The organism is Zhihengliuella alba, from assembly GCF_039538765.1.
Classification (GTDB): Bacteria; Actinomycetota; Actinomycetes; order Actinomycetales; family Micrococcaceae; genus Zhihengliuella; species Zhihengliuella alba.
Genome location: NZ_BAABCJ010000002.1, coordinates 1 through 230,686, shown reverse-complemented (window position 1 = coordinate 230,686; position 230,686 = coordinate 1). Strand labels below are relative to the sequence as shown.

197 protein-coding genes, 3 tRNA genes, 1 pseudogene and 1 riboswitch (1 of these 202 cut by a window edge) are annotated in these 230,686 nt (G+C 72.1%); of the genes and pseudogenes, 156 read left to right on the top strand and 45 right to left on the bottom strand.

The window, feature by feature from the left end:
• From ABD784_RS06780 to ABD784_RS06740, 9 genes are all read right to left on the bottom strand, one after another.
• Positions 1–1,096 carry the 5' portion of an acetyl/propionyl/methylcrotonyl-CoA carboxylase subunit alpha gene (locus tag ABD784_RS06780; protein WP_344881889.1) on the bottom strand. 671 nt of this gene lie to the left of the window's left edge, so only the first 1,096 of its 1,767 coding nucleotides appear in the window; the start codon lies at positions 1,094–1,096; its stop codon lies off the left edge, out of view.
• 130 nt (positions 1,097–1,226) lie between these two features.
• Positions 1,227–1,907, bottom strand: coding sequence for a Maf family protein (locus tag ABD784_RS06775; protein WP_344883442.1), 681 nt, complete (start codon positions 1,905–1,907; stop codon positions 1,227–1,229).
• Between the two features lie 125 nt (positions 1,908–2,032).
• Positions 2,033–5,551, bottom strand: coding sequence for an MMPL family transporter (locus tag ABD784_RS06770; RefSeq protein WP_344881886.1), 3,519 nt, complete (start codon positions 5,549–5,551; stop codon positions 2,033–2,035).
• 131 nt (positions 5,552–5,682) lie between these two features.
• Complete coding sequence (locus tag ABD784_RS06765) at positions 5,683–6,345, bottom strand: TetR family transcriptional regulator (protein ID WP_344881883.1); 663 nt, start codon at positions 6,343–6,345, stop codon at positions 5,683–5,685.
• A gap of 179 nt (positions 6,346–6,524) precedes the next feature.
• Positions 6,525–7,928 (bottom strand): dicarboxylate/amino acid:cation symporter, encoded by a 1,404-nt coding sequence (locus ABD784_RS06760; protein ID WP_344883439.1) that lies wholly within the window; start codon positions 7,926–7,928, stop codon positions 6,525–6,527.
• Between the two features lie 260 nt (positions 7,929–8,188).
• A complete protein-coding gene (locus tag ABD784_RS06755; RefSeq protein WP_344881880.1) occupies positions 8,189–10,627 on the bottom strand; it encodes an HNH endonuclease signature motif containing protein in 2,439 nt (812 codons plus the stop codon).
• A gap of 449 nt (positions 10,628–11,076) precedes the next feature.
• Positions 11,077–12,795, bottom strand: coding sequence for a DUF885 domain-containing protein (locus ABD784_RS06750; RefSeq protein ID WP_344881877.1), 1,719 nt, complete (start codon positions 12,793–12,795; stop codon positions 11,077–11,079).
• An 81-nt stretch (positions 12,796–12,876) separates the two neighbouring features.
• Positions 12,877–13,107: an acyl-CoA carboxylase subunit epsilon gene (locus ABD784_RS06745; protein ID WP_344881874.1), complete on the bottom strand. Its 231-nt coding sequence runs from the start codon at positions 13,105–13,107 to the stop codon at positions 12,877–12,879.
• Positions 13,108–13,141: 34 nt separating this feature from the next.
• A complete protein-coding gene (locus tag ABD784_RS06740) occupies positions 13,142–14,746 on the bottom strand; it encodes an acyl-CoA carboxylase subunit beta (protein ID WP_344881871.1) in 1,605 nt (534 codons plus the stop codon).
• Positions 14,747–15,041: 295 nt separating this feature from the next.
• Between ABD784_RS06740 and ABD784_RS06735 the strand changes: the two genes are divergently transcribed.
• From ABD784_RS06735 to ABD784_RS06670, 14 genes are all read left to right on the top strand, one after another.
• Positions 15,042–15,875, top strand: a complete 834-nt coding sequence (locus ABD784_RS06735; protein WP_344881868.1) for an SDR family oxidoreductase — start codon at positions 15,042–15,044, stop codon at positions 15,873–15,875.
• A gap of 154 nt (positions 15,876–16,029) precedes the next feature.
• Positions 16,030–16,920, top strand: coding sequence for a biotin--[acetyl-CoA-carboxylase] ligase (locus ABD784_RS06730; protein ID WP_344881865.1), 891 nt, complete (start codon positions 16,030–16,032; stop codon positions 16,918–16,920).
• Between the two features lie 76 nt (positions 16,921–16,996).
• Positions 16,997–17,650, top strand: a complete 654-nt coding sequence (locus tag ABD784_RS06725) for a PH domain-containing protein (RefSeq protein ID WP_344881862.1) — start codon at positions 16,997–16,999, stop codon at positions 17,648–17,650.
• A gap of 718 nt (positions 17,651–18,368) precedes the next feature.
• Positions 18,369–19,559: an adenylate/guanylate cyclase domain-containing protein gene (locus ABD784_RS06720; RefSeq protein WP_344883436.1), complete on the top strand. Its 1,191-nt coding sequence runs from the start codon at positions 18,369–18,371 to the stop codon at positions 19,557–19,559.
• A gap of 182 nt (positions 19,560–19,741) precedes the next feature.
• Positions 19,742–25,954 (top strand): Ig-like domain-containing protein, encoded by a 6,213-nt coding sequence (locus ABD784_RS06715; RefSeq protein WP_344881859.1) that lies wholly within the window; start codon positions 19,742–19,744, stop codon positions 25,952–25,954.
• Positions 25,955–25,958: 4 nt separating this feature from the next.
• Positions 25,959–26,105 carry a hypothetical protein gene (locus ABD784_RS06710; protein WP_344881855.1) on the top strand — a complete coding sequence of 49 codons (147 nt, stop codon included), beginning with the start codon at positions 25,959–25,961 and terminating at the stop codon, positions 26,103–26,105.
• Positions 26,102–27,226, top strand: a complete 1,125-nt coding sequence (locus ABD784_RS06705; protein WP_344881852.1) for an AAA family ATPase — start codon at positions 26,102–26,104, stop codon at positions 27,224–27,226. Before ABD784_RS06710 ends, ABD784_RS06705 begins: the two co-directional genes overlap by 4 nt.
• The gene (locus tag ABD784_RS06700; RefSeq protein ID WP_344881849.1) at positions 27,223–28,665 is read left to right on the top strand and encodes a DUF58 domain-containing protein; all 1,443 of its coding nucleotides are present in this window, start codon (positions 27,223–27,225) and stop codon (positions 28,663–28,665) included. Before ABD784_RS06705 ends, ABD784_RS06700 begins: the two co-directional genes overlap by 4 nt.
• On the top strand, positions 28,662–31,184 hold the full coding sequence (locus ABD784_RS06695) for a transglutaminase family protein (protein WP_344881846.1): 2,523 nt from the start codon (positions 28,662–28,664) through the stop codon (positions 31,182–31,184). Before ABD784_RS06700 ends, ABD784_RS06695 begins: the two co-directional genes overlap by 4 nt.
• Positions 31,185–31,187: 3 nt before the next feature.
• Positions 31,188–32,441, top strand: coding sequence for an RDD family protein (locus tag ABD784_RS06690; RefSeq protein WP_344881843.1), 1,254 nt, complete (start codon positions 31,188–31,190; stop codon positions 32,439–32,441).
• Positions 32,438–33,544: a PP2C family protein-serine/threonine phosphatase gene (locus tag ABD784_RS06685; protein WP_344881840.1), complete on the top strand. Its 1,107-nt coding sequence runs from the start codon at positions 32,438–32,440 to the stop codon at positions 33,542–33,544. The genes ABD784_RS06690 and ABD784_RS06685 overlap by 4 nt, the downstream gene beginning before the upstream one ends.
• Positions 33,544–35,391 (top strand): hypothetical protein, encoded by a 1,848-nt coding sequence (locus ABD784_RS06680; protein WP_344881837.1) that lies wholly within the window; start codon positions 33,544–33,546, stop codon positions 35,389–35,391. Before ABD784_RS06685 ends, ABD784_RS06680 begins: the two co-directional genes overlap by 1 nt.
• Entirely contained in the window at positions 35,388–37,064 is a 1,677-nt protein-coding gene (locus ABD784_RS06675) for a serine/threonine-protein kinase (protein WP_344881834.1), read from the top strand. The genes ABD784_RS06680 and ABD784_RS06675 overlap by 4 nt, the downstream gene beginning before the upstream one ends.
• A complete protein-coding gene (locus ABD784_RS06670; RefSeq protein ID WP_344881831.1) occupies positions 37,061–37,894 on the top strand; it encodes an FHA domain-containing protein in 834 nt (277 codons plus the stop codon). Before ABD784_RS06675 ends, ABD784_RS06670 begins: the two co-directional genes overlap by 4 nt.
• A gap of 97 nt (positions 37,895–37,991) precedes the next feature.
• Here ABD784_RS06670 and ABD784_RS14340 read toward each other — a convergent pair whose 3' ends face one another.
• A complete protein-coding gene (locus tag ABD784_RS14340) occupies positions 37,992–38,132 on the bottom strand; it encodes a hypothetical protein (protein WP_425582959.1) in 141 nt (46 codons plus the stop codon).
• Between ABD784_RS14340 and ligA the strand changes: the two genes are divergently transcribed.
• The 11 genes and pseudogenes from ligA to ABD784_RS06615 all read left to right on the top strand — a co-directional run bounded on the left by ligA (position 38,070) and on the right by ABD784_RS06615 (position 50,145).
• Positions 38,070–40,433, top strand: a complete 2,364-nt coding sequence (ligA, locus tag ABD784_RS06665; RefSeq protein ID WP_425582951.1) for an NAD-dependent DNA ligase LigA — start codon at positions 38,070–38,072, stop codon at positions 40,431–40,433. The genes ABD784_RS14340 and ligA overlap by 63 nt on opposite strands.
• Positions 40,430–41,239: an inositol monophosphatase family protein gene (locus tag ABD784_RS06660; protein ID WP_344881825.1), complete on the top strand. Its 810-nt coding sequence runs from the start codon at positions 40,430–40,432 to the stop codon at positions 41,237–41,239. The genes ligA and ABD784_RS06660 overlap by 4 nt, the downstream gene beginning before the upstream one ends.
• Positions 41,148–41,858: a GNAT family N-acetyltransferase gene (locus ABD784_RS06655; RefSeq protein ID WP_344881822.1), complete on the top strand. Its 711-nt coding sequence runs from the start codon at positions 41,148–41,150 to the stop codon at positions 41,856–41,858. The genes ABD784_RS06660 and ABD784_RS06655 overlap by 92 nt, the downstream gene beginning before the upstream one ends.
• Before the next feature lie 114 nt (positions 41,859–41,972).
• The gene (locus tag ABD784_RS06650) at positions 41,973–42,794 is read left to right on the top strand and encodes an ABC transporter ATP-binding protein (RefSeq protein WP_344881819.1); all 822 of its coding nucleotides are present in this window, start codon (positions 41,973–41,975) and stop codon (positions 42,792–42,794) included.
• On the top strand, positions 42,791–44,173 hold the full coding sequence (locus ABD784_RS06645) for an FtsX-like permease family protein (protein WP_344881816.1): 1,383 nt from the start codon (positions 42,791–42,793) through the stop codon (positions 44,171–44,173). The genes ABD784_RS06650 and ABD784_RS06645 overlap by 4 nt, the downstream gene beginning before the upstream one ends.
• 119 nt (positions 44,174–44,292) lie before the next feature.
• Positions 44,293–44,745, top strand: a complete 453-nt coding sequence (locus ABD784_RS06640; RefSeq protein WP_344881813.1) for a glutaredoxin domain-containing protein — start codon at positions 44,293–44,295, stop codon at positions 44,743–44,745.
• Positions 44,746–44,822: 77 nt separating this feature from the next.
• Complete coding sequence (gatC, locus tag ABD784_RS06635; RefSeq protein ID WP_344881810.1) at positions 44,823–45,119, top strand: Asp-tRNA(Asn)/Glu-tRNA(Gln) amidotransferase subunit GatC; 297 nt, start codon at positions 44,823–44,825, stop codon at positions 45,117–45,119.
• A gap of 3 nt (positions 45,120–45,122) precedes the next feature.
• A complete protein-coding gene (gene gatA / locus ABD784_RS06630) occupies positions 45,123–46,670 on the top strand; it encodes an Asp-tRNA(Asn)/Glu-tRNA(Gln) amidotransferase subunit GatA (protein WP_344881807.1) in 1,548 nt (515 codons plus the stop codon).
• The gene (gene gatB, locus ABD784_RS06625; RefSeq protein ID WP_344881804.1) at positions 46,671–48,185 is read left to right on the top strand and encodes an Asp-tRNA(Asn)/Glu-tRNA(Gln) amidotransferase subunit GatB; all 1,515 of its coding nucleotides are present in this window, start codon (positions 46,671–46,673) and stop codon (positions 48,183–48,185) included. It abuts the gene before it with no gap.
• 158 nt (positions 48,186–48,343) lie between these two features.
• On the top strand, positions 48,344–49,132 hold the full coding sequence (locus ABD784_RS06620) for a hypothetical protein (protein ID WP_344881801.1): 789 nt from the start codon (positions 48,344–48,346) through the stop codon (positions 49,130–49,132).
• A pseudogene (locus tag ABD784_RS06615) lies at positions 49,015–50,145 on the top strand (phosphotransferase). Before ABD784_RS06620 ends, ABD784_RS06615 begins: the two are co-directional and overlap by 118 nt.
• Before the next feature lie 10 nt (positions 50,146–50,155).
• Here the strand turns inward: ABD784_RS06615 and ABD784_RS06610 are convergent.
• Entirely contained in the window at positions 50,156–51,091 is a 936-nt protein-coding gene (locus ABD784_RS06610; protein WP_344881798.1) for a LysR family transcriptional regulator, read from the bottom strand.
• Positions 51,092–51,190: 99 nt separating this feature from the next.
• On the opposite strand from ABD784_RS06610, the gene tdh reads away from it, so the two are divergent.
• Both tdh and ABD784_RS06600 read left to right on the top strand, forming a co-directional pair.
• Entirely contained in the window at positions 51,191–52,237 is a 1,047-nt protein-coding gene (gene tdh / locus ABD784_RS06605) for an L-threonine 3-dehydrogenase (RefSeq protein ID WP_344881795.1), read from the top strand.
• A gap of 90 nt (positions 52,238–52,327) precedes the next feature.
• Positions 52,328–53,545, top strand: a complete 1,218-nt coding sequence (locus ABD784_RS06600; protein ID WP_344881792.1) for a glycine C-acetyltransferase — start codon at positions 52,328–52,330, stop codon at positions 53,543–53,545.
• 150 nt (positions 53,546–53,695) lie between these two features.
• On the opposite strand, the gene ABD784_RS06595 is transcribed toward ABD784_RS06600, so the two are convergent.
• Positions 53,696–56,938 (bottom strand): efflux RND transporter permease subunit, encoded by a 3,243-nt coding sequence (locus tag ABD784_RS06595; protein WP_344881790.1) that lies wholly within the window; start codon positions 56,936–56,938, stop codon positions 53,696–53,698.
• A gap of 14 nt (positions 56,939–56,952) precedes the next feature.
• Positions 56,953–57,621, bottom strand: coding sequence for a hypothetical protein (locus tag ABD784_RS06590; protein WP_344881787.1), 669 nt, complete (start codon positions 57,619–57,621; stop codon positions 56,953–56,955).
• 55 nt (positions 57,622–57,676) lie between these two features.
• On the opposite strand from ABD784_RS06590, the gene tpx reads away from it, so the two are divergent.
• Positions 57,677–58,174 (top strand): thiol peroxidase, encoded by a 498-nt coding sequence (gene tpx / locus ABD784_RS06585; RefSeq protein ID WP_344881784.1) that lies wholly within the window; start codon positions 57,677–57,679, stop codon positions 58,172–58,174.
• A gap of 202 nt (positions 58,175–58,376) precedes the next feature.
• Here tpx and ABD784_RS06580 read toward each other — a convergent pair whose 3' ends face one another.
• Positions 58,377–59,255 (bottom strand): aminoglycoside phosphotransferase family protein, encoded by an 879-nt coding sequence (locus ABD784_RS06580; protein ID WP_344881781.1) that lies wholly within the window; start codon positions 59,253–59,255, stop codon positions 58,377–58,379.
• A gap of 81 nt (positions 59,256–59,336) precedes the next feature.
• On the opposite strand from ABD784_RS06580, the gene ABD784_RS06575 reads away from it, so the two are divergent.
• Positions 59,337–60,155, top strand: coding sequence for a CPBP family intramembrane glutamic endopeptidase (locus ABD784_RS06575; RefSeq protein WP_344881778.1), 819 nt, complete (start codon positions 59,337–59,339; stop codon positions 60,153–60,155).
• Between the two features lie 79 nt (positions 60,156–60,234).
• On the opposite strand, the gene ABD784_RS06570 is transcribed toward ABD784_RS06575, so the two are convergent.
• Positions 60,235–60,798, bottom strand: coding sequence for a hypothetical protein (locus tag ABD784_RS06570; RefSeq protein WP_344881775.1), 564 nt, complete (start codon positions 60,796–60,798; stop codon positions 60,235–60,237).
• 126 nt (positions 60,799–60,924) lie between these two features.
• A complete protein-coding gene (locus tag ABD784_RS06565) occupies positions 60,925–61,572 on the bottom strand; it encodes a VOC family protein (protein ID WP_344881772.1) in 648 nt (215 codons plus the stop codon).
• Between the two features lie 165 nt (positions 61,573–61,737).
• A riboswitch (SAM riboswitch) is annotated at positions 61,738–61,855 on the top strand.
• Between the two features lie 116 nt (positions 61,856–61,971).
• Between ABD784_RS06565 and ABD784_RS06560 the strand changes: the two genes are divergently transcribed.
• Genes ABD784_RS06560 through ABD784_RS06550 form a run of 3 tightly spaced genes read left to right on the top strand, consistent with a single transcriptional unit; the run spans position 61,972 to position 65,325 of the window.
• The gene (locus tag ABD784_RS06560; RefSeq protein WP_344881769.1) at positions 61,972–63,366 is read left to right on the top strand and encodes a bifunctional o-acetylhomoserine/o-acetylserine sulfhydrylase; all 1,395 of its coding nucleotides are present in this window, start codon (positions 61,972–61,974) and stop codon (positions 63,364–63,366) included.
• The gene (metX, locus tag ABD784_RS06555; protein WP_425582935.1) at positions 63,363–64,625 is read left to right on the top strand and encodes a homoserine O-acetyltransferase MetX; all 1,263 of its coding nucleotides are present in this window, start codon (positions 63,363–63,365) and stop codon (positions 64,623–64,625) included. The genes ABD784_RS06560 and metX overlap by 4 nt, the downstream gene beginning before the upstream one ends.
• A 43-nt stretch (positions 64,626–64,668) precedes the next feature.
• On the top strand, positions 64,669–65,325 hold the full coding sequence (locus tag ABD784_RS06550) for an alpha/beta hydrolase (protein ID WP_344881767.1): 657 nt from the start codon (positions 64,669–64,671) through the stop codon (positions 65,323–65,325).
• Positions 65,326–65,361: 36 nt separating this feature from the next.
• On the opposite strand, the gene ABD784_RS06545 is transcribed toward ABD784_RS06550, so the two are convergent.
• Positions 65,362–65,604: an RNA-binding S4 domain-containing protein gene (locus ABD784_RS06545; protein WP_344881764.1), complete on the bottom strand. Its 243-nt coding sequence runs from the start codon at positions 65,602–65,604 to the stop codon at positions 65,362–65,364.
• A 163-nt stretch (positions 65,605–65,767) separates the two neighbouring features.
• Here ABD784_RS06545 and ABD784_RS06540 point away from each other — a divergent pair, with 163 nt between their 5' ends.
• From ABD784_RS06540 to ABD784_RS06465, 16 genes are all read left to right on the top strand, one after another.
• Positions 65,768–66,739 (top strand): DMT family transporter, encoded by a 972-nt coding sequence (locus tag ABD784_RS06540; RefSeq protein WP_344881761.1) that lies wholly within the window; start codon positions 65,768–65,770, stop codon positions 66,737–66,739.
• 67 nt (positions 66,740–66,806) lie between these two features.
• Entirely contained in the window at positions 66,807–68,192 is a 1,386-nt protein-coding gene (locus ABD784_RS06535) for a glycine--tRNA ligase (RefSeq protein ID WP_344881758.1), read from the top strand.
• Between the two features lie 2 nt (positions 68,193–68,194).
• The gene (locus tag ABD784_RS06530; RefSeq protein ID WP_344881755.1) at positions 68,195–69,118 is read left to right on the top strand and encodes a GNAT family N-acetyltransferase; all 924 of its coding nucleotides are present in this window, start codon (positions 68,195–68,197) and stop codon (positions 69,116–69,118) included.
• Positions 69,119–69,160: 42 nt separating this feature from the next.
• Positions 69,161–70,549 (top strand): YibE/F family protein, encoded by a 1,389-nt coding sequence (locus ABD784_RS06525; RefSeq protein WP_344881752.1) that lies wholly within the window; start codon positions 69,161–69,163, stop codon positions 70,547–70,549.
• Positions 70,550–70,551: 2 nt separating this feature from the next.
• Positions 70,552–71,160, top strand: coding sequence for a class I SAM-dependent methyltransferase (locus ABD784_RS06520; RefSeq protein ID WP_344881749.1), 609 nt, complete (start codon positions 70,552–70,554; stop codon positions 71,158–71,160).
• A 171-nt stretch (positions 71,161–71,331) separates the two neighbouring features.
• Entirely contained in the window at positions 71,332–72,477 is a 1,146-nt protein-coding gene (gene dusB / locus ABD784_RS06515) for a tRNA dihydrouridine synthase DusB (RefSeq protein WP_344883431.1), read from the top strand.
• Between the two features lie 3 nt (positions 72,478–72,480).
• A complete protein-coding gene (locus ABD784_RS06510) occupies positions 72,481–73,797 on the top strand; it encodes a deoxyguanosinetriphosphate triphosphohydrolase (protein WP_344881746.1) in 1,317 nt (438 codons plus the stop codon).
• Between the two features lie 52 nt (positions 73,798–73,849).
• Positions 73,850–75,952 (top strand): DNA primase, encoded by a 2,103-nt coding sequence (dnaG, locus tag ABD784_RS06505; protein WP_344881743.1) that lies wholly within the window; start codon positions 73,850–73,852, stop codon positions 75,950–75,952.
• A gap of 85 nt (positions 75,953–76,037) precedes the next feature.
• Positions 76,038–76,113 (top strand) — tRNA-Asn (locus ABD784_RS06500).
• Positions 76,114–76,131: 18 nt separating this feature from the next.
• A tRNA-Asn gene (locus ABD784_RS06495) sits at positions 76,132–76,204 on the top strand.
• A 276-nt stretch (positions 76,205–76,480) separates the two neighbouring features.
• Positions 76,481–77,194 carry a phage holin family protein gene (locus ABD784_RS06490; protein WP_344881740.1) on the top strand — a complete coding sequence of 238 codons (714 nt, stop codon included), beginning with the start codon at positions 76,481–76,483 and terminating at the stop codon, positions 77,192–77,194.
• 113 nt (positions 77,195–77,307) lie between these two features.
• Complete coding sequence (locus ABD784_RS06485; RefSeq protein WP_344881737.1) at positions 77,308–77,949, top strand: CDP-alcohol phosphatidyltransferase family protein; 642 nt, start codon at positions 77,308–77,310, stop codon at positions 77,947–77,949.
• Positions 77,937–78,839, top strand: a complete 903-nt coding sequence (locus tag ABD784_RS06480) for a DMT family transporter (RefSeq protein WP_344881734.1) — start codon at positions 77,937–77,939, stop codon at positions 78,837–78,839. The genes ABD784_RS06485 and ABD784_RS06480 overlap by 13 nt, the downstream gene beginning before the upstream one ends.
• A 5-nt stretch (positions 78,840–78,844) precedes the next feature.
• Entirely contained in the window at positions 78,845–80,035 is a 1,191-nt protein-coding gene (locus ABD784_RS06475; RefSeq protein WP_344881731.1) for a glycosyltransferase, read from the top strand.
• A gap of 61 nt (positions 80,036–80,096) precedes the next feature.
• A tRNA-Ile gene (locus ABD784_RS06470) sits at positions 80,097–80,170 on the top strand.
• A 99-nt stretch (positions 80,171–80,269) separates the two neighbouring features.
• On the top strand, positions 80,270–81,640 hold the full coding sequence (locus ABD784_RS06465) for a glycosyltransferase (protein WP_344881729.1): 1,371 nt from the start codon (positions 80,270–80,272) through the stop codon (positions 81,638–81,640).
• Positions 81,641–81,655: 15 nt separating this feature from the next.
• On the opposite strand, the gene ABD784_RS06460 is transcribed toward ABD784_RS06465, so the two are convergent.
• A complete protein-coding gene (locus ABD784_RS06460; protein WP_344881726.1) occupies positions 81,656–82,213 on the bottom strand; it encodes a M23 family metallopeptidase in 558 nt (185 codons plus the stop codon).
• 612 nt (positions 82,214–82,825) lie between these two features.
• Between ABD784_RS06460 and rpsB the strand changes: the two genes are divergently transcribed.
• From rpsB to ABD784_RS06430, 6 genes are all read left to right on the top strand, one after another.
• Complete coding sequence (rpsB, locus tag ABD784_RS06455) at positions 82,826–83,680, top strand: 30S ribosomal protein S2 (protein ID WP_344881723.1); 855 nt, start codon at positions 82,826–82,828, stop codon at positions 83,678–83,680.
• Between the two features lie 114 nt (positions 83,681–83,794).
• Positions 83,795–84,634: a translation elongation factor Ts gene (gene tsf / locus ABD784_RS06450; RefSeq protein WP_344881719.1), complete on the top strand. Its 840-nt coding sequence runs from the start codon at positions 83,795–83,797 to the stop codon at positions 84,632–84,634.
• Positions 84,635–84,808: 174 nt separating this feature from the next.
• On the top strand, positions 84,809–85,564 hold the full coding sequence (gene pyrH, locus ABD784_RS06445; protein ID WP_344881716.1) for a UMP kinase: 756 nt from the start codon (positions 84,809–84,811) through the stop codon (positions 85,562–85,564).
• 117 nt (positions 85,565–85,681) lie between these two features.
• The gene (gene frr, locus ABD784_RS06440) at positions 85,682–86,203 is read left to right on the top strand and encodes a ribosome recycling factor (protein ID WP_425582950.1); all 522 of its coding nucleotides are present in this window, start codon (positions 85,682–85,684) and stop codon (positions 86,201–86,203) included.
• The gene (locus tag ABD784_RS06435; protein WP_344881710.1) at positions 86,203–87,075 is read left to right on the top strand and encodes a phosphatidate cytidylyltransferase; all 873 of its coding nucleotides are present in this window, start codon (positions 86,203–86,205) and stop codon (positions 87,073–87,075) included. Before frr ends, ABD784_RS06435 begins: the two co-directional genes overlap by 1 nt.
• A gap of 126 nt (positions 87,076–87,201) precedes the next feature.
• Positions 87,202–87,786, top strand: a complete 585-nt coding sequence (locus ABD784_RS06430) for a DivIVA domain-containing protein (protein WP_344881707.1) — start codon at positions 87,202–87,204, stop codon at positions 87,784–87,786.
• On the opposite strand, the gene ABD784_RS06425 is transcribed toward ABD784_RS06430, so the two are convergent.
• Genes ABD784_RS06425 through ABD784_RS06410 form a run of 4 tightly spaced genes read right to left on the bottom strand, consistent with a single transcriptional unit; the run spans position 87,767 to position 91,642 of the window.
• Complete coding sequence (locus tag ABD784_RS06425) at positions 87,767–89,407, bottom strand: sodium/solute symporter (RefSeq protein WP_344881704.1); 1,641 nt, start codon at positions 89,405–89,407, stop codon at positions 87,767–87,769. The two genes, ABD784_RS06430 and ABD784_RS06425, sit on opposite strands and share 20 nt — an antisense overlap.
• The gene (locus ABD784_RS06420) at positions 89,404–89,775 is read right to left on the bottom strand and encodes a hypothetical protein (protein ID WP_344881701.1); all 372 of its coding nucleotides are present in this window, start codon (positions 89,773–89,775) and stop codon (positions 89,404–89,406) included. Before ABD784_RS06420 ends, ABD784_RS06425 begins: the two co-directional genes overlap by 4 nt.
• Positions 89,772–90,485: a LytR/AlgR family response regulator transcription factor gene (locus ABD784_RS06415; protein WP_344881698.1), complete on the bottom strand. Its 714-nt coding sequence runs from the start codon at positions 90,483–90,485 to the stop codon at positions 89,772–89,774. Before ABD784_RS06415 ends, ABD784_RS06420 begins: the two co-directional genes overlap by 4 nt.
• On the bottom strand, positions 90,482–91,642 hold the full coding sequence (locus ABD784_RS06410) for a sensor histidine kinase (RefSeq protein ID WP_344881695.1): 1,161 nt from the start codon (positions 91,640–91,642) through the stop codon (positions 90,482–90,484). The genes ABD784_RS06415 and ABD784_RS06410 overlap by 4 nt, the downstream gene beginning before the upstream one ends.
• Before the next feature lie 235 nt (positions 91,643–91,877).
• Here ABD784_RS06410 and ABD784_RS06405 point away from each other — a divergent pair, with 235 nt between their 5' ends.
• From ABD784_RS06405 to ABD784_RS06345, 13 genes are all read left to right on the top strand, one after another.
• Positions 91,878–92,240 carry a DUF485 domain-containing protein gene (locus ABD784_RS06405; protein WP_344881692.1) on the top strand — a complete coding sequence of 121 codons (363 nt, stop codon included), beginning with the start codon at positions 91,878–91,880 and terminating at the stop codon, positions 92,238–92,240.
• A gap of 26 nt (positions 92,241–92,266) precedes the next feature.
• Positions 92,267–93,868 (top strand): solute symporter family protein, encoded by a 1,602-nt coding sequence (locus tag ABD784_RS06400; RefSeq protein ID WP_344883427.1) that lies wholly within the window; start codon positions 92,267–92,269, stop codon positions 93,866–93,868.
• Positions 93,869–94,119: 251 nt separating this feature from the next.
• Positions 94,120–95,283: a pyruvate dehydrogenase (acetyl-transferring) E1 component subunit alpha gene (pdhA, locus tag ABD784_RS06395; RefSeq protein ID WP_344881689.1), complete on the top strand. Its 1,164-nt coding sequence runs from the start codon at positions 94,120–94,122 to the stop codon at positions 95,281–95,283.
• Positions 95,280–96,347, top strand: coding sequence for an alpha-ketoacid dehydrogenase subunit beta (locus tag ABD784_RS06390; protein ID WP_344881686.1), 1,068 nt, complete (start codon positions 95,280–95,282; stop codon positions 96,345–96,347). Before pdhA ends, ABD784_RS06390 begins: the two co-directional genes overlap by 4 nt.
• Entirely contained in the window at positions 96,347–97,702 is a 1,356-nt protein-coding gene (locus tag ABD784_RS06385; RefSeq protein WP_344881684.1) for a dihydrolipoamide acetyltransferase family protein, read from the top strand. Before ABD784_RS06390 ends, ABD784_RS06385 begins: the two co-directional genes overlap by 1 nt.
• Positions 97,703–97,877: 175 nt before the next feature.
• Positions 97,878–99,503 carry a peptide ABC transporter substrate-binding protein gene (locus tag ABD784_RS06380; RefSeq protein WP_344881681.1) on the top strand — a complete coding sequence of 542 codons (1,626 nt, stop codon included), beginning with the start codon at positions 97,878–97,880 and terminating at the stop codon, positions 99,501–99,503.
• A 135-nt stretch (positions 99,504–99,638) separates the two neighbouring features.
• Entirely contained in the window at positions 99,639–100,565 is a 927-nt protein-coding gene (locus tag ABD784_RS06375; RefSeq protein ID WP_344881678.1) for an ABC transporter permease, read from the top strand.
• On the top strand, positions 100,558–101,571 hold the full coding sequence (locus tag ABD784_RS06370) for an ABC transporter permease (protein ID WP_344881675.1): 1,014 nt from the start codon (positions 100,558–100,560) through the stop codon (positions 101,569–101,571). The genes ABD784_RS06375 and ABD784_RS06370 overlap by 8 nt, the downstream gene beginning before the upstream one ends.
• A gap of 65 nt (positions 101,572–101,636) precedes the next feature.
• Positions 101,637–103,238, top strand: a complete 1,602-nt coding sequence (locus tag ABD784_RS06365) for an ABC transporter ATP-binding protein (protein ID WP_344883424.1) — start codon at positions 101,637–101,639, stop codon at positions 103,236–103,238.
• 215 nt (positions 103,239–103,453) lie between these two features.
• Positions 103,454–104,878, top strand: a complete 1,425-nt coding sequence (locus ABD784_RS06360; protein WP_344881672.1) for an ABC transporter substrate-binding protein — start codon at positions 103,454–103,456, stop codon at positions 104,876–104,878.
• Entirely contained in the window at positions 104,875–105,834 is a 960-nt protein-coding gene (locus tag ABD784_RS06355) for a carbohydrate ABC transporter permease (protein WP_344881669.1), read from the top strand. The genes ABD784_RS06360 and ABD784_RS06355 overlap by 4 nt, the downstream gene beginning before the upstream one ends.
• Positions 105,835–105,841: 7 nt before the next feature.
• A complete protein-coding gene (locus tag ABD784_RS06350) occupies positions 105,842–106,717 on the top strand; it encodes a carbohydrate ABC transporter permease (protein WP_344881666.1) in 876 nt (291 codons plus the stop codon).
• Between the two features lie 25 nt (positions 106,718–106,742).
• Complete coding sequence (locus ABD784_RS06345; protein ID WP_344881663.1) at positions 106,743–108,191, top strand: glycoside hydrolase family 32 protein; 1,449 nt, start codon at positions 106,743–106,745, stop codon at positions 108,189–108,191.
• A 15-nt stretch (positions 108,192–108,206) separates the two neighbouring features.
• On the opposite strand, the gene ABD784_RS06340 is transcribed toward ABD784_RS06345, so the two are convergent.
• The 3 genes from ABD784_RS06340 to ABD784_RS06330 all read right to left on the bottom strand — a co-directional run bounded on the left by ABD784_RS06340 (position 108,207) and on the right by ABD784_RS06330 (position 110,448).
• The gene (locus tag ABD784_RS06340) at positions 108,207–109,256 is read right to left on the bottom strand and encodes a LacI family DNA-binding transcriptional regulator (protein WP_344881660.1); all 1,050 of its coding nucleotides are present in this window, start codon (positions 109,254–109,256) and stop codon (positions 108,207–108,209) included.
• A gap of 34 nt (positions 109,257–109,290) precedes the next feature.
• Positions 109,291–109,755 (bottom strand): GNAT family N-acetyltransferase, encoded by a 465-nt coding sequence (locus tag ABD784_RS06335; protein ID WP_344881657.1) that lies wholly within the window; start codon positions 109,753–109,755, stop codon positions 109,291–109,293.
• A 63-nt stretch (positions 109,756–109,818) separates the two neighbouring features.
• Positions 109,819–110,448, bottom strand: a complete 630-nt coding sequence (locus ABD784_RS06330) for a TetR/AcrR family transcriptional regulator (RefSeq protein ID WP_344881654.1) — start codon at positions 110,446–110,448, stop codon at positions 109,819–109,821.
• Between the two features lie 194 nt (positions 110,449–110,642).
• Between ABD784_RS06330 and ABD784_RS06325 the strand changes: the two genes are divergently transcribed.
• The 9 genes from ABD784_RS06325 to ABD784_RS06285 all read left to right on the top strand — a co-directional run bounded on the left by ABD784_RS06325 (position 110,643) and on the right by ABD784_RS06285 (position 120,861).
• Entirely contained in the window at positions 110,643–112,250 is a 1,608-nt protein-coding gene (locus tag ABD784_RS06325; RefSeq protein WP_344881651.1) for a carboxyl transferase domain-containing protein, read from the top strand.
• Positions 112,251–112,258: 8 nt separating this feature from the next.
• Complete coding sequence (locus ABD784_RS06320) at positions 112,259–114,511, top strand: acetyl/propionyl/methylcrotonyl-CoA carboxylase subunit alpha (protein WP_344881648.1); 2,253 nt, start codon at positions 112,259–112,261, stop codon at positions 114,509–114,511.
• A gap of 66 nt (positions 114,512–114,577) precedes the next feature.
• Positions 114,578–115,741 (top strand): acyl-CoA dehydrogenase family protein, encoded by a 1,164-nt coding sequence (locus ABD784_RS06315; protein ID WP_344881645.1) that lies wholly within the window; start codon positions 114,578–114,580, stop codon positions 115,739–115,741.
• An 8-nt stretch (positions 115,742–115,749) separates the two neighbouring features.
• Positions 115,750–116,241 (top strand): MaoC family dehydratase, encoded by a 492-nt coding sequence (locus tag ABD784_RS06310; RefSeq protein WP_344881642.1) that lies wholly within the window; start codon positions 115,750–115,752, stop codon positions 116,239–116,241.
• Positions 116,238–117,110 (top strand): HpcH/HpaI aldolase/citrate lyase family protein, encoded by an 873-nt coding sequence (locus ABD784_RS06305; RefSeq protein ID WP_344881639.1) that lies wholly within the window; start codon positions 116,238–116,240, stop codon positions 117,108–117,110. The genes ABD784_RS06310 and ABD784_RS06305 overlap by 4 nt, the downstream gene beginning before the upstream one ends.
• Entirely contained in the window at positions 117,107–117,541 is a 435-nt protein-coding gene (locus tag ABD784_RS06300; RefSeq protein WP_344881636.1) for a hypothetical protein, read from the top strand. Before ABD784_RS06305 ends, ABD784_RS06300 begins: the two co-directional genes overlap by 4 nt.
• 104 nt (positions 117,542–117,645) lie before the next feature.
• A complete protein-coding gene (locus ABD784_RS06295; RefSeq protein ID WP_344881634.1) occupies positions 117,646–118,068 on the top strand; it encodes an organic hydroperoxide resistance protein in 423 nt (140 codons plus the stop codon).
• A gap of 79 nt (positions 118,069–118,147) precedes the next feature.
• On the top strand, positions 118,148–119,413 hold the full coding sequence (dxr, locus tag ABD784_RS06290; RefSeq protein WP_344881631.1) for a 1-deoxy-D-xylulose-5-phosphate reductoisomerase: 1,266 nt from the start codon (positions 118,148–118,150) through the stop codon (positions 119,411–119,413).
• Entirely contained in the window at positions 119,410–120,861 is a 1,452-nt protein-coding gene (locus ABD784_RS06285) for a M50 family metallopeptidase (protein WP_344881628.1), read from the top strand. The genes dxr and ABD784_RS06285 overlap by 4 nt, the downstream gene beginning before the upstream one ends.
• Before the next feature lie 31 nt (positions 120,862–120,892).
• Here ABD784_RS06285 and ABD784_RS06280 read toward each other — a convergent pair whose 3' ends face one another.
• The gene (locus ABD784_RS06280) at positions 120,893–121,879 is read right to left on the bottom strand and encodes a Gfo/Idh/MocA family protein (protein WP_344881625.1); all 987 of its coding nucleotides are present in this window, start codon (positions 121,877–121,879) and stop codon (positions 120,893–120,895) included.
• 159 nt (positions 121,880–122,038) lie between these two features.
• On the opposite strand from ABD784_RS06280, the gene ABD784_RS06275 reads away from it, so the two are divergent.
• The 9 genes from ABD784_RS06275 (at position 122,039) to ABD784_RS06235 (ending at position 131,419) form a co-directional block, all read left to right on the top strand.
• Positions 122,039–123,310 carry an ABC transporter substrate-binding protein gene (locus ABD784_RS06275; RefSeq protein ID WP_344881622.1) on the top strand — a complete coding sequence of 424 codons (1,272 nt, stop codon included), beginning with the start codon at positions 122,039–122,041 and terminating at the stop codon, positions 123,308–123,310.
• A gap of 74 nt (positions 123,311–123,384) precedes the next feature.
• Positions 123,385–124,401: a carbohydrate ABC transporter permease gene (locus ABD784_RS06270; protein WP_344881619.1), complete on the top strand. Its 1,017-nt coding sequence runs from the start codon at positions 123,385–123,387 to the stop codon at positions 124,399–124,401.
• Complete coding sequence (locus ABD784_RS06265) at positions 124,398–125,375, top strand: carbohydrate ABC transporter permease (RefSeq protein ID WP_344881616.1); 978 nt, start codon at positions 124,398–124,400, stop codon at positions 125,373–125,375. The genes ABD784_RS06270 and ABD784_RS06265 overlap by 4 nt, the downstream gene beginning before the upstream one ends.
• Positions 125,376–125,403: 28 nt before the next feature.
• Positions 125,404–126,873, top strand: coding sequence for a GH1 family beta-glucosidase (locus tag ABD784_RS06260; protein WP_344881613.1), 1,470 nt, complete (start codon positions 125,404–125,406; stop codon positions 126,871–126,873).
• Between the two features lie 26 nt (positions 126,874–126,899).
• Complete coding sequence (locus ABD784_RS06255; protein ID WP_344881610.1) at positions 126,900–127,925, top strand: LacI family DNA-binding transcriptional regulator; 1,026 nt, start codon at positions 126,900–126,902, stop codon at positions 127,923–127,925.
• A 28-nt stretch (positions 127,926–127,953) separates the two neighbouring features.
• Positions 127,954–128,253, top strand: coding sequence for a YciI family protein (locus tag ABD784_RS06250; RefSeq protein ID WP_344881607.1), 300 nt, complete (start codon positions 127,954–127,956; stop codon positions 128,251–128,253).
• Between the two features lie 174 nt (positions 128,254–128,427).
• Positions 128,428–129,579: a flavodoxin-dependent (E)-4-hydroxy-3-methylbut-2-enyl-diphosphate synthase gene (ispG, locus tag ABD784_RS06245; RefSeq protein ID WP_344881604.1), complete on the top strand. Its 1,152-nt coding sequence runs from the start codon at positions 128,428–128,430 to the stop codon at positions 129,577–129,579.
• Positions 129,580–129,625: 46 nt separating this feature from the next.
• Entirely contained in the window at positions 129,626–130,459 is an 834-nt protein-coding gene (locus ABD784_RS06240; protein WP_344881601.1) for a GNAT family N-acetyltransferase, read from the top strand.
• Positions 130,460–130,555: 96 nt separating this feature from the next.
• Positions 130,556–131,419 (top strand): AraC family transcriptional regulator, encoded by an 864-nt coding sequence (locus ABD784_RS06235; protein WP_344881596.1) that lies wholly within the window; start codon positions 130,556–130,558, stop codon positions 131,417–131,419.
• 68 nt (positions 131,420–131,487) lie between these two features.
• Here the strand turns inward: ABD784_RS06235 and ABD784_RS06230 are convergent, their stop codons facing one another.
• Positions 131,488–132,663 carry a benzoate/H(+) symporter BenE family transporter gene (locus tag ABD784_RS06230; RefSeq protein ID WP_344881594.1) on the bottom strand — a complete coding sequence of 392 codons (1,176 nt, stop codon included), beginning with the start codon at positions 132,661–132,663 and terminating at the stop codon, positions 131,488–131,490.
• Positions 132,664–132,815: 152 nt separating this feature from the next.
• Here ABD784_RS06230 and ABD784_RS06225 point away from each other — a divergent pair, with 152 nt between their 5' ends.
• Positions 132,816–134,621: a proline--tRNA ligase gene (locus tag ABD784_RS06225; RefSeq protein WP_344881591.1), complete on the top strand. Its 1,806-nt coding sequence runs from the start codon at positions 132,816–132,818 to the stop codon at positions 134,619–134,621.
• 27 nt (positions 134,622–134,648) lie between these two features.
• Positions 134,649–135,476, top strand: coding sequence for a sulfite exporter TauE/SafE family protein (locus ABD784_RS06220; RefSeq protein WP_425582934.1), 828 nt, complete (start codon positions 134,649–134,651; stop codon positions 135,474–135,476).
• Positions 135,477–135,501: 25 nt separating this feature from the next.
• Here ABD784_RS06220 and ABD784_RS06215 read toward each other — a convergent pair whose 3' ends face one another.
• Positions 135,502–136,908 carry a prolipoprotein diacylglyceryl transferase gene (locus ABD784_RS06215; RefSeq protein WP_344881588.1) on the bottom strand — a complete coding sequence of 469 codons (1,407 nt, stop codon included), beginning with the start codon at positions 136,906–136,908 and terminating at the stop codon, positions 135,502–135,504.
• Between the two features lie 241 nt (positions 136,909–137,149).
• On the opposite strand from ABD784_RS06215, the gene rimP reads away from it, so the two are divergent.
• From rimP to ABD784_RS06150, 13 genes are all read left to right on the top strand, one after another.
• Complete coding sequence (gene rimP / locus ABD784_RS06210; protein WP_344881584.1) at positions 137,150–137,728, top strand: ribosome maturation factor RimP; 579 nt, start codon at positions 137,150–137,152, stop codon at positions 137,726–137,728.
• Positions 137,729–138,703: a transcription termination factor NusA gene (gene nusA / locus ABD784_RS06205; RefSeq protein WP_344881581.1), complete on the top strand. Its 975-nt coding sequence runs from the start codon at positions 137,729–137,731 to the stop codon at positions 138,701–138,703.
• A gap of 190 nt (positions 138,704–138,893) precedes the next feature.
• The gene (locus ABD784_RS06200; protein WP_344881578.1) at positions 138,894–139,226 is read left to right on the top strand and encodes a YlxR family protein; all 333 of its coding nucleotides are present in this window, start codon (positions 138,894–138,896) and stop codon (positions 139,224–139,226) included.
• A 160-nt stretch (positions 139,227–139,386) separates the two neighbouring features.
• On the top strand, positions 139,387–142,251 hold the full coding sequence (gene infB, locus ABD784_RS06195; RefSeq protein ID WP_344881575.1) for a translation initiation factor IF-2: 2,865 nt from the start codon (positions 139,387–139,389) through the stop codon (positions 142,249–142,251).
• A gap of 105 nt (positions 142,252–142,356) precedes the next feature.
• Positions 142,357–142,824 (top strand): 30S ribosome-binding factor RbfA, encoded by a 468-nt coding sequence (rbfA, locus tag ABD784_RS06190; RefSeq protein ID WP_344881572.1) that lies wholly within the window; start codon positions 142,357–142,359, stop codon positions 142,822–142,824.
• A 104-nt stretch (positions 142,825–142,928) separates the two neighbouring features.
• A complete protein-coding gene (gene truB / locus ABD784_RS06185) occupies positions 142,929–143,789 on the top strand; it encodes a tRNA pseudouridine(55) synthase TruB (protein WP_344883418.1) in 861 nt (286 codons plus the stop codon).
• A gap of 60 nt (positions 143,790–143,849) precedes the next feature.
• Positions 143,850–144,224 carry a hypothetical protein gene (locus ABD784_RS06180; protein WP_344881568.1) on the top strand — a complete coding sequence of 125 codons (375 nt, stop codon included), beginning with the start codon at positions 143,850–143,852 and terminating at the stop codon, positions 144,222–144,224.
• Complete coding sequence (locus tag ABD784_RS06175) at positions 144,221–144,640, top strand: hypothetical protein (protein WP_344881565.1); 420 nt, start codon at positions 144,221–144,223, stop codon at positions 144,638–144,640. The genes ABD784_RS06180 and ABD784_RS06175 overlap by 4 nt, the downstream gene beginning before the upstream one ends.
• A gap of 143 nt (positions 144,641–144,783) precedes the next feature.
• Positions 144,784–145,782, top strand: a complete 999-nt coding sequence (locus tag ABD784_RS06170) for a bifunctional riboflavin kinase/FAD synthetase (protein WP_344881562.1) — start codon at positions 144,784–144,786, stop codon at positions 145,780–145,782.
• A 3-nt stretch (positions 145,783–145,785) separates the two neighbouring features.
• Complete coding sequence (locus ABD784_RS06165; RefSeq protein ID WP_344881559.1) at positions 145,786–146,559, top strand: class I SAM-dependent methyltransferase; 774 nt, start codon at positions 145,786–145,788, stop codon at positions 146,557–146,559.
• A 167-nt stretch (positions 146,560–146,726) separates the two neighbouring features.
• Positions 146,727–146,996 carry a 30S ribosomal protein S15 gene (gene rpsO / locus ABD784_RS06160; RefSeq protein WP_309080201.1) on the top strand — a complete coding sequence of 90 codons (270 nt, stop codon included), beginning with the start codon at positions 146,727–146,729 and terminating at the stop codon, positions 146,994–146,996.
• A 312-nt stretch (positions 146,997–147,308) separates the two neighbouring features.
• On the top strand, positions 147,309–149,543 hold the full coding sequence (locus tag ABD784_RS06155) for a polyribonucleotide nucleotidyltransferase (RefSeq protein ID WP_344881556.1): 2,235 nt from the start codon (positions 147,309–147,311) through the stop codon (positions 149,541–149,543).
• A gap of 16 nt (positions 149,544–149,559) precedes the next feature.
• Positions 149,560–150,891 (top strand): M16 family metallopeptidase, encoded by a 1,332-nt coding sequence (locus ABD784_RS06150; protein WP_344881553.1) that lies wholly within the window; start codon positions 149,560–149,562, stop codon positions 150,889–150,891.
• A 33-nt stretch (positions 150,892–150,924) separates the two neighbouring features.
• Here ABD784_RS06150 and ABD784_RS06145 read toward each other — a convergent pair whose 3' ends face one another.
• Positions 150,925–151,254 (bottom strand): MoaD/ThiS family protein, encoded by a 330-nt coding sequence (locus ABD784_RS06145; RefSeq protein WP_344881550.1) that lies wholly within the window; start codon positions 151,252–151,254, stop codon positions 150,925–150,927.
• An 82-nt stretch (positions 151,255–151,336) separates the two neighbouring features.
• A complete protein-coding gene (moaA, locus tag ABD784_RS06140; protein ID WP_344881547.1) occupies positions 151,337–152,527 on the bottom strand; it encodes a GTP 3',8-cyclase MoaA in 1,191 nt (396 codons plus the stop codon).
• A 207-nt stretch (positions 152,528–152,734) separates the two neighbouring features.
• On the opposite strand from moaA, the gene ABD784_RS06135 reads away from it, so the two are divergent.
• The 9 genes from ABD784_RS06135 to ABD784_RS06095 all read left to right on the top strand — a co-directional run bounded on the left by ABD784_RS06135 (position 152,735) and on the right by ABD784_RS06095 (position 161,413).
• Complete coding sequence (locus tag ABD784_RS06135) at positions 152,735–153,682, top strand: substrate-binding domain-containing protein (protein WP_344881544.1); 948 nt, start codon at positions 152,735–152,737, stop codon at positions 153,680–153,682.
• Positions 153,679–154,581 carry a molybdate ABC transporter permease subunit gene (locus ABD784_RS06130; RefSeq protein WP_344881541.1) on the top strand — a complete coding sequence of 301 codons (903 nt, stop codon included), beginning with the start codon at positions 153,679–153,681 and terminating at the stop codon, positions 154,579–154,581. Before ABD784_RS06135 ends, ABD784_RS06130 begins: the two co-directional genes overlap by 4 nt.
• A 10-nt stretch (positions 154,582–154,591) precedes the next feature.
• Entirely contained in the window at positions 154,592–155,980 is a 1,389-nt protein-coding gene (locus ABD784_RS06125) for a molybdopterin molybdotransferase MoeA (RefSeq protein ID WP_344881538.1), read from the top strand.
• A 7-nt stretch (positions 155,981–155,987) separates the two neighbouring features.
• Positions 155,988–156,515, top strand: a complete 528-nt coding sequence (moaC, locus tag ABD784_RS06120; protein WP_344881535.1) for a cyclic pyranopterin monophosphate synthase MoaC — start codon at positions 155,988–155,990, stop codon at positions 156,513–156,515.
• The gene (locus ABD784_RS06115; protein ID WP_344881532.1) at positions 156,512–157,009 is read left to right on the top strand and encodes a MogA/MoaB family molybdenum cofactor biosynthesis protein; all 498 of its coding nucleotides are present in this window, start codon (positions 156,512–156,514) and stop codon (positions 157,007–157,009) included. The genes moaC and ABD784_RS06115 overlap by 4 nt, the downstream gene beginning before the upstream one ends.
• Before the next feature lie 109 nt (positions 157,010–157,118).
• Complete coding sequence (locus tag ABD784_RS06110) at positions 157,119–157,499, top strand: molybdenum cofactor biosynthesis protein MoaE (protein WP_344883415.1); 381 nt, start codon at positions 157,119–157,121, stop codon at positions 157,497–157,499.
• A gap of 22 nt (positions 157,500–157,521) precedes the next feature.
• Positions 157,522–158,280: a 4-hydroxy-tetrahydrodipicolinate reductase gene (gene dapB, locus ABD784_RS06105; RefSeq protein WP_344881529.1), complete on the top strand. Its 759-nt coding sequence runs from the start codon at positions 157,522–157,524 to the stop codon at positions 158,278–158,280.
• A gap of 3 nt (positions 158,281–158,283) precedes the next feature.
• The gene (locus tag ABD784_RS06100; RefSeq protein ID WP_344881526.1) at positions 158,284–158,730 is read left to right on the top strand and encodes a hypothetical protein; all 447 of its coding nucleotides are present in this window, start codon (positions 158,284–158,286) and stop codon (positions 158,728–158,730) included.
• Position 158,731: 1 nt separating this feature from the next.
• Complete coding sequence (locus ABD784_RS06095; RefSeq protein WP_425582933.1) at positions 158,732–161,413, top strand: excinuclease ABC subunit UvrA; 2,682 nt, start codon at positions 158,732–158,734, stop codon at positions 161,411–161,413.
• Between the two features lie 10 nt (positions 161,414–161,423).
• Here the strand turns inward: ABD784_RS06095 and ABD784_RS06090 are convergent, their stop codons facing one another.
• A complete protein-coding gene (locus ABD784_RS06090; protein WP_344881520.1) occupies positions 161,424–162,656 on the bottom strand; it encodes a heparan-alpha-glucosaminide N-acetyltransferase domain-containing protein in 1,233 nt (410 codons plus the stop codon).
• Between the two features lie 126 nt (positions 162,657–162,782).
• Here ABD784_RS06090 and dapA point away from each other — a divergent pair, with 126 nt between their 5' ends.
• The 7 genes from dapA to ABD784_RS06055 all read left to right on the top strand — a co-directional run bounded on the left by dapA (position 162,783) and on the right by ABD784_RS06055 (position 171,255).
• On the top strand, positions 162,783–163,709 hold the full coding sequence (gene dapA / locus ABD784_RS06085) for a 4-hydroxy-tetrahydrodipicolinate synthase (RefSeq protein WP_344881517.1): 927 nt from the start codon (positions 162,783–162,785) through the stop codon (positions 163,707–163,709).
• 10 nt (positions 163,710–163,719) lie between these two features.
• Positions 163,720–165,426, top strand: coding sequence for a ribonuclease J (locus ABD784_RS06080; protein ID WP_344881514.1), 1,707 nt, complete (start codon positions 163,720–163,722; stop codon positions 165,424–165,426).
• A gap of 53 nt (positions 165,427–165,479) precedes the next feature.
• Positions 165,480–168,461 carry an FtsK/SpoIIIE family DNA translocase gene (locus ABD784_RS06075; protein WP_344881511.1) on the top strand — a complete coding sequence of 994 codons (2,982 nt, stop codon included), beginning with the start codon at positions 165,480–165,482 and terminating at the stop codon, positions 168,459–168,461.
• Between the two features lie 81 nt (positions 168,462–168,542).
• Positions 168,543–169,157, top strand: coding sequence for a CDP-diacylglycerol--glycerol-3-phosphate 3-phosphatidyltransferase (gene pgsA, locus ABD784_RS06070; protein ID WP_344883412.1), 615 nt, complete (start codon positions 168,543–168,545; stop codon positions 169,155–169,157).
• 38 nt (positions 169,158–169,195) lie between these two features.
• Positions 169,196–169,693, top strand: a complete 498-nt coding sequence (locus ABD784_RS06065) for a CinA family protein (protein ID WP_425582949.1) — start codon at positions 169,196–169,198, stop codon at positions 169,691–169,693.
• Between the two features lie 189 nt (positions 169,694–169,882).
• Entirely contained in the window at positions 169,883–170,311 is a 429-nt protein-coding gene (locus ABD784_RS06060) for a helix-turn-helix domain-containing protein (protein ID WP_344881508.1), read from the top strand.
• 77 nt (positions 170,312–170,388) lie between these two features.
• Positions 170,389–171,255 (top strand): potassium channel family protein, encoded by an 867-nt coding sequence (locus ABD784_RS06055; protein ID WP_344881505.1) that lies wholly within the window; start codon positions 170,389–170,391, stop codon positions 171,253–171,255.
• Between the two features lie 34 nt (positions 171,256–171,289).
• On the opposite strand, the gene ABD784_RS06050 is transcribed toward ABD784_RS06055, so the two are convergent.
• Complete coding sequence (locus ABD784_RS06050; RefSeq protein ID WP_344881502.1) at positions 171,290–171,757, bottom strand: MarR family winged helix-turn-helix transcriptional regulator; 468 nt, start codon at positions 171,755–171,757, stop codon at positions 171,290–171,292.
• A gap of 104 nt (positions 171,758–171,861) precedes the next feature.
• Between ABD784_RS06050 and ABD784_RS06045 the strand changes: the two genes are divergently transcribed.
• The 6 genes from ABD784_RS06045 (at position 171,862) to dapF (ending at position 177,851) form a co-directional block, all read left to right on the top strand.
• Positions 171,862–172,083: a DUF3046 domain-containing protein gene (locus ABD784_RS06045; RefSeq protein WP_344881499.1), complete on the top strand. Its 222-nt coding sequence runs from the start codon at positions 171,862–171,864 to the stop codon at positions 172,081–172,083.
• A 231-nt stretch (positions 172,084–172,314) separates the two neighbouring features.
• Positions 172,315–173,364, top strand: coding sequence for a recombinase RecA (gene recA, locus ABD784_RS06040; protein ID WP_344881496.1), 1,050 nt, complete (start codon positions 172,315–172,317; stop codon positions 173,362–173,364).
• Between the two features lie 327 nt (positions 173,365–173,691).
• Positions 173,692–174,450 carry a regulatory protein RecX gene (locus ABD784_RS06035; protein ID WP_344881493.1) on the top strand — a complete coding sequence of 253 codons (759 nt, stop codon included), beginning with the start codon at positions 173,692–173,694 and terminating at the stop codon, positions 174,448–174,450.
• Positions 174,447–175,994: a tRNA (N6-isopentenyl adenosine(37)-C2)-methylthiotransferase MiaB gene (gene miaB, locus ABD784_RS06030; RefSeq protein WP_344881490.1), complete on the top strand. Its 1,548-nt coding sequence runs from the start codon at positions 174,447–174,449 to the stop codon at positions 175,992–175,994. Before ABD784_RS06035 ends, miaB begins: the two co-directional genes overlap by 4 nt.
• Positions 175,981–176,928: a tRNA (adenosine(37)-N6)-dimethylallyltransferase MiaA gene (gene miaA, locus ABD784_RS06025; protein ID WP_344881487.1), complete on the top strand. Its 948-nt coding sequence runs from the start codon at positions 175,981–175,983 to the stop codon at positions 176,926–176,928. The genes miaB and miaA overlap by 14 nt, the downstream gene beginning before the upstream one ends.
• The gene (gene dapF, locus ABD784_RS06020) at positions 176,925–177,851 is read left to right on the top strand and encodes a diaminopimelate epimerase (RefSeq protein WP_344881484.1); all 927 of its coding nucleotides are present in this window, start codon (positions 176,925–176,927) and stop codon (positions 177,849–177,851) included. Before miaA ends, dapF begins: the two co-directional genes overlap by 4 nt.
• 21 nt (positions 177,852–177,872) lie before the next feature.
• Here dapF and ABD784_RS06015 read toward each other — a convergent pair whose 3' ends face one another.
• Complete coding sequence (locus ABD784_RS06015) at positions 177,873–178,490, bottom strand: class I SAM-dependent methyltransferase (RefSeq protein WP_344881482.1); 618 nt, start codon at positions 178,488–178,490, stop codon at positions 177,873–177,875.
• A 376-nt stretch (positions 178,491–178,866) separates the two neighbouring features.
• On the opposite strand from ABD784_RS06015, the gene hflX reads away from it, so the two are divergent.
• Together hflX and ABD784_RS06005 are read left to right on the top strand one after the other, a co-directional pair.
• Complete coding sequence (gene hflX / locus ABD784_RS06010; RefSeq protein ID WP_344881479.1) at positions 178,867–180,534, top strand: GTPase HflX; 1,668 nt, start codon at positions 178,867–178,869, stop codon at positions 180,532–180,534.
• Positions 180,535–180,537: 3 nt separating this feature from the next.
• Positions 180,538–182,553 carry an ATP-dependent DNA helicase gene (locus ABD784_RS06005; protein WP_344881475.1) on the top strand — a complete coding sequence of 672 codons (2,016 nt, stop codon included), beginning with the start codon at positions 180,538–180,540 and terminating at the stop codon, positions 182,551–182,553.
• Positions 182,554–182,615: 62 nt separating this feature from the next.
• On the opposite strand, the gene lexA is transcribed toward ABD784_RS06005, so the two are convergent.
• Positions 182,616–183,332 carry a transcriptional repressor LexA gene (gene lexA / locus ABD784_RS06000; RefSeq protein ID WP_344881472.1) on the bottom strand — a complete coding sequence of 239 codons (717 nt, stop codon included), beginning with the start codon at positions 183,330–183,332 and terminating at the stop codon, positions 182,616–182,618.
• 293 nt (positions 183,333–183,625) lie between these two features.
• Here lexA and ABD784_RS05995 point away from each other — a divergent pair, with 293 nt between their 5' ends.
• The 7 genes from ABD784_RS05995 (at position 183,626) to hutG (ending at position 188,685) form a co-directional block, all read left to right on the top strand.
• On the top strand, positions 183,626–183,976 hold the full coding sequence (locus ABD784_RS05995) for a LysM peptidoglycan-binding domain-containing protein (protein ID WP_344881469.1): 351 nt from the start codon (positions 183,626–183,628) through the stop codon (positions 183,974–183,976).
• A gap of 108 nt (positions 183,977–184,084) precedes the next feature.
• Positions 184,085–185,185 (top strand): histidinol-phosphate transaminase, encoded by a 1,101-nt coding sequence (locus tag ABD784_RS05990; RefSeq protein WP_344881465.1) that lies wholly within the window; start codon positions 184,085–184,087, stop codon positions 185,183–185,185.
• A gap of 216 nt (positions 185,186–185,401) precedes the next feature.
• Positions 185,402–186,022, top strand: a complete 621-nt coding sequence (gene hisB, locus ABD784_RS05985; RefSeq protein ID WP_344881462.1) for an imidazoleglycerol-phosphate dehydratase HisB — start codon at positions 185,402–185,404, stop codon at positions 186,020–186,022.
• Between the two features lie 2 nt (positions 186,023–186,024).
• Positions 186,025–186,660, top strand: a complete 636-nt coding sequence (gene hisH, locus ABD784_RS05980) for an imidazole glycerol phosphate synthase subunit HisH (RefSeq protein ID WP_344881460.1) — start codon at positions 186,025–186,027, stop codon at positions 186,658–186,660.
• Positions 186,660–186,821 carry a hypothetical protein gene (locus ABD784_RS05975; RefSeq protein WP_344881457.1) on the top strand — a complete coding sequence of 54 codons (162 nt, stop codon included), beginning with the start codon at positions 186,660–186,662 and terminating at the stop codon, positions 186,819–186,821. The genes hisH and ABD784_RS05975 overlap by 1 nt, the downstream gene beginning before the upstream one ends.
• Positions 186,822–186,856: 35 nt before the next feature.
• Positions 186,857–187,591 (top strand): bifunctional 1-(5-phosphoribosyl)-5-((5-phosphoribosylamino)methylideneamino)imidazole-4-carboxamide isomerase/phosphoribosylanthranilate isomerase PriA, encoded by a 735-nt coding sequence (gene priA, locus ABD784_RS05970; RefSeq protein ID WP_344881453.1) that lies wholly within the window; start codon positions 186,857–186,859, stop codon positions 187,589–187,591.
• A 119-nt stretch (positions 187,592–187,710) separates the two neighbouring features.
• A complete protein-coding gene (hutG, locus tag ABD784_RS05965) occupies positions 187,711–188,685 on the top strand; it encodes a formimidoylglutamase (protein WP_344881450.1) in 975 nt (324 codons plus the stop codon).
• Between the two features lie 173 nt (positions 188,686–188,858).
• On the opposite strand, the gene hutH is transcribed toward hutG, so the two are convergent.
• The 4 genes from hutH to ABD784_RS05945 form a co-directional block, all read right to left on the bottom strand.
• The gene (hutH, locus tag ABD784_RS05960) at positions 188,859–190,424 is read right to left on the bottom strand and encodes a histidine ammonia-lyase (protein WP_344881447.1); all 1,566 of its coding nucleotides are present in this window, start codon (positions 190,422–190,424) and stop codon (positions 188,859–188,861) included.
• Positions 190,425–190,464: 40 nt separating this feature from the next.
• Positions 190,465–191,703 (bottom strand): amidohydrolase family protein, encoded by a 1,239-nt coding sequence (locus ABD784_RS05955; RefSeq protein WP_344881444.1) that lies wholly within the window; start codon positions 191,701–191,703, stop codon positions 190,465–190,467.
• A complete protein-coding gene (gene hutU, locus ABD784_RS05950) occupies positions 191,700–193,394 on the bottom strand; it encodes a urocanate hydratase (protein ID WP_344881441.1) in 1,695 nt (564 codons plus the stop codon). Before hutU ends, ABD784_RS05955 begins: the two co-directional genes overlap by 4 nt.
• A 132-nt stretch (positions 193,395–193,526) precedes the next feature.
• On the bottom strand, positions 193,527–194,351 hold the full coding sequence (locus tag ABD784_RS05945; RefSeq protein ID WP_425582932.1) for an IclR family transcriptional regulator: 825 nt from the start codon (positions 194,349–194,351) through the stop codon (positions 193,527–193,529).
• 54 nt (positions 194,352–194,405) lie between these two features.
• Here ABD784_RS05945 and ABD784_RS05940 point away from each other — a divergent pair, with 54 nt between their 5' ends.
• A complete protein-coding gene (locus ABD784_RS05940) occupies positions 194,406–195,287 on the top strand; it encodes an SseB family protein (protein ID WP_344881435.1) in 882 nt (293 codons plus the stop codon).
• A gap of 94 nt (positions 195,288–195,381) precedes the next feature.
• Here the strand turns inward: ABD784_RS05940 and ABD784_RS05935 are convergent, their stop codons facing one another.
• On the bottom strand, positions 195,382–195,747 hold the full coding sequence (locus ABD784_RS05935) for a DUF1844 domain-containing protein (protein ID WP_344881432.1): 366 nt from the start codon (positions 195,745–195,747) through the stop codon (positions 195,382–195,384).
• A 337-nt stretch (positions 195,748–196,084) separates the two neighbouring features.
• Here ABD784_RS05935 and infC point away from each other — a divergent pair, with 337 nt between their 5' ends.
• The 7 genes from infC to ABD784_RS05900 all read left to right on the top strand — a co-directional run bounded on the left by infC (position 196,085) and on the right by ABD784_RS05900 (position 201,986).
• Complete coding sequence (gene infC / locus ABD784_RS05930) at positions 196,085–196,768, top strand: translation initiation factor IF-3 (RefSeq protein WP_425582931.1); 684 nt, start codon at positions 196,085–196,087, stop codon at positions 196,766–196,768.
• Between the two features lie 176 nt (positions 196,769–196,944).
• Positions 196,945–197,139, top strand: a complete 195-nt coding sequence (rpmI, locus tag ABD784_RS05925) for a 50S ribosomal protein L35 (RefSeq protein WP_309080158.1) — start codon at positions 196,945–196,947, stop codon at positions 197,137–197,139.
• A gap of 88 nt (positions 197,140–197,227) precedes the next feature.
• A complete protein-coding gene (gene rplT, locus ABD784_RS05920; protein WP_344881429.1) occupies positions 197,228–197,878 on the top strand; it encodes a 50S ribosomal protein L20, sunset domain variant in 651 nt (216 codons plus the stop codon).
• A 123-nt stretch (positions 197,879–198,001) separates the two neighbouring features.
• On the top strand, positions 198,002–198,892 hold the full coding sequence (locus tag ABD784_RS05915; protein WP_344881426.1) for a TrmH family RNA methyltransferase: 891 nt from the start codon (positions 198,002–198,004) through the stop codon (positions 198,890–198,892).
• A 237-nt stretch (positions 198,893–199,129) separates the two neighbouring features.
• Entirely contained in the window at positions 199,130–200,095 is a 966-nt protein-coding gene (locus ABD784_RS05910) for a cation diffusion facilitator family transporter (RefSeq protein WP_344881423.1), read from the top strand.
• Entirely contained in the window at positions 200,092–200,562 is a 471-nt protein-coding gene (locus ABD784_RS05905; protein ID WP_425582930.1) for a (deoxy)nucleoside triphosphate pyrophosphohydrolase, read from the top strand. Before ABD784_RS05910 ends, ABD784_RS05905 begins: the two co-directional genes overlap by 4 nt.
• A 131-nt stretch (positions 200,563–200,693) precedes the next feature.
• Positions 200,694–201,986, top strand: a complete 1,293-nt coding sequence (locus ABD784_RS05900) for an MFS transporter (protein ID WP_344881420.1) — start codon at positions 200,694–200,696, stop codon at positions 201,984–201,986.
• On the opposite strand, the gene ABD784_RS05895 is transcribed toward ABD784_RS05900, so the two are convergent.
• On the bottom strand, positions 201,983–203,194 hold the full coding sequence (locus ABD784_RS05895; protein WP_344881417.1) for an Rv2578c family radical SAM protein: 1,212 nt from the start codon (positions 203,192–203,194) through the stop codon (positions 201,983–201,985). The genes ABD784_RS05900 and ABD784_RS05895 overlap by 4 nt on opposite strands.
• Before the next feature lie 83 nt (positions 203,195–203,277).
• Between ABD784_RS05895 and ABD784_RS05890 the strand changes: the two genes are divergently transcribed.
• Positions 203,278–203,949 (top strand): pyroglutamyl-peptidase I, encoded by a 672-nt coding sequence (locus tag ABD784_RS05890; protein WP_344881413.1) that lies wholly within the window; start codon positions 203,278–203,280, stop codon positions 203,947–203,949.
• 37 nt (positions 203,950–203,986) lie between these two features.
• Here the strand turns inward: ABD784_RS05890 and ABD784_RS05885 are convergent, their stop codons facing one another.
• Positions 203,987–204,544, bottom strand: coding sequence for a hypothetical protein (locus tag ABD784_RS05885; protein ID WP_344881410.1), 558 nt, complete (start codon positions 204,542–204,544; stop codon positions 203,987–203,989).
• A gap of 210 nt (positions 204,545–204,754) precedes the next feature.
• On the opposite strand from ABD784_RS05885, the gene pheS reads away from it, so the two are divergent.
• Together pheS and pheT are read left to right on the top strand one after the other, a co-directional pair.
• Positions 204,755–205,849 (top strand): phenylalanine--tRNA ligase subunit alpha, encoded by a 1,095-nt coding sequence (gene pheS / locus ABD784_RS05880; protein ID WP_344881407.1) that lies wholly within the window; start codon positions 204,755–204,757, stop codon positions 205,847–205,849.
• Positions 205,850–205,852: 3 nt separating this feature from the next.
• Positions 205,853–208,396 carry a phenylalanine--tRNA ligase subunit beta gene (gene pheT, locus ABD784_RS05875; protein ID WP_344881403.1) on the top strand — a complete coding sequence of 848 codons (2,544 nt, stop codon included), beginning with the start codon at positions 205,853–205,855 and terminating at the stop codon, positions 208,394–208,396.
• A gap of 134 nt (positions 208,397–208,530) precedes the next feature.
• Here the strand turns inward: pheT and ABD784_RS05870 are convergent, their stop codons facing one another.
• Positions 208,531–208,941 (bottom strand): hypothetical protein, encoded by a 411-nt coding sequence (locus ABD784_RS05870; protein ID WP_344881400.1) that lies wholly within the window; start codon positions 208,939–208,941, stop codon positions 208,531–208,533.
• A 93-nt stretch (positions 208,942–209,034) separates the two neighbouring features.
• Here ABD784_RS05870 and ABD784_RS05865 point away from each other — a divergent pair, with 93 nt between their 5' ends.
• Genes ABD784_RS05865 through ABD784_RS05855 form a run of 3 tightly spaced genes read left to right on the top strand, consistent with a single transcriptional unit; the run spans position 209,035 to position 210,858 of the window.
• A complete protein-coding gene (locus tag ABD784_RS05865; protein ID WP_344881397.1) occupies positions 209,035–209,670 on the top strand; it encodes a MerR family transcriptional regulator in 636 nt (211 codons plus the stop codon).
• 9 nt (positions 209,671–209,679) lie between these two features.
• Entirely contained in the window at positions 209,680–210,159 is a 480-nt protein-coding gene (locus ABD784_RS05860; RefSeq protein WP_344881395.1) for an aminoacyl-tRNA deacylase, read from the top strand.
• Entirely contained in the window at positions 210,160–210,858 is a 699-nt protein-coding gene (locus ABD784_RS05855) for a 4'-phosphopantetheinyl transferase family protein (protein WP_344881392.1), read from the top strand. It begins immediately after the preceding gene.
• On the opposite strand, the gene ABD784_RS05850 is transcribed toward ABD784_RS05855, so the two are convergent.
• The 3 genes from ABD784_RS05850 to ABD784_RS05840 form a co-directional block, all read right to left on the bottom strand.
• Positions 210,855–212,234: a M1 family metallopeptidase gene (locus tag ABD784_RS05850; protein ID WP_344881389.1), complete on the bottom strand. Its 1,380-nt coding sequence runs from the start codon at positions 212,232–212,234 to the stop codon at positions 210,855–210,857. The two genes, ABD784_RS05855 and ABD784_RS05850, sit on opposite strands and share 4 nt — an antisense overlap.
• Complete coding sequence (locus ABD784_RS05845; RefSeq protein WP_344881386.1) at positions 212,231–216,121, bottom strand: Pls/PosA family non-ribosomal peptide synthetase; 3,891 nt, start codon at positions 216,119–216,121, stop codon at positions 212,231–212,233. Before ABD784_RS05845 ends, ABD784_RS05850 begins: the two co-directional genes overlap by 4 nt.
• Positions 216,122–216,214: 93 nt before the next feature.
• Positions 216,215–217,180 (bottom strand): quinone oxidoreductase family protein, encoded by a 966-nt coding sequence (locus tag ABD784_RS05840; protein ID WP_344881383.1) that lies wholly within the window; start codon positions 217,178–217,180, stop codon positions 216,215–216,217.
• Between the two features lie 122 nt (positions 217,181–217,302).
• On the opposite strand from ABD784_RS05840, the gene argC reads away from it, so the two are divergent.
• From argC to tyrS, 11 genes are all read left to right on the top strand, one after another.
• Entirely contained in the window at positions 217,303–218,334 is a 1,032-nt protein-coding gene (argC, locus tag ABD784_RS05835) for an N-acetyl-gamma-glutamyl-phosphate reductase (RefSeq protein WP_344881380.1), read from the top strand.
• A gap of 17 nt (positions 218,335–218,351) precedes the next feature.
• A complete protein-coding gene (argJ, locus tag ABD784_RS05830; RefSeq protein WP_344881377.1) occupies positions 218,352–219,563 on the top strand; it encodes a bifunctional glutamate N-acetyltransferase/amino-acid acetyltransferase ArgJ in 1,212 nt (403 codons plus the stop codon).
• 7 nt (positions 219,564–219,570) lie between these two features.
• The gene (argB, locus tag ABD784_RS05825) at positions 219,571–220,539 is read left to right on the top strand and encodes an acetylglutamate kinase (protein WP_344881374.1); all 969 of its coding nucleotides are present in this window, start codon (positions 219,571–219,573) and stop codon (positions 220,537–220,539) included.
• Positions 220,540–220,787: 248 nt separating this feature from the next.
• On the top strand, positions 220,788–221,987 hold the full coding sequence (locus tag ABD784_RS05820; RefSeq protein ID WP_344883400.1) for an acetylornithine transaminase: 1,200 nt from the start codon (positions 220,788–220,790) through the stop codon (positions 221,985–221,987).
• Positions 221,984–222,973 carry an ornithine carbamoyltransferase gene (gene argF, locus ABD784_RS05815; protein WP_344881371.1) on the top strand — a complete coding sequence of 330 codons (990 nt, stop codon included), beginning with the start codon at positions 221,984–221,986 and terminating at the stop codon, positions 222,971–222,973. The genes ABD784_RS05820 and argF overlap by 4 nt, the downstream gene beginning before the upstream one ends.
• Positions 222,970–223,524, top strand: coding sequence for an arginine repressor (locus ABD784_RS05810; protein ID WP_344881368.1), 555 nt, complete (start codon positions 222,970–222,972; stop codon positions 223,522–223,524). Before argF ends, ABD784_RS05810 begins: the two co-directional genes overlap by 4 nt.
• Before the next feature lie 119 nt (positions 223,525–223,643).
• Positions 223,644–225,089: an argininosuccinate lyase gene (gene argH / locus ABD784_RS05805; protein WP_344881365.1), complete on the top strand. Its 1,446-nt coding sequence runs from the start codon at positions 223,644–223,646 to the stop codon at positions 225,087–225,089.
• Positions 225,090–225,126: 37 nt separating this feature from the next.
• Positions 225,127–225,801: a DNA-3-methyladenine glycosylase gene (locus ABD784_RS05800; RefSeq protein WP_344881362.1), complete on the top strand. Its 675-nt coding sequence runs from the start codon at positions 225,127–225,129 to the stop codon at positions 225,799–225,801.
• A gap of 11 nt (positions 225,802–225,812) precedes the next feature.
• The gene (locus tag ABD784_RS05795) at positions 225,813–226,349 is read left to right on the top strand and encodes an adenine phosphoribosyltransferase (protein WP_344881359.1); all 537 of its coding nucleotides are present in this window, start codon (positions 225,813–225,815) and stop codon (positions 226,347–226,349) included.
• A gap of 123 nt (positions 226,350–226,472) precedes the next feature.
• A complete protein-coding gene (locus ABD784_RS05790) occupies positions 226,473–228,800 on the top strand; it encodes an AAA family ATPase (RefSeq protein WP_344881356.1) in 2,328 nt (775 codons plus the stop codon).
• A 31-nt stretch (positions 228,801–228,831) separates the two neighbouring features.
• Positions 228,832–230,148, top strand: a complete 1,317-nt coding sequence (gene tyrS, locus ABD784_RS05785) for a tyrosine--tRNA ligase (RefSeq protein WP_344881354.1) — start codon at positions 228,832–228,834, stop codon at positions 230,146–230,148.
• Positions 230,149–230,686: the final 538 nt, after the last annotated feature.

Sequence of the window (230,686 nt, the reverse complement as noted above, 5' to 3'; positions counted from 1 at the left end):
CGCCGGGGCCCGTGGGGAGCCTGAGCGTGGAGAGGGTGCCCGGGGCCGGCATGAAGTTCCGGCCGGCGTCCTCGCCGTTGATCCGGAACTCGAAGGAGTGGCCGCGGATCTCCGGGTCGGTGTATCCGAGCTCCTCGCCGCGCGCGAGGCGGAACTGCTCGCGCACCAGGTCGATCCCGGTGACCTCCTCGGAGACGGGGTGCTCCACCTGCAGGCGGGTGTTGACCTCCAGGAAGGAGATCACGCCGTCCTGGCCGACCAGGAACTCGCACGTCCCGGCGCCGACGTAGCCGGCTTCCTGCAGGATCGCCTTCGAGGCCTCGTAGAGGCGGGCGTTCTGCTCCGCGGAGAGGAACGGCGCGGGCGCCTCCTCGACGAGCTTCTGGTTGCGGCGCTGCAGGGAGCAGTCGCGGGTGGAGACCACCACGACGTTGCCGTGCGCATCGGCGAGGCACTGGGTCTCCACGTGGCGGGGCGCGTCCAGGAAGCGCTCGATGAAGCACTCGCCGCGGCCGAAGGCGGCCGTCGCCTCGCGCACGGCGGAGTCGTAGAGCTCGGGGATCTCCTCGCGCTGGCGGACGACCTTGATGCCGCGGCCGCCGCCGCCGTAGGCGGCCTTGATGGCCAGCGGCAGGCCGTGGGCGTCGGCGAAGTCGAGGACCTCCTGGGTCGACTCGACCGGGTCCTTGGTGCCGGGGACGAGCGGTGCGCCGACCTTCTCGGCGATGTGCCGCGCCTGCACCTTGTCGCCGAGCTTGGCGATCGCGTCCGGTGACGGGCCGATCCAGGTCAGACCGGCGTCGATGACCTGCTGGGCGAAATCGGCGTTCTCAGAGAGGAATCCGTACCCGGGGTGCACGGCATCGGCTCCGGACCGGCGCGCCGCATCGAGCAGCTTCTCCATGTCCAGGTAGGAGTCGGCAGCCGTGGCACCGCCGAGGGCGAAGGCCTCGTCGGCGAGCCGGACGTGCAGGGCGTCGCGGTCCGGGTCGGCGTAGACGGCGACGGAGGCGATGCCCTCGTCGCGGGCGGCGCGGATCACGCGGACGGCGATTTCGCCGCGGTTGGCGATGAGGACCTTGGACAGCTTGGCCATGCGCAGGGGTTCTCCTTCTCTGGGACAGGAAGGAGCCTACTCCCTTTGTCGGTTCCCGACCCCTGACGGGACCGGATACCGCACGCCGTGCCCCTGATTTTGTAGGGTGCCTACAAATCGGGTGGGTCCGTTACTCCCAGAGGTCCGTGATCGCGAGGTTGGCCGGTTCGAGCAGGTCGCGGAGGGTGGAGACGGAGAGCCCCACCACCGTGTGGGGGTCGCCCTCGATGCGCTCGATGAACGCGGCGCCGCGGCCGTCGATCGTGAACGCGCCGGCGCAGGGGAGGGGCTCGCCGGTGGCGACGTACGCCTCGATCTCCGCGTCGGTGGCGTGGACGAAGGCGACGGAGGCCGACGTGACCGTGCCGAGTGTGGCCCCGGTGCCGCCGTCGTCGTCCTGGTCCTCGGCAGCGGACGGCTCGGCGTCGAGGACCTCGTCGCCGGCGCGGTTGTCGATCAGCCAGTGACCGGTGTGCAGGACGCCCGTGGCGCCGCGCATCTGCTTCCAGCGCTCGATCGCGACATCGGCCGTGTACGGCTTCCCGTAGGCGACGCCGTCCAGCTCGAACACCGAGTCGCACCCGAGGACCACGGCGCCGTCGGCCGCGTCCAGGGACGCGACGGCCTCGGCCTTCGCCCGAGCGAGGAGCAGAGCGGTGTCCGCGGCCGAGTGCTCGCCGTACTTCGCCTCGGCCTCGGCCAGCACGGCGTCCTCGTCGACCTCGGAGACGATGGCCTCGAAGGCGATGCCGGCCTCCCGCAGCACCCGGGCACGGCCGGGGGACTGGGAGGCGAGCACGAGCAGGGGCAGCTCCTCGGAGGAGGCCCCCGCGGAGGCGGTGGCGGCGGATTCGTCGGATGCGGGCGCAGCGGGGTTCTCGGTCATGCCACCACCGTATACGCCCTGCCGCTACGCCCGGCTGCTGCGCCCGGCTGCTACGCCCGGCTGCTCGACGCCGGGAGCTCGCTCGTCTCCGGCGACCCCGCCGTCTCGTAGAACCCGTCCGGCCCGAAGGCCTCCTCGACGCCGTACGCCTCGTCAACGCCGTACGCCTCCTCGTCGGACCGGCGTTCCACCGGCGGGCCCGACCGGAGCTTGGCGCCCTCGACGTCGACGTCGGGCAGGATCCGATCCAACCAGCGCGGCAGGTACCAGGCGTGGCGGCCGAGGAGGTGCATGACGGCCGGCGTGAGCGTCATGCGGACCACGAAAGCATCGAAGAGCACGCCGAACGCCAGCGAGAAGCCAATGGCCCGGATCATCGTCATGTGGCTGAAGACGAAGCCGGCGAAGACGCTCGCCATGATCAGGGCGGCCGCGGTCACCACCGGGGCCGCGTGGCGGAAACCGGACGTGACGGCGGCGCGCGGATCGCCGCCGTGGGCGTAGGCCTCCCGCATCCCCGAGACCAGGAACACCTGGTAGTCCATGGCCAGGCCGAACAGGATGCCGGTGAGCAGGATCGGCAGGAAGCTCATGATCGGCCCGGGCGCGCTGACGTCGAACACCGTGCCGAGCCAGCCCCACTGGTAGACCGCCACTGTGGCGCCGAAGGCCGCGAACAGCGAGAGCAGGAAGCCCGCGGTCGCCAGGAGCGGGACCACGATCGAGCGGAACACCAGCAGGAGCAGGACCAGCGACAGCCCGACGACGATCGCCAGGTAGACCGGGAGGGCCTCCGCGAGCTTCTCCGAGACGTCGATCTGCCCGACCACCTGACCGGTGATCGAGACGGTCGAGCCGGTCGCGTCCTCGATCGCTCCCCTCTGGGCGCGCAGGTCGTGGACGAGCTCCTCCGTCGCCGCGTCGGCGGGGCCCGCCTCGGGGATGATCTGGAGGACGCCGACGGTGTGCTCCTCGTTCGTCGCCACGGGGACCGCGGCGACGACGCCGTCCACGTCCCGCAGGTAGTCGGACACGTCGAGGTTGGCCTCGGTCGCCGCCTCTTCGTCCAGCGGCGAGCCGTCCTCCTGCCGCGGCAGGTCGACGACGGCCATGAGCGGTCCGTTGTAGCCGGCGCCGAAGCGCTCGCTCACCTCGTCGTACGCGATACGGGCGCTGGAGCCCTCCGGCTCGGCGCCGCCGTCGGGCAGAGCGGTCCGCAGGTCCAGGGCCGGCAGGGCGATCACGCCGAGCACGGCGATCGAGACGACGGCGGTCAGCCACGGCCGCCGGGTGGCGACGGCGCCCCAGCCGCGCGGCTTCGCGGTGCTGACCAGGGCCGTGTCAGGGGTCGTGTCAGGGGTCGGGGCCGCCTCGCCGTGCGTGCCGCCGGCGAGCGAGGCGCGCGCCGCGGCTGCGGCGGCGCGGGCCTTGCGGGAGAGCAGTCGGTGGCCGAGCGCAGCCAGGATGGCCGGGGTGAGCGTGACCGCCATGACGACCGCGACGGCGACCGTGAACGCCGCGGAGAGCCCGAGGATGGAGAGGAAGGGAAGGCCCGGGACCACCAGGGCGGCCAGGGCGATCACCACCGTCAGTCCGGCGAAGACGACGGCGTTGCCGCTGGTGCCGGTCGCCCGGCCGATGGACTCCTCCATCTCCATGCCCTCGAGCAGCTGCCGCCGATGACGGTGGACGATGAAGAGGGAGTAGTCGATGCCGACGGCGAGGCCGAGCATGAGGGCGAGGGCAGGGGTGATCGAGGCCATGTCGATCAGGCTGGACAGGGCCATGGTCGAGCCGACGCCCACCCCGACGCCCAGTACGGCGACGACGAGGGGCAATCCGGCCGCTACCACCGTCCCGAGCATGACGAAGAGGACGATCGCCGCGATGACGATGCCGATGATCTCGGCCGCACCGAAGACCTCGCTGAGATCCTGGATGATCTCCTTCGAGTAGTGGACGTCGACGCCCTCGGCCTCCACCGCGCCGGCCACCCGCTGGATCTCGTCGCGCTGCTCCGGCGTCAGAGCGTCGGCCGAGCCGACGAGCTGGATGGCGGCTGCCGCCGTCGTGCCGTCCTCGGAGACGAAGCGGAGGCCCTCGCTGGCGGCGGCCTGCCGGGCGCCGAGACCGATCTGGTCCTCGGCGTCGGCGAGTTCCTGCTCGCCCTCGGCCAGCTCCGCCTCGGCCTCGGGGATGCGGGCGGCCTCGGCCTCGAGCTTCTCCTCGGCCTCGACGAGGCGCTGCTCGTTGGCGGCGATCTCCTCCTCGCCGGCCTGGAGCTCCGCCTGGCCGGCGGCGAATTGGCGCTCGCCGGCGGCCAGCTGCTCCTCGCCCTCGGCGAGCTGCGCGGCCGCCGCGTCGAGCTCGGCCTGACCATCGGCGAGCTGCTGCTTCGCCGCGTCGAGCTCGGCCTGGCCCTGCGCGAGCTCCTGCTGTGCCGCGTCGAGCTGCTGCTTGGCGCCGGCGAGCTGCGCCTCGCCGTCCGCGAGCTCCTGCTGCTTGGCCTCGAGCGTGGCGCGGCCCTGATCCAGCTCGGCCTGTCCGGCCTCGAGCCGTTCGGCCGTCTGCTGCAATTCGGTGACCCCGGCGCGGGCCTGGTCGATCTCCGCCTGGGCGGCCGCCACGTCCTCGTCCGGCATCTCGCCGGACTCCGCGGCGGCATCGAGCTGGGCCTGCTGCGCGTCGAGGGCCTGGGCGGCCTCGGCGAGCGTGCCGACGCCGAGCTGCGACGTCAGCTGCGCGACGCCGGCCTCGAACTGATCCCGTCCCGCGTCCAGTTCGGTCTGGCCCGCGGCGAGCTCCTCCTCGGCGGCCGCGAGCTGCTGCTGGCCGGACTGGATCTCCTCCAGCCCCTGCCGGTACTCCGCCAGGCCGGACTCGTACTCGGACCGGCCGGCGGCGAGGTTCTCCTGGCCCGCCCGGTACTCCGCCCGGCCGGCCTGGAGCTTCTCCTCGCCCGCCCGGTACTCCGCCCGGCCGCTCTCGAGCTGCTGGCGTGCCTGCTCGAGCTCCGGGCGCGACGCCTCGAGCTGCGCCCTTCCCTCGGCGAGTTCCTGCTTGCCGGCCTCCAGTTGCTCCCAGCCGTCGGCGATCTCGGCGCGCCCCTCCTCGAGCTGCTGCTGGCCGTCGGCCAGCTGCCGGCGTCCGTCCTCCAGCTCGGCGCGCCCCTCGTCGAGCTGGGCGCGGGCGTCGTCGAGCTCGGCCACGGCGTCGTCGAGCTGCTGCTGCGTCGCGAAGGGGTCCCGAGCCTCGCGGATGGGCTCGAGCGCGTCGAGTCCGGAGAGGGCGGAGGCGACGGCGTCGCGCTGGGACTGCGTGAACGGCTCGCCGTCCGCGGTCTGGAAGACGATGGTGCCGCTGCCGCCGGCGGCCTCGGGCAACTCCTCCTTCAGCCGGTCGAGCGTCCGCTGGGTCTCGGTGCCCGGGATGCTGAACTGGTTGGTCAGCGTGCCCATGAAGAGGCCGGCGCAGAGGGCGACGAGTGTCAGCACGGCCGCCCACGCGGTGATGAACCACCAGCGGCGGCGGTAGGCTGCGCGGCCGATGCGGTACAGGAAGGAAGCCACGGGCGGGGCCTTTCGGGGTGTGATCCGGTGGTGGATCCGGCGATGGGTACTGGTGGTGCTCCGGCGGCCGCGCGGAGGGGCGGGCCGATCGACGGGGACCGTGCGCAAGGCGCGGCGCCGTCGTCGTGCTGCTACTGCGGTGCGTGCACGAAAGCGGGGAAGCCGTCGCGGAGCTGGCCGAGCGCATCGGTGATGCACTGCTTGAGCTCGGTGAGGGACGCGGGGGAGAGGTCGCCGTCGAGGGCCGAACGCCAGTGGAGGAAGGCCGCCCGACCGGTTCCGAGGAGCGCGTGCGAGAACGCAGTGGTGATCAGTTCGGGGGCGTCGGAGACCTCGCGCATGATCTCCAGGACGCGCTCGGCGCATTCGTTCCACGAGGACAGCTGCAGCCGTTCCAGCTGGGGGTTGTCCGTGGAGAGCAGGAAGAGCTCGGCGACGGGGCGGAGCGCGTCCTCGTCGATCGAGTCGCGCATGGCGCGCAGTGCGGCGTCGGCGACCGGGACGCCGGCCGGCATGCCGGTCATCTGTGCGACGGCCTGGTTCAGGAAGACCTCCATCGGGACGTTCAGTGCCGATTCGAGGGTGGGGAAGTAGTTGAAGAAGGTGCGGCGCGAGACTCCGGCGGCCTCGGCGACGCGCTCGGCGGTGAGCGCCTCGGCGCCGCCGCTCCGCAGGAGATCCAGTGCGGCGTCGGCAATGGTCTGGCGCGTGAGCGCCTTGTTCTGTTCGCGCCGGTTCAGCTCCGGCGGCCGCTCGGACATCTCAGGCGGCGACTGGCCCATCGAGTGATTCACGGAAACTTACACTACGTGCAAGTTGCACGGCGTGCAAAGTCGCCGGAGGGGTGCGGGCCGGTCCTCGGCGGCGCCCTGCAGCCTGGTCCGTGCCTTAACGACGGCGGCCGGCGACTCCTGGTGCAGGAGTCGCCGGCCGGTGAGCCGGGCCGACGAAGTCTCGGCCGTGGTGGGCGTGCCTAGGAGGCGCGGCCCGCGGTGACGGGTTCGCCGTCGTGCGTCTTGCCACCGTGCGTCTCGCCCGGGGTGCTTTCGGAGCCGACCTCGAGCGTTGCCGCGGCGTCGTCGTCCTCGAAGGGGTCGAGCGGATTGGCGGCGTTGTAGGTGGAGTCGTCCAGGATGCCCTCGCGCTTGGCGACGAGGGTGGGCACCAGGATCTGGCCCGCGACGTTGACCGCGGTGCGGCCCATGTCGACGATCGGGTCGACGGCCAGCAGCAGGGCGACGCCCTCGAGCGGGAGCCCGACCGTGGTCAGGGTCAGCGTGAGCATCACGGTGGCGCCGGTGGTGCCGGCGGTCGCGGCCGAGCCGATGACGGAGACCAGGACGATCAGCAGGTACTGCATGATCGAGAGGTCCACGCCGAAGAACTGGGCGACGAAGATCGCCGAGATCGCCGGGTAGATGGCGGCGCAGCCGTCCATCTTCGTCGTCGCCCCGAGCGGCACTGCGAAGGAGGCGTAGCCGGCCGGCACACCGAGGTTGCGCTCGGTGACGCGCTGGCTGAGCGGGAGGGTGCCGATCGAGGACCGGGAGACGAAGGCGAGCTGGATCGCGGGCCAGGCGCCGGCGAAGTACTTGCGCACGGACAGGCCGTTCAGCTTCAGCAGGGTCGGGTAGACCGCGAAGAGCACCAGCAGGAGGCCGACGTAGATGGCCGCCGTGAACTTGCCGAGTGCGCCGATGGTGTCCCAGCCGTAGGTGGCCGTGGCGTTGCCGAGGAGGCCGACGGTGCCGAGCGGCGCGAGGCGGATGATCCACCAGAGGACCTTCTGGATGACTGCGAGGATCGAGCGCGAGAAGTTCAGGAACGGCTCGGCGGCCTTGCCGACCTTGAGTGCCGCGACGCCGATCGCGATGGCGATCACGAGGATCTGGAGGACGTTGAAGCCGACGCGGTTGGAGACCGAACCGGATTCGGCGTCGAAGCTGCCCGAGACCTCGAGGCCGAGGAAGTTGGCGGGGATGAGTCCCTCGAGGAAGGCGAGCCAGCTGCCGGTGTTGCCGTCGTAGCCCTCCGGGGCCGTCTGGCCGGTGCCGGCACCCGGCTGGAAGACCGTGCCGAGCACGATGCCGATGACCACGGCGATCAGCGCGGTGATGGCGAACCAGAGGAGCGTCTTCCAGGCGAGGCGTGCTGCGTTGGTGACCTGTGCCAGATTCGCGATCGAGGCGATGATCGCGAAGAAGATCAGCGGGATGACTGCGGTACGCAGCAGGCTCACATAGGAGGAGCCGATGATCTCGAGGGTCTGGCCGAGGGCATTGGGGTCGTCGGCGGTGCTGCCGGTCGCCTTGGCGACGAGGCCGAGGACGACGCCGAGGATGAGGCCGGCGATGATCTGGGGGCCGAACGCCGTCATCCAGCGGGGCAACCGCCGCTTGCGTATTTCGAAGGTTTGAGTGCTCACGCGTGGCAACGCTAGAAGCGTCGGGCAAAAAGATGAAGCGACTATGACGTGCCGTGACTACGGCGTGATGGCGGTCACCGAGTCACCCGTCAGAGTTCAACCCGCGGCCGTTCGGCCGGGCTGCTCGACGATCAGCACGGGCCGTGCGACGCGGATGCTGCCGGCCCAAGGGGCGGGGGCTAGAAAGGTGAGAGGAAGTCGGGGTGGAGGGGCTAGAAGGGTGCGGGTTCGAGGTAGTTGACGAGGTCGCGCATGAGGGCGGCGGTGAGGTGTTCGAGGTGGCCTTCCTCGGTCAGTTCTGCGGGGTCGGTCCGGTTCTTGGCGGTCTCGACGGCCTCGAAGATCGCGGTGCTGCTGGTGGGCGCCCAGAGGGGCAGTGGGGTGCCGGTGCCGGGTTCGATGATCAGGTCGGCGGTGTCCCAGTCGATGCCGAGATCGTCTTGGTTGGCCGGGTTCGGGGTCCGCTGGTGGTCGGGGGTCCAGGGGCGGGGGGAGGCCTTGATCCAGGCGGCGATCCGGGCCGGGACCGGGAACCTCTGGGCGGGAGTCGGGTGGGCGTCGGGTCCGGTCGGCGCGCTCTGAACGGTGGCCGTGTGGCCGGTCTCGGTGTTGGTTCTGGCCTCGGCCTGGGTCGGTGCCGGGCGTGCCCTGGCTGGCTTCGGCCGCGGCGACGTCAGGACTGCCGGGGGTGCCTGGCGTGCCGGGGTTGCCGGGGGTGCCGGGGGTGCCGGACTTGACGGGGCTGCCGGGGTTGACGGGGTTGCGGGACTTGCCGGGGTTGCGGGGGCTGGATTCTCGGCCGTTCTGGCTGGTTCGGCCGGGGTGGGTCCGTTGATGGCCCAGGCGGCGTCGGGGTAGGTGGTCGTGGCGGTGCCGAGGTGGGTGGTCACGGTCAGGGTGCCCGCGGGCGTCATCTCGCAGGTGATCAGTCCCCAGGACTTCAGCCGGTGGCAGCGCTTGCAGAGGGAGACGAGGTTCTCCATGCGGGTCGTGCCGCCGTGCTGCCACTCGAGGATGTGGTCCGGTTCGCAGGCGGTCGCCCGGCGACCGCAGCCGGGGACCCGGCAGGTGCGGTCCCGCAGGGCCAGGGCGCGGCGGAGGGCGGCTGGGGGCCGGTAGGCCTCCGCGTCGAAGGCGCGGATCGCCCCGGTCCACGGATCGGTCACGATCCGCGTCCACGTCGGCGCTGCTCCGATGATCCGCCGTAGCGAGTCTGGATCTACCGGGCCGAGCCGCTCGACCTCCGCGACCGGCACGGGCCGCCCACCCGGGCCCGGAGGACCCGTAGCGGTCGGCGGATCGGCAGCGGGAGCCCGATCCGCGGCAGCCTCTCGATCCGACGCAGGAGCCGGACACGGCGGGGCCGCCGCCGCCGCCGGCACTGGCACCGGCGCCGAGGCCGGGGCCGGGGCCGCCGAGCCTCCGGCCGGGGCCGCCGAATCCTTGGCCGGGGCCGGCTTTTCGGCGGCGGGATCGGCGCTCGCCGCGGCTGCGCCGCTGCCCACAACGCTGCTGCCCTCGGTGCTTCCGTCGGTGCCGAGAGTGGGAAAGAGCTCGGCCGGGACTGTCACGACGACGGACGGGACGATGTTCTCCAGCCCGGCTCCGGCCGGCCCGGCCAGGAGCAGGTCCATGAACGCGTCCGCCATCAGCTGTCCCAGCGTCCGCTGCTCCGATCCCTCCGACCCATCCGGGGCATCCGGGGCATCCGGGGCCGATCCTGCGGCACCGGCGCCGCGGATACTCGGATTCTGAACGCCCGGGTTCTGAACGCCCGGGTTCTGAACGTCCGGATTCTGGGGGCTCGGGTTCGGGGAGCTCGGGTTCTGGGGGTTCGGGTTCTGGGCGGCGGGGTCGGCGGCGGAGTCGTGGCGGTGGAGCCGGGCGTAGTCCTCGAGTCGGCGCATGATCGCCTCTCCGGCGAGGGTCGGCAGGTAGGCGGAGAGGTAGCACATGCCGTCATCCTCCGCGTAGAGCTCGACCCGCCGGCTCTTGCGGGCGTTGCGGTGCCGGACCTCCAACGGCTCGCCCAGCTCGCGCTCCAGGCGCCGCTTCCCGAACCCTTCCACCTGCCCCGGCGTCTTGCCCGTGGACCGCTCGAGCACGTCCGTGCAGAAGGCCTGGCGCCGCTGCCGCTGGGCCCGCTCGGCCTCGGCCACCCGGCGGGCCCGCTCCTCGAGGGCGGCCGGGTCCTTCGACGATGCCGCCGGCACCTCGGCTGCCGGGATGCGGGAGGCCAGATCCACCATATTCCGGGCATGCAGGGCACCCAGACGGCCGGAGGCCAGGGCCTCGAACGGCTCGGGCAGATCCCTGCACAGCAGGCGGGCACGCTCCACATCGCGGGCCGCCCCGTACCGGGAGACACCCCGGACCTGGGCGATCTCCTGCGCCAACGCCTCATCCGGGGCCCGCTCGACGAGGCGCCCCTTGCCCAGCGAGGCCGCCATTGCCTCCGAGGAGCGGCCCAGGTCGTCCAGATCCGCCCGGATGATCTCCGCGTCCCGGGCGTCCAGATCAGCGATCGCCCTGAGCATCACCGCCTCGCCGAACCGCTTCAACGCCTCCGAGAATGCCAGCAAGCCCTCCGGCGAGAACCGGCCAGCCAACGCCGCCACGGCCTCGGCACCCATGAGCGGGCACGGAATCATGACCGCCTCCCCGGGCCCGGGCGGAGTGCCCGCCCCTCGCACATCCGCCGGTGCCCCGGAAGCCTCCGCCACAGACGACGCGGCGTCGGGAACCGCAGCGTTGTGAACAGGGTCGTGAGCCAGGGCAAGCGCCCCGGTCACGGAAGAATCCGCACGCGCGGCCGGGAGGCCGTCACCGACGGTGACGACGAACTCCCCGATGCCCAGCACGAGCGGATCCGAAACTGCCATAGAGCTATTCTAGAAGATGTATTCACAGGGTTCCATACTTGTTCGAAAGTTTCTTCGAACACTGTGAGCCGACAGCGTACTCGAGCTCTTCTGCATTCAATGGTGGGGCCCCAGACGCCGATGGGGGGGCACGAAGTGATTTCGTGCCCCGCCATCAATGCGGTGGTGAGCCGTGCGCGATGCGTGGCTCGTCCTGAGCGCAGTGTCGGAAGAGGCGCTCAGCTGGGCAGAAGTGCCCGGCGCAAGGTATCCAGTCCTACCGATCCCACGGCGAGGGCCTGGGTGTGGAAGGCCTTGAGATCGAACGCCTCACCCTCGTTCTGACGCCGCTGGTCGCGGATCTCCTCCCACAGGCGCTGTCCGACCTTGTAGGACGGTGCCTGGCCCGGCCACCCGAGGTAGCGCGTGAACTCGAACTTCAGCTGGCCCTCCGAGATGGCCAGGTGCCGCTTGAGGAACTCGAACCCGACCTCCGGTGTCCACGTGGACGCGCCGCCGTCGGCCAGCAGCTCGTCCCGCCACTGCTCCGGGATCTCCAGCCCAAGGTGGACGCCGATGTCGAAGACGACGCGGGCCGCCCGCATCCGCTGCATGTCCAGCATGCCCATGTGGTCTCCCGGATCGGCCAGATGGCCGAGATCGAGCATGAGCCGCTCGGCGTAGAGCGCCCACCCCTCGGCGTGGCCCGACGTGAAGCACGCATGGCGCCGCCAGTTGTTGAGCAGCTCCTTCAACCGGGTCTGCGTGGCGATCTGCAGATGATGGCCGGGGACGCCCTCGTGGTAGACCGTCGTCGTCTCCGCCCACGTGGTGAACTCGTCCTCGCCCGCGGGCACGGACCACCACATGCGGCCCGGGCGGGAGAAATCGTCGGACGGGCCGGTGTAGTAGACGCCGCCCTCCTGCGTGGGGGCGATCATGCACTCGAGCCGGTCCATCGGCTCCGGGATCTCGAAGTGACTGTCCTTCAGTGCCGCAATGGCAGCGTCGGATTTCTCCTGCATCCAGTCCCGGAGCGCGTCCGTGCCCTGCAGCTGGCGGGCTGGATCGGCGTCGAGCAGCTCCTTTGCCTCCTCGATGGTGGCACCCGGCTTGATCGCCTCGGCGACTTCCCGCTGCTCCGCGATCAGGCGCTCGAGCTCCTCGACGCCCCACGCATAGGTCTCCTCGAGGTCGATCTCGGCACCGAGGAACCGGCGCGACATCAGTGCGTAGTAGTCGCGCCCCACCGGGTCCTCCTCGCGCGCCTCCGGCAGCAGCTCGACCTCCAGGTAGTCGGCGAACGCATCGTAGGCCTCCGCCGCGACACGGGCGTTCTTGGTCAGTTCCACGCGCAGCTCCGCCGGCAGCTCTCCGTCGAGTACGACGGCGTCCTGCGCCAGCCGCTCGAAGTAGCCGTCGTCCTTGGCGTAGTCGCGTGTCTGCTCGATGACCGTGGCGACCTGCCGTCGCGCCGGGACCTGACCGCGGCTCTGGGCATCGCGGAGGGACTCGATGTACCCATCCAGCGCCTGCGGCAGATTCGCGAGCCGACCGGAGATGTGCTCCCAGTGCTCGGCGGTCTCCTGCGGCATCAGGTCGAGGATGCTCCGGATCGACTGCGCGGCGGAGGCGAGGTTGTTCAGCTCCACGACCCCGGTCTCGTGGATCTCGAGTTCGAGTCCCAGGCGCTCGCGCATGGCGTCGAGCGTCACCGCGTCGACGTCGTCGACCGGTTCCAGACCATCGAGGGCGGCCAGCGTCTCACGCGCCGCCGCGGCCTCCGCCTCCCGGCCGGCGGGGGAATGATCGCCGTACTCGGTCTCCCGCCCGGGCAGCCCGAGGGTCGTGGCGAAGTCGGGATTGCGCTCGATGAGGCCGTCGAAGTAGGCGTTGGCCACCTCGTCGATGGCCGTCGTTGCACGGCTCGTCGAGGTCGAAGTAGTGCTCTGGGTCATACGACAACCCTATCGTGAACGATTCAGTGAACAACGGGTTCCACCGGAATTCAGCTCAGGGCCATGCCGATTCGGCAGCCGTTAGAACCGTCCGCTGCGCCAGGCGCCGGGCATCGAAATGAGACGCCGCGTGTGCCGCACCCGCTTGCGCAGCGTCTGGCGACGCGTCGCGCGGTCCCCGGCAGCCGCCGTCGTGCCCTCTCCCAGGGAGAGGACGACGGCGGTCAGTGCCGCGAGCTCCTCGGGCGTCGGATTGCCGCGGACCACCTGGACCAGGGGGGCCGCCTCGGTGGTGCTGGTCTCGACCGTCATGATGATGCTCCGTCGCTCATTGCCTGGCAGCCCGTCACAGCGGGATGTTGCCGTGCTTCTTGGCCGGCAGGGACGCATGCTTGTCGCGCAGGGCCCGCAGCCCGCGGACGATCTGCAACCGGGTCTCGCTCGGGGCGATCACGGCGTCGACGTACCCCAGCTCGGCGGCCTGGTACGGGTTGAGCAGCTCGGCCTCGTAGCCCTCGATGATCTCGGTGCGCTTGGCCTCCACGTCGCCGCCCTCGGCGGCGACCGCTGCCAGATCGCGCCGGTAGAGGATGTTGACCGCGCCCTGCGCGCCCATGACGCCGATCTGCGCGGTAGGCCAGGCGAGGTTGATGTCGGCGCCGAGCTTCTTGGAGCCCATGACGATGTACGCGCCGCCGTACGCCTTGCGCGTGATCACCGTCAGCTTCGGGACCGTGGCCTCGGCGTACGCGTAGAGGAGCTTGGCCCCGCGGCGGATGATGCCCTGGAACTCCTGGTCCTTGCCGGGCAGGAAGCCCGGGACGTCGACGAGGGTGAGGATCGGCAGGCCGAACGCGTCGCAGTGCCGGACGAACCGGGCCGCCTTCTCGCTCGCCGCGATGTCGAGGGTGCCGGCGAACTGCATGGGCTGGTTCGCGACGATGCCGATCGAGCGGCCCTCCACCCGGGCGTAGCCGATCAGCACGTTGGGCGCGTACAGCGACTGCATCTCGAGGAACTCGCCGTCGTCGACGATGTGCTCGATCACGGTGCGCATGTCATAGGGCTGATTGGCGGAGTCCGGGATGAGCGTGTCGAGGTCCAGGTCGGCCTCGTTGAGCTCGAGCTCCTCGTCGAACTCGAGGTGCGGGGCCTCGGCGAGGTTGTTGGAGGGCAGGTAGTCCAGGAGCTCGCGGACGAAGTCGAAGGCGTCGGCCTCGTCCGAGGCGAGGTACGTCGCGGTGCCCGTGGTGGCGTTGTGCTGGCGGGCGCCGCCGAGCGTCTCCATGTCGACTTCCTCGCCCGTGACGGTCTTGATGACGTCGGGTCCGGTGATGAACATGTGGCTGGACTTGTCCACCATGATCACGTAGTCGGTCAGGGCGGGGGAGTAGGCCGCGCCGCCGGCGCAGGGGCCCATGATGACGGAGATCTGCGGGACGACGCCGGAGGAGTGCACGTTGTTGCGGAAGATGTCCGCGAACATCGCCAGCGAGGCGACGCCCTCCTGGATGCGCGCGCCGCCGCCGTCGTTGATGCCCACGACCGGGCAGCCATTGCGCAGGGCGAACTCCTGGACCTTGACGATCTTCTCGCCGTTGACCTGACTCAGGGACCCGCCGTAGACGGTGAAGTCCTGTGAGTAGACGGCAACGAGGCGGCCGTCCACGGTGCCGTAGCCGGAGACGACGCCGTCGCCGACCGGGCGCTTCCGGTCCATGCCGAACGCGCTGGTGCGGTGGACCGCCAGAGCGTCGAACTCGACGAAGGAGTCCTCGTCCAGCAGTGCGTGGACGCGCTCCCGGGCGGTGCCCTTGCCGCGGGCGTGCTGCTTCTCGATGGCCTCCGGGCCCGACGGCTGCAGCGAGAGGGCCTGCCGGCGGCGGAACTCCGCGATCTTGCCGGCCGTGGTGTTCAGGTCGATCTCGACCGTGCTCTCAGCGTCACTCATCGTGGTGAAGGCTCCTTCGGTTGTCCTGCGGTGCGCGGCCGTGCGGGCGTCGGGTCGACCCGCTACCCCGGCCGGACCCTGTAGGAAGGGCACAATCCACCGGCCTACCCACGTCAGTCTAGTGAGGGCGTCGCGAGGGCCCGCTGTAGGAAAGCTACAAAATGCTACCGCCGAGGCTGGCCCTCCGTCCTCCGGGCGGCCGCGTGTCGTCCGATGCCGGGACGTCGGCGCGCGAGAGGACTCCGTGGGTTACCCACCGGTAACATCTTGCTGTGATCTCAGTTACGCTGGCCTCATGCAGTGGAAATCGCGCACCCTTCTCATGAGCGGCGGAAGCCGCGGAATCGGCCTCTCGATCGCTCTCGCCGCGGCCTCTCGCGGCGCCAATGTGGCCCTCCTGGCCAAGACCGGCGAGCCCCACCCGAAGCTCGACGGCACGGTCCACACGGCCGCCGCCGAGATCGAGGCGGCCGGTGGCCGCGCCCTCCCCCTCGTCGGAGACGTCCGGAACGACGACGACGTCGCCCGCGCGGTCGAGGCGACCGTGGAGGCGTTCGGCGGGATCGACGTCGTGGTCAACAACGCGTCGGCCATCGACCTGTCGAAGACGGACGACGTGGACATGAAGCGCTACGACCTGATGCAGGACATCAACGTCCGCGGCACCTTCCTCCTCTCCAAGCTCGCACTCCCCGCGCTGCGCGAGTCCGCGAGGAAGGGACGCGATCCGCACATCCTGACGCTCTCTCCGCCGCTGAACCTGGATCCGAAGTGGGCCGGTGAGCATCTCGCCTACACGATGGCCAAGTACGGGATGAGCCTGACGACGCTGGGACTCGCCGAGGAGCTGAAGGACGAGGGCATCGCCGTCAACTCCCTGTGGCCGGCGACGCTGATCGACACCGCCGCCATCCGCGCCATGCCGGACGGCGAACGGATCGTCCAGGCGGCCCGCTCGCCGCGCATCGTCGCCGACGCGGCGATGGCCGTCCTCTCCGGATCCGCGGCCGAGGGTAGCGGGCGGTTCCTCACGGACGAGGAGGTCCTGCGCGAGGCCGGAGTCCTGGACCTCAGCGAGTACAGCCTGGGGGCACCCGAGGACCGGTTGGTGCCCGACATCTTCCTCTGAGCGGGACCCGCGCCGGTGCCGGCACGCGGCGGCACGCCGTCCGAAACAGCATGGGTGAGCGGCATTAACTAGGGTTGGAGGCATGGACGAACCATTGGACCGAACTCCGTCTGACCGAGCTCCGTCTGGCCGAGCACCGTCGGACCGAGCCCCGTTGGACCGGGAGCGCATCGAGGCGCTGGCCGGACCGGCGGGACCGCTGGGGAGCGTGACCGTGGTCGAGTCGACCGGGTCCACCAACGACGACCTGGCCGCCGCAGCGCTCCGGTCCCCGGACCTCAGTGTGATCGTGACCGACCACCAGGTCTCCGGCCGCGGACGCCTGGGGCGCGGCTGGGGTGCACCGCCGCGCAGCTCGCTGGCCGTGTCCGTCCTCTTCAAGCCGTCGGTGTTCCCGCCCGAGGCCTTCGGGTGGCTGTCCATGCTGTGCGCCCTGAGTCTCGTCGAGGCGCTGGACTCCCTCGGCGTGACCGCTCGGATTAAGTGGCCGAACGATGTACTGCTCTATCCCGCCCCCGACGTCGCTTCGGAGGCCGCTCCCGACGCCGGGGCCGGCCCGGCTGCCGGCGGCACCGGGCCGAGGAAGCTGGCCGGACTGCTGGCGCAGTTCGTCCCCGGCGAGGGGGCGCAGGACCGCCCGGGCGTCGTCGTCGGTGCCGGGATCAACATCGACCTGTCCGCCGCGGAACTGCCCGTGCCGACCGCCACCAGCCTGCGCCACTCCGGCTACGGCGTCGGCGGCACCGACGTCCTCGTCGCCTACCTCGAGCGGGTGGCGTCCCGCTACCGGGATTTCCTGGAGAGCGTCCGCCTCGGCGGTGGCCCCGGCGGCCTGGCCGCCCTGCGGGACGCGGTCGCCGACCGCCTGGCGACCCTCGGCTGCGAGGTCCGGGCAGAGCTGCCGGACGGCTCCCGCCTCGAGGGCATCGCCTGCGAGTTGGGGATGGACGGCGCACTCGGCATCGAGGGTCCGGGCGGGGCGCGTCGCACCGTCCACGCCGCGGACGTGGTGCACCTGCGCCGGGCGGACGGACGCTACGCCTGACTAGACTGGATTCGTGCCGGCGAACGGACGCGCCGACCAGTGAGGCAGGACACCCGAGCGGTGGGAGGAGGGCAGGATGCGGCTCAAGTTGGGCGAGAACGAACGAGTCATCGTCAAGACGCGCCAGCACCCGCGAGTCCTCATCCGCCCGGTGGTCCTCATGCTGCTGGTCATTGCAGCCACGTGCTTCGGCCTGGGGTATCTGACGCGCGACGATCTGCCCGACTGGCTCGTCGACCTCGTGCCGATCCTGCAACCGGGCATCGGCGGCCTGGGACTGCTGCTCGTCCTGGCCTGGACGGCGACGCCCTACGTCCGTTGGATCAGGACCCGCTACTGCCTGACGAACCGACGGATCATCATCCGCGTCGGCGGTGCGGCCCGCGCCCAGCGGGAACTCCCGCTGATCCTGATTCGTGAACTGGTCGTGAGGCAGTCGGTCATGCAGCGCGGCAGCGGTGCCGGGCACCTCGTGCTCATGACGTCGAACGGAGGAACGGTCCTGAAGAACACGCCGGGCGTGCATCGGATGCGCGAGCTGACCCTCGAGGCCATCGAGGCCCTTCCGCGGCCGACCGGGTTCGGGGGCGGCGAGGGAGCCTCCGGCGAACGCATGGACTGGGCGATGCGCGGCGATCTGGGACAGGAGCCGGGCGGACACCGCCGCGGCGGGCACGGTGCCGCCGGGCATGGCGGCACCGAGTACAGGATGGAGATGCGTCATGTCTGAGCAGCACCCGTCCGTCCACGAGAGCGCGGCCGACGGCGAGGCGATCGAGGGCGCCCCCGGCGACGGCGTCGAGCAGAGCCCTGCGGAGAATCCTGCCCGCCCCGACCGGTCCGGGATCGCCGATGCCTCCGTCGAGCGGCTCGGGACGGCCCATCGAGCCGCCGCCCGCACGGCCTTCACGGAGTCGGTGCCCACCACCGACTCCGTCGAGCCCACCGATGCTCCAACGCCTTCCGACACGGGGGCTCGCACCGGGAGGGACGATCGCACCGGCACCGGCACCGGCACCGGCACCGGCACCGGCCCCGCAGCCGCCGACGGCGAGCGGCCCGAAGGGCGCCTGGACCAGACGGTCCGGGCGGACGCGGCCCACTCCGTCGGCGACGATCCTCATCCGCCGACGCTGCAGATGCCCGTCGTCGCGGGGCCCGGAACCCGCCGTGGGCGTCATGCCGCCTCGGCCCCGGAGGCCGCGGCCGTCGCCCCGACCGATGACGCCGACCAGCCGCAGCGGCTGCAGCAGGCCCGTCGGTCGGCCCCCGGTGAGGAGCAGGCCCGCACCGCCGGGACTCCAGTGCTCCCCGAGCCCGACCGGACCGGCGAGCCCGACCGGACCGGCGAGTCCCACCGGACCGGCGAGTCGGGCACCGCGTCCGGCACGGCGGAATTGGACGTCCGTCCCATCGCGGCCAAGGACGCCACGGCGGCCACACCGGACATGGCGGATCTGGACCTGACGTTCCCCGAGGCGTCCCGCTACTCCGAGGGGTCCCGCCGCGAGGTGGACCTGGCCGCAGCGGATCCGTTCGAGGACCTCAAGGAGTCGCTGCCCTCGGATCCCGGTCCCATCACCCGCGACCTGCCCCTGGTGGAGGCCATCCGCCGTCAGCAGGTGAAGGCCAGCACGCGCAGCCTCGAGTCCCGCCTCCTGGGCGGCGAGCGCACCATGAAGCGTCGCGATGTCGCCGTGAAGGCCGGCATCTCGCTGCACAGCGCCCGCAAACTCTGGCGCGCCCTTGGATTCCCCAACCACGGGGACGACGACGTCGCCTTCACCCAGCGCGACCTCGACGCCCTCGCGACGATCGTGGACTCCGTCCGCAGCGAGCGGCTCACGGAGGAGACCGCCATTTCGATCACCCGGTCGGTCGGCCAGATGACCGATCGCATGGCGGTCTGGCAGATCGAGGCCCTCGTCGAGGACATGGTGCAGAACCAGGGCATGAGCGACTTCGAGGCACGGCGCACCATGGTTGAGCTGCTGCCGGACCTCATCGAGCCCATCGAGAAGCTGCTCGTCTACTCGTGGCGGCGGAACCTGAACGCGGCCATCCAGCGGCTCGGCGCCCGGACCCCGGACGCGCCGTCCGTCGGGGACGACGACGATGCCCCGCTGCCGCTCGCCCGCGCCGTGGGATTCGCGGACCTCGTGTCCTACACGTCGCTCTCGCGCCGCATGAATGAGCGGACGCTGGCCCAGCTGGTGCAGCGGTTCGAGAACAAGTCGGCCGAGATCATCTCCGTGGGCGGCGGTCGCCTCGTGAAGACCATCGGCGACGAGGTGCTCTTCGTGGCCGAGACGCCGCAGGCCGGCGCGCAGATCGGCCTCACGCTCGCCCAGGAGCTCAACGCCGACGAGGCGCTGCCCGATGCCCGCGTCTCAGTGGTCTGGGGACGCGTGCTCTCGCGGCTCGGCGACATCTACGGGCCCACCGTGAATCTCGCCGCCCGTCTGACCTCGCTCGCCGAGCCGGGTCAGATCCTCACCGACGCCCTCACCGCGTCCAGCCTCAAGGGCGACCCGCGGTTCGTGCTGACCCGGCAGGAGACCACGTCAGTGCGCGGCTTCGGGGATATCGAGCCGTATGACATGAAGCTCGGCGAGGGCGGGTCGCTGGTCGTCGACTGAGCGTCGGCCGGCGGGGCGGCCGCCCAGGCCACGGCCATGGTGAGTTCTCCCCATGGCGCGGGTTTTTATTCCGTCGTTAGAATGAGTCCTCGGAGGCCTCCGCCTCCGTTCTGCTGCTGCGCGTGGGGGCGCGCCGCAACCGCTCACCGCACTCGTCTCGACACCTGAGGAAGTATCCCGACATGTCCCCGAAGAAGCCCGGCGCGTCTCTGGCCAGCACGGCGAAGAGCACCGGTTTCAAGGCGACGGCCGTCGGAGCCGCGGTGGCGCTGACCGTCACCGGTGCGGTTCTCTACCCGGGCTTCGAGACGGCGGACGTCGACCTCAACGACGGCGGCGTGTGGGTCGTGAACAAGTCGATCGGCAAGATCGGCCACGTGAACTACCAGTCGAAGGTCCTGGACGGCGGGCTCGTCACCCCGCTCTCCAATTTCGACCTCGCCCAGGACGGCGACCGGGTCCTGGTCCGCAACCTCGAGCAGGCCTCGGTCACCACGATCGACCCGGCGATGGTCCAGTTCGCCGGTGACAACAACCTCCCCGCGAACTCGTCGTTCTCCTTCGGCGGCGAGGTGGTGGCCGTGACCGACGACGAGCGGGGCGTGGTGCGCGCCGCGACGACGGCCCGGCTCTCCGAGTTCGCCTCGCAGGACGCCGATCCGCTGCTCGAGTCGGAGGGCGACGTCGGCGCCGTCGTCAGCGTCACGGACGTCGTGTGGACCGTGGACTACGAGACGGGCGAGCTGGCCAGCTTCACGTTCGACGACGAGGGCGTCGCCCAGCCCGGCGAGCAGCACACCATCCCCGAGCTGTCCGGGCTCGCCGAGCCGCAGCTGACGACGGTCGGCGACGCCGCCGTCGTCTTCGACGCGCCCACCGGCAGCGTGTACACCTCCGAGGGCGGCGAGGCCGTCGTCGAGAACTCCGCCAACGCGCGGGTCCAGGCACCCGGCCCCGAGAACGACGGCGTCGCCGTCGCCACCGCGAACACGCTCGCGACCGTCGGCCTCGACGGACGCGACATCGACTACAAGCAGCTGGAGACGGCCGGCACCCCGGTCGAGCCGGTCCGCGTCGGGACCTGCACCTACGCCGCGTGGCAGACCAGCGGCGAGTACCTGCGCGACTGCGACGACGACGCGCAGGACCAGTCGACCCTGATCCCCGACATGGTTGAGGGCGCCGAGCTCGTCTTCCGCGTGAACCGCGACGTCGTGGTCCTCAACGACATTGCGAACGGCCAGGTCTGGCTCCCCAACGAGGGCATGGAGATCGTCAGCAACTGGAGCGATCTGGAGCCGCCCGCCGGGGAGGGGGAGTCGACCGAGGAGGAGACCAAGGAGATCACCGACGCGATCGAGCTGCCCAACCGGACCGAGGAGAACCAGGAGCCGCTCGCCGAGCCGGACCGGTTCAGCGTCCGGCCCGGCCGTACCACGGTCCTCCCGGTCCTCTACAACGACGTCGACCCCGACGGCGACCTGCTCACCGCCTCGCTCGAGGGCGAGCCGCCCGCGGTGGGAGACCTGCAGCCGATCCACGACGGGACCGGGTACCAGATCGTGGTCCCCGAGGACGCGACGGGCACGGCCACCTTCGCCTACCGGGCCGACGACGGCCGTGGCGGTACCGACGTCGCCCAGGTGACGCTGAGCGTGGTGGACGAGGAGACCAACGAGCCGCCGAAGCAGGAGCGCGTCACCACGCTGCGCGTGAAGCAGGGCGAGTCCGTGACCCAGAATGTCCTGACGGACTGGTCCGACCCGGAGGGCGACCATCTGCAGCTGCTGGGCGGCACCAGCGACGGCGACGACATCATCCGCGTCCGCCCCGACGGGACGATGAGCTTCCAGGACGACGGCAAGCGCGTGGGGCAGAAGGAGGTCACCCTCCAGGTCTCCGACGGCGAGGAGAGCACCCAGGGCCGCGTGCTGATCGAGGTCCTCGCCGAGTCGACCGTCCCGCCGATCACGGCGACCGACCACGTGGTGACCGAGGTGGGGCAGCAGGCCACGTTCGCGCCCCTGGACAACGACCGCGACCCGACCGGCGAGGGCCTGCGCCTCGCCGCCGTCGACGAGGTGCAGGGCCTGGAGATCTCCACGAACTCGGAGACCGGCGCCGTGACCGTCTCCGGCGAGCGGGCCGGGACGTACTACGCCAAGTACGTCGCCACGAATGGTCCCGCCAGTGCGCCCGGCCTCGTCCGCATCGACCTCCAGGAGCCGGCCGAGAACCCCGAGCCGCCCGTCGCCGTCCGCGACGTGGCGCTGCTGCCGGCCGGTCAGGACGTGCTGGTCAACGTGCTCGGCAATGACACGGACCCGGCCGGCGGGGTGCTCGTGGTCACCGGCGTCGAGGCGCAGGACGAGGCCCCGTTCTCGGTGAGCATCGAGCGCAACGCCTTCGTCCGGATCACCGACGTGCGCGGGACCACCGCGCCGGCGACCGTCCACTACACGGTCTCCAACGGCTCGCAGGAGGCCACGGGCGAGATCACCGTGACGCCCATCCCGGCGCCCCCGCACCTGGATCCGCCGCAGGCCAACGGCGACACCGCCGTCGTCCGCGCCGGCGACGTGGTGACCGTGAACGTGCTCGAGAACGACGTCCACCCCAATGGGGCCGAGCTGACGCTCCTGCCGGAGCTGAGCGAGACCGACGACCTCGGCGAGGGGTCCCTGATCTCGGTCGCCGACGATTCGGTCCGGTTCCGCGCCGGCGACTTCGGCGGGAAGTCCAGGCAGGTCTCGGCCGTCTACACGATCGCCGGGCCTGACGGGCAGGAGGCGAGCGCCCAGGTGACGTTCAACGTCCAGCCCGCCGCCGATGCGAGCTCGCTCGCGAACAACGAGCCGCCCAACGCGGCGCCCGTGATGGGCCGCGTGTTCGCCGGCAGCAGCACCAACGTGCTGATCCCGATCGACGGGATCGACCCCGACGGTGACTCGGTGTCGCTCGTGCAGTTCGGCGAGTCGCCGAGCCTGGGCACGGCGAAGATCCGCGGCAACTCCATCGACTACACGGCCCACGAGAACGCGACCGGGACGGACGAGTTCACGTACGTGGTCGAGGACCGGCTCGGAGCGCGCTCGACCGGCACCATCAAGATCGGTGTCGCCCCGCTGGCGGAGACGAACAATGCGCCGGTGGCGATCAACGACTTCATCACGGTGCGGCCTGACCGGCCCGTCGCCGTGGACGTCATGAACAACGACACGGACCCCGATGGGGACGCGATCGCCCTGATGAGTGAGGTCGAATCGGCCACCAGCACCGACGCCGAGGTCATCGACGGACGCGTCGCCCTCACCTCGCGTCCCGACGAGGGAACGACGTCGGTGCGCTACTCGGTCACGGATGGCCGCGGCGGCACGTCCTCGGCCACGCTGACCGTGCAGTCCGATCCGGAGGCGAAGCTGCTGGCCCCGATCGCCCGCGATGACAGCGTGGGCCTCGAGGAGGTCATCGGCGAGGAGGAGGTCCAGGTCGACATCCTCCGCAACGACGAGGACCCAGACGGCCGCGCCGACCAGCTCGAGATCGGCCTCCCGGACGATCCGGACTCCGCCCGCGTGACGGAAGAGGGCCTGAGCGTCAGGGTGCTCGAGGACGCCCAGGTCATCGCCTACACGGTCACTGACCCCGACGGGCTGTCCTCGACGGCGTTCGTCTACGTCCCCGGCGTGGGCGCGGCGCGTCCGATCCTGCGCACCGACCTCAATCTGGAGGTCAAGGCGGGGGAGGCCCTTCCGCTGAACCTGGAGGACCTGGTCCTGGTCAGGGACGGCCGATCGCCACGCCTGACCACCGATGACAAGGTCAGCTCCGCCCCGGCCAGCGACGGCACCCTGGTCCAATCGGCCACCGAGCTCACCTTCACGCCCCCGGCGGACTTCTCCGGCCCGGGCTCCGTGACCTTCGAGGTCACCGACGGCTCCGGCCCGGACGACCCCGAGGGACTGACGTCGGTCCTCACCGCGCCCGTCAACGTGCTGCCCGCCGAGGGCCCGGCAGACCCGGACAGCGAGAACCCGGAGACGGAGAGCGACGAGGAGGAGCCCGAGGAGGAGACCGAGCAGCCGGACCCGGAGAACTTCCCGCCGACGCTGCAGGCGAACTCCCTCAACGTCGGTCAGGGCGAGGACCCGACGCGCCTCGATCTGCGACTCGCCGCGAACGATCAGAACGAGGAGGACGTGCCGAACCTGCTGTTCGCCGTCGAGTCCGTCGACATCGCCGGGGTCCAGGCCGAGATCCTGGACGGCCACGTCCTCAGCGTCAGCGCGCCCGCGAACACCGAGCGCGGCACGCGCGGGTCCATCACGGTGTCCGTGACCGATGGCGTGAACGCCCCGGTCACCGGCACCATGTCGGTCACCGTCACGGGTTCCACACGGGAGCTCGCCGTCGCCGTCGCCGACCGGGTGGAGAACGCGCACCAGGGCCGCACCGAGGTGGTGGACGTCCTTGCGAACGACCACAACCCGTATGAGGGCGAGGGAGACCTGCGGCTCATCAGCGCGCGGGTGACCGGGGGCTCGGCCATCGCCACGACCGACTTCCAGGGTGCCACCCACCAAGCCGGTTCGGCCGAGGTGCGCGGCGACCAGGTCGCCATCACTCCCAACGACGGCTTCGTCGGGACCATGCGTGTCCAGTACACGATCGGCGACGTCACCGAGGATCCGCAGCGCAACGTCTCCGGAACGGTGACGCTCAACGTCAAGGGCGCCCCCGCGGCCCCGGGCGTGCCACGGATCGAGTCGGTCGGGGACCAGCAGGTGGTCCTCACGTGGGACGCGCCGGCCAACAACGGCGAGGAGATCACCCATTACACGGTCTCCGGCGGCGGGCACTCGCAGCAGTGCGCGACGACGACGTGCACCATCCGGCCCCTGACGAACAACCAGACCTACAACTTCACGGTCACGGCGACCAACGCCGTGGGCGAGTCGCCCGCCTCGGCCGCGTCCGCCGATGCGCGCCCGGACGTCGAGCCCGAGCGGCCGGCCGCCCCGACCGCGTCGAGCGGTGACCAGCAGATCAGCGTGAACTGGACGGCACCCATCAGCCGGGGGTCGCCCATCCGCAGCTACACCCTCGAGATCTCTCCCGCGCCTCCCGGCGGGGTCCCGCAGGTCACCGGTGTCACCGGCACGTCCTACGTGTTCAAGGGGCTCAACAACGGGACCGCCTACCAGGTGCGGGTCCGCGCGGTGAACGATGCCGAGCGGCCCTCCGAGTGGAGTTCCTACTCCGCGTCGACGGTCCCGGCGGGCAAGCCGTTCAAGCCGGGGGCGCCGACGGCGTCACGCGCCGACTCCGCCGTCGACGGCGGCGTGGTGAACGTCGCCTGGAAGGCGCCGGGTGCCAACGGCGCGGCGATCCAGCATTACCGGCTTCGGATCATCAGCGGTGGCTCGATCGTCCGCACCATCGAGGACATCCCATCGAATCAGCTGCGCCAGACGGTCACCGGCCTGAGCACCAACAAGTCCTACTCCTTCGCGGTCGAGGCCCAGAACCGAGTCGGCTGGTCGGACCGGAGTGCGGCATCGAGCGCGGTGACGCCGTACGGCCGGCCCAAGGCCGTCCAGAGCGTCACCGCCAAACCAACCAAGCAGGACCGCCAGATGCAGCTGAATTTCAGCCCGCCGGCGGCCAACGGATCGAACATCACGGGGTACCAGTATTCGACCGACGGCGGCGGCTGGAAGTCCTTCGGTGGGCCGGGCGCGGTGATCGATGTCGGCAGCAACGGAGACCCGCACACCTGGCGGGTGCGCGCCCTGAACGCCGCCGGCGCGGGTCAGCCGAGTCCGCCGAGCAACAACACCAGCGCCTACGGGCCGCTGCGGGACAACGCGAATATCAGCAAGTCCCACGGTGACCACTGGGTCGAGTTCCGCTGGAACCCGAAGGCCGGCCAGGACAATGGGCGCAGCGTCAAATACAACGTGACCGTGGGCGGCAACTCGACCGCGAACGACGGCGTCGAACGGGTGAACAACCTCGAGTACAGCACCTCGCGCACCATCAGGATCGTCGCGACGGACGCGGAGGGCCAGCGGGAGAGCTGGGAGGCCACCGCGAAGACGAATCCGAAGCCGGCGCGGAAGGTCTCGCTCTCCCGGGGCAACCTCAACAACTCCTACGAGGGCTGTCCCACGAACTGCTACACGTTCCAGGTCAACATCGAGAACTTCGAACCCGGGACGTACCGGGTCGACTGCTACAACCAGAACGGGAAGTTCAACAACTACCCCCACACGATGTCGGCCGGAAACGACGGCAGGGGCTCGAAGAACGTCCAGTGCGTGAACCAGGCAGGCTACGCCATGCCGGTCTACGTCATCGTCGACGGAACGAGATCCAACGATGCGCGTTGGTAGCGGCATGATCGACCCACCCAGCGACGCGGCGCCGCGACAGGCGCCGCGCGACCAGATCCAGTACGCCAGACCAGACACGACCACCGCCAGCCGCGCGGCCGATGCCCCGCGCGCCGTGATGAATTCCGACTCCGAGGAGATTCCCGCATGACCATGACCGCTGAGCAGGCCACCTGGTTCGCCGAGACGTTCGACAAGCTCGTGGCCAATGTCGGCACCGCCGTCCTCGGCAAGGACGAGGTGGTGCGGCTGGTCCTGACGTCGATGCTCGCCGAGGGGCACATCCTCCTGGAGGATGCGCCCGGCACCGGCAAGACCATGCTGGCGCGCACGCTGGCGGCCACGGTCAAGGGCACCAACTCGCGCATCCAGTTCACCCCCGACCTGCTGCCGTCCGACGTCACGGGCATCACGATCTACGACCAGGCCACCCAGAAGTTCGAGTTCCACCGCGGGCCGATCTTCGCCAACCTGGTGCTCGCCGACGAGATCAACCGTGCCTCGCCGAAGACGCAGTCGGCTCTCCTCGAGGTCATGGAGGAGGGCCGTGTGACGGTCGACGGCGTGACGCACGGCCAGTACCGGCCGTTCATGGTGATCGCCACGCAGAACCCGATCGAGCAGGCCGGCACCTACCGTCTGCCGGAGGCCCAGCTGGACCGCTTCCTGATGAAGACCTCGCTCGGCTATCCGGGACGCGACGCGACGGTCGAGGTCCTCTCCGGCAGCGCCGCCCGCGACCGCTCCGCCGCCGTCCATCCGGTTATCACCACGGAGGCCGTCGCCGACATGGCGGACCTGGCGACCACGGTCCACGCCGAGGAGTCGGTGCTGGACTACATCGCGCAGCTCTGCGAGGCGACCCGCGAGGCCTCCGAGACCCGCCTCGGGGTCTCGGTCCGCGGTGCCATCGCCATGGTGCGCGCCGCGAAGGTGTGGGCGGCGGCGGACGGCCGGCACTACCTCATCCCGGACGACGTCAAGGCCCTGGCCCCCTACGTGTGGACGCACCGCCTGGTCCTCGACCCCGAGGCCGAGTTCACGGGTGCCACCGCCGAGGCCGTCATCGCCGCCGTGGTCCAGAAGGTGCCCGCCCCCACCCGCCGCACGGCGCCGGGCGCGACGTCGGAGGCCACTACGGACCGGCTCTCCGGTGGCCGTCCGGCCACGCGTGCTGAGGCCCGTGCCCAGACGGCAGGCGCAGCCACTGGCGCGGCGGGCGCAGCCACAGGTGCGGCCGCGGAGCCGGGCCGGGGCACGGGAGAGGCATGATCGCACCCCTCAAGGGGCGCCTGCAGGCGATCCGACGGCGTGCGTCGGGGGCACGGGACGGCGGGGCCGGAGGAGGCGCACGTTCCGGCGACGGCAGCCGCGACGCGATGCAGGCCGCCGCGCGTGAGCGGGCCCGCGCCGCCCGCGGAGCGCTCCGCCAGGCGCACACCCGGTCCGTCTCTGCCCTGAAGGAGGGCAACGACGTCGTCCGCGACTACGCGCACCCGTACGTCGAGCGCTACGCGCCGCGCGTACGGCGCGTCGTGGAACCGTTGCGCGACCTCGTCTCCCCGCTCGGCGCCGTCGTCGCGGCCACCGCGGTCCTGCTGTGGGTCCTCGGCGTCGTCTTCGGCTGGTTCGAGGCCGTCCTCGGCGGCGTCATGGCCGTGCTGCTCCTGCTCTTGGCCGTCGCCTTCATCCTCGGCCGCGCGGAGTTCCGGGTGGAGCTCGACGTCGCCCGGACCCGGGTGGCCGTCGGCGACCGCGCCGTCGGCGCGATGACCGTGGTGAACGCGGGCCGGACCAGCTCCAGCCCGGTGTCGATGGAGATGCCCGTGGGGCGCTCCGTCGCCGAGTTCGCGATCCCGCGCCTCGCCCCGGCCGCTGAGCACGAGGAGCTGTTCACCATCCCGACCCGGCGCCGAGCGGTCTTGCCGCTCGGGCCGGTGCGCTCCGTCCGCGAGGACCCGTTCGGCCTGCTGCGGCGCCAGGTCCGCTGGACCGAGGAACGCGAGCTGTTCGTCCACCCGCGGACCACCAAGCTCGACGGCGCCAGTGCCGGTTTCATCCGCGATCTCGAGGGCATGCCGACCAAGGACCTCTCGCCGTCGGACGTGTCCTTCCACGCTCTGCGCGAGTACGCGCCGGGCGACGACCTGCGGCACGTCCACTGGCGCTCCACCGCGCGTGTCGGCAAGCTCATGGTCCGCCAGTTCGAGGAGACGCGGCGCTCCCACGTGGCGATGGCGCTGTCGCTGCACCTGGACGAGTACGGGCGCGATGCCGATGCGGCCGCCGAGGACTTCGAGCTGGCCGTCTCGGTCACCGGGTCGATCGGCCTGCAGACCAAGGCCGACGAGCGGAAGCTCTCCGTCATGACGCAGGCGGGACCGGTCCGCACCGAGACGGCGCGGCAGTTGCTGGACGGCCTGACGCGTCTCGAGGCGCGCGCCACCGGCCGCCGTGGGATCGTCGAGGTCTCACGGGCCACCGCCGACGCGGTACCGAACGCCTCCATCATGTTCGTGATCACCGGTGCCTCCGTCACCGCTCGCCAGCTGCGGCAGGCCAGCATGCACGTGCCCGCCGGTGTGCGCGCCATCGCGCTGCGCTGCGGGCTGGGCCTCGAGCCGGCCCGCAACACCATCGGCGACCTGACGGTGTTGACGATCGGCTCCCTCGACGAGCTCGGACTCGTGATGCGGAAGGCGATGACATGAGCGGATACCCCGAGGCGATGACCGGGCGGCGCTATGCGATCGACGCCGTCTGCATCGGCGCGGCGCTGGCGCTGGGCCTGCTGGGCCTGTTCGACGCATACGGCGGCAGCGCTCAGTTCCTGCTCGCCGCGTTCGGCGGACTGGCCGCCGGGCTCGGCCTGGCGTGGGCCCGCCACCACTACCGGCTCGGCTTCTGGACCACGGCCGGGCTCCTGCTCCTGGCCTACCTGGTGCTCGGCACGCCGCTGGCCACTCCGCGCGAGGCATTCGCCGGCGCGCTGCCCACCCTCGACTCACTGCGCACCCTGATCACCGGCGTCGCACTGTCCTGGAAGGACATGCTCACGGTCGCGCCGCCCGTCGGCGCCCTGGGCGGCGTCCTGGTGGTCGCGTTCCTCTCGGCGCTGCTGTCCTCCTTCGTCGCGGGCCTGCTGGCCTGGCGCCGGATCTCGCCGTTCTGGACCCTGATCCCGCTGCTGGCCATGTACGTGGTCGGCATCGTCTTCGGCACGCAGGACGTGCCGCTGCCGCTGCTGCGCGGCCTGGCGTTCACCGCGATCGTCGTCGGCTGGCTGGCCTGGCGCCACCGCCTGAACCGCGTCAGCGCCGGCCGGCTCGCCGGTTCCGACCCGGTGGGCGAGACGGCAGGGGCCACGACGGGCCGCTGGGGCACGGTGGCGGGCAGCGCCGTCGTGCGCCGGGTCGTGGGCGGCGCGGCCGTCCTCGCCGTCGCCGCCGGCCTCACGGCCGTGGCCGCGCCCTGGCTGGCGGGGGAGACCCCGCGGCAGGTGCTGCGCGACGCCGTCGACCCGCCCGTCGACCTGTACGACTACCCGAGCCCGCTGACGAACTTCCGCCGGTACGTGAAGGACATGGCCGACGAGCCCCTGTTCACGGTCGAGGGGCTCCCGGAGGGGCGGCGGGTCCGCCTGGCGGCCCTCGGCTCCTACAACGGCATGGTGCTCAACGTGGACCCCTCCTCCGCGGGCAACTTCGCGCCCGTGGGCGACACCACGGACATCCGGACCGGCACCGCCGCGGAGGGTCGGGAGACGGGGACGCTCGAGATCGAGATCGAGGGGTACGACGGCGTGTGGCTGCCCGGCGGCGGCAAGCTCGCCGGGCTGGAGGTCTCCGGCGACGGATCCGAGCGGCTCTCCCGCTCGCTGTTCTACAACGACGAGCTCGAGACGGCCCTCAGCACCACCGGCCTGCGCGAGGGCGACACCTACAGCGCCCGGGTCCTGCTCCCGGCGCGGCCCAGCGACGAGCAGCTGGCCGAGGCGCACTTCAGCGAGGAGCGGATGCCCGAGCTGCTGAACGTCCCTCCCGCGGTGACCGCCACCGCGCCGGAATTCGTGGGCACCGCCGCCGACGACTTCGGGCGGGCCCGGAACCTCGAGGCCGCGCTCAAGACCGGCGGCTACTTCTCCAACGGCACGGAGGGGCAGGTGCCGTCGCTCTCCGGCCACGGCGCCGGACGGCTGACCCAGCTGCTCGACGCCGAGGACATGATCGGCGACGACGAGCAGTACGCCGTCGCCATGGCCCTCATGGCCCGCGAGCAGGGCATGCCGGCGCGCGTGGTCATGGGCTTCTACCCGGAGGAGTACGCGCCCGGCGAGCCCGTGGCGATCACCGGATCGGACGTGCACGCGTGGGTGGAGATCGCCTTCGAGGAGTACGGCTGGGTGGCCTTCGACCCCACGCCCGACGAGGACCAGCAGCCCACTCCGCCCGAGCAGGAGCCGAAGTCGGTGCCGCAGCCGCAGGTACTGCAGCCGCCGCCGCCCGCGCAGGACGAGGCAGACCTCCCGCCGGAGACCGCGCCCGAGCCGCAGGACACGGAGAACGAGCCGCTCACGTTCTGGGAGCGCTGGGGCACGGTGATCCTCGTGGTGGGCATCTCGCTCGGCACGCTGCTGCTGCTCATGGCGCCGCTGCTGCTGATCGCTGCCCTCAAACTGCGCCGGCGCCGGCGCCGGTTCGCGCTCGGGACCGGCTCCGAGCGGCTCGGCGGAGGCTGGCACGAGGTCCTCAGCCAGGCGGCCGACCTCGGTGTGGTGCCGGCCGTCGGGGCGACCCGTCGCGAGTCCGCCGCAGCGCTGACGGCCGGTTTCCCCGCGGCGGGCCTGTCCGTGGCGGCTCTCGCCGCGCGGGCCGACCGGGCCACGTTCGGCGCCGAGGAGCCCTCCGAGGAGGAGGTCGCCCGGTACTGGGACGACGTCGACGGGCAGTTGCGCTCGATGACGGAGCCGCTGGGCTTCTGGCAGCGCCAGCGCGCCAAGTACTCGCCGCGGTCGCTCCTGCACGACGCGGCCACGCGGATGGCCGAGCGCCAGGCGGCGGCGCGGGCCGCAGGCGGGCCGATCGCGGAGCGTCTCGGCGACTGGTGGCGCCGCACCACAGAGACGCTGCCCGTGCCGGGCCGCGGCGCGAGCACTCGCCGCGGCGGGGCCTCGCATGGTGGAAACAGCACCCGGGTCCGTAAAGTAAACGCAGACGCACCGAAGGAGTAGTGAGTGTCGAAAGCGATGCACCTGGTCAACGCCTCAGCAGCCCAGCGTTTGGGGGCGTGGCTGCTGGACGCGGTACCCGTCGCCGTCGTCGGCGGCGCCTTCGGTGCTGCCCTCGCGCCGCAGCTGCAGCACGTGGTGGCGGCCCCCGAGACACTCGGGCAGGTCTCCGGCCAGCTCGCGCTGGCGGGCCTGATCTGCCTGGCGTACGGCGTCTTCCAGTGGTGGTGGGAGGCCACGCGCGGCAAGACCGTCGGCAACGTGGCCCTCGGGCTCCGGACCACCGACGAGGACGGCTTCGCCCCCGGGTGGGGCAAGACGTTCGTGCGGCGGCTCATCATCGGTCTCGCCGGGATCGTGCCGCTCATCGGGCCGATCCTGATCGTCGTGTCCAACCTGTGGGACCCGAACCACCAGCGTCAGGGCTGGCACGACAAAGTCGCCCGCACCCTCATGATGGACGTCCGCGCCGGCCGCGACCCGCTCGCCACGGGCGGCCTCTTCGGCCCTGTGGCGTTCGCGCCCCTCGGGATGCCGGTCGCGAACGCGCCCCTGCCGGACGAGTCCGTCCGCGACTTCTCCGAGCTCATCAGCGAAGTGCCGGGACGCCCGAGTGCAGGGCGCGGCGAGGACGCGTACGCGTCGTCCGCCTCCGCCGGGCCGGCCCCCGCTGCCGCGCATGACCACGCCCCCTCGAACGGGCACGCCCCCTCGAACGAGTATGTGGAGCCCTCCGTCGTGGGCGAGGCCGCCGCAGTGCCGGCGGCTCCCGCCCGGGCGACCGAGGCCCCCGCGCCCGTCGCCTGGAGCCCCACGACCGGACAGCATCAGACCGCGTCGCCGGCCGCCGCTGCCCCCGTGGGAGCGTCGGCGGCGCCGGGGGAGCACCCGGACGACGCCGTCCAGCAGACCCAGTTCCGCCGCACCGAGCCGTCGGCGACGCGCCTCGTGTTCGATGACGGCCAGACGGCCGTCATCGAGGAGTCCCTCCTGATCGGACGCAACCCCTCCGCGGTGGGAGACGAGGTCGCGGACCTCTTCAGCCTCGCCGACATCGGCCGCTCCGTGTCGAAGACGCACCTGTTGGTGCAGGCCGCCGCCAACGGGGTGTGGGTGACCGACCGCGGCTCCACCAACGGCTCCGCCGTGTCCGATGCCGGCGGCGAGCGTCGTGTGCTCGAGGCGGGGCAGCCGGTCAAGGCGGCCGTCGGGGACACGGTCTGGCTCGGCGATCGATACTTCAAGGTCGAGCGCGCGTGAATCCCGGACCAGCCGCCCGCGGCGGTGCAGAGCACGGAGCCGCCGATCGGGGCCCGGCCGACGGCGGCTCGGCCGACCGACGTCCGGGAGAGACGCCGGCCGCGCCCCCGAGTGCAGCGCACTCCGGCGCGTCGCCCGCGACGGCACCCCTCGACAGCGCGGCGATAGACGCCGCCGCGTCGGAGGCCGCGGACGCGGCGGCGTCGACCCCCGTCCGCTTCGTCCACGGTTTCGCCACGGACCGCGGACTGCGTCGCGAGCTCAATGAGGACTCCCTCCTGGCCGCCGAGACCCTGTTCGCCGTCGCCGACGGCATGGGCGGCCATGAGGCCGGTGAGGTCGCCAGCCGCGTCTGCGTCGAGACCCTCGCGGCCGGCTACCGCGCCGCCGAGGGCCGACTCGCCCCCGAGGACATCCACCGGCTCATGGGGCAGGCGGATCTCGCCATCCGCGAGGCGGCCAGCGAACGCGCCGGGACCACGCTCGCCGGGGCCGCCGTCGTCGAGCACGAGGGCAGGCCCCACTGGCTTGTCTTCAACGTCGGCGACTCGCGCACCTACCGCTACTCGCACGGGAGGCTCGCGCAGGTCAGCGTGGACCACTCCGAGGTCCAGATGCTGGTCGACAGCGGCGAGATCAGCCTGGAGCAGGCGATCGTGCACCCACGCCGCAACGTCATCACGCGCGCCCTCGGCGCGGGGGACGACCCCCGCCCCGAATTCTGGATGATGCCCGTCGAGATCGGCGACCGGCTCTTGATCTGCTCGGACGGACTCAGCGGCGAGGTGCGCGACGGCGACATCCAGAGCAGCCTCGAGCGGTTCCCCTCGGCCCAGGACGCGGTGGACGAGCTCGTGCAGGCCGCGCTGCGCAACGGCGGGCGGGACAACGTCTCCGTGATCGTCGTCGACGCGGTCGCCGGCCACCCCGACGATTCGCACGTGGACACCCGGCCCCGCCGGCAGACCGAGGCGGACAGCACCACGACCGAGCCGGGCGTCAGTCTCTTCGGCGCCGGGCAGCCCACTGCGGGCGGCACCCCGGCGGAACGCGGTGCCCGGCAGAGCCCGCACCGCACCACCGACGACCGGGGGAGTGCCTGATGGAACTCGAGTACACGCCGGGCGAGCTCTTCGCCCTGATCCGCCCGAACCACGTGGTCCTGCTCCCGGCCGACGCCGACCGGGCTCAGGTCCAGCACCTGTGGGCCGTCGCGGCGCGGCCGGACGCCACGGTCGGTTCGCTGCTGTCGGCGCTGATGACCGCCGCAGAGCTCCAGATCGACCGCATGCCGCCCTTCGCCGTGGTCTCCCGCGAGCGGGCCCCGCATGTGGTGGTCCGCGGGGGATTCCTCCTGCATGCCGTCTCCCACGCCGGCGCCGGCGAAACGACCGAGGACGCGAGCGGCGAGGACGTCGCGACGTGGCAGGAGCGGCGTTTCCGTCCCGCGGACAGCTGGAACCTGGCGCCGATCCCCGGCGCGCCCGGTGGTGTCGGCGACGGCAGCGGTGCTGCCGACTGGTGGCCGATCTCGGAGGGCATCGTGCGCGTCGGCAGCCTGCGCACGGCGACGCCCGGCCAGGGCGCTCCGACGACGGCGAGCGAGGCGGCCACCGCCGACGTCGCCCCGGTCATGACGTCCACTGGGGCCGAGTCCACGGGGGCCGAGTCCGCCGGGGCCGAATCCACTGGGGCTGAGTCCAATGCGGCGCCGGAGGCCGCTGAAGTCGAGCCCACTGGGGCCGAGTCCAATGCGGCACCGGAGACCGCTGAAGCTGAGCCCGAGCCCGTGTCCTCGCCCGAACCCGTGTTCGCCCCGGAGGAACCGGAGACCCGGGTGGGTGACGAGTCCTCGGTCCCCGATGACCATCCAATGGCACCCGACGACCAGCCGTCGGCCGTCGCCGTCGCCGAGGCCGCCGCGGCGGATGCCGACCACGATGACACGATTCTCTCGCCTTCGGCCGCCGCCGCGACGTCGGGCAGTGGCTCCATCACTGAATCCAAGGAAGGGGCCGAGTCCTCCGGACGGGCAGGATCCTCCGCGCGTGGCCACGCTGACACGCGCGTCGAGGTCCCCGGCGTGCCGTCGACGCCGCCGACCGCACCGCCGTGGGCGCGTCCGGACTCGCCGCGTCCGGAACCGGCGGAATCGGCATCGGCTCGGTCCCGGACTCCCGGGGCGGCCTCCCGTGCGCCCGAGGCCGGCCTGATCGACTCGGTGCCTTGGCGCACCGGCCCGCAGCCCGGAGCCGCGGCGAGCTCGACGCCACCGTCCCGTCCGGCACCGCCGACGCCCCGGCCAGCCCCCACCGCAGAGGAGTCCGCTGCAAAGGAGCCCGCGGAGGGGCCCGCCGATGCGGACCACGACGGCGAGACCATCATGCGCAGCTCGATCGCCGAGCCCGCGCCGGCCGCGAACTCGTCGGCCACGGACGACGGCCTGACCCTGACCAGCCACGGCACCGTTACCGGAGCCAACGCCGGACAGTTCGTCCTCGGACGCGCGTGCGCGGAGGGCCATGCCAACCCGCCGACGTCGTCGAACTGCTTCGTCTGCGGCGCGCAGCTGAGTGGCGACGCACATCAGGTGCTCCGACCGGCCCTTGGCCGGATGACGGTGAACGACGGTGCACACGAGTCCGTCCACGAGCTCACACGCTCCGTGGTCGTCGGGCGTCAGCCCGCCTACCGGGGCAAGTCCGAACCCACGCCGCGGCTCATGCAGGTGAACAGCCCCAGCGGCGACATCTCGCGCTCCCATGTGCAGGTGCGGGTCGAGGGGTGGCACGTCGAGCTCGTGGACCTCGCCGCCACCAACGGGACCGTCCTGGTCCGTTCCGGCCACCCGCCGCGCCGACTGGGACGGGACGAGAGCGTCCTGCTGCTCAGCGGGGACATCGCCGACCTGGGCGACGGGGTGAGCCTCAGGTTCGAGGACCTGCCATGACCGGCAAGCGCCCGCCGTCGCCCCCGCCGCAGATCCCCGGCTTCAGCTACGTGCGCCAGCTGGGCTCTGGCGGTTTCTCCGACGTCTACCTCTTCGAGCAGGAGCGGCCCCGCCGCACGGTGGCCATCAAGGTCCTCTTCGGGGACGTCACCACCGACGAGTCGCGTCGGAACTTCGAGTCCGAGGCCAACCTCATGGCCCAGCTGTCCTCGCACCCGAACATCGTCACGATCTACCAGGCGGACGTCACGGCGGACGGACGCTCCTACCTGGTGATGGAGTACTGCCCCAGGGCGAGCCTGGACGTGCGCTACCGGCAGGGGCCGCTCCGGGTGGACGAGACGCTCTCGCTCGGCATCCACATCGCCTCGGCCGTGGAGACGGCGCACCGGGCCGGCATCGTCCACCGCGACATCAAGCCGGCGAACATCCTCACCACGGCCTACAACCGGCCGGCACTGACCGACTTCGGCATCTCCGGGAACATCGGCGCCGCCTCCGACGAGGTGGGCATGTCCATCCCGTGGTCCGCACCGGAGGCCTTCGCCGGGCCGAACGCGGACGGTGTCCTGCTGGACGTGTACGCGCTCGGGGCCACGGTGTACACACTGCTGGCGGGGCACTCGCCGTTCGTCCGGCCCGGCGCGGACAATACGCAGAACAAGCTGATCCACCGGATCACCAATTCGCGGCTGGAGCCGCTGACCCGCAACGACGCCCCCGAGTCGCTGAATCAGGCGCTCGCGGTGGCGATGGCGAAGTCGCCGACATCCCGCTTCGGGTCCGCTGCCGACTTCGCACGCTCGCTGCAGCGGATCCAGGCGGAGCTCGGCCTGGCCGTCACGCCGATCGAAGTCCTCGACGACAGCGCCGAGCACGCGGGGTGGGGCGACGAGGACGACGACGCCCCCGCCACCCGGGTGCGCAGCGTCCGGTCGATCGACCCGGAGCGGGCCGCGCCGCCGACCAGCCCGGGGGCTCCCGGACAGTACGGCGGCGCTCCACGCGCCGACCGCCGCGCCGGAGCCGAGCCCGGGACGGGAGTCGGGGCCGGAGCCGGCGCAGGGCCCGATGCCGCCCCGGACGGCCGCGGCGGTGCGCGGGCACGGCGCGAGGACCAGGACCTCGCCGCCCACGCGCAGCCGGGCGACCCCGGGAACGGCTCCGGGCCGGTGCAGTACGGGCAGCGCTTCGACGCTGCGGCCGGGGGAGAGGATGCCGACGCGGCGGGGCCACGCCAGCGGTTCCCCGTGCTCCTCGTCGCCGCGATCGTCGTGGCGATGGTCGTCGGAGCCGCCGTCGTGGTCAATCTGCTCGGTGGGACCCGGAGCGATCCACAGGGGCTCGACGAGCTGCCCCAGGGACCGGCGGACGCCGTCGCCTCCGACTCGGTGGTGCCCTCGGTCATCGGCTTCAAGCACTCGACGGTCGGCGAGAACGTGACCTTCACCTGGCGGAACCCGGAACCGCAGGACGGGGACTTCTACCTGTGGTCCTCCGTGACGGCCACTGAGCAGGGTCCCGAGCGTCGTTCCCAGACGGCCACCGCGACGCTCGAGCGGCGCGGCGACGGGCCCACGTGCGTCCAGGTCGTCATGGTGCGGGACGACGGCCGGACCTCGGACCCGGCCCGGTACTGCACCTCGCCCGAGGAAGCCGGAGGAGAGTCATGAGTACACGGCGCACCGGAGGGGAACCGGAGGAACGGACCGGGCCGGATCCGCGGGAGGGACAGGAACCTTCAGGCCTGCAGCACCATGCGGCGCCGACGACGGCGCTCGCCGGAGCCTCGGACGGCGCCGAGATCCACGTGGACTTCTGCGGGGAGTGGTACCCCGTTGAGGCCGGCGAGGTCTTCACGATCGGTCGCGAGGGCGACCTGCAGATCGACGACAACCCGTACCTGCACCGCCGGTTCCTCACCATCGCCGACCACGACGGCATCTGGTGGCTCACCAATGTGGGCTCGAGGCTGAGCGCCACCATCGCCGACAAGACGGGCGGGCTCCAGGCCTGGCTCGGGCCCGGGGCGCGGCTGCCGGTGGTGTTCGGCCAGACCAACATCGTCTTCACGGCCGGCCCCACGACGTACGAGTTCTCCGTCCACCACCGGCAGCCCGCCTTCCGGCAGGAGTGGAGCGCCGACGACCCGGACGGCGCGACGACGATCGGCCCGGTCACGCTCACCGACTCCCAGCGTGCCCTGGTCCTGGCGCTCGCCGAGCCGATGCTCAAGCGGGACGGGATGGGCCTGAGCTCCATCCCCTCCTCCGCGAATGCGGCCGCGCGGCTCGGCTGGTCCATCACCAAGTTCAACCGGAAGCTGGACAACGTCTGCGACAAGCTGGACCGCGCCGGGATCTCCGGGCTCCGCGGCGGCGCGGGCCGGCTGGCGAGCAATCGCAAGGCGCGCCTGGTCGAGCACGCGGTCACCACTCACCTGGTCACGGCGCGCGACCTGGCCCTGCTGGACCGGATCCGGGCCCATCCCGACACCGACTGAGATACCAGCGGCGCCCCGCCGGCCTTGGGCGCCGGCCCTGGGCGCCGGTCCACCGCCGTGGCAGGCGCCGATGAGGCAGGATAGAGACGTGAACGATTCAGTGCGTGAGGAATACGAGCAGCTCGTCGAGGACGTCCGGAAGTACCGTTTCGCGTACTACAACGAGGACCAGCCGCTGGTCTCGGACGCGGAGTTCGACCGCCTGTTCCACCGGCTGGAAGAAATCGAGCGGATGCATCCGCAGCTCGTCTCCCAGGACTCGCCCACGCAGGAGGTCGGCGCGGTGGTGGTCGGCGGCGACCTGCCGACTATCGAGCATGCCGAGCGGATGCTCTCTCTGGACAACGTGTTCTCCGCCGAGGAACTCCGCCAATGGTGCGCGAAGACTGAAGCCTCGGCCGGCAGGCCGGTGCGCTGGCTCTCCGAGCTGAAGATCGACGGCCTGGCCATCTCTCTGCGGTACGAGCGGGGCCGACTTGTCTCCGCCGCGACTCGCGGGGACGGCCGCATGGGGGAGGACATCGGGGTGAACGCTCGTCGGCTGGCGGGCGTCCCCGAGCGGCTCGCTGGCAGCGGCCATCCCGCGCGAGTGGAGATCCGCGGAGAGGTTTTCATCCCCGTCGCCGCTTTCGAGGAACTCAACAGGTTCCAGGAGGAGCTGCGCCCCCGCGCAGTGGAGGAAGCACGGAAGCGCTGGGAGTCGCGCCCTGCGAAGACGCGCGGCGATTTTCCGGAGGAACTCGAGCGCCAGCGGGCCATGCGGCGCTTCCCCACTTTCGCCAACCCGCGCAACGCGGCCAGCGGTGGACTACGCCAGCAACTGGAGAAGAAGGACGGGCTCGAGCGGGAGGCTGGCGAGAAGCGTCTGGCCTCTCTCGACCTCTATGTCCACGGCGTTGGCGCGTGGCCCAATCCGCCCGTCGCCGCCCAGAGCGAGGTTTACGACCTGTTGTCGGAATGGGGGCTCCCCACGAGCCCATACTCGAGGGTCTTCGACGCGGTGGACGGCGTCGTCGGATTCGTCGAGGCGTACGGACGTGATCGCCATTCGGTGGTGCACGAGCTCGACGGCATCGTGGTGAAGGTCGACGAGCTGGACCTGCACGAGGAGCTGGGCTCGACGAGCCGCGCACCGCGCTGGGCGATCGCCTACAAGTACCCGCCGGAGGAAGTGCACACGAAGCTCCTCCGCATCGAGGTCGGCGTCGGCCGGACCGGCCGTGCCACGCCGTACGCCCTCATGGAGCCCGTGCTGGTCGCGGGCAGTGTGGTGCGGCAAGCGACCCTGCACAATCAGGACGTTGTCCGGTCCAAGGGCGTTCTCATCGGCGACACCGTTGTGCTGCGCAAAGCTGGCGACGTCATCCCCGAGGTTCTCGGGGCCGTTGTCGAACTGCGCGACGGCACGGAGACGGAGTTCGAGATGCCACGCGACTGTCCCGAGTGCGGGACGGAGTTGCGCCCCATGAAAGAGGGCGACATCGACCTCCGCTGCCCGAATGCCAAGGACTGCCCGGCCCAGGTCCGAGGCCGCGTCGAGCACATCGGATCCCGCGGCGCCCTCGACATCGAAGCCCTTGGTGAGGTGACTGCAGCGGCCCTGACGCAACCGGTCTTGCCCTCGCAACCACCGTTGCAGACAGAGGCGAGGCTGTTCGACCTGACCCTCGAAGAGCTGGTGCCCATCGAGGTGGTGGTGCGGGACGCGGAGACGGGCGAACCCAAGCTCGACGACGAGGGCCGGCCAGTGGTCCGTAAGCCGTTCCAGCGGACCGAATCGGTGTACCCGCCGGAAGCGGCCGGGATGACGCCCGCGGAGCGGCGCAAAGCGAAGATCCGGAAGATCCCTGAGATCAAGCCGTCGGCGCAGGCGGTCAAACTCCTTGAAGAACTGGACAAGGCCAAGACAAAGGAGTTGTGGCGGCAGCTGGTCGCCCTCAACATTCGTCACGTGGGGCCGGTCGCCGCTCGTGCGCTGGCCGACTGGTTCGGGTCATTGGAGGCCATCCGCGCGGCCACCCCCGAGGAGATTGCCGAGGTCGAAGGCGTCGGGCAGACGATCGCCGACGCCGTCACTGAGTGGTTCGTCGTCGACTGGCACGAGCAGATCGTCGAGTCATGGACCGCTGCCGGGGTCCGCTTTGCAACTCCCGGTCACCCGGGTCCGGGAGCCGCCGCCGCGCGCGGCGGCGTGTTGGCGGGCCTGAGCGTCGTGGCCACCGGATCGCTGGAGGGGTACTCTCGCGACGAGGCCAAGGAGGCCATCATCCACGCAGGCGGCAAGGCCGCCTCCAGCGTGTCCAAGAAGACGGACTTCGTGGCGGCCGGACCCGGCGCCGGATCCAAGCTCACCAAGGCGGAGGAGCTGGGCATCCCGATCCTCGACGCGGCGGGATTTCGCATCCTCGTGACCGAGGGTCCGGGCGCGCTCCCGGGCGGTACTGGCCTTGACGCGGCCGGCGACCAGACCAGCCAGAACGACGACCAGATCACCAACGACGACGGCGCCCCTGCGGATGCCGCAGGAGACGCATCATGAGCCAGCCGAAGCCCCAGCGATACCTCGACACCGCCCGCCGTGCGGCCGCCGCCGGCGCCGCAGTCCTCGCCGAGCGCACCGGACGCCCCCTGACCGACACGAAGAGCGGCGGCGGCGACTGGGTGACCGACTTCGACCGCCGGGCCGAGCAGGCGGTGCGCGATGTCATCGTCGCCGCGCACCCCGCCGACACCATCACCGGTGAGGAGTACGGCACCACCACCCCCGCGGAGCCCAGCGGCGTCGAATGGTCCATCGACCCGCTCGACGGGACCACCAACTTCGTCCGCGGGATCGTCTACTACGCCACATCCGTGGCGGTCCGCGATGCCGACGGCGTCTGGCAGGCCGGGGCAGTCAACGCTCCGGCGCTCGGCGTCGAGTACTACGCCGCCCGTGGCGAGGGAGCCTGGCGGACGGGGACGGCCCCGGCCGCCCCGGGCACCCAGGCGCCGACCCCGGAGCGGCTCACCGGGCCCGACGCCGACACGGACGGGCCGTTGCTGGCCACCGGGTTCGGGTACACGCTGAAGCGGCACGTCCCGCAGGTCGCGGCGCTCGGGGCCCTGATGCCGGGCTTCGCCAACATGCGCCGCCTCGGCTCGGCCGCCCTGGACGTGTGCCTCGTGGCCGACGGCACGCTGGATGCCTACGCGGAGTTCGGTACGCACGTGCACGACTGGTCCGCGGCCATGCTCATCGCCGAGGAGGCCGGTGTGCCCGTGCTCCGGCCCGAGGGGTATCCTGACTGGGCGGCCGCGGGCCGCATCAACTTCGAACGGGTCCGCAGCCAGCACGTCGGCTGAGCCGCGGCGGCGCGGGCCTCCGACTGAAACGAGCAGCACGATCACCACCGGAGCCACCATCAACGTCCCCGAGCACACGAGTACCGACCGGGGCGTCCCCGGGTCCGGCGCGGCAGACGACCGCCCCGCCACCACGGTCCGGCCCGCGACCGAGGCGGACCACGCCGAGATCTCCCGCATTACCGTGGACTCCTACCGGGCCACCGGCTACTTCGAGCCGGACTCGACCTACTTCGACTTCATCGCGGACTCCGCCGACCGGGCCCGCCATGCCGAGCTGCTGGTGGCCGAGCGCGCCGGCCGGATCGTCGCCACCGTGACGCTGATCCGCGCCGGCACCCGCTACGCCGACATCTGCCGCGGGGAGGAGCTGGAGATGCGCATGCTCGCCGTGGACCCGGAGGTACAGCGCACGGGCGCAGGCCGGGTGCTGGTCCGCGCCGCCGTCGACCGCGCCCGCGAGCTCGGCCTCACCCGGGTGGCGCTCACCACGGGGGCAGGGTGGACGGCACCGCGCGGCCTGTACGAGTCGCTCGGATTCACCCACGTCTCCGAGCGCGACTGGGTCGTCCCGAGCAACGGGGCGCCTCTGGTGGTCTACACCTACGACGTCGCCTGACCCGCCGGTCCGCCCGCGGGCGGACCGCACTCATCCCGGGGGTGGAGGCCCGGCCATCCAGGATCACCCGGCCGGGCGACGCGCGCCGGCCCCGGGGCGCGGGATCGTGGAACCATGACCGCACCCGCACGCCCCACCGCACCGGCACGCCCGACCGCCCCCGCCCTCCTGACCGCCCAGGGCCTCAGCCACACCTACCCGGACGCCAGCACCCCCGCCCTGCGCGGGGTGGACCTGCGGATCGGGGTGGGCGAATCCGTCGCCATCATGGGCGCCTCCGGCTCCGGCAAGTCGACGCTCCTGCACGCGCTCGCCGGCATCATCGCCCCGACCGCGGGATCGATCGTCCTGAACACGCCGGCCGGTCCGATCCGGATGGAGGAGCTGAACGAGAACCAGCGGGCCTCCGTCCGCCGGCGCGACCTCGGCTTCGTCTTCCAGCAGGGCCTGCTGCTCCACGAGCTCAGCGCGCTGGAGAACGTCGCCGTCGCCCTCATGCTCGGCGGGACGCCGCGGCCCGAGGCCGAACTCGCCGCCGCCCAGTGGCTCGCCCGGCTGGGTCTCGCCGGCATGGAGCAGCGGCGCCTCGGCGAGCTCTCCGGCGGGCAGGCGCAGCGGGTGGCCATCGCTCGCGCCCAGGTCACCGGCGCGCGGCTGATCTTCGCCGACGAGCCCACGGGCGCACTCGACTCGGCCACGTCCGCCGAGGTCCTGGACCTGCTGCTGGACTCCGTCGAGCCGGCGGACGCGCGCTCGGGCGGCCGCAGCCTCGTGGTCGTCACCCACGACCGTGCCGTGGCCGAGCGCTGCGCGCGCCTGATCACCCTCAGCGACGGCCGGATCGTCGCCGACGAGTCCAACCACGGCACCGCCGGCCTGTCCGGCGGGACCGGCGGGACCGGCGAGGCCGGCGCGACGGCGGGGGAGCGGGCATGAGCGCCGTCGCCACGGCCCTGCGGATCGCCCCGCTCTTCCGCCAGTCGCCCCTGCGGCGCGGTGCCGGCAACGCCTCCGGGCGCGACGGCGCGGCCGCCGCCCTGCCCGTCGTCTCCTTCGCCGTCGTGACCACGCTGGCGATGCTCGTCGTCGCCGGGGCTCGGGTGTTCTTCTCCTGGGACGACGAACTCGGCCCCACGTACCAGATGCTCGCGACGACCGCGTTGGCGCTCCTCCTCGTCCCGCTCGGCTCGGTCGGGGCCTCGGCGGCGCGGATGGCGGCCCGTCGCCGCGACGACCGGCTCGCCTCGCTCCGGCTGCTCGGCGCCACCAGCGGCACCCTCACGGTGCTGACCGTGCTCGAGGCCGCGGCGATGGCCGTCGTCGGCGCACTCGCCGGCTCGGTGCTGTACCTGGCGCTCGCGCCCGCCGTCGGCCTGCTCCACTTCCGCGGCGAGGCGCTCGGCGCGCAGATGTGGATGCCGTGGTGGTGGATCCCGCTCATCGCGGCCGCCGTCGTGGTCCTCGGGGCCGTGAGCGCGCTCGCCGGCCTGCGCGCCGTGGCCGTCACGCCCCTGGGCGTGCGCACCCGGCAGCGCCCGGCGCGGACCCACTGGATCCGGATCGCCGTCGCCGTCGGCCTGATGGCGGTTGCCGTCGGTGTCCTCCAGATGCTCCCGGCCTTCGCCGAGCTCGGCGGGATCCTGGTCATGATCGCCGTCCTCGGGGCGGCCTTCGGCGCCGGGCTGCTCGCCCTCGACCTGATCGGTCCGTGGGTGCTGCGCCTCGCCGCCGGGATCAAGCACCGGCGCGCCCCGGACGTGACCCGCCTGATCGCCGCGCGGACCATCCTCGACGATCCGAAGGCCGCGTGGCGCCAGGTCGGCGGCCTGGCCGTCACCAGCTTCGTCGGCGTGTTCGCGGCCGGTGGCCTGGCGTTCTCGCGGCTCGCCGCGTCCGACGACATGGACTCCGCCGAGCAGTATCTGATGCAGGACATCGCCACCGGTGTGCTGGTCACGCTCGCCGGCTCGTTCCTCATGGTGGCGTGCTCCATCGGCCTGAACCAGGCGGCGGCGACCCTGGACCGGGCGGAGGTCCTCGTCTCCATGGACCGGCTCGGCATGCCGCGCCGGACCATGACCGACGCCGCCCGCACCGCCATCATGTCGGCCCTGTGGGTCGTCTCCGGGGGATCCGCCCTCTGCGCCGTGCTCCTGTTGGCCCCGCTCCTCGGCATCGCGCTCTTCGTCCAGCCGCTGGCCCTCGTCACGGTCGCCGCGGTCTTCGTCGCCGGGTTCCTCCTGGTCCGCGGGGCCCTGTTCCTGGCCTCCCGGCTCGTCCCCGGCATCCTGGCCCGCCCGGAACGCGTGCTCTGAGCGGGCGCTCGCGGCGGCGCCGGAGGCCACGACGCCCGGTGGCCACGGCGTTCGGTGAACTGGCCCGGTGCCGGCGGGCGGGCGCTCGGCCAGGGAAGGCGCCCGGCTAGGCTGTGATCATGCGACGGCTCACCGCCCACCCCGCCCTGCTGCCGGGCCTCACCCTCGTCCTCGCGGCCTTCGTCCTGGTCAGCGGACTGCTGCGGGGCCTCGAGGTGCTCGACGTGCTCATCGTCCTGGCGATCCTCGCCTACACCGTCTTCACCGGGATCGCGCTGGCCGTGCGCAGCGGGCCCGCGGCCGGCGCGGAGCAGCACGTCGCGGCCGGCGGCGCGGCCGTCTACTGGCGCCCCGGCTGCGTCTACTGCCTCAAGCTCATGTGGGCGCTGCGCTCACGGCTCGGCGACGCGTACTGGGTCAACATCTGGGAGGACGACGACGGCGCCGCCACCGTCCGCGCCGTCAACGGCGGCAACGAGACGGTCCCGACGCTCGTCGGCCCCGACGGCGCGTTCGTCGCGACGGACCGGGCCGCCGCCGTCGCCGAGATCGACCGCCGCACGCGCGCCTGACCTGCCGTCACGGCGTCGTAGTCCTCTCCAATAGAATGAGGGGCGAACCGGAAACCAACCCAACACCTGGGAGATAAATGTCTGCCATCAGCCGCGAGGACGTCGCCCATCTGGCACGGCTTGCGCACATCGAAATGAGCGGTGCGGAGCTGGAGAGGATGACCGGCGAGCTCGACGCGATCGTCGACGCCATCGCCTCCGTCAGCGAGGCCGCCGGGGACGACGTCCCGGCCACGAGCCACCCGATCCCGCTGCACAACGTCATGCGCGAGGACGTCGTGGGACCGACCCTGACCCCCGAGCAGGCGCTGCAGAACGCGCCTGACGCCGAGGACAACCGCTTCAAGGTTCCGGCCATTCTGGATGGGGAGTAGGACATGAGCGAGATCATCAAGCTGTCGGCCACCGAGCTGGCCAAGAAGCTCCGCGCCGGAGAGGTCACGGCCGTCGAGGCCGTGCAGGCGCACCTGGACCGCATCGCCGGAATCGACGGCGGGGAGCGCGGCCTGAACGCGTTCCTGCACGTCAACGCCGAGGAGGCGCTCGCCGTCGCGGCCGAGGTGGACGAGATCCGCGCCGCCGGCGGCGCCGAGGCGGAGGCTCTACACCCGCTGGCCGGCGTCCCGATCGCGATCAAGGATCTGATCGTCACCGTCGGCCAGCCCACCACGGCCGCCTCGAAGATGCTCGAGGGCTGGATGAGCCCCTACGACGCGACCGTGATCGAGAAGATCCGCGCCGCGAGGATGCCGATGCTCGGCAAGACCAACCTCGACGAGTTCGCCATGGGCTCCTCCACCGAGCACTCCGCCTATGGGATCACCCGCAACCCGTGGGACCTGGGCCGCATCCCCGGCGGCTCCGGCGGCGGCTCGGCCGCGGCGGTGGCCGGCTTCGAGGCCCCGCTGGCCCTCGGCACGGACACGGGCGGCTCCATCCGCCAGCCCGGCGCCGTCACCGGCACGGTCGGCGTGAAGCCGACCTACGGCGGCGTCTCCCGCTACGGGGCGATCGCGATGGCCTCCTCGCTGGACCAGATCGGCCCGGTGACCCGCACGGTCCTCGACGCCGCCTACCTCCACGAGCTGATCGGCGGCCACGACCCCAAGGACTCGACGTCGCTCAACGAGCCCGTCCCCGCCCTGGTGGAGGCGGCCAAGCAGGGGCTCACCGGCGACCTGTCCGGTGTGCGCGTCGGCATCGTCAAGGAGCTCACGGGCGAGGGCTACCAGGCCGGCGTCCAGGAGCGCTTCAACGAGTCCGTCGAGGTCCTCAGGGCCGCCGGCGCGGAGATCGTCGAGGTCTCCTGCCCGAACTTCAAGTACGCGCTCGGCGCGTACTACCTGATCATGCCGAGCGAGGTCTCCTCCAACCTCGCCAAGTTCGACGGCGTCCGCTACGGCCAGCGCGTCCTCCCGGAGGAGGGCCCGCTGACCATCGAGCGCGTCATGGGCGCCACCCGTGCCGCCGGCTTCGGCGACGAGGTCAAGCGGCGCATCATCCTGGGCACCTACGCCCTCTCGGCCGGCTACTACGACGCCTACTACGGCTCGGCGCAGAAGGTCCGCACCCTGATCCAGCGCGACTTCGACGCCGCGTTCGAGCAGGCCGACGTCCTGATCTCCCCGACGAGCCCGAACGTCGCGTTCGAGTTCGGCGCGAAGTCCGACGACCCGCTGGCGATGTACCTCAACGACGTCGCCACGATCCCGGCCAACATGGCGGGCATCCCGGGCATCTCCGTCCCGGGCGGGCTCTCCGAGGGCCTGCCGGTGGGCATCCAGTTCCTCGCCCCCGCCCGCGAGGACGCCCGCCTGTACCGGGTCGGCGCCGCGCTGGAGAAGCTGCTCGAGGACTCCTGGGGCGGACCGCTGATCGACCAGGCGCCCGAACTGGTCGCCGCAACCACGGGAGGTGCCGCCTAGATGGCCGCGTACACCGCCGACCTCGTCGACTTCGATGAGGCCCTGGAGCGCTACGACCCGGTCCTCGGCTTCGAGGTCCACGTCGAGCTGAACACCCGGACCAAGATGTTCTCCGACGCCCCGAACGCGTTCGGCGACGTCCCCAACTCCAACATCACGCCCGTGGACCTGGGCCTGCCCGGCGTGCTGCCCGTGGTCAACAAGACCGCCGTGGAGTACTCGATCATGCTCGGCCTGGCGCTGAACTGCCAGATCGCCGAGTCCTGCCGCTTCGCCCGGAAGAACTACTTCTACCCGGACACCCCGAAGAACTTCCAGACCTCGCAGTACGACGAGCCGATCGCCCACGACGGCTACCTCGACATCGAGCTGGCGGACGGCGAGGTCTTCCGCGTGGAGATCGAGCGCGCCCACATGGAGGAGGACGCCGGGAAGCTGACCCACATGGGCGGGGCCACCGGCCGCATCCAGGGCGCCGACTTCTCGCTCGTCGACTACAACCGTGCCGGCGTGCCGCTGGTCGAGATCGTCACGAAGCCGATCACCGGCGCGGGCCACCGCGCCCCCGAGCTCGCCAAGGCGTACGTCGGGGCGATCCGCGAGATCGTCAAGGCGCTCGGGATCTCGGATGCCCGCATGGAGCGCGGCAACGTCCGCTGCGACGCGAACGTGTCCCTCATGCCAAAGGGCGCCACGAAGTTCGGCACCCGCTCCGAGACCAAGAACGTGAACTCGCTGCGCGCCGTCGAGCACGCGGTCCGCCACGAGATCCAGCGCCACGCCGCGGTGCTGGACTCCGGCGAGGCGATCGTCCAGGAGACCCGCCACTGGCACGAGGACACGCGCACGACGACGTCGGGTCGTCCGAAGTCCGACGCCGACGACTACCGCTACTTCCCGGAGCCGGACCTGCTGCCGATCGTCACGAACGAGGCGTGGATCGAGGAGATCCGCTCGCGCCTGCCCGAGCCGCCGGCCGAGCGCCGCAAGCGCCTGCAGGCCGACTGGGGCTACTCCGACGCCGAGTTCCGCGACGTCGTGAACGCGGGCCTCATGGACGCCATCGAGGAGACCATCGACGCCGGGGCCACCCCGGCCGTGGCCCGCAAGTGGTGGATGGGCGAGATCTCCCGCCTGGCCAAGAACGCCGACGTCGAGCCGACCGATCTCGGCGCGACCCCGGCCACCATCATCGAGCTGGACTCCCTGATCCAGGCCCGGAAGATCAACGACAAGATCGCCCGCCAGGTCCTCGAGCACGTCATCGCCGGCGAGGGCACGCCGGGCGAGATCGTCGAGAAGCGCGGCCTCGCCGTCGTGAACGACGACTCGGCGCTCGGCGAGGCCATCGACGCGGCCATGGCCGAGATGCCCGGCGTGGTCGAGAAGATCAAGGGCGGCAAGCTGCAGGCCGTCGGCGCGCTGATCGGGCCGGTCATGAAGGCCACCCGCGGCCAGGCCGACGCGGCCCGCGTGCGCGAGCTGGTGCTGGAGAAGCTCGGCATCGAGGGCTGACCCGAGCGATCCCACCGGCTGTGGCCGGGCCCGCCGGAGCGGCGGGCCCGGCCACAGCCGTGTGAGGGGACGGCCCGCGATCACGGGAGGTCTCCGTTCGAGAGACCAGCAGAAGAGACCAGCAGACGAGAACGGACAAGTAGCGCATACTGATGGACATGAACTCGACGCCTTCCGGTCCGCAGGGGGACGGGGGAACTGGCGACCCCGGCACACCCGCCGAGCCCCCGCGCGAGCACGGGGTCTCGGCCAGCGCGGGCACCTCGGGGTCGGCTGCCCCGGACCCGGACCCGGACCCGGCCGCGACCGACCCGGGACCGCGGGGCGCCGGCCGGGCCGCCGGGTGGCAGCCGCTCGGACTGGTGGTCGGCGTCGTCGCCATCGCGATCGTCCTGGTGGTCGCCCTGATGTGGGCGCTGCGTCCGGGGCCGTCCGGCATGGCTCCCGCGACGTCCAGCTCCTCCGACTCCTCGCTCGACGTGACCCCCATCGACCCCGCAGAACCGACCGGCGGAGCCTCCACGGGCGGAACCCCCACCGGCGGAATTCCGAGTGACGCGGCTCCGGCCAGCGGGCCGTCCGCGGGCGGGCCGGGGGCCTCCGACTCCCCGGTCTCCTCGTCCCTGTCCGGTACCGCGACCGAGCCAGCCGCGCCGAGCCCCCTGACCCCCGTGACGCCTGGCGAGCCGGCGCCCGCGGACTGGGCGTCGGAGCACGAGATCCGGGTGACCACGCACGGCAGCTCCAGCTGCCCCGCCCGCCTGGTCGGGACGACGGTGCTCGAACCCGACCAGCTGCTCGTGCGCTTCGACTCGCGGTACGACCGCCCCTGCACCATGGACTACGTCGCCGCCGAGCACCGGGTGAAGGTACCGGCCGAGGCGAGCGGCCGGCCGCTCATGGTCCGGATCGAGATCCTCGGCCAGTCCGGCGAGCCGGTCCGCTGAGCTCCCCGGGCATTCCCGCGCAGGACGTCGAGATCGACGAGGCGCTGATCGCCGGCCTGCTGGCGGATCAGCACTCGGATCTGGCCGGACTCTCCCTCCGGCGTGCCGCCGCCGGCTGGGACAACGTGCTCTTCCGGCTCGGCGACCGGCTCGCGGTCCGGCTGCCCCGCAGGCGGAGCGCCGAGGCCCTGCTCGTCACGGAGGCCGAGTGGCTGCCCGTCGTCGCCGCCGGCCTGCCGCTGCCGGTGCCGGTCCCGCTGAGGACCGGCGGTCCCGGGCGCGGCTATCCGTACCGCTGAAGCATCGTGCCGTGGCTGCCCGGGACCAGTGCGGCGCTCCTGCCGCCGGGGGAGCGCGACGCCTATGCGGCGGAGCTGGCGGCCTTCCTCGCGGCGCTGCACCGTCCTGCGCCGGCGGAGGCTCCGGCCAACCCGTTCCGCGGCGTGCCCCTCACGGCCCGCCGCGAGGCCGTCGAGGCGAGGCTCGCCGAGGTCCGCGGGGGAGCGCTGCCGCCGGAGGCGCACGCGATTCTGCCGCCGGGCTCCGCCGAGGCGCTGCGGGAGGTGTTCGAGGCGGCCGCCGCCGCGCCCGTGCACACCGGTCCGGCGCTCTGGCTCCACGGGGACCCGCACCCGCACAATGTCGTCGTGGAGCCGGAGTACGCCGACGACCCCGGCAACCCCGACGACCCCGACGGGGTCCGCCCGGGCGCCGTGGACGGGAGGAGGTCGCGCGGTGTCCGGCTGGCCGCCGTCGTCGACTTCGGCGACCTGACCGCCGGCGACCCGGCGAGCGATCTCGGGGTCGCCTGGATGCACTTCACGGGCGCCGGGCGGGCTCGGTTCCGGGCGGCAGCGCAGGCCGGAGGCGCTGCCTACGACGACGCCGTGTGGCGGCGCGGGCGCGGTTGGGCCGTCGCCTACGGGCTCATCGCGGCCCTCCACCCGCCCGCGGAGCCGCTGCACGCCGTCGGACTCCACACACTCGCCGGCCTCCTCGCGGCGGCCGACTGACGGGCCGGCCCTACCCGGGGGTCCCCTCCGTTGCGCCGACCAGCTCGCCCATGACGTCACGGAACGCGTCGGCGACGATCCGCACGCTGCGCCGCTCGAAGGCCTCCGGCCGCGCCAGCAGGTCGATGCAGCGACGCGTCCGCAGGCCGCGCAGGGGCCGCAGGACCACGTCGTCGCGCAGGCCCAGCGCCGCCCGTCCGGTGTAGCGGGGGAGGAGCCCGAGCACGCCGCCGTCCGCCACCAGCGCGGCGACGGTCGAGTAGTCGTTGATGCGGTGCACGATCCGCGGCGGCGTCCTCGCCACCGTCGCGATCGCGCCGAGCACGTCGTCCGGCGAGTAGCCGGGGCGGCTGGTCACCCAGGGCTCCCGGGCGACGTCGGCCGCCTCCAGCTCCGCCAGGCCCGCCAGGGGATGGCCGAAGGGCAGGGCGACGTCCAGGGGCTCCCGGGCCAGCTCCAGCACCGCGACGCGGCCGGTCGGCCAGGGCGGGCTGTGCTCCATCCGGTGCGCCAGCACCAGGTCGTACCGCGCCGTCAGCGCCGGGAACTCCTGCTGCGCCACGTCCTCGTCCGTGAACCTCGCGACCGGACCGCCGGCGTCCGCACCCAGCCGGCGGGCCAGCGGGGCGAAGAGCGCCTGCCCCGCCGAGTGGAACCCGCTGACCGACACCTGGCCGTGGGAGGCCTGGTGGAAGGCCTCGATGGCGGCGTGCGCCCGGGCCATCGCGGCCACGACGCCCGCACCGGCCTCGGCGAGCACGGCACCGGCCTCAGTGAGCACCAGGTTCCGGCCCTCCTTGCGGGTCAGGGGCACGCCGACGCCCCGCTGGAGCTGCGCCAGATGCTGCGAGACGGCGCTGGGGGTGACCAGGAGGTGGTCGGCGACGGCCTTGACGCTGCCCAGCTCGCCGAGCTCGCGGAGGATCTTGAGTTGGTGGACGTCCATGCCACGAGCGTAGAGCCGCCCACGATGTAGCACCAGCTCAATCGTCGCTTCAGAGAGTCCGCCTTGTTCTAATGCTTCGCGGGGCCTTGAATAGGGAGCATGAAGGCTCTCTACAAGTCCGGTCCGCACGCCGGTTTCGACTTCGTCGACCGTCCCGAGCCGATCACCGGCGCCCACGACGTGAAGATCCGCGTCATGACCACCGGGATCTGCGGCACGGACCTGCACATCCAGGCCTACGACGACGCCGCCGCGGCCATGATCCAGGCCCCCATGATCCCGGGTCACGAGTTCTACGGGGAGGTCGTCGAGGTCGGCGACCTCACCACGCACGTCCGGATCGGCGACCGCGTCTCCGGCGAGGGGCACGTGGTCTGCGGCATGTGCCGCAACTGCCGCGCCGGCCGCCGCCAGATGTGCATCAACACGTCCTCCGTGGGCGTCCAGCGCGACGGCGCGTTCGCCGAGTACGTCGTCATCCCGGAGACCAACGTCTGGGTGCACCGCTCGGACGCCATCACCCCCGAGCTCGGCGCGGTCTTCGATCCGTTCGGCAACGCCGTGCACACCACGCTGTCCTTCCCGCTGGTCGGCGAGGACGTGCTGGTCACCGGTGCGGGTCCCATCGGACTCATGACCATCGGCGTCGCCAAGCACGCCGGCGCCCGCCGGGTCGTCATCACCGACGTCTCCGAACCGCGGCTCGAACTGGCGCGCGGGCTCGGCGCCGACCTGGCGATCGACGTCTCGCGGACGCGCATCGCGGATGCCCAGCAGGAGCTCGGCCTCGTGGAGGGGTTCGACGTCGGACTGGAGACCTCGGGCAGCCCCTCGGCACTGCCGGAGATGATCGACAACATGAACCACGGTGGCAAGATCGCCTTGCTCGGCCTGCCCAGCGCGTCGATCGACATCGACTGGGGCAAGGTCGTCACCCACATGCTCACGCTCAAGGGGATCTATGGCCGCGAGATGTACGAGACCTGGTACGCGATGAGCGCGATGCTCGACTCGAACCCGGCCCTGCGCCGCAGCGTGGCCGAGGTCGTCACCGACGTCCTGCCCGCCGCTGAGTGGGAGCGCGGCTTCGCCCTCGCCCGGGCCGGGCGCGGCGGCAAGGTCGTCCTCGACTGGACCACCGTGTAGCACCCGCCCGCGCTCGCCCGACAGCACCGCACCCGACAGCCCGCACCGCACAGCCTGCACCAAACGCAGCACTCGAAGGAAGACCGGACCATGTACACCACCCTGAAGGACCAGCTGGCCGCCGAGCTCGCCGACCTGGAGACCGCCGGCCTCTACAAGCACGAGCGGCACATCGACTCGCCCCAGTCCGCGCGCATCAAGGCGGGCCCGCTCGGCGGGCCCGCGGCCGACGTGGTGAATTTCTGCGCCAACAACTACCTGGGCCTGGCCGACCACCCGGAGATCATCGCGGCGGCCAAGACGGCGCTGGACGAGCGCGGCTTCGGCATGGCCTCGGTCCGCTTCATCTGCGGCGCCCAGGACCTGCACTTCGAGCTCGAGCGCAGGGTCTCCGAGTTCCTCGGCACCGAGGACACCATCCTCTTCTCCAGCTGCTTCGACGCCAACGGGGGCGTCTTCGAGTCCCTGTTCGGCCCGCAGGACGCCATCATCTCCGACGCCCTGAACCACGCCTCGATCATCGACGGCATCCGCCTCTCCAAGGCCGCCCGGTTCCGCTACCGCAACCAAGACCTGGCGGATCTGGAGGCCCAGCTGCAGGCCGCCGCGGACATGAACGACGGCGCCGGGCCGCGCCGGACGATCGTGGTCACGGACGGCGTCTTCTCCATGGACGGCTACCTGGCGCCGCTGGAGGGCATCTGCGACCTCGCCGAGCGGTACGGGGCGCTGGTGATGGTGGACGACTCGCACGCCGTGGGCTTCATGGGCGAGACCGGCGCCGGGACGCCCGAGCACGCCGGTGTCTCCGACCGGGTGGACATCTACACCGGCACCTTCGGCAAGGCACTCGGCGGCGCCTCCGGCGGGTACGTGTCCGGCCGCGGCGAGATCGTCGCGATGCTGCGCCAGAAGGCGCGCCCGTACCTGTTCTCCAACTCGCTGGCCCCGTCCATCGTCGCGGCGACGCTGAAGGCGCTCGAGCTGGTCGGGCAGTCCGGCGAGCTGCGCCAGCGGCTCTTCGACAACGCCGCCTACTTCCGGGGCCGCATGGCGGAGGCGGGCTTCGAGCTGCTCGACGGCGAGCACGCGATCGTGCCGGTCATGTTCGGCGATGCGGTCGTGGCCGGACGGATCGCCGCCGAGATGCTCGAGCGCGGCGTCTACGTGACGGCGTTCAGCTTCCCGGTGGTCCCGAAGGACACCGCGCGCATCCGCGTGCAGCTCTCCGCGGCGCACTCGCGCGAGGACATCGACGCCGCGGTCGCGGCGTTCGTCGCGTCCCGCGAGGCCGTGCTGGCCGGGTAGCCGGTCGAGGGGCCTAGGCCTTCGAGCCGGTGAGCGCGAGCGCCCCGCCGCGGCGCACCTTCACGCCGTCGGCGGCCGTCGAGGCCCGCACGCAGCCCACGCGTTGCCGGCGATTCGTCTGCGCGCCCAGGTCTCGGGGGACGGCATGGATCAGGCGTACGGCGCGTCTCGCCTGCCGCGCAGCGCCCGGCGGCTCGGCAGCGGTTCGCCCGCCGCGACCAGGTCGATCAGCGCCGTCTCCGGCTCCCGCGGGCTCCGGCCGCGGCGGCGCTCCTGCCGCCCCTCGAACAGCCGGTAGAGCACCGGCACCAGGATGAGCGTCAGAGCGGTCGAGGACACCAGCCCGCCGATCACGACGATCGCCAGGTCCTGCGAGATGAAGCCACTGGATCCGGTGACGCCGAGCGCCATCGGCGTCAGCGCGCAGATGGTCGCCAGGGCCGTCATGAGGATGGGACGCAGCCGCTGGCGGGCGCCGTTCTCCACGGCATCGTGCAGTCCCTGGCCCTGCGCCCGGTACTGGTTCACCAGGTCGATCAGCACGATCGCGTTGGTGACGACGATCCCGATCAGCATCAGCAGGCCGATCAGGGACGCCACGGCCAGCGGCCGGCCGGTGGCCAGCAGGAGCAGCAGGGCACCCGTCGCCGCGAACGGGACGGAGACCAGCAGGATGAGCGGCTGCACGAGCGACCTGAAGGTCGCCACCAGCAGCACGTAGACGATCGCGATCGCCGCGAGCATCGCGAGCCCGAGCTGCTCGAACGCCTCCGTCTGGTCGGCGGTCGCGCCGCCGATCGCGTAGGTCGCGCCGTCCGGCAGCTCGATCCCGGCCAGCCGCTCGGCCACGGCATCGGAGACCTCGCCGAGCCGGCCCTCCTCCGGGGCCAGGGCGACGGTCGCCACCAGGTCCTGGCCGGAGCGCGCCACGGTGTCCCGCACGCGGGTCTCGACGACGTCGGCGACGTCGTCGAGGACGAGCGGCCCCGCGGCGGAGGGGAGCGGCAGGTCGCGCAGCTCCTCCACCGTCCCGTAGGAGTCGCCGCCGAGGACCACGACGTCGAGCGCCTCGCCGTCGATCCGCACCTGCCCGATCGGCCGCTCGTTCCCGGCCGCGGCGACCAACGAGGCGACCTGCAGCTCCGTCAGGCCGGCCTCCGCGGCGGCCGGCCGGTCCACCCGGACCTGGAGGGAGTCCTGCGTGGCTCCCAGATCGGACGTGGGCGCCTCCGCGTGCTCGACGCCGGCCAGGGCGTCGGTCACGAGCTCGGACGCGACCGCCAAGGTGTCGGCGTCGTTCGCCGTCAGCTCCACATCGACGGTTCCGGAGCCGACGGCGGACGTCTCGCCGAGGTCGATGTCCTCTCCGGCGTCGAGTCCGGTCACGGCCGCCTGGATGTCGCCGCGGATCCGCGTCTGGTCGGCGCCGGCGTCCGCGGTGACCATGAACGTGCCGGCCGAGGTGTCGCGGGCGAAGCCGTCGCCGCCGACGGTCAGCAGCACGGACTCGACGCCGTCGACCCCCAGGAGCGCGTCCTCGGTGGCCGCGGCGGTCTCCGAGACCGTGTCCAGCGATGCGGCGGAGTCGAACTCCTGGGTGACCCGGTACGTGTTCGAACCGGCGCTGCCGAGGAAGTCGACCTTGAGCAGCGGGACCACCGCCGCGGTCCCGGCGAGCAGCACCACCGCGGCGAGCAGTGTCGCGAGGGGCCGGCGCTGCGTCCGGCGCAGCAGCGGCAGGTACGCGCGCTGGAGCCGCGAGGACGCCTCCTTCTCCTCGGCGGCCCGGCGGACGGCGTCCGGATCCACGTCGCCGGCCGGCGGCCGCATGAACCAGTAGGCCAGCACCGGCACGATCGTCAGGGCCACCAGCAGGGAGGAGAGCATCGCGATGGTGACCGTGAGGGAGAACGGCCGGAAGAGCTCGCCCACCATGTCGGAGACGAAGACGATCGGCAGGAAGACCACCACGGTCGCCACCGTCGACGACGTGATGGCCCCGGCGACCTCGCGCACGGCGGTGAAGATGGCCACGGACTTCGCCTCGCCGTAGGCCAGGTGCCGCTTGATGTTCTCGATGACGACGATCGAGTCGTCCACCACGCGGCCGATCGAGATGGTCAGCGCGCCGAGCGTGAGCATGTTCAGCGAGTAGCCCGAGGCGTGCAGGGCCGCGAACGTGACGAGCACCGAGAGCGGGATGGAGACCGCCGTGACGACGGTCGCCCGCATCGAGAAGAGGAACAGCAGGATCACCGCCACGGCGAAGAGCAGCCCCAGCGCGCCCTCGAGCGCGAGATGCTGGATCGATTCCTCGATGAACGGCGCCTGGTCGAAGATGGTCGTCAGGTCGGCGTCGACGCCCAGCGCGTCGGTGGCCGCCGGCAGCGCCGCGGAGACGGCGTGGGAGAGCCGTACGACGTCGGCGTCGGGCATCTTGGTGATCGTCACCGAGACGCTCGGCTCGCCGTTGGTCCGCGTGATCGAGTCGGCCGGCTCGCCGGCCACCTCCACGGTGGCGACGTCGCCGAGCGGCACGGGATCCGCCGGTGGGACGGGCGCTCCCGGGGTGGTGGTCCCCGGCCGTTCCGGGTCGAGCTCTCCGTCCGGCCCCGGCGCGGGTGCCGCGTCGGGTGCCGGCCCCGCCCCCGAAGCGGGGAGCAGGGGCAGCTCGCGCAGGGCCTCGACCGTCTCGATGGCCTGCCCCGCCTGGACGGTGACGTTCTGCCCGTCGACCAGCACGGAGCCGGCGGGCAGCGTGTCGCCGTTGGCCTCGAGCGCCGCCTCGAAGGCCTGCGGCGTCAGTCCGGCGGCCGCGAGCGCCTCCCCGTCCGGGGTGATGGCGACCCGTTGGGTGGCCCCGCCGGCCAGCGTGACGTCGCGGACGCCCTCGATCCCGCGGAGGGCCGGGACGAGGTCCTCCCGCAACGCCAGGACGAGATCCTCGGCCGGTGCCGCCGAGGAGACGGTGAGCATGACGGCCGGGATGTCGGAGAGCGAGCCGGCCATGATTTCGGGCTCGGCGCCCTCGGGCAGCTCGTCGGCGGCCGCCTCGAGCGCGGAGCGGAGCTCGGACTCGACCTGGCTCCGGTCGGCGTCGAACTCGGAGCGGACGGTGATGAGGGAGGCCGACTGCTGCGACTCGCTGGAGACGGACTCCACGCCGTCGACCGTCTCGAGCGCGCGGCTCAGCGGGAGCGCCACCTGCTCGTCGACCACCTCGGGGCTGGCGCCGGGCAGCGCCGTCACCACCGTGGTCCGCGGGAACTCGATGTCCGGGATGAGCTCCTGCTTCAGCGAGGCCATGGAGTAGAGCCCGGCAGCGGCGATGGCGAGCGTCAGGAGGGCGACCACGGCCCGGTTCTTCAGGCTCAGGCGGGCGAGGAACTGCACGGGAGTCCTTCGGGTCAGGGGGTGAAGTCGACGACGGCGACGAAGCCGCGGCCGGTGAGCACGGGCGCGTCGTCCGAGCCGCGGACGGCGTCGAACACGGCGAGCTCGGCCGTGGCGCCCTCGACGGGGTGCCCGGAGCCGTCGCCCGGGTGCGCGACCGCACGGCCCTCGAGGAGGACCCCGAACTGCGCGCCGCCCTCGGTCCCGAAGAGCGGGAGGGAGCGCGTCTTGGAGAGCTCCATGATCGTCACTCGCGCCCCCAGCGGCTCGCCCGACTCCCGCGGTCCGGTCTCCGCCTGCAGGAGGACGCCCGGGCCCGTGGGGAGCGTGACCTCCGCGGGCGCCGCGCCGTCGTAGGGGAACGGGCGGTACCGCTCCAGCGGGTGCTCGGTGACCGGTTGTCCGGCGTCCGGCCGGGCTCCCGGGGTGCCCACGCGGAGCGCGACGAGCTCGCCGTCGACGAGCGTCGCGACGCGCTCGCCGGGCCCCGGGGCGGCGAGCGCGCCGGCGCTGTCGATCATCGTGAGGGCGAGGCGCCAGCCGTCGCCGGAGGCGATCTCGCGCGTCTTGCCGCCGGCGCCGCCCGGGCCGTCCACGGAACTGCCGGCCTCCCCGCTCCACGCGATGGGCGCGAGATCGGCGAGGCGGATGATCTGCCGGGGGCTGTGCTCACGGGATGCCATGTCAGAAGCCTACGCGGAGAGTGGTCCGACCGCCGGGCCGTGGTAGACATGAGTCATGACTGACATCACCTTCCAGGGTTCCCCTGTCTCGACCGTGGGCGAGCTGCCCGCCGTGGGCGCCAAGGCCCCCGAGTTCACGCTCGTCGGCACCGATCTGTCCGAGGTCTCCTCGGCCGACTTCGAGGGCCAGCGCGTCCTGCTGAACATCTTCCCGAGCGTCGACACCGGAGTCTGCGCTGCGAGCGTGCGCGAGTTCAACAAGCACGCCGCCGGGCTGGAGAACACGGCCGTCGTGTGCGTCTCCGCCGACCTGCCGTTCGCCCAGGGCCGCTTCTGCGGTGCCGAGGGCATCGAGAACGTCATCGCCGCCTCCTCCTTCCGCTCCAGCTTCGCCGAGGACTTCGGCACGGCGATGGTGGACGGACCGCTGGCCGGCCTCCACTCCCGCGCGGTCGTCGTCATCGACGCCGACGGCACGGTGGCCTACAGCCAGCGCGTTACCGAGATCACCGAGGAGCCGGACTACGACGCCGCCGTCGCCGCCCTCTCCTAGGACCGCTCAGCCGGAGCCTGCGGGCTCCTCCCGGGCCCGCCCGGACCTGTAGAACGAGGACCCCCGTCGGGGATCGAGTGCGATCCCCGACGGGGGTCCTCTGCGTCCGGGTGGCCGGGCGTGGGCCCGGACGTCAGACGGGCGCGGGTCCAGGCGTCAGAGGGTGGCGGGCCCGGGCGTCAGCGGGTGATGGGCGCAGGCGTCAGCGGGCCGCGAGTGCTGCGGCCTCGATCCGCGGAAGCGTCTTGCGGTAGAGCTTCGCCCAGTTCGGCCGATCGGACCGCAGACTGGCGTTGTACACGGCCTCCAGCGCCATCGCCCCGTCCCAGACGGCGGCCCGGCGGGCCTCGTCGCGGTCGGCGGCGATCAGCGGGACCAGGTCCTTGCTGTGCCACATGCCCAGGTACGCCGCGTTGAGCGCGGGGTCCCACTCCGCGGCGAGGTCCCAGTCGAGGATCCCGAGCAGACGGTCCCCGTCCCAGTGCATGTTGTGCCCGGCCAGATCGCCGTGCACCAGCCCGCCCGGCACGTCGGCGAACGCCTCGATCCGCTCGAGCACGGTCTCCGCGGACGGCGCGGCGGCGTCCGGGAGTGCCGCCACGGCCGCCTCCCGCTTGCGGGCCGTCCAGGGGCCGCGGTAGGCGAACGGACGCGCGAGCAGGTCCCGGAGCGGCCCGACCTCGATCGCGGCCAGGCACTCGACCACCCCGCGCAGGACGCCCGGGTCGCCGCGGTGCGGCTCGTGCGCCCGCCCGGGCACGTACTCCTGTACGACGGCGGCCCATGCCGGGACGCTCGCACGTTCGGCGACCTCCGGGTCGGCGTCGGCGGCCTGCCACACGGGCGAGAGGGCGCGCGGGACCCGGTAGGGCAGCAGCGGCGCCAGCGCGTCGACCAGAGCGGTGCGGCGCGGCAGCTCCGCGGCGGCCTCCGCCGTCCGGGCCATCCGCAGCACCGCCTCCCCGGCGGCCACGAGGACCAGGTGGAACTGCCCGCCCTCCTCGACGACGCCGTCCTGCCAGGCCGGCCCCGGGTGGAGCCTCTCGGCGAGCTGGATCTCGGCCGGGGTCGGTGCACGCATACCATCGATCCTATGAGCTCCCGGTCCACGCCGTCTCGGCCCACCCCGTCACGCCCGGAATCATCCCGCCGGCAGCGGCCCATGCCGGCGTCCTCGCCGGCCGCAGCGTCGGATGCTGCACCGGGCGCCGCGCCGGAGGCCGCGACGCGCACGCGGCTGCGCTGGGAGCTCATCCTCGTCCTGGGCCTCTCGCTGGGCCGGTCGGCGGTCTACTCGGTGGTCGAGCTGCTGGACAAGCTGACCCGCGGCCCGCTGGGGGAGCAGACCACCAGCATGAACGTCCCGCTGGACGACCGGCCCGTCTTCGACCTCGTCTACCAGCTCCTGGACATCCTCTTCTCGCTCGTGCCGGTGGCGCTGGCCCTGTACTTCCTGGCCGTGCCGCTGCGCGGCGCCCTGCGGACCCTGGGGCTCGACGCCCGCCGTCCCGGCCGGGACGCCGCGCTCGGCGTCGGGCTCCTGGTCGCCATCGGCGTCGGGACGCTGGGCGTCTACGCGGCGGGCCGGGCCCTGGGGCTGACGACGGCGATCGTCCCGGCCGCCCTCGACGACCACTGGTGGACCATCCCCGTCCTGGTCCTCTCCGCGATCCGGCACGGGATCCTGGAGGAGGTCATCGTCGTCGGATTCCTCTTCCACCACCTGCGCCGTCTGGGCTGGGGCCGTGGCCCGGCGGGGAGGTGGACGGTGATCGCGACCAGTGCGCTGCTCCGCGGTAGCTACCACCTCTACCAGGGGGTGGGGCCGTTCGTCGGGAACGTAGCCATGGGGATCGTCTTCGGCTGGATCTACGCCCGCTACGGCCGCGTCATGCCGCTCGTGATCGCGCACGCCTTCCTCGACATCGCCGGGTTCGTCGGGTACGCGCTGTTCGGCTCCGCCACCGGGTTCGGGGCGTGAGTCCGGACGCCGATCACCCGGACGCCGATCACCCGGGCGCCTGGATCACTGCTGCGCCTGGTTCACTGCTGCGCCTGGATCACTGCTCCTGGATCTCCACCCAGACGTTGTCGCTGACGCGGCTCAGCCCGTCCTCGGCCGGCGGGGTGTAGCCGTCCGCGACCAGGTGGGCGACGCGCGGAGGCGTCGTCACGGCCTGCACGAGGGCGAACGTCTCGGGCTCGAGCGGGGCGCAACCGCCCGAGAACTCGTAGGTCCGCTCGGGGGAGAAGATCGCGACGCAGACCTCGTCGGCCTGGTTCGAGCGGCCGAGGTAGTACTCGATGCCGTCCTGGTCCGCTCCCGCGAAGCGGATCGAGGCGGGCTCCATGAAGCCGGCCTCGAGGATCTGGTCCGGGATCTCCTGGGTCGAGGCGGGGGTGTCCAGCAGGGCCAGTGCGGGCTCCGCCGGGGGCGCGCACGCGCCCACTCCGCAGAGCACCGCGGCCGCCAGGAGCGGCCCGAGCAGTCGGCTCCCGACGGACCGGGCGGAGCGCCGGGGAGCCCGCCGCCCGCCGCGCCCGGACGGCGAGACGGCCGCCGCAGCGACGGCATCGACCGCCGTCGTGCCGAGCCCTCTGCGAGTCGATTCGGTGGTCCCCATGCGCCTACGCCCCCCTGCGTCTGCCGCCGCCTTCTTCTGCGGCGAATCTAGTCCTGCCGGCCGCTCCGCGCCAGAGCCGGACCGGTCGCCGTGCGAGCCCGCCGGGGATGAGCCCCGGCGCGGGCTCTAGAGCGTGACCAGGCCGTGCGGCGTCATGAAGGACACGGACAGGATGCCCGGGGCGCCGTTCGGCGCCTGCCAGTCGACCGTGACGTCGCCCAGCGGCGACTGCTCCGGGCGGCCGAGCCAGTCCCGCACGCGGTCCCGCGACCCGGCGATGCAGATCTGCGCGATCTGCCCCTCTGGGCGCTCCACGGCCTGCGAGGGATGCAGCTTCTCGGTGCCCTCGTCCCACTGGATCATGTAGGGCACCTGGGGATCGGCGATCAGGCCCTTGATGCCGATCTGCTGCCAGGTCAGCTCCTGGCCGTCCGGGAACTTCCGGTTCCCCGGTACCCGACTGCGGCCGAGGCGCTCCTCGAACGGGACCAGGTCGTCCACCGCGACGACCCAGCCCATCCAGCCGCCGCCCATCTCCGAGCGGGCCCGGACGGCCTGGCCGAACGGTGCCTTGTCGCTCGCCGGATGGGCCAGGACCTCGACGACCTCGAGGTACTGGTTGTTGCGCAGCGGGAAGATGACGTTCCTGGTTCCGAAGCGAGGATGGACTCCTCCCTTGACGGATTCGATGCCGAGTTCTCGAGCGATCCGGTCGGCCGTGGCGGTCAGGCCGTCAGGGCCGCAAGCATAGGAAACATGGTCCAACCTCATCATGTCCTCATGATGGCACTATGTGATGGACGTCTCGAAATTAGGCTGCCCTTACTTGCCGCCGGACGCCGCGGCAGGAGGCTGTCCCGAGGCCGCGCCGGGCTGTGTGTCGGGCTGTTGAGACCGGGCTTGCACGGCGGCTCCTCTTCGTCGAAACTTGGGGACCAAGGTCATGAGTGCCAGCGTGAAACCCCGGTTTGCTGGCCGGCAACCCTCACACTCGCGGTGGGGTGCCCCGGGTGAAGACCCGGCTCCGCTCGAAAACGATGCGGGGCAAGCGCGGGAAAGCCTTCCCATCTGCTGTACCCGCCGGACCGTTACCGTCCGGCGGCCTTCGCCCCCTCGGCGTCGGCACGGCACAGCGGGAGTGCGGGCGGACCCCGGAACACAGAGGGGAACAACATGTCAGAGCAGAACACCACGCCGTCCACCCAGTCCGCAGCATGGGCCTTCGAGACCCGCCAGATCCACGCGGGCCAGACGCCGGATCCGACGACGGGCGCCCGGGCCCTGCCGATCTACCAGACGACGTCGTTCGTCTTCCCGAGCGCGGAGAGCGCCGCCGCGCGGTTCGCGCTCGCCGAGCTGGAGCCGATCTACACGCGCATCGGCAACCCGACGCAGGACGCCGTGGAGCAGCGGATCGCCGACCTCGAGGGCGGCGTCGGCGCGCTGCTGCTCGCCTCGGGCCAGGCCGCCACGACCTACGCCCTGCTCAACGTCGCCGAGGCCGGTGACCACATCGTCGCCAGCCCCACGCTCTATGGCGGCACGCAGAACCTGCTCAAGCACACGCTGAAGAAGTTCGGACTCGAGGTCACCTTCGTGGCCGACCCGGACGACCTGGACGCCTGGCGCGCCGCGGTCCGCCCGAACACCAAGGCGTTCTTCGGCGAAGTGGTGTCCAACCCGCGCCAGGACGTCCTCAACATCGAGGAGATCTCGGCGATCGCCCACGAGGTCGGCGTCCCGCTGATCGTCGACAACACCCTGGCCACCCCCTACCTGATCCGCCCGCTCGAGTGGGGCGCCGACGTCGTCGTGCACTCGGCCACCAAGTACCTGGGCGGGCACGGCACGGCGATCGCCGGCGTGATCGTGGACGGCGGCACGTTCGACTACGCCGCCGACCCGGAGCGGTTCCCCGGCTTCAACACCCCGGACGAGTCCTACAACGGCCTGGTGTTCGCCCGCGACCTCGGCGTCGGCGGTGCACTCGGGGCCAACCTGGCCTACATCCTCAAGGCCCGCGTGCAGCTGCTGCGCGACCTCGGGTCCGCGGTCGCACCGCTGAACGCCTTCCTGATCGCGCAGGGCCTGGAGACCCTGAGCCTGCGCGTGGAGCGGCACGTGGCCAACGCGCAGCGCGTCGCGGAGTGGCTCGAGGGGCGCGACGACGTCCTCTCGGTCGCGTACGCGGGCCTGCCGTCCAGCCCCTGGTACGAGCGCGGCCGCAAGTACGGCCCGCGCGGCACGGGCGCGGTCATCGCGTTCGAGCTGGCCGGCGGCGCGGAGGCCGGGCAGGCCTTCGTCGACGGGCTCTCCCTGCACTCGCACGTCGCCAACATCGGCGACGTCCGCTCCCTCGTCATCCACCCGGCGTCGACCACGCACGCGCAGCTCAGCGAGGAGGAGCAGCGCGCCGCCGGCGTCTCGCCCGGCCTGGTCCGGATCGCGGTCGGCATCGAGCACGTCGAGGACATCCTCGCCGACCTCGAGGCCGGGTTCCGCGCCGCCGGTGCGGCGTCCTCGAACACGACGACGGCGGCGGCCGGCGCCGAGGCACCGGTGAAGTGACCAGCGGCATCGAGACGATCACCGAGCCCCGGGGGCGCCGGACCGGCGCCCCCGGGGCGGTTCCCGGCGCGGTCACGGCCCCCGGGCAGGGAGCGGAGGCGCCGACATCGACCGTCGGGACGCGTCCGGACGGTCGGTCGCAGCCGGGCCCGGCGACAGGGTCCGAGGGCGTCCTGCAGACGCTGCGCACCGGCGCCTTCGAGTTCGAGACCGGCGGCGCGCTGCCATCCGTCGACATCGCCTACGAGACGTGGGGCACCCTCGATGCGGACGCCTCCAACGCCGTGCTCGTCCTGCACGCCCTCACCGGGGACACGCACGTGTCCCGGGGAGCCACCGAGCTTCCCGGCTGGTGGGACGACTTCGTGGGCCCGGGCCGGACCGTCGACACGGACCGCTACTTCGTCGTCGCCCCGGCCGTGCTGGGCGGCTGCGCCGGTACCACCGGGCCGTCGAGCCCGGACCCGGACGGGCGGCCGTGGGGCTCGCGCTTCCCGTTCACGACCCTGCGGGACACCGTGCGGCTCGAGGCACGCCTCGCGGATGCCCTGGGGATCGACGCCTGGCGCGCGGTCCTCGGCGGGTCCATGGGCGGCGCCCGGGCCCTCGAGTGGGCGGCCACGTTCCCGGACCGCGTCCGCGGGTGCGCGGTGCTGGCCGCCACGGCGGCGTCGTCGGCCGAGCAGATCGCGTTCGCCCAGATCCAGACGCGCGCCATCCGCCTGGATCCCGGGTTCCACGGCGGCGACTACTACAGCGCGCCCGGCACCCTGGGGGAGGGGCCGGTGGAGGGGCTGGGCATCGCCCGGCGCCTGGCCCACATCACCTACCGCTCGGACACGGAGTTCGCCGCCCGCTTCGACCGCCTGCCCCAGGGCGACGAGGACCCGCTCGGCGCCGTGACGGGCCGGCGGGGCCGGTTCCAGGTCGAGAGCTACCTGGACCACCAGGCCCGGAAGCTGACCGGTCGGTTCGACGCCAACGCGTACCTGAACATCACCGAGGCGCTGATGAGCCACGACGTCGGGCGGGGCCGGGGCGGCGTCGAGGCGGCGCTGGCCGGTCTGGGGCACATCCGCTTCCTCGTGGCCGCTGTGGCCAGCGACCGGCTCTACTGGCCGTCCCAGTCGGAGGAGCTGGCCCGCCTGCTCCCCGGGTGCGGCCCGGTGCAGTACATCGACTCGCCGATCGGGCACGACGCCTTCCTGACGGACGCGCCGCAGCTCTCCGAGGCGCTGCGGGCCACGGTCCTCGCCTGAGTCCGGGGACCCGCCCGATGCGACGACCTGATTGAATGGCGCCATGACGACCTCCACCTGGAACCCGACCGTCGTATGGAACCGGCCGGACGAGCAGCGCGCGGACACGCCGCTGCTCGTCCTGTTCCACGGCTATCTCTCGCACGAGCGCGACCTGATCGGCCTGGCCCCGATGCTCCCCGAGGAGTTCACGCTCGCCTCGGTCCGCGCGCCGCACGCCCTGGGACCCGGCTTCACCTGGTTCCCGCTCCTCAACGAGCCCGACTACTCGTTCGACCGCGTCGCGCGCGCCGTCGACGACGTCATCGGCTGGCTCGAGGGCGTGCGGGCGCGGCACAGCTCCGTGACGCTGCTGGGGTTCTCCATGGGCATGGCCGTGGCCACGTCGGTGCTGCGCCGCCGCCCGGACCTGGCCGATGCCGTCGTGGGACTGTCCGGATTCGCGATCCCCGCCGAGGGCGACTACTTCGACGACGCCGCCCTGCGGGAGCAGCGGCCGCCGCTGTTCTGGGGGCGCGGCGACATCGACCAGATCATCGCCGAGCCGCTGGTCGAGTACACGACGGGCTGGGCGCAGGAGCACACCGCGGCCACCAAGATGCTCTACACGGGCCTGGCGCACAGCATCAACCCTCCGGAGATGGGCCACGTCTCCGAGTTCCTGCGGCACCAGGTCCTCGCGGCGGACGCGCGCCGCTGAGGACCGCGCGGCGGACGCGCCTCCCGGCCGCGGGCCCTACTCGGCGGCGTCGGTCTCGGCGGCCACGACGATCCGCTCGCCGGCGACCTCCACCGTGTCCCCGTTGCGGACCTGGCGGCCCCGGCGGGTCTCGACCTCCCCGTTGACCAGGACGTGCCCGTCCTCGATCACGCTCTTGGCCTCCACCCCGTCCTCGACGAGGCTGGCGAGCTTGAGCAGCTGGCCCAGGCGGATGGATTCGTCGCGGAGGGAGATCACTGCGGGCTCGTTGTCGGTCATGGCTATACAGTGTAGGCGTGCCGAACGAACTGAGACCGACCGTCCCGTCCGCCCAGCACACCCGGACCACTCGGCACCCCGGATCCGCTGCCGCACCGGCCCGGCGCCCCGCCGCCGGCCCGGTTGGATGTGCCGCCGGGCCGCACGGCCGGGACAGCGCCGCATGACGGCCCCGCGGAACGAGCGCGCCCTGCCGCTGCCCGTCGGCGTCACCGCCGCGCTCGTCGCCGGCGCGGCGATGCCGCTCCAGGGCCGGGTCAACGGCGCCCTGGCCGCCGAGACCGGCAGCGGGCTGGCCGCCGCCGTCGTCTCCTTCGGCACCGGACTGATCCTGCTCACCGCCGTCGTCGTCCTCACCCCGGTGGGTCGGCGGGGCCTCCGGGAGATGCCCGGGCACGTGCGCGACGGGCACTTCCCCTGGTGGTACATGCTCGCCGGCATCGGCGGCGCCTATTTCGTGCTCGGCCAGGGCCTGGCCGTCACACTCCTGGGCGTGGCCCTCTTCACGGTAGCCAACGTCGCCGGCCAGATCCTCTCCGGGATCGTCGCCGACCGGATCGGCTTCGGACCCGGCGGGCCGCGCCCGGTGAGCACCGAGCGTTTCGTCGGCGGGATGCTCGCACTCGCCGGCGTCGTCTGGGCGGTCTGGCCCACGCTGAGTGCCACGGGCGTCTCCTGGGCGACGATCGGGCCGATGCTGCTGCCGCTGACGGCCGGCGTGCTCACGGGCTTCCAGCAGGCCATGAACGGCACGCAGACCCGCTTCTACGGCAATCCGCTGCCCGCGACCTTCTTCAACTTCGCGGTCGGCTCCGCGGCATTGGTCACGGCGTTCCTCGTCGCGCTGCCCTTCACGGGGGCGCCGGCGCCACTCCCGGGCATGTGGTGGATGTACACGGGCGGGCTGCTCGGCATCGTGTTCATCGCCGCGGGCGCCGTCCTGGTGCGCTGGTTCGGAGTGCTCGTCACCAGTCTGGGCCTGATCGCCGGGCAGCTCGCGGGCTCGCTGGCGATGGACCTCGTCGCGCCCGTCGCGGGGGCCCGGATCGACCTCGCGACCGTGCTCGGCACGGCCCTGGCCTTGGTCGCCGTCGTCATCGCCTCCGCACCGAGGGCGGGACTGCGTTTCCGCTAGGGTGGTCTCTCGTATTGTTCCCATCGCGGACCGCAACCAGCGGCCACGCAGGTAATGGAGTTTAAGAATGGCACCGCAGTCCAAGCTCGATCAGGTCATCTCCCTCGCCAAGCGGCGCGGATTCGTCTTCCAGGCCGGTGAGATCTACGGCGGCTCCCGCTCCGCGTGGGACTACGGGCCCCTCGGCACCGAGCTGAAGGACAACATCAAGCGCGAGTGGTGGCAGCACTTCGTCCGCGGCCGCGAGGACATGGTGGGCCTCGACTCCTCCATCATCCTGCCCAAGGCCGTCTGGGAGGCCTCCGGCCACGTCGCGACGTTCACTGACCCGCTGGTCGAGTGCACGCAGTGCCACAAGCGCCACCGCGAGGACCACCTGATCGAGGCCTTCGTGGAGAAGAAGGGCCGCCAGCCCCAGGACGGCATGAGCGAGATCGCCTGCCCCGACTGCGGCACCAAGGGTCAGTTCACCGAGCCCCAGATGTTCTCCGGGCTGGTCAAGACGTTCCTCGGCCCCGTGGACAGCGAGTCCGGCCTGCACTTCATGCGCCCGGAGACCGCCCAGGGCATCTTCGTGAACTTCAACAACGTGCTCAACGCCGCGCGGAAGAAGCCCCCGTTCGGCATCGGCCAGATCGGCAAGGCGTTCCGCAACGAGATCACGCCGGGCAACTTCATCTTCCGCACCCGCGAGTTCGAGCAGATGGAGATCGAGTTCTTCACGGCGCCCGAGGACGCGGACCACTGGTTCAAGGACTGGGTGGAGACCTGCTGGGACTGGTTCATCGACCTGGGCATCGACCCGGAGAACATGCGCCGCTTCGACGTCCCGGAGGACGAGCGGGCCCACTACTCCGCGGGCACCATCGACTTCGAGTACCGCTTCGGCTTCCAGGGCTCCGAGTGGGGCGAGCTGATGGGCGTCGCTAACCGGACCGACTACGATCTCTCCTCCCACAAGGAGGCCTCCGGCGTCGATCTCTCCTACTTCAACCAGGCCACGGGCGAGCGTTACGTCCCCTATGTGATCGAGCCGTCCTTCGGACTCACTCGCTCGATGATGGCCTTCCTCGTGGACGCCTACACCGAGGACGAGGCGCCCAACTCCAAGGGCGGCGTCGACAAGCGCACGGTCCTGAAGCTGGACCCGCGCCTGGCGCCGGTGAAGGCCGCGGTCCTCCCGCTCTCGCGCAACGAGCAGCTCTCCCCGAAGGCCCGCGAGCTCGCCGCGGACCTGCGCAGGAACTGGAACATCGACTTCGACGACGCCGGCGCCATCGGCCGCCGCTATCGCCGCCAGGACGAGATCGGCACGCCGTTCTGCATCACCGTGGACTTCGACACCCTCGAGGACCAGGCCGTCACCATCCGCGAGCGCGACACGATGGCCCAGGAGCGCGTGTCCCTCGACCAGGTCAAGTCCTACCTGGCCGCGCGTCTGCTGGGGGCCTGAGCATGACCGAGGCGCCCGAGTACACGTTCCGGCCCTGGCAGGAGGGCGACGACCTGGCGCTGCTGCAGGTCTGGGGCGACCCGTCCACGCCGCAGGCGCACCTGGACCGCACCATGCTGCGCGCCAACAGCGACAAGCCGTGGGCGCGCACCCTCGTCGCCGAGGACCAGGGCGTCCCGGTCGCGGCGGCCACGGTCTTCGAGTCCTCGCTGCACCCGGACCGGCTGTGGCTCTACGTGGAGGTCGCCCGCGACCACCGGGGACGCGGCCTCGCGACCGAGCTGGTGCGGCGCCTGCGCGAGGAGCAGGCGCCGTCCGGCGTGACCGCACTGAAGACGCGCTACACCGTGGAGGGGGCCGACGCCGAGGGCGCCTCCGCGTTCGCCGCCTCCATCGGGCAGGAGCGCATCATGCGCTCGCGCGCCGTGGTGGTCGAGCCCGGCGTGCTGAAGCTGCCCCAGTTCGAGGAGGACGGGCTCACCCTCGAGGAGGCCGCGACCGGATCGGTCGAGCTGACTCAGGTGGTGGCCGCGTTCTACAACGCCGTCCACGACTGGGACCGGGCAGAGATGACCCTCGGGCGGGCCCAGACCATGCTGCTCAACGACGCGACCGGCGCCAAGGGCGCCGTTGTGCTGCGGGACAGGCCGCACAGCGCCGGGGGACGGATCCTGTCCTTCGCGATCAGCTACGAGCCGGACCGGGTGGATGCCCCGGCGGACGTGCTCATGGGCTGGGACCCGGAGCTGGACGCCGTGGTCGCCAAGGAGTCCGTGTTCGGCCTGCTCGCCATGCTGGCCCACCAGTACCCGGTGAAGATCGAGGTCGACGACGCCATGGGGCCGCTGAGCGAGATCGTCGACGGTCTCATCGCCGCCGGTCACGCGACCGTCGTGACCACCACGCACATCGTCGCCACCGACTAGCCGGACCCCGGCACGTCGCCGCAGAAGAGCCGAGGAGACCAGGTGGGCCACTCCCACGACCACGACGCCCCGGTCCTGACCGATCCGGTGCGCCGTCGCCGCGCACGCATCATCCTGTCCGTCATCCTCGTGCCGCTGGCGCTCCTGACGCTGGTGGGGGCCTGGTTCCTGTGGCCCGACGGCCAGGCCGAGGACCTCCAGCTGAACGACCCGTACTCGGCCGCCGCCGGCGTGTCCTTCGTCTCGGGAACCGTGGCCGACGTGCGCGAGGAGACCTGCCCGTCGTCGGGGGACACGGAGGCCGCCGGCGGCCAGGCCCAGCTCTGCGACGTCGCGTACGTCGTCCCGGCGGCGGGGGGCAGCCCGGTGCCGGTCGAGGTGCCGCCGGAGATCGTCACGGCCACCGGCGTGGAGCCGGGGGACCGCATCAAGTACCTGGACCTCACCGAGGCCGTCAGCGGCTCGGCGGCCCCATACATCTTCGTCGACTTCGTCCGGACGGCCCCCATCCTGCTGCTCGCGGCGCTCTACGCGTTCGTGGTGGTCGCCGTCGCCCGGTGGCGCGGCCTCCGTGCGCTGCTGGGCCTCGTCGGCGCCTACGGGGTCCTGTCCGCGTTCATGATCCCGGCCCTGGTCGAGGGCAAGCCCGCCCTGCTGGTGGGGCTCGTCGGCTCCGCGCTGATCATGATCGCGGTCCTCTACTTCGCGCACGGGTTCACCGCCAGGACCACGACGGCGCTGCTCGGCACCATCTTCGGCCTCGCCGTCACGACGGCGCTCGCGGCCTGGGCGACGGGGGCCGTGCACCTGACCGGCGTGGGGGACGACGCCAAGTACACGCTGGTGAACCAGGTGCCGGAGCTGAGCCTGTCCGGGATCATCCTCTGCGGGCTCCTGGTCGCCGGGCTCGGCGTGCTGAACGACGTGACGATCACCCAGTCCTCCGCCGTCTGGGAGCTCGCCGAGGCCATGCCGCACCGCTCCGCGCGGGAGCTGTTCACCTCCGCCATGCGCATCGGGCGGGACCACATCGCCTCGACCGTCTACACCATCGCCTTCGCCTACGCCGGCGCGGTCCTGCCCATGCTGATCCTCGTCAGCCTCTACGACCGGGCCCTGCTGGACACCTTCACCTCCGGCGAGCTCGCCGAGGAAGTCGTGCGCACCCTCGTCGGCTCCATCGGCCTGGTGCTGGCGATCCCGGTGACGACGGCGATCGCCGTCGCCGTGGTCAAGGCCGTCGGCCCCGGCGACCGCGGGCCCTCCCCGGCCCGGCCCTCCCCGGCCCGGCCCTCCCCGGCCCGGCCCTCCCCGGCCCGGACTGCCGCGGCCTCCGGCCGCCGTCGTGCCGCGACTGCCGGCGGGCCCGGACCCGGCGGCGCGGCCGGTGGCGGGGAGCCGACCGGCATCGAGCCCGCGCCGAGGGCGTAGCGATGCCGGCCGCAGCGGACGCCGTGCGCGCGGCCTACACGCGGCGCGCAGTCGAGTACACCGAGCTGCTCGGTTCCCTGGACGCGGTCCACGCCGAGGACCTCCGCCTGATTCGGGACTGGGCCTGCCGGGTCCCCGGCCCCGTCCTCGACGCCGGCTGCGGCCCCGGCCACTGGACCGCGTTCCTCGCGGAGCAGGGGGTCGAGGTCACCGGCATCGATCAGGTCGAGCCGTTCGTCGAGGGTGCGCGGCGGCGCTTCCCCGGCGTCGAGTTCCGCGTCGGGCGGCTCGAGACGATCCCGCGCCGCGACGGGGCGCTCGGGGGAGTCCTCGCCTGGTATTCGCTCATCCACCTGCCGCCCGCGGACGTCCCGGCGGTGCTCCGCGAGTTCGCCCGGGTGCTCCGCCCCGGCGGGGGCCTGTTGCTCGGCCTGTTCGACGGGACGCCGGGCGAGGCGTTCGACCACGCGGTCGCGACGGCGTACCGGTGGGACGCCGAGACGATCGGGGCCGTGCTGGACACCGCCGGCTTCGATTCCTGCGGGAGCAGCCGACGGGCGGAGCCGGAGACACGCCCGCACCTGGCGGTCGAGGCCCGCCGCCGGGCGTAGCGGAGACTCTCCACAGGTCGGAGCGCGGCAGGGGGACGATTTGCCACCGCTTGCGATAATGGGGCAGTGACCGTGACAGCTTCCCCCACCCAGACCGTGCAGACGACTCCTCGCGCAGCAGCCCCCGCGACCGGGGCCGCGACGCAGGGGGATGGCTCAGCGCCCACCCGACTGGAGCTGCCGCCCCTGCAGCTGGGCGGGCTGACCGTCGATGTGCCCGTGGTGCTGGCACCGATGGCCGGCATCACCAACAAGGCGTTCCGGCGGCTCTGCCGCGAGTACGGCGGAGGACTGTACGTCACCGAGATGGTGACGTCGCGGGCCCTGGTGGAGCGCAACGAGAAATCGATGCGGATCATCTCCCACGACCCCGACGAGGACGTCCGCTCCGTCCAGCTCTACGGCGTCGAGCCCAAGACGGTCGGCGCCGCCGTGCGGCTGCTCGTCGAGGAGGACCGCGCGGACCACATCGACCTGAACTTCGGCTGCCCCGTCCCCAAGGTCACCCGCAAGGGCGGCGGGTCGGCCCTGCCCTGGAAGACGGATCTGTTCCGGGCCATCATCAAGTCCGCGACGGACGAGGCCGCCAAGGGCGACGTCCCCCTGACCATCAAGATGCGCAAGGGCGTGACCGAGGACCACCTGACCTTCCTGGACGCCGGGCGCATCGCCCGGGACCACGGGGTCGCCGCCGTGACGCTGCACGGACGCACCACCGGCCAGTTCTACTCGGGGCAGGCGGACTGGGCCGCCATCAAGGAGCTGCGCGACGCGCTGCCGGACATGCCGGTGCTGGGCAACGGCGACATCTGGACCGCGGAGGACGCCATCCGCATGGTCCGCGAGACCGGCGTGGACGGCGTCGTCATCGGGCGCGGCTGCCAGGGCCGGCCGTGGCTGTTCGGGGACCTGCAGGCCGCCTTCGAGGGCAGCGACAGGCGCTACCGGCCCACCTTGGGCGAGGTCGGCGCGACCTTCCTCCGGCACGCCGAGCTGCTGATCGACTACTTCGGCAACGAGGAGCAGGCCCTCCGTGACATCCGCAAGCACGTCGCCTGGTACTTCAAGGGCTACAGCGTCGGCGGCGAGCTCCGCGCGGCGATGGCGGCCGTCGGCACCCTCGACCAGCTGCGGGAGCTGCTGGACCGGCTCGACCCCGAGGCGGGGTACCCCGGCGCCGACGCCGAGGGCCCGCGCGGCCGCGCCGGAACGCCGAAGCGGCCGGCCCTGCCGGACGGCTGGCTCGACTCGCGGGAGCTCTCGCCGCTGCACCAGTCGATGATCGCCGCCGCCGAGTCCGACGTCTCGGGCGGCTGAGCCGTGGCAGACCAGCACCAGCGCGCCGTCCCCGGCTACGAGCCGTACGACCAGGAGCGCTGGGTCCCTGAGCCGCCGAAGAAGTCCTACCGGACGAGTTTCGAGCGCGACCGGGCCCGCGTCCTGCACTCGTCGGCGCTGCGCCGGCTCGGCGCCAAGACCCAGGTGGTCGCGCCCTACTCCGACGACTTCGTCCGGACCCGGCTGACGCACTCCCTCGAGGTGGCGCAGGTCGGCCGCGAGCTGGGTGCGACGCTCGGCTGCGATCCGGACGTCGTGGACACGGCCTGCCTCGCCCACGATCTCGGGCACCCGCCGTTCGGCCACAACGGGGAGAAGGAGCTGGACCGTCTCGCCGCAGGCATCGGGGGGTTCGAGGGAAACGCCCAGACGCTGCGCCTGCTGACCCGGCTCGAGACCAAGACGTTCCGGCACAACGGCGGTTCCGCCGGACTCAACCTCACCCGTGCGTCCCTCGACGCCGCCTGCAAGTACCCGTGGACGCGCGAGGACGCGCCGCTGCGCAACGGGACGAAGACGCGCAAGTTCGGCGTCTACACCGAGGACCTGCCGGTGTTCGAGTGGCTGCGCGCCGGGGGAGAGGACGAGAACCTCCGGCCCGGTCCCGGGCAGACCTGCATCGAGGCGCAGGTCATGGACCTCGCCGACGACATCTCCTACTCCGTGCACGACGTCGAGGACGCGATCGTCGCCGGCCGCTTCCAGCTGCGCTGGATCCAGAACCCCGATCACCGGGACCGGGTCATCGAGTACACGCGGCGCTGGTACCTGCCCGGTGTCGACGACGCCACCATCGATGCCGCACTGCGCCGGCTCGAGGCCACCGAGGAGTGGGTGCCCGTGGCCAACGGGTCCCGGCGCTCCATGGCGGCGCTGAAGGACATGACCAGCCAGTTCATCGGGCGCTTTTGCCAGGCCGCGCTGGACGCCACGCGCGCCGAGTACGGCACGGACCCGCTGACCCGGTTCAACGGGCGGCTCATCGTCCCCGAGGAGACGGACCATGAGATCGCGGCGATGAAGGGCCTGGCCACCGCCTACGTCATGACGAGCGACGAGCGCCAGCCGATCTACGAGCGCCAGCGCCAGGTGCTCTCCGAGCTCGTGGCGCTCCTCACCGAGACCGGCGACCAGTACCTGGAGCCGATGTTCGCCTCCGACTGGAACGACGCGCGGGACGACGCCGGCCGGCTGCGCGCCGTCGTCGACCAGGTCGCGTCGCTGACGGACTCCTCGGCGATCGAGTGGCACCGCACCCTGGTCCAGGGCGAGTCCTTCCGCGCCGAGCTCGTCCTCTGAGCGCCTGTGGACGAGTGAATCGGCGTCCCGCGCAGGGCACTATCCTGTAGGCATGGCCGGCCTGATCAAACGCGAAGACATCGACGAGGTGCGCGCCCGGACCGACCTCAAGGAAGTCGTCGAGGGGTACGTGACCCTCCGCAGCGCCGGCGTCGGCTCCTTCAAGGGGCTCTGCCCCTTCCACGACGAGCGCAGCCCGTCCTTCCACATCCGGCCCCAGGTGGGCACGTTCCACTGCTTCGGCTGCGGAGAGTCGGGCGACGTCATCTCCTTCATCCAGAAGATGGACCACACCACGTTCACCGAGACCGTGGAGCAGCTCGCCGCCCGCATCGGCTTCGAGCTGCACTACGAGGACGGCGGACACGGCCCGAGCCGCCAGGAGGTCGGCCGGCGCCAGCGCCTGCTGGACGCGCACAAGATCGCCGAGGAGTTCTTCCGGCACCAGCTCGGCAGCCCCGAGGCCCAGATCGCCCGCGACTTCCTGACCGGGCGCGGCTTCGACCAGGCCGCGGCGGAGAAGTTCGGCGTCGGCTACGCGCCCCAGGGCTGGGACGCGCTCCTGAAGCACCTGCGCTCCAAGGGCTTCCGGGACGACGAGCTGAACCTGACCGGCATGTTCTCCGAGGGGCAGCGCGGCATCTACGACCGGTTCCGCGGGCGCCTCATCTGGCCGATCCGGGACCTCACCGCCGCGACGATCGGCTTCGGCGCACGCAAGCTCTACGAGGACGACAAGGGCCCGAAGTACCTGAACACCCCCGAGACCCAGCTCTACAAGAAGTCGCAGGTCCTCTACGGCGTGGACCTCGCCAAACGGGACATCACGCGCCACCGCCAGCTCGTCGTGGTCGAGGGGTACACCGACGTCATGGCCTGTCACCTCTCCGGGGTCGGCACGGCCGTTGCGACCTGCGGCACGGCCTTCGGGGCGGACCACATCAAGATCGCCCGCCGCCTCCTCCAGGACGACGGCACCGGCGGCGAGGTCGTCTTCACGTTCGACGGCGACGAGGCGGGCCAGAAGGCCGCTCTGCGCGCCTTCGACGAGGACCAGCGCTTCATCGCGCAGACGTACGTCGCCGTCGAGCCCACCGGGGCGGATCCGTGCGATCTCCGCCAGCAGCGAGGGCCCGAGGCCGTGCGGGAGCTCATCGCCACCAAGCGCCCGCTCTTCGAGTTCGCGATCAAGGCGGGTCTCAAGAAGTACGACCTCGACACGGTGGAGGGGCGCGTGCAGGCGCTGCGCGCGACGGCCCCCATCGTCGCGGAGATCCGCGATCCCGCCATGCGGCCGGCCTATGCGCGCGAGCTCTCCGGCTGGCTCGGCATGGACATCGACGACGTCACGCGCTCGGTCGCAGCGGCCGGCAAGCGCGGCCGGGCCGCGGGCAAGGGCGGCGGGAACGACGGCGGCGCGAGCCGCGGCGGGCGTGGCGCCGAACGGCCCCATCCGGATCGCGGCGGGCAGGGCTACGGTGCGCCCGCGCAGGAGCGTACCGACCGGCGGCAGGAGACGGCCGGGCGCCCGTCGGGTCCGGGCCAGCAGTGGCAGAACGAGCACGCCGGATCCGGCGAGCGGCCGGGACGGCATGCCGCGCCGGGCGGCTACGCGCGGGACGAGGAGGCCGGGACGGCGGGTCAGTACGGCGACTCAGGAGCCGTCGACTCCGGCCCCCGCTACGAGATGCCGGATCCGCGCGACCCCGTGACCCGGATGGAGCGCGAGTCGCTGGAGGTCGTGCTCCAGCAGCCCGCCATGCTCACCCCGGACCAGTGGCAGGCGTTCTACGAGGCGCGCTTCCTCGCGCCGGCGCACTCCGCGATCCACGCGGCGATCCGCGCCGCCGGCGCCTCCGGGGTGTCGCCGGCGCAGTGGGTCGAGGCGGTGCGCCAGGAGGTTCCCGAGCCGTTGCGTGCGCTGGTGTCCGAGATGGCGGTCATCCCGCTGCCCGCGCACTCGGCCGAGGCGCTCGCCCGCTACTGCCGCGACATCATGAACCGGCTCTTCGAGCTGCAGATCACGCACCTGAAGGCCGAGAAAATCGGCCAGCTGCAGCGGATGGACCCCGCCTCGGCGCCCGAGGAGTTCCAGCGGATCAATCGCGAGCTCATGGAGCTCGAACTGCAGCGGCGAGCCCTGCGCGAGGACTGACACGCGCCTCGCGTGGGCTCCGCCACGGCGGTGGGGCCGGATTTTCACCGGCCCGCTCGATCTTGTATAGTCTTATCCGTTGCTTTCCCCCGTAGCTCAATTGGCAGAGCATTCGACTGTTAATCGAAGGGTTACTGGTTCGAGTCCAGTCGGGGGAGCCACGCAACGCAAGTGAACATTCCCCCGTAGCTCAATTGGCAGAGCATTCGACTGTTAATCGAAGGGTTACTGGTTCGAGTCCAGTCGGGGGAGCGCACTGAGACGAAGGCCCCGGGTTCCGACCCGGGGCCTTCGTCGTCCCCCGGGACGTCCGGCCCGGTGGCCGTCCCGTCGGGCCGCCCGACGGCCCCGCGGCACGGTCTGGGCCTCGTCCGGGGCGTCCGAATCTCATCCCGTCGGGGGATCTTCCCTGAAGGAACCCTGATGGCCCCCTGATTTTCCCGGGGCGGACGCTGGATCGGGGCCGCCTTTTGATAGTTTGGGAGCCAACCGGGCCCTTGCGGCCGGACGACGTCGAAGGATTCACTCATGCCATACACACAGACCACTGGCCGGGGGACTTCACCGCTGAACGCCGCCAAGGATCTCGGCCGATTGGTCCCCAAGCAGGTCAACGACGAGATCCAGCTGGCGATCGCCCAGCTGAAGGTCAAGGGCATCAGCGTCGGCGTCGCGGCCGGTCTGGCCGTGGCGGCGCTGCTGTTCCTCTCGGCCATGATGATCTCGCTCCTCGTCGCCGGCATCATGGGCCTCGCCGTGGTGATGCCCGCCTGGCTCGCCGCACTCGTGGTGGCGGGCTTCTTCCTGCTCCTGATCCTCATCCTCGCCGCCATCGCCGTGCCGAAGGCCAAGAAGGCCATGCCGCTGATGCCGGAGGACGCGATCCGTGGCCTCAAGCACGACCTCGGGGTTCTCAAGGAGGGCAGCTCCTTCGATGTCCGGAGCCTCGACGAGCCCAAGCAGAAGTCCGAGGAGGAGCTCGCGGAGGAGCGGCGCAAGGCGGAGGAGAAGGCCGCGGCCAAGGAGCCGAAGCCGAGCTACGACGACCTGCAGGCCCGCACGCGGGCACGGCGCGTCCACCTCGCGGAGCTGCGCGACCAGCTCACCAAGGAGAAGGTCGCCCGCGCCACGGGCAAGGACATGGTCAAGGAGCGTCTCTCCAACCTGCGTCCCGGCCGGCACAAGGCCGACGGCGCCGAGAACGGTTCGCGCCGAGCGGAGGGCGAGAGTCCCGTCCGCTAGGACGGATCATCTGGCGATGCCTCCCGCGGATCATCGCGGGAGTCTCGTTGGCCGCCCTCGTGGCGTGCATCGTGCGGCTGTCCAGACGGCAGCCGTGACAAGGAGGGGGAGCCATGCGGCTATTCGGGGCGGGAACGCGCGACGACGTTGAGTACCGCGTCCTCGACACGTTCTGGACGTGGCCCAACATCATCACCGTGGCCCGGTTCCTCCTCGTCCCCGTCTTCATGTGGCTGGTCGGCGTCCACGAGTTCGGCTGGGCCACCGCCTCCCTGGTGCTGCTGGGGGCGACGGACTGGATCGACGGGTACGTCGCGCGGCGGCTCAACCAGATCTCCACGGTGGGGATGTGGTTGGACCCGCTGGCGGACCGCCTCGCGCTCATCCTGGTCGTGGTCACGTTCGTCGTCGCGGGGATCGCGCCCGCCTGGGCGGTCTACGCGATCGTCGTGCCGGACGTCGTCCTGGCCGTGAACTCGCTGCTGCTGTTCCGGGGCATCCCCGAGCTGCCGGTGAGCATCGTCGGGAAGACCCGCACGGCCGTCCTCCTCGTGGGCGCGCCCCTGGTGCTGCTCGCCCATGTCGAGTCGCTCAGGAGCGCGGGCTTCGAGGCAGTGGCCACCACGGTGCTGGCGGTCGGCTGCGTGCTGCACGTCGTCGCGGCCATCGGCTACTTCGCGGCGGCCCACGCCAAGGCCCGGCGCGAACGGAGCGGCATCTACTCGCCTCGTACGGGCGGCCCATGGTCTGGATAGCTGTCGGCTGTGCAGTCGCGGCGGCGTTCTTCCTCGCGTTCGGAGCGCAGCGCCAGGGCGGCGCGGTGCGCTCCACCGCCGGCGGCCTGAGCGTCGGACACCGCGGGATCCTGCGCCTGCTGCTGAACCCGCGCTGGGTCTTCGGACTCCTCCTCATGGGGATCGGGATGGTCCTGAACGTGTACGCACTGGCGTCCGCACCGCTGACCGTGGTGCAGCCGATCGGCGCCATCGCCCTCGTGATCACCACCGTCGTCCATGCCCGGGAGATCGGGATCCGGATCAACCGTCCGACCTTCCTGGCCATCATCGCCTGCGTGGGCGGGAGCATCGGGTTCGTCCTCCTGGCCATCCAGGTCACCGAGCCGCACCCGAGGATCTCCGCCCGCGAGGAACTGATCGTCGTCCTGCTGCTGGCGGTGGCCGTGGCCGTCCTCGGGTCGCTCGCGGTCTTCTTCCACCGGCGGCAGAACGCGTTCTTCTACATCGTCGGCGCCGGTGTCGTGTTCGGCTTCGTCGCCGTCCTGGTCCGTACGCTGGCGATCAGTCTCATGCAGTCGGAGGGCAACCTCTTCGCCAACGTATCGTGGCTGGTCGTGATCGCGGTCGTCGTGGCGAGCCTGCTCGGCACCTACTTCGTGCAGAATGCCTACTCGTCGGGTCCGCCCGACCTGGTGATCGCCGGACTGACCGTGATCGACCCGATGGTCGGGATCGCGATCGGCATCGGCGTCCTCGGGGAGCTGCAGGACCAGGTCCACCCCATCACGGCGATGTCGATGGTCGCGTGCGCGGTCGTCGCCGTCGTCGGCGTCATAGCCCTGTCGCGTCACCACCCCGACGCGCACCACCGCAGAGTTGAACAACAACAACAGTCCAAGGAGTCCTGACCACCGTGCCAGGTAGTGAACCACTGAGAATCCTCATCGCAGCCGACACCTACCCGCCGGACGTGAACGGCGCCGCGGTCTTCTGCTTCCGCCTCGCCTCGGCCATGCACGAGCGCGGCCACGAGGTCCACATCGCCGCGGCCGGCTACGAGGACGGCCCCAGCAGCGTCGAGCAGCGCCCCGAGGCGCGGGTCCACCGGGTGGCCTCCCATGCCGTGCCGACCCATGAGAGCATGCGCCTCTGCCTCCCCTGGCGGGCCTCGAGGGAGCTGGCCCGGATCATCGACGAGGTACGCCCCGACGTCGTGCACGCCCAGTGCCACTACATGATCGGCCAGGCCGCCATCAACCAGGCGAAGAAGCGCGGCATCCGGATCGTGGCGACCAACCACTTCATGCCGGAGAACCTGGACCCGTTCCTGCCGTTCCCGCGCTGGTTCAAGAAGATCGTCGCCCGGAACTCCTGGCGGGACATGGGCAAGATCATGGGCAAGGCGGACGTCGTGACGACTCCGACCCCGCTCGCGGCCCAGGCGATGCGCGAGCACGCGAGGCTCGACGAGGTCCTCGCCCTGTCCAACGGGATCGACTCCGCCCAGTACGAGCTGGGCCCCGACGAGACGGTGCCGCGGCGCGACGCCCCCACGGTGCTGTTCGTCGGCCGACTCGCCGTCGAGAAGAACATCGACGTGCTCATCGATGCGCTCGCGCGGATGCGGACGACGCCGGAGGCGCACCTCGAGATCGTCGGCGGCGGCGAGCAGCGGCCCGTCCTCGAGCAGCGGGCCGAGGAGCGGGGGGTCGCGCACCGGGTCCACTTCCGCGGACACGTCACGGACGACGAGCTGCGCACCAGCTACCTGGCCGCGGACGTCTTCTGCCAGCCGGGAACGGCCGAGCTCCAGTCGCTGGTGACGCTGGAGGCGCTCTCCGCGTCGCGGCCCGTGGTGCTGGCCGACGCGATGGCCCTGCCGCACCTCGTCGACGACGGCGTCAACGGCTACCTCTTCGACCCGGGCAACGCGGACGACCTCGCGTCCAAGCTCGACGCCGTCCTCGCCGCCAGCGAGGAGGAGCGCGCCGCCATGGGTGCCGCCGGCCACGAGAAGGCCGTGAGGCACAGCAAGGAGAAGACCATGTCGACCTTCGAGGCGATCTACCGCGGCGCCGAGTTCGACGAGCTCGCGCCGCGCTAGGAGTCGGTGGCCGCGTCCGTACTAGGATGGACAGCGTTGTCGGCGCTCCGGCGCCGCATGCGGGGCGATAGCTCAGTTGGTTAGAGCAGAGGACTCATAATCCTTGGGTCGTGGGTTCAAGCCCCACTCGCCCTACGGAACAGCCCCCGGGCGGCCCGGAGAGGCCGCGGCCGGGGGCTCCGCCGCGTCCGCGGCGGCAGCTCCACGCGAGCGGCTCGCACAGGAAAGGTTGCCATGACGGACTCGTCTTCCGGGGAACGGACCGGACCGCTGCACATCGCCGTGTTCGTCGACCAGCACCCCCACACCCTCGGCGGGATGCAGACGTCCGTCCTGCTGCAGCAGAAATTTCTGGAGCGGCTCGGCCACCGGGTCACGGTCGTCGGCCCGCAGACCCGGGCCGCCGGCGGATCCGGAGAGGCGGCCGAGCCCTGGCGGGAGACGGCCCGCGCGGACGTCGTCGCGGCGGTCCGCCGGGTGCGCGCCGGCCGACCGGTGGCCGCCCCTGCGCAGGACGATCACATCGTCGGACTGCCGGGCCTGCCCCTCGGGCGCGGCGAGTACTCGCTCAACGTCCCCAGCCGCGCCCTGGACCGCCGCCTCGACGAGGCCATGGGCGACCTGCCGCCGGTCGACGTCGTCCACGTCCAGGGCGACTTCTGGGGCGCCATCCTCGCCTACCGGTACGCGCGCCGCCATGGAGCGCCCGTGGTCCACACGATGCACAACCGGCTAGATGTCGGTCTCGCCGCCACCGTGCCCTTCCCGCGCGCCGTGCAGGGCGCGTTCGGTGCGGGGCAGAAGCTCTTCCTGCGCCTGCCGGGGCCCGTCCCGGCGGATGCCTGGTCCTACCTGCGGAACTTCACTGACGCCGCGGCCGCGGTGACCGCGCCGTCGACGCACTTCGCCGAGCTCCTGGAGCGGGAGAACGTGTTCTCGCGCATCGACGTCGTCCCCACCGGCCTGGACGACGACGTCGCCGCAGCCCTGCTCGCCGCCGGGCGGGCGGCCGGCCCCACCGCGGCGGCTGGTGCCGAGGCCCCGGCCGGCGGCCCCGACCGCCGGCTCCGGCTCGTCTGGACGGGCCGGTTCAGCCCGGAGAAGCGGCTGCTGCCGTTCATCGAGGCGGTCCTCGCCGCCGGTGAGGACGTCGACGTGGAGATCTTCGGCGACGGCGGCCAGCGCGCCCGCGCCGAGGCCCTGACCGCGGGACGCAGAGCCGGCGAGGAGCAGGCCACCGGCAGCGGCCCCCGTTTCCACTTCCGCGGCCGCGTCCCCTACGAGCAGATGCTGGCCGAGCTGGCCGCGGCGGACGTGCTGGTGCAGACGTCCGTCGGTTTCGAGACCCAGGGGATGACGGTGTACGAGGCGGCTGCGCTGGGTACGCCGACCGTGCTGAGCGACCACCGGATCGCCGCGGACCTCCCCGACGGCAGCTACTGGCTCACACCCGACTCCACCGTCGACGGGCTCGCCGAGTCGATCCGCTCCGCCGTCGCGCAGTTGCGCGGCGGACTGCGGTGGGAGGCCACCGAGGCCGACCAGCTCCTGCAGAGCCGGCAGACCGCGAAGATGCTCGAGATCTACGGACGCGTCCTGGCCTGAGCCCTCCAGCCGGCCTCAGGGCACGGGCAGCAGGATCGACGGGCGCAGGTCCCGCACCGTCGGCAGCGGGTCGGTGTACACCCCGTCCACCCGGAGGCCCCAGTGCAGGCATGAGCCGCCGCAGTGGCCGCCGTCCGCGATCGTGCCGACCGCCTGCCCCGCCTCGACCCGGGCGCCGACGGCGAGGTCGCTCGCCAGCGGCTCGAAGCTTGTCAGCAACCCTCCGCCGTGGTCGATGGTGAGGACCGGCCGGTCCACGACGACGCCCACGAAGGCCACGGTCCCCGCCGCGGGAGCATGGACCGCCTGACCGGCCTCGGCGACCAGATCGGCCCCGCGGTGCCCGGCTCCCCAGCGGGTCTCCGGTGCATCGAACGGGGCCGCGACCACCGGGGGCGCCGCGGGGCTCCCCAGCGGCCAGTCCCAGGCCCCGGGCCGGACCGGGGCCTGCTGAGGGGATGCCGCGTGGAAGGCGGCCGACTGGGGCGGGCGCGGCGGGGCGGGCCCGGTGTCCGCGGCGGTGGGCGCGAGAAGGACAACGGCGGCGGCGAGGGCGAGAAGGCGGGTCGGCATGGGGCCAGCCTCCCCGGTCGGCGCGGGGATGGATGCCGTGACGGACCGGGGTGTGCGCATCCGGGCGGTGCGCGAGCGGCTGTGGAGGCGGAGTGGAGGGGGCGTGGCGTGCGGGACCGGAATCGCGGAGCACCGGCCGCGAGGGTGAGCCCGAGCCTGGGCCCGCCGGGCGGCAGGGGAGCGCCTTGCGGCCGGGCGGGCAGCGGTCCCGACGAGGCGGAGCGATGCCCGCGCTGTAGTACACTGGTCTCGCAGTTGTGTCTGCTTCGATGCCACGCGCCCGCACCGTCACTCCGTCCGCGGAGGCCGCTCGGGTCCGCGGTGCAACGGCCCGCCACCACCCGTCGTCCCGTCTCCGGGAAACGTGTGCCGCGGACCGGGAGGGGAAGCGCAACTGACTTCGCGTGAGAGGCACCCGTCACCGCAAGGCGACGGGCGGCGCGGCCAACGGTCCGGACTCGTCCGGTCGGCCGCGGCGGACCACCCGGCGGCCTCTCGCCAGGAGCGTGTCAGCCCGGACACCCCGGGACGGCGCCAACTATCAACCGAAATCAACGAGGGCAGTTACCGCGGCCACCAGGCCGGTCCGCCACTGCCGGAAGGAGTGACGACATGCCAGTCGTTACCATGCGCCAGCTGCTCGACAGCGGCGTTCACTTTGGCCACCAGACCCGTCGCTGGAACCCGAAGATGAAGCGCTTCATCTTCACCGAGCGCAACGGCATCTACATCATCGATCTCCAGCAGTCGCTGTCCTACATCGACCGCGCCTACGAGACCGTGAAGCAGACCGTGGCCCACGGCGGCACCGTCCTGTTCGTCGGCACCAAGAAGCAGGCACAGGAAGCGATCGCCGAGCAGGCGAACCGCGTCAACCAGCCGTACGTCAACCACCGTTGGCTCGGCGGCATGCTGACCAACTTCTCGACCGTCTCCAAGCGCGTCCAGCGCATGAAGGAGCTCGAGGAGATCAACTTCGACGACGTCGCGGGCTCGGGTCACACGAAGAAGGAGCTCCTGCTCCTGAGCCGTGAGCTCACCAAGCTGCAGTCCAACCTGGGCGGCATCCGCAACCTCACGAAGACGCCGTCGCTGCTCTGGGTGGTCGACACCAAGAAGGAGCACCTGGCCGTCGACGAGGCGAAGAAGCTGGGCATCCCGGTGGTCGCCATCCTCGACACCAACTGCGATCCGGATGAAGTCGCCTACCCGATCCCGGGCAACGACGACGCCATCCGCTCCGTCAACCTGCTGACCCGCGTGATCGCCGACGCCGTTGCCGAGGGCCTCATCGCCCGCAACAACAAGGCCGCCGGCAACACCGAGGCCGCGGCCGAGCCGATGGCCGAGTGGGAGCGCGAGCTCCTCGAAGGTGCGGAGAAGCCGGCAGAGGAGGCCGTCGAGGCCCCCGCCGCCGAAGCTGCCGAGACCCCCGCTTCCGAGGCTCCCGCCGAGGACGCCAAGTAAGCATCGCTGTCAGAGCCGGCGGGCCCACGGGCCCGCCGGCTCTGCACACTGGCCGGATCCCACCGGATCCAGCCCGGACACACTTCGACTAACCACAACGAATTGGGGTTGCACATGGCAAACTACACCGCCGCTGACATCAAGGCCCTGCGCGAGCGCACGGGCGCCGGCATGATGGACGTCAAGAAGGCTCTGGACGAGGCCAACGGGGATGCCGACAAGGCGATGGAGATCATCCGCGTCAAGGGCCTGAAGGGCGCCACCAAGCGCGAGGGCCGCTCGGCCGCCGAGGGCCTGGTCGCCGCGAAGGTCGTCGACGGCACCGTCGGCGTCATGGTCGAGATCAACTGCGAGACCGACTTCGTCGCCAAGTCCGACAAGTTCATCGCGCTGGCCGACAAGGTCCTCGAGACGGCCGTCGCCTCCGGCGCAGCCGACGCCGAGAGCCTGCTGGCCACCGACGTCGAGGGCAAGTCCCTCGCCGACTACGTCACCGAGGAAGCCGCAACGCTGGGCGAGAAGGTCGTCGTCCGCCGCGTCGCGCGCATCGAGGGCGCCACGGTGGACGCCTACCTGCACAAGACCTCCAAGGACCTCCCGGCCCAGGTCGGCGTTCTGCTGGCGGTCGACGGCTCCGGCGAGGCCGCCACGACCGTGGCGCACGACGTCGCCGTGCACACCGCCGCCATGGCCCCGACCTACCTGAGCCGCGACGAGGTCCCGGCCGAGACGGTCGAGAACGAGCGCCGCGTCGCCGACGAGACCGCCCGCGCGGAGGGCAAGCCCGAGGCCGCGCTGACCAAGATCGTCGAAGGCCGTCTGACGGGCTACTTCAAGGAGGTCGCCCTGCTCGACCAGTCCTTCGCCAAGGACGCCAAGAAGTCGGTCGGCAAGGTGCTCGAGGAGGCCGGCGTCAACGCCACGGCCTTCGCGCGCTTCCGCGTCGGAGCCTGATCCCGCGCGGCGGCATACCGCCCGCGACCAGGCGTCAGGGGGTGGCCACCACAGGTGGTCACCCCCTTTCCCTGCCCGCACCCGCTCGCCGGGTGCCGCCCCCAGGGGCCATAGACTGAAATCAGAAGACGACGGCGCGGCGCCCCGATCCGGCGGCGCACGAAGGAGGGCCAGATGGACAGCTTCGAGCAGAACCAGGACGCGAACGAGGCCGGGACGTCGGGCGGCAGGCGCCGCCGCGTCCTGTTGAAGCTCTCCGGGGAGGTCTTCGGCGGCGGCAAGCTCGGCGTCGACCCCGTGACGGTGCAGGCCATGGCCGAGCAGATCGCCGCCACAGTCGGCAAGGTCGAGACCGCGATCGTGGTCGGGGGCGGCAACTTCTTCCGGGGCGCCGAGCTCTCCCAGTCCGGGATGGACCGCTCGCGCGCCGACTACATGGGCATGCTCGGCACCGTCATGAACTGCCTGGCCCTCCAGGACTTCCTCGAGCAGGCCGGCGTCGAGACGCGCGTGCAGTCCGCGATCTCGATGGCCCAGGTCGCCGAGGCCTACATCCCCCGCCGCGCCATCCGGCACATGGAGAAGGACCGCGTGGTCATCTTCGGCGCCGGCGCCGGTCTGCCCTACTTCTCGACCGACACGGTCGCCGCCCAGCGCGCCCTCGAGGTCCGCGCCGACGAGGTCCTCATGGCCAAGAGCGGGGTCGACGGCGTCTACAGCGCCGACCCGAAGAAGGACCCGGACGCCGTCATGTACGAGACCCTCACGTACGACGAGGCGCTGCTGAACAACATCCGGGTGATGGACCAGACCGCCATGACGATGTGCAAGGACAACGGGCTCGAGATGCGCGTCTTCGGCATGGAGGGCGAAGGCAATGTCACGCGGGCCATTCTCGGCGAACCGCTGGGCACGCGCGTCACCGTCTAGGGCGTTCTGGCATAGGATGACAAGCGGGTTCACCCGCACATTTCCGTGCCCTGCGGGCACGCGAGCAGAAGGAGTAACGACGTGATCGACGAAGCGCTCAACGACGCCGGCGAGAAGATGGATCGGACGGTGGAGGCCGCCAAGGAGGACTTCGCCACCATCCGCACCGGCCGGGCCAACCCCGGACTCTACGCGAAGGTCATGGTCGACTACTACGGCTCCATGACGCCGCTGCAGCAGCTCGCGTCCTTCCAGGTCACCGACGCGCGCACCATCCTGATCACGCCCTATGACGTCTCCGCGCTGCGCGAGATCGAGAAGGCGCTCTCCGACTCCGAGATCGGCGCGAACCCGTCCAACGACGGCAAGTCGATCCGCGTGGTCCTGCCCGAGCTCACCATGGAGCGCCGCAAGGAGTACGTGAAGGTGGTCCGCGGCAAGGGCGAGGACGCCAAGGTCGCCCTGCGCAACCACCGCCGCAAGACCAAGGACGCCATCGACAAGCTCGTCAAGGACGGCGAGGTCGGCGAGGACGACGGCGCCCGCGGCGAGAAGGAGCTCGATGCGCTGACCAAGAAGCACGTCGAGCTCATCGACGATCTGCTCAAGCGCAAGGAAACCGAGCTGCTGGACGTCTGATGACGACGCCTGCGGAGCCGGCAACCAGGCGCGCACGGCGCGCGGCCCAAGCGAAACCCTCCCGGGCAGGACGGGACCTCCCGGCGGCGATCGCCGTCGGACTGGTCCTGCTGGCGGTGGTTCTGCTTGGGCTGCTGCTGTTCCCCCTCGCGTTCGTCATCACCGTTGCGGTCTTCGGCGGCATCGGCTGCTGGGAGGTGGCGCGCGCCTTCGGGGTCGCGGACGTCGACGTCCCGCTCGTGCCCCTCGCGGTCGGCGCGGTCGCGATGCCCTTCGCGGCGTACTACGGCGGGCCCGAGGCCCTCGGGTTCGCGCTGACGGCCTCGCTGCTGCTGGCCGCCCTCTGGACGCTGATCGACGGCGGGCGGGACCTCGCGCGCACGATCATGTCCTCGGTGGGCATCCTGCTCTGGGTGCCGCTGCTGATGAGCTTCGCGGTGCTGCTCTTCGGACTGGAGAACGGCCCATTCATGGTGGCCACCATGCTGCTGCTGACGGTCGCTAACGACACCTTCGGCTACCTGGTCGGCGTCTTCCTCGGCAAGCACCCCATGGCGCCGAAGATCAGCCCCAAGAAGTCCTGGGAGGGGTTCGCCGGCTCGGTGGTCGGCGCCTCGGCGGTCGCGATCGCCGCGGCGGTGCTGCTCCTGGACCTGCAGTGGTGGATGGGCATCCCGCTCGCCGTCGCCACGGTCGCCGCCGCGACCGCCGGCGACCTCTCCGAGTCGATGGTCAAGCGCGAGCTGCAGATCAAGGACATGAGCAACCTCCTCCCCGGCCACGGCGGCGTCATGGACCGGCTCGACTCGATCGTGTTCGCCGCGCCGGCCGCCTACATCATGGCCGTGCTCCTCGGCCCGCTGGGCGCCTAGCGGCCGTCCGGCCCGGCGCCGGCACGGATCGGTACTATATTCAGGAAGGTTCCGGGACTCTTCCGGCACCCCAACGACCAACCTTCAACCAGTGGACCCGGCACCGCCGGAGCTAGAGGACTATTCGTGAGCCAGTCAGAGACGCGTCAGCCCGGACTACCGTTCAGCACGGTGGAACCCACGGAGTACGGATACAGCATCGAGCAGGTCGACGAGTTCCTCGCCCGCGCCCGTGCCACCTTCAACGGGACCGGCTCCGACGACGAGATCGTGACCAGCCACCTGGTGCGCCGGGTCTCGTTCGACCCGGAGAAGGGCGGCTACGAGGCCCGCCCGGTGGACGCCGCGCTGGACCGGCTCGAGGACGTCTTCGCCAAGCGCGAGCGGGAGGCGCTCATCGAGGCCGAGGGCGAGGAGGCCTGGCTCCAGCAGGTCGGCCGGCTCTCGACGATTCTCCGCGGACGCCTGCACCGCGAGCCCGGGGAGCGCTTCCGCCGCCCGAGCCGCCGCAACGCCCCGAGCTACAACGTGGAGGACGTCGACGGGCTCTGCGACAAGCTGCTCGAGTACTTCGAGCGGGACGTCCCGATGAGCGTGGACACCATCCGGCGCGCCACGTTCCGCCAGGCCCGCGGCCAGGAGGGCTACGAGGAGAGCCAGGTGGACGCCTTCCTCGACCGCGTGGTCGAGCTCATGGCCTCCATCGACTGATCTCCTCCGGCACCCCGGCGAGCCCGTCCGCGTCCTCCGGCGCGTGCAGGCACGCCATGACCTGGCCGGTGCGCCGCCCCACCGGGGCGCCCGCGGCCCGCGAGACCAGCACCGTCACCAGGAACGCCAGCGGCACCGTGATCGCCGCCGGCTGCTCGAGGACCCGCACGACGGCGATGCCCGCCACGCTGGAGTCGGCGGGCACGAGCTGCGCCGCCAGGAGCGCTCCGCCGCAGGACACCGCGCCGGAGAGCATGCCCGCGACCGCGCCGCGGGCCGTCAGCCCGCGCCACCAGATGCCCAGCAGCAGCAGGGGGCAGATGGTCGACGCCGTGAACGCGAACACGGCGCCGATGGCCCCGGCGAGGCCCCCCGTGCCCGTCAGGAGAGCGACGCCGAGCGGCACCGCGCACGCCAGGGCGGTGGCGATCCGGAAGCCGCGCACCGTGCCGCGGAAGAGGTCCTGGCTCATCACCCCGGCCAGGGAGACCACCAGCCCCGACGACGTCGAGAGGAACGCGGCGAAGGCACCGCCCGCCACCAGGGCCGTGAGCAGGTCGCCGGCGACTCCGCCGACCAGCGCCCCGGGCAGCAGCAGAACGGTCGCGTCCGCGTGCTCGCTCCCGGCGAGGCCCGGCAGGTGCGCGCGACCGATCACGCCGAGAGCGGTCGGGAACAGGTAGAACAGGGCCAGCAGCCCGAGCACGATCGTGGTCGTCCGCCGCGCGCTGGGGCCGTCCGGGTTCGTGTAGAAGCGGACGAGCACGTGCGGCAGGCCCAGCGTCCCGAAGAGCAGCGCCAGGATCAGCGACACGGTCTGGTAGAAGGTCAGATCGCCGGACGGGACCCCGAGGGGCGACGCGCCCGTCGCCTCCGCAGGCAGCGGGTCGAACGCGGCCCCGCCGGCCGTGACCGACTCGCCGGTGGCCCCGAGGTGCAGCAGCAGGAAGATCGTCGGCACCGCGAGGGCAGCGAGTTTCAGCCAGTACTGGAACGCCTGGACGAACGTGATCGAGCGCATGCCGCCGGCCAGCACGGTGAGGCACACGATCCCGATGACGGCGACGGGGCCCACCCAGCGCGGCAGCGTCGTCGTGATCGCGAGCGTCAGCGCCGCCCCGTGCAGCTGGGGCACGATGTAGAGCCAGCCCACGACGACCACCAGGGCGCTGGTCACGAGCCGCGGCAGCCTGCCGCCGAGGCGCATCTGCGCGAAGTCCGGCAGCGTGTACGCGCCGGAGCGGCGCAGGGGAGCGGCGACGAAGAGCAGGAGCATCAGGTACCCGGCCGTGTAGCCGATCGGAAACCAGAGCCCCTCCTCGCCGGAGACCACGATCAGGCCGGCCACACCGAGGAAGCTCGCCGCCGAGAGGTACTCTCCGCCGATCGCCGATGCGTTCCACCACGGCTTCACCGTCCGGGACGCCACGTAGAAGTCGCTGGTGGTGCGGGAGAGCCGGAGCCCGTGGACGGCGATCAGGACGGTCGCCGCCGTGACCAGGACGACGGCGGCCAGCGCGACGGCCGCGTCGGCGTCGGCGACGGCGCCCGCTGCCTCCGGGACGGCGGCCTGCGGCGCCGCGCCGCCGAGCGCGGCCTGGACCAGGGCGGAGGCGCTCATGGCCGGGAGGTCAGGTCGCGGTAGCGGCGCTCGTTGCGCGCGCAGGCCCGGTTGTAGAGCGCCCCGGCCGCCAGGACGATCGGGTAGATCCCCACGCCCAGGAGCAGCCAGGACACCGGCACCGTGCCCACGCGGACCTCGTGGATCTGCGGCCAGAACGCGACCAGGACCGCGATGACCACCAGCAGGACCGTGAAGCCGACCGCGACGGAGAGCGAGAGGCGCAGCTGGGAGCGGATCAGGGAGCGCAGGTAGAAGTCCTCCGGGGTCCCGGCCTGCAGGGGCGGCCCGGGGAGCGGCGGGGAGTCGTGCGGGGCCGTGACCCGGACCCGGGCCGGCGGCTCGTGCCGGGGAGCGTCCTGGCTCACGACGGGCGCACCCGGTGGGAGCGGAGCCGCTCGCGCAGGTAGGGCAGGGCGCGCCGGCTGACGGGCAGCTCGGTCCCGCCGGTCGCCACGGTCGCGCGGCCGGCCTGCAGTCTGACGCGCTCGATGTGGTCCATCGCCACCAGGTAGCTGCGGTGGATCCGCACGAACGACTGGGCCCACTGCTGCTCCAGGTCGCTGAGGGGGATGCGGATGAGGTAGCTGCCCTCGGCCGTGTGCAGCCGGGCGTAGTCGCCGTGCGCCTGCACGTGCGTGATGTCGGCCCGGCGGATCATCCGGGTGACGCCGCCCTGGTCCACCGTCACCAGCTCGGACTCCGCGGCGGAGCCCTCGACGATGTCGCAGACCCTGCGCACGGACTCGGCCAGCCGCTCCGGGCGGATGGGCTTCAGGACGTAGTCCACCGCCGCGAGTTCGAAGGCCTCGAGCGCCTGCGCCTCGTCGGCGGTGACGAAGACGACGGCGGGCGGCCGCTCCTGCCCGGCGATGGCCCGCGCGATGTCCAGGCCCGAGAGCGCGGGCATGTGGATGTCGAGGAAGAGCGCGTCGACGTCGTGCTCCTGGAGGGCCCGCAGGGCCTGCGCGCCCGAGAGCGCCCGGTGGACCGTGCCCACCCGCGGGTCCCGCGCCAGCAGGTACGCCAGCTCCTCGACGGCGGGGAGCTCGTCGTCGGCGACCACTACGTTGATCATGGGTCAAGTCTAGGAGGCTGGAATTTCGGGACCCGCACCGTGATCAGCGTGCCGGCTCCCGGGGCCGTCTCGACCACGAGCCCGTGGTCCGGCCCGTAGAGCTGCCGCATCCGGATATCGACGTTGCGCAGGCCGACGTGGACGCCGTCCGCGGTCCCGGCCAGGACGCCGCGCAGGGCCTCGGGCTCCATGCCGGCGCCGTCGTCCTCCACGGTGATCACGGCGTGCTGCCCCGCGTCGCGCGCCGTGATCGTGATCAGCCCGCCCTCCGGCTCGCCCTCCAGGCCGTGGCGCACGGCGTTCTCCACGAGCGGCTGGAGGCTCAGGAACGGGATGACGGTGGTGAGCACCTCGGGAGCGATCTCCAGCCGGACGCCGATCCGCTCGCCGAAGCGGGCCTTCTCCAGCAGCAGGTAGCGGTCGATGGCCTGCAGCTCCTCGGAGAGCGTCGTGAAGTCTCCGTGCCGGCGGAACGTGTAGCGCGTGAAGTCGGCGAACTCGACCACCAGCTGCCGGGCCCGCTGCGGATCCGTGTTGATGAACGAGGCGATGGCCCCCAGCGAGTTGTAGATGAAGTGCGGGCTGATCTGCGCGCGCAGGGCCTTGACCTCGGCCTCAGCCAGGCGCGCCCGCGACTCGTCGAGCTCGGCCAGCGCCACCTGGGCGGCGACCCAGGCGGCCACCTCGGTGCCGGCGCGCACGAGCCCGGAGTCCGCCTTGGCGGCGACCGCGACGACGGTTCCGGCCACCCGGGACTGGACCGTCACGGGGGCGCAGACCGCGTCCCAGCCGTCGAGGTGGACCACCTGGGTGCGGCCGAGCGACATCGCCTGCCGCGCGAGGGCGAGCACGTCCGCGTCGGGGAGCGTGCCGTCCTCGGCGAGGACCGCCGTCGCATCCGTCAGCGCCAGGCCCTGGCAGCCGAGCAGGCCGCGCAGGTGGCGCGCGGCCTGTGCCGCACCGTCGGCCGTCAGGCCGCGGGCGAAGTGCGGGGCCGCGAGGGAGACGGTGTGCAGGGTCTGGTAGGTCGCCCGGTCCGCGTCGGTGCCCAGGTCCCGGGACGCGGTGAACAGCTTGTAGCCGACGAAGACGACCGCCGCGACGGCGACCACGACGATGCCGGCGATCAACGTGGTCTCGGCGGCCGGGCTCAGCATGTACTCAGCGTAGCGGGCGGCGGAGTCATGGCGGCCGCGGCCGGCGGGCACGGCACGGCGGGCGGTGGCGGACGACCGTTCGTCGCAGGGATCGCGCCGCTGAGCACCGGGCGCGCGTGAGCCGGTTCACAGGCGGCCCGGGCGCGGGTCAGAGTGATCACGGTCACACACGCGCCGCGCCGTCGGGCGACATCGCACCACCGCGCGGCTGAAGGACAACATCCAGGAGGAACCCATGGGCCACCAACCCGCAGCGGGAGAGGACGTCGGCGCCGCCGACGTCGACTTCCGCGACATCCAGGGCACGGAGCGCTTCGGCAAGCTCCGCCGCACGCACCGCAGCTTCGTCTTCCCGATGGCCGTCTTCTTCATCGTCTGGTACTTCCTGTACGTGCTGCTGGCGGCGTACGCCCCGGAGTTCATGTCGATCAAGATCGCCGGGAACATCAACGTCGGCATCCTCATGGGGCTGCTGCAGTTCGTGTCCACCTTCGTCATCACCGCCGCCTACGTGTCCTTCGCCAACAAGAAGCTGGACCCGCAGGCCGAGGCCATCCGTGACGAGCTCGAAGCAGAGATCCGAGGAGCAGCCCAGTGAACCCGCTCGCAACCCAGCCGCTGGCCGTGGCCGCGGAGACCACCACGGTCGGCAACCCGTGGGTCAACATCCTGATCTTCGGGCTCTTCGTCGCCGTGACGCTCGTCGTCGTGCTCCGCGCCAGCAAGAACAACAAGACCGCCGCCGACTACTACGCGGGCGGACGCTCCTTCACCGGGGGCCAGAACGGCACGGCCATCGCCGGCGACTACCTCTCGGCCGCATCGTTCCTCGGGATCGTCGGCGCCATCGCCGTGAACGGCTACGACGGTTTCCTGTACTCGATCGGCTTCCTCGTGGCCTGGCTCGTGGCCCTGCTCCTCGTCGCCGAGCTGCTGCGCAACACGGGCAAGTTCACGATGGCCGACGTGCTCTCCTTCCGCCTCCGGCAGCGCCCGGTCCGCATCGCCGCGGCCATCACCACGCTGGCCGTCTGCCTCTTCTACCTGCTGGCCCAGATGGCCGGCGCGGGCGCGCTCGTGTCCCTGCTGCTCGGCATCAGCGACAAGATGGGCCAGTCGCTGGTCATCGTCGTCGTCGGCGCCCTGATGATCCTCTACGTGCTGGTCGGCGGCATGAAGGGCACCACCTGGGTCCAGATCATCAAGGCCTGCCTGCTCATCGCCGGCGCGTTCATCATGACCATCTGGGTCCTCGCCCTCTACGGCTTCAACCTCTCCGAGCTGATGGGCGACGCCGTGGCCACCGCAGGCGGCAACGAGGCCCTCCTGAACCCCGGCATGAAGTACGGCGTGTCCGAGACCAGCAAGCTGGACTTCATCTCGCTGGCACTCGCGCTCGTCCTCGGCACCGCCGGACTCCCGCACGTGCTGATGCGCTTCTACACGGTCCCGACCGCCAAGGAGGCCCGCCGCTCGGTGGTCTGGGCGATCTGGCTGATCGGCGCGTTCTACCTCTTCACCCTGGTCCTGGGCTACGGCGCCGGCGCCCTGATCGGCCCGGAGCGGATCGCGAGCGCCCCCGGCGGGGTCAACTCCGCGGCACCGCTGCTGGCGTTCGAGCTGGGCGGCTCCCTGCTGCTCGGCGTGATCTCCGCGGTGGCCTTCGCGACCATCCTCGCGGTGGTCGCCGGCCTGACCATCACCGCGGCGGCCTCCTTCTCCCACGACATCTACGCCAACGTGATCGCCAAGGGGAAGACCACGCCGGAGATGGAGGTCAAGGTGGCCCGCCGGACCGTGGTGGTCATCGGGGTCCTGGCGATCCTCGGCGGCATCGGCGCCCAGGGCCAGAACGTCGCCTTCCTGGTGGCGCTGGCGTTCGCCGTGGCGGCCTCGGCCAACCTGCCGACCATCCTCTACTCGCTCTTCTGGAAGCGATTCACCACCCAGGGGGCGGTCTGGTCCATGTACGGCGGCCTCGGCGCGGCGATGCTGCTCATCGTGTTCTCCCCGGTGATGTCCGGCTCCGAGACGTCGATGATCCCGACCGCGGACTTCGCCTGGTTCCCGCTCTCCAACCCGGGTCTCGTCTCCATCCCGCTGGCCTTCCTCCTCGGCTGGCTCGGGACGGTGCTGGACAAGGGGCGCGAGGACACCAGGGTCCAGGCGGAGATGGAGGTCCGCTCGCTCACCGGGGTCGGCGCCGAGAAGGCGACCAGCCACTAGGCGCCGCCACCAGGCGGGGACGGACCGGCAGGGGTCCCGGGCGGCAGTGCCGCGCGGGGCCCCTGCGGCGTCGTCGTCCGCGCTCCGATGCCTCCGGGAGCCGTCCTCCCGACGGCCGGCTACCCTCGCGTTGCCCCTCGCTCGCACTGTGAGTATCGTCACAGGTAGATGCGGTGACCATCGCATCGTCCGTTCACGTCGACCGGCCACAAGCCGGAGCGCGAGACGGACAGTGAGAAGAGGGAGACATCATGTCCCGAGACGTGCTATCGGTCGCGGCCACGGAGGCCGCAGACCCCATCCAACTGGTGGCCCCGGACGGCACTCGCCACCACCACCCCGACTTCGACGCCGTGCTCACGGACGTCAACGACGACGCCCTCGCCGAGCTCTACACCGACATGGTGGTCGCCCGGCGCATCGACGCCGAGGCCACGGCCCTCCAGCGCCAGGGCGAGCTGGCCCTCTGGCCGCCGCTCCTGGGACAGGAGGCGGCCCAGATCGGATCGGCCCGGGCCCTCCGCCCCGACGACTTCGTGTTCTCCTCCTACCGGGAGAACGGCGTCGCCTACTGCCGGGGAGCCGATCTGGACGACCTCCTGACCGTCTGGCGCGGCAACGCCTCCAGCGGCTGGGACCCCTTCGCCATCAACATGGCCACCCCGCAGATCATCATCGGAGCCCAGACCCTCCACGCCGTCGGCTACGCCATGGGCGTGAAGCTCGACGGCGGCGACCAGGCCTCGGTCGCCTACTTCGGCGACGGGGCCGTCACGCAGGGAGACGTGAACGAGGCCCTGGCGTTCGCCGCCAGCTACCGGGCCCCTGCAGTCTTCTTCTGCCAGAACAACCACTGGGCGATCTCCGAGCCCGTGGACCTCCAGACCCGCGTGCCGATCGCCCAACGGGCCTCCGGCTTCGGCATCCCGGCCCTGCGCATCGACGGCAACGACGTCCTCGCGTCGCTGGCGGCCACCCGGATCGCCCTCGAGCGGGCACGCGCCGGCGGGGGCCCCACCTTCATCGAGGCGGTCACCTACCGGATGGGCCCGCACACGACGGCCGACGACCCCACCCGCTACCGGGACCCCGACGAACTGGAGGCCTGGGCGGCGAAGGACCCGCTCGTCCGCGTCGAGCGGTACCTCGCCACCCGGGGCATGGCGGTCGACGGCTTCCGCGAGGCGGCCGAGCACCGCGCCGACGACGTCGCGCAGGCGCTGCGCCGCGGCCTCATCGAGAAGACGGACCCCGGCGTGGACCAGGTCTTCGGAGAGGTCTACGCCGAGGAGCACACGTGGCTCGCCCGGCAGGAGGAGCACTACCGGCGCTACCTCGCCTCGCTGGGCGAGGCCGGGGACGGGCCCGGGGACGGGTCCGGGGACGGGCCCGACGCAGGGGAGGGGGACCGATGAGCACCGGAGCCGAGACGGGCACGGCCCAGCGCGAGGAAGCGCTCGGCACCCGGACGCTGACTTTCGGCAAGGCCATCAATGCCGGTCTCCGGCGAGCCCTCGCGGACGACCCGAAGGTCCTCGTCATGGGCGAGGACGTCGGCCGGCTCGGCGGCGTCTTCCGCATCACCGACGGGCTCCAGGCGGAGTTCGGACCCGAGCGGGTCCTGGACTCGCCCCTGGCCGAGTCCGGCATCGTCGGCACCGCCGTGGGCCTGGCGTACCGGGGCTTCCGTCCGGTCATCGAGATCCAGTTCGACGGCTTCGTCTACCCGGCCTTCGACCAGATCGTCAGCCAGGTCGCCAAGCTCCGCTACCGGACGCGCGGGCGGCTGAAGATGCCGATCACGATCCGCATCCCGTTCGGCGGCGGCATCGGCTCGCCCGAGCACCACTCGGAGTCGCCCGAGGCGTATTTCGCCCACACGGCGGGCCTGCGCGTGGTCTCCCCGTCCAACCCGCAGGACGCCTTCACGATGATCCGTCAGGCGATCGCGAGCGACGACCCGGTGGTCTACTTCGAGCCCAAGCGCCGCTATCACGAGAAGGCGGAGGTGGACCTCGACGCCGACCTGTCCGCGGTGCCGCTCGGCACGGCCCGGGTGGCCGCCGAGGGCTCGGATGTCACGCTCATCGCCTACGGGCCGCTCGTGAAGACCGCGCTCGACGCCGCCCGGGCGGCCGCGGACGAGGACGTCTCGGTCGAGGTCGTGGACCTCCGCTCGCTCTCGCCCATCGATTTCGCCCCCGTCGAGGCGTCCGTCCGCAAGACCGGACGGGTGGTCATCACGCACGAGGCCGGCCAGTTCGCCGGGCTCGGCGCGGAGATCGCCGCCAGCATCGCCGAGCGGTGCTTCTACTACTTGGAGCACGCGCCGGTCCGGGTGACCGGGCTCGACATCCCGTATCCGCCGTCCAAGCTGGAGCACCACCACCTGCCGGATCTCGACCGGATACTCGACGGCGTGGACCGGGCCATGGACCGGCCGAACTCACTCACCGGACTCGTGGAAGGCGGCGCCTGATGCTCAGGATCTTCAACCTCCCGGACCTCGGCGAGGGACTGACCGAGTCCGAGATCGTCGCCTGGAAGGTCGCCGAGGGCGATCGCGTCCGGCTCAACCAGGTCATCGCCGACGTCGAGACCGCCAAGGCCGTCGTCGAGCTGCCCTCCCCGTACGACGGCGTCGTGAAACAGATCTACGCCGCGCCGGGCACCGTGGTGGAGGTGGGCAAGCCCGTGATCGCCTTCGAGACCGGTGACGCGGCGTCGCCGGACGCGCCCGACGCCGGGGCGGAGGGCGCCGGCCCCGGGGCCGAGGAAACTCCGGCGGCGCCGAAGCGCGAGCCGAATCTGGTGGGCTACGGCGCCACCGTGGAGAGCGGCCGTCCGGCCCGCCGGCGCAGGGCCTCGGTGGCAGGCGCCGGCGCGGTCGACGCCGGCGACGCGGCGTCATCGTCCCCCGTGGCGGTCAAGGAGCGGCCGCGGTCCACCCCGCCCGTGCGCAAGCTGGCCCGCGACCTGGGCATCGACCTCGAGTCGCTGGCCGGGACGGGCCCGCAGGGCCTCATCACGCGGCACGACGTCGAGAGTGCCGCCGACGATTCCCCCGACCGCACCGGTGACGGGCCGACCGCCCCGGCCCGGCCGGACACTGCGCCGGCCGGGCCCGCGGCGGAGGGGGAGGAGCGCATCCGCGTCAGCGGTGTGCAGCGACTCATGGCCGACGCGATGGTGCGCAGCGCCTTCACCGCGCCCCACGCCACGGAGTTCCTGACGCTGGACGTCACCGAGAGCGTCGAGCTGCTCGAGCGGCTCCGGGCGCGCAAGGACTTCGCGGACGTGAAACTGACGCCCTTCACCCTGGTGGCCAAGGCCGTCTGCCTCGCCCTGCGGCGCTCGCCGGAGCTGAACTCGCGCTGGGACGCCGACGCGGGGGAGATCGTCCGCTACTCCCACGTCAACCTCGGGTTCGCCGCGGCGACCGAGCGGGGGCTCGTGGTACCGAACGTCAAGCACGCCGAGGCGCTGGACCTGCATGGGCTCGCCGCCGAGCTGGGGCGCCTCACGGGAGCCGCACGCGAGGGGAGGGCAACGCCGTCGGACCTGAGCGGGGGGACGTTCTCCATCACCAACATCGGCGTCTTCGGCATCGACGCGGGAACGCCGATCATCAATCCGCCCGAGGCCGGCATCCTGGCCATCGGACAGGTGCGGCGCCAGCCCTGGGAGCACCGTGGCGGGATCGAGCTGCGCCACGTCGCGACGCTGAGCCTGAGCTTCGATCACCGCCTGGCGGACGGCTCGCAGGCCTCGCGATTCCTGGCGGATGTGGGCTCGATCATGACTGACCCCGGGATGCTCATCACCCTCGTGTGATTTGCATCATTTGTTTCAAGTTCATAAATTATCTTCCTATGCCCCCGATCTGGCGCTCGTGCTATGCGCCGAGGCGGTAGGCTCCCTGAGGCGCGACCGTGAGGTCGGACTCAAGGCGGCATGACCTCGCTCACCGGCGGGCTGCAGCCTCATCCACAACAAGGAGATTTTTCGTATGCGTATGAAGCGCTTGCTTCAAGGCGTGGCCGTGACGGCTGCCCTCGCCATGGGCCTGACGGCCTGCGGCGGCGGCGACAGTGACACGGCTGCGGCGGCGGACGGCGACTACGTCGTCACCGCCCACAACATCGAGCCCCAGAACGGCCTGATCCCGACCAACACCAACGAGATCGGCGGCGGCCGCGTCGTCGACCTGCTCTACACGGGTCTGTACTCGTACGCCGAGGACGGCAGCCTCCAGCCGGAGCTGGCCGAGTCGGTGGTGTCCGAGGACAACATCACCTGGACGGTCAAGATCAAGCCGGGCACCACCTTCAGCAACGGTGAAGAGGTGACGGCGCAGTCGTTCGTGGACGCCTGGAACTACGGCGCCGACTCGGACAACGCCCAGAAGAGCCAGTACTTCTTCGAGACGATCAAGGGCTACGAGGAGTCGGACGCCAACGGCGCCGACACCCTCTCCGGTCTGACCGTCGTCGACGACCACACGTTCACCGTGGAGCTGCAGGGTCCGGAGTCGGACTTCCCGATGCGTCTGGGCTACTCCGCCTACATGCCTCTGCCGACCGTCGCCTTCGAGGACATGCAGGCCTTCGGCGAGGCCCCCGTGACCAACGGTCCGTACACGCTGGCCGAGAACGGCTGGCAGCACAACGTGCAGATCGAGCTGGTCCCCAACGAGGACTACGAGGGACCGCGCGAGCCGGCCAATGGCGGCATCACGTTCAAGATCTACGACAGCTTCGAGTCCGCCTACGCCGACCTGCAGTCGGGCAATCTGGACGTCCTCGGCGAGATGCCGCCGAACGCGCTGCAGAACTACCAGGACGATTTCCCGGAGCGCAACACCAGCCGCGCCTACGCCGGCAACGCGACCATGGTGATCCCGTCCTACCTGGAGGAGTTCCAGGGCGAGGCCGGCCAGCTGCGCCGCAAGGCCATCTCCATGGCGATCGACCGCCAGCAGATCATCGACCAGATCTTCTTCGGCACCAAGGAGGTGGCGACGGAGTTCACTGCGCCCGTCATCGAGGGATACAACGCGGAGATCCCCGGCTCCGAGGTTCTCGAGTACAACCCGGAGGAAGCCAAGAAGCTGTGGGAGCAGGCCAACGAGATCTCCCCGTGGCCCGAGGGCAAGGTGCTGAAGTACACCTCGAACATCGACGGTGCCGGCAACAAGGAGTACATCACCGCCATCGTGAACCAGCTCAGCGGCAACCTCGGCATCGAGGCTGAACTGGACGCAGTCACGACGTTCAAGGAGATGCGCGACAAGGTCGGCCAGGATGCCCTCGAGGGCATCTCCCGCGCGGGATGGAAGGGCGACTACCCGTCGCTGTACAACTTCCTCGGCCCGCTGTACGCCACCGGTGCGTCCTCGAACGACGGCCGCTACTCCAACCCGGAGTTCGACGCCAAGCTGCAGGAGGGCCTCGAGGCCGGCAGCGTCGAGGAGGGTGCCAAGATCTTCAACGAGGCGCAGGAGATCCTGTTCCAGGACCTCCCGGTCGTCCCGCTCTGGTACCAGGCGGCCCAGGCGGCCTGGAGCGAGAACGTCGACAACGTCGTCCTCGGCTGGGACGGCAAGCCGCTCTACCACCAGATCACCGGCAAGTAACCAACGGCTGCGGGAGGCCACAGGGCTCCCGCAGCAGGCGAGGGCAGCGAGGGAACCACCTCGCTGCCCTCGCCCCGCGTTGAGTGGGTCGCCCGGCACACCGGGTGACCCCGCCTCACAAAGGACTCCACTCATATGCTGATGTACATGCTCAGGAGACTCCTGCAGATGCTTCCCGTCTTCTTCGGGGCGACGCTGCTGGTGTACTTCCTGGTCTTCGCGACTCCGGGCGATCCGATCGCCGCACTCTCGGGCGGCAAGCCCATGTCCCCGAACGTCGAGGCCGCGCTCCGCGCCCAGTACAACCTCGACCAGCCGTTCTGGATCCAGTACGGCCTCTACCTCAAGAACCTCCTGACCCTCGACCTGGGGGTCTCCTTCTCGGGTCAGCCGGTTGCCGACGAGCTGGCGCGCGCCTTCCCGGTCACGGCTCGCCTCGCCGTCCTGGCCCTGGCCTTCGAGACCGTCTTCGGCGTGCTCTTCGGGCTCATCGCCGGCCTGCGCCGCGGTCGCTTCTTCGACTCCAGCGTCCTCGTGCTGTCGCTGGTCGTCATCGCCGTCCCGACCTTCGTCCTGGGCTTCATCTTCCAGTACGTCTTCGGAGTCGAACTCGGCTGGGCGCGGCCCACCGTAGGCTCCGGCGCACCGTGGAGCGACCTGGTCATGCCGGGAATCGTCCTCGGACTGGTCTCGTTCGCCTACGTGCTGCGCCTGACCCGCACCTCGGTCGCCGAGAACATGAATGCGGACTTCGTCCGCACCGCTACGGCCAAGGGGCTCAGCCGCTCCCGCGTCGTGGGCGTCCACATCCTGCGCAACTCGCTCATCCCGGTCGTGACGTTCCTCGGCGCCGACCTCGGCATGCTCATGGGCGGCGCGATCGTCACCGAGGGCGTCTTCAACATCCCCGGCGTCGGCAGCCTCCTCTTCGACGCCATCCTCAAGGGCGAGACGCCCACCGTAGTCGCCGTCGTGAGCGTCCTGGTGCTCGTCTTCGTCCTGGCCAACCTGCTCGTGGACCTGCTCTACGCATTGCTCGACCCGAGGATCCGATATGCCTGATATCCAGCACACCCCCGTGCCCGGGGCGTCCAAGACCCGGTCGACCGCGCGCACCGGAAAGACCTCCAAGCGTCACATCGAGCACTTCGTGGCCCCGCTGGAGGAGACGCCGCTGCAGGCGGTGGACTCCATCCGCGAGGACGCGGAGCCGCTCGGCTTCTGGGCGGAATCGTGGCGGAACCTGCGCCGACAGCCGCTCTTCATCGTCTCCGCCGCCCTGATCCTGCTCGTGATCCTCGTGGCCGCGTTCCCGCAGTGGTTCACCAGTGTGGACCCCCGTTCGTGCCCGCTCGAGTTCGCGCGCATGGGACCGCAGCCGGGCCATCCCCTCGGCTTCACCTACCAGGGCTGCGACATCTTCGCGCGCGTCATCTACGGGGCGCAGTCGTCCGTCGTCGTCGGTCTCTTCACCACCATCGGGGTCGTCCTGATCGGCGGCGTCGCCGGCGCCCTGGCCGGCTACTACGGCGGCTGGCTCGACGCGGTGCTCGCCCGACTCGGCGACATCTTCTTCGCGCTGCCCCTCATCCTGGGTGCGATCGTCATCATGCAGCTGCCCGCGTTCCGCGAGAGCCGCAGCGTCTGGACGGTCGTCATGACGCTGGTGATCTTCGGCTGGCCGCAGGTCGCGCGCATCACCCGCGGCGCTGTCATCGAGGCCCGCAACGCGGACTACGTCACGGCGGCGCGGTCGCTGGGACTGTCGAAGTTCGGTGCGCTGGTCCGCCACGTGCTGCCGAACTCGCTGGCCCCGGTCATCGTCGTCGCGTCCATCTCGCTCGGCACGTACATCGTGGCCGAGGCGACGCTGTCCTTCCTGGGCATCGGTCTGCCGGCCTCGGTCGTGAGCTGGGGCAACGACATCTCCTCGGCCCAGATCTCGGTGCGCAACGACCCGCACATCCTGTTCTGGCCCGCGCTGGCCCTGTCCATCACGGTGCTCAGCTTCATCATGCTCGGCGACGCCCTGCGTGATGCGCTGGACCCCAAGTCCCGGAAGGCGTAACCGTGGAGACACTCACCAACACCGCACCGGCCACTCCCGACGCCGCGGAGCGGCCCCTGCTGGACATGCGGGACGTGGAGATCACGTTCCAGGGCTCCAACGGCCCGATCAAGGCCGTCCGCGGCGCGAACCTCACCGTGATGCCGGGCGAGACCGTGGCCATCGTCGGCGAGTCCGGCTCCGGCAAGTCCACCATGGCGTTGGCCGCCATGGGTCTGCTGGCCAAGAACGGCAAGGTCACGTCCGGGCAGATCCTGTTCGACGGCAAGGACCTGGCCAAGGCCACCGAGAAGGAGTACCAGGCCGTCCGCGGCGACCAGATCGGCATGGTCCCCCAGGACCCGATGTCCAATCTGAACCCGGTCTGGAAGATCGGGTTCCAGGTCAAGGAGACACTGCGGGCCAACGGGCTCGGAGGCAAGGACATCGACCGGAAGGTCGCCCAGGTCCTCACCGAGGCGGGGCTGCCCGACGCCGAGCGGCGCGCCAAGCAGTACCCGCACGAGTTCTCCGGCGGCATGCGCCAACGCGCGCTGATCTCGATCGGACTGGCCTGCCGGCCTCGCCTGCTCATCGCCGACGAGCCGACATCCGCGCTGGACGTCACGGTCCAGCGCCAGATCCTGGACCACCTCGACGGGATGACCACCGAGCTGGGCACCGCGGTCCTCTTCATCACGCACGACCTCGGACTCGCCGCCGAGCGCGCCGAGAAGGTCGTGGTGATGTACAAGGGCCAGGTCGTCGAATCGGGTCCCGCGCTGGAGCTGCTGCGCAACCCGCAGCACCCCTACACGCAACGGCTCATCGCCTCGGCGCCGTCGCTGTCCTCCCGTCGGCTGGCGGCGGCGGAGACTGCGGAGGCCGTGGCGGAGAAAGACAACGTGATCGAGGTCGAGCACCTCACGAAGGTGTTCAAGATCCGGGACAAGGGTCTCAAGAGGGTCGAGTTCACGGCGGTGGACGACCTCTCCTTCGCGGTCAAACGCGGCACGACGACGGCGATCGTCGGCGAGTCCGGCTCGGGCAAGTCGACGGTGGCCAAGATGGTGCTGAACCTGCTCGAGCCGACGAGCGGCACGATCCGCTTCGACGGCGAGGACATGGGGCGGCTCAGCGAGAAGGAGCTGTTCCGGTTCCGCCGGCGGGTCCAGCCGATCTTCCAGGATCCCTACGGCTCCCTGGACCCGATGTACAGCATCTTCCGCACCATCGAGCAGCCGCTGAAGGTCCACGGGATCGGCGACGCCAAGTCGCGTCAGGCGAAAGTCAAGGAACTGCTGGAGCACGTCTCCATGCCGGCCTCGACCATGCACCGGTTCCCGAACGAGCTCTCCGGTGGGCAGCGGCAGCGCATCGCGATCGCCCGGGCGCTCGCGCTGGAACCGGAGGTCATCATCTGCGACGAGGCGGTCTCCGCGCTCGACGTGCTGGTGCAGGCACAGGTGCTGAACCTGCTCAACGAGCTCCAGGAGCAGCTGGGCCTGACGTACCTGTTCATCACGCATGACCTCGCGGTGGTCCGCCAGATCGCGGACAACGTCGTCGTCATGCAGAACGGCCAGCTGATCGAGTCGGGCACCACCGACCGGATCTTCGCCGCCCCGGAGTCGGAGTACACGGCGAACCTCCTGGACTCGATCCCCGGCGGCCAGCTGCTCGTCTAGCGCCATCCGGCCGGCCCGTCCGCCGCGGGCCCTCCACGGAGCGGCCACCGTCCTCCCCTCGAGGGGGCGACGGTGGCCGCTCCTGTCGTCTCCAGCCGGCAACGAGAGCTCGCGGAGCGCTCGGAGCAGCCCCGGTCTGACCTGTGATCCTTGACACTCGCCAGCGCCCGAGGTTACCTTTGTCGCCGAACCTGACACGTGTTAGGAAAGGCATCATGAAACCAGACATCGGCGGTCCCACCGCCAGCACGATCACCCGGCGCGGGGCCCTCGCGCTGGGCGGGCTCGGCCTCGGCGCGCTCGCCGTCGGCTCCTGGCCGCGGCTGACCGCCGCCGACATCCCGGGCCGCGGGGGCGACGCCATGACCATCGCGATCCTCGGCACGCGCGCCGACGCCGAGGCCCGGCAGGCCCTGGTCGACGCGTTCCGCGCCGAGCACCCGGGCATCGAGGTCCGGATCCAGCCCGTCCAGGGCACCGACTGGAAGGACTTCTTCGCGAAGATCCTGACCATGGTCGCCGCAGGCGACCCGCCCGACGTCGTCTACGTGGCGACCGAGGGCGCCCAGCTGTTCGCCGACAAGCTCGCCGAACCGCTCGACGACTACATCCAGCGCGACGCCGCCGAGCTGCAGGACTACTTCGACGACGTCCACCCGAGCCTGCTCGAGGCGTTCATGTACCAGGGCAGCCTCTACCAGCTGCCGCTGGACTGGAACGCGGCGAACATGTACCTGAACATGGGCACCCTCGAGGAGGCGGGACTCTCCCTGCCCGCGGCGGACTGGACCCACGACGACTTCGCCTCGGTCATGCGGCAGATGAAGAGCGCGCAGCCCTCGGGCTTCACGCCCTACTACTGGACCAACCGGCTGTTCGGCGGCGTGGTCCCCTGGCTGTACACGAACGACACGTCGTTCCTCACGGAGGAGAAGGCCTCCGGCGGCGACTGGTTCTGGGACCGCTTCTACCCGGGCGACCCGGCCCGCGCGACGCGCGGCGGCGGCTACATCTGGGACGGCGCCAACGCCACCGACGAACGGGTCTTCGAGACCTTCGACTTCCTCCGCGAGCTCGTCGGCGAGGGACTGGGCGTCCGTCCCGAGGGCGGCGGCGGCGAGTCGCTCGTCGGCCTGTTCGCGACCGGACGCATCGGCGCGGCGCCGGCCGGCGGGTACTGGGTCCAGGGCCTGAACGAGGCCGGGATGACCGCGGACGGGTTCGACGTCCAGTTCTTCCCACGCAACCGGACCCAGCGGCACCAGTTCGGTGCGGCCGGCTACGCCATCATGAGCACCGCCAGGAACAAGGACGCCGCCTGGGAGTGGGTCAAGTTCTGCAGCCGGCGCGAGTCGATGGAGCTGGCGTTCCCGACCCCCAACACCACCCCGACCCGCCGGTCCATGGTGAATGCGGCGTTCTACTCGGAGACGGGACCCAAGCACTGGCAGGTGTTCTACGACACGCTGGACCAGTTCCCGACCTCGGGTCCCATCCCCGCCCCGCCGGCCCAGGCGGCCGTGGAGACGGCCCTGATGAAGCACGTGCCCAACGCCGTCAGCGGCTCCTCACGGCAGACCCGCGCCACCCTGGCCAACCTCCAGAGCGATCTGGAACGAGTTCTCAGGAGCGAGCAATGAGCAACGCGACCACCACCGATGCCAGCGCGGGAGCCCCGGCCCGCCTCCAGCGCACGGCGCTGCCACGGAAGGACTCGAACGGTCCGCTGCGCAAGCAGCTCTTCGCCTGGGTCCTCCTGGCGCCGATCGTGATCGGCATGGGCGTCTTCACGGTGGTCCCGATCATCGGCTCCGTGGTCCTGGCGTTCTTCCGCTGGGACATCATCTCCGCGCCCGAGTTCGTGGGTCTCGAGAACTTCGTGTCCGTCGTCACCAACCCCACGGTGCGCGTGAGCTTCCTGAACACCATCGTCTTCGTGATCATCGCGGTCACCCTGCAGCTGGGCATCGCCCTGGTCCTGGCTGCCATGGTCGCCGAGCGCCTGCCGAACTGGCTGCGGGTCTTCTTCCGCTCGACGTTCTTCTTCCCGCTGATCCTCTCGGCCGCGTCGGTCTCCATCTTCATGGGCTACCTGTTCAACGAGCAGTTCGGCGCCGTCAACTGGCTGCTCGGGCTGATCGGGATCGCCCCCGTCCCGTGGCTGACGACGCCGACGGGCGCCGCCGCCGTCGTCATCGTCGTGTACGTGTGGCAGAACTTCGGCTTCTCCTTCCTGCTCTTCGTCGGTGGTCTCGGCTCGATCCCGCAGGAGATCTACGAGGCGGCCGAGATCGACGGCGCCTCGGGCATCAAGAAGTTCTTCAACGTCACTATGCCGCTGCTCAGCCCGACCACGCTGGTCGCCTCCGTCATGGCCGTGATCAGTGCGCTCCAGGTCTTCGACCAGCCGTACGTGCTGACCCGGGGCGGACCCGGCGACTCGACCCGGACGGCCGTCATGGTCATCTTCGAATCCGGCTTCCAGCAGCTCGAGTTCGGCCGCGCCTCGGCGATCGGCCTGCTGCTGATGATCCTCATCATGGCGGTCACCTACGTGCAGTTCCGGCTCAGCCGCCGATTCGTTTTCTACCAGTGAGACTGAGATGACTACACACACCCTGGAAACACCCGCCGCGACCAAGCCCGCGCGCAAGCGGCCCGGAACGAACTGGGCGCTCCTGGGGCGACTGGCCGTCCTGCTGGTGGCCGCCGTCCTGACCCTCGGCCCGGTCATGTGGACGCTGTCCACGTCGCTGCGGCCGCCGTCGGAATCCTTCTCCCTCCCGCCCCGGTTCCTGCCCTGGGATCCGGACTTCACCTCCTACGCCGGGGTGTTCGAGCAGATCGACATGATCCGCCTGGTCGTGAACTCCGCACTGACCACCGGCCTGATCGCGGCGGGCCAGATGATCACGGCCGCCATGGCCGGCTACGCGTTCGCCCGGATCAAGTTCAAGGGCCGCACGGCGCTCTTTGGGATCGTCCTGGCCACCATGATGATCCCCGTGCAGGTCACGATCGTCCCGGTCTTCATGATCATCCGCGGTATGGACCTGGCGGACACGCTCCTGGCCCTGATCATCCCCGCGGTCCCGACGGCCTTCGGCACCTTCCTCATGCGGCAGTACTTCATGGGGATCCCGCTGGAGCTGGCCGAGGCGGCCGAGATCGACGGCGCCAGCCAGTGGCGGATCTTCCGCTCCATCTACCTGCCGCTCGCGACGCCGGGCATGGCGATCGTCGGAATCCTCGCGTTCAACTACCACTGGAACGAGTTCTTCCGTCCGCTCATCCTCACCATCTCCGAGGGGAACTTCACGCTCCCGCTGGGGCTGGTGTCCCTGCAGGGCAACATGGGCACCGGCAGCATCTCCGTGGTCCTCGCGGGCGTCATCCTCTCGATGATCCCCGCCCTGATCGTCTTCTTCTTCGGGCAGCGCAGCCTGCGCGCCGGACTCACCGCCGGCATCGGCAAGTAGCCCCCACCTCATCGAAAGGACCCCCGTGACTGTCCAGTCCGACAGCCCCGACTCGACCTCCACGACCACCACCGGCGGCATGCCCCGGTCGGAGCCGTCCGCGCAGCGGCCGGCCATCCATCCGAGACCCCTGGCCGGCTGGCTCAACGACCCCAACGGGATCCTCCACCACGACGGCCGCTACCACGTGTTCTGCCAGTACAACCCCGACTCGGCGCGGCACAGCAGCATCGCCTGGGCCCACCTGAGCTCCCCGGACCTGCTGTCCTGGCGCGAGCACCCCGTCGCCATCGCGCCGACTCCCGCGGGAGACGACGCCTTCGGCTGCTGGTCCGGCATCGGGACGGTGGACGCCGGCGTGCCCACCCTCGTCTACACCGGCATCCGCGAGGGCGGAGGGCCCTCGACGGTCCTCCTCGCCCGCAGCGCCGACATCGCGCTCGATGACTGGGCGAAGGAGGCCGAGCCGGCCGCCCGGATGCCGGAGGGGGAGCGGTTCACCGATGTCCGGGACCCGTTCCTCTTCAGCCGGGGAGGACGTCGCTACGGCCTCCAGGGTGCCGGCAGCCCCGGCGGCGAGCCGGCCGTGCTCCTCTACGACGCGACCGACCTCGCCCACTGGAAGTACCTCGGGCGGCTGCTCGACTCGAGCGATGCGACCGCAGCCGACGTGGCCGAGGCCGACATCTGGGAGTGCCCGCAGCTGTTCCGCTCCGGCGACGAGTGGGTCCTGCTCCTCTCGCTCTGGCGCTGGGTGGACGGCGCGCACCAGCTGAACTCCGTGGCCTATCTGGCCGGGGACCTGATCGCCGGCCAGGCGCCGGAGTCGCTGCGCTTCGCCGTCCGCACCGGCGGCCGCGCGGACACCGGCCCGGACTTCTATGCACCGCAGGTGCTCGCCGAGAACGACCGGACGCTGGCCTGGGGGTGGTCCTGGGAGGGACGTGCCGAGGAGTTCGCCGACGCCGACGGCTGGGCGGGCCTGCTGACGCTGCCCCGCGAGCTCGGTCTCGTCGGCGATGCGCTGGTCGCGCGGCCCGCCGCCGAGCTCGAGGGCCTGCGCGGCGAGGCCGTGGATCTCGAGGCCGGGACCGCAAACGGCCTGCCGGACCCGGTCGAGATCGTCGTCGAGCCCGCCGAGGCCGGCCCCGACGAGGCCGGTCCCGACGGCGTCGCGAGCGCCGACGTCGAACTCCTCCTGGAGGCCGGCGAGTGCTCCGGTTCCGCCGGGGCAGAGGGCTCCGACGGCGGCCGCAGCGTGCTCCGGATCCCCGTCGGCGGGGGACTGCGACTCTATGCGGACCGGTCGATCGTCGAGGTCTTCCGATCCGGCGGCCCCTCGCACACGCAGCGCTTCTACCCGGAGCCGGGGGAGCGGCTGGCGGTGCGTCTGCCCGACGGTGTGCGCGCCGCGGGCTGGGCCCTCGAGCCCATGGACGTCGTGCATCGCCCCGGACCCGGGGCGCCGGAATAGCGCCGCCTGCCCGGGTCAGGCGGCGGGGCGTCGCGGGCCGGTGGTGCCGCGGACCACGAGCCGGCACTGGAGGAGGACCTCCTGCGGGGCCGTGCCGGCGGGAACGCTCGGGCCGCCGCCCTCGATGCGATCCACCACGCGGTCGGCCGCGACCCGGCCGATCTCCTCGTGCGGCAGCGCCATGGTGGTCAGCCCGGGAACGGTCGCATCGGCCAGATGGCGCTGGTCGTCGTAGCCCATGATCGAGACGTCGCCCGGGACGGAGAGCCCGGCGGTGCGGGCGGCGAGCAGCGCGCCGGCCGCTACCCGGTCATTGGCGCAGAAGACCGCGTCCGGCCGGTGCTCCCGAGCCGCGGAGAAGAGCGGTAGGGCCGCCGTGAAGCCGTCGTTGATGTCCCATCCCGCGGCGACGACGTCGCCCGGCGGCAGCCCGGCGGCGGCGAGCGCCTCCTGGAAGCCCCGGATGCGCAGCGGCCGCGCGTCGACGTCCTCGCCGCCGCCGATCCAGGTGATGCGGCGGTGGCCCAGCGAGATCAAGTGCTCGGTGGCCTCCCGTCCGCCGCGGCGCTCGTCCGGCATGATCGAGTCGAGGCTCAGCGGCTCGTCGTGGCAGTTGGCCAAGACGGACGGGATCAGGCGCAGTCCGTCGGGGGCGCGGAGGGTGCGCAGCGACGTCGTCGCCAGGATCAACCCGTCCACCCGGCGGCGGCGCAGCTCCTCGATGTAGTGGGAGGTGTCCTCCCCGGGGCCGCCGGCGTCGGCGATCACCGTGAGGTAGCCGCGCTCGGACGCCGCCTGGGACGCCCCGGAGAGCATCCGCCCGGCGAACGGGCTCGAGGCGGCCTCGTCCGTGACGAGTCCGATCATCTCGCTGCGCTGCCGGCGCAGCCCGGCCGCGATCGGATGCGGGGTGTAGTCCAGTTCGGCGGCGGCGAGCCGGATCCGCTCCTGGGTCTCCGGGGCGACGTTCCCATCGGCCGTCCCGTTCATCACCATGGAGACGGCGCTGCGGGACGCGCCGGCGAGCTTCGCTACGTCCTGGGCCGTCGGCCGGTGCTGGGCCATGACTGCCTCCGCTCGGGTCCGCTCGGCTCAGGCTCTAGGAGAGCTCCATGATGTATTCCTTGACGACGGCCGCGCGCGCGTTGGCGAAGCCCTCGGCCTCGCCGACGACCGTGAAGCCGCGCCGCTCGAGGACCTTCTGGGAGCCGATGTTGTCGGTCACCACACGGGCGCGGACCGGGCGCTGCGTGAACTCCTGCAGGAACGCGTCGACCGCGGACGTGGTGACGCCGCGCCCCCAGTACGCCTTGTCCGTCCAGAAGCTGATCTCCGGGTAGCCGTCGTTCGGGTAGGCGATCACGGAGCCGACGACCTTGCCGTCGTGCTCGATCGTGCGAACGGTGACCTCCGGGTCGTTCAGGATCGACTCCCAGTGGTGGTTGAACACGCCGCGGTCGGAGGGGTTCTTGGCGGTGAAGCCCGCCATGATGTTCGCCTCCGGATCCTGCTGGTGCTCGAAAAACCAGTCGAGGTCGGCTGGCTCCACGGGGCGTAGATTCACGGGGGTTCCTCTTTCCTGCGTACGACGTCGTTGCTCGGGCGAAAGGCCCACGGCCTCAAAGTCCTAGGGTACCCGTGCGGAGACTGCGGCCCAGGCCATCGCGACCAGACGTGACCTCTGCCCGGGGGCGTGGCCGCGCCCGCCCGAGTGCGGGGTCGAGTTCAGGAGCCCGAACGCGGCCTGCGCGCGCTGCCGCGCCGCGGCCGCGTCCTCCTCGGGATGCAGTCGCTGGAGCTGCTCGGCCCACAGCGCCACGTACTCCCGCTGCAGGCGGCGCACGAGCTGGGAGTCCCCGTCCTCCAGGCTCGCCAGATCGCGGTCCTGGACCCGGATCACGTCGCGGTGGTCGAGCGAGAAGTCGGCCTGGAACTCGATCAGTCGCTGGAGGGCCGTCTCCGGCCCGTCGGCGTCCTCGACCACGGCGCGCGAGCCCTCCAGGAGGGACTCGCTGACCCCGATCAGCAGCGCCGCGAGGACCGCCTGCTTGCCGCGGAAGTACCGGTAGACCGCCGGGCCGCTGACGCCGCACGCCGCCCCGAGGTCCTCGATGGACACGCCGCGGTAGCCGCGCTCGGCGAACAGTCGGGCTGCGGCGTCGAGGTACTCCTGGCGCCGCTCGTCCCGGGCCGTCTCGCGTGCCGAGGAGGGGCCGATGCCGCCGGAACCGGCCTCCGCCGTCAGGTCCTCGCTCATCGCGGTCCTCCCCGTTCGAGGGGCATCGCCCTGTAGACACCCCGGTTAATCAACACTAACCTGAAGTCGGGAGTTAGTGACCCTTAACACGACGCGGATCACGTCCGGGCGTCCCACGCTCGAGCGGTGGGCCGCCGGAGGCACCTGACAGACCCACGCACCGAGACACCCAGGGAAGGGCGACGGAGGAACCGATGGAGAGACTCCACCCGCGGACGGACGCCGGTTCCGCGGACCACGCGGCCAACGCCTCCGCGCAGCGCGAGCTCGTCGCCGATCTGCGCGCCAGGCTCCGGCGGGCAGCGCTCGGGGGCCCCGAGACGTCCCGGCGACGCCACCTGGACCGCGGCAAGCTGCTCCCGCGCGAACGCGTCAACCGGCTGCTGGACGAGGGCTCGCCGTTCCTCGAGGTCGCGCCGCTGGCCGCGGAGGGGATGTACGACGGCGAGGTCCCGGCCGCCGGCGTCATCGCCGGCATCGGCCTGGTCCACGGCCGCCACGTCATGGTGGTCTGCAACGACGCCACGGTGAAGGGCGGCACCTATCTGCCGATGACCGTGAAGAAGCACCTCCGGGCGCAGGAGATCGCACTGGAGAACCGCCTGCCCTGCATCTACCTGGTGGACTCCGGGGGCGCGTTCCTCCCCAAGCAGGACGAGGTCTTCCCCGACCGCGAGCACTTCGGCCGGATCTTCTACAACCAGGCCCGCATGTCCGCGGCGAAGATCCCGCAGATCGCCTCCGTCATGGGCTCCTGCACGGCCGGTGGGGCGTATGTGCCCGCGATGAGCGACGAGACCGTGATCGTCCGGAACCAGGGGACCATCTTCCTCGGCGGCCCGCCGCTGGTGAAGGCGGCCACCGGCGAGGTCGTCACGGCCGAGGAGCTCGGCGGAGGCGCGCTGCACGCCGGGACCTCCGGCGTCGCCGACCACCTGGCGGAGAACGACGCGCACGCGCTTCAGATCGTCCGCGACATCGTCGAGACGCTCCCGGCCCCCGCCGAGCCCGCCTGGCCGGTCCGGGCCGGGGCTGACCCGTCCGCCCCGGCGGAGGAGCTCTACGGCGTGGTGCCGGTGGACGTGAACGCCCAGTACGACGTGCGCGAGGTGATCGCCCGGATCGTCGACGCCAGCGAGTTCCACGAGTTCAAGGCCGGCTACGGGACCACGCTGGTCACCGGCTTCGCCCACGTCCACGGCCACCCCGTGGGGATCGTCGCGAACAACGGGATCCTCTTCGCCGAGTCCGCGCAGAAGGGCGCCCACTTCATCGAGCTGTGCGACCAGCGCGGGATCCCACTCCTGTTCCTGCAGAACATCTCCGGCTTCATGGTCGGCCGCGACTACGAGGCCGCCGGGATCGCCAAGCACGGCGCCAAGATGGTCACCGCCGTCGCCACCACGCGCGTGCCCAAGCTGACCGTGGTGATCGGCGGCTCCTTCGGCGCGGGCAACTACTCCATGTGCGGCCGCGCGTACTCGCCCCGGTTCCTCTGGATGTGGCCGGGCGCCCGGATTTCCGTGATGGGCGGGAACCAGGCCGCCAATGTGCTGGCCACGGTCAAACGGGACGGCATCGAGTCCCGCGGCGAGACCTGGGACGCGGAGGCGGAGGAGGACTTCAAGCGCCCCATCCGCGATCAGTTCGAGTCCCAGGGCAACCCCTACTACTCCACGGCGCGGCTGTGGGACGACGGCGTGATCGACCCCGCCGACACCCGGCGGGTCGTGGGCCTCGCCCTCGACGTCTGCTCGCGCACTCCACTGCCCGATACCGGCTTCGGCCTCTTCCGGATGTAGGCGGCACCATGACTCACGACTTCCCGTTCACCACCGTCCTCATCGCCAACCGTGGCGAGATCGCCGTGCGGGTGGCCCGCAGCGTCCAGCGGATGGGCCTGCGCGCCGCGGCGGTCTACGCCCCGCAGGAGGCGGACGCCCTCCATGTGCGGGTCGCCGACGTCGCCGTGGAGCTGCCCGGGGCGGACGGGCGGGCGACGGCGGCGACCACGTACCTGGACATCGACGAGATCCTGCGCGCCTGCCGGGAGACGGGGGCCGAGGCCGTCCACCCGGGCTACGGGTTCCTCTCCGAGAACGTCGAGTTCGCCCGCGCCCTGGAGGAGGCGGGCATCGCGTTCATCGGCCCGCCCAGCTCCGCGATCAACCTGATGGGGGACAAGATCCGGTCCAAGAACCACGTCGCCGGCTACGGCGTGCCGGTGGTCCCCGGCGTGAGCGATCCCGGCCTCGACGACGCGGCCCTGATCGAGGCGGCGGACCGGGTCGGCTTCCCGCTGCTCATCAAGCCGTCCGCCGGCGGCGGCGGCAAGGGCATGTTCGCAGTCCAGACCGCCGACGAGCTGCCGGCGGCGCTGGCGTCGGCCCGGCGCACCGCCGCGGGCGCGTTCGGCGACGACACGCTGCTGCTCGAGCGGCTCGTCACCCGGCCCCGCCACATCGAGGTCCAGGTCCTCGCCGACGGCCACGGCCGCACCGTGCACCTCGGCGAACGCGAGTGCTCGCTGCAGCGCCGGCACCAGAAGGTCGTCGAGGAGGCCCCCGCGCCCCTGCTGGCCGGCCTCGGGGCCGACGGCGAGCGCCTCCGGGCCGAACTGGGCGCCGCGGCCGTCCGGGCCGCCGAGTCGGTCGGCTACGTCGGAGCGGGCACGGTCGAGTTCCTCGTCTCCGACGACGCCCCCGACGAGTTCTTCTTCATGGAGATGAACACGCGCCTGCAGGTCGAGCACCCGGTCACCGAGGAGGTGGTCCGGATCGCCGGAGCCCGCGGCGCAGGGAGTGCCGGCGGCGCAGAGGGTGCCGGCGGTGCAGAGGGTGCCGGCGGCCCAGCGCGTGCCGGCGGCGCCGCGGGAGACGAGGAGGATCCGATCGACCTGGTCGAGTGGCAGGTGCGGATCGCGGCGGGCGAGGCCCTCGCCTTCGCCCAGGACGACGTCGTGCTCCGCGGCCACGCGATCGAGGCGCGCGTCTACGCGGAGGACCCGGCCGAGGGGTTCCTCCCCTCCAGCGGCGAGGCCTTCCACGTGGAGCTGCCGGCCGGCGACGGCGTGCGCGTGGACTCCGCCCTGGAGGGCTCCGGGACGATCGGCTCCGACTTCGACCCCATGGCCGCCAAGGTCATCGCACGCGGGACCTCCCGGGCCGAAGCGCTGGAACGACTGCAGCAGGCGCTCGCGGAGACCACTATCGTCGGCGTGCGGACCAACGTCGCCTTCCTGCGGGCCCTGCTCGCGCACCCCGAGGTCGTGGCCGGCCGCCTGGACACGAACCTGATCGGTCGCTGGACCGAGGAGCAGGGCGGGCGGTTCGTGCCGGAACCGCCGACCAAGGACGACCTGGTCTTCGCCGTGCGCGGCCAGCAGGCCTGGGAGCTCGAATTCCAGCCGGTTCCCGGGGAAGGGCTGCCGGGGGGTTCGCCCGGTAGCCCCATCGCGCGGACCGGCCAGGGGCCCTGGCAGCTGCTGGACGGCTGGCGCCTCGGTGACCCGGTGGCCCCGACGTACTGGCTCGACGTCGACGGCGAGACCGTCGAGGTGGGCCCCGGGCGGGCCACGTCCGACGCGGACGATTCCCGGGCGGACGGTTCCGACGGGACGCCCGGCCAGCTCGAGCAGGGCGGCCGGGTCCTCTACTCCTTCGGCGACTTCTCCGCGACGGATCCCGCCTCCGGGGCCCGGGTCTACCGCGATCCCGCCGGGGGCATGTGGCTCGTCCGCGCCGGAGCCACGAACCGGCTCCGCCTGCTGGACCGGCGCGAGGTCCTCCACCGCCAGCTGGCGGTGCTCGAGCGCGAGGAGGCCGGCGGCGACCCGAACGTGGCGGCGCCCATGCCGGGCGCCGTCGTCGCACTGGACGTCGAGTCCGGCGAGCACGTCGAGGCGGGGGCGCGCCTCGGCGCGGTGGAGGCCATGAAGATGGAGCACCCGCTGCTCGCGGGGATCTCCGGCACCGTCACCCTGCACGTCGGCCTCGGCGAGCAGGTCGGCAAAGACCAGATCGTCGCCGTCGTGCATCCGGACGCCGACCCAGACCACACGTAGCCAGCGATCGCCGAATCCAGCGATCACCGAACGTCGAGACACCCACCAGTGGCGAAGGAGCCCCACATGCCGAACTTCGAACTCGAGGATGAGTACCAGGACCTCGTGGACACCGTCCGCGCTTTCGCCGACGAGGTGATCGCGCCCGTCTCCGCACGGCACGACGAGGAGCACAGCTTCCCGTACGAGATCGTCTCCCAGATGGGGGAGATGGGCCTCTTCGGCCTGCCCTTCCCCGAGGAGTACGGGGGCATGGGCGGGGACTACTTCGCGCTCGCCCTCGCGCTGGAGGAGATCGCCCGCGTGGACCAGTCCGTCGCGATCACCCTGGAGGCCGGCGTCTCGCTCGGGGCGATGCCGGTCTACCGGTTCGGCACCGACGAGCAGAAGGAGAAGTGGCTCCCGGCGCTGGCCGCCGGCGAGAAGCTCGCCGGATTCGGCCTGACGGAGTCCGAGGCGGGGTCCGATGCTGGCGGCACCCGGACCAAGGCCGAGCTGGTCGACGGCGAATGGGTCATCAACGGCACCAAGGAGTTCATCACCAACTCCGGGACCGACATCACGCAGCACGTGACGGTGACCGCCGTGACGGGCACCAGCGAGCGCGAGGACGGGAGCGTCAAGAAGGAGATCTCCACGATCGTCGTCCCCGCGGGAACCCCCGGATTCACGGCCGAGCCCGCCTACAGCAAGGTCGGCTGGAACGCCTCGGACACGCACCCGCTGACCCTCAAGGACGTCCGCGTCCCGGAGGGGAACCTCCTCGGCGTCCGCGGCCGCGGCTACGCCAACTTCCTCTCCATCCTGGACGAGGGGCGGGTGGCCATCGCCGCGCTGGCGACCGGCGCCGCGCAGGGCTGCGTCGAGGAGTCCGTGCGCTACGCCAAGGAGCGCCACCAGTTCGGGAGGAACATCGGCTCCTACCAGGCCATCCAGTTCAAGATCGCCCGCATGCAGGCCCGTGCCCACACCGCACGGCTGGCCTACTACAAGGCGGCCTCCAAGATGCTGGCCGGCAAGCCCTTCAAGTCGGAGGCGGCGATCGCCAAGATGGTCGCCGGCGAGGCAGCGATGGACAACGCCCGCGACGCCACCCAGGTGTTCGGCGGCTACGGTTTCATGAACGAGTTCAGGGTCTCGCGGCACTACCGCGACTCGAAGATCCTCGAGGTCGGCGAAGGCACTACCGAGGTGCAGCTGATGCTCATCGCGCGCGAACTGGGACTGTAGGAGGACGCATGGGACGGATCGTGCAGCGGGGCCTGTACTTCGACGAGCTGACACCCGGCGCCGTCTACGAGCACCGGCCCGGCCGGACCCTGACCGAGGCGGACAACGTCCTCTTCACGACGTTGACCATGAACACGCAGTCCCTCCATCTCGACGCCGCCTGGAGCCGCACCCAGCCGTTCGGGCAGCCGCTCGTGAACTCGATGCTGACCCTGTCCACGCTGGTGGGACTCTCGGTGGCGCAGCTGACGCAGGGGACCATCATCGGCCAGCTGGGCCTGACGGACATCCGCTTCCCGCGCCCCGTCTTCCACGGCGACACGCTGTACGCGGAGACGGAGATCGTCGAGGCCCGGCCGTCGTCGTCCCGGCCGGGGCAGGGAGTGGTGACCATGAAGCACACCGGACGCAACCAGGACGGCGTCGTCGTCGCCGAGGCGACCCGCACCTGCCTCATGTGGACCCGGGAGGCGCACGAGCAGCACGGGGCGGGATCGTGACGGGCCGGCACGAGGACCGGTTCGACCTCGGCCCGGCCATCCTCTTCTGCCCGGCGGACCGGCCCGAGCGCTACCCGAAGGCGGCCGCGCGCGCCGACGCCGTCATCCTCGACCTGGAGGACGCGGTCCTGCCGGGGGACCGGGCCGACGCCCGCTGGGCGCTGCTGGCGAACCCACAGGATCCAGCCCGCACCGTCGTCCGGGTGAACCCCGCCGGCACGGAGGACTTCGCCCTCGACCTGGCCTGCCTGGCCGAGACGGACTACCGCTACGTCATGCTCGCCAAGTCCGAGGGACCCGAGCAGGTGCGGGCGCTCGCCGACTACCGCGTGATCGCCCTCTGCGAGACGGCGCTCGGCGTCGTGAACGCGCCGGCCATCGCGGCCGAGCCGAACGTCGTCGCGCTCATGTGGGGCGCGGAGGACCTCATCGCATCCCTCGGCGGGACGGCCAGCCGGCACGACGCCGCGACCGGGCTGGGCGCCTACCGTTCCGTTCCGGCGCAGGCCCGGGCGCAGGTCCGGCTCGCCGCCGGGGCGCACGGCAAGGCCGCGATCGACTCGGTGTACCTGGACCTCCAGGACACCGTGGGGCTCGCGGCAGAGGTGGGCGACGCCGTCGCGCAGGGCTTCTCCGCCACGGCCTGTCTCCACCCGGCCCAGGCCGAGGTGATCCGCGCCGGCTACCGGCCGACCGCGGACCAGATCGCCTGGGCGAGGGGAGTCCTGGACGAGGCCGAGCGACAGACGGGCGCGTTCCGCTACCAGGGGCTGATGGTCGACGAGGTGGTCCTGAAGAAGGCCCGGCTCCTGGCGGCACGCGGCGAGCCCGTTGCCACTGCTTCTCCCGCGGGAGACACTGAGGCATGAAGTCAGTAGTCGGAGCGGCAGTCGGTGCAGTCCTCGCCCTCGGGGTCTTCCCCTTTCTCTACAAGGCGTGGTCCGACGACCTGCGGTTCAGGGCCCTCCGGAGCGACGCGGGATTCTCGGAGATCTTCTTGCTGGAGGCCGTTCCGGGCCTCGTCCTGGCACTCGGTCTGCTCCTGGTCTACGTCTGGGGCCGGCCCAGCCGCTGGGCCGGCGTGGTGGGGCTGGTCGTCGGTGCGGCGGCAGTCGCCGTCGTCTGGCTCGTGATGGGTCGGCTCCAGTACTGGTCGGCCGGCCTCGAATCCCAGCTGCTCATGGGCTCTGGACTGGCGCTCGGCTATCTGGCGGCGCTGATCGTCGGCGGCCGAACGCGGGACGAGGCGGCGCCGACGCGCGACGCCCGCTCGGGTGCCGCGTCCGGAAGTCGCGTCTGAACGAAGTCTGAGAGCTGCGTGGAGAGTCGGTGCGGATGCTTCACAAGCCGCCACGACGGTGGTTGGCTGGCTGGTGTCAGCATCCCGACCGAGAGGGGAACATTGTGAACGAGCTCTACACCACCGAGGCACTGTCCACCGGAGCCGGACGCGACGGCCACGTCGCCACCAAGGACGGCCGTCTCGAGTTCGACCTCGCGGCCCCCGAGTCGATGGGCGGCAGCGGCGACGGCGCCAACCCGGAGCAGCTCTTCGCCGCCGGATACTCCGCCTGCTTCCACGGCGCCCTCCAGCTCGTGGCCAAGAAGGAAAAGGTGGAGATCCACGACTCCAGCGTCGGCGGGAAGGTCACGCTCGGCAAGGACGACGAGGGCAACCTCCAGCTGGCCGTGGTCCTCGAGGTCGTGCTGCCGGGCGTGGAGCGCGACGTCGCCCAGGACCTCGCCGACAAGGCCCACCAGGTCTGCCCCTACTCCCGCGCCACCCGCGGGAACATCGAGGTCGACATCCGCGTCTCGGACGACTAGCCCCCCGCGCTCGCACCGGCCCGGCCGCGTCTCTCCCGGGGGCCGCGACCGGGCCGGTGGTGCGTCGGCGTCTGGAACAATGAGGCGGGTGAGCTCACCGCAGAACCCCGCCCCGCAGCCGTTCCCCGACCCGTCCCGGGACGGGCCCCGCCGGGTCGCCCTCATCGGCTCCACCGGCTCCATCGGCACGCAGGGGCTCGACGTGATCGCCGGCGCCCGGGACTCCGATGGCGGGCCGCGGTTCACCGTCGCCGCGCTCGCCGGCGGCTCGAACGTGGACCTGCTGGCACGGCAGGCCGTGGAGCACCGGGCCGAGGCCGTGGGCGCCGCCGGGGCCTCGCCGGAGGCCCTCGCCGCCGCGGTGGCCGCGGCCGCCGAGGCGGCGGGGACACCGGACTACCGGCCCGAGCTGCTCACCGGACCCGATGCCGCCGCGACCGTCGCGGGCTGGGCGAGCGCCGACGTCGTCCTCAACGGCATCACCGGCTCGATCGGCCTGGCCCCCACGCTCGCCGCCCTCCGGGCCGGCCACGTGCTCGCCCTGGCGAACAAGGAATCGCTGATCGTCGGCGGCGCACTGGTCAAGGACGCCGCGGCCCCCGGACAGATCGTGCCCGTCGACTCCGAGCACTCCGCCCTCGCGCAGGCCCTCCGCTCCGGGGACCCGGACGAGGTCTCCCGGCTGATCGTCACCGCCTCCGGCGGGCCGTTCCGAGGCCGGACCCGGGCCGAGCTCGCCGACGTCACGCCCGCCCAGGCCCTGGCCCACCCCACCTGGGACATGGGCCGCGTGGTCACCACCAACTCCGCGACGCTGGTCAACAAGGCGCTCGAGGTCATCGAGGCGCACCTGCTCTTCGACATCCCACTCGAGCGCATCGAGCCGGTCGTGCACCCGCAGTCGATCGTGCACTCCATGGTGGAGTTCGTCGACGGCTCGGTCATCGCGCAGGCCTCGCCGCCGGACATGCGCCTGCCGATCGCGCTGGGGCTCGCCTGGCCGCGGCGCGTCCCCGGCGCGGCTGCGGCCTGCGACTTCTCCCGTGCCGCCGAGTGGACGTTCGAGCCCCTCGACCACTCCACGTTCGGTGCGATCGAGCTGGCCAAGAGGGCGGCCGCCGCCTCCGCCACCCACATGGCCGTCTACAACGCGGCGAACGAGGAGGCCGTCGAGGCGTTCCACGCGGGCCGCATCGGCTTCCTGCAGATCGTCGACACGGTCGCCGAGATCGTCGAGGCGTACGACGCCGGCGCGACCGTCGGCGACGAGCTCACCGTCGCGTCGGTCCTGGCCGCCGAGGACTGGGCACGAAACCGCGCCCACGAGCGTTGGGGACTCCTGTGACTGTTCTGCTCTTCATCGTCGGCGTCCTGATCGTCCTCATCGGCGTCGGCGCCTCCATCGCCCTGCACGAGATCGGGCATCTGGTCCCGGCCAAGCTCTTCGGGGTGCGCACGCCGAAGTACATGATCGGGTTCGGCCCCACGCTCTGGTCCACCCGCCGCGGCGAGACCGAGTACGGCGTCAAGGCGATCCCGCTGGGCGGCTACGTCTCGATGATCGGCATGTTCCCGCCGGCGCGGGGCAAGGGCGACCTCGGGCGCACGGACTTCGGCGACCTCGGCGGCACCGCACCGGACGACGCGGTCGCCGGAGCCCCGGCCACCGGCGTCGACTCCGGGCGGACGCCGACCACCCGGCGATCCAGCACCGGGATCTTCCAGCAGCTGGCCGACGACGCGCGCCAGGCCTCGGCGGAGGAGCTCCAGCCCGGCGACGAGGACCGGCTCTTCTACAAGCTGCCCGTCTACAAGCGGATCATCATCATGCTCGGCGGGCCGGTCATGAACCTGGTCATCGGGTTCGTCCTGCTCGCCGTGCTGGTCAGCGGCGTGGGCACCTACCAGAACACCACCAGTGTCTCGACGGTCAACGAGTGCGTCCTCAGCTCCGCCGAGCAGGCCGAGCGGGCCGCCGCCGGCGAGGACTCCTGCCGGCCGGAGGACCCGCTGGCCCCGGCCTCTGCAGCGGGCCTGCGCCCCGGCGACCGCGTCGTCGAGTACGACGGCGTGCGCCTCGCCGCCTGGGAGTGGCAGCGGCTGACCGACCTGATCCGCTCCACGGCCGGGGAGACCGTCGAGGTCGTCTATATCCGCGACGGGGCCGAGCACACCGCCACGATCACGCCGCTGCTGACGGCGCGCCCGGAGCTGGATGCGATCGGCCGCCCCGTCACCGACGCCACGGGCGCGGTTCAGACCGTCGAGGTCGGCTTCGTCGGCATGGGGTCCGAGACCCGCCACATGACCCTCCCCGTCTCCGAGGTCCCCGAGAAGGTGGGGGAGAACGTCCGGGCCGTCGCCGACGTCGTCCTGGACCTCCCCGCCCGCATGGCGGCCGTGGCGCGCGCGGCGTTCACGGACGCGCCGCGCGACGTGAACGGGCCGATCTCCGTGGTCGGGGTCGGCCGCATCGCCGGCGAGGTCTCGGCGATGGAGGAGATCCCGCTGCGGGACCGGGCCTCCACGCTGGTGGGGCTCGTGGCGAGCCTGAACATCGCGCTCTTCGTGTTCAATCTGATCCCGCTGCTGCCCCTCGACGGCGGCCACGTGGCGGGCGCGCTGTGGGAGGCGATCCGCCGCGGCTTCGCCAAGCTGTTCCGGCGGCGCGACCCGGGCCCGGTGGACATCGCCAGGCTGCTCCCGGTGACGTACGTGGTCGCCGGGCTGCTGCTGGTCATGGGCGTCCTGCTGATCTACGCGGACATCGTCAAACCGGTCCAGCTGTTCTAGCGGCCACCGCCCCGCCTCGGCGGGACCCGGGTCAGCGGCGCTCGCCCGGGTAGACCACCCCGATCTGCCGGCGGACCTCGTCGAGGGTTCCCATGATCGCCACGGACTCGTCGAGCGTCAGCACATCGCCCTCGAGGCGTCCCTCCGCCACGAGCCGCTCCGCCGCGAGCGCCTGGTACTGCATGCCGCGTCCGGGCACCTCCGACGCGTAGCGCTCGATCACCGAGCCGTCCGCGCCGCAGTGGGTGAACCCGGTGGCGTTGTACCAGACCGCGTCGATCTCGATGCGGCCGGCCGTGCCGATGACGTGGGCATGGTTCGGACCCGCGGCACGCGAGGAGGACAGCGACGTCGAGATCGCGCCGCCGCCGTGGGTCAGAATCGTGGCGACCTCGGCGTCCGCCCCGGTCTCCGAGAGCCGCGCCGACGCCTTGACCGACGTCGGCTCGCCCAGGAGGTCCCACGCGAAGGAGACGGGGTAGACCCCGAGGTCCAGCAGGGATCCGCCGCCGAGCTCGAGGGCGTTGAGCCGGTGCGCCGGGTCGGTCGAGATCGACTGGGTGTGGTCCGCGAACACGGCCCGCACCTCGCCGATCCCGCCGGCGCCGACGATCTCGCGGACGCGGGCCATGTGCGGGAGATAGCGGCTCCACATGGCCTCCATGAGCAGCAGGCCCCTCGACCGCGCCAGGTCGCGCAGGCCGGCGGCCTCCTCGGCGTTGACCGTGAAGGGCTTCTCCAGCAGCACGTGCTTGCCGCGCTCCAGGGCCAGGGCCGCCGTCGCGTAGTGCGCGGTGTGCGGCGTGCCGATGTAGACGATGTCCACGGCATCGCTCGAGGCCAGCTCCTCGTAGGAGCCGTAGGCGTGCTCCAGGCCGAGCTCGGCGGCGAAGGCCTGTGCCGATGCGGGCGAACGGGAGCCGACCGCGGCGACGTCCAGTCCCGCGAGCTGCGCGTCGCGGGTGAACAGCCGGGCGATCAGGCCGGTGGCGAGGATTCCCCAACGGAGCTTCTGCATGGCCCGAACCTACCACCGAAACCGTCGGCGGAATGTGACGGTTGACACGATGGGAGCGCTCCCATATTGTCGTCGTCATCGTCTGGTGAGAGCGCTCCCACTTTGGTCGTCAGCGGGTCCGCCCCTCATCGCAGCAATCCTTCACAAGGAGTGAATCCCATGATCCGGAACACCACGCGTACCGGCCGGCGTCTCGCCGCGCTGACCGCCCTGGGCGCCGTCGGCGCGCTGGCACTCTCCGCCTGCGGCGGCGGCGACATCGCCGAGGGGGACGACGGCGGGCCCGTCACCCTGTCCATCTCGACGTTCAACGACTTCGGGTACACCGACGAGCTGCTCGCGGAGTACGAGGAGGCCAACGGCGTGGAGATCGTCCACAACCAGGCGGCCACGTCCAACGACGCGCGCACCAACTTCTTCCAGAAGCTCGGCAAGACGGGGCTGAGCGACATCGAGGCGGTGGAGGTCGACTGGTTCGCCGAGATGATGCAGTACTCGGACATGCTCGCCCCGGTCCCGGCGGAGCTGGAGGGCCGGTGGCTCGACTGGAAGGAGGGGGCCGCCACCGACGCGGAGGGCAACCTCGTCGGCTACGGCACGGACATCGGGCCGCAGGCCATCTGCTTCCGCGGGGACCTCTTCGAGGCGGCCGGTCTGCCCTCGGACCGCGCGGAGGTCGCCACCCTGTTCCCCACCTGGGACGCGTTCTTCGAGGTCGGCGCCCAGTACACCGAGGCCACCGGCAAGCCGTTCGTGGACTCCGCCAACTCCGTGTTCCAGGGCATCATGAACCAGCAGGAGAAGACCTACGAGGACACGGACGGCACCGTCCTCGCCACCGAGAACCCGGTGGTCCGCGAGGCCTACGACACCGTGGTGGAGCGGGCCGTGCCGATCTCGGCCTACGCCGGCCAGTGGTCGGAGGACTGGTACGCCTCCATGGCCAACGGCGAATTCGCCGCCATGCTCTGCCCGGGCTGGATGCACGGCATCATCGCGGGGGAGGCCCCGGAGGTCGAGGGGTGGGACGTCGCCAACGCCTTCCCCGGCGGCGGCTCCAACTGGGGCGGCTCCTACCTGGTGATCCCCGAGAACGGCCCCAACGTCGAGGAGGCCCAGAAGCTCGCCGACTGGCTGACCAGCCCGCAGACCCAGCTGAAGGCCTTCCAGAACGCTGGCACGTTTCCGAGCCAGGCCGAGGCGTACGAGGACCCGACCCTCGTCGACTCCACCAACGAGTACTTCAACGGTGCCCCCACCGGTGAGATCGGCATCGAGCGCTCCGAGGCCATCACCATCACGCCGCACAAGGGGCCGAAGTACTTCCAGTTCCACGACGCGCTGCAGAACGCCATCACCCGCGTCTTCGACGGCATCGAGGATCCAGAGACCAGCTGGAACACCTGGGTCGCAGAGGCGCAGAGCTTCTAGCCCCACCCGTAGCCGGCGGCGGGGCATCCGACCCGGGCCCCGCCGTCGCGCCCGTCGAGCGAAGGACCCTCCACGTGACCACCACCGAATCGCGCGCCCGCACCGAGGGGGAGAAGCCGGTGCGCGTCCTCTCCTTCTCCCAGCGACTGAGCCGCTGGGACCTGAGACTCTCCCCCTACCTCTACATCTCGCCGTTCTTCCTGCTCTTCGGGGCCGTCGGGCTCTTCCCGATCGTCTACACGGCGGTCATCTCCTTCATGGAGTGGGACATGGTCCGCGGCGAGGGAACGTTCGTGGGCTTCGAGCAGTACGCCTGGATCCTCACCCAGGCGAAGTTCTGGACCGCGCTGGGGAACACTTTCTCCATCTTCGTGCTCTCCTCGGTCCCGCAGCTGATCTTCGCGCTGTTCATCGCCGCGCTGCTGGACCGCAACATCCGTGCCAGGACGTTCTGGCGCATGTCCGTCCTGCTGCCGTACGTGGTGGCGCCGATCGCCGTCGGACTCATCTTCAACAACCTCTTCGCCGACCGGTTCGGCCTGGTCAACGAGATACTGAACACCCTCGGCCTCGAGTCCATCGGCTGGCACGTCGAGCCGTTCTGGGCCCACGTCGCGATCGCGACCATGGTCAACTACCGCTGGACCGGCTACAACGCGCTCATCCTGCTCGCCGCGATGCAGGCCGTCCCGCGCGACTACTACGAGGCGGCCACGGTGGACGGCGCCGGCCCGGTCCGCCAGTTCTTCGCGATCACCCTGCCGAGCCTGAAGCCGACCCTGATCTTCGTGGTCATCACGTCCACGATCGGCGGCCTGCAGGTCTTCGACGAGCCGCGCGTCTTCGACCAGTACGGCCTCGGCGGATCCGCCGGGCAGTGGCTGACCATCACGCTGTACCTCTACAACATCGGCTGGGGCGAGTGGAACTTCGGCCGGGCCTCCGCGATGGCCTGGATCCTGTTCATCATCATCCTGGCGATCGGCCTCCTCAACCTGCTGATCACCCGCGTGATGGTCGCGGACGAGGGCAGTCGGAACCCCCACGGCAAGCCCGCGCGCGGGCAGCGGAACAAGGAGCGCACCCCATGAGCCAGAGTACGACGACGCCGCGCGCCGCGGTGCCCGCCGGCACCCAGGGTGCCGGCGCACCGGATTCACCGCACCGGCCGAGCGCGCCGAGCGGTCCCGCGGGGCCGGCGGCATCGCGCAGGGCATCTCGCAGAGCATCGCGCAGGGTGAAGGGCGTCCGACCGGGCCCCTGGACCTACGCCGGGCTCGGCGTGGTCCTCGCCGGCGCGCTGTTCCCCTTCTACTGGTCCTTCCTCATCGGCTCCGGCGATGCGCAGACCCTGCGCGACCCGGACCGCTCGTGGATCCCCGGGACCAACTTCCTCGACAACGCCGCCGCCGTGGTCGGCGACCCGGCCGTGAACTTCTGGCAGGCCCTCTGGAACAGCCTGTACAGCTCCACGATCATCGCCGTGTCCGTGGTGGTGTTCTCCACGCTGGCCGGTTGGGCCTTCGCCAAGCTGAGGTTCAGGGGGCGGGGCCCGCTCCTGACGTTCGTGGTCGCCACCATGGCCGTCCCGCAGCAGCTGGGGGTGGTGCCGCTCTACCTCCTGTTCTCGGAGATCGGCTGGACGGGCCGGATCGGCGCGATCATCGTCCCGGTCCTCGTCAACGCATTCGGCGTCTTCTGGATGACCCAGTACCTGCGCCAGGCCGTTCCCGACGAGCTGATCGAGGCCGCCCGCGTGGACGGCGCCTCCATGTTCCGCACCTTCTGGACGGTGGGCGTCACGGCGGCACGCCCGGCCGCGGCCATGCTGTTCCTCTTCACGTTCGTGACCGCATGGAACAACTTCTTCTGGCCGTTCATCGTGCTGGACCGCCAGAACCCGACCCTCCCGGTGGCGCTGTCCCTGCTCCAGTCCAACTACTTCGTCGACTACTCGATCGTGCTCACGGGCGTCCTGCTCGCCACGGTTCCGCTCTTGCTGTTGTTCGCCTTCGCCGGTAGACAGCTAGTGAGCGGCATCATGGCGGGCGCCGTCAAGGGCTAGCCCCTCCTACCGAAAGGACCACCCATCCATGTCCATCTCCCGCACCGCCTCGCCGGCCGGCCACCTCGCGACCCGGCCGTTCCCGCAGGACTTCCTGTTCGGCGCGGCCACCGCCGCGTACCAGATCGAGGGGGCCGCGTTCGAGGACGGCCGCACGGCCTCCATCTGGGACCACTTCGCCCGCACGCCGGGCGCCGTCATCAACGCCGACAACGGCGACGTCGCCTGCGACCACTACCACCGGTACCGGGAGGACGTGGCCCTCATGAAGGACCTCGGCCTGCAGACCTACCGGTTCTCCACGTCGTGGTCCCGCGTGCGCCCGGACGGGGGCGCCGTGAACCGGGCGGGTGTGGACTTCTACCACCGCCTCGTCGACGAGCTCCTCGACGCCGACATCCTGCCGTGGCTGACCCTGCACCACTGGGACATGCCGCAGGCACTGGAGGAGGCCGGGGGCTGGACCAACCGGGACGTCGTCGAGCGCTTCACCGAGTACGCGTTGACGATGCACGACGCGCTGGGGGACCGGGTCAAGGTCTGGACCACGCTCAACGAGCCGTGGTGCTCCTCCTTCCTCTCCTACACGGCCGGCGTCCACGCGCCCGGGCGCCAGTCGGTGACCGACGGGCTGCTCGCCGCGCACCACCTGATGCTCGGGCACGGCACCGTGGTCGACGAGCTACGCAGCCGCGACGAGGGGCTGGACCTCGGCATCACGCTGAACCTCACGGTGGCCGACCCAGTGGACTCCGGGAACGAGGCCGACCTCGACGCGGCCCGCCGCATCGACGGGCAGTTCAACCGCTGGTTCCTGGACCCGATCTTCCGCGGCGCCTACCCGCAGGACGTCCTCGAGGACCTGCGCCGGGTCGATCCCCGCGCGGTGGACGCGCTGGAGGAGGCCACGCAGGACGGCGACCTCGCCACCATCTCGACGCGGATCGACGCGCTGGGGGTGAACTACTACCACGGCGAACTGGTCGGCGCCGAGGCCCCCGAGGAGGCCCCGCCCGGCGGTGACGCGTCCACGGACCGTCCCACCTCGAGCCCGTTCCCCTCCCACGAGGGCATCCACTGGCACGACCGCGGTCTGAGCCGCACGGGCATGCACTGGGAGGTGCAGCCCGAGGGCCTGACGCGACTCCTGCAGCGAGTGAGCGGCGAGTACTCCGCGCCGGCCGGGGTCGTGCTCTACGTGACGGAGAACGGCGCCGCGTACGACGACGAGCGGGTCGAGGAGGACGGCGCGAGCCGAGTGCATGACGCCGAGCGCGTCGAGTTCGTGCGCGCGCACCTGAATGCCGTGCTGGAGGCCCGCGAGGCCGGTGTGGACGTGCGCGGGTACTTCTACTGGTCCCTGCTGGACAACTACGAGTGGGCCTGGGGCTACGAGAAGCGTTTCGGCATCGTCTACGTCGACTACGCGACGCAGGAACGCTTGGTCAAGGACAGCGGCCTCGAGTATCGTCACATCATCTCTGAGCGGGCGATCTGAGCCTGCCGCCGGACGCTAGGAGCACGATGACAGCAGGGCGGGGCACCAGGCCCAGCGCGGCGACGGTGGAGCAGGTGGCCGAGCGCGCCGGAGTGTCCCGCTCCACCGTGTCCCGGGTGGTCAACGGCGGCAGCCGGGTCAGCCCCGCGGCGCTCGCGGCCGTCCGGGCCGCCATCGAGGAGCTCGACTACGTGCCCAACCGGGCCGCCCGTTCCCTGGCCTCGCGTCAGACGCACGCGATCGCGCTCGTGGTCCCCGAGGACACCAACCGGTTCTTCGGGGACCCGTTCTTCGCCGCGATCGTCGCCGGGATCAACGCCGCCATCACCGACTCGGACTACGTCCTGAATCTCTTCATCGCCTCGAACGACCCGGGCTCGAAGACCACCCGGTACCTGACGGGCGGCAACGTCGACGGGGCGATCGTGGTCTCCCACCACACGGCGGACACGTTCGTGAACCGGATCGCCGAGGCGGTGCCCCTGGTCTTCGGCGGCCGTCCGGCCGTGCCCAGGGACGCGTACTACTACGTCGACGTCGACAACGTCGCCGGCGGCCGGCTCGCCACCCGGCACCTGATCGATGCCGGGCACCGGCGGATCGCCACGATCGCCGGCCCGGGCACGATGCCGGCCGGCGAGGACCGGCTGCTCGGCTTCCGGTCCGAGCTCGCCGACGCCGGGCTGGAGCCGTTCGCCGTCGAGTCCGGCGGCTTCACCGCCGAGGGCGGCGCCGCGGCCGCCCTGCACCTGCTGCAGGAGCACCCCGGTGCGCGCCCGGACGCGATCTTCGCCGCCAGCGACCTCATGGCTCGCGGCGCGGTCCGCGCCCTCGCCTCGGTCGGGGTCCGCGTGCCGGAGGACATCGCCGTGATCGGCTTCGACGACTCGCCCGTCGCCGTCGCCGAACGCCCCTATCTGACGACGGTCCGCCAGCCCTCGCGGCGCCAGGGCGAGGCCATCACCGAGGTCCTGCTCGCCCGGCTGGCCGGCGCGGAGCCGCAGCACGCGACCATCCTCGACTGCGAGCTCGTCCCGCGGGAGACGGCCTAGGTCAGCTCGGGAAAGTACACTGTGGCGCATGAGTCTGTTTGCCGTCGAATACGTGTACGCCCCGGACACCGAGGAGGCCCGCGCCGAACACCGCGCCCAGCACCGCGAGCTGCTGGCGGGCCTGCAGGATCCGCAGGCCGTGAAACTCGTGGCCTCCGGCCCCTACGGGGACGGGTCGGGCGCCCTGCTGATCTTCGCCGCGGCCGGTGAGGAGGCCGTGCACGACGTCCTGAAGCAGGACCCCTTCGTGGCCCAGGGGCTGGTGGCCAACGCCAAGGTGACCGAGTGGAACCCCGTCACCGGGGAACTCTCCGCCTACGCGTCCTGACGCCGTCGCCCGGCGTCCGGCGCTCCGGGCCGGCTCCGTCCGCCGTGAGCTGAACCTCCGGTTGCGGCGGTCACAGGGGCCGGACCCGGGCGCGCCCGGCGGCGTACGATGGATGCAGCGGACCGGCGCGACCGCGTCGTCCGCCCGCTCGACCGACTTCATCTTGGAGGATCCGTGACCGCCGTCTCCCTCGGCATGCCGTCCGCCCCGCCGCCCGTGCTCTCGCCGCGGCGCAGGACCCGTCAGTTCAACGTGGGCAAGGTCGGCATCGGATCGGACTCCCCGATCAGCGTGCAGTCGATGACGACCACCAAGACGCACGACATCAACTCCACGCTCCAGCAGATCGCCGAGCTCACGGCCGCCGGCTGCGACATCGTGCGCGTGGCCTGCCCCACGGACAAGGACGCCGAGGCGCTGCCGATCATCGCGCGCAAGTCCCAGATCCCGGTGATCGCCGACATCCACTTCCAGCCGAAGTACGTCTTCGCCGCCATCGAGGCCGGGTGCGGCGCGGTGCGCGTGAACCCGGGCAACATCCGGAAGTTCGACGACCAGGTCAAGGAGATCGCCGCGGCCGCCAAGGACCACGGGACCTCCATCCGCATCGGCGTCAACGCCGGATCGCTGGACCCCCGCCTGCTGCAGAAGTACGGCAAGGCCACCCCGGAGGCCCTCGTCGAGTCCGCCATCTGGGAAGCGTCGCTGTTCGAGGAGCACGGCTTCCGCGACTTCAAGATCTCCGTCAAGCACAACGACCCCGTGGTCATGGTCCGGGCCTACGAGCTCCTCGCCGAGGCCGGCGACTGGCCGCTGCACCTGGGCGTGACGGAGGCCGGTCCCGCCTTCCAGGGCACCATCAAGTCCGCCACCGCGTTCGGGGCGCTCCTGTCCCAGGGCATCGGGGACACCATCCGCGTCTCCCTCTCGGCCCCGCCGGTCGAGGAGGTCAAGGTCGGCAGCCAGATCCTCGAGGCCCTGAACCTGCGCCCGCGCAAGCTGGAGATCGTCTCCTGCCCGTCCTGCGGTCGGGCGCAGGTGGACGTCTACACGCTGGCCGACGAGGTCACGGCCGGACTGGAGGGCATGGAGGTCCCGCTGCGCGTGGCCGTCATGGGCTGCGTCGTCAACGGCCCGGGCGAGGCCCGCGACGCCGACCTGGGTGTGGCCTCGGGCAACGGCAAGGGCCAGATCTTCGTCAAGGGCGAGGTCATCAAGACCGTCCCGGAGAGCGAGATCGTCGAGACCCTGATCGAGGAAGCCATGCGCATCGCCGAGGAGATGGAACCGGTTGAGGGCGGCTCCCCTTCCATCAGCGTCTCCTAGCGCCCCCGCCGCGACTGCTGGGCCGGGCGACCGGCTCAGCCGTCACGTGCGCGTCCTGACGGGCGAGCACACCGCGGCGCTGCAGGACCTGACGGTCCTGGATCCGGTTGCGCACATCTTCATCCAGTCCCAGTTGGACGGATACGGCACCGCCGAGCCCGCACCCGCGAGCTCCGGCGGTGCGCTGTTTCTCGGGTACTTCGAGGACGACGAGCTGCTCAGCGCCTGCTGGGTCGGCTCCAACGTGGTGCCCCTGACGGCGACGGAGCACCAGGGGAGGCGCTTCGGTGAGGCGATCCGCCGGCTCGACCGGCACTTCTCCTCGGTCTTCGGCCCGGCTGAGGCCGTGCACGGCATCTGGGAGGCACTCCGCCACGGCCGCCAGCGCGCCTTCAGCGTCCGGGAGCGGCAGCCGCTCCTGGCGACCGCCACGCCGTCGTCCGTGGCCCCCGCCGCCACCCTCCGCCGGGCGCGGCCGGAGGAGTACGACGTCGTGCTCCCGGCCAGCGCCGCCATGTTCGAGGAGGAGCTGGGCTACTCCGCGCTCGCCACCGGCGGGGACTACTACCGCCGGCGGGTGAGGTCCCTGATCGTGCGCGGGCACTGCCTGGTGGACATCGAGCCGCCCGGGGGCGTGAAGTTCAAGGCGGACCTCGGGACCGTGACGCCCGCGGCGGCCCAGATCCAGGGGGTCTGGCTGGCCCCGGAGCTGCGCGGCCGGGGCCTGTCCACCAGCTACATGTCCGCGATGCTGAACTACACGCTGGACGCCGCACCCATCGCGAGCCTCTACGTCAACGACTACAACGAGTCGGCGCTGGCGTCCTACCGCCGCGTCGGCTTCGAGCGGGTCGGCGAGTTCGCGACCGTCCTGTTCTAGGCCGCTCCCGGCGGGGGAGCACTTTCGGGCACGGATCATCGGGCGGGCACCCGCCGGCGCTCCGTAGGCTCGAGGACGAGAGATGGGGAGGCCGGCGTGCACCTGTGGAATGAAGCGATCGAGCTGATCGAGTCGAGGCTCGGCGATGACCTGGTCATCGCCGACGCCGCGCGTGCGGCGGCCACCAGCGAGTACCACTTCAGGCGGATGTTCTCCACGCTGGCCGGCATGCCGGTCTCCGAGTACGTGCGCCGACGCCGGATGACGCTGGCCGCGGCGCACCTCGTGGCCGGGGACGGAGTCCTCGACACGGCCGTCCGCTACGGCTACTCCTCCGCCGAGGCGTTCGGGCGGGCCTTCCGCACCGTCCACGGCATGACTCCGGCCCAGGCCCGCGTCGCCGGTGCCCGGCTGGCCTCCCAGCCCCGTCTCTCGTTCCACCTACGAGTAGAAGGGACGACGCTGATGAAGCATCGCATCGTCGAACTGCCCGACCTCAAACTGGTCGGGCTCAGAGCAGCAGTGCCGGTCGTGTACTCCGGCCCCAACCAGGCCATCATCGACTTCGAGCGCTCGATCGGGACGGAGACCCGCCAGCGGCTCGGGGACCTGAACGACGTCGAGCCCCGAGGGCTGCTGTCGGTCACCGCGGGCAACGACCCCGACATCGCCGAGGGGACCCGGGTCGACTACTGGCGGGCGGCGGCGAGCTCGCTGCCGACGCCGCCGGAACTCGAGGAACTCACCGTCCCCGCGGGGCGCTGGGTCGTGTTCGAGGCCGAAGGCGAGATGCCGCAGGCCGCGCAGCGCCTCTGGGCCGATGCCGCCGCCGAGTGGTTCCCCTCCAACCCGTACCGCTGGGCGCCGGGGCCACAGCTGATGCAGGCGGAGATGGAGGCGGGTTCCACCCGTGGGCGCGCCGGACTGTGGATCCCGGTGGAGGCCGAGCCGGTGGGCTAGGTGGGCCCCGGGAGCCGGCGACGGACGGCCGCCCGAGGGGTCAACGGCGCCGGGCGCCTCCGATTCGGTCAGGAGGGGGCGCGCGGGGCACGCCTGACCGTCAGGAGCAGGAAACCGCCCGCGACGAGCCCCCAGAAGGCCGACCCCACGCCGGCGATGGTGGTGCCCGAGGCCACCACGAGGAATGTCCCGAGCGCCACGAGCCGGTGGTCCGGACGCTCGAACGCCGTGCCCACGGCGTTGATCATCGCGCCCATCAGGGCCAGGCCGGCGGCCGCCTGGATCAGCGACGGCGGCGCGGCCTCCACCAGGAGGGTCGCCAGCGGAGCCGCCAGACCGAGCACCAGATAGGTGGCCCCGCCGGCGAAGGCCGCGATCCAGCGCCGTTCCGTGTCCGCATGGGCGTCGGGACCGGCCATGATGGCCGCCGACAGGGCGGCGAGGTTCATCGGCGGGGCGGCGGCCAGGGCGCCGAGGCCGCTCGCGGCCCCGGTGCTCAGCAGGACCGAGCGGCTGATGTCGCGGCGGTAGCCGAACGTCGTCAGGACCGCGAAGCCGGGGATGTTCTGGCCCGCCATGGTCACGATGTAGAGGGGCACGCCCAGAGCGACCATGACGGCCGGGTCCCAGACCGGGGCGACGAGGGCGAGGGCCGGCCAGCCGGGCTGGCCGGCGGCGGAGGGCTCCGCGACGAACGCGACCCCGACCGCGGTGGCGGCCATCGCCGCCGGCACCGCCCAGCGGGGTGCGAACCGCTGCAGCACCAGCCAGACCAGGATGATCGGCAGCGCCACGAGCGGGAGCTCGACGGCGGCCGTGACGGGGGCGAGGCAGATCGGGAAGAGGATGCCGGCGAGCATGGCGGCCGCGATCGACGGCGGGATCCGGTTGATCAGCCGCCCGAGCACGGGCCAGCAGCCCGTGAGGACGATGAGCGCGGCGCACAGCACGAACCCGCCGACGGCCGCGGCGAAATCGTCCGTGACCGCGCCCGCGGTCACGAGCAGCGCGGCGCCCGGCGTCGACCAGGCGAAGGAGACCGGCATGCGGTAGCGCCAGCTCAGGAGCATGGCCAGCCCGCCCTGCGCCAGACAGAGCACGAGCAGGGCGGAGGATAGCTGCCCCGGCGTGGCGCCGACGGCCGTCAGGCCGGCGAGGACGATCGCGAAGGACGACGCGAAGCCGGTGACGGCGCCGACGATTCCGGCCGAGACCGGCTGGGAGAGATCCGAGATGGTGGGCACGGAGGTCCACTCTATTGACCGGGGCACCGCGGTGTCGCGACGGCGGTTCCCGATGACGCGTTCTGCCGCGTCGTCACGCTACAGTGGGGGTTCAACACCGCCCTGTGCGGGAGTGAGGATTTGTACTGAGAAGTTCGTAGATCGGAACGCTAGTGGCCCTTCGCCTGTCCAACCTGTTCTTGCGCACGCTCCGCGACAACCCCGCGGATGCGGAGGTCGCCAGCCATCAGCTGCTCGTCCGCGCCGGCTATATCCGGCGCGCGGCCCCGGGAATCTATACCTGGCTGCCGATGGGACTGAAGGTACTGGGCAAGGTGGAGCAGATCATCCGCGAGGAGATGAACGCCATCGGCGGCCAGGAGGTCTCCTTCCCGTCGCTGCTGCCGCGCGAGCCCTACGAGGCCACCGGGCGCTGGACGGAGTACGGCGACGCCCTGTTCCGCCTCCAGGACCGCAAGGAGGGCGACTATCTCCTGGCCCCCACCCACGAGGAGATGTTCACCCTCCTGGTCAAGGACCTGTACAACTCGTACAAGGACCTGCCGGTGTACCTCTACCAGATCCAGCAGAAGTACCGCGACGAGGCCCGCCCCCGTGCCGGGCTCCTCCGCGGGCGCGAGTTCATCATGAAGGACTCCTACTCCTTCACGATCGACGACGAGGGCCTCGAGGAGGCCTACCAGAAGCACCGCGCCGCGTACCTGAAGATCTTCGCGCGCCTCGGCCTCGAGGTCGTCCCGGTCGCCGCGACCGCCGGCGCCATGGGCGGCTCCCGGTCGGAGGAGTTCCTGCACCCGACCCCGATCGGCGAGGACACGTTCGTCCGCTCGGTCGCCGGCTACGCCGCCAACGTCGAGGCCGTCACCACGGTGGTCCCCGAGGAGATCCCGTACGACGACGCCCCGGCCTTCCAGGTGCGCCACACCCCCAACACGCCGACGATCGACACGCTCGTCGAGTCCGCCAACGAACTCGCGCCCCGCGAGGACCGTCCCTGGACGGCCGCGGACACGCTCAAGAACGTCGTCCTGGCCGCCACGCTGCCCACGGGGGAGCGCGAGCTCGTCGTCATCGGTGTGCCGGGCGACCGGGCCGTGGACCTCAAGCGCGTGCAGGCCAATCTCGCCACCCACCTCGGGGTCGGCGGGGAAGTCGCCGTCGAGCAGGCCACCGAGGAGGACCTCAAGATCCAGCCGCTGCTGGTCAAGGGCTACGTCGGTCCCGGCCTCGGCCACGAGCACCAGGTCCTCGGCCGCGACGCCGCGTCGGGCATCCTCTTCCTCGTGGACCCGCGCATCGTCTCCGGCACCACCTGGATCACGGGCGCCAACGTCCGTGGCCAGCACGTCTTCGGGCTGGTCGCCGGGCGGGACTTCACCTGGGACGGCACCATCGAGGCCGTCGAGGTCCGCGAGGGCGATCCGGCTCCGGACGGCTCCGGCCCGCTGGAGACGGCCCGCGGCATCGAGCTCGGCCACATCTTCCAGCTCGGCCGCAAGTACGCCGAGTCCCTGCACCTGAAGGTCCTCGACGCCAACGGCAAGCAGACCACCGTAACCATGGGCTCCTACGGCATCGGTGTCACCCGTGCGGTCGCCGCGATCGCGGAGGCGTACCACGACGACAAGGGCCTGGTCTGGCCGCGCGTCGTCGCACCGGCCGACGTCCACGTGATGGTCACCGGCAAGGGCGAGGAGCTGGTCCCGGCGGCCGAGGACCTCGTCGCCGAGCTCGAGGCCCAGGGCGTCGAGGTCCTGTTCGATGACCGGCCCAAGGTCTCCGCCGGCGTGAAGTTCGGCGACGCGGAGCTGATCGGCGTGCCGACCGTCGCCGTCATCGGCCGCGGCTACGCCGAGGGCGTCGTGGAGGTGAAGGACCGCGCGAGCGGCGAGCGGGAGAACGTCCCGACCGCCGAGGTCGTGGACTACATCGTCCACGCCGTCCGCGGTCAGCACTAGCCGGCCCCGGCGTTACCGGTTCCGGACGTGGAGCTCTTCACCGGCGCTGAATTCGGCTTCCTGGACGGGTCCGGCCTCGACGGCATCCAGGCCGGGACACTGGCCCTGATCGTTCTCGTCGGCTTCGCCGCCGGGTGGATCGACGCCGTCGTCGGCGGGGGCGGGCTGCTCCAGCTGCCCGCCCTCCTGCTGGTCCCCGGCGTCAGCCCGGTCCAGGCCCTGGCCACCAACAAGCTGGGTTCCATCTTCGGGACCACCACGAGCGCCGTGACCTACTACCGTCGCGTCCACCCGGACCTCAGGACAGCCATTCCCATGGCCCTGATCGCCCTCGCCGGGAGCTTCGGCGGCGCCGTGGTGGCCACGCTGCTGCCCCCGGCGGTCTTCAAGCCGATCATCGTCGCGGCGCTCGTCGCCGTCGCCGTGTTCACCGCGGTCAAGCCGACGGTCGGGGAACTGACGCAACTGCGGCACCAGGGTGCCAGGCACTACGTCGCCGCCGGCACGATCGGGGCGATCATCGGCTTCTACGACGGGATGATCGGCCCCGGGACCGGTTCCTTCCTGATCATCGCCATGGTGATCGCGATGGGCTACAACTTCCTGGACGCCTCGGCCAAGGCCAAGCTGGTCAACATGGCCACGAATCTCGGCTCCCTGGTCTTCTTCATTCCCACCGGCCACGTCCTGTGGGGCCTCGGACTGGCCCTCGGGGTCGCCAACATGCTCGGCGGCTACACGGGGGCACGCATGGCCGTGACCCGGGGCAGCAAGTTCATCCGGATCGTGTTCCTGATCGTCGTCTCCGTCCTGATCCTCCGGCTCGGGTACGACGTCGTCGTCGAGAACTTCTGACCCTCCGCCGTCGGGTCGAGAGCGCCTAGCCCTCCGCCGTCAGCGTGAGCCAGGGCTCCTCGGTCGCGCGCGCGGTGGCCGCGAGCGCCTCGACCAGGAGCCAGCCGCGCTGGGAGACCGGGGCGGCCGCGGCGGCGTCGCGCAGCGCGAGGGCCAGCTGGACCTCCGTCTCCGCGAGCGCGTCCGGCAGTTCCGGGTCGGCGGGTGCCGCGTAGGCCGGTTCCCGCACCGCCACGCAGCCCTGCGGCAGCAGATCGGCGAGCCGGTCGCCGAGGGCCTCGCGCCGATCGGCGGTGGGCCACCAGGCGGCCGGGTCCGCGACCGGCGAAGCGGCCAGCGGCTCGCCGAGGCCCGCAGCGGACTCCTCGGCGCCGGTCGAGGGATCGCCGACGACTCCCTGGTCCGGCCAATCGACCTGCGAGCGGACCGCGCCGTACTCGTACAGGTACGCCGTCCGGTAGGCCGCGTCGGCGGCGGCCGCGACCGGCGCGCACCGCTCCCCGGCCACGGGCTCGGGCGCCTCCCGGGACGGCGACGCGGCACCGGACGGTGCCTCGGCGTCGGAGTGCGTCGCCTCCGGCGCAGCGCTCCCGGTCTCCGCGCTCTCGCGGCCCGCGCCTCCGGTCTGCCCCGCATCGGTCCCCGCCGTCGGGGACGCCGCGTCGTCGGATGCCCGGTCCGGGGCGTCCGGGCTGGACCCAGCTACCGACGGTGCAGCTGCCGACGGTGCAGCGGTCGACGGTGCAGCGGTCGACGGCGCCGACGCGGACTCGAGCGCCGCGGCGCCGACCTCGGCGCGCAGCGCCTCGGCCCGCTCGGCGTCGAGGGTCTCGAGGGCCTGGATCTGCTCCAGCCCCACGGCGACGAGCGTGCGCAGGCGCTCGGGCGCCACGGCACCGTGCCCCTCGTCGCGTCCGCCCTCGTGCCCGTCCTCCTGCCCGCCCTCGGGTCCGGTCGCGGGGTCGAGGGGGGCCCGCAGCGCCGTCTGGAGGATCAGCCGGGCCGTGGCCTCCAGCTGGTCGGCGAACCCGGCCACGTCGTCGGCCGGCGGGATCACCGGCTCCCGGGGATCGCTCTCCGGAAGCCACGAGAAGAGGGGCTCCGTGGTCTGGGGCGGGCCGAGCAGACGGCTCTGCCGGGAGACCGACTCCCGCAGCGTGGCGGGGAGCTCCCCGCCCAGGGCAGCGGCTCCCGCGGCCAGCGCGGCGACGTGTTGTTCGACACTCGGATCCGCGGCCTGCTCGGGGTCGCGGGCCCCGCCCGTGATGGCTGTCGTGCCGAGGGCGACGATGATCAGCGCCAGGATCGCGAAGACTGTCAGCTGCCGGAGCCCCCGCTTCAGGCGAGCCGAGCGCGGGGGCCGGGGCGCGCCGTCGTGCGCCCGTCCTCGGCCGGAGGGTGCGGATCTCGGGGGGCTGGGGCGCTGGCTCATCGCCTCCGATCATCCCACGCGGCCGCCGGCACCCGGGCGATCCGGCCCGGTGCGGCCGCCGCGGCGGTGCCGTGGACCCGCCCGGGCAGACGGTGCCCATTCCACCGGGGGAGCCCGCCGCGTCCGTGACGGGCGTCCCACCCCGGGGCGGGACCGCGCCGGCCGGGATGGTCCGGCCCCAGCGGGAGCCGGTGAAAATCGATAGTCTGGTGCGCACAACATCGAATATGTGGGAGGAACAATGTCCGGGAAGCCGGAAGAGACCCAAGCAGAGGCCGCCCGCCTCGCGGACTACCTGAGGCCCACCGTCGCCGCCCACGGCCTGATCCTGGAAGATGTTGAGATCCGCCGTTCGGCCGACCACCGGGCGCTCCATGTGGTCGTGGACCGCGCCGAGGGCACGGAGGGCGTCGACCTCGACACGATCGCCGAGGTCTCCCAGTCCGTGTCCGCCGCGCTCGACGCCGACCCCCACGACACGGACGCCCCGTACGACCTCGAGGTCTCGTCCTTCGGCGTGAGCCGCCCGCTGACGGAGCCGCGCCACTGGCGCCGGAACCTCGGCCGGCTGGTCGCCGCCAATATCGCCGGCGACGAGAACATCACCGGACGGCTCACCGAGGTCACGGACGACGGCGTCGTCCTCGTGCCGCAGCTGCCCGTGAAGAAGGGCATGAAACCCAAGACCGGCGAACCCGTACGGGTGCCGTTCGACCAGATCCGCCGGGGCAGGGTGGAGGTCGAGTTCAACCGACCCGCCGGCGACGGCACAGAAGACTTCGTCGACCTCCAGGTCGACGGGCAGGCAGAGGAGGCCTAGATGGACATCGATATGGGAGCACTGCGCCTCCTGGTCAGCGAGCGCGGCATCTCGCTCGAGAGGCTGATCCCGACGATGGAGCAGGCGTTGCTCGCGGCGTACCACAAGACGCCCGGCGCCTTCACGGCCGCCCGGGCGGAGATGGACCCGCGGACCGGTCACGTGACCATCTGGGCCAAGGAGATCGAGCATAACGGCGAGGTCGTCGGCGAGTTCGACGACACCCCGGAGGGCTTCGGGCGGATCGCCGCCTCGACCGCCCGGCAGGTGATCATGCAGCGCCTGCGCGACGCCGAGGACGACAGCATCCTCGGACGTTTCAAGGGCAAGGAGGGCGAGCTGATCTCCGGGCAGATCCAGCAGGGCAACAACCCACACATGGTGCAGGTGGACCTCGGCGAGATCGAGGGCCTGCTCCCGCCGCCCGAGCAGGTCCCCGGGGAGGACTACTCCCACGGCCGCCGCATCCGCGCCTACGTGACCGGCGTGAGCAAGGGCCTCAAGGGACCGTCGATCACGCTCTCGCGCTCGCACCCGAACCTGGTCCGCCGGCTCTTCGAGTTCGAGGTCCCCGAGATCGCCGACGGCACGGTGGAGATCGTGGCGCTGGCCCGCGAGGCCGGCCACCGCACCAAGATGGCGGTCCACGCCCGCAAGCCCGGCATCAACGCGAAGGGCGCCTGCATCGGCGAGATGGGAACCCGTGTGCGCGCGGTCATGAGCGACCTGAACGACGAGAAGATCGACATCGTCGACTATGACGAGGACCCGGCCAAGTTCATCGCCGCCGCGCTCTCCCCGTCGAAGGTCAGCTCGGTCACCATCGTCGACGAGGCGGCCCGCCAGGCCCGCGTGGTGGTCCCCGACTACCAGCTCTCGCTGGCGATCGGCAAGGAGGGCCAGAACGCCCGCCTCGCCGCCAAGCTGACGGGGTGGCGCATCGACATCGTCTCCGACGCCAGGGCCGCCGAGTAGCGGCTCCCCGCGTCGGCGTCGGGGGAGCGCGCCCCGCCCACGAGCGGGCCGGGGCGACGAGTCGGTCCCGGCGCGGTAGACTGGACTACGGCTCACCTGCGGGTCCGCATCGCTGTGCGGTCCGCCGGGGGCCGGAGTGTGTTGGCGAGTACCCGCAGTCATGCGGGGCAGGCAGGAGATACGACGTCACGTGAGCGAGCAGCAGAGCCCGCAGCGGACGTGCATCGGATGCCGACAGGTCGCCGACCAGACTCAGCTGATGCGTTGGGTGAGGGAGAAGAGCGAGGGCGGCCAGACCGCCGTCGTCCCGGATCTCCGCCGACGCATGTCCGGACGTGGTGCATGGCTGCACCCGGATCCGGCGTGTGCTGCAGCAGCCGCCAAGAAGCGGGCGTTCAACCGGGCCTTCCGGGCCCAGGTGTCCATGCCCGACGAGGCGCAGCTGACCGCAGCCATCGACGCGTTCCACTCCATGGGGCGCGCCGACGTAACCGTCCAACCTGAAAGCGGGTCAGAAATCTGATGGAAACCCGATGAGCGGCAAGCGATGAGCGCCTAGCTATGACATACGAGTTATGCGCCGCAACCGGTGCGCCGCGAACGCGCGACCGCCGGACGAGTAGGAAAACGACGGTTCACCTCTAGTTCTTTCGAGTGCAGGGGCGGACCGAGACAGGAGAAATGTGGCCAAGGTCCGCGTACACGAGCTCGCGAAAGAGCTCGGAATTCCTTCCAAGGAAGCACTCGCCAAGTTGCAGGACATGGGCGAATTCGTTCGCTCGGCGTCCTCGACGATCGAGCCCCCAGTAGTCAAGAAGCTCCGCGACGCCTACCCCGGCGCTGGAGCGCAGAAGGCGGACAAGCCCGCCGGCGGCCAGGCCCCGAAGCCGGGATCGGCCCCCAAGCCGGGCTCCGCCCCGAAGCCCGGCACGTCCGCGGCGCCCAAGCCGGGCACCGCGGCACCGAAGCCGGCGGCCGAGAAGCCGGCCGCCGACCAGCCGAGCACGGACGCTCCCAAGCCGGGCTCCGCACCGGAGCCTCAGGCCGAGACGCCGGCCCCGGCGCCGAGCCCCGCCCCCAAGGCGGCAGGGCCGAAGCCGGGCGCCCCGCGTCCGGCGGCCAAGCCGGCGTCCTCGCGTCCGGGCAACAACCCGTTCGCCCCCTCGCAGGGCATGCGTGGCAGCGACGAGCGCGGCGGCCCCCGTCCGGGCCCCCGCCCGGCAGCCCCGCGTCCCGGCAACAACCCGTACGCCACCCAGCAGGGCATGCGCCCGGGCGGCGCGGGCGGACAGCGCTCCGGCGGTCCCCGTCCGGGCGCCCCGCGTCCCGCCGCCGGTGGCGGCGCGGCCGGCCCGCGTCCGGCAGGCGGCCGTCAGGGCGCCCCGGGCACCGGCGGTCCCCGTCCGGGCGCCCCGCGTCCCGCGGGTGCCCCGCAGGGCGGCGGCGCACGGCCGAACCCGGCCATGATGCCGCAGCAGCGTCCCAAGCCGGCCGCGACCGGCGGGCGCCCCGGCGGCGGCCCCGGCCGTCCCGGTGCACCCGGACGCCCGGGCGGCGCACCCGGCGGCGGCGGGGGATTCCGTCCCGGCGGCGGCGGTGGCCGCGGCCGCGGCGGCACGGCCGGTGCCTTCGGCAAGGGCGGTTCGCGCGGCAAGCAGCGCAAGTCGAAGCGCGCGAAGCGTCAGGAATTCGAGCAGCAGAACGAGCGCAGCTTCGGCGGCGTCAGCGTTCCGAAGGGCGACGGCTCGACGATCGTCCGTCTGCGCCGCGGCGCCTCCGTGGCCGACTTCGCCGAGAAGATCAACGCGAACCCGGCAGCGCTCGTGACCGTGCTGATGACGCTCGGCGAGATGGCCACGGCGACGCAGTCGCTGGACGAGGCCACCTTCGAGCTCCTCGGCGAGGAGCTGGGCTACAAGGTCCAGGTCGTCTCGCCCGAGGACGAGGAGCGCGAGCTCTTCGAGTCCTTCGACATCAACCTCGAGGACGAGCGCGAGGCCGAGACCGACGAGATGCTGGAACCGCGTCCGCCGGTGGTCACCGTCATGGGTCACGTCGACCACGGCAAGACCCGCCTGCTGGACTCGATCCGCAAGGCCAACGTCATCGAGGGCGAGGCCGGCGGCATCACCCAGCACATCGGTGCCTACCAGATCGAGACCCAGCACGAGGGCGAGGACCGGGCGCTCACGTTCATCGATACCCCGGGCCACGAGGCGTTCACCGCCATGCGTGCCCGTGGTGCCAAGGTGACCGACATCGCCGTGCTCGTGGTCGCCGCGGACGACGGCGTCATGCCGCAGACGATCGAGGCGCTCAACCACGCCCAGGCGGCCGAGGTGCCGATCGTGGTCGCGGTCAACAAGGTCGACAAGGAGGGCGCGAACCCGGACAAGGTCAAAGGCCAGCTCGCCGAGTACGGCCTGGTGCCGGAGGAGTACGGTGGCGACACCATGTTCATCCCGGTCTCCGCGCTCAAGAAGGAGGGCCTGGACGAGCTCGTCGAGGCGATCCTGCTCACCGCGGACGCCGCGCTCGACCTGCGCGCCAACCCGGACAAGAACGCCCGCGGTGTGGCGATCGAGGCCAACCTGGACAAGGGCCGCGGCGCCGTCGCGACCGTCCTCGTCCAGTCGGGCACGCTCGCCGTCGGCGACACGATTGTCGCCGGCCGTGCGCACGGCCGCGTCCGCGCCATGTTCAACGAGAACGGCGAGAACCTCGACGTCGCCCTGCCGTCCCGCCCGGTCCAGGTCCTCGGCCTGTCCTCCGTGCCGCGTGCAGGCGACACCTTCCTGGTGACCAACGACGAGCGCACCGCCCGTCAGATCGCCGAGAAGCGCGAGGCGGCCGACCGCAACGCGGCGCTGGCCAAGCGCCGCAAGCGCATCACGCTGGAGGACTTCGACCAGGCTGTGGCCGAGGGCAAGATCGACACCCTCAACCTCATCCTCAAGGGCGATGTCTCCGGTGCGGTCGAGGCGCTCGAGGACTCGCTCCTCAAGATCGACGTGGGGGAGGACGTGCAGCTGCGCGTCATCCACCGCGGCGTCGGCGCCATCACGCAGAACGACGTCAACCTCGCCACCGTGGACAACGCCATCATCATCGGCTTCAACGTCCGCCCGGCGGAGCGCGTCGCCGATCTGGCCGACAAGGAGGGCGTCGACATGCGCTTCTACTCGGTCATCTACTCGGCGATCGACGACATCGAGGCCGCGCTGAAGGGCATGCTCAAGCCGGAGTACGAGGAGGTCCAGCTCGGATCGGCGGAGGTCCGCGAGGTCTTCCGCTCGTCCAAGTGGGGCAACATCGCCGGCTCGATCGTCCGCTCGGGCATCATCCGCCGCAACACCAAGGCTCGCCTGGTGCGCGACGGCAACGTGGTCGCCGACCGGCTGACCATCGAGTCGCTCAAGCGGTTCAAGGACGATGCCACCGAGGTCCGCGAGGGCTACGAGTGCGGTATCGGACTCGGCTCCTTCAACGACATCAAGGAAGGCGACGTGATCGAGACCTTCGAGATGCAGGAGAAGCCGCGCGCCTGATCCCGCGCACCGCGCTGACGACGGCGGGCTCGCACAGCGGGCCCGCCGTCGCTCGCGTTCATTGATAAGTTTTCTCTACCAGAGATCGCTCCAAAGGAGGTCAGCATGGCTGATCAGGCACGCGCGGCACGGCTCGCGCAGCGAATCAAGGTCGTCGTGGCCCAGGCCCTGGGCAAGGTGGTGAAGGACCCCCGCGTCGACTCCATCACCGTGACGGACGCCCGTGTCACGAGCGATCTGCAGCAGGCGACCATCTACTACACGGTCTTCGGCGACGACGTCGCCAAGGAGGACGCCGCCAAGGCCCTCGAGAAGGCCAAGGGTGTGCTCCGCAAGGAGGTCGGCCGGAACCTCACGATCCGGCTGACACCGTCGCTCGAGTTCGTGGCCGACGAGATCCCCGTCAACGCGTCCCACCTCGAGGACCTGCTCCGCCAGGCCAAGGAGCGCGACGCCGAGGTGGCGGCCCTGGCCCAGCAGGCCAAGCCGGCCGGCGACCCCGACCCGTACAAGAAGTCCGAGTCCGAGCTCGACGACGAGGACGACGACGAGGCCGGGGAAGCGCGCGCGTGACCGCTGGCGGCACCAGGGGAGAGGGCAACCGGCAGCAGGGGGCTCCGCGGCAGGGGGCTCGGCAGCAGGGCGCCCAGCGGCCGCAGAGCACCGCGTCCGGGCTCGTGATCGTCGACAAGCCGAAGGGCTGGACCAGCCATGACGTGGTCGGCCGGATGCGGCGGCTCGCCGGCACCCGGAAGGTCGGGCATGCCGGAACGCTCGATCCCATGGCCACCGGCGTGCTCGTCGTCGGCGTCAACAAGGCCACCCGTCTGCTGACCTACATCGTCGGCACCGGGAAGACCTACACTGCCACCATCCGGCTCGGCCAGAGCACGGTGACGGACGACGCGGAGGGTGAGGTGGTGCAGGAGCGCATCGCCGCGGCGGTCACGGAGGACGCCGTGCGCGACGCCGTCGTGGGCCTCACCGGCGACATCATGCAGGTGCCCTCCTCCGTCAGCGCGATCAAGGTCGACGGCCAGCGATCCTACGCGCGCGTCCGCAAGGGCGAGAACGTGGAGCTGCAGCCGCGGCCGGTCACCGTCTCCCGGTTCGACGTGCACGAGGTGCGCCGGCTCCAGGCCGGGCGCATCGTCGACGTCGACGTCACCGTCGAGTGCTCCTCCGGGACTTACATCCGCGCCCTCGCCCGTGACCTGGGCGAGGCACTGGACGTCGGCGGGCACCTCACCGTCCTGCGGCGCACCCAGGTGGGCCCGTACTCGATCGACGCGGCACGGACCATGGAAGAACTGGCCGAGGAATTCGGCATGCTCGACCTGGACTCCGCCGCCCGCGCGCTCTTCCCCGAGCGGATGCTCACCGCCGAGGAGGCGACCGAGCTGGGCTTCGGGCGGCGCATCCCCGTCACCGGCGCGGACGGTCCCGTCGCCGCCGTCGCACCGGACGGCACGGTCGTGGCGCTCCTGGTGGACCAGGACGACGTCGCCCGGCCGGAACTGGTCTTCGCCGCCTCCTGACGTCCCCGGGATCGACCCGGCGCCGCCAGGCCCGGAACCCTAGAAAGGCAGAACAACCCCGTGCTCGCATCCGGACTCCTCATCGCCGGCGCCGTCGTGTGCGCGGTGTCGGTGCTCGTCGCCGTCGTTGCGACCTTCGCCCGGGACTACCCGGACGACATCGCGATCCTCGGCGTCGCCGCCGTCGAGCTCTTCCTGATCGTCTACGGCGTCACGGCCGGCATCCGGCAGGCCGGAGGGGACCCGGTCAGCGGCGAGCTCTGGGAGTTCTGGGGCTACCTGCTCACCGCGCTGCTCATCCCCGTGCTGGCCTTCTGGTGGGCCGTCACGGACAAGACCCGCTGGTCCAATCTGGTGCTCGCCGCCGTCGGCGCCACCGTATTCGTCATGCTGTTCCGGATGGAGCAGATCTGGCACGGAGGAGTGCTCGCGTGAGACAGCAGGAGCGGCAGACCGGACTGGGCCGCATCATCATCGCCGTGTACGGCATCTTCGCCCTCGCCGCCACCGCCCGGGCCGGCTACCAGATCGCCACCGAGTTCTCGGAGGCGCCCGTGGCCTACCTGCTCAGCGCGCTGGCCGCCGTCGTCTACATCGTCGCCACGGTGGCGCTGGCCTCCCGCCGGCCGGGCAGCTGGCGGCTCTCGCTGGCCGCCGTCGCCTTCGAGTTCGTCGGCGTCGTCGTGGTCGGGATCCTGAGCTTCGCCGTCCCGCACCTCTTCGCGCACCCCGCCGTCTGGTCCCATTTCGGCAGCGGCTACGGCTACGTGCCGCTCGTCCTGCCCCTGGTGGGCCTCTGGTGGCTGGTGCGCCACCGCGAACGGGCCCCCGGGGCGCGGACCACCCCCTAGCGGCCGACGCCGACAGCGGACCGTAGGACCGCAGGACGGGACGGCGGGCCGGGACAGCGGCCCGGCGCCGGCCGTACTAGAGTCGACTCGGATCGGGCCGCGGCCGGATCCGAGGAGCGGACACCACGCAGAGAAGGAGCAACGTGCAGCACTGGACAGGCCTCGAGGCCGTGCCAGCCGGGTTCGGCCCCGCCGTGGTGACCATCGGGAACTTCGACGGCGTGCACCGCGGCCACTGCGCCGTGCTCCGCCAGCTCGTCGGGGAGGCCGAGCGGCGCGACGCGGCCGCCGTCGCCATCACCTTCGACCCGCACCCGCGCCAGGTGCACCAGCCGGACCAGGCCCCGCCGCTCATCATGGGTCTCGAGGACCGCACTGAGCTCATCGCCGAGTGCGGCGTGGACGCCCTGCTGACCCTGCACTACACCCTCGACTTCGCCCAGGCCACCGCGCAGGAGTTCGTGGAGAGCGTCATCGTCGACGCCCTCGGCGCCTGCACCGTGGTGATCGGGCACGACGTCCGCTTCGGCTGCGGCAACCACGGCGACTTCCAGACCATGGTGGAGCTCGGCCGGCGGTACGGGTTCGACGTCGTCGGGATCGACGACGTCGGCAGCGGCCGCCGCTGGTCCTCCACCTGGATCCGGGAGTCCCTCGCCGCCGGCGACGTCGCCACGGCCGCCGAGGTGCTGGGGCGCCCGCACCGCATGCGCGGCGAGGTGGTCCACGGGGCTGCCCGCGGCCGCGAGCTCGGCTTCCCGACGGCGAATCTCGCCCCCACCGCGGACGGCATCATCCCGGCCGACGGCGTCTACGCCGGCTGGCTCGTGGACGAGGCGGGCACGCGCTGGCCCGCCGCCATCTCGGTCGGCTCCAACCCCACGTTCGAGGGGGTCGGCCGCCAGGTCGAGGCCCATGTGATCGACCGCCCCGACGAGCCCGTCGAGGACTTCGACCTCTACGGCCAGCGGGTCGGCGTCGAGTTCGTGGAGCGGCTCCGTCCCATGGTCGCCTACCGCGGCGTGGACGCGCTGATCGAGCAGATGAACGACGACGTCGCCCAGGCCCGCGCGGTCCTCCGCCCCCGCGGCAGCGGCGGGGAGTCGACGGGGGAGACGGCCCCCGCCGCCCGGACCGAGTAGGCCGTGAGCGACCAGCCCGCGCCGGTGCCCAACCTGCCCCGGCGGGCCCCGCGCATCCGCGCCGAGATCGGCGAGGCATTCACCGACGGCGCCGACCACTACGACGCCGTGCGCCCCGCCTATCCGGCGGGCGCCGTGGACTTCCTCCTCGGCTCGGGCGCAGACGTCCTGGACGTCGGGGCCGGCACCGGCATCCTGACGGCCCAGCTGCTCGAGCGCGGGGCGAGCGTCACGGCGTTGGACCCCTCCGCGGACATGCTCCGCGCGCTGGCCGCCAAGCTGCCCGGCGTCCGCTGCGTCGAGGCGCCCGCCGAGGCGACGGGCCTCGAGGAGGCGGCGTTCGACGTCGTCGTCTGCGCCCAGGCCTGGCACTGGGTCGACCCGGAGCGCGCGACGGCGGAGGCCGTCCGGGTGCTGCGCCCCGGCGGCGCGCTGGCGCTGGTCTGGAACCAGCTCGACGTCACCGTCCCCTGGGTGCACCGGCTCGCACGGATCATGCACGCCGGCGACGTGCACCGGCCCGAGTTCGAGCCGGAGAAGGGCCCGGGCCTGGGCCCCTGGCGCGCGCACCACGAGCGCTGGCGCGAGCCGGTGACCCCCGAGTTCCTGGGCGAGCTGGCGAAGTCGCGGGCCTACTACCTGCGCGCGACGGAGGCGACCCGTGCCACGGTGCGCGCGAACCTCGACTGGTACCTCTACGAGCACCTCGGCCACGCGCCGGGGGAGCGGATCGAGCTGCCGTACTACACGCACGCCTGGCGCGCGGACCGCGGCTGACCGGCCCCCGCCGGGGAGCGGCGCTGCGGCGGCGACCGGGCCGGGCCGGACCCGCGCCCGGGCGTGGGCTGATAGACTGGACGACGGTGCCCGCTGCAGTCCGCGGTGGAGGGCGCTGGCGCCCGCGAGGGCGCGCACCTGTTCGCGGTACAACTCTAGGAGTTATTGTGGCCCTTGACGCCGCTGTGAAGACTGAGATCATCAAGGAGTACGCAACGCACGAGGGCGACACCGGTTCGCCCGAGGTGCAGGTTGCAGTGATGACCCGTCGTATCTCGGACCTGACCGAGCACCTGAAGTCGCACAAGCACGACCACCACACCCGCCGCGGCCTGATGGCCCTGGTCGGTCGCCGTCGTCGCATGCTCGACTACCTGAAGCGCGTCGACATCGTGCGCTACCGCGCACTCATCGAGCGCCTCGGCCTGCGCAAGTAGGCTCGTTGACTTCAGGCGGCGACCCGACGGAGGTTTTCTCTGCCGGGTCGCCGCCTTTAGTCTGTGTACTGGGCGTGCAACACGCCCGCACAACCGAATAGCACTTCCAACACCAACGGAGCGCAGCCCATCATCGGCATTCGCGGTCCTCGGTAGTGGTCTACGGGGTGCCCCCGGCCGGTCGGATCCGGCCGCCGGAGCGCCGTGGACCTCGATCGAAGACCGGGTGCATCCTCGCCTCCGCCCGGGCGCCGCCCGGCCGAGCGAAGCGATGAGGCTGTGTCCTCCGCACATAGATACGGAGAAGACACTTTGTCTGACGTCCAATTCGCCGAAGCCGTGATCGACAACGGCCGCTTCGGCACCCGCACCATCCGCTTCGAGACCGGCCGCCTCGCCAAGCAGGCCGCCGGTTCCGCCCTCGTCCTCATCGACGAGGACACCTCCATGCTCTCCGCCACCACGGCGGGCAAGCACCCGCGCGAAGGCTTCGACTTCTTCCCGCTGACCGTGGACGTCGAGGAGCGCATGTACGCTGCCGGCCGCATCCCGGGCAGCTTCTTCCGCCGCGAGGGCCGCCCCTCGACCGAGGCCATCCTGGCCTGCCGCCTCATGGACCGCCCGCTGCGCCCGGCCTTCGTCAAGGGGCTGCGCAACGAGGTCCAGGTCGTCGTGACCGTCCTGTCCATCAACCCGGACGACCTGTACGACGTCGTGGCGATCAACGCCTCGTCGATGTCCACGCAGCTCTCCGGCCTGCCGTTCTCCGGCCCGATCGGCGGCGTGCGCGTCGCGCTCGTGGACGACGGCAACGGCTCCGCCCAGTGGGTCGCCTTCCCGAAGCACTCGCAGCTGCAGGACGCCGTCTTCTCCATGGTGGTCGCCGGCCGCCAGACCGAGGACGACATCGCGATCATGATGGTCGAGGCCGAGGCGACCGACAACGCCTGGAACCTCATCAAGGAGCGCGGTGCCACCGCCCCGACCGAGGACGTCGTCGCCGAGGGCCTCGAGGCCGCGAAGCCGTTCATCAAGGTCCTCTGCGAGGCGCAGGCCGACCTCGCCTCCCGCGCCGCCAAGCCGGCCGTCGAGTTCCCGGTCTTCCGCGACTACGAGGACGACGTCTTCGCCGCCGTCGAGGAGAAGGCGACCGCCCGCCTGACCGAGATCTTCTCGATCGCGGACAAGCAGGAGCGCGAGAACGCCTCGAGCATCTTCCGCGACGAGGTCGTCGAGGCGCTGGCCGCCGAGGGCCAGCAGTTCGAGGGACGCGCCGGCGAGGTCTCCAAGGCCTTCGGCTCGCTGACCAAGAAGGTCGTGCGCCAGCGCATCCTCACCGAGCAGGTCCGCATCGACGGGCGCGGCCTGACCGACATCCGTCAGCTGACGGCCGAGGTCGAGGTCCTGCCCCGCGTGCACGGCTCCGCGATCTTCGAGCGCGGCGAGACCCAGATCATGGGTGTCACCACGCTGAACATGCTCAAGATGGAGCAGCAGATCGACTCGCTGTCGCCGGTGACGCGCAAGCGCTACATGCACAACTACAACTTCCCGCCGTACTCCACCGGAGAGACGGGCCGCGTGGGCTCCCCGAAGCGCCGCGAGATCGGCCACGGCGCCCTCGCCGAGCGCGCCATCGTGCCGGTGCTGCCGTCGCGCGAGGAGTTCCCCTACGCGATCCGCCAGGTCTCGGAGGCCCTCGGCTCCAACGGCTCGACGTCGATGGGCTCCGTCTGCGCCTCCACGCTGTCGCTGCTCAACGCCGGCGTGCCGCTGCGCGCACCGGTCGCCGGCATCGCCATGGGCCTGGTCTCCGACCAGGTCGACGGTGAGACCCGCTACGCCGCGCTGACCGACATCCTGGGCGCCGAGGACGCGTTCGGCGACATGGACTTCAAGGTCGCCGGCACCGCCGAGTTCGTCACCGCCATCCAGCTGGACACCAAGCTGGACGGCATCCCGGCCTCGGTGCTGGCCGCAGCGCTGAAGCAGGCCCGCGAGGCCCGCCTGCACATCCTCGATGTGCTCAACGCGGCGATCGACGCGCCGGACGAGATGAGCGAGTTCGCACCGCGCATCATCTCGGTGAAGATCCCGGTGGACAAGATCGGCGAGGTCATCGGCCCGAAGGGCAAGATGATCAACCAGATCCAGGAGGACACCGGCGCCGACATCTCCATCGAGGACGACGGCACGGTCCTGATCGGCGCCACGGACGGCGAGTCCGCCGAGGCCGCCCGCTCCGCCATCAATGCCATCGCGAACCCGCAGGTTCCCGAGGTCGGCGAGCGCTACCTGGGCACGGTCGTGAAGCTGACGACCTTCGGCGCGTTCGTCTCGCTGATGCCGGGCAAGGACGGCCTGCTCCACATCTCCGAGCTCCGCAAGCTCGCCGGTGGCAAGCGCGTCGACGACGTCGAGGACGTCCTCTCCGTGGGCCAGAAGCTCCAGGTCGAGCTGACCAAGGTCGACGACCGCGGCAAGCTCTCCCTGGCCCCGGTCGTCGCGGAGGACGCCTCCGAGACCGCCGAGCAGCCGGCAGAGTAGGGACGCGACCCACTCGATGGCTCTGGTACCCCTCGACGGGTCCGCATCCAGCATCCTGCACGGGGAGGCAGGCGGCGCAGTAGTGCGCCGCTCGGTCCTCCCCGGCGGGGTCCGGGTCCTGACCGAAGCGATGCCCGGACAGCGTTCGGCGACGATCGGCTTCTGGGTCGGCGTCGGATCCCGCGACGAGGCCGCGGGGATGCATGGATCGACCCACTTCCTCGAGCACCTCCTGTTCAAGGGAACCTCCCGCCGCACGGCCCTCGACATCGCCTCGGCGTTCGACGAGGTCGGCGGCGAGTCCAACGCCGCGACGGCGAAAGAGCACACCTGCTACTACGCGCGGGTCCTCGACTCGGACCTGCCGCTGGCGATCGACGTGATCGCGGACATGGTCACCTCCGCGGTCCTCGACCCGGAGGACCTGGAGCAGGAACGCGACGTCATCCTCGAGGAGATCGCCATGGACAGCGATGACCCCGGCGACGTCGCCCACGAGAACTTCGCCTCCGCCGTGCTCGGCGAGCACCCGCTCGGCCGGCCCATCGGAGGCACCCCCGAGGCGATCCAGGGGATCCGGCGCGAGGCCGTGCTGGAGCACTACCGGCGGTACTACGCGCCGCAGGAGATCGTCATCACCGCCGCCGGGTCCCTGGACCACGACGACGTCTGCCGCCAGGTCCTCGAGGCCCTCTCCCGGGCCGGGTGGGAGCTCGAGCCGGGGGCGGAGCCGGTCAAGCGCCGGGACAACCGGCCCGCGGTGATCGAGGGCCAGCACACGGTGGACGTGATCCGCCGCCCCGTGGAGCAGGCCAACATCATCATGGGCTGCCCGGGCATCATCGCCACGGACGAGCGCCGCCAGACGATGAGTGTGCTCAACACGATCCTCGGCGGCGGCATGTCCTCGCGGCTCTTCCAGGAGATCCGCGAGCGGCGCGGCCTGGTCTACTCGACGTACTCGTTCTCGGCCGCGTACTCGGACGCCGGCTACTTCGGCATGTACGCCGGATGCTCTCCCGCGAAGACCGGGCAGGTCATCCAGCTGCTCGGCGCGGAGCTGGAGCGCCTGGCCGCCGAGGGCGTCACCGAGCAGGAGATCGCCAAGGCCGTGGGCCAGATCTCCGGAGGGCTGGTCCTCGCGCTCGAGGATCCGGGCTCGCGCATGTCCCGGCTCGGCCGGGCCGAGCTCGTCACCGGGCACTTCCAGGACATCGACACCACCCTGGAGAAGATCCGGGCCGTGACGGCCCAGGACGTCCAGGACCTGGCCCGCGAGCTCGCCGGCCGGCGGCGGACCGTCACGGTCGTGGGCCCCTTCGACACGGCGGCCGACTTCGGCCTCTGACGCCCCACCGGGCGTCGGGGGCGGGTCGTCCGGCTATCCACCGGCGAACGGCGGCAGGACGTCGACCACGTCCTCGTCGCCCAGCGGGTGCCCGCGGTCCCGCACGCTGACCTCGTTGACGAGGAAACTCGAGCGCGAGATCACTCGGGCCAGCGACGGCGTCCGGCGGACCGGGGCCGCGCCGCGGCTGGTCTCCCCGGCGCCGACCGCGGCCGGTTCCGGGCGACGGTCCCCGGCGGGGTGGAGCGCCGCGACGTGCTCCAGGAGCGCGCCGAGCGTCGGCTCGGGAAGGGCGGAGACGGCGATGTCCTGCTGCTGGCGTCCCGCCGCGGCGGCCGCGGCCGCGAAATAGCGGATTCTCATGATGGCTCCTCCAGGGGGAGTCGGGTCTGGTGGGGCTCGCGATGCCCGGGGCGGAGCCGGCCGCGTGGGCCGGCGGGGCGGGTCAACCGCCGATGGCGCTCATGCTCCGGTCCGGCTGGACGAAGTCGTCGTCGCCGAGGCCCGGATGGCCCATGCCGTGCGCCCGGGGCTTGCCCCACATGGCCTCGCGCCAGCGGTCCGCGACGTCGTCGTCACTGGCGCCGGAGCGGAGCAGCTCGGAGAGGTCAGTCTCCTCGCGGGAGAAGAGGCACGCCATGACCTTGCCTTCCGCGGTGATGCGCGTGCGCCGGCAATCGGAGCAGAACGGCTCCGTCACCGAGGCGATGATGCCGACGGTCCCGACGACCCGGCCCGGGTCGGCCCGGTGGGCTACCTGGAAGCGCTCGGCCGGTGCGCCGTCGCGGTCCCTCGGGTCGGCGGAGAGGACGAAGCGCTCGGACAGCCTCTCGTGGATCTCGGCCGAGGTGACCATGTTGTCCTTGCGCCAGCCGTGGTCGGCGTCCAGCGGCATCTGCTCGATGAATCGCAGCTCGAACCCGCGCTCCACCGCCCACGCGAGCAGGTCCGCGGCCTCGTGGTCGTTGACGCCGCGCATAAGGACCGTGTTGATCTTCAGGGGAGCCCCCAGTCCGGCGTCGACGGCGGCGTCGATCCCGTCGAGCGTCGCCTGCAGGTGGTTGCGGCGGGCCAGCTCCTGGAACGTGCCCGCGTGGAGGGTGTCCAGCGAGACGTTGATGCGGCTGAGCCCGGCGTCGGCGAGCGGCCGGGCCTTCTTGGCCAGCCCGACGGCATTGGTCGTCAGGGAGATGGGGAGCTCGGGGTGGTCGGCGCGCAGACCCGCGACGATGTCCACCAAGTCGACCCGGACCAGCGGTTCTCCACCGGTGAGGCGCAGCTCCCGGACACCGAGGTCCCGGACCCCGATGGTCACCAGGCGGCGGACCTCCTCGCCGGTCAGGAGACGGCTCTTGGGCAGCCAGGCCATGCCGTCGGCCGGCATGCAGTAGGTGCAGCGGAGATTGCACTTGTCGATGAGCGAGATGCGCAGGTCGCTCGCGACCCGGCCGAAGCGATCCACGAGGGGCTTCTCGACCGGTCCGGCGTCCCGCGGCCAGGCGGCGGCGTCCACTCCCCGGGTGCCGGGCGCAGCGGTGCCGGCCGCCGGCTCGGGGGCGGGCGCGAGGCCTCCGGTGTCGCGCTGGCCCTCCGACCTCGGCCGGGTCGTCTGGAGGCTGACGCGGGTGGTTCCCATCCTTCGAGCGTAGACCACCTGCGGGCCTAACTCCATGCCGCGGCGACTAGACTCCTGACCATGCCGAAGCCATCGCACCAGCCCGGGCCGAGCCGCCCCCGCCCGGTGCCGGAGGCCCCCGCGGCGGCAGCCCGGGCCACGGCTCGCACAGCGTCTCCCGGAGCGCTCGGAATCACCGCCGCTCGGGCCTCCCGGACGGCGTCCCGGATGACGCTCGATGACGGATCCGGGCTCCGTGCCCCGGCGTCGCCGAAGACGGCTCGGCGGCGCGCGCGGGAAGGCGCGCCGAGACGATCCCCGGCGCTCGCGGCCGGGGCCGTCCTCCTGCTGCTCCTGACCGGATGCGCCGGTCCGGCGGAGGGGCGCGGCGCCGGCGGCGTCGAGGAGATCATGTGGTTCGCGCCGTCGTCGTTCACGGACGTGGCCGGCCCGCTGGCCGAGGCCTACGAGGGCGCCGCCCGCGCCGCCGGTGATCCGGTGGACGTGACCGTCAACCTCGGATCCTCGGCCCAGCTCGTCCAGCAGGTCAATTCCGGGGCCGCGCCGGACGTCCTGGTCACCGCGGACGAGCAGGCCCCCGGCGCCCTGGAGAGCCCCGAGGAGTTCGAGCGGATCGGAACGGCGGCCGCGAACGGGCTCGTCCTCGTCGTCGGCCGGGACACTCCTCTCGCCGCGGAGGCCGGGGGAGCGGGGCCGGCCGGGCCGCCGTCGCAGGAGCTCCTCGACTGGCTGGCCGGGGCCCGGGTCGCCGTCTGCGCGCCGGAGGTCCCCTGCGGGCGTGCCGCCCACGCCTGGCTCGCCGGGCGACCCGGCGGGATCGTCCAGGACGCAACGCAGGAGGCGAACGTGCGCGCGGTCCTGGCCAAGGTGTCCTCGGGCCAGGCCGACGCCGGCTTCGTCTACACCACGGATGCGGCCGCGGCCGGCGACGCGGTGGCCGCGCTGCCGCTCGACGCACCACGGAACCGCTACCCCGTGCTGGTGCCCGTCGGCCCGGACCACGACGGCGGCGACGCCGGGGAGGACTTCGCCCGCTGGCTCCTCGCCGAGGACGCCCAGGCCCTCCTGGGCGAAGCCAGCTTCGAGCCCGGCGGCCAAGCGGGCAGCGGCACCGGCTCGGACGACGACGGCGGGGACGCAGGAGTGGACGGGTGAACCGGGACGGCCTCGGCCGCGCCACCGGCGACCGGGCGCACCGCCGCGCCACCACGCCCCGCTGGATCTGGGTTCCGACGGCGATCGCGGTCCTCGCCCTCGCCGGTCCGATCCTCGCCCTCGGCGCGGCGGCGAGGCCCGACACGCTCATCGCCGCCGTGACGAGCCCGGAGGCGAGCGCCGCCGTCGGACTGTCCCTGACCACGGCGGTCTCGGCGACCGTCCTCTGCGTGCTGCTGGGCGTCCCGCTGGCCCTCGCGGTCCACCGCGCGCACGGGGCGCTCCGGGCCGCGCTGCAGCTGGTGCTGATCGTCCCGCTGGTCCTCTCGCCCGTGGTCTCGGGGCTCGCCTTGCTGTACTTCTGGGGGCGGCAGGGCCTCGCGGGCGAAGCGCTCGACGCGCTCGGACTGGGGGTGGCGTACACACCGGCGGCCGTCGTCCTGGTCCAGGTCTTCGTCGCCCTGCCCTTCGTCACCGTGGCGGCTCTGAGCAGCCTCGAGGCCGTCGACCCGGACCTGGAGCTGGCCGGCGCGAACGCCGGGGCGGGCCCGACGCAGATCCTGCGCCACATCACCCTGCCCCTCGCCGCGCCCGGCATCGCGGCCGGCACGCTGCTGGCGTTCGCCCGCGCACTCGGCGAGTACGGGGCGACCGTCACCTTCGCCGGCTCCGTGGCCGGGCAGACGCGGACCATCCCGCTGCAGATCGAGCTCGCCTTCAACTCGGCGGACCCGGAGGCGGCTGTCGGCATCGCCCTCATGCTGATCGCCTTCTACCTCCTGGTGCTCGCCGCGGTGGCTCTGCTGTTCGTGCTGCCCGGCCGAGCCGACGGTCCGGTGCGCGAGCCCGGAGCGGGGCGCGCGGCCCCGGGTATCCAACGTGGGGGAGTCCGGCTCTAGGATGGCTGGCATGGGCGCCGACACCGGCCGGGGCAACCCCGGCACCGAACAGCTTCCGGGCGAGGGGCCGCTGCCCGGCACCGCACCGTTCCGCCGCAGCGTCGCCGAGCACGCCGGCGAGGTCCGCCGGCTGCTCGAGCCCGTCGCGGAGGCCGTTGCCGCACGCGTCGAGGAGCTCCCCCTGCGGGCGGCGCGCGGCCGGATCCTCGCCGCCGACCTCCCCGCACCGCACAGCCTCCCGCCCTTCGACAACTCCCAGATGGACGGCTTCGCGGTGCGGACCGCCGATCTGCGGCGGGCCGCGTCCGCCGGCCGGGCCGTGCTCCGGGCCGCGGCACCGATCCCCGCCGGGCCCGCACCGGCGGCCGGGGAGGGCGTGGAGCTCGCCGCCGGGACGACGGCCCCGATCATGACCGGCGCTCCACTGCCCGCAGGAGCCGACGCCGTGGTGCCGGTCGAGGCCGCGGAACCGCCCCGGTTCCCGGCCGCCGGCAGTCCGGTCGGACTGCCGGCCGAGGTCGAACCGGGCCAGTTCGTGCGCCGCGCCGGAAGCGACATCGCCGCGGGGGACGTCGCGCTGCGGGCCGGGGCGGAGCTGACCGTCCGGCACCTCGGCCTCGCTGCCGGCCTCGGCTTCGAGAGGCTCACCGTGCGCGGCCGGCCCCGCGCCCTCGTCGTCGCGACCGGCGACGAGATCGTCCCCCCGGGGCGCCCGCTGGCGCCCGGGCAGATCCACGACGCCAACACCACCCTCGTTGCGGCGGCCCTGGACGCAGACGGCTGGGACGTCGCCGTCGAGACCATCGCGAGCGACACGCCCGCCGAGTTCCTCGACCGCTTGCGCGCGGCGGCGGTGAGCCATGGCACCGACCTCGTCCTGACCAGCGGGGGGATCAGCCAGGGTGCGTACGAGGTGGTCAAGCTGGCACTCGCCGAACGCGGCGTGGCCTTCGGGTCCGTCGCGCTGCAGCCCGGAGGGCCGCAGGGGCTCGGCATCCTCCGCTGGGACGACGGGACGGGAACGCCGATGCTCGCCTTCCCCGGCAACCCCGTCAGTACCTACGTCAGCTACGAGATGTTCCTCCGTCCCGCGGCGGCCGACCTCCTGGGATCGGCGCCGCGCCGCGAGGCCGACGGCGTGCTCACCGCCCCGGCCGACAGCCCTCCCGGGAAACTGCAGGTCCGCCGGGCGCGACTGCTCGACACCGGGCCGCCGGCCCGCGTCGAGCTCGTCGGCGGGCCCGGCTCCCACCTGCTGCACGCACTCGCCGCGTCGGACGCCCTGGCCGTCCTCCCCGCGGACGCGGAGCATCTGCCGGCCGGGAGCCCGATCCGGGTCCTCCTCCTCGAGGAGCACGGTCCCCGGCCGCACCGAACCCCCGACCCCAGAGAGACCTGAGGAAGCCATGCCCCAGACCGATCCGCAGCCCGCCGGGCTGACCCACGTCCGCGCGGACGGGACCGCCCACATGGTCGACGTCTCCTCCAAACCGGAGACCACCCGCCAGGCGACCGCCGTGGCCACCATCCGCACCCGCGACGACGTCGTGTCCATGCTCTCCGACGGCTCCCTGCCCAAGGGGGACGCGCTCGCGGTCGCCCGGGTCGCCGGGATCATGGCCGCGAAGAAGACGCCGGAGCTGGTTCCGCTCTGCCACCCGTTGCCGATCTCCAAGGTCACCGTCGACTTCGCCCCGGCGGAGGGCGCCATCGTCATCGAGGCCATGGTCAAGACGCGCGGCGTCACCGGGGTGGAGATGGAGGCGCTCACCGCGGCGACCGTCGCGGGCCTGACCGTCTACGACATGATCAAGGCCGTCGACCACCATGCCGTCATGACCGACGTCCAGGTCCTCGCCAAGTCCGGCGGCAAGAGCGGCGACTGGGACATCCGGTCCGACGACTCCGGCCACGCGCCGGCAGCGGGCCAGTGAGCGCGGCCGAGCCGGGCGTCACGCGGTCCGGCGCCATCCTGATCGCCTCCACGCGCGCCGCCACCGGGACGTACGAGGACCAGACCGCCCCCGTCGTCGCGGACTGGCTCGTCGAACACGGCTTCGCCGTCATCGAACCCGTCGTCGTCCCGGACGGCGAGGCCGTCGGGGCGGCCCTGAAGGCCCTGCTCACCCTCGGCCCGTCCGTGATCGTGACCAGCGGTGGCACGGGGCTCAGCCCGGACGACGCTACGCCGGAGATGACCGAACCGCTCCTGGACCGCCAGATCCCCGGCATCGCCGAGGCCATCCGGGCCGCCGGCCTGACGAAGACCCCGCACGCCGCGCTCTCGCGCGGACTGGCCGGGGCGGCCGGACGGACCTTCATCGTCAACCTCCCGGGCTCCCCGCGCGGCGTCATGGACGCCCTCCGCGTGCTGGACCCGATGATCGACCACATCTGCCGCCAGCTGGAGGGCCGCCGTGACCACTGAAACGAATCCCGTCCCCGAACAGCCCGAGAAGCCCGAACAGCCGGGGCAGGACGCCCGGCGGACCGGTGGTCCGGGCGAGGTCGTCTTCGCCGGCGTCAGCGCCGAACCGATCGACCAGGGCAGCGCCTGGGCCGCCGTGGAGACGGCGGAGACCGGCGCCGTGGTGACCTTCGGCGGCCTGGTCCGCAATCACGACGGCGGGCGGGACGTCACCCGCCTCTCCTACAGCGGGCACCCCACGGCCTCGACGCGCATCCACGAGCTGGCCGAGGAGGTCGCCGCGCGCCATCCCGGCACCAGGCTCTGGGCCGCGCACCGCGTGGGCGAGCTGAGCATCGGCGACGCGGCGCTCGTCGCCGCAGCCGCCAGCGCCCACCGGGGCGAGGCCTTCGAGGCCTGCCGGGACCTGGTCGAGGCCGTGAAGTACGGTGCGCCGATCTGGAAGGAACAGCACTTCGCCGACGGCGACGTCGAATGGGTGGGACTGTAGCCGCGACGATAGGCTGGAGCGCATGAGCAACCGCATCGCCGTCGCCGTCCTCGGCGCCAACGGCCGCATGGGTTCCGAGGCCGTGGCCGCGGTGGAGAACGCCGCCGACATGGACCTCGTCGCAGCCCTGAGCCGCCGGGACCCCCTGGAGGGCATCCTCGAAGCCGGGGCCACCCACGTCGTGGACCTGACCGTGCCAGACCAGACCGAGACCAACGTCCGCTTCGCCGTCGAGCACGGACTCCACGCCGTGGTCGGGACCACGGGCTGGACCGAGGAACGGCGCACCGGCCTGTCCGAGCTGCTGGCACAGCGACCTGGGACCGGGGTCCTGATCGCTCCGAACTTCGCCCTCGGCTCCGTGCTGGCCAGCGCCTTCGCCGCGCAGGCCGCCAGGTACTTCGAGTCCGTCGAGATCGTCGAGCTCCACCACCCGGACAAGGTGGACGCTCCGTCCGGCACAGCCGTCCGCACCGCCGAACTCATCGCCGCCGAGCGCGCCGCAGCCGGCGTGCCTGCGAGCCCGGACGCCACCGCGAAGTCCCTGGACGGCGCCCGCGGGGCCGACGTCGACGGCGTGCGCGTCCACGCCGTGCGGCTCCGTGGCCTCGTCGCCCACCAGGAGGTGCTCCTCGGCGGCCCCGGCGAGCAGCTGACGCTGCGCCACGACTCGTACGACCGGGCGTCGTTCATGCCCGGCGTCCTGCTGGGACTGCGCGAGGTCGCGCGCCGTCCCGGACTGACGTACGGGCTGGACGGCTACCTGGACCTGGGCCGCTGACGCGTGAAGACCAAACTCTGGGTAGGGCTCATCATCGCCCTCTTCGTGTTCTATCTGGTCGCGTCCTTCGGGTCGGCCCTCCGCTTCATCACCGCGGAGCAGCCGGTCGCGAGGATCATCGGGGCCGCAGCCCTGGTCCTGCCCGCCCTCGGCGTCTGGATCCTGATCCGCGAGGTGCTCTTCGGCCTGCGGACCGAGCGCATGGCGAAGACGCTCGAGGCCGAGGGCCTGCTCCCCGCGGACGACCTGCCCCGGATGCCGTCCGGCCGTATCGTCAAGGAGGCCGCGGACGAGGCCTTCGTCGCCTACCGGGAGGAGGCCGAGGCGAACCCCGGATCGTGGCGGAGCCTGCACCGCCTCGCGCTCGCCTACGACGCCGCCGGGGATCGCCGCAACGCCCGTACCGTGATGCGCACCGCCGTCAGGCTCTACCTCGAGGACCGGGGCTGATATGACGGCGGCGGGGCGAGGCGGCGTGGGCGACGGCTCCGCGCCCGATACCCTCCCGGACGGCCCGGACGGGTACGTCCGGGTCCGCGGGGCCCGGGAGAACAACCTGCGTGACGTCGACGTCGACGTGCCGCGCGACGCCGTCGTCGCCTTCACCGGGGTCTCCGGATCCGGGAAGTCCTCGCTGGCGTTCGGGACGATCTACGCGGAGGCCCAGCGGCGCTACTTCGAGTCCGTGGCCCCCTACGCGCGACGCTTGATCCAGCAGGGCCACAATCCGCGGGTCGAGCTCGTCGGCGGCCTGCCGCCGGCGGTCGCCCTCCAGCAGCGGCGGGGGACGGCCACGGCGCGCTCCACGGTCGGTACCGTCACCACGCTGTCCAACTCGCTGCGGCTCCTCCTCTCCCGTGCGGGCACCTACCCCGACGGCGCCGCTCCGCTCGACTCAGACGTGTTCTCGCCGAACACCGCCGCCGGCGCATGCCCCGAATGCCATGGCCTCGGCGAGGCCCACACGGTCGACGTCGACTCATTGGTGCCGGACCCGTCACTGAGCATCCGCGACGGCGCCATCGCCGCCTGGCCCGGCGCGTGGCAGGGCAAGAGCCTGCGCGACATGCTGATCCACCTGGGATACGACGTCGATGCGCCCTGGCGGGACCTCCCGCGCGAGGACCGCGACTGGATCCTCCTCACCGAGGAGCGGCCGATCGTGGAGGTCGTCCCCCTCCGCGAGCACAACGCGCGGCCCTACAAGGGCCGGTTCATCAGCGCCCGCAGCCACGTGCTCCACATCCTCAGCGACTCGAAGAGCGACTCGGCCCGCCGGAAGGCCCTCGGCTTCATGCGGACCGGCCCCTGCCCGAGCTGCGACGGCACGGGCCTGACCCGCCGGGCGCTGGACGTCACCTTCGCCGGGCGGACGATCGCCGAGCTCGCCGCCGTCCCGCTGGTGGAGCTGGCCGAGATCATCCGGCCCACCACGCAGCTCGAGACGCCCGAGTCCGCGACCCGCCGCCACACCTCCGGCGAGACCAACGAGGTCGCGGTCGCCGTCACGCGCGACCTGCTCGCCAGGATCGAGGTCCTGATCGGCCTCGGCCTCGGCTACCTGGGCCTGTCCCGCGGGACCACCACGCTCTCTCCCGGGGAGCTGCAGCGGCTGCGCATCGCGACCCAGCTGCGCTCCGGGCTGTTCGGCGTCGTCTACGTCATGGACGAGCCCTCGGCCGGCCTCCACCCCGCCGACGCCGAGCCGCTGCTGGAGCTCCTCCAGGAGCTCAAGGCCTCCGGGAACTCCGTCTTCGTCGTCGAGCACAACCTCGACATCGTCCGTGCAGCGGACTGGATCGTCGACGTCGGGCCGCGGGCGGGCGACGACGGCGGCCGTGTCCTCTACAGCGGGCCGGTCGACGGCCTCGCCGGGGTCGACGCGTCCGTCACCCGCCCCTACCTGTTCCCCGAGTCGAGCCGCCGCACCGGCGCCGGGGACGAGGCCGCGGCTGTCCGCGGCGCGGGCCGGAGCGGAGGCTCGGACGGCGGCTCGGACAGCGTCAGTGGCAACGGCCGCCGCGCCCTGCGCGAACCGGGAGGATGGCTCCGCCTCGAGGGCGTCACCCGGCACAACCTGCGCGAGCTCGACGTCGAGGTCCCGCTCGGCGTCCTCTCCGCCGTCACGGGTGTCTCCGGGTCCGGCAAATCGACCCTCGTGGGCCACGCGCTCGCCGGAGGGGTCGCGAGGCATCTGCAGGCCCGCTCCGGTGCGGGCCACGCCGTCGTGCGCCCCGCGGACGAGGCGGACCACGCGGGCGACCCGGACCACGTGGGCGACCCGGACGCCGCCGGCGCCCACGCCTCGGTGCGGATCCACGGCGTCGAGCGCCTGGACCGCATCGTCACCGTGGACCAGAAGCCGATCGGCCGGACGCCCCGCTCCAACCTGGCGACCTACACGGGGCTCTTCGACGCCGTGCGCAAGGAGTTCGCCGCGCTGCCGGCAGCCCGCGAGCGCGGCTTCGGCCCGGGCCGGTTCTCCTTCAACGTCGCCGGCGGACGCTGCGAGACCTGCCAGGGCGAGGGGTTCGTCGCCGTCGAACTCGTCTTCCTCCCGGGCAGCTACGGCCCGTGCCCGGACTGCGGCGGGGCGCGGTTCGAACCGCGCACGCTGGAGGTCGACTACCGGGGGAGGAACATCGCCGAGGTCCTGGCCCTCTCCGTCGACGACGCCGCCGACGTCCTGGCCGACATCCCCGCCGCCGCCCGCAGCCTCGCCACGCTCCGGAACGTCGGCCTCGGCTATCTCCGCCTCGGCCAGCCCGCGACCGAGCTCTCCGGCGGTGAGGCGCAGCGGATCAAGCTCGCCACGGAGCTCCAGCGCGTGCGCCGGGGCCGGACCCTCTACGTCCTCGACGAGCCCACCACGGGCCTGCACCCGGACGACGTCCGCGTGCTCATGACGCAGCTGAACCGGCTCGTCGACGGCGGGGACACCGTCGTCGTGGTGGAGCACGACATGGACGTGGTGGCCACCGCGGACTGGGTGATCGATCTGGGGCCGGCCGGCGGAGACGCCGGCGGCCGGGTCGTCGCCGCCGGGACGCCGTCGACCGTGGCGGCGGCCGCGGGCAGCCGCACGGCCCCGTACCTCGCCCGGCGCCTCCCGGCGGGTCCGGCCGGAGTCTAGCGCGCGGACGCTAGCGGCTCCCCGCCCTCGCACCGGTCCGCGGACTGCCGGCGAGCTGCCGGACCAGGGCCTCGAGGGGGCCGCGCGCGCCGGTCAGGCGCAGCGCCGCCCCGAGCGCCAGCGCGGAGACGGCGAACCAGGCGAAGACCCGCTCGGCGGACACCGCCTCCGTCACGCCGGAGAGCAGGTCCAGCGCCACCAAGTGCCCGACGTACAGGGTCAGCGTCGCCGCCCCGGCGCCGGTCAACGGGGAGAGCACGACGTCGCCGAAGCGCTGCAGCACCGCCGTCAGCCCCAGCGCCACGAGCTGGCAGGCGCCGAGCACGGCGAGCGCCGAACCCGCGACGTGGAGCAGGTCCAGCGGTGCCGAGGTGTGCGGCGCGGCGAGCGCGAACCACCACGGCGTCGGCTCCGTCGCGTCGAAGTAGTAGCCCGTGCGCAGCGCGAGCTCGAGCTGGGCGGCATCGACGCCCATCGCGTCGGCCAGGGCCGGCCGCGCACCGGGCACGCCGAGCAGCCAGTCGCTCAGGAGGCGGGCCCCCGCCGCGACGACCGCGCCGCCCACGGCCAGCAGCAGGACGACCGGCGGGTGCTGCAGTCGCAGCCGGCCCGCCCAGAGTCCGATCAGCAGGAACGAGACCCACACGACCACGGGGTAGTAGCCGGACACGAGCAGGTTCGCGGCGAGCGCCGCCGGCGACGCCAGGTCGCTGAAGGTCGGTGCCGCGCCGCCGCCGGGCAGGGACAGGACCGGCCCCAGCGGGGAGCTCGCCAGCCAGAGGCCGGCGCCGTAGAGCAGCGCCGGGGAGACGAGCGTCCAGCCCACGGCCCAGAGGAGCAGCGTCCGCGGCCGGGCACCGAGGAAGGGGACGGCGGCCAGGAACAGCAGCCCGTAGTGGACGAGGATCACGGCGACGTTCGTGCTGAGCGTCCCGCAGGCCAGGCCGATGGCGGCGATCACCAGGGCGCGGACGACGACGGAGCGCCGCGCCCCGGCGAGGCGGGCCGCCGTCGGGCCCGCCGCCCCGCCCGTCAGCAGCGCGAGCCCCACGCCCGCCAGCACCGCGAAGAGCGCCGAGGCGCGCCCGGCGAACCAGTCGGCGGCCCACGTGGTGGCGTAGGCGCCGTCGGCCGTGGAGACCGCCAACGGGACGATGTGCGTCGCCATCATCCCCAGCAGCGCGATCCCGCGGGCGGCGTCGACGCCGGCCACGCGGGTGGCAGCGGGGGAGGTGGGGCTCATGGGGGACAGCCTATTGCGGCCCGGCCGCCCCGGGCACGGGACGCGGCGGGCACAGGAGGCGGCGGACGCGGCACCGGACGTCGCGGAACGCGACGCGGAGCAGGCGCAGACGGTAACGTTGTGGGCATGTCTGACACCGCCGCATCCGCAGTTGACGCCGTCCGCCCGGACCTCCCGTTCGGCACGCTCTCCGTCGCCATGGCGACGCCGTTCGCCCGCGACGGCGGCGTGGACTACGAGCAGGCGGCCGCCCTGGCGACCAAGCTCGTCGACGAGGGCTGCGACGCGCTGGTCGTCACGGGCACCACGGGCGAGACGTCCACCCTGACGGACGAGGAGAACCTGGGCATGTTCCGCGCCGTCGTGGAGGCCGTCGGCGATCGCGCCAAGGTCATCGCCGGTTCGACGACCAACGACACCCGCCATTCGATCCACCTCACCACCGAGGCCGCGAAGCTCGGCGTCGACGGCGTGCTCGTCACGGCGCCGTACTACAACAAGCCGAGCCAGGCCGGCGTGATCGCTCACGTCGAGGCGATCGCCGCGGCCACCGAGCTGCCGATCATGCTCTACGACATCCCCGGCCGCTCCGGCATCGCGTTGTCCACCGAGACGCTCATCCGCCTCGCCGACCACCCGCGCGTCGTCGCGCTCAAGGACGCCAAGGCGGACTACCAGGCCACCACCCGCGTGCTCGCGAACACCGACCTGCACGTGTACTCGGGGGACGACGGTCTGACGCTGCCGCTGATGGCCGCCGGCGCCGCCGGCGTCGTCTCCGTCACGGCCCACGTCGCGGCCCCGCTGTTCCGCGAGCTCGTCGACGCGGTCCACGCCGGCGATCTCGCCGCGGCGCGCCGCGCGCACTTCGCGATCGACCCGATCCAGCGTGCCGTGATGACCCACGCGCAGGGCGCCGTTGCGGCCAAGGCGGTCCTCCACTGGCAGGGCGTCCTGCCCAACCCTGCCGTCCGCCTGCCGCTCGTGGAGCTGTCGGAGGACGAGGCCGCGGCGGTCCGTGCGGACCTCGCGGAGGCCGGCTGGGACCTGTAGGAGCAAGCCGATGAGCGAGACCTCCGTGGCCCTGGCCGACGACGCCCGCCTCAGCGAGCCCCCGGCACTCCAGCCGGGCACGCTGCGCGTGGTGCCGCTCGGGGGCCTCGGCGAGATCGGCCGGAACATGACGGTCTTCGAGCTGGACGGGAAGCTGCTGATCGTCGACTGCGGCGTCCTGTTCCCGGAGGAGACGCAGCCCGGCGTGGACCTGATCCTGCCGGACTTCTCCTACATCCGGGACCGGCTCGACGACGTCGTCGGCATGGTCCTCACGCACGGGCACGAGGACCACATCGGGGCCGTCCCCTACCTCCTCCGGCTCAAGGCCGACATCCCGCTCATCGGCTCCCAGCTGACCCTCGCGCTCGTCGAGGCGAAGCTCGCCGAGCACCGGATCAGGCCCTTCACGCTGGTCGTGACCGAGGGCGAGCGGGAGCGCCTCGGCCCGTTCGACTGCGAGTTCATCGCCGTCAACCACTCCATCCCGGACGCGCTCGCGGTCTTCATCCGCACCGCGGCCGGCACCGCCCTGCACACCGGCGACTTCAAGATGGACCAGCTCCCGCTCGACGGCCGGATCACGGACCTGCGCGCCTTCGCCCGCGTCGGAGAGGAGGGAGTGGACCTGTTCCTCTCCGACTCCACGAACGCCGACGTCCCCGGCTTCACGACGGCGGAGCAGGAGATCGGTCCGGTCCTCAGCCGGCTCATGGCCGGGGCCCGGAAGCGCGTCATCGTCGCCTCCTTCTCCTCGCACGTCCACCGGGTGCAGCAGGTGCTCGATGCCGCCCGGGAGCACGGGCGCAAGGTCGCCTTCGTCGGCCGCTCGATGGTCCGCAACATGGGCATCGCCGCCCAGCTCGGGTACCTCGACGTGCCGGAGGGGATCCTCGTGGACCTGAAGCGGATCGACGAGGTGCCGGAGGACCGGCAGGTCCTCATGTCGACCGGGTCCCAGGGCGAGCCGATGGCGGCGCTCTCGCGCATGGCCAACGGCGACCACGCCGTCCAGGTCGGTGCGGGGGACACTGTCATCCTCGCCTCCTCGCTGATCCCGGGCAACGAGAACGCCGTCTTCCGGGTCATCAACGGCCTGATGCGCCTCGGCGCCGAGGTCGTGCACAAGGGCACCGCCCGCGTGCACGTCTCAGGCCACGCCTCCGCCGGGGAGCTGCTCTACTGCTACAACATCATCAGGCCCCGGAACGTCATGCCCGTGCACGGGGAGACCCGCCACCTGATCGCCAACGGGCGTCTCGCCGAGGCCACCGGCGTCCCCGCGGAGAACGTGCTGCTCACCGAGGACGGATCGGTGGTGGACCTGCGCGACGGCGTCGCGCGCCAGGTCGGGCAGGTCGCCTGCGGTTACGTCTACGTCGACGGGTCCAAGGTCGGCGCGGTGACGGACGACGACCTCAAGGACCGCCGGATCCTCGGCGAGGAGGGCTTCGTCTCCGTGATCTCGGTGGTCGACCGGCAGAACGGGACGATCGTGTCCGGGCCGGACATCCACGCCCGCGGCGTCGCGGAGGACGACGCGGTGTTCGAGGAGATCAAGCCGCGGATCGCGGAGGCCCTCGCCGAGGCCGTCCGGAACAACCCCGCGCACACGACGCACCAGCTCCAGCAGGTGGTCCGGCGCGTCATCGGAGGCTGGATCGGGCGCAAGCTCCGGCGCCGTCCGATGATCGTCCCGGTCGTCCTCGAGGCCTAGCGCCAGCCGTGTAAATCCGGGGCGGACGGGGCTCCAAGCGGTACGGTTGCCCCATGGCCACCCGCACCGCACCCCGCCGGCCCAGTTCCACTGCGCGCTCCCAGTCGACGCGCTCCTCCGGCGCGCGCGGGTCCGGATCGGGCACCAAATCGAAGGGCGGGGCGAAGAACGCCCCGGTCGAGCACGACTTCCCGTGGCCCGTCCGCGCCGTCCGCGGCGCCTGGATGGGCATCGCCCGCATGGTCGGCGGCGCCTTCCGGCAGATCGGCAGCACCGTCCGGCCGGACCTCGAGGTCCGCCGGGACGGGACCGCTCTCTTCCTCGTGGTCGTGGCCCTGGTCGTGGCCGTCGTCGAGTGGTGGGGCCTGCGCGACGTCGGGGGCTTCGGCACCTGGGTGCACAACATCGCGGCCGGCTCGATCGGCTACATGGCCGTGCTCCTGCCGCTGGTCCTGCTGATCGGCGCCCTGCGCCTCTTCCGCTACCCGGAGGACGACGCCACGAACAACCGCGTGGGCATCGGCTTCGCCGTCGGCATCTCCGGCGGCGCCGGCATCGCCCACTGCGTCGCCGGGATCCCCACCGTCAACGACGCCTTCGAGCAGCTCTGGGCCGGTGGCGGCGTCCTCGGCTACCTGCTGACCTCGCCCCTGGCCGGTCTCGTCTCCCGGTGGGGCGCCTGCGTGGTCATGGCGCTGCTGGTCCTGCTGGCCCTCATGATCACGACGGCGACGCCGCTGAAGCGCATCCCCGAGCGCGTGCGCACTGGGTACCGCTGGCTGGTCGGTCAGGACGACGAGTCGGATGCGGAGCGCGCGCGGGAGAAGGTCCGCAAGCAGGAGGAGCACGACCAGAGCTACCTGTACGAGCGCGGCGAGGGCGACCAGAAGCCGGGCAAGGCGCCCAAGGAGAAGCGGAAGTCGATCTTCTCCCGCGACAAGAAGGGCCACGACGACGTCTTCGACGCCGAGGACGAGGGCTTCACCGGGGACGCGGCCTACGAACAGGCCGTCATCGCCGAGTCCGACGAGGCCACCGGCGAGGCGCGGACCGAGGCCATCGACGTGGCGGCGGCCCCCGCCGTGCCGCCGGGCGTGCGCCGCCCGACTGCGGCCGAGAAGACCATGGCCCGGATGAAGGAGCAGGTCGGTCTCGGTGGGGCGGGTGCCGACGCGGCCGGTGCGACGCCGTCGTCCGCCACCAGCGCCGGAACGCCCGCCGAGCCGGCCACGGAGGCCCTCGACGCGGACGCCGTGAACCGCGCGCTCGCCCACGAGAACGCCACGCGCCCGATCACCAAGTCGCCGCTGCCGCCGATCCCGCAGCGCACCGAGCAGCTCCAGCTGGCCGGGGACGTGACCTATACCCTGCCGCCGTCCGAGTTCCTCCCGCCCGGCCCGCCCGCCAAGGAGCGCTCCGAGGCGAACGATGCCGTCGTCGAGGCACTCACGCAGACACTCGACCAGTTCAAGGTCGACGCGCAGGTCACCGGGTTCAGCCGGGGACCGACCGTCACCCGGTACGAGATCGAGCTCTCGCCGGGCACCAAGGTGGAGAAGGTCACCGCGCTCTCGAAGAACATCTCCTACGCCGTCGCGTCCTCGGACGTACGGATCCTCTCGCCGATCCCCGGCAAGAGCGCGATCGGCATCGAGATCCCGAACGCGGACAAGGAGGTCGTGGTCCTCGGCGACGTGCTGCGCTCCAACGCCGCCCGCAAGACCGACCATCCGATGGTCATGGGCGTTGGCAAGGACGTCGAGGGCGGGTTCGTCGTGGCGAACCTGGCGAAGATGCCGCACATGCTCGTGGCCGGAGCCACCGGTGCGGGCAAGTCCTCGTTCGTGAACTCGATGATCACGTCCATCCTCATGCGGGCCACGCCGGACGAGGTGCGCATGGTCATGGTCGACCCGAAGCGGGTCGAGCTGACGGCCTACGAGGGCGTGCCGCACCTGATCACCCCGATCATCACGAACCCGAAGAAGGCCGCCGAGGCGCTGCAGTGGGTCGTGAAGGAGATGGACACCCGGTACGACGACCTGGCGAACTTCGGCTTCAAGCACCTGGACGACTTCAACAAGGCGGTGCGCGCCGGTAAGGTCACGCCGCCGGCCGGCAGCGAGCGCGTCCTGCGCCCGTACCCCTACCTCCTGGTCATCGTGGACGAGCTCGCCGACCTCATGATGGTCGCCCCGCGCGACGTCGAGGACTCGATCGTGCGCATCACCCAGCTCGCCCGCGCCGCCGGCATCCACCTGGTCCTCGCCACCCAGCGGCCGTCGGTCGATGTCGTCACGGGCCTGATCAAGGCCAACGTCCCCTCGCGCATGGCCTTCGCGACGAGCTCCGTCACGGACTCCCGCGTGGTCCTCGACCAGCCCGGCGCCGAGAAGCTCCTCGGCCAGGGTGACGCCCTCTTCCTGCCGATGGGCGCCTCGAAGCCCATGCGCGTCCAGGGCGCCTGGGTGACGGAGTCGGAGATCCACCGGGTCGTCGAGCACGTCAAGGGCCAGCTCTCCGCCGTCTACCGCGAGGACGTGGCCGTCGAGGCGCCGAAGAAGCAGATCGACGAGGAGATCGGCGATGACCTCGAGGTGCTCCTCCAGGCCACGGAGCTCGTCGTCACCACCCAGTTCGGCTCCACGTCGATGCTCCAGCGCAAGCTGCGCGTCGGGTTCGCCAAGGCAGGGCGGCTCATGGACCTGCTCGAGTCCCGCGGCGTCGTCGGGCCCTCGGAGGGCTCGAAGGCCCGCGACGTGCTCGTCAAGCCGGACGATCTGCCGGGCGTGCTCGCCGCGATCAAGGGGGAGACGCCCCCGGCCGGGGCCGCCGACGTCTCCGCCGCCGACGCGGCCCTCGTGGACAACGCCAACGCGAACCACACCGAGGAGACCCGCGAGTACGCGAGTGCCCAGCAGTACTCCAACGACGTGCTCGCAGACCAGGAGGCCGGCGTCCCGGAGGTCGTGGACTACTACGACGGCGACGACGAGGGCGGCGACGACGACGCGTGGCAGCTGACCGGCAGGTAGCCTGAACCCGTGACAGACTCCAGTTCGAACCCCGCCCCAGGACCCGAGGGGAGCCGCGCCGACGGCGTCGCGCCCGCCCCGGTGCCGACGCTGAACATCGCCAACGTGCTCACGGTCCTGCGGATCCTCATGGTGCCCCTGTTCGCCTGGCTCTTCGTGCTGGACGCGCCGGGCGGCGATCCGCAGTACGGAGGGTGGCGCTGGGCCGCGGCCGGCGTGTTCGCCCTGGCGATGTACACGGACAAGCTCGACGGCGACCTGGCGCGCAGCCGCGGCCTCATCACGGACTTCGGGAAGATCGCCGACCCGATCGCCGACAAGCTGCTCACCGGCGCGGCCCTCGTGCTCTTCTCGCTCTACGGCGAGCTGTCCTGGTGGGCGACCGGCATCATCCTGGTCCGCGAGTGGGGCATCACCGCCATGCGGTTCGTGGTGATCCGCTACGGGGTCATGCCGGCCTCCCAGGGCGGCAAGCTCAAGACCGTGACCCAGGCCCTGGGCATCTTCCTCCTGCTGCTGCCGGTGGCGCACACCGTCGCCTGGCTGGGTCTCGTCGCGCTGGCGATCATGTGGATCGCCGTGGCGCTCACGCTCTATACGGGGATCGTCTACGTGGTCGACGCCGTCCGGCTGCGCGCGGCGGCGACGTCCGGTTCGGAGCCGGGCGCCCGTCCCGACGGCGGTGACACCGCGTGAGTACCGGCCGCACCGGACGCCGTGCCGTGCCGGGCGCGGTGCCGGCGGACGAGGGCGCCGGGCTCGCGGCCGCCATCGTCGCGTCCGGGACGGAGCGCGGCCTGACGGTCGCGACCGCGGAATCGCTGACCGCGGGCCTCGTCGCGGCCGCCATCGCCGACGTCCCGGGTTCCTCCGCCGTCCTGCGCGGGGGCGTGGTGAGCTATCACAACGAGGTCAAGGCGGGACTGCTCGATGTGCCGGAGGGTCTGCTCGCCGAGCGGGGCAGCGTCGATCCGGAGGTCGCCCGGCGCATGGCCGTCGGGGCGCGGCGCGCCTGCGGCGCCGACGTCGGGGTCTCGACGACCGGGGTCGCGGGGCCCGCAGCCCACGACGGCAAGCCCGTGGGCACCGTCTACATCGGCTGGGCGGACGCGGAGGCGAGCGGCGTCGTCGAGCTGGATGCGTCCGGGACGCGCCCCGAGATCCGGCGCGCCGCCTGCGAGGCCGCCCTCGCCGCCCTGGCCGAGCGGGTCGTCAAGCGCACAGTTGCCTGACTGCAACCTCAGTGTTGTCCACATGTGACGTGCGTCTACTGGTGGTCGGAGTTGCGCGGCGGCTAGGGTGAAGGCAGCGGGAACAAAACTCCCGGCGGCACCGTTGAACAGGATGAAGGGTTCCAGCGAACAGGGATCCCCTGACATCGCGCACGGCGGTGCTTTCTATTAAGGAGAACGGCAATACCAATGGTCAAGCAGCCCATCACCATCAACGGCGTCGTCCGTTGGCGTGACGTGGGCACGGCAGAAGAAGATCGTCGAGACCACAAGGAGCGCAACATGGTTGTCCTACGCCACGAGATCGGCGAGGTCCTGCGGGACTTCCGTCAGCGGCAGGGACGCACCCTCCGCGAAGTGTCGCACAACGCTCGTGTCTCCCTGGGCTACCTGTCGGAGGTCGAACGCGGCCAGAAGGAAGCGTCGTCCGAGCTCCTGTCGTCCATCTGCGGTGCGCTCGACGTCCCGCTCGCGCTGATGCTCCGCGAGGTCAGCGACCGCGTCGCCATCGCCGAGGGCGTCGGCGTGCCGGACACGGTCCCGAGCGAGCTGACGAACGAATTCGGCAAGAACCTCGCTCCGGAGTGGCCGAAGTCGCCGCAGCCCATGGTGTCCTAGACCCCCACGAATCAATGACGACGGCCCTCCTGCTCGCAGCGGGAGGGCCGCTCGCGTCTCCGGGAGGAGCCGACGGAATGGATCTGGTCTGCACGGTCGCAGGCGCCGCCCTCGTGCTGTTCGGGGCCGTGGACATGTTCCAGACGCTGCTCCGGCCGTCCGGGCAGGGGCGGACGAGCCGGCTCGTGCTCCGTGGCGTCTGGCGGCTCTCCAAGGCGGCCGGGCACCGCTTCGGCTCGGCGGTGGGGCCGGTCGCCATGGTGGCCGTGATCTGCCTGTGGGTCCTGCTCATCGCGGTGGGCTGGGCGCTGGTGTACCTGCCGCACCTGCCGGAGGGATTCGTCGTCGGCAGCGGTCTCGTCCCCAGCGACTACTCCGGCTTCGCCGATGCGGTCTACGTGTCCGTGGTGACCCTCTCCACGCTGGGCTACGGAGACGTGGTGCCCGTGGACCCGTGGCTCCAGGCCGTCGCCCCGCTCGAGGCCCTCAGCGGGTTCGCCGTCCTGACGGCCGCACTCACCTGGTTCACGCAGATCTACCCACCGCTGTCCCGTCGCCGGTCCCTGGCCGTCAAGCTGGCCGGGCTGGACGCGGCCGGGGCGGCCGACGCCGTCGCCGACCTCGACGCGGACGGCCTCGCGCGGCTGCTCGAGGGGCTGGCCGACGAGATCGGCCGTGTCCGGGTGGACTTCGCCCAGCATCCCGAGGGGTTCTACTTCCAGGAGGCGCGCACCGAGCTCTCGCTGGCCCGGGGGCTGCCGTGCGCCCTCAGCATCCGCCAAGCCGCGCGACCGCGCCCGGAGCCCGCGGTGCGCCTGGGGGAGCGGCGACTCGCCTATGCGCTCGACGAGCTCGCCGAGATCCTGCGCAGCGAGTTCTTCCGCTCCGCCGCGACCACCGACGACGTCTTCGCTGCCTACGCGGCCAGCACCGCGCGGATCTGACCGACGCCGCGGCGCCGACCGGGCCCGGGCGCCGTCACCACTGGTCCTTCTGGTAGGTGCGGTTCAGCTTGGCGAGGAGCCCGGCGAACTCGGCCAGCTCGCCGTCCTCCCAGTCCTCCAGGAGGCTGTGGAAGACCTGCCGCCGTGCCTGCTGGGCCGCTGCGAGCTGCTCGGCACCGGCGGCCGTGAGCGAGATCGTCTGGGCCCGCCCATCGCTCGGATCGACCTCCTTGCTGACGACGCCGATGGTCTCCAGCATCGAGACCTGCCGGCTGACGGTCGGCTTGCCCACGCCGATCTCGGCCGCCAGGTCGGTCAGGCGCACCGATCCCCGGCGCTGCAGGGCGCGGAGCAACCCGTAGGCGCCGGGCTCCATGTCGGGGTGAACGCTGCGGGCGACCTTGTTGCCGATGGCCCGGGAGCGCCGCCACAGGAGGCTGAGCTGCTCCTCCATGGCGTTGATGGCCTCGTGGCGGTCGGGAGTGGCCTGGTGCGAACTCATGGCCCCAATCCTAGGGCGCAGGCCGGGCCGGCGCGGGCCGAGCCGTGCCCGCGCCGGCCCTGCCGTGGAGATCGGCGGCCCCTGGCGCGTGCCACAATGTCCGCGTGCGAAACAGCGATTTCTGGCGGCTCATGGAAGACGAGTTCGGGGCAGGCTACGCCCACGTCCTGGCCGACGACCTCGTGCTCCCCGGCTTCGGCGGTCGGACGGCTGCCCGGGCCCTGCGGGATGGCAGCGATCCCCGCGAGGTCTGGCTGGCGATCTGCGAGATGCAGGAGGTCCCGCAGTCCCGACGGCTCGGCCGAGACGTCAAGCCACCGCGCTGAGAACCGACGCCGCTCGGCGCACGCCGCACGTTCGAACACGGGTGACGACACGCCGCGGCCGGCATTCGAAAATGTGTTCGGTCGGCGGTAGGCTTGAGTCCAGTGAACTTCCCAGTCCACGGCGCGACTTCTCCACAGGACGCGGCCGTCGGACCCATACTGTGGGTGACGGCGTCTAGCGTGGGGCCCAATGGAAAACGCCGCGCAGGCCAGAACAACTTGAGGTGAATCATGGCACCAGCAATGGATCGCGAGAAGGCGCTTGAGTCCGCTCTCGCGCAGATCGACAAGCAGTACGGCAAGGGCTCGATCATGCGCTTGGGCGACGACGTCCGCGCACCGATCGAGACCATCTCGACCGGCTCCATCGCGCTGGACGTCGCGCTGGGCATCGGTGGCCTCCCGCGGGGACGTGTCGTCGAGATCTACGGCCCGGAGTCCTCGGGCAAGACCACCGTCGCGCTTCACGCCGTGGCCAACGCGCAGCGGAATGGCGGCATCGCTGCATTCATCGACGCCGAGCACGCTCTGGACCCCGAGTACGCCAAGAAGCTCGGTGTCGACACCGACGCACTCCTCGTCTCCCAGCCGGACACCGGTGAGCAGGCCCTGGAGATCATGGACATGCTGGTCGGTTCGGGCTCGCTCGACGTCGTGGTCATCGACTCCGTCGCCGCACTCGTTCCGCGCGCCGAGATCGAGGGCGAGATGGGCGACAGCCACGTCGGCCTCCAGGCTCGGCTGATGAGCCAGGCGCTCCGCAAGATCGCCGGCCGGCTCAGCCAGACGAAGACCACCGCCATCTTCATCAACCAGCTTCGCGAGAAGATCGGTGTGTTCTTCGGCAGCCCGGAGACCACCACGGGCGGCAAGGCCCTGAAGTTCTACGCCTCCGTGCGCATCGACATCCGACGGATCGAGACGCTCAAGGAGGGGACGAACCCGGTCGGCAACCGCACCCGTGCCAAGATCGTCAAGAACAAGATGGCGCCCCCCTTCCGGCAGGCCGAGTTCGACATCCTGTACGGGGTCGGCATCTCGCGCGAGGGCAGCCTGATCGACATGGGCGTGGAGCACGGGATCGTCAAGAAGTCGGGCGCCTGGTTCACCTGCGACGGCGACCAGCTGGGGCAGGGCAAGGAGAATGCGCGCCGCTTCCTGCGTGACAACCCGGATCTGGCGGTCGAGATCGAGCGCCGCATCAAGGAGAAGCTCGGTGTCGGCGTTGTGGCGCAGCCCGAGGAGGAGACGACTCTCCGGGCCGTCGGCGACGACGACTAGAGTCCACGGAGCGCAGCGGGAACCCGGTTCCCGCTGCGCTCCGTCGTCTCCGTCGACTGCCCACCCCGAGCCGATCGAAAGGCCACGACGATGCCGTCAGGTTCTCCGCAAGACTGGTCCGGCCTGACTGACGCCGGCGATGGGACGGGTGCGACCGAGTCCCGGGCCCGCAAGGCGGGGTCGTCGGCCGGTTCAACGCGCCGCGACCCAGCCGGACGCTCCCGGAGGACCGGCACCACGAGCGCCAAGCGCTCGAGCCGTCGAACGAATCAGCGAGGGAGCGACGAGGGGGGCCCAAGCGCCGCCACGGATAGCACGCCGGCCTGGGTGCTCGAGGCGACGCGGGGACTCGAACCGCCCGACTGGTTCGCCGCCGCGGCGGCGCAGTCCGCGAGCGGGGACCCCGCGGACGACGCTTCCGGCGAGGAGCCGGAGGCATCCGCCGGGCCGACGCCCGGCTGGGGCAGCCCGGCGGGAGCGGAGCCGGCGGACCCCTTCGCGGCGGGCAACAGCAGGCGCGGCCGCACTCGGGCAGGGGGCGAGGGCTCCGGGGCGGACAGCGCCGAGGAGACGCCGGAGGAGACCGAGGCCAAGGCCCGGGCCATCGTGCTGCGCCAGCTCTCCATGGTCGCCCGCACGCGCCAGCAGCTCGCGGAGAAGCTCGCCGCCGGCGATGTCCCGCAGGGGACCGCCGACGCGCTCCTGGACCGGTTCGAGGAGCTCGGTCTCATCGACGACCGCGAGTTCGCGATGATGTGGGTCAGGACCCGGTCGGCCACGCGCAGACTCGCCGCCAGCGCGCTGCGACGCGAACTCCTCCAGCGCGGCGTCGACCCGGAGTACATCGCCGAGGCCCTCGACCAGTTGAGCGAGGATGACCAGCGCGCGGCGGCCCGAGAGCTGGTCGACAAGAAGCTGCGCGTCCGCAGGCCGGGGGAGCCACGCGACAAGACGGTTCGCCGTCTCGTCTCCATGCTGGCCCGCAAGGGCTATGGAGGGGGCATCGCCTTCGGAGTCGTCAACGAGGCCCTCGCGGCAGCCGGCGAGGACGACGAACCAGCTGAGTTCGATACCCTAGACGGGTGAGTCTGACAACCGCCTCGATCGCAGCCCCCGACGCATCCACCGCGGACGCCGCCGAATCGCGCACCTACGAGGTGCGGACCTTCGGATGCCAGATGAACGTCCACGACTCCGAGCGGCTCTCGGGCCTGCTCGAGAGAGCCGGTCTCGTTCGGGCCGAGAACGGCTCCGAGCCCGCGGACGTCGTCGTCTTCAACACCTGCGCCGTCCGCGAGAACGCCGACAACAAGCTCTACGGGAATCTCGGCATCCTGGCTCCGGTGAAGGAGAAGCGGCCCGGGATGCAGATCGCTGTCGGCGGCTGCCTTGCACAGAAGGACCGCGAGACGATCCTCGAGAAGGCGCCCTGGGTCGACGTCGTCTTCGGCACCCACAACGTCGGCTCGCTGCCGACCCTGCTCGAGCGGGCCCGCCACAACAAAGAGGCGCAACTGGAGATCCTCGAGTCCCTCGAGGTCTTCCCCTCGACGCTGCCGACCAAGCGGGACAACGTCTACTCCGGCTGGGTCTCGATCTCCGTCGGCTGCAACAACACCTGCACCTTCTGCATCGTCCCGGCGCTCCGCGGCAAGGAGCGCGACCGTCGGCCCGGGGACATCCTCGCGGAGATCCAGGCCCTCGTCGCGGACGGGGCCGTCGAGGTCACCCTGCTCGGGCAGAACGTGAACACCTACGGCGTCGAGTTCGGCGACCGTCTCGCCTTCGGCAAGCTGCTGCGCGCGTGCGGCGAGATCGACGGCCTCGAGCGCGTCCGCTTCACCAGCCCGCACCCCGCGTCCTTCACCGACGACGTCATCGACGCCATGGCGGAGACGCACAACGTGATGCCACAGCTGCACATGCCCCTGCAGTCGGGCTCCGACCGGGTGCTCAAGGACATGCGGCGCTCCTACCGGTCCAAGAAGTTCCTCGGCATCCTCGACAAGGTGCGGGAGCGCATGCCCCGGGCCGCCGTCACCACGGACATCATCGTGGGCTTCCCCGGCGAGACAGAGGAGGACTTCCAGGCCACCCTCGACGTCGTCGAGCTGTCCCGCTTCTCCAGCGCCTTCACGTTCCAGTACTCCAAGCGCCCCGGCACCCCCGCCGCGGAGCTCGCGGACCAGCTGCCCAAGGCCGTGGTGCAGGAGCGCTACGAGCGGCTCATCGCCCTGCAGGACCGGATCAGCGCGGAGGAGAACCGCGCGCAGATCGGCCGGACCGTGGAACTGCTCGTCACCGCGCAGTCCGGGCGGAAGTCCAGCGAGACGCATCGTCTCTCCGGGCGGGCCCCCGACCAGCGCCTCGTGCACTTCTCCGTGCCGGAGGGCGCCGAGGCGCCGCGGCCCGGCGACTTCGTGACCGTCCCCGTCACGGCGGCCGCATCCTTCCACCTGCTCGCCGACCCGGCGGGCCCGGAGCAGTACCGGCTGCGGCGCTCACGCGCCGGGGACGCCTGGGACCGCGCACAGGCCGAGTCCTGCGGAGTCCCGGCGCAGTCCCCGGCCGCAGGCGGCAAGGGCGTCTCGCTGGGCATGCCGGCGATCCCCGGCCGTGCCGGCAGCTGAGGCCCCCGGGGCCGCCCGGCCGCGGCCGATCATCGCGGTCGTCGGCCCCACGGGCACCGGGAAGTCGGACCTCGCCGTCGCACTCGCTGAACGGCTCGACGGCGAGATCGTCAACGCCGACGCCCTGCAGTTCTACCGGGGCATGGACATCGGCACGGCCAAGATGCCGGTCGGGGAGCGCCGCGGCATCCCGCACCACCTCCTGGACATCATGGACGTCACGGAGGAGGCCAGCGTCGCGCGCTTCCAGCGGGACGCTCGAGCGGCCTTCGACGACATCGCCTCACGAGGCCGCTATCCCGTCCTCGTCGGGGGCTCCGGCCTGTACGTGCGCGCCGCCCTGGACGCCCTCGAGTTCCCGCCCACCGATCCGACCGTTCGGCGGCGGCTCGAGGAGGAGCTGCGCAGCGACGGGGAGGCCGCCCTCCGCCGGCGCCTCGCCGCCGTCGATCCGGCCTCGGCCGAACGCGTCGGCGACGAGCGCCGCCTCGTCCGCGCCCTCGAGGTGCAGGAGCTGACCGGCAGGCCGTTTAGCTCCTTCATGCCGCAGCGACGCTACGTGCGCCCGAGTCTGCAGATCGGGCTCGACGTCGATCGGCCAGAACTCCATGCGCGTCTGGCCCGGCGCGTCGACGCGATGGTGGCCGGCGGTCTGCTCGACGAGGTGCGGCGCCTGGAGGCGGCCGGTCTCCGCGAGGGCAGAACGGCCTCGCGCGCTATCGGCTACGCCCAGTTCCTCGGGGTCCTCGACGGCCGCCTCGACGAGCGGGCCGCTGCCCACGCCACGGTCGTCGCGACGCGGCAGTTCGCCCGGCGGCAGGTCACGTGGTTCCGAGCCGACCCCCGGGTCGTCTGGCAGGACCCCCGCGACCCCCGGCTGGTGGCCGATGCACTCGACGCCGTCGGGCAGGCACCGACTACGCTGGAACCATGACTGCCGCCGCACTCCTGACCGATCTCGCCGGCCTGCCGTTCGCCAAGGGGCACGGCACCGGCAACGACTTCGTCCTCGTCGCGGATCCGGAGGCGCGCCACGAGCTGACCGCCGCCCACGTCGCCGCGCTCTGCGACCGTCATCAGGGGATCGGCGGCGACGGCCTCATCCGCGCCGTCCGGACACGCGACGTCCCCGAGGCCGCCGGGCTCGCCGCCGCCCACCCCGAGGCCGAGTGGTTCATGGACTACCGCAACTCGGACGGCTCGATCGCCGAGATGTGCGGCAACGGCGTGCGCGTGTTCGTGCACTTCCTGCTGGACCAGGGGCTGACCGAGCTGAACGACGGCGAGGTCCTGGCGGTCGGGACGCGCGCGGGGCTGAAGCGCGTCACGCGCAGCGACAACGGCTACGCCGTCGACATGGGGACCTGGAGGTTCACTTTCCCCGGGAAGGCGGCCGAGCGCGCCCTGGACTCGCTGGTGGAGACGGGCGGCATCGAGGCCGGGCGCCCCGGCCTGAGCGTCGACATGGGCAACCCGCACACCGTCGTCGCGCTGTCCGACGCCGAGGAGCTCGATCGCGCCCGGCTCCACGACGTTCCCGTCGTCGAGCCGCTGCCGCCGCACGGGACCAACGTCGAGTACGTCCTGCCCGCGGAGCCGCTGGTGCAGGAGGGCGTCGGGCGGATCAGGATCCGCATCCACGAGCGCGGCGTCGGCGAGACGCAGTCCTGCGGCACCGGCGCGTGCGCTGCCGTAGTCGCGACGCGGCACTGGGCCGGGGGCGTCCCGGCGGAGCGATGGGACGTCGAGGTGCCGGGCGGAGTGGTCGCGGTCAAGTTCTTGACCGGCACCGAGGGCGAGGAGCGCGTGGAGCTCTCGGGGCCGGCCGCCGTCGTCGCGCACGGGGTCATCGGCTGACGCTGCCCGCCGCGGACGGCCTCAGGCGCCGTCGGGGCGGGAGACCCGCAGGATGCGGAACGACTTGGCGGTGGAGAAGCGCTCGACGTCCCAGTCGTCCGGCAGGCTCCCGCGGAGCCACGTGAGCAGCGAGTCGGCGCCGAGGTTCTTCTGCACCACCAGCCAGGCGGATCCACCCGGGGTGAGCCGGGGCAGCCAGGTCAGCAGCAGCTCGTGCAGCGCCTCCTTGCCGATCCGGATGGGCGGGTTGGACCAGATCGTGTCGAACACCGTGTCGGCCGGGATCGACTCCGGGAGACCGGCGCTGAGGTTGCGCAGGCCGAGGGCGGCGGCGTTGTCCCGGGTCAGACCCAGGGAGCGCTCGTTGACGTCCACCGCGTGCACGGTCGCCTCCGGGGAGGCCAGAGCCATGGTGAGCGCGATCGGGCCCCAGCCGCAACCGATGTCGAGCAGGTGCCCCGTGGGCGCCGGGGCTGGGACCTCCGAGAGGAGCACGGCGGTGCCCTTGTCGATCCCGTCCGGGCTGAAGATGCCCCCGGCCGTCTGGACGCGATGCTCGGAGCCGCCCAGGACGACGCTGATGGTCTTGCGCTTCTCCGGGGTCGCCGGCTGCGCGCTGAAATAATGCTCCGAACCCATGGTTGGAAGATTATTCTCTGCCGGCGCACGCGGGCGAATCGACAAGTGATAGGGTTTTCTCTATGACTCTTCTCCGCGCCTGATCGTGCCCGTCCGAGCGCGCTCCCGGCTGCCCCGGACCCGTGTCCGGCCCAGCCCGCTGCGCGTCGGCTCGCCCGCAGCCGCCCCGTGGGCCCAGCCGCGCTCCCAGGGCCCCGCCCCGTCTCCCAGGGCGCAGCGCCCCGCCGGGGCCTCTCCTTCGCCCGGCGCCGCCTCGGGTCGTGCGGCCCGACCGCAACCTTCGCCGCCGCTGGGCTTCGCCCTCGGCTGAGAGCCTGGGCTCCAATTCACCGGTGGCGGCGACTATCCTTGATGTACCAGTCATTGCAAAGGAAATATGACCAACCAAAAGCACCCCGAACCGTCCTCCAGCTCGCCGGAGACCCCCGACTCCCAGGAATCCGCCGAGCCGCGGGTCGAGACGGGCACGACGCAGGGCCACAGCGAGCCGACGGCCGCCGAACGCGCAGACGCCGAGATCAAATCGGTCATCGACCGCATCCTCAGCACGGAGGCCGGGCCGGCCGCGTCCCCGGCGCCCAGTCGACGCGGACTCGACGGCCGCGCCCGCGAGCTCTCGGACCTCGCGACCGAGCACGGCGAGCATGACGGCGAGCAGCAGGACCTGGCCGATCGCCGCGCCCTCCGCCGCGTGGCAGGGCTCTCGACCGAGCTCGAGGACGTCACCGAGGTCGAGTACCGGCAGCTGCGCCTCGAGCGCGTCGTCCTCGCCGGCGTCTGGTCCGAGGGAACGTCCGAGGACGCGGAGAACTCGTTGCGCGAACTGGCGGCCCTCGCCGAGACGGCCGGCTCCGAGGTCCTCGACGGCGTCATCCAGCGTCGTCTCAAGCCGGACGCCGGCACCTTCCTCGGCTCCGGCAAGGCCGCGGAGCTACGCGACATCGTCGCGGCGACCGGGGCCGACACGGTCGTCGTCGACTCCGAGCTCGCGCCCTCGCAGCGTCGCGGGCTCGAGGACATCGTGAAGGTCAAGGTGATCGACCGGACCGCGCTGATCCTCGACATCTTCGCGCAGCACGCCAAGAGCCGCGAGGGCAAGGCCCAGGTCGAGCTGGCGCAGCTCGAGTACCTGCTGCCCCGGCTCCGCGGCTGGGGCGAATCGATGTCGCGACAGGCCGGCGGCCGGGTCGGTGCCGCAGGAGGCGGCATCGGCTCCCGCGGCCCCGGCGAGACGAAGATCGAACTGGACCGCCGCCGCATCCGCAGCCGGATGTCCAAACTGCGTCGCGAGATCGCCGCCATGAAGCCCGCCCGGGAGGCCAAGCGCGCCAACCGCAAGCGAAACACCGTCCCGGCGGTCGCCATCGCCGGCTACACCAACGCCGGCAAGTCGTCGCTCCTGAACCGGCTGACCAACGCCGGGGTCCTCGTGGAGAACGCGCTCTTCGCGACCCTCGACCCGACGGTCCGCAAGGCGCAGACGCCGGACGGCGTGGGCTTCACGCTCGCCGACACCGTCGGTTTCGTCCGGTCGCTGCCCACGCAGCTGATCGAGGCCTTCCGGTCCACCCTCGAGGAGGTCGCCGACTCGGATCTCATCCTGCACGTCGTCGACGCCTCCCATCCGGACCCGGAGAGCCAGATCCGCGCCGTGCGGGAGGTCTTGCGCGAGGTCGACGCGCACCTGGTGCCCGAGGTCATCGTCCTGAACAAGGCCGACGCCGCCGACCCCTTCGTGATCGAGCGGGTGCGCCAGCGCGAGCCGAACACGGTGGTGGTCTCCGCCCGCACCGGCGCCGGCATCGACGAGCTGATCGAGGTGATCTCGCGGCGGATCCCGCGGCCGAATGTCCTCATGGAGCTCTTGGTCCCGTACAGCCACGGCGAGGTGGTCAACCGGCTCCATGCCAATGACGCGGAGATCCTCTCGACCGAGCACGAGGAGTCCGGAACGCGCCTGCAGGTCAAGGTCCGCGAGTCCCTCGCGCCCGAGCTCGAGCCCTACCGGGTGGACCGCGGCGACGACGACCCCGCGGCGCAGTAGCCGATGTCCCACGAGGTTCTCGAACTCCTGGAGACTGCCGTCGCCAAGATGGGCGGCACCAGCCGGACCGGCCAGCAGGAGATGGCCAAGCACGTCGCCGAGTCGTTCGGCACCGGCAAGCACCTCCTCGTGCAGGCCGGCACGGGCACCGGCAAGTCGCTGGCGTACCTCGTCCCCGCACTGCTCCATGCAGTCGACGCGGATAAGCCCGTGATCGTGTCGACGGCGACGCTCGCGCTCCAAGCGCAGATCGTGGGTCGGGACGTCCCCCGGCTGCTGACCCACCTGGAGGAGGAACTGCCCCGCCCGATGGAGGTCGCCATCGCCAAGGGCCGCGGCAACTACGTCTGCAAGTACAAGCTCGGCGGGGGCTACCCGGACGACGACGAGGGCGCGCTCTTCGCCCTGACGGAGGACGGCGCCTCGAGGCAGCAGGCCAACGCCGGGCCCGCAACCCAGCTCGGGCGCGAGGTCGTGCGACTGCGCGAGTGGGCCGAGGAGACCGAGACGGGCGATCGTGACGACCTCGTCCCCGGCGTCCCCGACCAGGCATGGCGGCAGGTCTCCGTCTCCGCACGGGACTGCCTCGGAGCCCAGCGGTGCCCCATGGCGGAGGAGTGCTTCAGCGAACTGGCCCGCGCGCGGGCCGCCGAGGCCGACCTGGTCATCACCAACCACGCGATGCTGGCCATCTCTGCGTTCGACGGACTCGCGGTCCTGCCCGATTTCGATACGGTCGTCATCGACGAGGCGCACGAGCTGCAGGACCGGGTGACGGGCTCTGTGACACGCGAGCTCTCCGGCACCATGGTCCTCACGGCCGCAAGTGCCGCCCGCAAGCACTGCCGAGTCAGCGTGGACGCGCTGACCCAGGCGGCCAAAGCCCTCGAAAAGTCGGTGACGGGGATACCCGCCGGACTGCTGCCCAAGGGAATCTCCGAGGAGCAGGCGGCGGCCGTGGAACAGGTCGCCGATGCCGCCCGTGTGGCGCTCTCGGACTCGAAGCCGGAACCCAACGAGCAGGCCGATGGCGCCAAGCAGATGGCCCGTTCGCAGCTGTCGTATCTGGTCGAGATCGGGGACCGGCTGCTGAACTCCCACGAGAGTCGCGAGGTCGTCTGGGCGTCGCGCCCCGGTGGCTATGTCCCCGGCCAGGGGTACGTCCAACCGGACGACTCGACGCCGGCGACGCTGTACATCGCACCGCTCTCGGTGGCGGGCAAGCTCCGCGAGGGACTCTTCGACGGACGCACGATCGTCCTCACCTCGGCGACCCTCGCCGTCGGGGCCGCCTTCGACCATGTCGCCGGTGACCTGGGGCTCATGGGGGAGGGCGCTCCCAGCTGGGAGGGAATCGACGTGGGGAGCCCGTTCGACTACCCGAGACAGGGAGTGCTCTACGTCGCCAAGCACCTGCCGAAGCCGGGTCGCCTGGTCTCCCGCGAGGCTCTCGACGAGATCGCCGATCTGATCCATGCCTCCGGCGGTGGCGCGCTCGTCCTCTTCTCCTCCAAACGCGCTGCTGAGGAGGCGGCCGAGGTCCTGCGGGAGAGGGTCAGCGAGAAGATCCTCTGCCAGGGGGAGTCGGGGATGTCCGCCCTGGTGCAGCAATTCGCCGAGGAGCCGGACACGTGCCTCTTCGGCACCATGACGCTCTGGCAGGGCGTCGACGTCCCGGGGGCCTCCTGTCGGCTCGTCATCATCGACCGGATCCCGTTCCCGCGGCCTGACGACCCCCTCTCGACGGCGCGCAGCCGCGACATCGCCCAGCGTGGCGGCAACGGGTTCATGGCGGTCTCCGCCACGCACGCGGCAGTCAGGCTGGCCCAGGGGGCAGGCCGCCTGATCCGCTCCGCCGAAGACCGGGGCGTGGTGGCGGTGCTCGACTCGCGCCTCGCGACGGAGCGCTACGGCGCCTTCCTGCGTTCGTCGCTGCCACCCATGTGGCCCACCGTCGACAAGCCCACGGTCCTCGGCGCGCTGCGCCGGCTCTCCGAGACGGCGACCGCCCAGGCGTAGGGACGGAAAGAGCGGTGCGGGCCAGGGGCCCGCACCGCTCTCCAACTCCGCGAACTGCTCGCTCAGAGGGAGCGGAGCACCGAGACGACCTTGCCCATGATGGTCGCGTGGTCGCCCAGGATCGGCTCGTACTGCCGGTTCTGCGGCAGCAGCCAGGTGTGGCCGTCCCGCTGGCGGAACGTCTTGACCGTCGCCTCGTCGTCCAGGAGGGCCGCGACGATGTCGCCGTTGTCCGCAGAGCTCTGACGGCGGACGACCACCCAGTCTCCGTCGCAGATGGCCGCATCCACCATCGAGTCGCCGCTGACCTTCAGCATGAACAGCTCGCCCTGCCCGACGAGCTGGCGAGGCAGCGGGACGACGTCCTCCACCGTCTGCTCGGCCAGGATCGGTCCACCTGCGGCGATCCGCCCGACCAGGGGCACCATGGCCGTGTCGACGGCGCTCGTCAGCTCCGAGACCGGCAGCCCGCCGACCGCGGTCAGCCCGGGCCCGTCGGGAGTCTCCGCCGGCGTCTCCGATAGCGTCAGGGGCTGCAGGATCTCCATGGCCCGCGGGCGCCGCGGATCGCGTCGGAGGTAGCCGAGCTTCTCCAGCTGCGACAGCTGGTGGGTCACGCTCGAGAGACTCGCCAGTCCCACGGTGTCTCCGATCTCGCGCATGGACGGCGGGTAGCCGTGCGCCGCGATGGAGCGCTGGATGGTCTCGAGGATCTTGCGCTGCCGCAGGGTCAGGCTCTTCTGATCCCGGCGTGGCTTGGAGGTTTCCGTCGCGGCCATCTGTACATCCTTGCTGTTTCTCGGTGCCCGCTCCCTGCTGCGGCGGGTTCCGGCGTCTCTAATCTGTGGGACCTGACTGGTGCAGTAGCTCTACGAACCACTGCTTCAACCCTAGTGGCGGGACGCGCGGATTCAAAGGTTTGTTCGAACGTGTCTCGACAACCATCGCTCAAGGGTGCTAAACATGGATCAGCAGAGTTCGAAGACATGTTCGAGTCGCACTTTCGATTCGAACACCGACACCGCAGAAGACTGGCGGCCCCCGCAGGCGGGCCGCTCACGGGAGGTACACCATGACCACGATGGCACTGGCGAATCAGGCAGCCACCGAGGCACCGCTCCGGCTGACCCGCCGAGGACGCTTCGTCCTCATCGGGCTGCCCCTCTTGCTCGTCGCGGCGGCGGGGCTGATGCTCCTCGGCCTCTGGACGGCGCCGGTCAGCGCGGCCGGGAGCGGCGACGCCTCGCCGGTCCAGTACGAGTCGGTGACAGCCCTGGAGGGCGACACGCTCTGGAGCCTCGCGCTCGAGTTCGTCCCCGGCGCGGACCCGCGGATCGTCGTCGACGAGATCGTCGAGCTGAACGACCTCCCGGGCAACACGGTGCACGCGGGCCAGGAAATCTACCTTCCCGTCGCCGACTAGTACCGGCGGCCCGCGCTGCCGATCCGTCGGCAGGAGCCGGCGGTGACGTTTGTTACCTCCGGACGCAGTCTATTCAGCGCCGGCCCGGCCGGGTTCTAGACTGTCGCGGTGAGTGATGTCCTAGCGCGCATGAACCAGCTTCCCCTTCGAGAGAACCTCCGCGGCCTGCAGCCCTACGGCGCGCCGCAGCTCGATGTGCCCATCCAGCTGAACGTCAACGAGAACACGCATCCCATGCCCGCCGAGGTCGCGCGGGCCATCACCGACGAGGTCTTCGCCGCAGCCCAGGGCCTGAACCGGTACCCCGACCGCGAGTTCGTCGAGCTTCGCCAGCGGCTGGCGGGCTTCCTCGGTCACGGGGTGACCGAGGACCAGGTCTGGGCCGCCAACGGCTCCAACGAGATCCTCCAGCAGATCCTGCAGGCCTTCGGCGGTCCGGGCCGGTCGCTGCTCAGCTTCCCGCCCACCTACTCCATGTACCCCCTCCTGGCGAGCGGCACGGATACCGCCTACATCGCCGGCGAGCGGGGAGCCGGATTCGAGCTGACCGCCGAGTCCGCCGCCCGGCAGGTCCGCGAGAAGGCCCCGAGCGTCGTCTTCCTCTGCTCGCCCAACAACCCCACCGGCACGGCGCTCGGGCTCGATGTCGTCGAGGCGGTCTACGCCGCGGGCGAGGCCAGCCGGACGGTCGTCGTCGTGGACGAGGCCTACGCGGAGTTCCGACACGAGGGCACGCCGTCCGCCCTCGAGTTGCTCCCCGGCCGTCCGCGGCTGATCGTCAGCCGCACCATGAGCAAGGCCTTCGCCCTCGCCGGCGCACGTCTGGGCTACCTCGCCGCCGCGCAGGAGGTCACGGCGGCCCTGCGACTCGTACGGCTCCCGTACCACCTCTCGGCCGTGACGCAGGCGACGGCCATCGCCGCCCTCAAGCACGTGGGGGCCCTCCTGGCCAACGTGGAGGACATCAAGCGGCAGCGCGACCGGATCGTCTCCGAGCTGACCCGACTCGGCCTGCAGCCCGCGTCGAGCGATTCGAACTTCGTCTTCTTCGGGGGCCTCGACGACGCACCGGCGCTGTGGCGGCGGCTCGTTGACCGCGGCGTCCTCGTCCGCGACGTCGGCATTCCCGGGCACCTGCGGGTGACCGCCGGCACCGAGGCCGAGACCACGGCCTTCCTCACCGAGCTCGAGGCCCTGCTCGCCGCTTGAGCCACCGCAGCCGGGCTGCCTGCCCCTTCGAGGGCGCCGTCACAGGCCCGTCTGGCTGGCAGGCCACCGATAGACTTGGACGCGAGCCGGCTGCACGGCAGCCCCACCGTTCGTCCAGTACCAACCGGCGGAGACACCGGCACCCTGACACCGAGGGGCCCGGACCGGCTCCACCGACCGCGGCCCGTGCCGCGGTCCCGATACGCAAGGAACCAGATGTCTGCTGAACTGATCTCCGGCCGCCGCGCACGCATGGAGCGCAAGACCAGCGAGTCCTCCGTCTACGTCGAGCTCGACCTCGACGGGACGGGCGTCGCCCGCATCGAGACGACGGTTCCCTTCTACGACCACATGCTGACCGCGCTCGCCCGGCACTCGATGATCGACCTCACAGTCGAGGCCTCCGGCGATACCCACATCGACGTGCACCACACCGTCGAGGACGTCGCCATCACCATCGGCGAGGTGCTTCGCACGGCCCTGGGCAACAAGGCGGGGATCCGCCGGTTCGGCGAGGCGACGGTCCCCTTGGACGAAGCCCTCGCGCACGCCGTCGTCGACATCTCCGGTCGGCCGTACCTCGTGCACGACGGCGAGCCGGCCGGACAGGAGTACCACCTCATCGGCGGCCACTTCACGGGCTCGCTCACCCGCCACGTGTTCGAGGCCCTGACCCTGCACGCCCAGATCTGCATGCACATGCGCGTGCTCGGCGGGCGGGACCCGCACCACATCGTCGAGGCGCAGTTCAAGGCGTTCGCCCGTGCACTGCGCGAAGCCGTGGAGCCGGACGCCCGTCTGGGCGGCGAGATCCCCTCCACGAAGGGAGCGCTCTAGCCATGGCATCCCCCCGCGTCACCGTCCTGGACTACGGCTCCGGGAACATCCGGTCGGCGGTCCGCGCGCTCGAGCACGTCGGAGCGGACGTCACTCTCAGCAGCGACGCCAGGGACGTCTCCGAGGCGGACGGCCTCCTGGTGCCCGGCGTCGGGGCCTTCGCCGCGGTCATGGATGCTCTGAAGAAGGTCGGCGGGCTGCAGAAGATCGGCCGCCGGGTCGCCGGCGGCCGCCCGGTGCTCGGCATCTGCGTGGGCCACCAGATCTTCTTCGACGAGGGCGTCGAGCACGGCGTCCGGACCGCCGGCATGGGGGAGTGGCCGGGTACCGTCGAGCGGCTCCAGGCCGACGTCGTCCCGCACATGGGCTGGAACACCGTGGAGACCCCGGCGGACACGGTGCTCTTCGACGGGATCGAGGACGAGCGGTTCTACTTCGTGCACTCCTACGGCGTGCAGAAGTGGGAGTTCGACGTCACCCAGCCGAAGATGCGGCCGCCGCAGGTCACCTGGTCCACGCACGGCACCCGGTTCATCGCCGGCGTCGAGAACGGGCCGCTCTCCGCCGTCCAGTTCCACCCGGAGAAGTCGGGCGATGCCGGCCTGCAGCTCCTGAAGAACTGGCTCGGGACCCTCTGATGTACTCCATCCTGCTCATGGCCCTCGGCGGCATCCTGGCCGGCGGCGCCATCTCGCTGCGCCAGCAGAAGGCCCACAAGTCCTGGATCATCACCTGCTGGGTGCTCGCCGGGCTCGCGCTGCTGGCCGCCTACGTCCTGACCCTCGAGCTCTCCAGCTGACGCCCCGAGTCCCCCGATCGAAGAGGAAACCACGAATGAGCAACGACATCCTTGAGCTCCTGCCGGCCGTCGACGTCGCCGATGGGCAGGCCGTGCGCCTGGTCCAGGGCGAGGCGGGCAGCGAGACCGGCTACGGCGATCCCCTCGAGGCGGCCCTGGCCTGGCAGAACGACGGTGCCGAGTGGATCCACCTGGTGGACCTCGACGCCGCGTTCGGCCGCGGGCACAACACCGAGATCCTCCGCCGTGTGGCCGACGAGCTGAGCATCAAGGTTGAGCTCTCCGGGGGCATCCGCGACGACGAGTCACTGGAGCGGGCGCTGGAGTTCGGCGCCACCCGCGTCAACCTCGGCACGGCGGCGCTGGAGAACCCGGAGTGGACCGCCCGCGTCATCGAGCGCCACGGCGACCAGATCGCCGTGGGACTCGACGTGCGCGGCACCACGCTGGCCGCCCGCGGCTGGACCCAGGAGGGCGGTGACCTCTGGGAGGTCCTGCAGCGGCTCGAGGACGCCGGGTGCGCCCGGTACGTCGTCACGGACGTGACCAAGGACGGGACGCTGCGCGGACCGAACGTCGAGCTCCTGCAGCAGATGTGCGAGCGCACCGACAAGCCCGTGGTCGCCTCCGGTGGCATCTCGAGCCTCGACGACCTGCGGGCGCTGCGCGAGCTGGTGCCCCTCGGCGTCGAGGGAGCCATCATGGGCAAGGCGCTCTACGCCGGCAAGTTCACCCTGCCGGAGGCCCTGGACGTCGCGGGCCGCCGCTAGGCCCCGAGCCGGTGCCCCGGCCCGTCTGACCCGTGCGCCCGTCCGGCCCGTCTGAGATCCCGGAGACCCGTCGGGTCCCCGGCCGTGCACCGGGCCCGCCGGCGCGATTAGATGGTTCCATGAGCACATCCGACTTCGCATCCCCGCACTGGGCCGGCCGCAACGACGGAGACGGCCCCGAGCACCGGCGGTGGCACCAGGCGGTCAGCACCGCCGCGGCCCCCGCCGAGAGTGCCCCGGCCGCCGCCCGCGCCTCCCTGATCGGCTTCGCGTGCGACGCGGGCGTGGCCCGCAACCGCGGCCGCGTCGGCGCCGCCGGGGCCCCCGCCGCCCTGCGCACCGCGCTCGGCTCGCTCGCCTTCCGGGCGGAGGCAGGGTCGGTCCACGACGCCGGCGACGTGGTGGTCCGGGGCGACGACCTGGAGGCCGGGCAGCGGCGTCTGGGCGATTCGGTCTCCGCGCACCTGCGCGACGGCCGATTCGTCACCATCCTCGGCGGCGGGCACGAGACCGCCTACGGCACCTACCTCGGCCTGGCCTCCTCCGGCCTGCTCGACGGGGACGGTGCACCCCGGCTCGGGATCCTCAACCTGGACGCGCACTTCGATCTGCGACAGGATCCCCGGCCGAGCTCCGGGACTCCGTTCCTGCAGATCGCCGACGACGAGTCCGCCGCCGGCCGCGGGTTCCAGTACGGGGTCGTCGGCATCAGCCGGCCGAACAACACGCGGACCCTCTTCGACACCGCCGAACGCCTCGGCGTGCGCTACCTGCTCGACGAGGACAGCCAGGGCCGCGCAGAGGTCCAGGCCTGGGTGGAGGGCTTCGCCGCCGACGTGGACGTCCTGTACCTGACCATCGACCTCGACGTGCTCCCGGCCGCCGTCGCGCCGGGCGTCAGCGCGCCGGCCGGCTACGGGGTCCCCTACGATGTGATCCGGGCCGCTGCCTTGGCGGCGGCCCGCACCGGCAAGCTGGCCGTCTTCGACGTCGTCGAGCTCAACCCCGAGTACGACGTCGACGCGCGCACCGCGCGTTCCGCTGCGCGCCTCATCGACGACGTGGTGCACGAGGTCCTGGCCGCCGACGGATAGGCGCGACGGCCGGCTGCCGCGCAGACGCCTGGGCAGAGGACAGAGGAGCCCTGCGACCACTCGGTCGCAGGGCTCCTCTTGTCTGCCGGGTCTGGTCTGCCCGGGTCTGGTCTGTCCAGCCCCGGGGCGGCTGGGCCGCGACGCTCCCGGAGGGGAGCGCCCCGGCGGCGTGATCAGGCTGCGGGCAGGCTGCCGTCCAGCGGGCCGGTCGCCGACTCGGCGCGGGCACGGACGACGCCCTCGGCGACCAGCTGCTCGGCGGCGAGCAGGTCGGGGGAGAGGAAGCGGTCCGGGCCCGGGCCGGCGACGCGCTCGCGTAGGGCCGCCAGAACGGCGCCGGTGGCCGGCCCCGGGGTCAGCGGCGAGCGCAGGTCGAGGCCGCGGGCCGAGGCGACCAGCTCGATGGCCAGGACGCGCCGCAGGTTGTCCACCGAGGTGCGCAGCTTGCGGGCCGCGTGCCAGCCGAGGGAGACATGGTCCTCCTGCATGGCCGAGGACGGGATGGAGTCCACGGAGGCGGGGACCGCGAGGCGCTTGTTCTCCGAGACCAGGGCCGCCTGCGTGTACTGGGCGATCATCAGGCCGGAGTCCACGCCCGGATCGTCCGCCAGGAACGGCGGCAGTCCATGGGAGCGGGCCGGGTCGAGCAGGCGGTCGGTGCGGCGCTCCGCGATGGAGGCGACGTCGGCCGAGACCACGGAGAGGAAGTCCAGCACGTAGGCGACCGGGGCGCCGTGGAAGTTGCCGTTGGAGGTGACGGTGCCGTCCGGCAGGACCACGGGGTTGTCGATCGAGGCGGCGAGCTCGCGCTCCGCGACCAGGGCGGCGTGGGCGACCGTGTCGCGGGCGCCTCCGGCGACCTGCGGCGAGCAGCGCAGCGAGTACGCGTCCTGCACGCGGGTGTCGCCCTCGCGGTGGCTCGCCACGATCGGCGAGTCGGCGAGCACGCGGAACATGTTGGAGGCGCTGGCGGCCTGGCCCGGGTGCGGGCGCAGCGGCAGGTGCAGCTCCGGGCGGAACACCTGGTCGGTGCCCAGGAGGGCCTCCACCGACATGGCGGCGGTGATGTCCGCCGTCGTCAGCAGCTCCTCGAGGTCCTCGATGGCTAGGATCAGCTGGCCGAGCATGCCGTCGGTGCCGTTGATGAGGGCCAGGCCCTCCTTCTCCTCGAGGGTGACCGGCGTGAGGCCGGCCTCGGCGAAGAGCTCGGGGACGGGACGCTGGACGCCGTCGCGGTCCGTGGCCTCGCCCTCGCCCATCAGCACCAGGGCGCAGTGGGAGAGCGGGGCCAGGTCGCCGGAGCAGCCGAGCGAGCCGTACTCGCGCACGATCGGGGTGATGCCGGCGTTGAGCAGGCCCACCATGGTCTCCAGGACCACGGGGCGGACACCGGTGCGGCCGGAGGCGAGGGTCTTCGCGCGCAGGAACATCAGCGCACGGACGACCTCGCGCTCGACCGGGTCGCCGCTGCCGGCGGCGTGCGAGCGGACCAGGGACTTCTGCAGCTGCACGCGCTGGTCGGTGGGGATGTGGCGCGTGGCCAGGGCGCCGAAGCCGGTCGAGATCCCGTAGACGGGCGTCTCGGCGTGGGCCAGGTTCTCGATGTGGGCGCGCACGCTGGCGACCTCGGCGAGGGCCTCGGGCGCGATCTCGATGCGCGCGTCGCGGCGGGCGACGGCGACGACGTCGGCGCGCGTGGCGCCGTGCGTCGAGAGGATGACGGTGGGGTTCTCGGTCATGATGTCCTTCGGTGGTGGTCGGAAGTCTGGTGGTGGGTGGTCACCGTGCGCGGACGCCGGCTCGCCAGACCGCGTGGGTCAGGGGCATGCCGGGCCGGTAGGCCAGATGGATCGCGGCGGGGGCGTCCAGCACGTGGAGGTCGGCCCGGTGCCCGACGGCGACGCGGCCGATCGGCGCCTCGCCGGCCACGGGCCGCGGCCTGGTGCCGGCGGCCAGGGACTCGGCGTCGCGGCGCAGCGCGCGGGCCCCGCCGAGCGTCGCCGCCCGGAGGGCCTCCTCGAGGCTGAGGTGCATCTGGAGGACGGCGGTGCCCACGCAGAAGTTCATCGACGAGGTGTAGGAGGTCCCCGGGTTGCAGTTCGAGGCCAGCGCCACGGTGGCGCCGGCATCGAGCAGTCGCCGCGCCGGCGCCAGCGGCGCCCGCGTGGAGAGGTCGCACGCCGGCAGGACCGTCGCCACCGTCTCGTGGCCCGGGCGACGGCGCCCGGAGGCGTCCGTGCCCGAGGCCGCCAGGGCCGCCACGTCGTCGTCGGAGAGGAAGTTCAGGTGGTCCACCGAGGCGGCGCCGAACTCGACGGCCAGCGCCGCGCCGGCCCCCTGCTCGAGCTGGTTGCCGTGCAGGCGCAGGCCCAGGCCGGCGGCCCGGCAGGCCTCCAGCACGCGCCGCGTCTGCTCGGGTGTGAAGGCCCCGCGGTCGCAGAACACATCCGCCCACCGGACGTGCGGCGCGACGGCGTCCAGCATCGGCCCGCACACCAGCTCGGTGTACTCCTCGGCATCGGCGCCGGCGGGCACCAGGTGCGCGCCCAGGTAGGTCGCCTCGTCCGCCGACGCGGCGGCGATCCGGGCGCTGCGCTCCTCGTCGTGCACGGTCAGGCCGTACCCGGTCTTGGTCTCCAGGTAGGTGGTGCCGCCGGCGACCGCCTCGGCCACGCGGCCGGCGACGAGCCCGCGGAGGCGCTCGTCGTCGGCCGCGCGCGTGGCCGAGGTGGTGACGCCGATGCCGCCGGCCGCGTACGCCTGACCCGCCATCCGGGCCTCGAACTCCGCGGCGCGGTCGCCGTCGAACACGAGGTGGCTGTGGGAGTCGACCCACCCGGGCAGGGCGGCGCGGCCCCCGAGGTCCACCGCGTCGTCGCAGGCCGGGGCCTCCGCGGCCGGGCCCACCCACGCGAAGAGGCCGTCCTCGACGACGACGGCGGCGTCGCGCAGGGTGCCCAGCGCGTCGTCGACCGTCGTCAGCTCGGAGAGACCGGTCAGCAGGGTGGAGCGGCTCATCGCGTCTCGCGCATCGGGATCCGGACGCCGCGCTCGGCGGCGACCTCGACGGCGCGGTCGTACCCCGCGTCGACGTGGCGGATGACGCCCATGCCGGGGTCGTTGGTCAGCAGCGCCGTCAGCTTGGCCGCGGCCAGCTCGGTGCCGTCGGCGACGCCGACCTGGCCGGCGTGGATGGAGCGGCCGATGCCGACGCCGCCGCCGTGGTGGATCGAGACCCAGGTGGCGCCGGAGGAGGTGGCCGTCAGGGCGTTGAGCAGCGGCCAGTCGGCGATCGCGTCGGAACCGTCCTTCATGGCCTCGGTCTCGCGGTACGGCGAGGCGACGGAGCCGGAGTCCAGGTGGTCGCGGCCGATGACGATCGGCGCGGAGACCTTGCCCTCGGCGACCAGCTGGTTGAACAGCAGGCCGGCGCGGTGGCGCTCGCCGTAGCCGAGCCAGCAGATGCGCGCCGGCAGGCCCTCGAACTCCACGTGCTCCTGGGCGGCGTCGATCCAGCGGTGCAGGTGCTCGTTCTCCGGGAAGAGCTCCTTGATGGCCTCGTCGGTGACGCGGATGTCCTCCGGGTCGCCGGAGAGCGCGACCCACCGGAACGGGCCGAGTCCCTCGCAGAAGAGCGGGCGGATGTAGGCCGGGACGAAGCCCGGGAACTCGAAGGCGCGCTCGTAGCCGGCGTGGCGGGCCTCGTCACGGATCGAGTTGCCGTAGTCGAAGACCTCGGCGCCCTCGTCCTGGAACTCGACCATCGCGCGGACCTGGGCCGCCATGGCCTCGCGGGACTTCTTCGTGAAGCCCTCCGCGTCGGCCTCCGCCTCGCGCTGCCACTCGTCGACCGTGTACTCGGTCGGCAGGTAGGACAGCGGATCGTGCGCCGAGGTCTGGTCGGTCACGATGTCGACGGCGATCTCGCCGGCGCGGTGGCGGCGCAGCAGCTCGCCGAAGACCTCGGCGGCGTTGCCGACGTAGCCGACGGAGAGGGCGCGGCGCTCGTTCTTCGCGGCCGTCACCTTGGCGAGGGCCGCGTCGAGGTCGGTCTCGACGTCGTCCAGGTAGCGCTTCGCCTGGCGGCGGCGCAGACGGGTCTCGTCGACGTCGACGATCAGGCAGGCGCCCCCGTTGAGGGTCACGGCCAGCGGCTGGGCGCCGCCCATGCCGCCGCAGCCGCCGGTCAGGGTCAGCGTGCCGGCGAGCGTCGGCTCGGGGATGCGGCCGTCGGCGTGCATCTTCGTGGCGACGGCGGCGAAGGTCTCGTAGGTGCCCTGCAGGATGCCCTGGGTGGCGATGTAGATCCACGAGCCGGCCGTCATCTGGCCGTACATGGTCAGGCCCTCGGCCTCGAGCTTGCGGAACTCGGGCCAGTTGGCCCAGTCGCCGACGAGGTTCGAGTTGGCGATCAGCACGCGGGGGGCCCACGCGTTGGTGCGGAAGACGCCGACCGGCTTGCCGGACTGGACCAGGAGCGTCTCGTCCTCCTCGAGGTCCTTCAGGGTCTCGACGATCGCGTCGTAGGCCTCCCACGAGCGGGCGGCGCGGCCGGTGCCGCCGTAGACCACCAGATCGTCGGGTCGCTCGGCGACCTCCGGGTCGAGGTTGTTCATCAGCATGCGCAGCGGCGCCTCGGTCTGCCAGCTCTTGGCGCTGAGGTCGGTGCCGCGGTCGGCGCGGACGGGACGTGCTCCGGGGAGGGCCATGGTGATTCCTTCGGCGTCGGGGGCGGCGTGCGTCGTCGCACGCCGTGGAAGTGCTGTCCTGTCTATCTGAGCACGCAGGGCGGGGCGCGCGGGAGGCCGTTGCCGACGCTGTGTCCGGTATTCCAGACAGGCCTAAACGGTGCGGGGGCCGTGCAGGCGCTGGGACAGCGCATCGGCGGTCTGCCGGAGGCGCTCGATGATGTGCTCGCGGCGCTCCGGCTCCATCCGGTACGCCAGATAGGTCACCGCCAGGCCGGCCACGGGCAGGCCGCGGTGATCGAGCGCGGCCATGCCCACCGAGGCGAAGTCGTCCGTGACGTCGCCGTCCTCCTCGGCCCACCCGCGCTCGCGGGTCCGGCGCAGCTCGGCGGAGAGCTGCTGCGGGCCGGTGATGAGCGTGCGCGTCGAGCGCGTGCCGAACGACTGGCGGTTCGGGTACAGCGCCCGGAGCTGCGCGGGGGAGAGGCGGGCCAGCATGGAGCGTCCGGACGCGGTGAGGTGCGCCGGCATGCGGACGCCGACGTCGGTCACCAGGCTGGGGCGGTGCCGGGCCCGCTCCTCGACGAGGTAGACGACCTCGTGCCCGTCGAGCACGGCCAGGTGCGCGCTCTCGCCGACGTCGTCGACGAGAGTGCGCAGCATCGGCGCGGCCAGGCGGGCGAGCCGGTCCTGGCGGACGTACGCGTTGGAGAGCTCGAAGGCGCTCACGCCCAGGCCGTAGAGGTGCTCCTCGGGCAGGTGGACCACGAAGCCCTGGGCCTCCATGACGGCCAGCAGGTGGTAGACACTGGAGCGGGGCAGCTCGAGCTCGCGGGCGATCGCCGCCGCGCTCACCGGGCGGTGGCGCTCGGCCAGCCAGCGCAGGATGCGCAGGGTGTTCTCGGCGGCGGGGACCTTGGAGGCCACGGCGACTCCTCGGGACGGCGGGACGGGCCGCGTGGCGGGCCCGCTACCCATCTTGTATCCCAGACACGCCGACTGCCAAGTGGGGCCGCCGATAACATGGAGCCCATGACTGACACCAGCCCCGGATCCGACGGCGGCGCGCAGCGCCATCTGCCCGGCCACATCGCGGCAGCGCTGGCGCGGGCCGGCGAGCGGGCCGACTCGGCGGGGCAGCCCTGGGAGGGGCGGGACCTCTCCGGCGAGGGGAACCCACTGCACAACTTCGACGACGACGACGGCCTCGCCGACGCGGGCTATGCCGCCGCCGTGGCCGACCTGGCGGGCCGTCGGGGGAGCGAGGAGGCGGTGATCGCCTCCCTCGCGACGGCCCGGGTCTTCGTCCCCGTCGTCGCCTCGCTCGCCGAGGGCGGGATCGGCGAGCACGGATTCGCCGAGGACAAGGAGGCGGACATGGCGCTCGTGACCGTCAAGGCCCCGGACGGCCGCTCGGCGCTGCCCGTGTTCAGCTCCGTGTCGGGCCTGCAGGCCTGGCATCCCGAGGCGCGCCCGGTGGCCGTGTTCGCGCCCCGCGCCGCCCTCTCGGCCGTGCAGGAGGAGGCCCAGCTCCTCGTGGTGGACCCCGGCGCGGACGTCACCTTCGTGGTCCGCCGGCCGGCCATGTGGTCGCTGGCCCAGCAGCGGACCTGGACGCCGAGCTACCGGGACGAGGGTCTCGTGGAGCTCGTGCAGCGGGTCGCGTCCGCGGACCCGTCGGTCGAGCTCCTGGCGCTGTCGCCGGGCAGCGGCGTCGCCAGCCGCAGCCGGGGCGGCGCCGTCCTCGCCGGCGGTGGCTCCGGCCCGGAGCTGCGCCTGACCGTCACGTTCCGCCCGGGGGTCCCGCCGGAGGCAGCGCGCGAGGTGGTGGGGCGGCTGCAGCAGCAGCTGTCCGGCACCCGCGAGTTCGCCGAGGCGGTCGACTCGCTCGAGATCCGCCTGGCCTCGGCCTGAGCCCGGCCGGGGCTGCGGGGGGCCGAAGCGCCGGAGGGCGGCCGCCGCTGTGCGGGGCTGCCCTCCGGGAGGTGCGATGTGCGGGAGAGCTCGGCTAGTTGACCGGGCCCGTGTACTTCTCGCCGGGGCCCTGTCCGGGCGCGTCCTGGATCGAGGAGGCCTCGCGGAAGGCCAGCTGGAGCGAGCGCAGGCCGTCGCGCAGGGGGGCCGCGTGCTGGCTGCCCACCTCGGGTGCGGCTGCGGTGATGAGGCCCGCCAGGCCGGTGATCAGCTTGCGGGCCTCGTCGAGGTCCTTGAGTTCCTCGGCGTCGGGCCCCTCGGCCAGGCCGCACTTGACGGCCGCCGCGCTCATGAGGTGCACGGCCGCCGTCGTGATGACCTCGACAGCGGGGACCTCGGCGATGTCGCGGACGGCCGCGGCCTCGGGGGCGTGGGCCGGATTGGTTTCTTCGGTGCTCATACTGCTAAGCTTGGCACAGACCGACTTGAAACGTGCATTCGCATGCCACGGGTCCGGAGCCGCTCGGCGGCCGGAACGGGGCGTCGAGGCGCGGATCGAGCATGCAAGTGGAGGCCAACTCCCACCCGCTGCGACCGCCACAGGCCGCCGGGTCGATTCGGTGCCGGAGACCTCGCGTCCCCGGTCCGCTCCCCAGGGTGCGGGCAATCGAATTCATGGCCTCCGCCTGCCTCGCAGACGGAGGCCTTTTCCGTTGGTGGGCGGTATCCAGTACACGAACAAGCAGGAGTGACACATCAGCGATCCACGCATTAACGATCGAATCCGCGTCTCCGAGGTGCGGTTGGTTGGACCGAACGGTGAACAGGTGGGCGTAGTCCCCACCGATGACGCGTTGCGTCTCGCGGCGGAAGCCGACTTGGACCTGGTCGAGGTTGCGCCCAATGCGAAGCCCCCGGTGTGCAAGCTGATGGACTACGGCAAGTTCAAGTACGAGGCCGCCGTCAAGGCTCGCGAGTCCCGGAAGAACCAGACGAACACGGTTCTGAAGGAGGTCCGCTTCCGGCTCAAGATCGACAAGCACGATTACGAGACGAAGAAGGGCCACGCCCTCCGCTTCCTGGCGGCGGGCGACAAGGTCAAGGCCATGATCCAGTTCCGCGGCCGTGAGCAGCAGCGCCCCGAGATGGGCATCCGCCTGCTGCAGAAGTTCGCCGAGGACGTTGCCGAGGTCGGCGCCGTGGAGTCCACTCCGCGGATCGACGGCCGCAACATGGTCATGGTGATCGGCCCGCTCAAGACGAAGGCGGAGGCCAAGGCCGACGCCCGTCGTCAGGAGCAGAAGGACGAGGCCCGCCGTGCTCGCAAGGAGCGCGTCGACACGCAGCAGGGCGAGCCGGAGATGACGCAGTCGCTCGCGGACAACATGTCCGAGGAGGACCGCGCGAAGCTGGCCCAGGCCTCCGACCAGTCCGCGGAGGCGGCCGAGACGGAGACGCCCAAGTCGGGAGAGGCCGAGTAACTCTCGGCCCCAACTCCTCCGCCGGCCGTTGCGACGGCGGGCGGCACCGGAAGTTTCACTCGTCGCGGACCCGTCCGCGGCGGAGTGCGCAATCACCCTGGAGGGCATCCGAGCACGGATGCCCGCAACAGATCCCCGGCCCTGAGGCACGGGAGCACGTAAGGAGAACGGCGGACATGCCGAAGTTCAAGACTCACAGCGGTGCCAAGAAGCGCTTCAAGCTCACCGGCAGCGGCAAGCTCAAGCGCCAGCAGGCCAACCGCCGCCACTACCTGGAGCACAAGCCCTCCACGCTGACCCGCCGTCTGAAGAGCGACCAGCTGGTCGCCAAGGCCGACGTGAAGACCATCAAGCGGATGCTGGGCCTCTAGGCCGCACGGCCACCGGACGAAGACAGACACCCGTCCCGCAGGACGCCCCACCGGGCGCGCGGGACAACTAGATCAAAGGAGTACACACGTGGCACGTGTGAAGCGGGCGGTCAACGCCCACAAGAAGCGTCGCGTCGTTCTGGAGCGCGCCAAGGGCTACCGCGGTCAGCGTTCGCGCCTGTACCGCAAGGCGAAGGAGCAGCTGCTCCACTCGTTCGTCTACAGCTACAACGACCGCCGCAAGCGCAAGGGCGACTTCCGCCGCCTGTGGATCCAGCGCATCAACGCCGCGGCCCGCGCCAACGGCATGACGTACAACCGCCTGATCCAGGGCCTCAAGGCCGCCGAGATCGAGGTCGACCGCCGCATGCTGGCCGAGCTGGCCATCTCCGACGCCGCCACCTTCACCACCCTGGTCAAGCTGGCCAAGGAGGCACTGCCGAGCGACGTCAACGCGCCGGCCACCAAGGCTGCCAAGTCGGCTCCCGCCGCGAAGGCCGCTCCGGCCGCAGCCGGCGACGTGGCCGTCTCGGACAACGAGGGCGCCGTCAAGGCCGTCGAGGGCGAGGACGCCCCCGAGGGCTTCGTCATCAAGGGCAACCAGTCGAAGAAGTACCACGTCCCGGGCTCGACCTGGTACGAGCAGACCACCGCCGAGTGGTGGTTCAACTCGGTGGAGGCCGCCAAGGCCGCCGGCTTCGAGCCGGCCGGCGGCGAGTCGCGCCAGCAGTGGAAGTAAGTCGGACTCGCGTCTGACACCCGGCCGAGAGGCCGACGATTGAGGGGCGGGATCCGCGGATCCCGCCCCTCTTCGCATGCCATGCCGGAGTCCCCGGCACCGCTTCGAGAGAGAGCCCCCGCCATGAACGACGACGCAGGCCGGCAGCCGGTCATGACCAACCCCCGTGCCGAGCGGGTCCGCGAGGTCGCCCGGCTCGCCACCCGCAGCGGGCGCAGCCGATCGATGCGCTTCCTCGCGGAGGGTCCCCAGGCCGTGCGGGAGGCGGTCCGCCTGCACCGGGAGCGCAGCGCCGCGGGGCGCGACGCCGTCGTGCACCAGATCTTCGCGACCCCGGACGCCGCCGAGCGGCACCCCGACCTGGTCTCCGGCGTCCCGGGCGTCGAGCCGCGGCTGGCGGAACCGGCCGTGATCGCAGCGATGGCCGACACGGTCTCCCCGCAGGGGATTGTCGCCGTCTGCCACCAGCCGCAGGCCGGGCTCGTCGACGTGCTGGCCGCGAAGCCGCGCCTGATCGCCGTGCTGTGCGAGGTCCAGGACCCGGGCAACGCGGGCACCATCCTGCGGGCCGCCGACGCGGCCGGCGCCGACGCCGTCGTAGCGACCACGGGCAGCGTCGATCTCTTCAACCCCAAGGCCGTTCGCTCCACCGTCGGATCGATCTTCCACCTCCCGATCGTCACCGGGATCGACTTCGCCGACCTGGCGGAGGCGCTCCGCCGGACCGGCGTCGGGCTGCTCGCCGCGGACGGCTACGGCGCCGCCGATCTGGACGAGCTCCAGGACCGCGCGGCCGCCCGGCGCCTCGGTGTCGACGCGGCTGCCGAGCCGGTGCTCGAGCGTCCCACAGCCTGGCTGTTCGGCAACGAGGCGGCCGGTCTCGGCGACGAGCAGCTCGAGGCGGCCGACCTCCGCGTCGCCGTGCCCCTGTACGGCGTCGCCGAATCCCTCAACGTCGGGACGGCCGCGACCGTGTGCCTGTACGCCTCGGCACGCGCGCAGCGCCGAGCCTGAGCACGGGGCCTGGGCACGGAGCCTGGGCACGGGACCCGGGCACGGCGCTCGAGCGCGGGCCGAAATCGAGCGCCGGGGCCGGGCGCCGGGGCCTCGAGCGTGCGGACGGGAACACTCGCTCCGGCGTCTCGGCAAACGGCGTGCGTCGCCGATAGGATCGCCAGCGAGGAACGCCGGCCCCACGGCCGGCGGCCGCCGCGGTCCGCGCGCGGCCACCCGAGCTGAAGGGAACACACGATGGCAGCATCCGGCGGTACCAAGGCGGTCGTCGCGGCACTCTGCGCCAACCTGACGATCGCGCTGTTCAAGTTCGTGGCATGGGCGATCACGCAGTCGTCGTCCATGCTGGCCGAGGCGATCCACTCCGTGGCCGACTCCGGCAACCAGGTCCTGCTCCTGCTCGGCGGCAAGGCCGCGAAGAAGCAGGCCAGCCCCGAGCATCCGTTCGGCTACGGGCGCGAGCGCTACATCTACTCGTTCATCGTCTCGATCGTCCTCTTCAGCGTCGGCGGCCTCTTCGCCCTGTACGAGGCCTGGCACAAGTTCCAGGACCCCCACGGGATCGAGGGGCCCTGGTGGTGGGTGCCGCTCGCGGTCCTGGTCGGAGCCATCATCGCGGAGTCCTTCTCGTTCCGCACGGCGATCGTGGAGTCGAACCGGGTGCGCGGCAAGGCCTCCTGGGTCGAGTTCGTCCGGCGCGCGAAGTCGCCGGAGCTGCCGGTGATCCTGCTCGAGGACCTCGGCGCATTGCTCGGCCTGGTGTTCGCGCTGATCGGCGTCTCCATCACCATCGTCACCGGCGACGGCGTCTGGGACGCCCTCGGGACCGCGGCCATCGGCGTGCTGCTCGTCATCATCGCCGTGGTGCTGGCCTTCGAGACCCGCTCCCTGCTGCTCGGCGAGTCCGCCACCAAGGAGCACATCCGTGCCATCGAGGGCGCGATCAGCGAGGACGGCACCCGCATCATCCACCTGAAGACCCTGCACCTCGGGCCGGAGGAACTCCTCGTGGCCGGCAAGATCTCGATCGCACCGCAGGCCGGCGGCCAGGAGATCGCCGACGGGATCAACGCCGTGGAGGAACGGATCCGCGAGGCCGTCCCGATCGCCACGATGATCTACCTCGAGCCGGACATCAAGCGGACGCCCACCCAGTCCGAGCAGGAGGGCTCCAGCCTCGAGGATCCCGGAACGGCCGAGTGAGCGGGGAGACGCGCGCCGGCAGCGTCGTCGGCCCCGGCGCCGCCGCCGAGCGGCCGCTGAAGCAGATCGTGGGGGCGGCCCTCGTGGACCGGCTCCAGGCGCCGACCAGGGTGCTGGCGGCCCGGCGGACCCGCCCGGCCGCGCTGGCCGGCCTGTGGGAGTTCGCCGGCGGCAAGGTCGACCCCGGCGAGACCTGCGAGGCGGCGTTGCTCCGCGAGCTCCACGAGGAGCTGGGCGTCACCGCGCGGCTGGGCCGGGAGATCACCGGGCCGCTTGAGCAGGGGTGGCCGCTCGCCGGCCCGGCCGCCATGCGGGTCTGGTTCGCCGAGGCCGCCTCCGGGGAGGCTCTGCCGCGCGAGGATCACGATCTCCTGCGCTGGCTGCCGCTGGACCGAGGCGCACTGGCGGTCGAGTGGATCCCCGCCGACCTGCCCATCGTGGAGGCACTGCTGGCCAGGGTCCCCTGACGGGGCCCTGCCCTCAGTGGGTCCCGTCGTGACCCAGGGCCGAAGGCTGAGCGCCGAAGCGACCACGCCTGTGGGGGACGACCCTTCGAATAGGTCCTGACCTGCGCCTCCGGGCTGGCACAATCGGAGGCATGGTCGAAAAAGCGTCGCCACCGCCCGTGTGGCGCATGCCCGGAATGCCCGCGCTCCTGCTGATGACGGGGTTCGGATTCTCCGGCTTCTCCGTTCTCATGCCCACGGCTCCGCTCTGGACGCTCGAGGGCGGCGCCGGCACGGACGGGGCCGGGCTCGTCAACGGCGTGCTCATGCTGTTCACCGTCCTGGCCCAGCCGTTCGTCCCCTGGGCGCTGCGCCGCTTCGGCTGGGGCGCCGTCCTGACCACCGGGATGGTCCTGCTCGGCGCGCCCCCGCTGCTGTTCGCGCTCTCCGCCGACCTGCCCAGCGTCCTGGCCCTCTCCGCGGTCCGCGGCCTCGGGTTCGGCATTCTGACCGTCTCCGGCAGCACCGCCGTCGCCGAGCTCGTGGAGCCGGCCCGTCGCGGCAAGGCCGTCGGCGCCTACGGCCTGGCCATCGCCCTCCCGCAGGTCGTGCTCCTGCCGGCCGCGCCCTGGATCGCGCAGAACATCGGTTTCTGGCCCGTGTTCGTCCTCGGTGCGCTGCCACTCCTGAGCATCGTGCCCGCCTACCGCTTGGCCGGGCACCTGGGCGCGCTGCCCGATGCCCCGGACCACCCGGCCGACGAGGTCCAGACCGCCCGTCGCTTCATCCCGCTCGCCCGCCCGATGGCGCTGCTGCTCGCGGCCACCCTCGCCGGCGGTGCCTTCATCACCTTCGCCCCGCAGATGAGCTCGAACCCGGGCGCGACCGCGATCGGCCTCCTGCTGCTGACGTTCGCCGCCGCTGTGAGCCGGTGGGCATTCGGCGGCCTGGTGGACCGCCACGGCGCGCGACCGTTCATCCTGCCGCTGGTGCTGCTGACGATAGCGGGCCTGGCGCTCGGGGCCTGGGCGGTGGCCGATCCGGAGCGGACCGTCATCGCGGCACTTCTCGTCGCGATGGCTGCTGTGGGCATCAGCTACGGCGGCCTGCAGAACCTGACCCTCGTCGAGTCGTTCGCTGTCGTCCGCCGCCGCGACTACGGGGTCGCCAGCGCCGTGTGGAATGTCGGCTTCGACGCCGGCACCGGCCTCGGATCGGTGCTCGTCGGAGCCCTCGCGGCCGGCTGGTCCTTCCCCTCGGCCCTGCTCGCTTGCGCCGCCTTCTCGCTCGTCACGGTGCCGCTGGCCCTCATGCGGCACCGCCGGCCGGCCGGAGTGGACGACCCGAGCCCGGCGGAGCCGCGCAGCGGCCTGCACTCCCTGGTCGAGAAGGACGACCGGCAGGAGAAGGACGAGGGGACCGGGAGGGCGGGCGACCCGAGCTAGAAGAGTGCCGCCTGGTCGGCCGGAGGCGGAACCGCCGCACGGCCGGCCGGGGGCCTGGCACCCGCGCCGGGGCCGGAGTCCGCAGCGCTGCTGCGCCAACCGGCCGAGCCGAGGCCATGGCGTCGCTTCAGGGCGGAGACCTTGCCGTCGAGCCACCCGCGGTACTCCTTCGAGGCGACGGCGCCGCGCCGGTAGACCTCGCGGTAGCGCGGGACCAGGTCGGGGCGTTGCTCGGCCAGCCAGTCGAAGTACCACTCGCGTGCGCCGGGACGCAGGTGCAGGGGGCCGGCCGTGATACGGGAGGCGCCGGCGGAGCGGACCCGCTCGAACAACGACTCGAGGGCCGCGTCGGAGTCGCTCAGCCACGGCAGGATCGGCATCGCCATGACGTGGCAGTCGACGCCGGCGCCCGCGAGGCGCTCCAGCAGCCTCAGCCGGGCGGTCGGCGACGGCGTCCCGGGCTCCACACGCGCGCTGAGCGCGTCGTCGGTCATGGCGATCGACAGTCCCACGCCGACCGGCACCCGCTCGGCGGCGCGGGCCAGCAGATCGATGTCCCGCGCGAGCAGCGTCCCCTTGGTCAGGATCGAGAAGGGCGTGCCGGAGGCGGCGAGCGCCTCGATGATGTCCGGCATGAGTCGATAGCGGCCCTCGGCCCGCTGGTACGGGTCCGTGTTCGTACCCAGGGCCACGTGCTCGCGCCGCCAGGACGGGCGACGCAGCTCGGCGCGGAGGACCTCGGCCACATTCCGCTTGACGACCACCTGCGAGTCGAAGTCGCGGCCGTAGTCCAGATCCAGATAGGTGTGCGTCTTGCGCGCGAAGCAGTAGACGCAGGCGTGCGTGCAGCCACGGTAGGGGTTGATCGTCCAGCGGAACGGCATGTTCGAGGACTCCGGCACCCGGTTCAGTGCGCTCTTCGCGACGACCTCGTGGAAGGTCATCCCCTCGAACTCGGGGGAGCGGACCGTGCGCAGCACGTTCGGCAGCTGGATCAGCGGCTCGGCTGTGGCCTGCTCGACTGTGGCCGGTTCGACGGCGGCCTGCTCGACTGTTGCTCGCTCGGCGGCGGGACCGGCGAGCGGGAGAGGGTGCAGATGCGGGGCACCGGCCTCGGCTTGGACAGCCTGGGCCTTGGGGGACACCCGGCCGGTGCCCGCATCCGGCTGGTCGGTCGAGGACCGAACCAGCTGAGCTTCCCATCTCACGCCTTTATTAGAACATAGATTCGAACGCCGGGTCCAGTGGATCTTCGAACTCGAACTCGGTGCGGTCGCGCTAGCATGACGGCATGATCCTCCTGACCGGCTTCGAGCCCTTCGACGGCGCCGAGAGCAATCCGTCCGCGGAGGCCGCGCAACTGGCGGCCCACCAGCTCATGAGCGAGGGGACGGACGCCGTCGCCGTCGTCCTCCCGTGCACGTTCGGGCTCGCCGGGCGCCGCCTGCGCGAGGCCGTCGAGGAGACGAGTGCCAACGTCGTCATCGCCGCGGGCGTGGCGGCGGAGCGCGACCGGATCTCGCTGGAGCGCGTGGCCGTCAACAGGATCGACGCCCGGATCCCCGACAACGCCGGGGCGCAGCCGGTGGACGTCCCCTGCGTCGTCGACGCCCCGGACGAGTACCCGAGCACGCTCCCGCTGGACCGGATACTCGCGCGGCTCGAGCTCTCGGGCCTGCCGGTCGAGCTCTCCGACTCCGCGGGGCGGTACGTCTGCAACAAGGCCTTCTTCGAGCTCATGCACCACGCCTCGGCGGGCGAGCCGCGGATCGCCGGATTCATCCATGTCCCCGCCGAGGGGACGCCGTACCCAGCCGGCGCGGACACCGAGGAGGCGGTGAGCGGGGCCTGGACCGTCGGCGCCATGGCCCGCGCCCTGGAGATCGCCGCGAAGGCGTCCATGCACGAGGCCCGGCACCCGGGCGACGACATGCCGGTGAGCTCCGCGTCCTCGGGGGACTAGCGCCGGGCACGGCCGACGCCGCCGGGGGACGGGCCCATCATCGGCCCGTGGCCGTCCGGCGGCCGGGGCGCCGCAGCACGGAGGCGAGCCGCAGCATGGAGGCGAGCCGCAGCATGGAGGCGAGCTGCCGGCCCCGCCGACGCCAGGGGATGCGCGGGGCCTCCCTGTAGCCTCCCCGCCGCAGGCCGGCGGCGCGCTCGAAGACGTTCCGGGAGGCCGGGTCGCCGGTCCGCAGCCAGGACCATCCGGCCGCGGCGAAGTAGAGGGGCAGGAACGGCAGCCCGCCGCAGAGGGCGTACTGGGCGGCGTGCGCCGCCTCGTGCCGCATCAGGTCAGGGCGGCGCTCGGGCGCGCCCACGGCGGGACGGAGGACGACGACGCTGCCGACGGTGAACGCGGCCGCCCGCGGCAGCGGCCCCTCGAACCCCTCCGCCACCCAGAGCCCGGCGGGCCGAGCGGCCCCCGGTGCGTAGGGGCGGACCCGGCAGCGCGCGGCCCGCGCGACCGCCAGGCCGAGCGGCGTCATGAGATTGAGCCAGTTGAGCGCGGCGCGCACCCGACCCCACTCGATCGGGGCGGGGCATCGGGTCGGCATGGCCCCACGCTACCGGGCCGCCCCGCCCGCCGGAACGCCGCCTCCGCCGCTCGCCGCCCCCTCGCCGCCGCCCGCGCGGCGACCCGCCCTGCGATCCGCCCGCGCGGCGACGCCGTCCGTCCGTGTTTCCTCTCGCGTGGGACCCCTGCTCTAGACTGGGCGGGAATCCACCACACCTCCATCGGAAACTGCAAAGGGCTGTATTCACCCATGTCTGACGCCACGTCGGCCACCGCCGACGCACCTGAAATCCAAGAAGGCGCTCCGGCGGTGCCGCACCCCACGGACGAGGCCGCCGTCGGCGCCGCCGTCGACGCGGCGCTCGCCGCGATCGCCGCCGCCGGGGACCTCGCCGAGCTGAAGCAGGCCCGTCTGGCGCATACCGGCGACAAGTCGCCGCTGGCACTGTCCAACCGGCAGATCGGCCAGCTGGACAAGGCCGAGAAGGCCGTCGCCGGCAAGCTCGTCGGTGCCGCCCGCGGCCGGGTGAACAAGGCGCTCGCCGAGCGCACCGCCGTGCTGGAGGAGGAGGAGGCCGCGCGCATCCTCGTCGAGGAGACCGTCGACGTCACGGCGGCCCCGCGCCGCCGTCGTGCCGGTGCCCGGCACCCGCTCTCGATCCTGCAGGACCGCGTCTCCGACATCTTCGTGGGCATGGGCTGGGAGATCGCCGAGGGCCCCGAGGTGGAGTCCGAGTGGTTCAACTTCGACGCCCTGAACTTCAAGCCGGACCACCCGGCGCGGGAGATGCAGGACACGTTCTTCGTCGAGCCCGCGGACGCCCACCTGGTGCTCCGGACCCACACGTCGCCCGTGCAGGTGCGCTCCATGCTCGAGCGCGACCTGCCGCTGTACGTGCTGTGCCCGGGCCGTACGTTCCGCACCGACGAGCTGGACGCCACCCATACGCCGGTCTTCCACCAGTTCGAGGGCCTCGCCATCGACCAGGGACTGACCATGGCCGACCTGCGCGGGACGCTCGAGCACTTCGCGCGCCAGATGTTCGGCGCCGAGGCCCGGATCCGCCTGCGCCCGGCCTACTTCCCGTTCACCGAGCCGAGCGCCGAGCTGGACATCTGGCACCCGGGCGCCAAGGGCGGCCCCCGCTGGATCGAGTGGGGTGGCTGCGGCATGGTCAACCCCAACGTGCTGCGGGCCGCCGGCATCGACCCGGAGGAGTACACCGGGTTCGCGTTCGGCATGGGCGTCGAGCGCACCCTCATGTTCCGCAACGACGTCGACGACATGCGCGACATGATCGAAGGCGACGTCCGCTTCAGCCAGCACTTCGGGATGGAGATCTAACCCATGCGTATTCCGCTCTCTTGGCTGCGCGAGTTCGCGCAGGTACCGGCCGACGCCACGGCCGAAGACGTCATGGCGGATCTGGTCCGGGTCGGCCTCGAGGAGGAGGACGTCCACCGTCCCTCCGACGAGCTGTCCGGGCCGATCGTCGTGGGGCAGGTCCTCTCGCTCGAGAAGGAGCCGCAGAAGAACGGCAAGACCATCAACTGGTGCCAGGTCCGCGTGGTCCCCGAGGGCGCCGAGCAGACCCTGGCCGGCGAGGGCATCGACCCCTCGGGCGTGCAGGGCATCGTCTGCGGTGCGCACAACTTCGAGGTCGGCGACAAGGTCGTCGTCACCCTGCCCGGCGCCGTCCTGCCCGGTGACTTCCGGATCTCCCCGCGCAAGACCTACGGCCACGTCTCCGCCGGCATGATCGCCTCCGCGCGCGAGCTCGGCCTCGGCGACGAGCACGACGGCATCATCGTCCTCTCCCACCTCGGGCTGGACCCGGAGGTCGGCACGGACGTCTATGCGCTCCTCGGGCTCGACGACGAGGCCGCCGAAATCAACGTGACCCCGGACCGCGGCTACTGCTTCTCCCTGCGCGGCGTCGCCCGCGAGTACGCGCTGGCGACCGGCACCGAGTTCGTGGACCCCGTCTCCCGGGTGAGCGTGGACCAGCCGACGGGCGAGGGCCACCCCGTGCGGCTCGAGGACCAGGCGCCGATCTACGGCACCGCCGGCTGCGACCGGTTCGTCGCGCGCACCGTGCGCGGCGTGGACCCGACGCGCCCCACGCCGCCGTGGATGGCCTCCCGCCTGCGGCTGGCCGGCATGCGCTCCATCTCGCTGATCGTCGACATCTCCAACTACGTGATGCTCGAGCTCGGCCAGCCGCTGCACTTCTACGACGCCGACAAGCTCCAGGGCCCGATCGTCGTTCGCCGCGCGAATCCCGGCGAGAAGCTGGAGACGCTGGACGGCAAGGTCCGCGAGCTCTCCACCGAGGACCTGCTCATCACCGACGACCGCGGCGCGATCGGCCTGGCCGGCGTCATGGGCGGTGCCGAGACCGAGGTCGGCGACGGGACGTCGAACGTCCTCATCGAGTCGGCGCACTTCGACGCCATCTCCATGGGCCGGACCCGTCGGCGGCACCGCCTGCCGTCCGAGGCGTCGAAGCGCAACGAGCGCGGCGTCGACTGGGAGCTCGCCGACGTCGCAGCGCAGCGCGCCGCCGACCTGCTCGTCGAGCTCGCCGGCGGCACCGTCGAGACCACGGTCACCGACGCCCACGTCCGCCCCGAACCGGTGGTCATCGACCTGCCGGACGGCTTCGCGGCCCGCCTCATCGGGATCGACTACACCCGCGAGCAGCAGGTCTCGGCGCTCGCCGGGATCGGCGCCGACGTCCAGGAGTACGACGGCGGCCTCCGCGTCACGGCGCCCTCCTGGCGGCCGGACCTGGCCATCAAGGAGGACCTCGTCGAGGAGATCGCGCGCCTGGTCGGCTACGACCAGATCCCCGCGACGCTTCCCGTGGCACCTCCCGGCCGCGGCCTGACCCGCGCGCAGCAGCAGCGCCGCCGCGTCCTCCAGGGCCTCGCCGACGCCGGGCTGACCGAGGTGCTGAACTACCCGTTCGTCTCGACGGCTCAGAACGACCGGTTCGGCACCCCCGTCGAGGGCGAGGAGGTGCCGGCCGTGAAGCTGGCGAACCCGATCTCCTCCGAGTTCGGCTACCTGCGCCGCTCCCTGCTCCCCGGCCTGCTGGAGGCCGCGCGCCGCAACCACGCCCGCGGCTTCCGCGACCTGGCGCTCTTCGAGGCCGGCCTGATCTTCGTGCCCGGCGAGCAGCTCGGCTCCGCGGTCCTGCCACCCCTGGGCGCCAAGCCCGCGGACGAGGTCCTCGACGAGCTCTACGCGGGCATCCCGGAGCAGCCATGGCACGTCGGCGGCATCCTGACGGGCCACGAGGGGTCCCCGGCCGCCGGCTACGCGCCGCGCCAGTGGGAGTGGTCGGACGCCCTCGACGTAGCGCTGACGGTCGGGGAGCTGCTCGGCGTCGAGATCGTCGTCGCCCAGGGCCGCCACCAGGCGTTCCACCCGGGCCGGACCGCCCGGCTGTCGCTGCGCACCGGCGAGCCCGTCGGCTTCGCCGGCGAGCTGCACCCGAGCCTGCTCAAGGACCTGGACCTGCCGGCCCGCTCGGCGGCCTTCGAGCTGGACCTGGAGACGGTGATGGACGCGGCCGCGGACGTCGTCGTCGCCCGCCCCCTCTCCACCTTTCCCGTCACCACGCAGGACGTCGCGCTCGTCGTCGGCGCGGACACCGTCGCCGCCGACGTCCTGGAGACCCTCCGCGAGGGGGCCGGCGAGCTGCTCGAGGACGTCGCGCTCTTCGACGTGTACTCGGGGGCCGGTATCGAGGACGGGCGCAAGTCGCTCGCCTTCGGACTCCGCTTCCGCGCGGACGACCGCACGCTCACGGCGGACGAGGCGTCCGAGGCCCGCGCGGCCGCCGTCGCGCTGGCCGCCGAGCGGCACGGGGCCATCCAGCGGTAGAGGCCGGCACAGCGTCGCACGACGACGCGGTGCACAAGGGCGGCGGGCATCGGCCCGCCGCCCTTCGTCGTCCCCCTCGGGTCGTCGTCCCCCTCGGGTCGTCGTCCCCCTCGGGTCGTCGTCCCCCTCGGGGCTCAGGGCCGGCCGGCGGCGATCGCCCCGATGCCCGCGGCCAGCAGCCCGGCCGTGAGCACCGCCGCACCGATCGGCACGAGGACGGCGGCGCGGCCGGGTTTCTGCGGGTCCTGGCCCAGCACCCCGAGGAAGAACCCGGCCGGCATGAGGAGGGCGGCAGCGGGTACCCCGGAGCGGGCGAGCCAGACGGCCCAGGCCGGCAGTTCGTAGGCGTCCGTGTAGGGGAGGATCGCGAGCGAGAGGACCAAGAGCACCGCGGCGTGCGCATGTCCCGCCCGGTACCAGTTCCGCTGCAGGTCGTTCGCGGGATGACCGCCGGTCGTGACGCGCAGCAGGAACGCCCCGCCGGACTCGACCGTGATGAGGGCCAGCATGAGGATGCCGGCCAGGGTGAGGGTTGCGGGCTCCATCGGGATGCCTTCCGGCGCGGTGGGTGGTGCAGTAGCGTTGGGTACCAGCACTATCTACGGTAGATAGAAGAGCTATCCATGGCAAGGGGTGGAATGCGGATCTCCGAACTGGTCGAGCGCACCGGCGTCCCGCTGGCGACCGTGAAGTACTACCTGCGCGAGGGACTGCTGCCGCCGGGCCGCGCGGTCGGGGCGAAGCTGTCGCTCTACGGCGAGGAGCACGTCCGACGGCTCGCGCTCATCCGGGCCCTCCGCGACACCGCCAATCTGCCGCTGGCCGGCGTGCGGACGGTCGTGGCCGTCATCGACGAGCCATCGCCGGACCCCGTGGCCTCGCTCGGGCGCGCCGTGGCCGCGCTGCCGCCCGCCGTCGCCGACGACCGGCGCGGGCCGTATCCCCGGGCCGAGGCCGTGGCACGGGAGATCGGCGAGCACATCGACCCCGGGAGTGCGGCCATGGCCCAGCTCGAGGACGCCCTCGCCGCGGCGGAGTCGGTGGGCCTGGGCATCAGCCCCGAGCGGGCCCGCTGCTACGCCCGGCACGTGCACGCCATGGCGGAGTTCGACGCGGCCCACGTGCCGGCGGGGGAGTCCGGGCGGGCCATCGAGCACGTGGTGCTGGGCACCGCCCTCTACGAGCCGGTGATCGCCGCCATGCGGCGCCTGGCCCACCAGGACGTCGCACGGTCGAGGGGCGCCGGGGGAGTGCGCGCGGACGCGGAGGGCTAGGCTGGCGGCATGACTGAACTCGAGACGCCTGCCGTCCGTGCGGCTCGCGAGGCCGGCATCGACTTCGAGGTGACGCGGCACGGCCCCGTCGGCAGCCTCGAGGAGGCCGCGGCGGCACGGGGCATCGAGCCGCGGGACCTGATCAAGACGCTGGTCCTGCGCCGTGCGGAGGACGACTACCTCCTGGTGCTGATCCCCGGCGACCGGAAGTTCTCCTGGCCCAAGGTCCGGGCCCTCCTGGGCACCAACCGCCTGTCCATGCCGGACGCCGAGGTAGCGCGCCGGGTCACCGGCTACGAGCGCGGCACCATCACACCGTTCGGGACCAGCGTCCCGCTGCCGGTGGTGGCCGACGAGCACCTCGTCGGACGGCGCGTCTCGATCGGCGCCGGCGCGCACGGGGCGGGCCTGACGGTCCGCGGCGACGACATCGTCCGGCTCTTCGACACCACGGTGGCCGACATCTCCGATCGCCCGGACGGCCCGTAGATGGCCTCCATCCCGGGCGTCCGGCTCGCCGCGCTGCCCCTGAGCTTCGCGGCGGGGCTGCCCCGCGAGTGGCTCAGTGTCGAGGAGCTCGAGCGCGCCGGGGCCTACGACGACGGCGGGCCGCGCACCGCATTCGTCGCCGGGCGGCTGGGGGTCCGCTTCGCTGCTGCGGCTGTCCTCCCCGAGGCCGCGGGGCAGCCCGAGCGGATCGGTCTCACGGGGCGCTGCCCCCGCTGCGGGGACGGACCGCACGGTGCGCCCCGGCTGCTCGTCGACGGGTGTGACGCCGACCTGTCGCTGAGCTACTCCCGGGCCGACGGATGGCTGCTCGTCGCCTTCGCGCCGGCCGAGCAGCGGGTCGGCGTCGACCTCTGCCCGCCTTTCGGCGAGGATTTCGGCCTCTTCACCCAGCCCCAGCAGACGGCGCTGCGGCTGCTGCCCCGGGCGCGCCGCCGGGTCGAGGCCGCCCGTCGGTGGGCCCTCCTCGAGGCCCGGGGCAAGGCGGCCGGCGTCGGCGTGGTGGAGCCCGAGGGGGTCCCCACGGATGTGGGCCGGCGCCGCGAGCGGGCCGGGACACTGTCCGCGCTGGGCGTCAGCGTCCTCGCCACGGGCGAGGACACCGAGGCCGAGGCGGCGAGCCTGGGAAGCCTGCTCGCCGCCGTCGTCCTCGACGAGCCCGGTCCGGTCCCGCCGGCCTAGGCGCCGGCGGGGAACGGCGGCAGCGCGGCCTCGAGGAGCCAGGGGCGGAGGAGTCGCGCGGCGTCCACGCCGTGTTCGTCGCCGGAGACGTGCCGGGTGAAGGCCTCGTAGTCGACGTGGCCGTGCCGGTGGGCCGTGGTCCAGCTGCGCAGCATCGAGAAGAACGCCGTGTCGCCGAGGCGGACGCGCAGGGCGTGCAGGGCCAGGGCGCCCCGCTTGTACACCCGGTCGTCGAACATCTCGTCCGGCCCGGGCGCGCCCACCACCAGGTCCTGGGGCTTCGCGGCGAGGCCGGCGTAGGCCGCCTCCGCGCGCTGGGCGGCGCTCTCCAGCCCGGAGGCCTCGGACCACAGCCACTCGGCGTAGCAGGCGAACCCCTCGTGCATCCAGATGTCCTCCCAGCGCCGGATGGTCAGCGAGTTGCCGAACCACTGGTGGGACAGCTCGTGCGCGATCAGCCGCTGCTGCTCCCAGCCCGCCTCCAGATGGTTGCAGCCGAAGATGGACAGCCCGTGCGCCTCCAGGGGGATCTCGAGCTCGTCCGCGGTGACCACCGCCGAGTACGCGTCGAAGGGGTAGGGGCCGAAGGCGTCGGTGAAGGTCTCCAGCATCCCCGTCTGAGGGGCGAAGGCCTCCTGCGCACGCTCCAGCAACGGTGCCGGGACCAGGAGCTGCTGCGCGGGCAGGGCCGCCTCGGAGGCGTGCCGGGCCCGTCCTCGGGCGCCGCCGGACGGCGAGTCCCCCGGACCGCGCGCGTCCAGCGCCACGCGCCGGTACCGGCCGATCTGGACGGTCGCCAGATAGGGGGCCATCGGCTCGCGGACCTCGTAGGTCCAGTTCTCCCGGCTGGATCTGCGCCCGTGCGCCACGAGCTCGCCATTGCAGACGGCCCGGTAGTCGGCGTCCGTGGACACGGAGATCCGGAAGGTGGCCTTCTGGCTGGGATGGTCGTTGCACGGGAACCAGGTCGCGGCGCCGTTGGGCTGGCCGGCGATCAGGACGCCGTCGTCGAGCTCCTCCCAGCCGACCTCGCCCCATGGACCGGTCCGCGGTCCGGGACTTCCGCCGTAGCGGACCTCGACCTGGAAGCGCGCGCCGGCGCGGATCGTCGCCGACGGCGTGACGGAGAGCCGTTCGCCGCGCTGCTTGAAGGCCGCCCTGCGGCCGTCGACGGAGGCCTTCGCCACGCGCAGGCCGGCCAGGTCCAGCTCGATGGCCTGCAGGTCGCGGACCGCGGTGCCCGTGAGCCGGGCGCGGCCGGAGAGGTGGTTGCCGCCGAGTTTGCACTCCAGGTCCAGGTCGTAGTGCTCCGCCGTGTAGGCGTCGCTGCCGTTGCCCGGGACGTACGGGTCGGGCAGTGTCAAGGGGGTGCTCATGCTGTGGGAGCCTTCCAGGGCTTGACCGGATTCCCCATCCAGCGGGTGGACGGGAGGATGGATTCGCCGCGCATCACCAGGGACGCCGGGCCCACGGTGGCGCCGGCCCCGATCGAGGCGGCCGGCAGGATGACGCCGTTGGGGCCGAGGGTGGCCCCCGCCTCCAGCTCCACGGTGTCGATGGCCATGACGCGGTCGTGGAAGAGGTGCGTCTGGACGACGCACCCGCGGTTGACCGTGGAGGAGTCCCCGAGGCGGACCAGGTCGGCCTCGGGCAGCCAGTAGCTGTCGCACCACACGCCGTGCCCGATCCGCGCACCGAGGCCGCGCAGGAACCACACCAGGGCCGGCGTGCCGGCAGCCGCTCGGGCGAACCACGTGGCGCAGACCATCTCCACGAACGTGTCCACGACCTCGTTCCGCCAGATGAAGGAGCTCCACAGCGCGTGCTTCCCGGACCGGATGGGTCCAACGACCAGCCATTTCGCAGCGATCGTCACCAGGGCGGCGACGCCGCCGGCGGCGAGCATGACGACGCCGCTGAGAAGCGCGGCCACGGCCCAGCCCGCCGTCGCGGCGACCACGTCCAGGACGAGCACGACGGCGGACGCGATGCCCACCGTGACGGCGACGGGCACGAAGCGGAGGACCTCCCAGGCGCCGCGGGCGACCTTGAGCGCCAGCGGAGGGGCGAACGTCCGTGCGGCGTCGGTCTGCTCCTCGACCCGGCGCAGCCGGACGGGCGGGCTGCCCAGCCAGGACGAGCCCGCCTTGGCCTTCGGGGGCGTGGCGGAGAGCACGGCCACCAGCCCGTTCTTGGGGACCCGGCGCCCGGCGGCTGCGATCCCGGAGTTGCCCAGGAACGCCCGCTTGCCGACCTTCGCCGGGGCGACGTGCATCCACCCGCCGCCGAGCTCGTAGGAGGCCACCATGGTGTCGTCCGCCAGGAACGCGCCGGAGGCGATCGTCGTCATCTTCGGGACCAGCAGGACCGTGGAGGCCTCGACGTTGCGCCCGACCTTCGCCCCGAGCAGGCGCAGCCACACCGGTGTGAACAGGGAGGCGTACAGCGGGAACAGCAGATCCCGGGCCATGTCGAGCAGTCTCTCGGTCGCCCAGACCTGCCAGCCGATCCGGCTGCGCACCGGGTGCCAGCCCTCGCGCAGTCCGACGCCGAGCAGCCGGACGGCGACCATGACGAGGAGTGCGTTGAGGAGGAACCAGACCGCGGCCGCGAGGGGGACGGCCGCGGCGACGGATGGCCAGGCCTCCGCCAGGGAGGCGTGGCCCCGCGCCGCCCAGGCCACGATGGCGGCCCCGCCGAGGACCGAGATCCACGGGATCATGGCGAGTGCCGCGGAGGCCGCCCCGAAGCCCACCGTCGCCAGCGCCCCGCCGGACGGACGGCTCCCGGGCCACGCCGGCTTCGCCTTCCCGGTCCGCTGGGCCGGGGAGCCGGCGTAGCTCGAGTCCTCCCGCGTGGTGCCGTAGACCGCCGAGCCGGACTGGACGTCGCTGCCCGCGCCGACGACGGCGCCGGGCAGCAGGGTGGAGCGGGCGCCGACGGTGGCGCCGGCCCCGATCCGGATCGGGCCGATGTGCACCCGGTCGCCGTCGAGCCAGTACCCGGAGAGATCCACCTCGGGCTCGATCGACGCCCCCTTGCCGATGCTCAGCATCCCGGTCACCGGCGGGACCGCGTGGAGCGTCACGTCGCGTCCGATCCTCGCCCCGAGGGCGCGGGCGTAGTAGGGGACCCATGGCGCGCTCACCAGTGAGACGGGGTCCACGAGATCCGCGATGTGCTGCGCGAGCCAGAGCCGCAGGTGGACCTTGCCGGACCGCGGGTAGGAGCCGGGCTCCAGGCCCCGCAGCAGGATCCGCGCCGCCAGGACGGACAGGCCCATGCGGCCGAGCGGGCTGACGAACACCAGCCACGAGGCGGCCACCCACCACCAGGAGATCGTCGTCGGGGAGGCGAGCAGCCCGGTCAGGGCCAGCACATTGTTCAGGATCATCAGGTGCGTGACCCAGCGCATCCCCACCAGGACGAAGAGGGGGACGCCCATGAGCGTCTGGAAGACCTGGGCCTTTCGCGTCGTGCGGGCGACGTCCCGGATCTGGACCGGGGAGTCGTCGGCCCTGTGGGAGCCGAGCGCCTCCAGCAGCGCCGCCAGCCGGGGGCGCTCGTACAGGTCCGCGACCGTCACGGAGGGGAAGCGGGCCCGCAGGCGCGAGACCAGCTGCGCGGCGGGGAGCGACCCGCCGCCGGCGGCGAAGAAGTCCGCGTCGGGGCCATCCGGCTCGGAGCCGAGGACGGCCGTCCACTGGTCCACGACGAACTGGGCGTCGGCGGAGAGCTCCGGCAGTCCCGCCCCTGCCTCCGCGTCGGCGTGGCCGGCGCGCGGGAGAGGCCACGGCAGCGCGTTGCGGTTCACCTTGCCGCTGGTCTTGGTCGGCAGGGAATCGACGACGGTCAGCCGGGGGATCAGCGGCGCCGGGAGGGACCCGGCCAGGAGCCGGCGCGCCTCCTCGAGGTCCAGGCCGGCGTCCGCGGCGAGGTAGCCGACGAGGACCTGCGTGCCCGCCGCGGTCGTCTTCACGGCGGCCGCGGCTCCGGCGACTCCGGGCAGGGCCTGCAGCGCCGCGTCGACCTCGCCGAGCTCGATGCGCCGGCCGCCCAGCTTGACCTGCTCGTCCGCGCGCCCGACGAAGACCAGCCCGGCCGGGTCGTTGACCACGAGGTCGCCGGAGCGGTACGCCCGCTCCCAGCCCAGCGTGGGCATCGGCGCGTACTTCTCCCGGTCCTTGGCGGCGTCCAGGTACTTCGCGAGCCCCACGCCGCCGATGATCAGCTCGCCGGTGGACCCCTCGGGGACGGGCACGCCGTCGGCATCGACGACCGCCAGGTCCCAGCCGTCGAGCGGCAGGCCGATGCGGACGGGGCCGGTGCCCGTCATCAGGGCACCGCAGGCCACGACCGTCGCCTCCGTCGGGCCGTACGTGTTCCAGACCTCGCGGCCGGGGGAGACGAGGCGGGCCACCAGCTCCGGCGGGCAGGCCTCGCCGCCGAAGATGAGCAGACGGACGTTCTCGAGCGCCTCCGCGGGCCAGATGGCGGCGAGCGTCGGGACCGTGGAGACCGCGGTGATCCCGCGGGTGACCAGCCAGGGCCCCAGATCCATGCCGGAGCGCACCAGAGCGCGCGGGGCCGGGACCAGGCAGGCGCCGTGGCGCCAGGCCAGCCACATCTCCTCGCACGAGGCATCGAAGGCCACCGAGAGGCCGGCGAGGACGCGGTCCCCCGGGGCGAGGGGCTCCTGCCGGAGGAACAGGCGCGCCTCGGCGTCGACGAAGGCCGCCGCCGAGCGATGCGAGACGGCGACCCCCTTGGGCGTACCGGTCGACCCGGACGTGAAGATGATCCACGCGTCGTCGTCGAGCCGCGGCTCGCGGGGATCCGGGAAGGGCCGCGGGCGCTTGGCGTCGACCACGAGCTCGCCGCCGGCCCGGACGATGCCGGCCACGCGCGCCTCCGTGAAGACCAGGCGGGCGCGCTCGTCGGGATCGTCGGCGTCGACCGGGACGTACGCGGCACCGACCATGAGGGTGGCCAGGATGGCGATGTACAGCTCGCGGGTACCCGAGGGGATGCGGATCCCGATGCGGTCCCCGGCGCCCAGGCCGGCCTCGTGGAATGCGCGGGCCTGGCCGCGCACCGCCTCGAGCAGCTCGGCGTAGGTCAGCGGTCGGTCGCCGTCGTCCAGGGCCGGGGCATCCGGATGCTCCCGGGACGTGGAATGGAGGATGTCGAGAAGGGTACGCGGGCGGGGTGCCTGAGCGGCCCCCGGGAATTGACAGGGGTGGACCTGCGTCGACAACGCCATGGCTGCTTTCTGATGGGGCGCGCGGGTGCGCGGCCGGTTTCGGTTCCGGGAGTCGGGCCGCAGCCGGCGTGGTGCCCGGCGTCGGTGGGAGGGTCAGGGCACGAGGACCAGCTTGCCGGTGGTGTTCCGCGACTCGAGGTCGGCGTGGGCCCGGCCGGCCTCCTCCAGCGGGTAGACGCCGCCGATCCGCACGGTGAGCTCGCCCGCGGCGACCTGGCCGAAGACATCCCGGCCGCGCCAGGCGCGCTCGTCCGCGTCGAGCAGGTGGTCGGCGAGCTTCGGGCGGGTGACGAACAGCGAGCCGGCGGCGTTGAGCCGCTGCAGGTCGAACGGGGGCACCTGGCCGGAGGCGCCGCCGAAGAGCACCAGCGTCCCGCGCTTGCGCAGTGCGGCCAGCGAGGTCTCGAACGTGGCCTTGCCGACGCCGTCGTACACCACGTCCACGCCGCGGCCGCGGGTGACCTCGTCGACCGTGGCCTCGACCTCGCTGTAGCCGACCACGTGGTCGGCGCCGGCCTCGGCGGCCAGGCGCGCCTTCTCCGCCGTCGAGGTCGTGGTGATGACGGTGGCCCCGACGCGCTTGAGCATCTGCGTCAGCAGGCCGCCCACCCCGCCGGCGCCGGCGTAGGTCAGGACCACGTCGCCCTCGCGCACCTCGTAGGTGGAGTGGACCAGGTAGTGGGCGGTGAAGCCCTGCAGCGGCACCGCCGCGGCGGTCTGGAGGTCCACTCCGTCGGGCACGCGCACGGCCCGCTCGGCCTCCAGCAGCACGTGGGAGGCGTAGGCGCCCTCGGCCTCGGCGGTGGCCACGCGGTCGCCCACGGCGAACTCCTCGACCCCGTCGCCGACGGCGGCCACGGTGCCCGCGAACTCGCTGCCCGGGACGAAGGGGTACTCGACGGGGTAGATGCCCGAGCGCTGGTAGGTCTCGATGAAGTTCACGCCCACGGCGGCGACCTCCACGAGCAGCTCGCCGGGTCCGGGCTCCGGCAGCGTCAGCTGGGTCCGTTCGAGGGCCTCCGGGCCCCCGGCCTGCGGGACGTGTACGGCGTACGGCAAGTTCCCTCCAACCACTCGGATGCGATGCGGCCACCTTACTGCGTGGTCGCCCGGTGCCGCCCGCGGGCCGACGCAATGAATAATTATTAGCGACCATGCATAGAATCGACTATGGTTGGCCCATGACGATTTCAGCTGCCGTGTCCGGAGCCAGCGGCTACGCCGGGGGAGAGGTCCTCCGCCTGCTCAGCCGCCATCCCGACGTCGAGATCGGCGCGATCACCGCCCACAGCAACGCCGGGCAGCGCCTCGGCTCCCTGCAGCCGCACCTGCTCGGCCTGGCCGACCGCGAGCTCGTCGAGACCACGGTGGAGAACCTGGCCGGGCACGACGTCGTGTTCCTCGCCCTGCCGCACGGCGCCAGCGCGGAGATCGCCGCGCAGCTGCCGGACGACGTCCTGGTGATCGACGCCGGGGCCGACCACCGGCTCGAGTCCGCGGCGGCGTGGGAGCAGTTCTACGGCTCGCCCCACGCCGGCACCTGGCCGTACGGCCTGCCCGAGCTCCCCGGGGCCCGCGAGCAGCTCGCCGGAGCGCGCCGCATCGCCGTGCCCGGGTGCTACCCGACGAGCGCCCAGCTGGCCCTGGTGCCCGGGTTCGCGGCCGGGCTCCTCCAGCCGGACGACGTCGTGATCGTCGCCGCCTCCGGCACCTCCGGCGCCGGCAAGGCACTCAAGCCGCATCTGCTCGGCTCCGAGGCGATGGGCGGCATGAGCCCCTACGGCGTCGGCGGCGCCCACCGCCACACCCCGGAGATGGAGCAGGGCTTCTCCCGTGCCGCCGGCACGCCGGTCACAGTCTCCTTCACGCCCACGCTGGCGCCCATGGCGCGCGGCATCCTGACCACGGCCACGGCCAGGGTCCAGCCGGGCACCACGGCGGCGCAGCTGCGTGCCGCGTGGGAGGAGGCGTACGCCGGCGAGGCGTTCGTGCACCTGCTGCCCGAGGGGCAGTGGCCGTCCACCAAGCAGGTGCTCGGCTCCAACCACGCCGTCCTGCAGCTCGCCCTCGACGAGCGCATCGGCCGCGTGATCGTGGTCGCCGCGATCGACAACCTGACCAAGGGCACCGCCGGCGGCGCCGTCCAATCCATGAACCTGGCCCTGGGCCTGCCCGAGCTGGCCGGCCTCGACTTCGAAGGACTCGCCCCGTAGGGCGCAGGAGGAACCGCATGAGCACCCCAGCACTCCCGCAGACCGCCACGGCGGAGCAGGGCCCCTTCGGGATCACGGCCCCGGCCGGCTTCCGCGCCGCCGGCGTCCCCGCCGGGCTGAAGTCCACGGGCAAGCCGGACGTCGCCGTCGTCGTCAACGACGGGCCCTTGAAGCACGCGGCCGCCGTCTTCACCTCCAACCGCGTGGCCGCCGCGCCCGTGCACTGGTCCCGCCAGGTGGTCTCCGACGGGCGCGCCGACGCCGTGGTCCTGAACTCCGGCGGCGCCAACGCCTGCACCGGCCCGGAGGGCTTCGGCAACACGCACCGCACCGCCGAGCACACCGCCGAGCGGCTGGGCGTCAGCGCGTCGGACGTCGTCGTCTGCTCCACGGGCCTCATCGGTGTGCAGCTGCCCATGGACCGTCTCATCCCGGGCGTGGACGCGGCCGTCGACGCGTTGGGCACCGGCGGCGAGCACGACGGCGGTGCCGCCGCGGCCGCCGCCATCATGACCACCGACTCCGTCTCGAAGCAGTCCGGCTTCGCCGGCACCGGCTACAGCATCGGCGGGATGGCCAAGGGCGCCGGCATGCTCGCGCCCGGGCTCGCCACGATGCTCGTGGTGCTCACCACCGACGCGGCGGTCGAGCCGGCCGAGCTGGATCGGGCGCTGCGCGCGGCCACGCGGGTCAGCTTCGACCGCGCCGACTCCGACGGCTGCATGTCCACCAATGACACCGTGGTCCTGCTGGCCTCGGGGGCCGCCGGCGCGCCGGCCGACCCGGAGGAGTTCGCCGCCGGCCTCGCCGCCGTCTGCACGGATCTGGCGCTGCAGCTCATCCACGACGCCGAGGGTGCCGCCCACGACATCGCGATCCGCACGTTCAACGCCGCGGACGAGGCCGACGCCGAGGTGGTCGGCCGCGCCGTCGCCCGCTCCAATCTCTTCAAGACCGCGATCTTCGGGCAGGACCCCAACTGGGGCCGCGTGCTCTCCGCCGTCGGCACCACGGACGCCGCGTTCGAGCCGGACCGGCTGAACGTGTCCATCAACGGGGTGCAGGTCTGCCGCGCCGGCGGCGTCGGCGAGGACCGGGACCTGGTGGACCTCTCCGGCCGGGAGGTCACCGTGGAGATCGACCTCGCCGCCGGCGAGGCAGAGGCCACCATCTGGACCAACGACCTCACGCACGACTACGTGCACGAGAACTCGGCCTACAGCAGCTAGGGAGACCATGGAACAGGACGCCACCACCGGACCGGCGCACGCCGCCCCCATCCTGCACGGCCGCGAGCACTTCCCGAGCGCCCAGCGGAAGGCCGAGGCCCTCATCGAGGCCCTGCCGTGGATCCAGCGCTACGCCGGGACCACCATGGTCATCAAGTACGGCGGCAACGCCATGGTCAACGACGCCCTGCGCCGGGCGTTCGCCGAGGACATCGTGTTCCTGCACCACGCCGGCATCCACCCGGTGGTGGTCCACGGGGGCGGCCCGCAGATCAGCCGGATGCTCGAGCGCCTCGGCATCGAGTCCGAGTTCCGCGGCGGCCTGCGCGTGACCACGCCCGAGGCGATGGACGTGGTGCGCATGGTCCTCACCGGGCAGGTCCAGCGCGAGCTGGTGGGCCTCATCAACTCCCACGGGCCCTACGCCGTCGGCCTCTCCGGCGAGGACGGCGCCCTGCTGCGCGCCCGCCGGACCGGTACCGTCGTCGACGGAGAGGCCGTGGACCTCGGCCTGGTCGGCGAGGTCGTCGGAGTCGAGCCCGGCCAGATCACCGACCTGATCGCCGCCGGCCGCATCCCGGTGATCTCCTCGGTGGCCCCCGAGGTGCACGACGGCGGCGGCCCCACCGGCGAGGTCCTCAACGTCAACGCGGACACCGCCGCCGCCGCGCTCGCCGGCGCCCTCGGCGCGTCCAAGCTGGTGATCCTCACCGACGTCGAGGGCCTCTACGCGGACTGGCCGGACCGGGACTCGCTGATCTCCTCGCTCACCGCCGCCGAGCTGCGCGCGCTGCTGCCGGGCCTGGAGTCCGGCATGATCCCGAAGATGGAGGCCTGCCTGGCCGCCGTCGACGCGGGCGTGGGCCGCGCGGCCATCGTCGACGGCCGCCAGCCCCACTCGATGCTGCTGGAGGTCTTCACCACGGCCGGCATCGGCACCGAGCTGGTCCCCGATCCCGAGGAGGCCGGCCAGTGAGCCCGACCCACGACCACGCACCGCAGGCCGCCGCCCCGGAGGATGGAGCCCCGGAGCAGGGCGGCGCGGAGCATGAAAGTCCGGAGCATCCCGGCCCGGCCGAGTCCGGCGCGGCCGGGGCCGCGAGCCTGACGGCGGCGGATCTGACGGGGATCGCCGGCGCGGCAGCCCCGACCGGCGCCGCGGGCCACGGCGCGGGCGCCGTCGCCGGCCAGGCCGCCGGGCCCGGCGCCGAGCTCGGCCGGGAGCTGCTCGCCCGCTACGGAGAGTCGCTGATGGGCGTCTTCGGCACACCGCAGCGCGTCCTGGTCCGCGGCTCCGGCTCCACCGTGTGGGACGCCGACGGCAAGGAGTACCTGGACCTGCTCGCCGGGATCGCGGTCAACGCGCTTGGACATGCGCACCCGCTGATCACGTCCGTGGTCACCAGCCAACTCGCCACCCTGGGCCACGTCTCCAACTTCTTCACCAGTCCCACCCAGATCGCCCTCGCCGAGCGGCTGCTGGAGCTCGCCCAGGCGCCGGCCGGGTCCCGGGTGTTCTTCGCGAACTCCGGCACGGAGGCCAACGAGGCCGCCTTCAAGCTCGCCCGGCGCAACGCCGGCGGCGACGGAGCCCCGCGGCGCACCCGCATCGTCGCGCTCGAGAACGCGTTCCACGGCCGCTCCATGGGCGCGCTCGCACTCACCTGGAAGCAGGCGTACCGGGAGCCGTTCGAGCCGCTCCCGGGCGGCGTCGAATGGGTGCCCGCCGGCGACGTCGAGGCCCTGCGCGCCGCCGTCGACGAGACTGTCGCCGCCGTGTTCATCGAGCCCGTCCAGGGCGAGGCGGGCGTGCGCGGGTACGACGACGGCTACCTCACCGCCGCCCGGGAGATCACGCGGGCCGCCGGCGCCCTGCTGGTCTTCGACGAGGTGCAGACGGGCATCGGGCGCACCGGGTCCTGGTTCGCCTCCGAGGGCGTCCTGCCGGACGCCATGACGCTGGCCAAGGGACTCGGGGGAGGCTTCCCCATCGGCGCCCTGGTCACGTTCGGCCCGGAGGCCAGCTCCCTGCTCGCCGCCGGCCAGCACGGCACCACCTTCGGCGGGAACCCGGTGGCCACCGCCGCGGCGCTCGCCACCCTGCACGCGATCGACTCCGGCGACCTCCTGGCCCACGTGCGCCGGGTCGGCGCAGAGGCCGCGGACGCCCTGCGCGCCCTCGACGTCGTGCGCGAGGTGCGGCAGTACGGGCTGCTCATCGGCTTCGACCTCGCGGACGAGATCGCCCCCGCGGCCGTCGCCGCCGCGCTTGACGCCGGCTTCATCATCAACGCACCCGGTCCGCGCACCCTGCGCCTGGCCCCGCCGCTGAACATCGCCGGCGAGCAGCTGCGGCGCTTCACCGACGCGCTGCCCACCATCTACCGGACCGCCCTGGAGCGGACCGCGAAGGAGAACGCATGAGCACCACCCTGCGCCACTTCCTGGCCGACACCGACGTCACGCAGGCCGAGCAGGCCGAGATCCTGGATCTGGCCGCCGCGATGAAGCGGGACCGGTTCGCGTTCAAGCCCCTCGCCGGGCCCCAGACCGTCGCCGTGATCTTCGACAAGACCTCCACCCGCACGCGCGTCTCCTTCGCGGCCGGCGTCGCCGATCTCGGCGGCAATGCGCTGATCATCAACCCGGGGGAGTCGCAGCTCGGGCACAAGGAGTCCTTCGCCGACTCGGCGCGCGTCTTCAGCCGGATGGTCTCCGCGGTCGTGTGGCGCACCTACGCGCAGTCGGGGCTGGAGGAGATGGCCGCGCACTCCACCGTCCCGGTGGTCAACGCCCTCTCCGACGAGTACCACCCCTGCCAGCTGCTGGCCGACCTGCTGACGGTGCGCGAGCACAAGGGCGACCTGCCCGGCCTCACCATGGCCTACCTCGGGGACTCCGCCAACAACATGGCTGCCTCCTACCTGCTCGCCGGCGTCACGGCCGGGATGCACGTGCGCCTCGCCGGGCCGGCGGGCTACCTGCCGGACGACGGCGTCGTCGCCGCCGCTCGGACCCGCGCCGCCGAGACAGGCGGCTCCGTCACCGTCACGGAGGACGCCGCCGAGGCGCTGGCCGGTGCCGACGTCGTCGCCACCGACACCTGGATCTCCATGGGCCAGGAGGACGAGAAGGCCGAACGGCAGGAGCTCTTCCGCGACTACGCGCTGACGGCCGGGGCACTGCGGCTCGCCGCCGACGACGCGATCGTGCTCCACTGCCTGCCCGCCTACCGGGGCTACGAGATCGACGCCGACGTCATCGACGGCCCGCAGTCGGTCGTCTGGGACGAGGCCGAGAACCGGCTCCACGCGCAGAAGGCCCTGCTGGCCTGGCTGCTCGCGAAGTCCGGCCTCGCCGACGCGGCCGCGGCCGGCCTGGAGCGAACCGGGCTGGAGCACTCGGAATGAGCGCGGAGAGCACCGGGCCGCGGGAACGGGTCGCCGAGGCGGACGCCGCCAAGGGCCAGCCGTCCACCAAGACGGCCCGCCAGGAGCGGATCAAGGCGATCCTGGCCGTCGAGTCCGTGCGCTCGCAGGCGGAGCTGGCCCAGCTGCTCGCCGCCGAGGGTCTGCAGGTCACCCAGGCGACGCTCTCCCGCGACCTGGTGGAGATCGGCGCCATCCGCGTCCGCGGCAACGAGGGCGGGCTGGTCTACGCCGTGCGCAGCGAGGGCGGGGACCGGGGCCCGCGGACGGCGGTCGCGCAGGAAGTCCTCGACGCCCGCCTCGCCAAGCTCTGCGCCGAGCTGCTCGTCACGGCGGAGGCCTCCGCGAATATCGTGGTCCTGCGCACCCCGCCCGGGGCGGCCAACTGGCTCGCCCTCGCGATCGACCACTCGATCATGCCGGACGTGCTCGGGACCATCGCCGGAGACGACACCGTCATGATCATCACCCGCGACCCCGCCGGCGGCGAGGACGTGGCGGCGCGGTTCCTGGAGCTCGCCGACCAGGCATAGCCGGGCCGCAGGCGCCCGGCGCCGCCCGCTATGCATAGTTATGTACACTAGTGAATAAGTTTGCCACGTCGTCCGTGGCAGGTCCTCGACGCCGGCCCGCCGGCACCGAAAGGAGCGGCATGTCCTCCCAGGCTGAATCCGCCAAGTCCCAGGCCACCAACGAGGGCTCCCTCTGGGGAGGCCGCTTCGCGGGCGGGCCCGCGGACGCGCTGGCCGCGCTGAGCAAGTCCACCGACTTCGACTGGCGCCTGGCGCCCTACGACATCGCCGGCTCCCGTGCGCACGCCCGCGTCCTGCACCGGGCGGGCCTGCTGGACGACGCCGAGCTCGACGGCATGATCGAGGCCCTCGACCGGCTCGAGGCCGACGTTCGCTCCGGTGTCTACACGCCGTCGGAGAGCGACGAGGACGTGCACGGCTCCCTGGAGCGCGGGCTGATCGAGCGGGCCGGCCCGGCCCTGGGCGGCAAGCTGCGCGCCGGGCGCTCGCGCAACGACCAGATCGCCACCATGGGCCGGATGTTCCTGCGCGACCACGCGCGGATCATCGGCCGCGGCGTCCTCGACGTCGTCGACGCGCTCATCGCCCAGTCCGAGGCGCACCCGTACGCGCCCATGCCGGGGCGCACCCACCTGCAGCACGCGCAGCCTGTCCTGCTCTCCCACCACCTCCTCGCTCACGCGTGGGCCCTGCTGCGCGACGTGCAGCGGCTCGCCGACTGGGACCGCCGCGCCGCGGTGTCGCCGTACGGATCCGGCGCGCTCGCCGGCTCGTCGCTCGGGCTGGACCCGAACGCCGTCGCAGCCGAGCTGGGCTTCGACTCGGCCGTGTGGAACTCGATCGACGGGACCGCCTCCCGCGACGTCTTCGCCGAGTTCGCCTGGGTCTCCGCCATGATCGGCGTGGACCTGTCCCGGATCTCGGAGGAGGTCATCTTCTGGGCCACCAAGGAGGCGTCCTTCGTGACGCTGCACGACTCCTACTCCACCGGCTCGTCGATCATGCCGCAGAAGAAGAACCCGGACGTCGCCGAGCTCGCCCGCGGCAAGTCCGGGCGCCTCATCGGCGACCTCACCGGCCTGCTCGCCACGCTCAAGGGCCTGCCCCTGGCCTACAACCGCGACCTGCAGGAGGACAAGGAGCCGGTGTTCGACGCCGCGGACACCCTCGAGCTGCTGCTGCCCGCGGTGTCCGGCATGGTGGCCACGCTGACGTTCAACACCGAGCGCCTGGCCGAGCTGGCGCCGCAGGGCTTCGCCCTGGCGACGGACATCGCCGAGTGGCTGGTCCTCGAGGGCGTGCCGTTCCGCGAGGCGCACGAGCTCTCCGGGGCGGCCGTCCAGGCCGCCGAGGCCCGCGGGGTCGAGCTCTGGGACCTCACCGACGAGGAGTACGCGGCGATCTCGCCCCGGATCACGGCGGACGTCCGCTCCGTGCTCACCACGGAGGGCTCGCTGAACTCGCGCAGCTCGCAGGGCGGCACCGGCCCCACCGCCGTCGACGCCCAGCTGGCCGAGCTCAAGCGCCAGGCCGCCCCGCTGCGCGAGTACGCCGCCCAGGCGTAGCCCGCAGGCCCGTCCGCCGCCTGAGTACGCTGGGGCCATGACGCACACCGGATCCGCCACCTCGCACCTGCTGGGAGAACCGGCCCGCGTCGTCGCCCCGCGCCTGCTCGGCAGCACGGTCTCCACCTGCGTCGACGGCCGCACGGTGGCGATCCGGCTCACCGAGGTGGAGGCGTACGAGGGCGGCATCGACCCGGGCTCGCACGGCTACCGCGGCCGCACGGCCCGGAACTCGGCGCTCTTCGGCCCGCCCGGCACCCTGTACGTGTACTTCACGTACGGCATGCACCACTGCGCCAACATCGTCTGCGGGACGGACGGCAGCGCCTCGGCGGTCCTGATGCGCGCCGGCGAGGTCGTCGCCGGCGTCGACACCGCCGTCGCACGCCGCGGCCGCGCCGGCGCGCCCGGGCCCCAGCTGGCCAGCGGCCCGGCCCGGCTGGCCCAGGCGCTCGGGCTCACACTCGAGCACACCGGGCTGCCGGTCGACCACGGGACCGCGGGGGTCCACGGCCCGGGGACGGTCGCCCTCGACGGCGTCGCGGATCGGGCGCCCCGGCACTCCACGGGCCCGCGGACCGGCGTCTCCGGACCCGGCGGCGGCGAGGAGTATCCGTGGCGCTTCTGGCTCGAGGGCGAGCGCTCGGTGTCCCGCTACCGTCCCGCCGCGGTCCGGCGCCGCGAGTCGGGGAGCCCGCGCCGGCGCGACTAGAATCTTCTACCGTGCAGAACTCTGAGGAACCCATCGCCGACCTGCTCGACCGGCTCGCCGCCGTCGTCCCCGACTACCCCCGCCCGGGGATCTCCTTCAAGGACCTCACGCCGGTCTTCGCCGACGCAGAGGGCCTGAAGCGGATCGTCGACGAGGTCATCGCCCCGTTCGCGGGGCGGTTCGACGTCATCGCGGGGCTGGAGGCCCGCGGCTTCGTCCTGGCCGCGGCCGGCGCCTACGCGGCCGGGACCGGGATGGTGACGCTGCGCAAGAAGGGCAAGCTGCCCCGCGAGGTCCACGCCGAGGACTACCTCCTCGAGTACGGCACCGCGACGCTCGAGCTGCACCGCGACGACATCGCCCCCGGCACCCGCGTCCTCCTCCTGGACGACGTCCTCGCCACCGGCGGGACGGTCGGCGCCGCCGTCCGGCTGGTCGAGCGCGCCGGCGCCGAAGTGGTCGGCATCGGCGTCGTCCTGGAGCTGGACGGCCTCGGCGGGCGCCAGAAACTCGCCCCGCACGAGGTCCACGCGCTCCAGCGCGTCTGACCGCGCGCCGGGCCGCCCGACGGCGGTCCTCCGGCGGCCGCGCGGGCTGTCCCCGGCGCCCCGGCACGACGGCGTAGACTGGTACGCCCTTCATTTCCGCTTCACCTTCAGTCAGGAGCATCCATGGTCGACGTACCGACGTCAGCCTCGGACTTGGATTCGACGACGGATCTGGACCGCGAGCGCCAGCACGTGGCGAACCTGTACCAGCGGCTGGACGAGCTGCGCGCGGAGAAGACCGAGCAGCTGGCCCGCATCCGCCGCCAGGGCGCCGTCGGCTCCCTGCAGAACCAGTCCGAGCGGGACTCCTACGCGACCCTCTACGAGGACCGGCTGGCCCAGCTGAACGCCGTCGAGGAACGCCTCGTCTTCGGCCGGCTGGACATGGACGGCGTGGACCTCGCGAGCGCGTCGGGCGACGACGTCGTCGACCTCGACGCGCTCGAGGCCGGGGCGACGCGCTACATCGGGCGCATCGGCCTGACGGACCCGGAGCAGCGCCGGCTCATGATCGACTGGCGCGCGCCCGAGGCCGGGGCCTTCTACCAGGCCACGGCCCACGAGCGGCTCGGCGTGCGCCGCCGCCGCCATCTGCTCCTGAAGGGCCGCGCCGTCGTGGGGCTCGAGGACGACGTGCTCGATGAGACGCTCCTCGACGAGGTCGCGGTGCACCAGGGCGAGGGTGCCCTGCTGGCCGCCCTCACGCAGCGCCGCACGGGCCGGATGGGGGACATCGTCTCCACCATCCAGTCGGAGCAGGACCGGATCATCCGCACCCCGATGTCCGGCGTCGTCGTGGTCCAGGGCGGGCCCGGCACCGGCAAGACGGCCGTGGCGCTCCACCGCGCCGCCTACCTCCTCTACGAGCACCGCGAGCGGCTGAAGTCCGCCGGCGTGCTGCTCGTCGGCCCGTCCCTGTCCTTCATGCGCTACATCGAGCGCGTGCTGCCCTCGCTCGGCGAGACCGGCGTGGTCATGGCCAGCATCGGCCAGCTGATGCCGGGCGTCGACGCCGTCGCGGAGCCGTCCCGCGAGGCCGGACGGCTCAAGGGGGACCTCCGGATGGCCGACGTCGTCAAGCGCGCCGTCGCCCGCCGGCAGCGGCTCCCGCAGGGAGACCGGCGCGTCGTCGTCGAGGGCACGCCCCTGACGCTGTCCGTCAAGCAGGTCAAGCGTGCCCGCGACAAGGCGCGGGGCACCGGCAAGCCGCACAACGAGGCCCGGGCGACCTTCGTCAAGACCCTCGTCAAGGAGCTGGCCGACCAGCTCGAGGCGAGGCTCGAGGAGTCCTCGGGCGGCGGCAACAAGGCCGACCGCTCCTACCTCGTGGAGGACGTGCGCGCCTCGCGTGACGTCCGGATCGCGCTGAACCTGTGCTGGATGCCCGTCACGCCGCAGAAGCTCGTGTCCGACCTGCTCTCGAGGCCCGAGCAGCTGGTCGCCGCCGCGCCCCACCTGAGCGCCCGCGAGGTCCTGACCCTGCTGCGCCCCGCCGACGCCCCGTGGACCGAGGCCGACGTCCCGCTGCTGGACGAGGCGGCCGAGCTCCTCGGCGACTACGCCGAGGCCGCCGGTCAGGGGGGCGAGGCCTCCAAGCGGGACCGCGAGATCGCCGAGGCCACCATCGAGGCGACCAACGCCATGCTGGAGGAGAAGGGCAACGACGGTCTGGTCACGGCCGACGAGCTGCTCGAGTTCAACCGGGAGACGGGCCCCGCCGTCACCGCCGCCGAGCGTGCGCGGCTGGACCGCACCTGGGCCTACGGGCACGTGGTGGTGGACGAGGCCCAGGAGCTCTCGCCCATGCAGTGGCGCCTGCTCATGCGTCGGTGCCCCATGAAGTCCTTCACCGTGGTCGGCGACATCGCGCAGGCCTCCTCGGCCGCGAGCGCCACGAGCTGGAGCCAGGCCCTCGAGCCGTTCGTGGGGGACCGGTTCCGGCTCGAGGAGCTGACGGTCAACTACCGCACGCCCACCCAGATCGCCGAGGCCGCGGCCCGCGTCGCCCAGCGCGCGGGCCTGACGGTCTCCACGCCGAAGGCCGTCCGCGACGGCCAGTGGCCGCCGGTGGTGGACCACGTGGAGGGGCACGACGTCGTCGCGCACCTCACCGAGGTCCTGCCCGGCGAGGTGGAGAAGGCCGAGGGCGGCCTGACGGCCATCATCGCCCCGCGCACGCTGCTCGCCGAGGCGCGCCGCGCCGCCGTCGGGCTGTTCGGCCGCCGCGTGGGCACGGGCTCGGGCGGCGTCGAGCAGGACGTCGTGGTCACCACGGCGCACGAGGCCAAGGGGCTGGAGTTCGACGTCGTGGTGCTGCTGGAGCCGGAGGACCTCGTCGCCGAGGCCGACGGCGGGCTCGGCGACCTCTACGTCGCCATGACCCGTGCGACCCAGCGGCTCCGTGTGATCGCCGCCAAGACGGTGCCGGAAGGTTTCGAGCCGGGTTCCTGAACCCGTTCCCGGAACTGCTACGTTAAGGCGCGTGTCACCGACTGAAACCAACGCCGTTCTGGCGCAGCAGAAGAACGATCCGAGCTTCGAGAACATCTGGCAGGAGCTGAAGTGGCGCGGCGTCGTGCACGTGTCCACGGACGAGGCCGCCCTCGAGGAACTGCTGGCCGGTGACCCGATCACCTATTACGTCGGCTTCGACCCGACGGCGCCGTCCCTGCACCTCGGGCACCTGGTGCAGCTGCTGAACATGCGCCGGCTCCAGCTGGCCGGGCACTGCCCGCTCGGCCTCGTCGGCGGCTCCACCGGTCTGATCGGGGATCCCCGGCAGACCGCGGAGCGCGTGCTGAACACCCGCGAGGTCGTGGGGGAGTGGGTGCGCAAACTGGAGGCCCAGGTTGCCAACTACCTGTCCTTCGAGGGCGCGAACGCCGCCCGGATGGTCAACAACCTCGACTGGACGGCCCCGCTGTCGGCCATCGACTTCCTGCGGGAGATCGGCAAGCACTTCCGCGTGGGGACGATGATCAAGAAGGAGATCGTCGCCGCGCGCCTGAACTCGGACGAGGGCATCAGCTACACCGAGTTCAGCTACCAGATCCTGCAGGCCATGGACTACCTGCAGCTCCACCGCGACTACGACTGCGTGCTCCAGACGGGCGGCTCGGACCAGTGGGGCAATCTCACCGCCGGCACGGAGCTCGTCCGCAAGGTGGAGGGCACGTCCGTCCACGCCTTCGGCACGCCGCTGATCACCAATGCGGACGGGACCAAGTTCGGCAAGAGCGAGGGCAATGCCATCTGGCTGGACCCGGAGATGTGCTCGCCGTACGCCTTCTACCAGTTCTGGCTGAACACCGCCGACGCAGATGTGGCCGAGCGGCTCAAGGTCTTCACGTTCCTGGGCCGCGAGGAGATCGAGACGCTCGAGGCCGCGACCGCGGAGCGCCCCTTCGCCCGCGAGGCGCAGAAGCGCCTCGCCTGGGAGGTCACGTCGCTGGTGCACGGGGTCGAGGCGACGGAGAAGGTCATCGCCGCATCCCAGGCGATGTTCGGCAAGGGCGACATCACCGAGCTGGACGAGGCGACGCTGCGCGCCGCGACGGCCGAGCTGCCCAGTGCCGAGTACGCGGGGGAGCTGAACATCGTCGAGCTCCTCCTGGCCTCGGGCCTGGTGGACTCCAAGTCCGCCGCCCGCCGGGCCGTCGCCGACGGCGGGGCCTACGTGAACAACGCGAAGGTCGCCGACCCGGAGGCCGTAATCTCCCGCGAGCAGCTCATGCACGGACGCTTCCTGCTGGTCCGCCGCGGCAAGAAGAACCAGGCCGTGATCGAGGTCGGCGAATAGCCGGCCGGTCCTTCCCGGAGCTCGACTCCCGAGGGCGCGGCCCCGTCCACGCACCTGCACCGCAGGCAGCGCAGGACGGGGCCGCGCCCTCTCTCGTTCGCGCTCGCTCCACTGGAAGCGGCTGACCGAGGCATCGCGGGTGCCGCTGGCCCGGAAGCCCCGGAATCATGGGGATCCCGCGGCGACACGCCCGGGCGTCCAGCCCGATTTTGCAGGGTGCTGTTTCCTGTGTAGAGTATTTCGAGTCGTCGCGACGAGGACAGCACGGAGGGATCCGGGGCTGAGGATCGAAGCGGTGGCGGAATCCTTTTTCTCCTTTCTTTTGAATCCGTTTCGGCGGGTGTTTTCGAACGCCCGGGGAATTGTTTCGGGTGGGGGGTTGCGGGTTCTCCGGTGTGGTGCGGGTCGCAGGTTCTGCGGTTTGCATCGGCGGGGGGATGCGGGTAAGGTATTCGAGTTGCTTCGGAGCGAAGCGGTCGGGATGTTGGTCCTGGTTGTGGTAGTCCGGGGTGTCTGTTGTTTGAGAACTCAATAGTGT

Coding starts and splice junctions, on each gene's coding strand:
- ABD784_RS06050 (WP_344881502.1), bottom strand. CDS start 171,757: ATGAGTTCGCACCAGGCCACTCCCGACCGCCACGAGGCCATCAACGCC.
- ABD784_RS05860 (WP_344881395.1), top strand. CDS start 209,680: ATGACTGAACTCGAGACGCCTGCCGTCCGTGCGGCTCGCGAGGCCGGC.
- ABD784_RS06365 (WP_344883424.1), top strand. CDS start 101,637: ATGCGGGACGTGGAGATCACGTTCCAGGGCTCCAACGGCCCGATCAAG.
- ABD784_RS06265 (WP_344881616.1), top strand. CDS start 124,398: ATGAGCCAGAGTACGACGACGCCGCGCGCCGCGGTGCCCGCCGGCACC.
- ABD784_RS06580 (WP_344881781.1), bottom strand. CDS start 59,255: ATGCGTGCACCGACCCCGGCCGAGATCCAGCTCGCCGAGAGGCTCCAC.
- ABD784_RS06675 (WP_344881834.1), top strand. CDS start 35,388: ATGACCGGCAAGCGCCCGCCGTCGCCCCCGCCGCAGATCCCCGGCTTC.
- moaC (WP_344881535.1), top strand. CDS start 155,988: ATGCCCCAGACCGATCCGCAGCCCGCCGGGCTGACCCACGTCCGCGCG.
- ABD784_RS06125 (WP_344881538.1), top strand. CDS start 154,592: ATGGGCGCCGACACCGGCCGGGGCAACCCCGGCACCGAACAGCTTCCG.
- hisB (WP_344881462.1), top strand. CDS start 185,402: ATGTCTGCTGAACTGATCTCCGGCCGCCGCGCACGCATGGAGCGCAAG.
- ABD784_RS06750 (WP_344881877.1), bottom strand. CDS start 12,795: ATGACCCAGAGCACTACTTCGACCTCGACGAGCCGTGCAACGACGGCC.
- ABD784_RS06385 (WP_344881684.1), top strand. CDS start 96,347: ATGCTCAGGATCTTCAACCTCCCGGACCTCGGCGAGGGACTGACCGAG.
- ABD784_RS05955 (WP_344881444.1), bottom strand. CDS start 191,703: ATGAGCCGCTCCACCCTGCTGACCGGTCTCTCCGAGCTGACGACGGTC.
- ABD784_RS06720 (WP_344883436.1), top strand. CDS start 18,369: ATGGCGGATCTGGACCTGACGTTCCCCGAGGCGTCCCGCTACTCCGAG.
- ABD784_RS06465 (WP_344881729.1), top strand. CDS start 80,270: ATGACGGACTCGTCTTCCGGGGAACGGACCGGACCGCTGCACATCGCC.
- ABD784_RS05790 (WP_344881356.1), top strand. CDS start 226,473: ATGGTCGACGTACCGACGTCAGCCTCGGACTTGGATTCGACGACGGAT.
- hisH (WP_344881460.1), top strand. CDS start 186,025: ATGGCATCCCCCCGCGTCACCGTCCTGGACTACGGCTCCGGGAACATC.
- ABD784_RS06330 (WP_344881654.1), bottom strand. CDS start 110,448: ATGAGCGAGGACCTGACGGCGGAGGCCGGTTCCGGCGGCATCGGCCCC.
- ABD784_RS06610 (WP_344881798.1), bottom strand. CDS start 51,091: ATGGACGTCCACCAACTCAAGATCCTCCGCGAGCTCGGCGAGCTGGGC.
- ABD784_RS06375 (WP_344881678.1), top strand. CDS start 99,639: ATGCTGATGTACATGCTCAGGAGACTCCTGCAGATGCTTCCCGTCTTC.
- ABD784_RS06740 (WP_344881871.1), bottom strand. CDS start 14,746: ATGAGTGACGCTGAGAGCACGGTCGAGATCGACCTGAACACCACGGCC.
- nusA (WP_344881581.1), top strand. CDS start 137,729: ATGGACATCGATATGGGAGCACTGCGCCTCCTGGTCAGCGAGCGCGGC.
- pheS (WP_344881407.1), top strand. CDS start 204,755: ATGTCTGACGCCACGTCGGCCACCGCCGACGCACCTGAAATCCAAGAA.
- ABD784_RS05845 (WP_344881386.1), bottom strand. CDS start 216,121: ATGGCGTTGTCGACGCAGGTCCACCCCTGTCAATTCCCGGGGGCCGCT.
- ABD784_RS06340 (WP_344881660.1), bottom strand. CDS start 109,256: ATGGCCCAGCACCGGCCGACGGCCCAGGACGTAGCGAAGCTCGCCGGC.
- rimP (WP_344881584.1), top strand. CDS start 137,150: ATGTCCGGGAAGCCGGAAGAGACCCAAGCAGAGGCCGCCCGCCTCGCG.
- ABD784_RS06590 (WP_344881787.1), bottom strand. CDS start 57,621: ATGGCATCCCGTGAGCACAGCCCCCGGCAGATCATCCGCCTCGCCGAT.
- gatC (WP_344881810.1), top strand. CDS start 44,823: ATGTCTGCCATCAGCCGCGAGGACGTCGCCCATCTGGCACGGCTTGCG.
- ABD784_RS06415 (WP_344881698.1), bottom strand. CDS start 90,485: ATGATCAACGTAGTGGTCGCCGACGACGAGCTCCCCGCCGTCGAGGAG.
- ABD784_RS06735 (WP_344881868.1), top strand. CDS start 15,042: ATGCAGTGGAAATCGCGCACCCTTCTCATGAGCGGCGGAAGCCGCGGA.
- gatB (WP_344881804.1), top strand. CDS start 46,671: ATGGCCGCGTACACCGCCGACCTCGTCGACTTCGATGAGGCCCTGGAG.
- ABD784_RS05870 (WP_344881400.1), bottom strand. CDS start 208,941: ATGGAGCCCGCAACCCTCACCCTGGCCGGCATCCTCATGCTGGCCCTC.
- rpmI (WP_309080158.1), top strand. CDS start 196,945: ATGCCGAAGTTCAAGACTCACAGCGGTGCCAAGAAGCGCTTCAAGCTC.
- ABD784_RS06135 (WP_344881544.1), top strand. CDS start 152,735: ATGACGCTCGATGACGGATCCGGGCTCCGTGCCCCGGCGTCGCCGAAG.
- ABD784_RS06410 (WP_344881695.1), bottom strand. CDS start 91,642: ATGCTGAGCCCGGCCGCCGAGACCACGTTGATCGCCGGCATCGTCGTG.
- ABD784_RS06545 (WP_344881764.1), bottom strand. CDS start 65,604: ATGACCGACAACGAGCCCGCAGTGATCTCCCTCCGCGACGAATCCATC.
- ABD784_RS05940 (WP_344881435.1), top strand. CDS start 194,406: ATGACTGACACCAGCCCCGGATCCGACGGCGGCGCGCAGCGCCATCTG.
- ABD784_RS06060 (WP_344881508.1), top strand. CDS start 169,883: ATGGTCAAGCAGCCCATCACCATCAACGGCGTCGTCCGTTGGCGTGAC.
- ABD784_RS06490 (WP_344881740.1), top strand. CDS start 76,481: ATGCCATACACACAGACCACTGGCCGGGGGACTTCACCGCTGAACGCC.
- argH (WP_344881365.1), top strand. CDS start 223,644: ATGTCCTCCCAGGCTGAATCCGCCAAGTCCCAGGCCACCAACGAGGGC.
- ABD784_RS06575 (WP_344881778.1), top strand. CDS start 59,337: ATGCCGGCGTCCTCGCCGGCCGCAGCGTCGGATGCTGCACCGGGCGCC.
- hflX (WP_344881479.1), top strand. CDS start 178,867: ATGACCAACCAAAAGCACCCCGAACCGTCCTCCAGCTCGCCGGAGACC.
- ABD784_RS06090 (WP_344881520.1), bottom strand. CDS start 162,656: ATGAGCCCCACCTCCCCCGCTGCCACCCGCGTGGCCGGCGTCGACGCC.
- tpx (WP_344881784.1), top strand. CDS start 57,677: ATGACTGACATCACCTTCCAGGGTTCCCCTGTCTCGACCGTGGGCGAG.
- tdh (WP_344881795.1), top strand. CDS start 51,191: ATGAAGGCTCTCTACAAGTCCGGTCCGCACGCCGGTTTCGACTTCGTC.
- ABD784_RS06095 (WP_425582933.1), top strand. CDS start 158,732: ATGACGGCGGCGGGGCGAGGCGGCGTGGGCGACGGCTCCGCGCCCGAT.
- ABD784_RS06570 (WP_344881775.1), bottom strand. CDS start 60,798: ATGGGGACCACCGAATCGACTCGCAGAGGGCTCGGCACGACGGCGGTC.
- ABD784_RS06650 (WP_344881819.1), top strand. CDS start 41,973: ATGACCGCACCCGCACGCCCCACCGCACCGGCACGCCCGACCGCCCCC.
- ABD784_RS06280 (WP_344881625.1), bottom strand. CDS start 121,879: ATGCAGAAGCTCCGTTGGGGAATCCTCGCCACCGGCCTGATCGCCCGG.
- ABD784_RS06350 (WP_344881666.1), top strand. CDS start 105,842: ATGACTACACACACCCTGGAAACACCCGCCGCGACCAAGCCCGCGCGC.
- ABD784_RS05975 (WP_344881457.1), top strand. CDS start 186,660: ATGTACTCCATCCTGCTCATGGCCCTCGGCGGCATCCTGGCCGGCGGC.
- ABD784_RS05910 (WP_344881423.1), top strand. CDS start 199,130: ATGGCAGCATCCGGCGGTACCAAGGCGGTCGTCGCGGCACTCTGCGCC.
- argB (WP_344881374.1), top strand. CDS start 219,571: ATGGAACAGGACGCCACCACCGGACCGGCGCACGCCGCCCCCATCCTG.
- ABD784_RS06485 (WP_344881737.1), top strand. CDS start 77,308: ATGCGGCTATTCGGGGCGGGAACGCGCGACGACGTTGAGTACCGCGTC.
- rpsB (WP_344881723.1), top strand. CDS start 82,826: ATGCCAGTCGTTACCATGCGCCAGCTGCTCGACAGCGGCGTTCACTTT.
- ABD784_RS06080 (WP_344881514.1), top strand. CDS start 163,720: ATGAGCGAGACCTCCGTGGCCCTGGCCGACGACGCCCGCCTCAGCGAG.
- ABD784_RS06535 (WP_344881758.1), top strand. CDS start 66,807: ATGGCACCGCAGTCCAAGCTCGATCAGGTCATCTCCCTCGCCAAGCGG.
- ABD784_RS06215 (WP_344881588.1), bottom strand. CDS start 136,908: ATGAGCCAGCGCCCCAGCCCCCCGAGATCCGCACCCTCCGGCCGAGGA.
- ABD784_RS06645 (WP_344881816.1), top strand. CDS start 42,791: ATGAGCGCCGTCGCCACGGCCCTGCGGATCGCCCCGCTCTTCCGCCAG.
- ABD784_RS06325 (WP_344881651.1), top strand. CDS start 110,643: ATGGAGAGACTCCACCCGCGGACGGACGCCGGTTCCGCGGACCACGCG.
- ABD784_RS06680 (WP_344881837.1), top strand. CDS start 33,544: ATGGAACTCGAGTACACGCCGGGCGAGCTCTTCGCCCTGATCCGCCCG.
- ABD784_RS05850 (WP_344881389.1), bottom strand. CDS start 212,234: ATGAGCACCCCCTTGACACTGCCCGACCCGTACGTCCCGGGCAACGGC.
- gatA (WP_344881807.1), top strand. CDS start 45,123: ATGAGCGAGATCATCAAGCTGTCGGCCACCGAGCTGGCCAAGAAGCTC.
- ABD784_RS06310 (WP_344881642.1), top strand. CDS start 115,750: ATGGGACGGATCGTGCAGCGGGGCCTGTACTTCGACGAGCTGACACCC.
- ABD784_RS06715 (WP_344881859.1), top strand. CDS start 19,742: ATGTCCCCGAAGAAGCCCGGCGCGTCTCTGGCCAGCACGGCGAAGAGC.
- ABD784_RS06560 (WP_344881769.1), top strand. CDS start 61,972: ATGTCAGAGCAGAACACCACGCCGTCCACCCAGTCCGCAGCATGGGCC.
- ABD784_RS05800 (WP_344881362.1), top strand. CDS start 225,127: ATGACGCACACCGGATCCGCCACCTCGCACCTGCTGGGAGAACCGGCC.
- ABD784_RS06390 (WP_344881686.1), top strand. CDS start 95,280: ATGAGCACCGGAGCCGAGACGGGCACGGCCCAGCGCGAGGAAGCGCTC.
- argF (WP_344881371.1), top strand. CDS start 221,984: ATGAGCACCACCCTGCGCCACTTCCTGGCCGACACCGACGTCACGCAG.
- ABD784_RS06360 (WP_344881672.1), top strand. CDS start 103,454: ATGAAACCAGACATCGGCGGTCCCACCGCCAGCACGATCACCCGGCGC.
- ABD784_RS06015 (WP_344881482.1), bottom strand. CDS start 178,490: ATGGGTTCGGAGCATTATTTCAGCGCGCAGCCGGCGACCCCGGAGAAG.
- dnaG (WP_344881743.1), top strand. CDS start 73,850: ATGGCCGGCCTGATCAAACGCGAAGACATCGACGAGGTGCGCGCCCGG.
- ABD784_RS06695 (WP_344881846.1), top strand. CDS start 28,662: ATGAGCGGATACCCCGAGGCGATGACCGGGCGGCGCTATGCGATCGAC.
- ABD784_RS06250 (WP_344881607.1), top strand. CDS start 127,954: ATGAGTCTGTTTGCCGTCGAATACGTGTACGCCCCGGACACCGAGGAG.
- ABD784_RS06725 (WP_344881862.1), top strand. CDS start 16,997: ATGCGGCTCAAGTTGGGCGAGAACGAACGAGTCATCGTCAAGACGCGC.
- ABD784_RS06520 (WP_344881749.1), top strand. CDS start 70,552: ATGCCGGCCGCAGCGGACGCCGTGCGCGCGGCCTACACGCGGCGCGCA.
- ABD784_RS06705 (WP_344881852.1), top strand. CDS start 26,102: ATGACCATGACCGCTGAGCAGGCCACCTGGTTCGCCGAGACGTTCGAC.
- ABD784_RS06620 (WP_344881801.1), top strand. CDS start 48,344: ATGAACTCGACGCCTTCCGGTCCGCAGGGGGACGGGGGAACTGGCGAC.
- ABD784_RS06260 (WP_344881613.1), top strand. CDS start 125,404: ATGTCCATCTCCCGCACCGCCTCGCCGGCCGGCCACCTCGCGACCCGG.
- ABD784_RS05890 (WP_344881413.1), top strand. CDS start 203,278: ATGATCCTCCTGACCGGCTTCGAGCCCTTCGACGGCGCCGAGAGCAAT.
- ABD784_RS06435 (WP_344881710.1), top strand. CDS start 86,203: ATGACGACGCCTGCGGAGCCGGCAACCAGGCGCGCACGGCGCGCGGCC.
- ABD784_RS06055 (WP_344881505.1), top strand. CDS start 170,389: ATGGATCTGGTCTGCACGGTCGCAGGCGCCGCCCTCGTGCTGTTCGGG.
- ABD784_RS06710 (WP_344881855.1), top strand. CDS start 25,959: ATGATCGACCCACCCAGCGACGCGGCGCCGCGACAGGCGCCGCGCGAC.
- dapA (WP_344881517.1), top strand. CDS start 162,783: ATGTCTGACACCGCCGCATCCGCAGTTGACGCCGTCCGCCCGGACCTC.
- ABD784_RS06075 (WP_344881511.1), top strand. CDS start 165,480: ATGGCCACCCGCACCGCACCCCGCCGGCCCAGTTCCACTGCGCGCTCC.
- ABD784_RS06145 (WP_344881550.1), bottom strand. CDS start 151,254: ATGAGAATCCGCTATTTCGCGGCCGCGGCCGCCGCGGCGGGACGCCAG.
- ABD784_RS06700 (WP_344881849.1), top strand. CDS start 27,223: ATGATCGCACCCCTCAAGGGGCGCCTGCAGGCGATCCGACGGCGTGCG.
- ABD784_RS06300 (WP_344881636.1), top strand. CDS start 117,107: ATGAAGTCAGTAGTCGGAGCGGCAGTCGGTGCAGTCCTCGCCCTCGGG.
- ABD784_RS06480 (WP_344881734.1), top strand. CDS start 77,937: ATGGTCTGGATAGCTGTCGGCTGTGCAGTCGCGGCGGCGTTCTTCCTC.
- ABD784_RS14340 (WP_425582959.1), bottom strand. CDS start 38,132: ATGCATCCGCTCGATTTCTTCCAGCCGGTGGAACAGGCGGTCGAACTC.
- tsf (WP_344881719.1), top strand. CDS start 83,795: ATGGCAAACTACACCGCCGCTGACATCAAGGCCCTGCGCGAGCGCACG.
- ABD784_RS06745 (WP_344881874.1), bottom strand. CDS start 13,107: ATGACGGTCGAGACCAGCACCACCGAGGCGGCCCCCCTGGTCCAGGTG.
- ABD784_RS06150 (WP_344881553.1), top strand. CDS start 149,560: ATGGCTCTGGTACCCCTCGACGGGTCCGCATCCAGCATCCTGCACGGG.
- lexA (WP_344881472.1), bottom strand. CDS start 183,332: ATGGCCGCGACGGAAACCTCCAAGCCACGCCGGGATCAGAAGAGCCTG.
- ABD784_RS06275 (WP_344881622.1), top strand. CDS start 122,039: ATGATCCGGAACACCACGCGTACCGGCCGGCGTCTCGCCGCGCTGACC.
- ABD784_RS06760 (WP_344883439.1), bottom strand. CDS start 7,928: ATGACGGCGTTCGGCCCCCAGATCATCGCCGGCCTCATCCTCGGCGTC.
- hutG (WP_344881450.1), top strand. CDS start 187,711: ATGAGCACATCCGACTTCGCATCCCCGCACTGGGCCGGCCGCAACGAC.
- ABD784_RS06320 (WP_344881648.1), top strand. CDS start 112,259: ATGACTCACGACTTCCCGTTCACCACCGTCCTCATCGCCAACCGTGGC.
- pyrH (WP_344881716.1), top strand. CDS start 84,809: ATGGACAGCTTCGAGCAGAACCAGGACGCGAACGAGGCCGGGACGTCG.
- ABD784_RS06425 (WP_344881704.1), bottom strand. CDS start 89,407: ATGAGCGCCTCCGCCCTGGTCCAGGCCGCGCTCGGCGGCGCGGCGCCG.
- ABD784_RS06405 (WP_344881692.1), top strand. CDS start 91,878: ATGGGCCACCAACCCGCAGCGGGAGAGGACGTCGGCGCCGCCGACGTC.
- ABD784_RS06640 (WP_344881813.1), top strand. CDS start 44,293: ATGCGACGGCTCACCGCCCACCCCGCCCTGCTGCCGGGCCTCACCCTC.
- ABD784_RS05915 (WP_344881426.1), top strand. CDS start 198,002: ATGAACGACGACGCAGGCCGGCAGCCGGTCATGACCAACCCCCGTGCC.
- ABD784_RS06540 (WP_344881761.1), top strand. CDS start 65,768: ATGACGGCCCCGCGGAACGAGCGCGCCCTGCCGCTGCCCGTCGGCGTC.
- ABD784_RS06565 (WP_344881772.1), bottom strand. CDS start 61,572: ATGATGAGGTTGGACCATGTTTCCTATGCTTGCGGCCCTGACGGCCTG.
- argC (WP_344881380.1), top strand. CDS start 217,303: ATGACGATTTCAGCTGCCGTGTCCGGAGCCAGCGGCTACGCCGGGGGA.
- ABD784_RS06255 (WP_344881610.1), top strand. CDS start 126,900: ATGACAGCAGGGCGGGGCACCAGGCCCAGCGCGGCGACGGTGGAGCAG.
- ABD784_RS05810 (WP_344881368.1), top strand. CDS start 222,970: ATGAGCGCGGAGAGCACCGGGCCGCGGGAACGGGTCGCCGAGGCGGAC.
- ABD784_RS05995 (WP_344881469.1), top strand. CDS start 183,626: ATGACCACGATGGCACTGGCGAATCAGGCAGCCACCGAGGCACCGCTC.
- hutU (WP_344881441.1), bottom strand. CDS start 193,394: ATGGCCCTCCCCGGAGCACGTCCCGTCCGCGCCGACCGCGGCACCGAC.
- ABD784_RS06370 (WP_344881675.1), top strand. CDS start 100,558: ATGCCTGATATCCAGCACACCCCCGTGCCCGGGGCGTCCAAGACCCGG.
- ABD784_RS05855 (WP_344881392.1), top strand. CDS start 210,160: ATGGCCTCCATCCCGGGCGTCCGGCTCGCCGCGCTGCCCCTGAGCTTC.
- frr (WP_425582950.1), top strand. CDS start 85,682: ATGGATCGGACGGTGGAGGCCGCCAAGGAGGACTTCGCCACCATCCGC.
- moaA (WP_344881547.1), bottom strand. CDS start 152,527: ATGGGAACCACCCGCGTCAGCCTCCAGACGACCCGGCCGAGGTCGGAG.
- recA (WP_344881496.1), top strand. CDS start 172,315: ATGGCACCAGCAATGGATCGCGAGAAGGCGCTTGAGTCCGCTCTCGCG.
- ABD784_RS06315 (WP_344881645.1), top strand. CDS start 114,578: ATGCCGAACTTCGAACTCGAGGATGAGTACCAGGACCTCGTGGACACC.
- ABD784_RS05935 (WP_344881432.1), bottom strand. CDS start 195,747: ATGAGCACCGAAGAAACCAATCCGGCCCACGCCCCCGAGGCCGCGGCC.
- ABD784_RS06550 (WP_344881767.1), top strand. CDS start 64,669: ATGACGACCTCCACCTGGAACCCGACCGTCGTATGGAACCGGCCGGAC.
- priA (WP_344881453.1), top strand. CDS start 186,857: ATGAGCAACGACATCCTTGAGCTCCTGCCGGCCGTCGACGTCGCCGAT.
- dapB (WP_344881529.1), top strand. CDS start 157,522: ATGAGCAACCGCATCGCCGTCGCCGTCCTCGGCGCCAACGGCCGCATG.
- pheT (WP_344881403.1), top strand. CDS start 205,853: ATGCGTATTCCGCTCTCTTGGCTGCGCGAGTTCGCGCAGGTACCGGCC.
- ABD784_RS06660 (WP_344881825.1), top strand. CDS start 40,430: ATGAGCCAGCCGAAGCCCCAGCGATACCTCGACACCGCCCGCCGTGCG.
- ABD784_RS06600 (WP_344881792.1), top strand. CDS start 52,328: ATGTACACCACCCTGAAGGACCAGCTGGCCGCCGAGCTCGCCGACCTG.
- rbfA (WP_344881572.1), top strand. CDS start 142,357: ATGGCTGATCAGGCACGCGCGGCACGGCTCGCGCAGCGAATCAAGGTC.
- ABD784_RS05945 (WP_425582932.1), bottom strand. CDS start 194,351: ATGGGTAGCGGGCCCGCCACGCGGCCCGTCCCGCCGTCCCGAGGAGTC.
- argJ (WP_344881377.1), top strand. CDS start 218,352: ATGAGCACCCCAGCACTCCCGCAGACCGCCACGGCGGAGCAGGGCCCC.
- ABD784_RS06355 (WP_344881669.1), top strand. CDS start 104,875: ATGAGCAACGCGACCACCACCGATGCCAGCGCGGGAGCCCCGGCCCGC.
- ABD784_RS06005 (WP_344881475.1), top strand. CDS start 180,538: ATGTCCCACGAGGTTCTCGAACTCCTGGAGACTGCCGTCGCCAAGATG.
- ABD784_RS05865 (WP_344881397.1), top strand. CDS start 209,035: ATGCGGATCTCCGAACTGGTCGAGCGCACCGGCGTCCCGCTGGCGACC.
- dxr (WP_344881631.1), top strand. CDS start 118,148: ATGAGGCGGGTGAGCTCACCGCAGAACCCCGCCCCGCAGCCGTTCCCC.
- ABD784_RS06460 (WP_344881726.1), bottom strand. CDS start 82,213: ATGCCGACCCGCCTTCTCGCCCTCGCCGCCGCCGTTGTCCTTCTCGCG.
- dapF (WP_344881484.1), top strand. CDS start 176,925: ATGACTGCCGCCGCACTCCTGACCGATCTCGCCGGCCTGCCGTTCGCC.
- ABD784_RS06380 (WP_344881681.1), top strand. CDS start 97,878: ATGCGTATGAAGCGCTTGCTTCAAGGCGTGGCCGTGACGGCTGCCCTC.
- hutH (WP_344881447.1), bottom strand. CDS start 190,424: ATGACCGAGAACCCCACCGTCATCCTCTCGACGCACGGCGCCACGCGC.
- ABD784_RS05900 (WP_344881420.1), top strand. CDS start 200,694: ATGGTCGAAAAAGCGTCGCCACCGCCCGTGTGGCGCATGCCCGGAATG.
- ABD784_RS06670 (WP_344881831.1), top strand. CDS start 37,061: ATGAGTACACGGCGCACCGGAGGGGAACCGGAGGAACGGACCGGGCCG.
- ABD784_RS06530 (WP_344881755.1), top strand. CDS start 68,195: ATGACCGAGGCGCCCGAGTACACGTTCCGGCCCTGGCAGGAGGGCGAC.
- ABD784_RS05885 (WP_344881410.1), bottom strand. CDS start 204,544: ATGCCGACCCGATGCCCCGCCCCGATCGAGTGGGGTCGGGTGCGCGCC.
- ABD784_RS06755 (WP_344881880.1), bottom strand. CDS start 10,627: ATGATTCCGTGCCCGCTCATGGGTGCCGAGGCCGTGGCGGCGTTGGCT.
- pdhA (WP_344881689.1), top strand. CDS start 94,120: ATGTCCCGAGACGTGCTATCGGTCGCGGCCACGGAGGCCGCAGACCCC.